This is a genomic window from Cryobacterium sp. TMT2-4 (assembly GCF_004402575.1).
GTDB classification, from domain to species: domain Bacteria; phylum Actinomycetota; class Actinomycetes; order Actinomycetales; family Microbacteriaceae; genus Cryobacterium; species Cryobacterium sandaracinum.
In genome coordinates, this window is record NZ_SOGE01000038.1 from 1 (window position 1) to 216158 (window position 216158).

At 66.8% G+C, this 216158-nt stretch carries 187 protein-coding genes, 4 tRNA genes and 9 pseudogenes; 85 read left to right on the plus strand and 115 right to left on the minus strand.

Going from position 1 to position 216158, the window contains the following annotated elements:
* Positions 1 to 279 precede the first annotated feature (279 nt).
* Complete coding sequence (locus tag E3O54_RS13200) at positions 280 to 531, plus strand: hypothetical protein (protein WP_134401769.1); 252 nt, start codon at positions 280 to 282, stop codon at positions 529 to 531.
* Between the two features lie 97 nt (positions 532 to 628).
* Here E3O54_RS13200 and E3O54_RS13205 read toward each other — a convergent pair whose 3' ends face one another.
* The 10 genes and pseudogenes from E3O54_RS13205 to E3O54_RS13245 form a co-directional block, all read right to left on the minus strand.
* Positions 629 to 1570, minus strand: coding sequence for an aldose 1-epimerase family protein (locus tag E3O54_RS13205; protein ID WP_134401770.1), 942 nt, complete (start codon positions 1568 to 1570; stop codon positions 629 to 631).
* 145 nt (positions 1571 to 1715) lie between these two features.
* Positions 1716 to 1862, minus strand: a complete 147-nt coding sequence (locus E3O54_RS16420) for a hypothetical protein (RefSeq protein ID WP_166785375.1) — start codon at positions 1860 to 1862, stop codon at positions 1716 to 1718.
* Positions 1859 to 2821 carry a glycoside hydrolase family 43 protein gene (locus tag E3O54_RS13210; protein ID WP_134401771.1) on the minus strand — a complete coding sequence of 321 codons (963 nt, stop codon included), beginning with the start codon at positions 2819 to 2821 and terminating at the stop codon, positions 1859 to 1861. Before E3O54_RS13210 ends, E3O54_RS16420 begins: the two co-directional genes overlap by 4 nt.
* Entirely contained in the window at positions 2821 to 4143 is a 1323-nt protein-coding gene (locus E3O54_RS13215) for a family 1 glycosylhydrolase (protein ID WP_134401772.1), read from the minus strand. Before E3O54_RS13215 ends, E3O54_RS13210 begins: the two co-directional genes overlap by 1 nt.
* Positions 4140 to 4958, minus strand: a complete 819-nt coding sequence (locus tag E3O54_RS13220; protein ID WP_134401773.1) for a carbohydrate ABC transporter permease — start codon at positions 4956 to 4958, stop codon at positions 4140 to 4142. Before E3O54_RS13220 ends, E3O54_RS13215 begins: the two co-directional genes overlap by 4 nt.
* The gene (locus E3O54_RS13225) at positions 4948 to 5898 is read right to left on the minus strand and encodes a carbohydrate ABC transporter permease (RefSeq protein WP_134401774.1); all 951 of its coding nucleotides are present in this window, start codon (positions 5896 to 5898) and stop codon (positions 4948 to 4950) included. Before E3O54_RS13225 ends, E3O54_RS13220 begins: the two co-directional genes overlap by 11 nt.
* A gap of 212 nt (positions 5899 to 6110) precedes the next feature.
* Positions 6111 to 7154: pseudogene (locus E3O54_RS13230) on the minus strand (ABC transporter substrate-binding protein); the annotation flags it as partial.
* Positions 7154 to 8254: a LacI family DNA-binding transcriptional regulator gene (locus tag E3O54_RS13235; RefSeq protein ID WP_134401776.1), complete on the minus strand. Its 1101-nt coding sequence runs from the start codon at positions 8252 to 8254 to the stop codon at positions 7154 to 7156. The gene E3O54_RS13235 and the pseudogene E3O54_RS13230, both read right to left, overlap by 1 nt.
* Positions 8255 to 8515: 261 nt before the next feature.
* Positions 8516 to 9757 carry an IS256 family transposase gene (locus E3O54_RS13240; protein WP_134401777.1) on the minus strand — a complete coding sequence of 414 codons (1242 nt, stop codon included), beginning with the start codon at positions 9755 to 9757 and terminating at the stop codon, positions 8516 to 8518.
* A gap of 313 nt (positions 9758 to 10070) precedes the next feature.
* A tRNA-Ser gene (locus tag E3O54_RS13245) sits at positions 10071 to 10160 on the minus strand.
* Between the two features lie 121 nt (positions 10161 to 10281).
* On the opposite strand from E3O54_RS13245, the gene E3O54_RS13250 reads away from it, so the two are divergent.
* Positions 10282 to 11193 carry an SGNH/GDSL hydrolase family protein gene (locus tag E3O54_RS13250; protein ID WP_241976899.1) on the plus strand — a complete coding sequence of 304 codons (912 nt, stop codon included), beginning with the start codon at positions 10282 to 10284 and terminating at the stop codon, positions 11191 to 11193.
* A gap of 9 nt (positions 11194 to 11202) precedes the next feature.
* A complete protein-coding gene (radA, locus tag E3O54_RS13255; RefSeq protein ID WP_134401778.1) occupies positions 11203 to 12567 on the plus strand; it encodes a DNA repair protein RadA in 1365 nt (454 codons plus the stop codon).
* A 121-nt stretch (positions 12568 to 12688) separates the two neighbouring features.
* Here the strand turns inward: radA and E3O54_RS13260 are convergent, their stop codons facing one another.
* The 6 genes from E3O54_RS13260 to E3O54_RS13285 form a co-directional block, all read right to left on the minus strand.
* Entirely contained in the window at positions 12689 to 14284 is a 1596-nt protein-coding gene (locus tag E3O54_RS13260; protein WP_134372702.1) for a GGDEF domain-containing protein, read from the minus strand.
* Positions 14285 to 14440: 156 nt separating this feature from the next.
* Positions 14441 to 14866, minus strand: coding sequence for a dehydrogenase (locus E3O54_RS13265; RefSeq protein WP_241973065.1), 426 nt, complete (start codon positions 14864 to 14866; stop codon positions 14441 to 14443).
* Positions 14867 to 14955: 89 nt separating this feature from the next.
* Positions 14956 to 15588: a hypothetical protein gene (locus E3O54_RS13270; protein WP_134401779.1), complete on the minus strand. Its 633-nt coding sequence runs from the start codon at positions 15586 to 15588 to the stop codon at positions 14956 to 14958.
* A 139-nt stretch (positions 15589 to 15727) separates the two neighbouring features.
* A complete protein-coding gene (locus tag E3O54_RS13275; protein WP_134401780.1) occupies positions 15728 to 20488 on the minus strand; it encodes an ExeM/NucH family extracellular endonuclease in 4761 nt (1586 codons plus the stop codon).
* Positions 20489 to 20692: 204 nt separating this feature from the next.
* The gene (locus tag E3O54_RS13280; protein WP_104102407.1) at positions 20693 to 21199 is read right to left on the minus strand and encodes an amino-acid N-acetyltransferase; all 507 of its coding nucleotides are present in this window, start codon (positions 21197 to 21199) and stop codon (positions 20693 to 20695) included.
* Positions 21200 to 21429: 230 nt separating this feature from the next.
* Positions 21430 to 23955, minus strand: coding sequence for an ATP-dependent Clp protease ATP-binding subunit (locus E3O54_RS13285; protein ID WP_104102410.1), 2526 nt, complete (start codon positions 23953 to 23955; stop codon positions 21430 to 21432).
* A 479-nt stretch (positions 23956 to 24434) separates the two neighbouring features.
* Between E3O54_RS13285 and E3O54_RS17190 the strand changes: the two are divergent.
* Positions 24435 to 24524 (plus strand): annotated as a pseudogene (locus E3O54_RS17190) (GMC oxidoreductase); the annotation flags it as partial.
* Between the two features lie 78 nt (positions 24525 to 24602).
* Here the strand turns inward: E3O54_RS17190 and E3O54_RS13295 are convergent.
* From E3O54_RS13295 to E3O54_RS13320, 6 genes are all read right to left on the minus strand, one after another.
* Positions 24603 to 25745: a glutathione-independent formaldehyde dehydrogenase gene (locus tag E3O54_RS13295; RefSeq protein WP_134343463.1), complete on the minus strand. Its 1143-nt coding sequence runs from the start codon at positions 25743 to 25745 to the stop codon at positions 24603 to 24605.
* A 407-nt stretch (positions 25746 to 26152) separates the two neighbouring features.
* Entirely contained in the window at positions 26153 to 26965 is an 813-nt protein-coding gene (locus E3O54_RS13300) for an aldose 1-epimerase family protein (RefSeq protein ID WP_255570331.1), read from the minus strand.
* Between the two features lie 10 nt (positions 26966 to 26975).
* The gene (locus tag E3O54_RS13305) at positions 26976 to 27914 is read right to left on the minus strand and encodes a glycoside hydrolase family 43 protein (RefSeq protein ID WP_134401782.1); all 939 of its coding nucleotides are present in this window, start codon (positions 27912 to 27914) and stop codon (positions 26976 to 26978) included.
* A 54-nt stretch (positions 27915 to 27968) separates the two neighbouring features.
* Positions 27969 to 28718, minus strand: a complete 750-nt coding sequence (locus E3O54_RS13310) for a carbohydrate ABC transporter permease (protein ID WP_104102706.1) — start codon at positions 28716 to 28718, stop codon at positions 27969 to 27971.
* Between the two features lie 125 nt (positions 28719 to 28843).
* Positions 28844 to 29767 (minus strand): carbohydrate ABC transporter permease, encoded by a 924-nt coding sequence (locus tag E3O54_RS13315; RefSeq protein ID WP_241976901.1) that lies wholly within the window; start codon positions 29765 to 29767, stop codon positions 28844 to 28846.
* 93 nt (positions 29768 to 29860) lie between these two features.
* Positions 29861 to 31168 (minus strand): ABC transporter substrate-binding protein, encoded by a 1308-nt coding sequence (locus E3O54_RS13320; RefSeq protein ID WP_134401783.1) that lies wholly within the window; start codon positions 31166 to 31168, stop codon positions 29861 to 29863.
* 215 nt (positions 31169 to 31383) lie between these two features.
* Here E3O54_RS13320 and E3O54_RS13325 point away from each other — a divergent pair, with 215 nt between their 5' ends.
* Together E3O54_RS13325 and E3O54_RS13330 are read left to right on the plus strand one after the other, a co-directional pair.
* Complete coding sequence (locus tag E3O54_RS13325; protein WP_104102425.1) at positions 31384 to 32397, plus strand: LacI family DNA-binding transcriptional regulator; 1014 nt, start codon at positions 31384 to 31386, stop codon at positions 32395 to 32397.
* Positions 32394 to 34331 (plus strand): glycoside hydrolase family 2 protein, encoded by a 1938-nt coding sequence (locus E3O54_RS13330; RefSeq protein ID WP_370247919.1) that lies wholly within the window; start codon positions 32394 to 32396, stop codon positions 34329 to 34331. The genes E3O54_RS13325 and E3O54_RS13330 overlap by 4 nt, the downstream gene beginning before the upstream one ends.
* Positions 34332 to 34988: 657 nt before the next feature.
* Here the strand turns inward: E3O54_RS13330 and cls are convergent.
* From cls to tilS, 15 genes are all read right to left on the minus strand, one after another.
* Positions 34989 to 36452, minus strand: a complete 1464-nt coding sequence (gene cls, locus E3O54_RS13335) for a cardiolipin synthase (protein ID WP_104102434.1) — start codon at positions 36450 to 36452, stop codon at positions 34989 to 34991.
* Positions 36453 to 36458: 6 nt separating this feature from the next.
* Positions 36459 to 36635 carry a hypothetical protein gene (locus E3O54_RS16425; protein ID WP_166784554.1) on the minus strand — a complete coding sequence of 59 codons (177 nt, stop codon included), beginning with the start codon at positions 36633 to 36635 and terminating at the stop codon, positions 36459 to 36461.
* A 223-nt stretch (positions 36636 to 36858) separates the two neighbouring features.
* Positions 36859 to 38394 carry a lysine--tRNA ligase gene (lysS, locus tag E3O54_RS13340; RefSeq protein ID WP_104102437.1) on the minus strand — a complete coding sequence of 512 codons (1536 nt, stop codon included), beginning with the start codon at positions 38392 to 38394 and terminating at the stop codon, positions 36859 to 36861.
* 132 nt (positions 38395 to 38526) lie between these two features.
* Positions 38527 to 39426, minus strand: a complete 900-nt coding sequence (gene panC, locus E3O54_RS13345) for a pantoate--beta-alanine ligase (protein ID WP_241976902.1) — start codon at positions 39424 to 39426, stop codon at positions 38527 to 38529.
* A gap of 32 nt (positions 39427 to 39458) precedes the next feature.
* Positions 39459 to 40217: a Rossmann-like and DUF2520 domain-containing protein gene (locus tag E3O54_RS13350; protein WP_134401785.1), complete on the minus strand. Its 759-nt coding sequence runs from the start codon at positions 40215 to 40217 to the stop codon at positions 39459 to 39461.
* Complete coding sequence (locus tag E3O54_RS13355) at positions 40214 to 41812, minus strand: PH domain-containing protein (RefSeq protein ID WP_134401786.1); 1599 nt, start codon at positions 41810 to 41812, stop codon at positions 40214 to 40216. The genes E3O54_RS13350 and E3O54_RS13355 overlap by 4 nt, the downstream gene beginning before the upstream one ends.
* On the minus strand, positions 41809 to 42336 hold the full coding sequence (locus E3O54_RS13360; protein ID WP_104102447.1) for a PH domain-containing protein: 528 nt from the start codon (positions 42334 to 42336) through the stop codon (positions 41809 to 41811). Before E3O54_RS13360 ends, E3O54_RS13355 begins: the two co-directional genes overlap by 4 nt.
* Entirely contained in the window at positions 42299 to 42769 is a 471-nt protein-coding gene (locus E3O54_RS13365) for a DUF3180 domain-containing protein (RefSeq protein ID WP_104102450.1), read from the minus strand. The genes E3O54_RS13360 and E3O54_RS13365 overlap by 38 nt, the downstream gene beginning before the upstream one ends.
* Positions 42766 to 43290: a 2-amino-4-hydroxy-6-hydroxymethyldihydropteridine diphosphokinase gene (folK, locus tag E3O54_RS13370; protein ID WP_104102453.1), complete on the minus strand. Its 525-nt coding sequence runs from the start codon at positions 43288 to 43290 to the stop codon at positions 42766 to 42768. Before folK ends, E3O54_RS13365 begins: the two co-directional genes overlap by 4 nt.
* Complete coding sequence (gene folB / locus E3O54_RS13375; RefSeq protein ID WP_104102455.1) at positions 43287 to 43652, minus strand: dihydroneopterin aldolase; 366 nt, start codon at positions 43650 to 43652, stop codon at positions 43287 to 43289. The genes folK and folB overlap by 4 nt, the downstream gene beginning before the upstream one ends.
* Complete coding sequence (gene folP / locus E3O54_RS13380) at positions 43649 to 44467, minus strand: dihydropteroate synthase (RefSeq protein ID WP_370247924.1); 819 nt, start codon at positions 44465 to 44467, stop codon at positions 43649 to 43651. The genes folB and folP overlap by 4 nt, the downstream gene beginning before the upstream one ends.
* A complete protein-coding gene (folE, locus tag E3O54_RS13385) occupies positions 44464 to 45033 on the minus strand; it encodes a GTP cyclohydrolase I FolE (protein ID WP_134343455.1) in 570 nt (189 codons plus the stop codon). Before folE ends, folP begins: the two co-directional genes overlap by 4 nt.
* 8 nt (positions 45034 to 45041) lie before the next feature.
* The gene (gene ftsH / locus E3O54_RS13390) at positions 45042 to 47051 is read right to left on the minus strand and encodes an ATP-dependent zinc metalloprotease FtsH (protein WP_134401787.1); all 2010 of its coding nucleotides are present in this window, start codon (positions 47049 to 47051) and stop codon (positions 45042 to 45044) included.
* 66 nt (positions 47052 to 47117) lie between these two features.
* Positions 47118 to 47669, minus strand: coding sequence for a hypoxanthine phosphoribosyltransferase (gene hpt, locus E3O54_RS13395; protein WP_134401788.1), 552 nt, complete (start codon positions 47667 to 47669; stop codon positions 47118 to 47120).
* The gene (gene tilS, locus E3O54_RS13400) at positions 47650 to 48723 is read right to left on the minus strand and encodes a tRNA lysidine(34) synthetase TilS (protein WP_104102466.1); all 1074 of its coding nucleotides are present in this window, start codon (positions 48721 to 48723) and stop codon (positions 47650 to 47652) included. The genes hpt and tilS overlap by 20 nt, the downstream gene beginning before the upstream one ends.
* 45 nt (positions 48724 to 48768) lie before the next feature.
* Here tilS and E3O54_RS13405 point away from each other — a divergent pair, with 45 nt between their 5' ends.
* Both E3O54_RS13405 and E3O54_RS13410 read left to right on the plus strand, forming a co-directional pair.
* Complete coding sequence (locus tag E3O54_RS13405; protein ID WP_104102469.1) at positions 48769 to 49260, plus strand: inorganic diphosphatase; 492 nt, start codon at positions 48769 to 48771, stop codon at positions 49258 to 49260.
* Between the two features lie 208 nt (positions 49261 to 49468).
* Entirely contained in the window at positions 49469 to 49987 is a 519-nt protein-coding gene (locus E3O54_RS13410) for a DUF6671 family protein (RefSeq protein ID WP_134342633.1), read from the plus strand.
* Between the two features lie 231 nt (positions 49988 to 50218).
* Here the strand turns inward: E3O54_RS13410 and E3O54_RS17225 are convergent, their stop codons facing one another.
* Together E3O54_RS17225 and E3O54_RS13425 are read right to left on the minus strand one after the other, a co-directional pair.
* A complete protein-coding gene (locus E3O54_RS17225; RefSeq protein WP_134372741.1) occupies positions 50219 to 51646 on the minus strand; it encodes an NlpC/P60 family protein in 1428 nt (475 codons plus the stop codon).
* Positions 51639 to 53042 (minus strand): M23 family metallopeptidase, encoded by a 1404-nt coding sequence (locus E3O54_RS13425; protein ID WP_134401789.1) that lies wholly within the window; start codon positions 53040 to 53042, stop codon positions 51639 to 51641. The genes E3O54_RS17225 and E3O54_RS13425 overlap by 8 nt, the downstream gene beginning before the upstream one ends.
* 238 nt (positions 53043 to 53280) lie before the next feature.
* Here E3O54_RS13425 and E3O54_RS13430 point away from each other — a divergent pair.
* The 4 genes from E3O54_RS13430 (at position 53281) to E3O54_RS13445 (ending at position 54623) form a co-directional block, all read left to right on the plus strand.
* Positions 53281 to 53353 (plus strand) — tRNA-Glu (locus tag E3O54_RS13430).
* A gap of 86 nt (positions 53354 to 53439) precedes the next feature.
* Positions 53440 to 53513, plus strand: a tRNA-Asp gene (locus tag E3O54_RS13435).
* A gap of 67 nt (positions 53514 to 53580) precedes the next feature.
* Positions 53581 to 53653 (plus strand) — tRNA-Phe (locus E3O54_RS13440).
* A gap of 385 nt (positions 53654 to 54038) precedes the next feature.
* Positions 54039 to 54623 (plus strand): acyltransferase, encoded by a 585-nt coding sequence (locus E3O54_RS13445; RefSeq protein WP_104102715.1) that lies wholly within the window; start codon positions 54039 to 54041, stop codon positions 54621 to 54623.
* Positions 54624 to 54633: 10 nt separating this feature from the next.
* Here the strand turns inward: E3O54_RS13445 and E3O54_RS13450 are convergent.
* Positions 54634 to 55512 (minus strand): annotated as a pseudogene (locus tag E3O54_RS13450) (neutral zinc metallopeptidase).
* A gap of 405 nt (positions 55513 to 55917) precedes the next feature.
* Here E3O54_RS13450 and E3O54_RS13455 point away from each other — a divergent pair.
* From E3O54_RS13455 to E3O54_RS13475, 5 genes are read left to right on the plus strand one after another with little or no spacing between them, the layout of a single operon-like run.
* Positions 55918 to 57456, plus strand: coding sequence for a sugar transferase (locus tag E3O54_RS13455; RefSeq protein ID WP_233191492.1), 1539 nt, complete (start codon positions 55918 to 55920; stop codon positions 57454 to 57456).
* A gap of 37 nt (positions 57457 to 57493) precedes the next feature.
* A complete protein-coding gene (locus E3O54_RS13460; protein ID WP_104102482.1) occupies positions 57494 to 57964 on the plus strand; it encodes an adenylyltransferase/cytidyltransferase family protein in 471 nt (156 codons plus the stop codon).
* Positions 57965 to 57974: 10 nt separating this feature from the next.
* Complete coding sequence (gene gmd / locus E3O54_RS13465; RefSeq protein ID WP_241976914.1) at positions 57975 to 59099, plus strand: GDP-mannose 4,6-dehydratase; 1125 nt, start codon at positions 57975 to 57977, stop codon at positions 59097 to 59099.
* Positions 59096 to 60073, plus strand: coding sequence for a GDP-L-fucose synthase (locus E3O54_RS13470; RefSeq protein WP_104102488.1), 978 nt, complete (start codon positions 59096 to 59098; stop codon positions 60071 to 60073). The genes gmd and E3O54_RS13470 overlap by 4 nt, the downstream gene beginning before the upstream one ends.
* Before the next feature lie 8 nt (positions 60074 to 60081).
* The gene (locus E3O54_RS13475; protein WP_134401790.1) at positions 60082 to 61383 is read left to right on the plus strand and encodes a glycosyltransferase; all 1302 of its coding nucleotides are present in this window, start codon (positions 60082 to 60084) and stop codon (positions 61381 to 61383) included.
* Between the two features lie 32 nt (positions 61384 to 61415).
* On the opposite strand, the gene E3O54_RS13480 is transcribed toward E3O54_RS13475, so the two are convergent.
* Positions 61416 to 62906, minus strand: a complete 1491-nt coding sequence (locus E3O54_RS13480) for a glycerophosphodiester phosphodiesterase family protein (protein WP_134401791.1) — start codon at positions 62904 to 62906, stop codon at positions 61416 to 61418.
* Positions 62907 to 66980 carry a LamG-like jellyroll fold domain-containing protein gene (locus E3O54_RS13485; RefSeq protein ID WP_134401792.1) on the minus strand — a complete coding sequence of 1358 codons (4074 nt, stop codon included), beginning with the start codon at positions 66978 to 66980 and terminating at the stop codon, positions 62907 to 62909.
* A gap of 397 nt (positions 66981 to 67377) precedes the next feature.
* Here E3O54_RS13485 and E3O54_RS13490 point away from each other — a divergent pair, with 397 nt between their 5' ends.
* Positions 67378 to 67980, plus strand: a complete 603-nt coding sequence (locus E3O54_RS13490) for a CDP-alcohol phosphatidyltransferase family protein (RefSeq protein ID WP_241976903.1) — start codon at positions 67378 to 67380, stop codon at positions 67978 to 67980.
* Here the strand turns inward: E3O54_RS13490 and E3O54_RS13495 are convergent.
* Positions 67977 to 68681, minus strand: coding sequence for a DapH/DapD/GlmU-related protein (locus tag E3O54_RS13495; protein WP_134401794.1), 705 nt, complete (start codon positions 68679 to 68681; stop codon positions 67977 to 67979). The two genes, E3O54_RS13490 and E3O54_RS13495, sit on opposite strands and share 4 nt — an antisense overlap.
* Positions 68678 to 69931: a hypothetical protein gene (locus E3O54_RS13500; RefSeq protein WP_104102502.1), complete on the minus strand. Its 1254-nt coding sequence runs from the start codon at positions 69929 to 69931 to the stop codon at positions 68678 to 68680. Before E3O54_RS13500 ends, E3O54_RS13495 begins: the two co-directional genes overlap by 4 nt.
* 171 nt (positions 69932 to 70102) lie before the next feature.
* On the opposite strand from E3O54_RS13500, the gene E3O54_RS13505 reads away from it, so the two are divergent.
* Together E3O54_RS13505 and E3O54_RS13510 are read left to right on the plus strand one after the other, a co-directional pair.
* Positions 70103 to 70705: a putative colanic acid biosynthesis acetyltransferase gene (locus E3O54_RS13505; protein WP_233191495.1), complete on the plus strand. Its 603-nt coding sequence runs from the start codon at positions 70103 to 70105 to the stop codon at positions 70703 to 70705.
* A complete protein-coding gene (locus tag E3O54_RS13510) occupies positions 70706 to 71812 on the plus strand; it encodes a glycosyltransferase (protein ID WP_134401795.1) in 1107 nt (368 codons plus the stop codon).
* On the opposite strand, the gene E3O54_RS13515 is transcribed toward E3O54_RS13510, so the two are convergent.
* Both E3O54_RS13515 and E3O54_RS13520 read right to left on the minus strand, forming a co-directional pair.
* On the minus strand, positions 71751 to 73160 hold the full coding sequence (locus E3O54_RS13515; protein WP_134401796.1) for a hypothetical protein: 1410 nt from the start codon (positions 73158 to 73160) through the stop codon (positions 71751 to 71753). The two genes, E3O54_RS13510 and E3O54_RS13515, sit on opposite strands and share 62 nt — an antisense overlap.
* A 101-nt stretch (positions 73161 to 73261) precedes the next feature.
* Entirely contained in the window at positions 73262 to 73624 is a 363-nt protein-coding gene (locus E3O54_RS13520; protein WP_104102512.1) for a hypothetical protein, read from the minus strand.
* A gap of 421 nt (positions 73625 to 74045) precedes the next feature.
* On the opposite strand from E3O54_RS13520, the gene E3O54_RS13525 reads away from it, so the two are divergent.
* The gene (locus E3O54_RS13525; protein WP_166805257.1) at positions 74046 to 75533 is read left to right on the plus strand and encodes a polysaccharide biosynthesis tyrosine autokinase; all 1488 of its coding nucleotides are present in this window, start codon (positions 74046 to 74048) and stop codon (positions 75531 to 75533) included.
* Between the two features lie 87 nt (positions 75534 to 75620).
* Here the strand turns inward: E3O54_RS13525 and E3O54_RS13530 are convergent, their stop codons facing one another.
* The 10 genes from E3O54_RS13530 to E3O54_RS13575 form a co-directional block, all read right to left on the minus strand.
* The gene (locus E3O54_RS13530) at positions 75621 to 77753 is read right to left on the minus strand and encodes an endo-1,3-alpha-glucanase family glycosylhydrolase (protein WP_166805258.1); all 2133 of its coding nucleotides are present in this window, start codon (positions 77751 to 77753) and stop codon (positions 75621 to 75623) included.
* 235 nt (positions 77754 to 77988) lie between these two features.
* Entirely contained in the window at positions 77989 to 78945 is a 957-nt protein-coding gene (gene pip, locus E3O54_RS13535; protein WP_134401799.1) for a prolyl aminopeptidase, read from the minus strand.
* Between the two features lie 10 nt (positions 78946 to 78955).
* The gene (locus E3O54_RS13540) at positions 78956 to 79627 is read right to left on the minus strand and encodes a response regulator transcription factor (RefSeq protein ID WP_134372774.1); all 672 of its coding nucleotides are present in this window, start codon (positions 79625 to 79627) and stop codon (positions 78956 to 78958) included.
* On the minus strand, positions 79624 to 80901 hold the full coding sequence (locus E3O54_RS13545; protein ID WP_241973061.1) for a sensor histidine kinase: 1278 nt from the start codon (positions 80899 to 80901) through the stop codon (positions 79624 to 79626). The genes E3O54_RS13540 and E3O54_RS13545 overlap by 4 nt, the downstream gene beginning before the upstream one ends.
* Before the next feature lie 10 nt (positions 80902 to 80911).
* Complete coding sequence (locus E3O54_RS13550) at positions 80912 to 81793, minus strand: ABC transporter permease (protein WP_104102530.1); 882 nt, start codon at positions 81791 to 81793, stop codon at positions 80912 to 80914.
* A 2-nt stretch (positions 81794 to 81795) separates the two neighbouring features.
* Positions 81796 to 82722 carry an ATP-binding cassette domain-containing protein gene (locus E3O54_RS13555; protein ID WP_134401801.1) on the minus strand — a complete coding sequence of 309 codons (927 nt, stop codon included), beginning with the start codon at positions 82720 to 82722 and terminating at the stop codon, positions 81796 to 81798.
* A 200-nt stretch (positions 82723 to 82922) separates the two neighbouring features.
* The gene (locus E3O54_RS13560; protein ID WP_134401802.1) at positions 82923 to 85100 is read right to left on the minus strand and encodes an acyl-CoA dehydrogenase; all 2178 of its coding nucleotides are present in this window, start codon (positions 85098 to 85100) and stop codon (positions 82923 to 82925) included.
* A 267-nt stretch (positions 85101 to 85367) separates the two neighbouring features.
* Positions 85368 to 86012, minus strand: coding sequence for a trans-aconitate 2-methyltransferase (locus E3O54_RS13565; RefSeq protein ID WP_134401803.1), 645 nt, complete (start codon positions 86010 to 86012; stop codon positions 85368 to 85370).
* A gap of 57 nt (positions 86013 to 86069) precedes the next feature.
* The gene (recQ, locus tag E3O54_RS13570) at positions 86070 to 88097 is read right to left on the minus strand and encodes a DNA helicase RecQ (protein WP_241976904.1); all 2028 of its coding nucleotides are present in this window, start codon (positions 88095 to 88097) and stop codon (positions 86070 to 86072) included.
* Positions 88098 to 88136: 39 nt separating this feature from the next.
* Positions 88137 to 88805, minus strand: coding sequence for a copper resistance CopC family protein (locus tag E3O54_RS13575; RefSeq protein ID WP_166805259.1), 669 nt, complete (start codon positions 88803 to 88805; stop codon positions 88137 to 88139).
* A gap of 70 nt (positions 88806 to 88875) precedes the next feature.
* Here E3O54_RS13575 and E3O54_RS13580 point away from each other — a divergent pair, with 70 nt between their 5' ends.
* The 5 genes from E3O54_RS13580 to E3O54_RS13600 all read left to right on the plus strand — a co-directional run bounded on the left by E3O54_RS13580 (position 88876) and on the right by E3O54_RS13600 (position 94656).
* Positions 88876 to 89796, plus strand: coding sequence for an EamA family transporter (locus E3O54_RS13580; protein ID WP_134401805.1), 921 nt, complete (start codon positions 88876 to 88878; stop codon positions 89794 to 89796).
* A gap of 175 nt (positions 89797 to 89971) precedes the next feature.
* A complete protein-coding gene (locus tag E3O54_RS13585; RefSeq protein WP_134401806.1) occupies positions 89972 to 91156 on the plus strand; it encodes an ABC transporter substrate-binding protein in 1185 nt (394 codons plus the stop codon).
* Positions 91157 to 91158: 2 nt separating this feature from the next.
* Positions 91159 to 92031, plus strand: a complete 873-nt coding sequence (locus tag E3O54_RS13590; protein WP_158250302.1) for a branched-chain amino acid ABC transporter permease — start codon at positions 91159 to 91161, stop codon at positions 92029 to 92031.
* A 4-nt stretch (positions 92032 to 92035) separates the two neighbouring features.
* Positions 92036 to 93952, plus strand: coding sequence for an ATP-binding cassette domain-containing protein (locus E3O54_RS13595; RefSeq protein ID WP_134401807.1), 1917 nt, complete (start codon positions 92036 to 92038; stop codon positions 93950 to 93952).
* On the plus strand, positions 93949 to 94656 hold the full coding sequence (locus E3O54_RS13600) for an ABC transporter ATP-binding protein (RefSeq protein WP_134401808.1): 708 nt from the start codon (positions 93949 to 93951) through the stop codon (positions 94654 to 94656). The genes E3O54_RS13595 and E3O54_RS13600 overlap by 4 nt, the downstream gene beginning before the upstream one ends.
* A gap of 281 nt (positions 94657 to 94937) precedes the next feature.
* Here the strand turns inward: E3O54_RS13600 and E3O54_RS13605 are convergent, their stop codons facing one another.
* From E3O54_RS13605 to paaA, 6 genes are read right to left on the minus strand one after another with little or no spacing between them, the layout of a single operon-like run.
* Positions 94938 to 95711, minus strand: a complete 774-nt coding sequence (locus E3O54_RS13605) for an enoyl-CoA hydratase/isomerase family protein (protein WP_104102554.1) — start codon at positions 95709 to 95711, stop codon at positions 94938 to 94940.
* Positions 95712 to 95759: 48 nt separating this feature from the next.
* Complete coding sequence (paaE, locus tag E3O54_RS13610; RefSeq protein ID WP_134341838.1) at positions 95760 to 96911, minus strand: 1,2-phenylacetyl-CoA epoxidase subunit PaaE; 1152 nt, start codon at positions 96909 to 96911, stop codon at positions 95760 to 95762.
* Positions 96912 to 96913: 2 nt separating this feature from the next.
* Entirely contained in the window at positions 96914 to 97432 is a 519-nt protein-coding gene (paaD, locus tag E3O54_RS13615; RefSeq protein WP_241976905.1) for a 1,2-phenylacetyl-CoA epoxidase subunit PaaD, read from the minus strand.
* 2 nt (positions 97433 to 97434) lie between these two features.
* Positions 97435 to 98265 carry a 1,2-phenylacetyl-CoA epoxidase subunit PaaC gene (gene paaC / locus E3O54_RS13620; protein ID WP_134401810.1) on the minus strand — a complete coding sequence of 277 codons (831 nt, stop codon included), beginning with the start codon at positions 98263 to 98265 and terminating at the stop codon, positions 97435 to 97437.
* Complete coding sequence (gene paaB, locus E3O54_RS13625; RefSeq protein WP_134401811.1) at positions 98262 to 98567, minus strand: 1,2-phenylacetyl-CoA epoxidase subunit PaaB; 306 nt, start codon at positions 98565 to 98567, stop codon at positions 98262 to 98264. Before paaB ends, paaC begins: the two co-directional genes overlap by 4 nt.
* Positions 98567 to 99550: a 1,2-phenylacetyl-CoA epoxidase subunit PaaA gene (gene paaA, locus E3O54_RS13630; protein ID WP_104102566.1), complete on the minus strand. Its 984-nt coding sequence runs from the start codon at positions 99548 to 99550 to the stop codon at positions 98567 to 98569. Before paaA ends, paaB begins: the two co-directional genes overlap by 1 nt.
* A gap of 116 nt (positions 99551 to 99666) precedes the next feature.
* Here paaA and paaI point away from each other — a divergent pair, with 116 nt between their 5' ends.
* The 7 genes from paaI (at position 99667) to E3O54_RS13665 (ending at position 106313) form a co-directional block, all read left to right on the plus strand.
* Positions 99667 to 100101, plus strand: a complete 435-nt coding sequence (gene paaI / locus E3O54_RS13635) for a hydroxyphenylacetyl-CoA thioesterase PaaI (protein WP_104102568.1) — start codon at positions 99667 to 99669, stop codon at positions 100099 to 100101.
* Positions 100102 to 100134: 33 nt separating this feature from the next.
* The gene (paaK, locus tag E3O54_RS13640) at positions 100135 to 101445 is read left to right on the plus strand and encodes a phenylacetate--CoA ligase PaaK (RefSeq protein WP_134341849.1); all 1311 of its coding nucleotides are present in this window, start codon (positions 100135 to 100137) and stop codon (positions 101443 to 101445) included.
* 74 nt (positions 101446 to 101519) lie between these two features.
* Positions 101520 to 102155 carry a TetR/AcrR family transcriptional regulator gene (locus E3O54_RS13645; protein ID WP_104102571.1) on the plus strand — a complete coding sequence of 212 codons (636 nt, stop codon included), beginning with the start codon at positions 101520 to 101522 and terminating at the stop codon, positions 102153 to 102155.
* Positions 102156 to 102209: 54 nt separating this feature from the next.
* Positions 102210 to 102608 (plus strand): hotdog fold thioesterase, encoded by a 399-nt coding sequence (locus E3O54_RS13650; protein WP_104102727.1) that lies wholly within the window; start codon positions 102210 to 102212, stop codon positions 102606 to 102608.
* Between the two features lie 10 nt (positions 102609 to 102618).
* The gene (locus E3O54_RS13655) at positions 102619 to 102963 is read left to right on the plus strand and encodes a helix-turn-helix domain-containing protein (RefSeq protein ID WP_134341836.1); all 345 of its coding nucleotides are present in this window, start codon (positions 102619 to 102621) and stop codon (positions 102961 to 102963) included.
* Between the two features lie 71 nt (positions 102964 to 103034).
* Positions 103035 to 103547, plus strand: a complete 513-nt coding sequence (locus E3O54_RS13660) for a universal stress protein (RefSeq protein ID WP_233191501.1) — start codon at positions 103035 to 103037, stop codon at positions 103545 to 103547.
* Positions 103548 to 103556: 9 nt separating this feature from the next.
* Positions 103557 to 106313, plus strand: coding sequence for an HAD-IC family P-type ATPase (locus E3O54_RS13665; RefSeq protein WP_134401812.1), 2757 nt, complete (start codon positions 103557 to 103559; stop codon positions 106311 to 106313).
* A 94-nt stretch (positions 106314 to 106407) separates the two neighbouring features.
* Here E3O54_RS13665 and E3O54_RS13670 read toward each other — a convergent pair whose 3' ends face one another.
* Entirely contained in the window at positions 106408 to 108534 is a 2127-nt protein-coding gene (locus tag E3O54_RS13670; protein ID WP_134401813.1) for a DEAD/DEAH box helicase, read from the minus strand.
* Between the two features lie 262 nt (positions 108535 to 108796).
* On the opposite strand from E3O54_RS13670, the gene E3O54_RS13675 reads away from it, so the two are divergent.
* From E3O54_RS13675 to E3O54_RS13685, 3 genes are all read left to right on the plus strand, one after another.
* Complete coding sequence (locus E3O54_RS13675; protein WP_134401814.1) at positions 108797 to 109276, plus strand: GNAT family N-acetyltransferase; 480 nt, start codon at positions 108797 to 108799, stop codon at positions 109274 to 109276.
* A gap of 62 nt (positions 109277 to 109338) precedes the next feature.
* The gene (locus E3O54_RS13680) at positions 109339 to 110460 is read left to right on the plus strand and encodes an aromatic acid exporter family protein (protein ID WP_134343423.1); all 1122 of its coding nucleotides are present in this window, start codon (positions 109339 to 109341) and stop codon (positions 110458 to 110460) included.
* A gap of 97 nt (positions 110461 to 110557) precedes the next feature.
* A complete protein-coding gene (locus E3O54_RS13685; RefSeq protein ID WP_104102583.1) occupies positions 110558 to 111625 on the plus strand; it encodes an alpha/beta hydrolase in 1068 nt (355 codons plus the stop codon).
* Between the two features lie 190 nt (positions 111626 to 111815).
* On the opposite strand, the gene E3O54_RS13690 is transcribed toward E3O54_RS13685, so the two are convergent.
* Positions 111816 to 112580, minus strand: a complete 765-nt coding sequence (locus E3O54_RS13690) for an IclR family transcriptional regulator (RefSeq protein WP_104102587.1) — start codon at positions 112578 to 112580, stop codon at positions 111816 to 111818.
* Between the two features lie 115 nt (positions 112581 to 112695).
* Here E3O54_RS13690 and hutH point away from each other — a divergent pair, with 115 nt between their 5' ends.
* The 3 genes from hutH to E3O54_RS13705 all read left to right on the plus strand — a co-directional run bounded on the left by hutH (position 112696) and on the right by E3O54_RS13705 (position 116546).
* Complete coding sequence (gene hutH / locus E3O54_RS13695) at positions 112696 to 114246, plus strand: histidine ammonia-lyase (RefSeq protein ID WP_134401815.1); 1551 nt, start codon at positions 112696 to 112698, stop codon at positions 114244 to 114246.
* Positions 114247 to 114411: 165 nt separating this feature from the next.
* Positions 114412 to 116091: a M23 family metallopeptidase gene (locus E3O54_RS13700; protein ID WP_134401816.1), complete on the plus strand. Its 1680-nt coding sequence runs from the start codon at positions 114412 to 114414 to the stop codon at positions 116089 to 116091.
* A 152-nt stretch (positions 116092 to 116243) separates the two neighbouring features.
* Positions 116244 to 116546 (plus strand): DUF4913 domain-containing protein, encoded by a 303-nt coding sequence (locus E3O54_RS13705; protein WP_104102593.1) that lies wholly within the window; start codon positions 116244 to 116246, stop codon positions 116544 to 116546.
* Positions 116547 to 116583: 37 nt separating this feature from the next.
* On the opposite strand, the gene E3O54_RS13710 is transcribed toward E3O54_RS13705, so the two are convergent.
* On the minus strand, positions 116584 to 116775 hold the full coding sequence (locus E3O54_RS13710) for a hypothetical protein (protein WP_104102596.1): 192 nt from the start codon (positions 116773 to 116775) through the stop codon (positions 116584 to 116586).
* A 260-nt stretch (positions 116776 to 117035) separates the two neighbouring features.
* Between E3O54_RS13710 and E3O54_RS13715 the strand changes: the two genes are divergently transcribed.
* Together E3O54_RS13715 and E3O54_RS13720 are read left to right on the plus strand one after the other, a co-directional pair.
* On the plus strand, positions 117036 to 117665 hold the full coding sequence (locus tag E3O54_RS13715) for a Pr6Pr family membrane protein (protein WP_104102598.1): 630 nt from the start codon (positions 117036 to 117038) through the stop codon (positions 117663 to 117665).
* A gap of 437 nt (positions 117666 to 118102) precedes the next feature.
* Positions 118103 to 118471, plus strand: coding sequence for a hypothetical protein (locus E3O54_RS13720; RefSeq protein WP_134401817.1), 369 nt, complete (start codon positions 118103 to 118105; stop codon positions 118469 to 118471).
* Between the two features lie 864 nt (positions 118472 to 119335).
* Here the strand turns inward: E3O54_RS13720 and E3O54_RS13730 are convergent.
* A complete protein-coding gene (locus E3O54_RS13730) occupies positions 119336 to 119509 on the minus strand; it encodes a CsbD family protein (RefSeq protein ID WP_134401818.1) in 174 nt (57 codons plus the stop codon).
* Between the two features lie 152 nt (positions 119510 to 119661).
* Here E3O54_RS13730 and E3O54_RS16430 point away from each other — a divergent pair, with 152 nt between their 5' ends.
* The gene (locus E3O54_RS16430) at positions 119662 to 119829 is read left to right on the plus strand and encodes a hypothetical protein (protein ID WP_158250303.1); all 168 of its coding nucleotides are present in this window, start codon (positions 119662 to 119664) and stop codon (positions 119827 to 119829) included.
* A gap of 681 nt (positions 119830 to 120510) precedes the next feature.
* Here E3O54_RS16430 and E3O54_RS13735 read toward each other — a convergent pair.
* The 4 genes from E3O54_RS13735 to E3O54_RS13750 all read right to left on the minus strand — a co-directional run bounded on the left by E3O54_RS13735 (position 120511) and on the right by E3O54_RS13750 (position 122035).
* Positions 120511 to 120858 carry a DUF3140 domain-containing protein gene (locus E3O54_RS13735; RefSeq protein ID WP_104102610.1) on the minus strand — a complete coding sequence of 116 codons (348 nt, stop codon included), beginning with the start codon at positions 120856 to 120858 and terminating at the stop codon, positions 120511 to 120513.
* Between the two features lie 68 nt (positions 120859 to 120926).
* Complete coding sequence (locus E3O54_RS13740; RefSeq protein ID WP_134401819.1) at positions 120927 to 121277, minus strand: integrase core domain-containing protein; 351 nt, start codon at positions 121275 to 121277, stop codon at positions 120927 to 120929.
* A gap of 15 nt (positions 121278 to 121292) precedes the next feature.
* Positions 121293 to 121712 carry an IS3 family transposase gene (locus tag E3O54_RS13745; protein WP_134401820.1) on the minus strand — a complete coding sequence of 140 codons (420 nt, stop codon included), beginning with the start codon at positions 121710 to 121712 and terminating at the stop codon, positions 121293 to 121295.
* Positions 121712 to 122035, minus strand: a complete 324-nt coding sequence (locus E3O54_RS13750; RefSeq protein WP_134401821.1) for a transposase — start codon at positions 122033 to 122035, stop codon at positions 121712 to 121714. The genes E3O54_RS13745 and E3O54_RS13750 overlap by 1 nt, the downstream gene beginning before the upstream one ends.
* A gap of 13 nt (positions 122036 to 122048) precedes the next feature.
* Between E3O54_RS13750 and E3O54_RS16435 the strand changes: the two genes are divergently transcribed.
* Complete coding sequence (locus E3O54_RS16435) at positions 122049 to 122201, plus strand: hypothetical protein (RefSeq protein WP_158250304.1); 153 nt, start codon at positions 122049 to 122051, stop codon at positions 122199 to 122201.
* A gap of 199 nt (positions 122202 to 122400) precedes the next feature.
* Here the strand turns inward: E3O54_RS16435 and E3O54_RS13755 are convergent.
* From E3O54_RS13755 to E3O54_RS13790, 8 genes and pseudogenes are all read right to left on the minus strand, one after another.
* Positions 122401 to 122697 (minus strand): annotated as a pseudogene (locus tag E3O54_RS13755) (transaldolase family protein); the annotation flags it as partial.
* A gap of 179 nt (positions 122698 to 122876) precedes the next feature.
* Positions 122877 to 123812 (minus strand): aldose 1-epimerase family protein, encoded by a 936-nt coding sequence (locus E3O54_RS13760; RefSeq protein ID WP_241976907.1) that lies wholly within the window; start codon positions 123810 to 123812, stop codon positions 122877 to 122879.
* A 10-nt stretch (positions 123813 to 123822) separates the two neighbouring features.
* Positions 123823 to 125340 carry an alpha-N-arabinofuranosidase gene (locus E3O54_RS13765; RefSeq protein ID WP_134401822.1) on the minus strand — a complete coding sequence of 506 codons (1518 nt, stop codon included), beginning with the start codon at positions 125338 to 125340 and terminating at the stop codon, positions 123823 to 123825.
* A gap of 73 nt (positions 125341 to 125413) precedes the next feature.
* On the minus strand, positions 125414 to 126352 hold the full coding sequence (locus E3O54_RS13770) for a carbohydrate ABC transporter permease (RefSeq protein ID WP_104102628.1): 939 nt from the start codon (positions 126350 to 126352) through the stop codon (positions 125414 to 125416).
* Positions 126352 to 127305: a carbohydrate ABC transporter permease gene (locus E3O54_RS13775; RefSeq protein WP_233191503.1), complete on the minus strand. Its 954-nt coding sequence runs from the start codon at positions 127303 to 127305 to the stop codon at positions 126352 to 126354. The genes E3O54_RS13770 and E3O54_RS13775 overlap by 1 nt, the downstream gene beginning before the upstream one ends.
* Before the next feature lie 96 nt (positions 127306 to 127401).
* Positions 127402 to 128751 carry an ABC transporter substrate-binding protein gene (locus tag E3O54_RS13780; RefSeq protein WP_134401823.1) on the minus strand — a complete coding sequence of 450 codons (1350 nt, stop codon included), beginning with the start codon at positions 128749 to 128751 and terminating at the stop codon, positions 127402 to 127404.
* A 230-nt stretch (positions 128752 to 128981) separates the two neighbouring features.
* On the minus strand, positions 128982 to 130001 hold the full coding sequence (locus E3O54_RS13785; protein ID WP_104102633.1) for a LacI family DNA-binding transcriptional regulator: 1020 nt from the start codon (positions 129999 to 130001) through the stop codon (positions 128982 to 128984).
* Between the two features lie 85 nt (positions 130002 to 130086).
* Complete coding sequence (locus E3O54_RS13790; protein WP_233191504.1) at positions 130087 to 131112, minus strand: LacI family DNA-binding transcriptional regulator; 1026 nt, start codon at positions 131110 to 131112, stop codon at positions 130087 to 130089.
* 248 nt (positions 131113 to 131360) lie between these two features.
* Here E3O54_RS13790 and araB point away from each other — a divergent pair, with 248 nt between their 5' ends.
* The 3 genes from araB to araA are packed head-to-tail and all read left to right on the plus strand — an operon-like array spanning position 131361 to position 135309.
* The gene (araB, locus tag E3O54_RS13795; RefSeq protein ID WP_134401824.1) at positions 131361 to 133085 is read left to right on the plus strand and encodes a ribulokinase; all 1725 of its coding nucleotides are present in this window, start codon (positions 131361 to 131363) and stop codon (positions 133083 to 133085) included.
* The gene (locus E3O54_RS13800; RefSeq protein ID WP_134401825.1) at positions 133082 to 133792 is read left to right on the plus strand and encodes an L-ribulose-5-phosphate 4-epimerase; all 711 of its coding nucleotides are present in this window, start codon (positions 133082 to 133084) and stop codon (positions 133790 to 133792) included. Before araB ends, E3O54_RS13800 begins: the two co-directional genes overlap by 4 nt.
* Positions 133792 to 135309 carry an L-arabinose isomerase gene (araA, locus tag E3O54_RS13805; RefSeq protein ID WP_134401826.1) on the plus strand — a complete coding sequence of 506 codons (1518 nt, stop codon included), beginning with the start codon at positions 133792 to 133794 and terminating at the stop codon, positions 135307 to 135309. The genes E3O54_RS13800 and araA overlap by 1 nt, the downstream gene beginning before the upstream one ends.
* A 564-nt stretch (positions 135310 to 135873) precedes the next feature.
* Here the strand turns inward: araA and E3O54_RS13810 are convergent.
* The gene (locus E3O54_RS13810; protein ID WP_134401827.1) at positions 135874 to 136209 is read right to left on the minus strand and encodes a hypothetical protein; all 336 of its coding nucleotides are present in this window, start codon (positions 136207 to 136209) and stop codon (positions 135874 to 135876) included.
* Positions 136210 to 137023: 814 nt separating this feature from the next.
* Complete coding sequence (locus E3O54_RS13815; protein ID WP_233191505.1) at positions 137024 to 137386, minus strand: MerR family transcriptional regulator; 363 nt, start codon at positions 137384 to 137386, stop codon at positions 137024 to 137026.
* Positions 137387 to 137616: 230 nt separating this feature from the next.
* Here E3O54_RS13815 and E3O54_RS13820 point away from each other — a divergent pair, with 230 nt between their 5' ends.
* The 7 genes from E3O54_RS13820 to E3O54_RS13850 all read left to right on the plus strand — a co-directional run bounded on the left by E3O54_RS13820 (position 137617) and on the right by E3O54_RS13850 (position 147429).
* On the plus strand, positions 137617 to 139137 hold the full coding sequence (locus E3O54_RS13820) for a SulP family inorganic anion transporter (protein WP_104102650.1): 1521 nt from the start codon (positions 137617 to 137619) through the stop codon (positions 139135 to 139137).
* Positions 139138 to 139352: 215 nt separating this feature from the next.
* Positions 139353 to 140024 (plus strand): IclR family transcriptional regulator, encoded by a 672-nt coding sequence (locus tag E3O54_RS13825; protein WP_134401828.1) that lies wholly within the window; start codon positions 139353 to 139355, stop codon positions 140022 to 140024.
* A gap of 44 nt (positions 140025 to 140068) precedes the next feature.
* Positions 140069 to 141757, plus strand: a complete 1689-nt coding sequence (hutU, locus tag E3O54_RS13830) for a urocanate hydratase (RefSeq protein ID WP_134401829.1) — start codon at positions 140069 to 140071, stop codon at positions 141755 to 141757.
* A 13-nt stretch (positions 141758 to 141770) separates the two neighbouring features.
* Complete coding sequence (locus E3O54_RS13835; RefSeq protein ID WP_198411495.1) at positions 141771 to 142991, plus strand: allantoate amidohydrolase; 1221 nt, start codon at positions 141771 to 141773, stop codon at positions 142989 to 142991.
* Complete coding sequence (locus E3O54_RS13840; RefSeq protein WP_241976908.1) at positions 142988 to 144511, plus strand: formimidoylglutamate deiminase; 1524 nt, start codon at positions 142988 to 142990, stop codon at positions 144509 to 144511. Before E3O54_RS13835 ends, E3O54_RS13840 begins: the two co-directional genes overlap by 4 nt.
* Positions 144508 to 145704: an imidazolonepropionase gene (gene hutI / locus E3O54_RS13845; protein ID WP_134373520.1), complete on the plus strand. Its 1197-nt coding sequence runs from the start codon at positions 144508 to 144510 to the stop codon at positions 145702 to 145704. The genes E3O54_RS13840 and hutI overlap by 4 nt, the downstream gene beginning before the upstream one ends.
* Positions 145705 to 146148: 444 nt before the next feature.
* Positions 146149 to 147429 carry a hemolysin family protein gene (locus E3O54_RS13850; RefSeq protein ID WP_104102664.1) on the plus strand — a complete coding sequence of 427 codons (1281 nt, stop codon included), beginning with the start codon at positions 146149 to 146151 and terminating at the stop codon, positions 147427 to 147429.
* A 65-nt stretch (positions 147430 to 147494) separates the two neighbouring features.
* On the opposite strand, the gene E3O54_RS13855 is transcribed toward E3O54_RS13850, so the two are convergent.
* A complete protein-coding gene (locus E3O54_RS13855) occupies positions 147495 to 148856 on the minus strand; it encodes a protein kinase (RefSeq protein WP_134401830.1) in 1362 nt (453 codons plus the stop codon).
* Positions 148857 to 148999: 143 nt separating this feature from the next.
* Between E3O54_RS13855 and E3O54_RS17195 the strand changes: the two genes are divergently transcribed.
* Positions 149000 to 149614: a DUF4232 domain-containing protein gene (locus tag E3O54_RS17195; RefSeq protein WP_166785326.1), complete on the plus strand. Its 615-nt coding sequence runs from the start codon at positions 149000 to 149002 to the stop codon at positions 149612 to 149614.
* 219 nt (positions 149615 to 149833) lie between these two features.
* Here the strand turns inward: E3O54_RS17195 and E3O54_RS13865 are convergent, their stop codons facing one another.
* Positions 149834 to 153061: an efflux RND transporter permease subunit gene (locus tag E3O54_RS13865; RefSeq protein ID WP_134401832.1), complete on the minus strand. Its 3228-nt coding sequence runs from the start codon at positions 153059 to 153061 to the stop codon at positions 149834 to 149836.
* Positions 153062 to 153187: 126 nt separating this feature from the next.
* Here E3O54_RS13865 and E3O54_RS13870 point away from each other — a divergent pair, with 126 nt between their 5' ends.
* The 6 genes from E3O54_RS13870 (at position 153188) to E3O54_RS13895 (ending at position 159396) form a co-directional block, all read left to right on the plus strand.
* Complete coding sequence (locus E3O54_RS13870) at positions 153188 to 153391, plus strand: dodecin family protein (protein ID WP_104102676.1); 204 nt, start codon at positions 153188 to 153190, stop codon at positions 153389 to 153391.
* Between the two features lie 127 nt (positions 153392 to 153518).
* A complete protein-coding gene (locus tag E3O54_RS13875; RefSeq protein ID WP_166784770.1) occupies positions 153519 to 154178 on the plus strand; it encodes a YitT family protein in 660 nt (219 codons plus the stop codon).
* Positions 154179 to 154275: 97 nt separating this feature from the next.
* The gene (locus tag E3O54_RS13880) at positions 154276 to 155049 is read left to right on the plus strand and encodes a LamB/YcsF family protein (RefSeq protein ID WP_134343411.1); all 774 of its coding nucleotides are present in this window, start codon (positions 154276 to 154278) and stop codon (positions 155047 to 155049) included.
* A 4-nt stretch (positions 155050 to 155053) separates the two neighbouring features.
* The gene (locus E3O54_RS13885) at positions 155054 to 156697 is read left to right on the plus strand and encodes a 5-oxoprolinase/urea amidolyase family protein (protein ID WP_347232372.1); all 1644 of its coding nucleotides are present in this window, start codon (positions 155054 to 155056) and stop codon (positions 156695 to 156697) included.
* A gap of 127 nt (positions 156698 to 156824) precedes the next feature.
* Positions 156825 to 158597, plus strand: coding sequence for a biotin carboxylase N-terminal domain-containing protein (locus tag E3O54_RS13890; protein WP_134401833.1), 1773 nt, complete (start codon positions 156825 to 156827; stop codon positions 158595 to 158597).
* 97 nt (positions 158598 to 158694) lie between these two features.
* Positions 158695 to 159396, plus strand: a complete 702-nt coding sequence (locus E3O54_RS13895; protein WP_134401834.1) for a GntR family transcriptional regulator — start codon at positions 158695 to 158697, stop codon at positions 159394 to 159396.
* A 443-nt stretch (positions 159397 to 159839) separates the two neighbouring features.
* On the opposite strand, the gene E3O54_RS13900 is transcribed toward E3O54_RS13895, so the two are convergent.
* Positions 159840 to 161096 (minus strand): NRAMP family divalent metal transporter, encoded by a 1257-nt coding sequence (locus tag E3O54_RS13900; RefSeq protein ID WP_241976909.1) that lies wholly within the window; start codon positions 161094 to 161096, stop codon positions 159840 to 159842.
* A 182-nt stretch (positions 161097 to 161278) separates the two neighbouring features.
* Positions 161279 to 162466, minus strand: a complete 1188-nt coding sequence (locus tag E3O54_RS13905) for a M20/M25/M40 family metallo-hydrolase (protein ID WP_241976910.1) — start codon at positions 162464 to 162466, stop codon at positions 161279 to 161281.
* Positions 162467 to 162910: 444 nt separating this feature from the next.
* Here E3O54_RS13905 and E3O54_RS13910 point away from each other — a divergent pair, with 444 nt between their 5' ends.
* From E3O54_RS13910 to E3O54_RS13945, 8 genes and pseudogenes are all read left to right on the plus strand, one after another.
* The gene (locus tag E3O54_RS13910) at positions 162911 to 163705 is read left to right on the plus strand and encodes a CPBP family intramembrane glutamic endopeptidase (protein WP_104169461.1); all 795 of its coding nucleotides are present in this window, start codon (positions 162911 to 162913) and stop codon (positions 163703 to 163705) included.
* 109 nt (positions 163706 to 163814) lie between these two features.
* Entirely contained in the window at positions 163815 to 164489 is a 675-nt protein-coding gene (locus E3O54_RS13915; protein ID WP_166784999.1) for a universal stress protein, read from the plus strand.
* A 180-nt stretch (positions 164490 to 164669) separates the two neighbouring features.
* Complete coding sequence (locus E3O54_RS13920) at positions 164670 to 165551, plus strand: DUF4097 family beta strand repeat-containing protein (RefSeq protein ID WP_158250184.1); 882 nt, start codon at positions 164670 to 164672, stop codon at positions 165549 to 165551.
* Positions 165552 to 165553: 2 nt separating this feature from the next.
* A pseudogene (locus E3O54_RS17035) lies at positions 165554 to 165937 on the plus strand (PadR family transcriptional regulator); the annotation flags it as partial.
* A gap of 696 nt (positions 165938 to 166633) precedes the next feature.
* Entirely contained in the window at positions 166634 to 168757 is a 2124-nt protein-coding gene (locus E3O54_RS13930) for an APC family permease (protein ID WP_104099145.1), read from the plus strand.
* A gap of 3 nt (positions 168758 to 168760) precedes the next feature.
* Positions 168761 to 169177 (plus strand): CrcB family protein, encoded by a 417-nt coding sequence (locus E3O54_RS13935; RefSeq protein ID WP_134401837.1) that lies wholly within the window; start codon positions 168761 to 168763, stop codon positions 169175 to 169177.
* Positions 169174 to 169542 carry a fluoride efflux transporter CrcB gene (gene crcB, locus E3O54_RS16440; RefSeq protein ID WP_166784841.1) on the plus strand — a complete coding sequence of 123 codons (369 nt, stop codon included), beginning with the start codon at positions 169174 to 169176 and terminating at the stop codon, positions 169540 to 169542. The genes E3O54_RS13935 and crcB overlap by 4 nt, the downstream gene beginning before the upstream one ends.
* 171 nt (positions 169543 to 169713) lie before the next feature.
* Positions 169714 to 169974 carry a DUF3073 domain-containing protein gene (locus tag E3O54_RS13945; protein WP_134401839.1) on the plus strand — a complete coding sequence of 87 codons (261 nt, stop codon included), beginning with the start codon at positions 169714 to 169716 and terminating at the stop codon, positions 169972 to 169974.
* A 228-nt stretch (positions 169975 to 170202) separates the two neighbouring features.
* Here the strand turns inward: E3O54_RS13945 and purM are convergent, their stop codons facing one another.
* The 6 genes from purM to E3O54_RS13975 all read right to left on the minus strand — a co-directional run bounded on the left by purM (position 170203) and on the right by E3O54_RS13975 (position 175256).
* The gene (gene purM, locus E3O54_RS13950; protein WP_134401840.1) at positions 170203 to 171306 is read right to left on the minus strand and encodes a phosphoribosylformylglycinamidine cyclo-ligase; all 1104 of its coding nucleotides are present in this window, start codon (positions 171304 to 171306) and stop codon (positions 170203 to 170205) included.
* Positions 171303 to 172910 (minus strand): amidophosphoribosyltransferase, encoded by a 1608-nt coding sequence (gene purF, locus E3O54_RS13955; protein WP_104099462.1) that lies wholly within the window; start codon positions 172908 to 172910, stop codon positions 171303 to 171305. The genes purM and purF overlap by 4 nt, the downstream gene beginning before the upstream one ends.
* 116 nt (positions 172911 to 173026) lie before the next feature.
* Positions 173027 to 173425 (minus strand): hypothetical protein, encoded by a 399-nt coding sequence (locus E3O54_RS16525; protein ID WP_174720227.1) that lies wholly within the window; start codon positions 173423 to 173425, stop codon positions 173027 to 173029.
* A gap of 270 nt (positions 173426 to 173695) precedes the next feature.
* Entirely contained in the window at positions 173696 to 174148 is a 453-nt protein-coding gene (locus tag E3O54_RS13965) for a MarR family winged helix-turn-helix transcriptional regulator (protein WP_134341984.1), read from the minus strand.
* Positions 174145 to 174777, minus strand: coding sequence for an NAD(P)-dependent oxidoreductase (locus E3O54_RS13970; RefSeq protein WP_104099460.1), 633 nt, complete (start codon positions 174775 to 174777; stop codon positions 174145 to 174147). The genes E3O54_RS13965 and E3O54_RS13970 overlap by 4 nt, the downstream gene beginning before the upstream one ends.
* Positions 174778 to 174896: 119 nt before the next feature.
* A complete protein-coding gene (locus E3O54_RS13975) occupies positions 174897 to 175256 on the minus strand; it encodes a sterol carrier family protein (protein WP_104099459.1) in 360 nt (119 codons plus the stop codon).
* 199 nt (positions 175257 to 175455) lie between these two features.
* Here E3O54_RS13975 and purD point away from each other — a divergent pair, with 199 nt between their 5' ends.
* The 4 genes from purD (at position 175456) to E3O54_RS14000 (ending at position 179647) form a co-directional block, all read left to right on the plus strand.
* A complete protein-coding gene (gene purD, locus E3O54_RS13980; RefSeq protein WP_134341986.1) occupies positions 175456 to 176733 on the plus strand; it encodes a phosphoribosylamine--glycine ligase in 1278 nt (425 codons plus the stop codon).
* 355 nt (positions 176734 to 177088) lie between these two features.
* A complete protein-coding gene (locus tag E3O54_RS13990) occupies positions 177089 to 178009 on the plus strand; it encodes a phosphoribosylaminoimidazolesuccinocarboxamide synthase (protein ID WP_134342005.1) in 921 nt (306 codons plus the stop codon).
* A 128-nt stretch (positions 178010 to 178137) separates the two neighbouring features.
* Entirely contained in the window at positions 178138 to 178521 is a 384-nt protein-coding gene (locus E3O54_RS13995; RefSeq protein ID WP_134401841.1) for a VOC family protein, read from the plus strand.
* Positions 178522 to 178819: 298 nt separating this feature from the next.
* Positions 178820 to 179647 (plus strand): VOC family protein, encoded by an 828-nt coding sequence (locus E3O54_RS14000; RefSeq protein WP_134342006.1) that lies wholly within the window; start codon positions 178820 to 178822, stop codon positions 179645 to 179647.
* A 63-nt stretch (positions 179648 to 179710) separates the two neighbouring features.
* Here E3O54_RS14000 and E3O54_RS14005 read toward each other — a convergent pair whose 3' ends face one another.
* On the minus strand, positions 179711 to 180445 hold the full coding sequence (locus tag E3O54_RS14005) for a TetR/AcrR family transcriptional regulator (protein ID WP_166785416.1): 735 nt from the start codon (positions 180443 to 180445) through the stop codon (positions 179711 to 179713).
* Between the two features lie 136 nt (positions 180446 to 180581).
* Here E3O54_RS14005 and kynA point away from each other — a divergent pair, with 136 nt between their 5' ends.
* The 7 genes from kynA to E3O54_RS14040 all read left to right on the plus strand — a co-directional run bounded on the left by kynA (position 180582) and on the right by E3O54_RS14040 (position 186643).
* On the plus strand, positions 180582 to 181436 hold the full coding sequence (kynA, locus tag E3O54_RS14010) for a tryptophan 2,3-dioxygenase (protein ID WP_104169576.1): 855 nt from the start codon (positions 180582 to 180584) through the stop codon (positions 181434 to 181436).
* A 103-nt stretch (positions 181437 to 181539) separates the two neighbouring features.
* Positions 181540 to 182544 carry an amidohydrolase gene (locus E3O54_RS14015; RefSeq protein WP_104099454.1) on the plus strand — a complete coding sequence of 335 codons (1005 nt, stop codon included), beginning with the start codon at positions 181540 to 181542 and terminating at the stop codon, positions 182542 to 182544.
* Between the two features lie 173 nt (positions 182545 to 182717).
* Positions 182718 to 184130, plus strand: coding sequence for a kynureninase (locus tag E3O54_RS14020; protein WP_134401843.1), 1413 nt, complete (start codon positions 182718 to 182720; stop codon positions 184128 to 184130).
* 39 nt (positions 184131 to 184169) lie between these two features.
* Positions 184170 to 184439, plus strand: a complete 270-nt coding sequence (gene purS, locus E3O54_RS14025) for a phosphoribosylformylglycinamidine synthase subunit PurS (protein ID WP_134401844.1) — start codon at positions 184170 to 184172, stop codon at positions 184437 to 184439.
* On the plus strand, positions 184439 to 185137 hold the full coding sequence (gene purQ / locus E3O54_RS14030) for a phosphoribosylformylglycinamidine synthase subunit PurQ (protein WP_104099451.1): 699 nt from the start codon (positions 184439 to 184441) through the stop codon (positions 185135 to 185137). Before purS ends, purQ begins: the two co-directional genes overlap by 1 nt.
* A 59-nt stretch (positions 185138 to 185196) precedes the next feature.
* Entirely contained in the window at positions 185197 to 186300 is a 1104-nt protein-coding gene (locus tag E3O54_RS14035) for a tellurite resistance/C4-dicarboxylate transporter family protein (protein WP_104099450.1), read from the plus strand.
* A 10-nt stretch (positions 186301 to 186310) separates the two neighbouring features.
* Positions 186311 to 186643 carry a cupin domain-containing protein gene (locus E3O54_RS14040; RefSeq protein WP_104194316.1) on the plus strand — a complete coding sequence of 111 codons (333 nt, stop codon included), beginning with the start codon at positions 186311 to 186313 and terminating at the stop codon, positions 186641 to 186643.
* Positions 186644 to 186698: 55 nt separating this feature from the next.
* On the opposite strand, the gene E3O54_RS14045 is transcribed toward E3O54_RS14040, so the two are convergent.
* From E3O54_RS14045 to pdhA, 3 genes are read right to left on the minus strand one after another with little or no spacing between them, the layout of a single operon-like run.
* A complete protein-coding gene (locus E3O54_RS14045) occupies positions 186699 to 187991 on the minus strand; it encodes a dihydrolipoamide acetyltransferase family protein (RefSeq protein WP_174720228.1) in 1293 nt (430 codons plus the stop codon).
* Positions 187988 to 189004, minus strand: coding sequence for an alpha-ketoacid dehydrogenase subunit beta (locus tag E3O54_RS14050; RefSeq protein ID WP_104099447.1), 1017 nt, complete (start codon positions 189002 to 189004; stop codon positions 187988 to 187990). The genes E3O54_RS14045 and E3O54_RS14050 overlap by 4 nt, the downstream gene beginning before the upstream one ends.
* Positions 189001 to 190131, minus strand: a complete 1131-nt coding sequence (pdhA, locus tag E3O54_RS14055) for a pyruvate dehydrogenase (acetyl-transferring) E1 component subunit alpha (RefSeq protein ID WP_134341990.1) — start codon at positions 190129 to 190131, stop codon at positions 189001 to 189003. Before pdhA ends, E3O54_RS14050 begins: the two co-directional genes overlap by 4 nt.
* Before the next feature lie 138 nt (positions 190132 to 190269).
* Here pdhA and E3O54_RS14060 point away from each other — a divergent pair, with 138 nt between their 5' ends.
* Entirely contained in the window at positions 190270 to 190920 is a 651-nt protein-coding gene (locus tag E3O54_RS14060; RefSeq protein WP_134341991.1) for a TetR/AcrR family transcriptional regulator, read from the plus strand.
* Here E3O54_RS14060 and E3O54_RS17040 read toward each other — a convergent pair.
* Together E3O54_RS17040 and E3O54_RS14070 are read right to left on the minus strand one after the other, a co-directional pair.
* Positions 190853 to 191127, minus strand: a pseudogene (locus E3O54_RS17040) (hypothetical protein); the annotation flags it as partial. The gene E3O54_RS14060 and the pseudogene E3O54_RS17040 sit on opposite strands and share 68 nt — an antisense overlap.
* Before the next feature lie 21 nt (positions 191128 to 191148).
* The gene (locus E3O54_RS14070; RefSeq protein WP_134401845.1) at positions 191149 to 193956 is read right to left on the minus strand and encodes a vitamin B12-dependent ribonucleotide reductase; all 2808 of its coding nucleotides are present in this window, start codon (positions 193954 to 193956) and stop codon (positions 191149 to 191151) included.
* A 457-nt stretch (positions 193957 to 194413) separates the two neighbouring features.
* Here E3O54_RS14070 and E3O54_RS14075 point away from each other — a divergent pair, with 457 nt between their 5' ends.
* Positions 194414 to 194965, plus strand: coding sequence for a cob(I)yrinic acid a,c-diamide adenosyltransferase (locus E3O54_RS14075; protein ID WP_104099443.1), 552 nt, complete (start codon positions 194414 to 194416; stop codon positions 194963 to 194965).
* A gap of 66 nt (positions 194966 to 195031) precedes the next feature.
* Here the strand turns inward: E3O54_RS14075 and E3O54_RS16445 are convergent, their stop codons facing one another.
* Both E3O54_RS16445 and E3O54_RS14080 read right to left on the minus strand, forming a co-directional pair.
* A complete protein-coding gene (locus tag E3O54_RS16445; protein ID WP_166805260.1) occupies positions 195032 to 195193 on the minus strand; it encodes a hypothetical protein in 162 nt (53 codons plus the stop codon).
* Positions 195190 to 195381, minus strand: coding sequence for a hypothetical protein (locus tag E3O54_RS14080; protein WP_134401846.1), 192 nt, complete (start codon positions 195379 to 195381; stop codon positions 195190 to 195192). Before E3O54_RS14080 ends, E3O54_RS16445 begins: the two co-directional genes overlap by 4 nt.
* Before the next feature lie 116 nt (positions 195382 to 195497).
* Between E3O54_RS14080 and E3O54_RS14085 the strand changes: the two genes are divergently transcribed.
* Positions 195498 to 196124 carry a wax ester/triacylglycerol synthase domain-containing protein gene (locus tag E3O54_RS14085; protein WP_255570356.1) on the plus strand — a complete coding sequence of 209 codons (627 nt, stop codon included), beginning with the start codon at positions 195498 to 195500 and terminating at the stop codon, positions 196122 to 196124.
* Positions 196125 to 196640: 516 nt separating this feature from the next.
* Here the strand turns inward: E3O54_RS14085 and E3O54_RS14090 are convergent.
* The 5 genes and pseudogenes from E3O54_RS14090 to mgrA all read right to left on the minus strand — a co-directional run bounded on the left by E3O54_RS14090 (position 196641) and on the right by mgrA (position 200641).
* The gene (locus E3O54_RS14090) at positions 196641 to 197861 is read right to left on the minus strand and encodes a type II toxin-antitoxin system HipA family toxin (protein WP_134401848.1); all 1221 of its coding nucleotides are present in this window, start codon (positions 197859 to 197861) and stop codon (positions 196641 to 196643) included.
* Entirely contained in the window at positions 197854 to 198186 is a 333-nt protein-coding gene (locus tag E3O54_RS14095; RefSeq protein ID WP_104099439.1) for a helix-turn-helix domain-containing protein, read from the minus strand. The genes E3O54_RS14090 and E3O54_RS14095 overlap by 8 nt, the downstream gene beginning before the upstream one ends.
* Before the next feature lie 368 nt (positions 198187 to 198554).
* A pseudogene (locus E3O54_RS14100) lies at positions 198555 to 198827 on the minus strand (IS1380 family transposase); the annotation flags it as partial.
* Between the two features lie 121 nt (positions 198828 to 198948).
* Complete coding sequence (locus E3O54_RS14105; RefSeq protein WP_166805262.1) at positions 198949 to 199467, minus strand: hypothetical protein; 519 nt, start codon at positions 199465 to 199467, stop codon at positions 198949 to 198951.
* A 148-nt stretch (positions 199468 to 199615) separates the two neighbouring features.
* A complete protein-coding gene (gene mgrA, locus E3O54_RS14110; protein WP_104099437.1) occupies positions 199616 to 200641 on the minus strand; it encodes an L-glyceraldehyde 3-phosphate reductase in 1026 nt (341 codons plus the stop codon).
* A 152-nt stretch (positions 200642 to 200793) separates the two neighbouring features.
* Here mgrA and E3O54_RS14115 point away from each other — a divergent pair, with 152 nt between their 5' ends.
* The 3 genes from E3O54_RS14115 to E3O54_RS14125 all read left to right on the plus strand — a co-directional run bounded on the left by E3O54_RS14115 (position 200794) and on the right by E3O54_RS14125 (position 204820).
* The gene (locus tag E3O54_RS14115; RefSeq protein WP_134341998.1) at positions 200794 to 201255 is read left to right on the plus strand and encodes a DUF3817 domain-containing protein; all 462 of its coding nucleotides are present in this window, start codon (positions 200794 to 200796) and stop codon (positions 201253 to 201255) included.
* A 116-nt stretch (positions 201256 to 201371) separates the two neighbouring features.
* The gene (gene purL / locus E3O54_RS14120; RefSeq protein ID WP_134401850.1) at positions 201372 to 203681 is read left to right on the plus strand and encodes a phosphoribosylformylglycinamidine synthase subunit PurL; all 2310 of its coding nucleotides are present in this window, start codon (positions 201372 to 201374) and stop codon (positions 203679 to 203681) included.
* Positions 203682 to 203866: 185 nt separating this feature from the next.
* On the plus strand, positions 203867 to 204820 hold the full coding sequence (locus tag E3O54_RS14125) for a hypothetical protein (RefSeq protein ID WP_134401851.1): 954 nt from the start codon (positions 203867 to 203869) through the stop codon (positions 204818 to 204820).
* 114 nt (positions 204821 to 204934) lie between these two features.
* Here the strand turns inward: E3O54_RS14125 and E3O54_RS14130 are convergent, their stop codons facing one another.
* The 12 genes and pseudogenes from E3O54_RS14130 to E3O54_RS16680 form a co-directional block, all read right to left on the minus strand.
* Positions 204935 to 205888 carry an SDR family NAD(P)-dependent oxidoreductase gene (locus tag E3O54_RS14130; RefSeq protein WP_134401852.1) on the minus strand — a complete coding sequence of 318 codons (954 nt, stop codon included), beginning with the start codon at positions 205886 to 205888 and terminating at the stop codon, positions 204935 to 204937.
* Between the two features lie 101 nt (positions 205889 to 205989).
* Positions 205990 to 206316: pseudogene (locus E3O54_RS14135) on the minus strand (chorismate mutase); the annotation flags it as partial.
* 211 nt (positions 206317 to 206527) lie between these two features.
* Positions 206528 to 207538, minus strand: coding sequence for a DMT family transporter (locus E3O54_RS14140; RefSeq protein WP_370247965.1), 1011 nt, complete (start codon positions 207536 to 207538; stop codon positions 206528 to 206530).
* Positions 207539 to 207851: 313 nt separating this feature from the next.
* Positions 207852 to 208511, minus strand: coding sequence for a GNAT family N-acetyltransferase (locus E3O54_RS14145; protein ID WP_241976912.1), 660 nt, complete (start codon positions 208509 to 208511; stop codon positions 207852 to 207854).
* A gap of 227 nt (positions 208512 to 208738) precedes the next feature.
* The gene (locus tag E3O54_RS14150) at positions 208739 to 210025 is read right to left on the minus strand and encodes an adenylosuccinate synthase (protein ID WP_104099431.1); all 1287 of its coding nucleotides are present in this window, start codon (positions 210023 to 210025) and stop codon (positions 208739 to 208741) included.
* Positions 210026 to 210520: a DUF3151 domain-containing protein gene (locus E3O54_RS14155; RefSeq protein ID WP_241976913.1), complete on the minus strand. Its 495-nt coding sequence runs from the start codon at positions 210518 to 210520 to the stop codon at positions 210026 to 210028. It lies immediately after the preceding gene.
* Positions 210521 to 210528: 8 nt separating this feature from the next.
* Positions 210529 to 211122 carry a TetR/AcrR family transcriptional regulator gene (locus E3O54_RS14160; protein ID WP_134401853.1) on the minus strand — a complete coding sequence of 198 codons (594 nt, stop codon included), beginning with the start codon at positions 211120 to 211122 and terminating at the stop codon, positions 210529 to 210531.
* 91 nt (positions 211123 to 211213) lie between these two features.
* Positions 211214 to 213304, minus strand: coding sequence for a YhgE/Pip family protein (locus E3O54_RS14165; protein ID WP_104099428.1), 2091 nt, complete (start codon positions 213302 to 213304; stop codon positions 211214 to 211216).
* Entirely contained in the window at positions 213305 to 214015 is a 711-nt protein-coding gene (locus E3O54_RS14170; protein WP_134401854.1) for an ATP-binding cassette domain-containing protein, read from the minus strand.
* Between the two features lie 142 nt (positions 214016 to 214157).
* Entirely contained in the window at positions 214158 to 215393 is a 1236-nt protein-coding gene (locus E3O54_RS14175; RefSeq protein ID WP_134401855.1) for a hypothetical protein, read from the minus strand.
* Between the two features lie 111 nt (positions 215394 to 215504).
* The gene (locus tag E3O54_RS14180) at positions 215505 to 215873 is read right to left on the minus strand and encodes a DUF4440 domain-containing protein (protein WP_104099425.1); all 369 of its coding nucleotides are present in this window, start codon (positions 215871 to 215873) and stop codon (positions 215505 to 215507) included.
* An 84-nt stretch (positions 215874 to 215957) separates the two neighbouring features.
* Positions 215958 to 216158: pseudogene (locus E3O54_RS16680) on the minus strand (hypothetical protein); the annotation flags it as partial.

Here is a 216158-nt window from a genome sequence, read left to right on the forward strand (position 1 = left end):
TGGACAACACCAGCCGAGCTCCTCGTCGACGAACTAGAATCCAGCTAACCAACCAGTGTTGCGACGACCGCTGGAATTCGCCCTAGAACTCGCCCGGCACTACTGGCCCTGTTTTGGGTCGGCGTTAACATCACGCCGGCGTCGGAGCTCGTCCACCTGCCCGGCGGCACCGAAGTCTTAGTTGCCGGGGTCCGCCGCGCCACCCACACACCCCCGACGCGCAGCGGGAAACGCGTCGTCTTCCTCTCCCTCGACGACGGCAGCGGGCCGGTATCCAACGTGGTGTTCTTCCACGTCGCCCAAGCACAGATCGGGGCACCCGTGTACCACACCCACTACGCCCTCGTCCGCGGCCGGACCCGGCGCACCGGCGCCCGCGGGGTGTCCGTGACCGGCGAGCAAATGTGGGACCTGCTGGACGTGGCGGGGAAAGTCCGGGCGCGTCAGGCCGTGGAGCGAGAACGAGAGCGGGTTGTGGTCGAGGCGGAGGCCGCGGACAACGTCATTCAGAGGTGGAAGCGGAGAGCATGACCTGCATGCCCAACTCAGCAGATTTGCATGGGATCGCGACAAACAGATTGAACAGTCCAACTTACGTCTCTTCAATCCCGGAAACGGCTTCGCTCAGTTAGTCGATAGCTTGAATCGTCCAGGAAGCGCGTGTGGAGTCTGCGGGCTCAAGGACATTCAGGTTCGTTCCGGAGTTGAAGGCATCCGGCGGACACGTCATTGGTTCGACGGCGAGTCCGATTCGGTCAATCGCGGCTACGGGCTGGTCGGCCGTATGCACCTGAACCCATGAGCATTCTGCGCCCCAGCTCAATGCCACTCCAGTTCCCGCCTGCGTCGTCACTCGGACTGTAACTCCGCCCTCCTCATCCCGGTCGAAGCCAGTGAAGGCGTGGTCAATGAAGGTGTCGTCGACAGTGCGTGGCGTGCGAAAGTCGAAGGCGGCAAGATCTTGAGCATTGATGTCACGAAGGCGAAGGGGAATGAGACGGTCAGGAGTCACGGTGAGCATGCGCCTGGCTGGGAGTTCCAGCGTCCAGTCGTTGACGCGGCCTTCGCCGGCCACAAGGTAAGGGTGCGGAGCAACTCCAAAAGGGGCTGCGGTTGGGCCTGCATTCACTGCCGTCACCGTCGTGCGAAGGCCCCGGGCTCCAAGCGAAAAATGCACCTCGAGCATCAGCTGGTGGGGGTATCCCTGTTGCGCCTCAACGGTTGCCGCTAGGACGAGTCGATCGGTCGCCTGGCCCACCACAGTGAAGTTCAGCCAGGACACGAGTCCGTGGAGTGCGTGTCCTCTCGACGGCTCGGTGATGTAGAGCTGTTGCTCGACGCCATCGAATGTGTATCTGCCGTCCACGACTCGGTTCGGCCACGGTGCGAGGATGGCGCCGCGGAAGAACGGTCGCACCTGGTTAGCGTCGAACGGAACGATGAGGTTCCGCCCGTGATATCGGAGTGATCGAAGGCTCGCGCCGATGCTGGCGATCGAGGCGGTGTAGCCGCAGGCTTCGAGAACGCATTGCGTTCCCGATAGTGGCGTGGACGATATGGAGTTTCCCATGGGGCACCATTCAGTTAGCGCTGGATTGGTCAGTCAGTAATCACGATTCGCGGAATGCCGGCGTCCCATTCGACCTATGTAGCGTTCAATCCGCGGTACGTGTAGTCCTTGTCCCACCCGTGGAAGACGAGGAAGTCCTGACCGTTCAGCCCTGAGACGAGGTCTTGGCCACCGGGGCCGCGATAGAGGCCCCCGATCGGTCAGTTGAGAGGATGGGACCGATTTCCTTCGCCCACGGCCCGTTGATGATGGCTACCGCGGCGGCGGTCAGCACTTTGTTCCTTCTGTTCATCTGATCCTCGTTTGGTCTAAACAGGTGTGTTGGGAGGGAGCAGGAACACCACAAGTCGGAGTCTTAACCGATGGCGCGTCGGGGCCGAACACGATGCGTCGCACCTGCAGCTCGCGTCGGGTTCGGGAGGGGTTCCAAGAGTGGAAGACAATCGCGTCGGACCCGTCCGGAGCGACGGTCAAGGAGTTGTGGCCGGGACCGATAAGGTGGTTTCCGGTTCTTAGCAGCGGGGAAGCGGAGCTTGGAGCGGGACGCCAGGGGCCAAGCGGAGAATCGGAAACGGCCCAGGACACGGCGTAGTGCTCACCGGTCCATGCGCCGCCGGAATAGGTCAGCCAGTAGCGGCCTTCGCGGTATATAACCGAGGGTCCTTCGAGGGTATGCCAGGTGTAGCGATCGCCGTATATAAGGCGGTTGCGTTCGTAAATTTGCCAGTCGGCGTTTGGCCGTAGCACCTCGATCGGGTCGGCTGCGAACGCAGTCATGCCGGTGAGTGGTGCGACGGCGAGGTGAGTGCCCGGGCGGTCAGCGTCGAGAACGTCCCGAGCGAAAAAGAGGTACCAGCGTCCGTCTTGGTCTTGGAAAGGGTGCGCGTCGATCGCAAAACGCTCATGAGACGTGAGATTGATGCCGAGGTCTTCGAACGGTCCGGTTGGAGAGTCGGCGACGGCAATGCGGAGGTGGTGGCCGACGATGCCGTGGCCGACGGAATAGTACATCCACCAACGGTCATCGCTGTGAGCGATTTCGGGAGCCCAGAAGTCGGTTCCGATCGTTTTGCTCGGGCGGGTGAGAGCTCCGCCGGCGCTCTTCCAGTGGGTCAGATCGGGGGAAGTGAGGATCTCGAATTCCCGGTCTAAGGAGCATTCAGGGTTGGTGCCATAGGCGACATATCCGTCGCCGGTGCGCAGAGCAAACGGATCGGCGAAGTAGCCCTCCCATGCGTTCGTCGCGCCCATCAACCGTCCCCCGGATCGGTGAGCCGTGCAAACGCATGCGCGGCCGCGGTCGGAATACGGTCTAGGCTGCCGTCCGCTCGCTCTTCCAAGTGGATTAGACCCATGCGGCGCAGGAACGGTGTCTTCCCGTCGCGCGGGTGACCGAGGGGCTGCGCGAAACCTACCGTGGTGGTGCCATCGGTGTTTTGCAGTTCAACCGCGAACTCCTCGACGTTGGTTCCACCAGCGGCCCAGGACCAGTCGACGAAATCGAACAGGGGCCACCAGGTGAATGCCCGTAGGTCAAGCTCGGTGGCTAGCTGGTTGACCGTGTTGATTGCGTCGAGCAGCCAGGCTATGCGGGTGTCGTCGTCGCCTTCGATGCTGGTCTCGGTGACTGCGAGCGGGAGACCGTACCGGGCAGCAAACCCGCGGAGGGTGGCGGCGAAACCGTCGGCGCCACCGTTGTAAGCGACCTGCAAGGTGCGCCCCTTGACGGTGGTGAGGCGGCGGGGGGTGAGGTCTGGGTAATAGTTCACGCCGATGACGTCGGGCGCCGCCGGATGATGAAGGAGCCAATCGAGTTGCGAACGTGTAGCACCGTGCTCAAGCAGCCAGGTCCACATCTTGTGGTCGGAGTCGACTCGTCCGGTCAGAAGATCAGTGGGGAGCCAGCCGATCCGCTCGAGCAGCTTTGCTTCGTCCGCTGCTCCGGGCTCTCGCGTGGTGATCGCGGTAGCGGCATCGACGTGGACGATCACAGCGTCCGGATCTGCGTTTCGAATCGCGTGAGTAGCGCGAGCCATGCCGACGGTGATCGGCACCACGACGGAGGTCCAGCCGTCCCAACCGTGCCGGTACGGTGGCCACACGGCTCGGAGGCCGGCGAAGGATGCCGTGGTAACTGGCTCGTTGAGGGGCGTGTATCCCCGGATGCGGCCGCAATATCTCGCGGCGAGGGCGCTGGCGAACTCCTCGATCGCTATTGGGTAGCCTTCGTCGGCGAAGGAGTCTGGCAACCAGGTCGGGGTACCGTAGTGGACGAGGTCGGCGACGATGTCGAGGCCTAGGTCGTCCACGGCGAATGCGACAACGTCGTCCAGGTGGGTCCAGTCAAACTGTCCTGGGGCAACGTGGACGAGCGGCCACGACATCCCGTACCGGATAGCGGTCCCGCCTAGCGCGACGACGTCCCGCAAGTCGTCGCGCCACTTGAGGTGGTGGTCGGTGAGTTGGTGTTCGTCAAGGCTCGGTCGGCTCGGGTCGACCGGGTAGACACAGGTGTCCTCGATGCCCAGCAGCCACGAGAACTGGCCGCGCTCGAGGAAGGAGGTTGTGGTCACTTGAGTCCTGTCGTGGCGACGCCTTCAACGAAGAAGCGCTGTGCGAAGAAAAAGGCGAGGGCGAGGGGAAGGAGGGAGATGGTGGCGCCTGCGAGGAGTGCGGCGTGGTCGGTGACGTGCTGACCGCCGAAGAGGGTGAGCCCGGCGGGCAGTGTGCGCATCTCGGTGGAGCTAGTGACGATCAACGGCCAGAGCAGGTCGTTCCACAGGTTCATGAAATGCAACACCGCGAGGGTCGCCAGCGCCGGCTTGGCGAGGGGCAGGATAATTCGCCAATAGACGCGGAAGTGACCGGCGCCGTCGATGCGGGCAGCTTCGTCGAGCTCGCGCGGGATGGACAGGAAGAACTGGCGCAGCATGAAGATACCAAACGCGCTCGTCGCCCTCGGGATGATGAGTCCTTGATAGGTGTCAAGCCAGCCGAAGTGGAACAGCTCGATGAACACCGGGATCAGGGTTACCTGAAACGGGATCATTAGCGTGGCGATCACCAACCAGAACGCGATGGTGGACCCGCGGAACGGGATACGTGCTAGAGCGTAGGCGCACATGGAATCGAACAGGAGACACAGCGCAGTTGTGACGCCGGCGAATACGAAGCTGTTGATCAGAAGCCGCATGAAGGGCAAGTCATTCCAGATTGAGAGGTACCCGTCAAGGGTCCATGCAGTCGGGAACAGGCTGGCGGGATTAGCGAACAGGTCTGCTTCGCTGCGAAACGAGCCGCTGAGCATCCAGATGAACGGCACGAGGGCGAGCACCACGCCGAAGGCAAGGAGCACCCACGTAATTAGGGAGCGGAAGTTAGTCTTCATCGCGGTACCGGAACAATCTGAGCTGGAGTGCGGACAAGGAAAGGATGATGAGGAAAATCACCCACGCTATTGCCGATGCGTAGCCGATGTCGAAATTGGTGAACCCCTCGCGGAACATCATCGTCACCAGGGTGTCGGTAGCGAACAGGGGGCCGCTGTTGGTCATCACGTAGACAAGGTCGAACACCTGAAGCGAGTTGATGGTCGTGATCATCGTGGTGAACAGCAGAGTGGGGCGAATGCTGGGTAGGGTCACGTAGCGCGTGAGTTGAAATCCAGTCGCGCCGTCGAGTCGTGCTGCTTCGTAGAGATGTGTCGGGACTCCTTTAAGCCCGGCGAGCAAGATGATCATGGTGAACCCGACGTTCTTCCAAACGCTGACGAAGATGACAGTGGACAGCGCGAGGGTCGGTTCCTGCAGCCAGGCGACGGCCTCACCGGTGAGCGCCTTAGAGATGCCGCCCACGAGGCCGATGTTCGGGTCGAGTAGGAAGCGCCAAACTAGGCCGATCGTAGCCAGCGACACGATGGTGGGAAAGAAAAAGATGGAGCGCACAAGCCGGGTCAGCAGACTGTCGCGTAGGAGAGCGGAAGCGGCGGCGTAGCCGAGGACCATCTGAATGGCCACACTCACGACGCTGAAAATTACCGTGACACGGAGCGCGTTCCAGAACAACTCGTCCTTCAGCATGCGGGCGTAGTTGTCAAAGCCGGTAAACAGCTGCTCGTCAGCTCCGATCTTCCAATCGTGCAGGCTGTACCAGAAGGACTGCGTGATCGGGTAGATGATGAAAACCAAAATGATCGCCAGGCTAGGAAGGACAAATAACCATGCCGGCTGCCAACGAAACTTGCGTCGCCGCGGCGATAGGGATTGGGCGGGCGAGGGGCGGCCCCCCCGCCCGCCGGGCCGGACGGCCTCGGCGGGCGGGGAAACCATTGATACGCTCATTAGCTTCCGCAGCCGGTGATTGCGTCGATTTTGTCTGACGCCTCGGAAGTGGCCTGCTTGACGTCGGCGCCGCGGGTGATCTCGCCGATCAGCGTCACGTACACCTCAGAATCGACCTGCGTGGCGCCGGTGACGCCGGGCAGCCAGAGGCGTGCGCTGGGTAGTGCGGCGGCGAAAGCGGCGACAACTTCGTTCGCCGCAAGCTCTTCATCGTCGGCAAGGTCGGTTCGCACGGGCGGGAATCCGCTTTCGAGTGCGAATTGGCGCTGGGCGTCCTGACCGGTCCACCAAGCCAGGAACTCCTGCGCCTCGGCAGGGTGGTCGGTCTTCGCGGACGCCGCGAGCGGCACGGTGGAGGCGAGTGTGACGTCTCCCGCACTGCCTGTGGGGACCGGTGCAACACCCAGGTCGATGCCGGCGTCGGTGTAACCGGCGGCGGCCCAGGGTCCATTGAGCTGCATAGCTGCCTGCCCAGCGCTGAACAGTGCGTCCGACTCGGCTCCGGTCAGTCCAACCGGCGCGACGCCGTCCTTCACGAGACCGGCCCAAGTGGTCAGACTCTGGACCGACTCCGGAGAGTCGAGTACGCTGCAGCCGTCGTCGTCGACGACGTCAGCACCGTCGAGCCATTGCAGTACCGGCCACATCTGGATGGTCTCGTGGTCCGCGACAGAGAGACCATAAACGCCGTCGCCGGTGAGGTCGGACGCGACTTGACGGAAGTCGTCGACGGTCGCGGGGGGAGCTGTGAAGCCGCCCTCAGCGAAGAGAGCCTTGTTGTAGTACAGCTGCAGTGTCGCGATGTTCGCGGGAACCGCGAACAGCTTGTCGTCAACGGTGAAGGCGTCGATCGCAGCCGGGGCGAGCTGGTCGGCATTAATCTTCGTGTCCCCTTCACCCACGGCGTCGAGTTCGAGCAGCGAGTTCGTCTCGAGGTAGTCGCTCAGCACGTTGGGGTCGAAGTTCGGTGTGGCCAAGTCCGGCCCTTGACCGGTCGCCCATGCTGACGGCAGTTTCTGAGCGATGGTGTCCCACGGCTGAACCTCCATAGTGACCTGGATGTCATCGTGGGTGCGGTTGAACTCTTCAATGAGCCCCTCGTACGCGGCACGGTCGCCGCCGGTGAAGCCGGTCCATAGGGTCAGCTCAACGGGACCGTCATTGCCGCCGCCTCCAGCGGCGCACCCGGTTAGGGCGAGGATGACGGCCGCGCCGGCGGCCAGGAACGGGGTTGCTCGTTTCATTAATGCTCTCCTTTGTGCATGTGATTGAGTTGGGATCGCGAGAGACGGCCCGCTCCGGTTGGAATTCCACAGCCGCACGACTCTCGCAGCACCAACTCGACCGGCAGGATCGCGTGCGCGTCCCGGGGGGCGAGGCTTGTGCCGCCGACGATGTCGAGCAGGCGTTGGGTCGCTAGACGTGCCATCCGCTCGGCAGGCACGTGCACTGTGGTGATCGACGGCGTCGTGACCCGGCTTAGGCCGAAGTCGTCGAAACCGATGACCGAAATTTGAGTGGGGATATCCACTCCGGCGCGCAGCAGCGTGGACATCACCCCGAAAGCCATCTCGTCGTTTGCGGCCACAAGACCGTCAACGCCCCCGCCGGCGCGCAGTAACGTGAGCACCTCGGCCCCCGCCGCCACGCCGGACTCCTCGCTGAAGTCGCCCTCGATCACCGTGCCTCGCACCCCGTGGGCAGCACAGGATTCCATGAACCCGTCACGGCGCTCCAGCGCGGTTTGGTGATCCAGCGGACCACTGATGTGTACCAGCGTCTTCCGACCGTGCTCGACGATCAGATGTTCTGCCGCCATCCGGCCGGCAGAACGCTCCTCGATGCCGACGCTGATAGCGGTCGGCAACGAAGGGAAACGACCTAGCAGCACCACTGGCAGCCCGGTCCTGACCAAACGATCGATGTTCTCGTCATGGATTGACGCGCTGGTGACGATCGCGCCATCGACAGTGCCCGAGCGCATTACACGTTCGTAAGCCACCTTGCCCTGCTGCTCGTCTGGGTTTGTGGAAATCACCACCTGCAGATCATTCGCGTTCGCGACATCGGTCACTCCGGTCAGGACGTGGGTGAAATACGCATGGCCGAACACGTGCCGGCTGGTGTTCGGAACGATCAACGCAATTGCCCCGGCACGACGTACCCGGAGTGCGCGGCCCGCAGAGTTCGCGACATACCCGAGTTGGTCAGCGGCGAGCTGCACACGGCGTTTGGCAGCAGTACTGATTCGTGGGTGATCCTGCAGGGCCATCGACACGGCGCTGGTGGACAAGCCGACCTCACGCGCAACATCCCGCAATGTAATGCGCCCAGTTGCGCCCATGATCAACTCCTTTGCTTTATCGATTCAGCATGACCATCTAATCAAACGTGAACCGCTGCTTGATCGATTGAGCAAAACCTATCGTTTTCTCCGCTGGCCGTCAAGAGAAGCGCTGCGACGCCCCTCCAAGTGCGCTAGCACCACGGAAGAACGAACGTGCCCGTGATGCTTGAGGGTGATCTACATTTGGGCAACACCCAGACCTTCCTGGTCAAGTCCAAATGTGTGGTGTAACGCGTTTGCCGCGTGATTCTTGGATTTCTAGGCGCTGAGGGCGCCGAGTTCGGTTGCGGGTTCCTCCTTCTCGGTCGGGACGAGGGTGAGGCGTGAGCGGCTGAGGACGTCGAGGCCGAGGTAGCGGCGGCCCTCGATCCATTCGTCGTGTTGTTCGGCCAGGACCGCGCCGACGAGCCGGATCAGGGAGCCGCGGTCGGGGAAGATCCCCACGACGTCGGTGCGGCGGCGGATCTCGCGGTTGAGGCGTTCCTGGGGGTTGTTGGACCAGAGCTGACGCCAGATTTCCTTCGGGAAGCCGGTGAAGGCGAGCACGTCCGCCCGGGCCGCCTCGAGGTGGGTGGCGACCGCGGGGAGCTTCTCCTCCAGGGCGTTCAGGACTCGGTCGAACTGTGCGTGGACGGCGTCCGCGTCGGGCTGGTCGTAGACGGAGTGGAGCAGGGTCTTCACCCACGGCCAGCTGGTCTTCGGGGTCGCGGACATCAGGTTCGCGGCGTAGTGGGTGCGGCAGCGCTGCCAAGTCGCGCCGGGCAGGGTCGCCCCGATGGCGGCCACGAGGCCGGCGTGAGCGTCGCTCGTGACGAGTTTCACGCCGGTGAGGCCGCGGGCGGTCAGGTCGCGGAAGAAGCCGAGCCAGCCGGCGCCGTCTTCGGCGCTGGTGACCTGCAGGCCCAGGATCTCGCGGTGCCCGTCCTTGTTCACGCCCGTCGCGAGGAGCGCGTGGACGTTGGCGACACGGCCGCCCTCGCGCACCTTCAGCACCAGGGCGTCGGCGGCCACGAACGTGTAAGGGCCGGCGTCGATGGGTCGGGTGCGGAACTGCTCGACCTGTTCGTCGAGGTCCTTAGCCATGATCGACACCTGCGACTTGGACAGGCGGGTGATGCCGAGGGACTCGACGAGTTTCTCCATCCGCCTGGTCGAGACCCCGAGCAGGTAGCAGGTCGCCACGACGCTGGTCAGGGCGGCCTCGGCGCGGCGGCGGCGCTCGAGGAGCCAGTCCGGGAAGTAGGTGCCGGTGCGCAGCTTCGGGATCGCGACGTCGAGGGTGCCGGTGCGGGTGTCGAAATCCCGGTGCCGGTAGCCGTTGCGGGAGTTGACCCGGTCGGCGGAGATCTGGCCGTATTCGGCGCCGCAGACGGCTTCGGCCTCGGCGCTCATCAGCGCGTTGATGAACGTGGTCAGCATCTGCCGCATCAAGTCCGGCGAGGCTTGCTCGAGTTGTTCGGACAGGAAACGGGCAGGGTCACTAAAATGGGGTGCGGTCATCGCGTGTACTCCTTCGGAAAAGACTTGATCGGTCTTTCCAAGAATCACGCGGTGGCCGCCTTACATCGGTGCAACACGCCCATCAGGGCCGGGGGTTACACCACGCTATTGGACGCAACCATACTGTCTCGTGATCGACCGCCGGTACGACGTCAGCGGGAAAGCCAATTCGACGGCTGGCTTACCACTTGGCAGGTCACTCCGACAAAGACACTTCAGCAATAAGCTGTCGGAAAGTTGTCGGCCTTCAGCGCTCTTCAACGACAGAAGCTCCTACTTCCCTGTAAATCCGTGCAAGTAGGAGCCTCTCCTCTGGCGGTACCGGTGGGATTTGAACCCACGGTGGAGTCTCCCCCACACAACTTTTCGAGAGTTGCACCTTCGGCCGCTCGGACACGGTACCGAGGGAGAGTTTAGTTGAAATCGGGGGCCTTGCGCGAATCGCGGCGGCGAACATCCGTGTCTGAACGGCCGCGAACGGCCCTGAACGACGAGAACCCAGCACGAAGCGGTATTCTCACCGGGTGATCACCGTGAACCACAGGCTCCGTTCCCTTGCCCTCACTGCCGGAACCCTGGCCACAGCGGCCGGCCTCGGCGCCGCCGCCGTGGTCAATTACCGGGGCTTCCAGCGTCGCATCGCCGAGAGCTCGGTGATTCTCAATGAGACCCTGCCGGTGCACTCTCTCTGGTGGCGCGCCCGCGCGAAAGACAAGGGCGAGCTGATCTACGCCGTCATCGGAGACAGTGCCGCGCAGGGGATCGGGGCGAGTTCCCCGCACCGCGGCTATGTCGGAATCCTGACCGACCACATCCGTCTCTCCACCGGCCGCTCGGTGCGCGTGGTGAACCTGAGCGTGTCGGGCGCCACCGTCGCAATGGCTGTGCGCGACCAGCTGCCCACGTTCGCGAAGCTCACCCCGGACATCGTCACGGTCGCGATCGGCGCCAACGACATCGCCCTCTGGGACGCCGCCGTCTTCGAGGCCGGCATCCGGCAGGTCTGCGCGGCGCTGCCCCCGCACGCCCTGGTCGCCGACCTGCCCTGCTTCCACCTGCCCCGCAACGAACGGATGGTCGCCGTCGCCAACCGCATCATCCGCCAGGTGGCCGCGGAGTACCAGCTACGCGTGGTGCCGCTCCACGCCACGACGAAGCGGCTCGGGCTGCGCAGCGTCGCCACGCACGTCGCGGGCGACCTGTTCCACCCCAATAACCGCGGCTACCGGGCCTGGGCCGAGGCGTTCGTTCCGGCGCTGAGCGCTCATCTGGTGCGGGGCATCCGGCCTGCCGACCTGGCCGGGCCGAATGCCCCCAACGCGCCTGCCGGCCTGCCCTCGGCCGTGCCGGCCGGCCTGCCCTCCCCCACGCCGGAACCCGCGTCGACTCCGGTGGCGAACACTTCGGAATCGGGTGGTGTCAGCGGCCCGAGCTAGGCTCGCAGAATGGCCAGACCCGTTTCCTCCTTCCGTTGCACCGAGTGTGGCTGGACCACCCTGAAGTGGGCAGGCCGCTGCGGCGAATGCCAGCAGTGGGGCACCGTGGTGGACACCACCGAGAAGGCGAGCCTGGCCCGCGCGCTCAAGCCGGCCAGCGTCACCGGCGCGGGCGTCGCCCGCCCGATCACTCACATCGACACCACGGCCGTCTCGCACTGGCCTACCGGCATCGCCGAGTTCGACCGGGTGCTGGGTGGCGGCATCGTGCCTGGCTCGGTCATCCTGCTCAGCGGCGAGCCCGGCGTCGGCAAGTCGACACTGCTGCTCGAGGTGGCCTCCAAGGCAGCGGCCGCCAAGTCCCGCGTGCTCTACGTCAGCGCCGAGGAATCGGTCAGCCAGGTGCGGTTGCGCGCCGAGCGCACCGGGGCGCTGCAACCCGAGCTGTACATCGCCGCCGAGACCGACCTGGCCACCATCCTCGGCCAGATCGACGCCATTCAACCCAACCTCGTCATCGTCGACTCGGTGCAGACGGTGGCCAGCTCACTCTCCGACGGCCTCGCGGGCATGCCCAGCCAGGTGCGGGAGGTGGCCTCCACGCTGATCCGGGTGGCCAAAGACCGCAACCTGCCCATCCTGCTCGTCGGGCACGTCACCAAAGACGGCTCGATCGCCGGCCCCCGCCTGCTCGAACACCTTGTCGACGTAGTGTGCCAGTTCGAGGGCGACCGGCAGAGCGCGCTGCGCTTCGTGCGGGCGCTCAAGAACCGGTTCGGCTCGACCGACGAGGTGGGCTGCTTCGAGATGACCGGCGACGGCATCGCCGAGGTGCCCGACCCGAGCGCGCTGTTCCTCAGCCGCGGCTCCACCCCCGTGTCCGGCACCTGCGTCACGGTGGCACTCGAGGGCCGCCGGGCGATGCCGGTCGAAGTGCAGGCTCTGGTGATCAAGACCCAGGCCCCGAACCCCCGCCGCGTCACCAACGGGGTGGACTCCTCACGGGTGGCGATGCTCCTCGCGGTGCTCGAGCGCCGGGCGAGCCTGTCGGGGCTTGGCAGCATGGATGTCTACGTGTCGACCGTAGGCGGCATCCGTCTCACCGAACCGGCCGCCGACCTCGCCATCGCCCTCGCCATCGCGTCCGCGTTCAAGGACAAGCCGATCGCTCAAGGGGCCGTGGCGTTCGGCGAGATCAGCCTCGCCGGCGAGGTGCGACCGGTGTCAGCGGCCAAGCTGCGCGCAGCCGAGGCCGCCCGGCTCGGCTTCACCATCCGACTCGATGCCGAGGCCGGCGCGATCGGCACCGCGGTCGCCGCGGCGATCGCGACCGGCCAGTCCGCACGGGACGCCGAGCTCGACCGCGCGTTCTAGCAGGGAGCATCAGGCGCGGGCCGCCACGGATGTCCCGGGCGAGCGGCAGGTTCGGGTCACCGGGGTCTCGACAAGCTCAACCACCGGGCGCTCGACCAGCGGGAAGCCCGACCCACCGTGATCATCGGGCCTCGAGCAGTTCCGCCTCCGGGGTCGACGTGGAGACGATGGCGGCGTGAACGACCCGATTGCGACCGTCGCGTTTGGCCACGTACAGACGCACATCGGCGGCGCGCAGCAGGTCCGAGCTCTGCTGGCCGTCGGCAGGCGCCAAGGCAATCCCGAGACTCGCGGTCACCGGCAGGGCGCCGGTGATCGGCGACCAGTCGTGATCAGCGATCGAGCGGCAGACCGCCTCGAAACGCCGGTGCGCCTCGGTGGCGTCAATCCCCGGCATGATCAGCAGGAATTCCTCGCCGCCCAGGCGTGCGGCGATGCCGTCGGCCGCGGATGCCGCAGCGGCGATCAGGATGCTGCCCACCTCGCGGAGCACAGTGTCGCCGACCTCATGCGACAGCGTGTCGTTGATGCGCTTGAAGTGATCGAGGTCGACCATGGCGATGGCCACGCTCGGCCCACCCTCGCGCAGGCGCATCAGCGCGGCGCTGAGGTGTTCGTCGACGAACCGGCGGTTGTGCAGCCCGGTGAGCGGATCGCGCTCAGCCAGCTCTCGGTACCGCTCGCTCTCTCGGCGGGACTCCGCGGTCTGGAACATGGCCTCGAGGATGCGCCCGCGCGACTCGTTCTCGCTCGCACCGAGCGCCTCGGACTGTTCGTGGAAGTGCCGGTACGCCTCGAACGCGGCGCGAAAATCGCCGTTGGCCGCATGGATCTCGGCCTGCTCCCTTGCCGCTTCCGTCGACCAGCGGGTGAGCCCGAACCGCTGGGACAGCTCGCGGCACCGGTCGATGACGGTCTGCGCTCGGGCCAGATTGCCCTGCGTGCGATAGATCTCGGCCAGCGTGACCAGGGCCACTGCGGACCCGTCGGGATGCAGGTTGCCCACGGCCGGGTCCATAGCCGGCAGCAGCTTCGCTTCCGCCTCGTCCAGCCGCCCCGCCGTCAGGTAGACGCGCGCGACCGTGTCGAGGGCGTACATGCCGATCTGTCGGTCGCCCACCTCGGACAGGCCGATCAGCTGTTCCACGGCCGCGAGGGCCTCGACCTGGTTGTGGGCCAGGTATTCGGTGTAGGCGAGATTGTTCAGGATGTTGTAGCGGATGATGGTCTCGGGGTCATCGATCACGAGGCGGAGGGCATCGTCGTAGCGGCGGCGCGCCTCGTCGAGGGACCCGGCCGAGCCGAGCGCGTCGGCCAGGCACTTGCGGGCGGCTGCACGCATGAGTGGAACCTCCGACTCCTCGAGCAGGTCGTTCGCGGCGACGGCGTGTTCCAGGGCCAGGGCGCGGTCGCCCACCATCTCGAACACGGAACCGAGCACGTCGTGACAGCGCGACTGCAGGGCGAGCTCGCCGTGCTGCTCCGCCCAGCTCAGGATCTGTTGCACGTCAACGGCGCTCTGACTCGGGTCGCCGCGACGGATGCGCACAGCCGCGACGACAACCTGCAGCCGTCGCGCAGTCGCTCCGTGCTCCCCGTCGCCGAACTCGGCGAGCCAGGCCTCGGCGTCCTGGAGGGCGACATTGCGGTCGATCCAGTACTGTCGCTCGACGCCCGCGAGGCGGGCGTCGGTCAGACCCTGTTCGGTCCCCACCACATTGACCTGCTCCCTGACAGGCTGAATGCTGACCGTGAAAAGTCCGTCGGATTCCGCTTCGGGAGCGGGCCGAACACTGTCTAGCGCCAGCCTAGCGCGGGCCGACTCCGCGGCCGGGGGTCTGGGGACCCCCAGCCTGAGGGGGTCAGTCGGGCGCTACCCGCCGGGTTCGCTCGTGCCGGTTTCTTCCTCGCCGGGCAGCGGGCCGAGGGCGCGCATCAGGTCCGCCGGTGCGGCCTGCATGACATGGGGACCGGCGACGTCGAAGAACACCATCTCGAGCACCTGCTGGTGCACGGTGAGGAATTCGCGAAGCCACTGTGCGTCACCGACCATGATCTGCGGATCGATCTCGTCGGGAACCATGCGGGCGTAGTTCTCGGCGGAGGAGAAGAGCAGCAGCATCCGGCGGTCGGTGCCTTCACGGCCGAAGACCCGCACCTGTTCCGCCTGCCCGTTGACGACCAGCTGCGGCACGATCATCACATCGTTGCGCAGGGCATAGGCCACAGCGACCACATCCTGGGCGGCCAGAGCGGCAGCGAGGGCAGGGGAATGCGTCGGTGGAGTAGCGTCAGTCACGGCTTCCATTCAACCAGTTGGCGCGGTAGTGACACGCCGAATCCGACCCTTGGGGGGCACGCCACGAGCGAACGGCGGCCGGGCCGGTATCAGGAGAGGAAGAACTGCTTCGGGTTCACCGACTCGATGCCGTCGACGCTCACGGTCAGGTTGTAGGCCGCTCCGCCGGCCGGCGCGGCATCGCGGCTGGCTTCGCCGCAGGTGTCCGGGTTCGAACGGGTGCGGTCCCAGGCGATCGCTTCGCCGGAACTCACGGGTTCACCCGGCTGCAGGCTGACGTCGGCGTCGCCTGGCTCCTGCTGGCAGTCGGTCGACGTCCAGTAGACATCCGTGCCGCTCGACACCGTGAACACCTGCGTCGCCGTGCCCGCGTTCAGCACGCACGGCACGTCGCCGATGTTGGTGACGCTGAGCGAGAGCATCGGCTGCGCCCCCGGTTCGTAGCTGACCGCGTCGGTGGTCGCTTCGATCTGCACGGATGCGGGGTCGCACGCGGCCGGGTCGGCCGCCGGGTCGGAGGCGGAGACCTCCGCTCCGGCCGCCTGGGCCGCGGGCGCCGGAGTGCTGTCGGGCACACCGGTGCCGGCGGCCGGGCGCACGATGGACGAGATGACCAGGATGAGGAGGGCGATTACGATGAGCAGGCCGAGGCCCACCACGAGACGACGGCGCCAGTACACCTTGCTGGACTGGGGGCCGACCGGATGTTTGATCGTCGACATTACCCAAGGCTAGCGAGGTATACCGACGCCGCCGGCAATGCTGTGCGTGTCGTGCGCGTGTCGGGCGGGAAACGCCGAACCGGCGCGGCCGACCTCGAGAGGCTCGGTTCCGCGCCGGTCCGGTTTGCTCCGGGCGGTACTACCGGCCGCGCGGCGCCTTGTCGACCCTGATCTCGGTCCAGCCGAGCACGTTATCGTTCTCGTCCTGCACGACCAGCTTGTACTTGCCCGCACGGGTGTCGGCCGGCAGGGTCGTTCTGACCTCACCCTGCGCGTTCACCAGCAGCCAGCCGCCCAGGTTCTCCACTGGCTTGGACTGCAGCGATACGGAGACGAACTCACCGGCACGCGCCACTCCGACGTCGACCGTGACCGGGGCACCCGCGGCATACGTGGCCGCGTCCGTGACGATCGCGTTCTTGAGTGCCTTGGTCAGCGCCTTCGGGCTGGCGGCGACCGGTTCAGTCGTCGGCGGAACCGGCACAACGACCGTGATCGGCACCCGCACGATCGTGCCTGACTCCGTGGTGGTGAGTTCGAGCACGCTGTTCGCCGCGGCATCCTGCGGCACCGTGACGGTGACCGTCGCCGCACCCGTTGCGTCAACGGCTGCCGTTCCCAGTCCGGCACTGCTGCCGGCCCAGACCAACGACATTGCCGTGTTCTTCGGCGCGCCGAGCGAGCTCAGGTTCAGGTTGCCCACGGTGAACGTGACCGAGGCGCCGCGCTCGACCGCCACGGTCGGGACACCCGTGACACTGGCCTGGCGGGTGGCGAACGACGGCGTCAGCGGGCTCTTGGCCGTGATGTAGGAGATCCACGCGTCCCGGTCGACGAGACCGGAGTCGCGCGTGCCCGTTCCGTTCTTGAACTCCCGAAAGTTGTCGCCTCCGGTGAGCAAGAAGTTGAACGAGCCGACCCGGTAGGAGCGCGCCGGGTCGATTGCCGAGCCGTTGATCCAGATGCCCGTAATGCGGTCACCCTCGGTCCGGCTCGCGTCGAACGTGTAGTTGACGTTGTCGGAGAGGCCCAGCTGCAGGTACGGACGGCTCGGGATGTTGCCGGCCGCGTCACGCTGCCACTGCTGCTCCAGAACCGTCTTGAACTGGGCCCCGGTGAGGCTGGTCGTCCACAGGTTGTTCAGGAACGGCAGCACCGCGTTGGCCTCGGCGTAGGTGACGACGCCGTCCGGTGCGAGTAGCAGCTCGGCGCGCATGCCGCCGGGGTTGACCACGCCGATTTCGGCGCCGCCCTTGAGCGGGTCAGCCAGCGATTCGCGCAGCGAGTTGGCCACCAAGGTGCCCATCGCCGATGGTGCGGCCCGGTTCTCCGCGCACGGTGCGGTGCCACCGAGGCAGGCGCGGGTGATGTCGGCGGTGACGGAGCCGATCGGCTGGTTGCCGATGACGGCCGCCTGGGCGAGCGCGGCATCCGTGATTGTCTTCACCAAGGCGACCCGCGGGTAGGCGGCGACCAGGGTGGCGTCGGCGGTGACCGAGCGCTTGACGTTCTGGTTCTTCACGGTCGTGGTGTCACCGGAGGCAATGTCGTAGTTCAGCACGACCTGGCCGATGTTCTCACCGTAGTTGCCGGTCTGAAGCACCGGGCGGGTGATGCCGGCGGGCGCACCGGGCAACTGTGCGTTCCACGCGTATTGCTTGTGCGTGTGGCCGGTGAAGATCGCGTCGACTTCGGCTGAGGTCTGCGTGACGATCACTGCGAACGCACTGTCGGTGAGGGCGAGTTCCTGCTCGAGGGTCGCGTTGTCCGGCGTTCCGGCGCTGGCACCCTCGTGGTACTCGGCGATCAGCACGTCGACTTCGCCGTTGGCCGGGTCACCGTCGGTGAGCTGGGCCGAGACCCGGTTGACCGCGGCTACCGGGTCACCGAAGCTCAGGCTGGCGATCCCGTTCGGCGACACCAGCGCCGGGGTCTCCTTGGTGACGGCGCCGATCACACCGACCGAGACGCCGTCGACGTCGAAGATCGCATATTCCTGCATCGCCGGGGTCGTCGTTCCGAGCAGGTAGACGTTCGCGCCGAGGTAGTCGAAGTCGGCGGCGTCGGCGACGCGCCCGGTGAGGTCGGCGAAGCCCTGGTCGAACTCGTGGTTGCCCACGGCCGAGGTCTTGAGGCCGAGCGCGTTCAGCACGTCTATGGTGGGCCTGTCGCCCTGCGACGCCGAGGCGAACAGGGAGGCGCCGATGTTGTCACCGTCGGAGAGGAACAAAGTGGACGCGTCTCCGTATTCCGCGCGGAGCTGCTCGATCGTTCCGGCGAACTTCACCGTATTGCCGTCGATGCGCCCGTGGAAGTCGTTGATGTTGAGCAGGTTGATGTCGACGTCGGTGGGGCTGGCGAGGTCCAAGCCGACGATCGCCGGGTCGTGGTCCGACGAGCGGAACGCGTCGGCCACGTAGAAGTCGGTGACGTTGTTGTTGTAGCGGCTGTACTCGAGCGCAACGGACTCGACCGAGTTGATGTTCCAGACGTCCACATCGGTGACCGCGGCATTTGCCTCGGGTGACGCGAACACGTGGTCGAGCGAGCCGACGGTGCCACCGAAGGCGTAGGTGTACTCGCCGCTCTTGGCCTCCTGGCTGAGGTAGCCCGCGTCGGTGATGACCTTGATCGGGTCTTCCTGGTCGTAGGCGTTGAAGTCACCGGTGAGGAAGACGCGCGCGATGCCGGTACTGGTCTTCAGCGTGTCGGCGAACTTGACGAGCGCGGTCGCCTGGTTCACGCGGGACAGATTCGAGGCTCCCTGGCCGTCGCCGGTGTTGGCGTCGGCGCCGGTTCCAGAACCCTTCGACTTGAAGTGGTTGACGATCGCGAGGAAGCTGCTGCCGGCGTCGCCGACCAACTGGAACGCCTGGGCGAGCGGCTGGCGGGCGTTCACGAACGCGGCGTCGTCGAAGATGGTCGATCCGCCGACGGTTTCGACCGCGGCGGTCTTGTAGATGAATGCGGTGCGGATGACATCTTCGCTGGCCGGGAGGGCGGCCGGTGAGGGTACGAACGCCCAAACCGGGCTGCCCGCGTCGGTGTTCAGGGCGGTGACGAGGTTGGCGAGGGCGAAGTCGCGGTCCTTGCCGAAGCGGGCCGAGTTCTCGATCTCTTCCAGCGTGATGACGTGGGCGTCGAGGGCGTTGATCGCCGAGACGATCTTTGCCTGCTGGCGCTCGAAACTGACCTGGGTGGCCGCGCCGCGGGCGTCGCATCCGCTGTTGACCGTGATCGGTGTGCCGGCCCGGTCGGTGTAGTAGCTGCAGCCGGTGATCGAGTCCCCGGTGGTGGCGAAGTAGTTGAGCACGTTGAAGGTGGCCAGACGGATGTCGCCGCCCACCGATCGAGGTGCCGCGGTGCGGGTGTCGGCGAAGGTTGCGGGCTGCACGGCTGCGGCGGTCGCAGGCACCAGTTCGGTGGTCGGCTGGAACTTCCAGGCACTGTTGCGGAAGTCGAGGATGACCGGCGTCGCGAACGTGACGGCCGCGCCGATGCGCACCGGGCTGGTCGTCGAAAGGTAGGGGACGGGCTTGTCCTTGTTGATGCTGGACAAGAAGTTGGTGGTGGCGCCGTCGTCGAGGGTGACCGCGCGCGCCTTATTGCCGGCGACGGCCGCGGTGTACGCGTCCGTTCCCGGGCGGGCGGTGACGGTCGGGCCGACGAGCGGGGTGGTTCCGGCCGCGAGGCCGATCTCGCCGTACTGGTTGGTCGCGTAGTTGTTGGTGACGGTGAAGTCGCCCTGCGGGGAGACGAGCATGCCCTCGAGAGACTCACGTGCGGCATCCGTTGACGGGAGGCCGACCGTGGCCGGCACCGGGCCGACGATCCCGGCCTTGTCCAACGCGGTCACGTCGCTGAGCGCGGTGATCGTGATCTGGGTGAGGCCGAAGAACTCGCTCGCGGTGCCGGTGACGGAGACGTAGTCGCCTGCCGTGACCGGGGCGGCCAGTGCGTTCGTGTAGACGAAGAGGCCGTCGGACGCGGTGTGCGTGGTCAAGTCGACCGCGCCGCCGGTGCCGGGGGTCTGCAGGTAAAAGCCTTTGAAACCGCCCGTGGGATATGTGGCGGTGACGACGCCGGTCGTCGTGACGACCTTACCGGTCTGGGCGCCGGCATCCGTGGAGCCCTGGATCTCGTTGATCGCAAGGGCGGCGGCAGGCACGGGCGGAGTCGTCGCGGTGGGCGTCGGGGTGGGCGTCGGGGTGGGCGTCGCGGTGGGCGCCGTGGTCGGGTCGACCGGGGTCGCCGCGGTCTCGCCCGCGGCGTTCATCGGGGTGGGAGCCGCGACGATGAAGTCGGCCGAGTTGACGTCAGTGTCGAGGCCCGTGGCGCGGGTGAGCGCGGTGGTGACGGATGCGGCGGACGCCACCGTGGTCTCGAACGTGAGCGACGTGCCGTAGCCGAGTAGGTCGATGACGCCCGGGGCATTGAGGAGGGATCCCGTGGCCGGGGCCGTCAGCTGCGTGGCCTGGCTGGCGAGGAAGAGGGTTCCGCCTCCGCCGCCGAAAGAGAAGCCGAGGGTGGCGTTGGGGGTGGGCAGCGCCGCGCCGCTGGTCGAGTTGGCCGTTCCCTGTACCAGGTAGTACCCCTTGGCGGGAATCGAGCCGCTCAGTGCAAGCGTGCCGGACGGGTTCGCCGCGCCTGTGGCCGACCGATACTGCAGCGAGGTGCCGTCGAGGGAGACGGCAGCGTCCGTGGGGTTGTAGAGCTCGACGAACTTGTTGAGGTAGGTCGCTCCCGTGCTGCCGCCGTTCAGGTAGGCCTCGTTGATCACGACCCCGGTGCCGCCGACGTCGGCGAAGGCGGGCAGGGCCACCAGGGGGCTGGCGACCAGCCCCACTCCGAGTAGAGCAGAAAAAGCCAGTTTCAGACGGCTGTTCGGTGCAGGCGACATAGTTTTCCTCAGCTATTAACGATCGACAGTGATCGCCATGCTACGGACGCGGTGTTGCCAGTGCGCTACCTGCGAAGTAACAATCAGTGAATTTGAGCGTTTCGCTCGGATGAGCAGAAATCTCCAGAACTACCCTCACCTGAGCGGCACCTGAACGGGTAGTCTCTCGCTGTCTTCTGCCCACTGCGGTCAGCTTTCAGACGGTCAGTCGAGCCGCTTGACCATCCGGGTGTTGCCGAGCGTGTTCGGCTTGACCCGGGCCAGGTCGAGGAACTCGGCGACACCCTCATCGTGCGAGCGCACGAGCTCGGCGTACACCTGCGGGTCGACCGTTTCGGAGCCCATGTCGGTGAAGCCGTGCCGGGCGAAAAATGGCACCTCGAAGGTCAGGCAGAAGAGGCGGCTGAGCCCGAGCTCGCGAGCATCCGCTTCGAGCCGGTCCATCAGCGCGTGGCCGACGCCGTGGCCGAGCCGGTCGGCGGTCACGGCGAGGGTGCGCACCTCGCCCAGGTCCTCCCACATCACGTGCAGGGCGCCGCAGCCGATCAGAGTGCCGTCGGCATCCTCGACCACCCGGAATTCCTGCACCGCCTCATAGAAGACGACGCTTTCCTTGCCGAGCAGAATGCGCTCCTGCACCAGCGGCGCCACGAGCGCCTGGATTCGGGGCACATCGGTGGTGCGTGCCCGGCGCACCAAAAACTCCTGCATTCGCTGTCCACCGATCTCTCTCGGTTCACTCACGCGAACCAACCAGCTCAGTCTAGGCAGCTGTGGGGGGAGCGAATTCGACGGAGAATTTGCCGAACCTGCCCGTTTTGAGCCCGAAACAGGCCCGCAGGAGCAAAATCTCCGCCGAATTCGTCAGGGAGTCGGGGCCGGGCGAGCACGAGACAGGGCCCGGCGGATGTTTCCGCCGGGCCCTGTCCAACGGGTTACCGCTACTCGCTGGTCACCGCGAGGTCGGGTGAGCCCGGCCCCGTGCCGATTGCGGCCGTGGTGTTGACGCCGACGGCTACGGCGGAGGCGCGCACCGTCGTGGTGAAGATGTACTCCCCACCCACGTAATCCACGTGCACGTGGTCGCCGGCGTTGAGCTCGCCCTGCAGGATCTTTTCCGACAGGCGGTCCTCCACCTCGCGCTGGATCGCACGGCGCAACGGACGGGCACCGAGTGCGGGGTCGAAGCCGACCTCGATCAAGTGCTCCTTCACGGCGAGGGTCAGGTCCACGGTCATGTCGCGGTCGAGCAGGCGCTCGCTCAAGCGCTTGATGAACAGGTCCACGATCTGGAGCAGTTCCGGCTTGGTCAGCTGCGGGAAGACGATGATCTCGTCCACGCGGTTGAGGAACTCGGGCTTGAAGTGCTTCTTCAGCTCCTCTTTCACCTTGCCGCTCATCCGGTCGTAACCGGTGGACGTGTCACCCTCGAGTTGGAAACCGACGGGCGCGCCGCTGATGTCCTTGGTGCCGAGGTTCGTGGTCATGATGATCACGGTGTTCTTGAAGTCGACGACGCGACCCTGGCCATCCGTCAATCGGCCCTCTTCAAGAATCTGCAGGAGCGAGTTGAAGATGTCAGGGTGGGCCTTCTCGATCTCGTCGAACAGCACCACGGAGAACGGCTTGCGGCGCACCTTCTCGGTGAGCTGGCCGCCCTCTTCGAAGCCGACGAACCCGGGAGGGGCGCCGAACAGTCGGGACACGGTGTGCTTCTCGCCGTACTCACTCATGTCGAGGGAGATCATGGCGGCCTCGTCGTCGAAGAGGAACTCGGCGAGCGCCTTGGCCAGCTCGGTCTTTCCGACGCCGGTGGGGCCCGCGAAGATGAACGAACCGCTCGGGCGCTTCGGGTCCTTCAGTCCGGCACGGGTGCGACGGATGGTTTTGGCGAGCGCCGAGATGGCCTCTTCCTGACCGATGACGCGCTGGTGCAGCGCCTTCTCCATGAAGACGAGCCGCGAGGACTCCTCCTCGGTGAGTTTGAAGACGGGGATGCCGGTGGCCTGGGCCAGAACCTCGGCGATCAGGCCCTCGTCGACGACGGCGGTCGTCTTGACGTCGCCCGACTTCCACTTCTTCTCGAGGCGCAAACGCTCGCCGAGGAGGTTCTTCTCCTCGTCGCGCAGGCCGGCGGCCTTCTCGAAGTCCTGCTCCTCGATGGCGGTCTCCTTGGCGGCGCGCACCACGGCGATCTTCTCGTCGAATTCGCGCAGCTCGGGCGGGCTGGACAGGATCGACAGGCGCAGGCGGGCGCCGGCCTCGTCGATCAGGTCGATGGCCTTGTCCGGCAGGAACCGGTCGGAGACGTAGCGGTCGGCCAGGTTCGCCGCGGCCACGAGAGCGCCGTCGGTGATCGAGACCTTGTGGTGCGCCTCGTACCGGTCGCGCAGCCCCTTGAGGATATTGATGGTGTGGGGCAGAGACGGCTCGGCCACCTGGATCGGCTGGAAGCGTCGCTCGAGCGCGGCATCCTTCTCGAAGTGCTTGCGGTACTCGTCGATCGTGGTGGCACCGATGGTCTGCAGCTCGCCTCGGGCAAGGAGAGGCTTCAGGATGCTGGCCGCGTCGATGGCGCCCTCAGCGGCACCGGCACCGACGAGGGTGTGGATCTCGTCGATGAAGATGATGATGTCGCCGCGGGTGCGGATCTCCTTGGTGACCTTCTTCAGCCGCTCCTCGAAGTCACCGCGATAGCGGCTTCCGGCGATGAGCGAGCCGAGGTCGAGCGAGTAGAGCTGTTTGTCTTTCAGCGTCTCGGGTACATCGCCCTTGACGATGGCCTGGGCGAGACCCTCGACGACGGCGGTCTTGCCGACTCCGGGCTCACCGATCAGAACCGGGTTGTTCTTGGACCGGCGGGACAGGATCTGCATGACCCGCTCGATCTCCTTCTCGCGCCCGATGACCGGGTCGAGTTTGTTGTCGCGGGCGGCCTGCGTGAGGTTGCGCCCGAACTGGTCGAGAATCTGGCTGCCCGCCGGACCGCTCGCCTGCTCGTTCGCGCCGACCTGCACCTGCTCCTTGCCCTGGTAACCAGAGAGGAGCTGGATGACCTGCTGGCGCACCCGGTTGAGGTCGGCGCCGAGCTTGACGAGCACCTGGGCGGCAACGCCTTCACCCTCGCGGATGAGGCCGAGCAGAATGTGCTCGGTGCCGATGTAGTTGTGGCCGAGCTGCAGTGCTTCGCGCAGGCTCAGTTCGAGAACCTTCTTGGCGCGCGGCGTGAACGGGATGTGCCCCGTCGGCTGCTGCTGGCCCTGACCGATGATGTCCTGCACCTGCTCACGCACGGCGTCGAGGGAAATACCCAGGCTCTCGAGGGCTTTGGCCGCAACTCCCTCGCCTTCGTGGATCAGGCCGAGCAGGATGTGCTCAGTACCGATGTAGTTGTGGTTGAGCATTTTGGCCTCTTCCTGGGCCAAAACAACGACGCGTCGAGCTCGGTCGGTAAATCTCTCAAACATGTGATCGCTCCCTTGGCGCCAGGGCAGTTGTGGCGCCGATACATCGAGAGTAACGAGCGAACCCTGAAATGAGTGCCTCTGTTCGCCGCAGGCGTGACGGATGTCGTCGCGCACCGGCTCCGACCTCGTCACCTTCGGCCGATTTCGGAAGGTGTGGCGGGCCATCTCGACCGCACGTGGCGGCCTCGTCGGCCGAACAGGTGGTGACCTCGGATGCGATCGCCACCGCCTAAGAAGAGGCGCTGCGGCTCAGCCAGACGCAGGTCATCGCCGCGCTGCAGGCCGCCAGCTGTGCCGACCGCATCATCCTCCTGGCCGATGGTCGCGTGGTCGATGACCGCGGCCGGTCCACCGCCGAGCAAATCAGCACCATGTTGCCGAGCATGGAAGCACGATCGGCGCGGTGAGACGACGGAGGGCCGTGATCCGGGGCACCGACGGTCTGATGACGGTCGGGCCGCTGCCCCCCGGAATTGCGGGTGCACGGAATCGTCGGACTGCGTGTCGCAGACGCCTCGATTTTGCCCTCGGCAATGTCCGGCATCACGGATGCCGCCGTCGTCGCCATCGCGGAACGCGCTGCTGCCCTCATCCCGGGTAGCCGTGCGGCGGCGCACGCGCGGATACCCAACGAAGGATCGGTTGGCCTACTCCGGCTTGAGGATGACTTTGGTCCAACCGTTGGTGCGTTCGCCAAAGTTCTTGTAGGCATCCGCGGCTTTGCTGAGGGGGATCTCGTGGGAAACGATCCAGGATGGCTTGGCTTTGCCCGCGGCGATCAGGTCGCGCAACTGCCGATTGTACTTCTTCACCGGGCATTGTCCGCTGCCTATGCTTTGACCCTTAAGCCACTGCAGGCCATAATCAATGGCAAGTTTGCCCTGCTTGGCGTTATCGTCGAAGCCGCCGGGATCTGCCGGAAGGAAGACTCCGACAACGCCGATTCCCCCGGTGATGCGCACGGACTGGATCAGCCGATTCAGAGTCATGGCGGGATCTTCGGTGCCCTGGGGGTCGTGGGCCTGATAACCCACGCATTCACATCCCCGGTCCGCGCCGATACCCTTGGTCTGGTCCAAAACGAACTCAACCGGGTCCATCTTCGAGTCATCAATGGCGATCGCACCGATCTGCTCGGCGAGGGCCAGCCGATCAGGGCGTCGATCCACGACCCAAACTTTACTCGCGCCCTTGATCGTGGCGGACAGGGCGGCCATCAGTCCGACTGGACCCGCACCGTAAATCACGACCGTGTCACCGGGGATCACTCCGGCCATCTCGGTAGCGTGGTAACCGGTAGGGAAAATGTCCGACAGCATCACGTAATCGTTTTGCTTTTCTACCGCGTCTTCACCCAGGCGCAAGCAGTTGTTATCGCCGTAGGGCACACGCAGCATTTGGGCCTGCCCGCCGGGATACGGACCCATGCCAGCGAAGCCGTAGGCGGCGCCCGCGCCGACCGGGTTTGGTTGAGTGGTCATGCAGTAGTTCGTGAAACCGCGTTCGCAATTCTTGCAAAACCCGCAGGAAATATTGAATGGCAGCACGACCCGATCGCCGACCTTGACGGCGTCGACGCCGTTTCCGATCTCGATGACCTCACCCATGTTCTCGTGACCAAAGGTGCGCCCGACCTCGAAATCGGTGCGTCCCTCGTACATGTGCAAATCGGAACCGCAAATATTTGTCGCTGTGATGCGAACAAGAACGTCAGTGGGGCGTTCGATCTTGGCATCCGGAACGTCTTCAACGTTGACCGCGTTGGGGCCTTTATAAACGACTGCTTTCATTTCTTTCACTCCCTAAATTTTGACCATGAAAGACGGAAGATCCGCCCTCACTTTCGGAGGTGCATTTACGGTGAATGTCCGGGCAGAGTCTCAGGCTGCGCGGAAAATGTGCATATCCCAGATCTATCACGATCGCACATGACCCGCCACTGCGAGGATGCGACCGAATTCGGGTTGCGCGTTGCCCCCTGCCAGCGTCAGGGGTGCCTCGTCGACACCACGAGGTGGGCACCGAGGTGGGCACCGAGGTGGGCACCGAGGTGGGCACCGAGGCATTCTCTCTTACGACGGAACGGCCGCTAGCCGTTCGGCTATCGGGCGTTCAGCGACCCCCGCGTCAGAACGTATGTGAAATCGTCGGTCAAGCGCTATTGTCCCGGTCTGGTCATTCGGCGACGCGAGTCGCGTCAATTCCAGAGCGGTCTGCATAGCTGGTCGATTGCACGAACCGTCCAGGAGGCGCGCGTTGAGCCGGATGGCTCAAGGACGTTCAGGTTCATTCCAGAGTTGAACGCATCCGGCGGACAGGTCATTGGTTCGACGGCGAGTCCAATTCTGTCGATCGAGGGTACTAATTGATCAGCCGTATGCACCTGAACCCAAGGGCATTCGGGACCCCAGATCATTTCCACTCCACTGCCCGCGGTCGTCGTCAATCGAAGTGTCGCCATGCCTTCATCGTCCCGGTCGAAGCCAGTGAATGCATGGTCGATGAAGGTGTCATCGATAGTCCGCGGCGTGCGGAAGTCAAACACGGCAAGATCACCAGCATCGAGATCACAGAGGTGAAGGGGAATGAGGCGGTCATGAGTCACGGTCAGGATTCGCTGGGCTGCGAGCTCCAGCGTCCAGTCGTTGACGCGGCCATCGCCGGCAACAAGGTACGGGTGCGGAGCGACGCCAAAAGGGGCGGAATTTGGACCGGCATTCACTGCCGTAACTGCCGTTCGAAGGCCACCGGCGTCAAGCGCAAAATCCACCTCCAGCGTCACCCGGTGGGGGTATCCAGGCTGCGCTTCGACGGTTGCCGCGAGGACGAGCCGATCGGCCGCCTGCCTGACCACTGCAAAGTTCAACCAGGACACGAGTCCATGGAGAGCGTGACCCCTCGACGGCTCGGCGATGCTGAGCTGTTGCTCGACACCACCGAATGTGTACTTTCCATCCACGACTCGGTTCGGCCACGGCGCCAGGATGGCGCCGCGAAAGAAAGGTCGCACCCCAATTGGGTTACTCGGGGGTCAGGACCCGAGGAATGTCGGCGTCCCATTCGGTCTCGGCAACGTGAAGTGCGCGGTACGTGTAGTCCGTGTCCCACCCGTGGAAGACGAGATAGTCCTTGCCATTCAGACCAAAGACCAGGTCTTGGCCACCAGGGCCGCGATATAAGCCCCCCGACCCTTCGGTCGAGAGGATCGGACCCGTTTCCTTCGTCCACGGGCCATCGATTGAGGCAGCCGTTGCAGCACCGACCGCATATCGGTCGTCTCCGTAAGAGTTAGCGGAGTAGAGCATCAGGAGTCCTGTACCTCGGACCACAATGGTGGGAGCCTCGACAAGGTTGCCCTCCCAATCCTCGGTTTGCTTCAGGATCCTGATGGGATCGCCCGTGATGCTGAGCCCGTCGGGAGAGAGCGTGGCCGCCTGAATCCAGGTGTCGAGGTCGCAACAGTTACCGTCATTTTTCCAGACGAGGTACAAGGCGTCGTCGATGAGCACGGTGCTTGCATCGATCGCGCCGCCTTCGTCTTCTGGACAGATGATCATGGCGTCGCTCTGAACGATGAACGGTCCGGCCGGGTCGCTGGCAGTGGCTACACCAATGCACTGCAGCGTTGGCGCAAAATTCGTCGCCGTGAAGTACATGACGAATGAATCATCGGCGAGTCTCGTCACCTCAGGCGCCCAGGTCTTTCCCGGAATAATCCAGCTTGGGAGATCCGGCAACGCGTCCGGTAACACCTCCCAATCGAGGAGATCGGTGGAGGAGGCGACCTGCACGTTGCGGTTGTTGTCGTTGGTGGCATACGCGAAATAAGTGCCGTCGACCTCCACCACGTCGGGGTCTGCGAAATTCGTGTTGAGTACCGCAGCGCCTGCTGCGGTAGACGCCGGAGGTGCCGAGTGCTCCGGAGCCGCCGTGCAGCCACTCACCGCGAAGGCGGTCATGATGGCTCCAGCCACACACGCTACCGCTGCGCGGCGAGCAGAGGTCAACACGTGCTATCCCTTCACTCCGGAGCGAGAAACGCCCTCGATAATAAAGCGCTGGAGGAAGATGAACAGCGCCAGCACGGGCACGCTCGCGACAACCGCGCCGGCCATCAAAAGGTCGTAGCGCACCGCATTTGCGGACTGAAGCGTGGACAGTCCAGCTGGCAGTGTTTGTATCTCCGGGCTGAACAAGACGTAGACGGGCCAGAGGAAGTCGTTCCAGTTGCCGAGGAAGGCGAGCAGCGCGAGTGTTGCAAGTGCGGGTTTGGCGAGCGGCAGAACCACTTGCATGAAGATGACGAATCGGTTCGCCCCATCGAGCCGGGCGGCCTCCTCTAACTCGATCGGCAGGCCGACGAAGAACTGTCGCATGAAGAACACTCCGAATGCGGACGCCGCCGTGGGAATGATGATCGCGACGAGCGAGTTGAGCCACCCCAGTTCGCTCACGATGAGGTAGTTGGGAATCACCAGGATTACCGGCGGCACCAGCAATGTCGCGACGATGATGACGAAGACGAAATTCTTGCCGCGAAACTGCATTCGTGCGAGCGGATACGCCGCCAATGACGCCGTGACGACGACGAGCGTGGCATTGAGGGCGGCTGCGACCATGCTGTTTGCGAACCATTGCAGCACCGGAGTCGCAGTCCCGGGAGCGAGGATAGACGCGAAAGCTTGGACGGAAATCGGATTGGGAATCCACGCCGGTGGAATAGCCGTTGCGTCAGCCCGGGTCTTGAAGCTGGTCACGATCATGAAGATGATCGGGCTGATGAACGCGATTGCGATCGCGCCGAGAACGACGACCCGAGTGATTGTGCCACTCCGTCGACGTGCACTGCGTGCACGGGAACCGGCACTGATCCTGGTCGTGAGAGCGTTCACGAGCGCACCTCCTTCTTGAGCTTCTTGGGCTGTTTCTCGCGAAAGATGTAGAAGACAAAAGCACTGATCGCCATGAGGAATACGGTCAGGACATAACTCATCGCTGCGGCGCTGCCCATCTGAAAGTTGCGCAGACCCGCGTCGGCGATCTGATATATGGCCGTGCGCGTTTCACGTCCGGGGCCGCCCTGAGTCATGAGATAGGACTGGCCAAACATGTTGGCGGATGCAAGAAGGGTGATGATCGTGATGAACGAGAGGATGGGCTTCAGCCCGGGGATCGTCACGTGCAGGAACTGCATCCACGGTCCGGCCCCATCAACACGTGCGGCTTCGTAGAGTTCGATCGGGATGTCCTGAAGGCCGGCAAGGTAAATGACGGCGTTGAATCCGAGCGTCCACCAGACGGTCACTCCCACAAGCGCGACCCAGGCCGCGGGCGTCGTTGTTGTCCAAGCGGTGTCATCCGGAAGTCCTAGGAGTCCCAGATAGTGGTTCACCAGCCCGATGTTGTTGTCGAGCAGGTATCGCCACAGCACCGAGATGACGGCGACGCCGAGTACGTAGGGGGCGAAGTAGATTGCTCGGAGAAAGTCCCGTCCGGGAAACTTCCTGCTCATGAGTAAGGCAACGGCGAGCGGGACGATCAGGAGCAATGGCACGCTGAGTACCGTGAAGATGCCGGTGGCCCGCATGGACCCCCAGAACGGGCCAAAAACCGTCGATCCGGGTGAGAACAAGGCGACGTAGTTGTCGAGGCCGACAAAGGGTTTGTTCGGCAACGTGTAGTCCCAGGAATGAAGACTGATCCACACCCCTAAAACTGCCGGGAGGACGACGAAGCTGCCAAACAGAAGCAGGTAGGGGGCAAGGAATAGCCAGGGGGTGGCTACCCCCTGCCGCCGAGTGCCCGCTCGCACTCCACGATTCTTCTGCGACTCCGGGTCGGAGGCCGAGGGGCGGCGCGCCCTCCCCAGGGGGAGGGCGCGCTCACCGACCTTCGTCGACACTGGTCAGTCCCCGAACGAGGCTTTGTTGTCGGCCATGAGTTTCGTCGCCGTGCCGGCGGCTTTTTTGAGCGCGTCACTCGGCGTCGTCGTTCCCTGAACCCCGTCGGCGACTGCGATTTCGAGGGTCTCGGCCTGAACCCCACCGATCCCGGGAATGGGCGGCAAGAAACGCATCGAATCGATCGTTGCCGCGATTGCTTCCTGCGGCAGGCCGTCGAGGGCACCCGCATCACGCACCGACTGGCGAGCGGGGATCATGCCCGAGCCTGCCCACTCGGCGGACTGCTCGCTCATCCAGGCGATGAACACCTTCGACGCGTTGACCTTGTTCTGGTCCGCGTTTGCCTGGCGGGGAAGGAAGAAGTTATGGGAGTTGGCCCATACGGCATCCGTGTCACCAATTGTGGGGACCGGGGCGACCGCGTAAGGCAGACCGGACTCGGCGAGATCGTTGATCTGCCAGATGCCGTCCCATGTGATCGAGGTCTCACGATTCTTGAAGGCGACGTACTGAGAGTCGATGGCGACGTCACTCGGGCTGTAACCGTCGTCCACGATGGAGCGCTGCCACTCAAGTGCCTCTACTCCGGCTGCTGAATCAAACGTTGCCCCGTCGTCACCATATGGTTCACCGTCGTTCTGCCACAGCACGGAGAGGTTCATGAGGTGGCTCGGCCACCGCGTCGGCATCCAGAATGGAGTTTCGTACCCAGCTGCTTTGAGCTTGTCGAGCGCATCCTGGAAGGAAGCCGCGTCGGTCGGGGCACCTTCGATCCCAGCGGCGGCGAAATGTTCGGTGTTGTAGTACATGGCCAGTGAATGCACATCGAGCGGAATGCCGTATCGGGCGTCCTTATAGACGCCGGCACTCCAGACTTCGTCGGTGAAGTCATCTGACGTGAGACCCAAGTCCTCGGCGAGATCGTCGATCGGTACGATGACGTTTCGCGCGGCATTCGACGCGAGCTGGTCCAGGTGCATCACGCCGACGTCGGGACCCTCGCCGGCGGTCACCGCTGCGGGCAGTCTCTGGTAGAAGTCGGTCCACTGCATCGTGTTCGAGACAACCGTGATGTTGTCATGCTCAGCATTGAAGTCGGACACCATCTTCTCCATGAACGGACCGTCCCCGCCGGTGAAGCCGTTCCAGTAGGACAGCTCCACTTCAGGTCCGGTGTATTCACCGGTGAAGGGCTCACTCGCCGCCTGCCCGGTTCCGCCCGCAGAGCATCCGGCCAGTACCAGCATGAGTGCGGCACCGAGAGCTGTGGCCCCAATCACTCGCCGCCCCAGGAAGTCTTTCTGCTTCATGATCGTTCGTCCTCCTCATCGAAAACATCGCTCCGCGACTCATGCGCGAAGCGGGCCGCCCATTCCCCGCACCAATCGGAGCGGCAGACGAGCGCCTTCCGTCAATGTACAGCGCTAGAAAGATGTTTGTCTAGTCTGCGAGGATCCGCGACAAACGCCGTTTCCAGCGCCTGGCCACAGTCGCCTTAGGATGGACCGGACGGGACGGGACAAACATGGCAAGGGTTCGACTAATAGACGTCGCGGAGCTCGCGGGCGTATCCATGAAGACCGTCTCAAACGTCGTTCACAACTATCCTCACGTGGCCCCGGCGCTCCGCGAGAAGGTGCAAGCGGCAATTGACCAGCTCGGCTACCGACCCAACCTTACGGCGCGGCGTCTGGCTACCGGAAGAACCGGAATGATCGCCCTGGCAATCCCCGAAATCGACCACCCGTACTTTTCGGAACTCTCCCGTCACATTGCCGAAGAAGCAACTCGACGAGGATACCGAGTCATCATCGAGCAGACCTTGAGCGATCCCGTCGCGGAACGGGCGGTACTCAGCGATCGGGAGGCTGGGCTGGTCGACGGCGTGATCTTTCACCCCGTCCGCATGGAATCGCTCGACATTGCGAAGCTCGATCCTGGCACTCCGCTGGTCTTGCTCGGCGAGGCGGCCATGCCTGTCATGACAGACCACGTGATGATCGACAACATCTCGGCCGCTCTCGATGCCACGCGGCACCTCTTAGCGAGAGGATGTCGACGCATCGCTTTTCTCGGTGTCATAGCGGCGGACATCACTGGTTCGACGAATCAGCGCCTTCTCGGCTACCAACAGGGTCTCCTGGAGGCCGGGGTCCAGCTGGATCCTGAGCTGGTATTCACGGCCTTGGAATTCACGGCTGAAGCAGGCCTTCGTTCGGTTGCCGAGGCGATTGAGCGCGGGGTGTGTTTTGACGGCGTGGTCAGCCGCGACGACCGGTTTGCGATCGGAGCATTGAAAGCCCTCCATGATTCCGGGCGATCGGTACCCGCAGATGTGGCCGTGGTCGGTTGGGACAACACCTTCCTGGCCGCGTACACGTCCCCGACACTCACCTCCGTGGCGCCGAGGAAGACCGCTATCGCCGCGGCTGCTTTCGATCTCCTCGAGGAACGAATCGCTGGATACCGGGGGGTTGGCCGCCACAGGATCGTGGGGCATTCACTCGAGGTGCGCGAGAGCGCTCCATTTGCTCCTTGACGCCTCGACCGACACTCAGACTTTACAGCGCTGTAATTTGGCGGCATGATTGCGGTATGTCGCGTTCTCTCCCGATTTCTGCCAGTGCCCAGGGTGGCGTGTATCCCCGCCCGCAACTTGTCCGCCCGAATTGGCACGATCTCGCCGGCGAGTGGGCATTCGAACACGACGATCACGACATCGGCAGAAGCGAGAAGTGGTTCGCAAACCCTGCACACCTTGGCCGGGTCATCACTGTTCCGTTTCCGCCTGAGTCGGAGATGTCAGGAATCGCCGAGCCGGGCTTCCATCCCGTTGTCTGGTATTCCCGCATCATCAGCCCCGAAGACGTGGCCGCGAGCGGACTGTCCCGCGGGCGTGACCGAGTGGTGTTGCATTTTGGGGCGGTCGACTACCGCGCATCTGTGTGGATCGATGGCCAGTTCATCGGGTCTCACGAGGGCGGCCAGACGCCATTCTCCTTTGACATCACCGAAGCTCTGTCGCCCCAAGAGGACTGCGTGCTCGTGGTTCGTGCCGAGGATGACCCCCACGACGTAGCTCAGCCGCGGGGCAAACAGGATTGGCTTGAGGATGCGCACGTCATTTGGTACCACCGCACTACGGGGATTTGGCAACCGGTCTGGCTCGAGTCTGTGCCGGATCAGCGCATCACGGCACTGCGTTGGATTCCAAACGTGCCGGCTGGGGACGTCGCGATCGAGGTGGAGCTGACGCGGCGACCGGCGCCGAGCGTTACTGTTCAGGTGGAACTGTCCATCGCGGGCGAAATTCTCGCCCGGCAGTCTTTCTTGGCCGTTGAGCCGCGATCACAGGCAACCATTCAGATTTCTCGGCAGGCGAACGGTCAGGCCTGTGAAGCTCTCCTCTGGTCACCGGAAAACCCACGACTGATTGACGCGCATGTCTCGATCATTGCTGACGACGGAAGCATTCTCGACGAGTCCTTCTCCTATTTCGGGCTTCGCAGCGTCGGTGTCGCGGGCGGCAGGTTCCTGCTCAATGACCGACCGTACTTCGTACGATCGGTGCTGGAGCAGGGCTACTGGCCGCAGTCGCACCTCGCTGCGCCCTCGGCCGAAGCTCTGCGAGCCGAAGTGGAACTCATCAAGGCCCTCGGGTTCAACGCCGCGAGAGTCCATGAAAAGGTCGAGGACCCTCGATTCCTCTATTGGGCGGACCGGCTCGGCTTGCTCATTTGGGGTGAAATGGGCAGCACCTACGAGTTCTCTTCGGAGGCAGTATCGCGAGTCACCCGCGAATGGACCGAAGTAGTGCGCCGCGACCGATCGCATCCGTCAATCGTCACCTGGGTTCCCCTCAACGAGAGTTGGGGTGTTCAACAGATCGCACACGACGACGCCCAGTTGAGCTTCGCCCAGTCGCTCTACCACCTGACTCGCGCGCTCGATCCGAGCCGCCCCGTCATCTCCAATGACGGCTGGGAACACGCCATATCTGACATCCTCACAATCCACGACTATGCCGGCACGGCCGAGCAGCTCGACGCCAATTACAAGGACATCGACGCCATCCGATCCCTCGTTGCGGGTATGGGTCCGGCAGGCCGTCGCCTGCAGCTCATCCCCCGCGAGGTCGATGGCCAGTCGATCATGGTCACTGAATTCGGCGGGGTCAGCTTCGCGCCCGATGCTGCCGATGACTCGTGGGGCTACACGACAGCGACAAGCCATGAGGACTTCGAAAATCGTGTATCAGGTCTCGTGGGAAGCCTTCGGGACAACCCGATCCTCTCGGGCTTTTGTTACACCCAGCTGACGGACACAATGCAGGAGACCAACGGCCTGACCGACGCGAACCGGGAGCCCAAACTGCCGATCGCCGTCATTCGCAGCATCGTATCCGGGGAGAACGCACCCCTTCCCCGGGTGGCGCGGGTCGCTGCGTCGAGCCTGCACCCAGCCACCGGCTGAGGACGACTACGACCGGCTCCACGCACTCGATCTCAGTGAGTGCACGCAGGTATTGAGATCGGGCGTGGAGTTGTGCCTCTGCTCGAGCTTCAGCGAGTCCGACGACGGCCGCACAGGCGGCCGTGGCGACGATGTCCAGCAGGTACCCGGAGACGGCGCTTTCGAACCGCGCGCCCCGGGTTCGGAACCAGCCAAGTCGACCGGCATAAAGCCCCTGTGCGGGAGAAAGATTTGTGCGATCACCTCGACCCGGCTCTGCGTCGCCAGGTGAGCCAGGAAGAAAACCAGAGCAATCACGCCGTCAGAACGGATGCTCCGCAGCACCGTGAGCAAGAACATGAACGTGGCGAGAATGAGCGCAAGCGTACTATGCACACACGCCTCTGCACGGGCACCGGCCAAAAACACGTTTCACCCGCGCCCCCGAACGAATTCGACGGAGATTTTGGCAAAAGCGGTTAGGTTAGCTCGAAAAACCTCCCTCTTTCCCAAAATCTCCGTCGAATTGGTTCACCACCGAACCGAGCTCCTGGTCGTGCGGTCTCCGGCTCGTGAACGCCTGTTGGGCACGTCGCGCATCGTCGAGGGAGTGCCCCCTCGACCACCGCCGAATTGGGTGAGGCGAGGTGCCGGGGCTCGGAGCCGAGCCGGACGCCGCTACTGCACCGCGGAGGTCAGCCGGGCGAGATTGTCGAGCACCGTGGAGCGCAGCGGCTGCTTCATCCATTCCGCCAGGGTGAGTTCACGGCTGTCCTCCCGGTAGCCGTCTTCCACCGCCCGCAACTGCTGCACGAAGGAGCGTCCGCGCACCATCATCGATACCTCGAAGTTGAGGCTGAACGAGCGCATGTCCATGTTGCTCGACCCGATCACGGCCACCTCGTCGTCGATCGTGAAATGCTTGGCGTGCAGCACGTAGGGAGCCTTGTACAGGTAGATCTTCACGCCCGCCCGAAGCAGCTCCTCATAGTAGGAGCGCTGCGCGTGGTAGACGAGGGCCTGGTCGCCGACCTCGGAAACGAACAGCTCCACCCGCAGCCCGCGCTGAGTGGCCGTCGTGATGGCGTACATGATCGACTCGTCTGGCACGAAGTACGGGCTCGTGATGATGATGCGCTCCTGTGCATAGTAGAGCAGAGCGAGGAACAGACGCAGGTTGTTCTCGCCCTCGAAGCCGGGTCCGCTGGGCACGACCTGGCAGTCCAGGGAGTGCGGCACAACCTCGGTTGACACCGGCTGGATGTCCCGGGTCAGAAGGTCGTTGGTCTCGCTGTACCAGTCGGTGATGAAAATCGCGTTGAGACCCGACACGATCGGTCCCTCGACCCGCGTCATCAGGTCTTTCCACTTCAGGCCGCGACGGATGTTCCCCGGCATGTTGTACGTGCGGTCGATGACGTTCTGCGACCCCATGTAACCGACCGTGCCGTCGATGATCAGCACCTTACGGTGGTTGCGCAGATCCGGCCGTTGCCACTTTCCCTTGAGCGGCTGCAGCGGCAGCAGGAGCTCCCACTTCACGCCGGAGTCGGTGAGCCGGCGCAGCGTCTCGCGGTAGCCGAGCTTGCGCATCGACTGGATATGATCCATCAACACGCGCACGGTCACGCCGCGCTTGACGGCGTTTTCGAGGGCGTCGAAGAATGGTGCCGTGGTCGGATCCAGGGAAAGAATGTAGAACTCGACGTGCACGAAATTGAGGGCCCGATCGATGTCCGTGACCATCTCGGCGAACGTGCCCTCATAGTCGCCGAGCAGGCGGGCCTCGTTGCCGCCGACCAGCGGCATCGCCCCCAGATTGCGGTTGAGTTCGACGACCGAGTCGAGCCAGAGCGGCCACGGATGATCGCGACGCACCTGATCGATTCCCTCGGTGCTGTCGAGGATGAACTGGTTGATCTCCTCCTGCATTTCCAGTCGCTTTTTCGGCAGGGTTCGGTAGCCGATGAGCAGGAAGAGTAAGGCGCCGATGAAGGGCAGGAAGAAGATCGTTAGCAGCCAAGCCATGCCCGATGTCGGCCGACGGTTGCGAGGAACGACGACGATTGCCACCACGCGAATGGAGAAATCGACCACCAGGGCGATCACGAGGATGATGGTCGAGATGTCGATGCCGAACATTCGGTGCTACGTAACCGGTTTATCGAGCCCGAGCTTGGCGCGCTCTTCCGCCTCGATCCGGGCGTAGACCTTACGCTCCGTGCGGTCCGCCCGCACGATGGAACGCATCACGATCCAAAAGATCAGCCCGACGGCGACGGTGGGCAGGAGCGCCCAGAAAGCGCTGACCCAGAAGTTATCCATGATGTCTCCAACGATACGGGAAAACGGCGGGCAGGCGCGCGGCGTTTACGTGTTCAGCAGCCCTGCGATACCGGTTCCGATTGCGTAGATCCCGGTTCCCCCGACGCCGACCCAGATCGAGATTTCGAGCAGGGACGGACGACGACGGACGCGCGGGATCGGTTGGCCGGGCACAGGCTCGCCGGGCACAGGCTCGCGAGGCGGATTCGACCTCATCGGATGATCATTTCACCAGTGGGAACAGGATGGTCTCCCGGATTCCCAGCCCGGACAGCGCCATCAGCAAACGGTCGATGCCCATGCCCATGCCGCCGGTCGGCGGCATCCCGTGCTCGAGGGCCCGCAGGAATTCCTCGTCGAGGCGCATGGCCTCGGGGTCGCCGCCGGCGGCGAGGCGCGCCTGTTCGACGAAGCGCTCACGCTGCACGACCGGGTCGACGAGCTCGGAGTAGCCGGTGGCCAGCTCGAAGCCGCGCACGTACAGGTCCCACTTCTCGACTACCCCGGCCACACCGCGGTGGCCGCGCACGAGCGGGCTGGTGTCGATCGGGAAGTCCAGCACGAACGTGGGGCGGGTCAGGCCGCCCTTCACGAAGTGCTCCCACAGCTCCTCGACGTACTTGCCGTGGATGGGGTGGTCGATATCGAGCCCCTCCGTGTCGGCGAGCACCTTCAAGTCGGCGAGCGGGGTGGCCGGCGAGATCACGTAGCCCACGGCCGCGGACAGGCTGTCGTACATGCCGATGCGGTCCCAGTCGCCGCCCAGGTCGAATTCGGTGCCGTCGGCCCAGGTCACCACGTGCGAGCCGGCGATGGCGAACGCGGCATCCTGAATCAGTTTCTGGGTGAGGTCGGCGATCGAGTTGTAGTCGCCGTAAGCCTCGTAGGCCTCCAGCATCGCGAACTCCGGCGAGTGGGTGGAGTCGGCGCCCTCGTTGCGGAAGTTGCGGTTGATCTCGTAGACCCGGTCGATGCCGCCGACCACGGCGCGCTTGAGGAACAGCTCCGGCGCGATCCGCAGGAAGAGGTCGGTGTCGAACGCATTGCTGTGGGTCGTGAACGGGCGAGCGGATGCGCCACCGTGCATGACCTGCAGCATCGGCGTCTCAATCTCGATGAAGCCCAGCTCCGTGAAGGTGCGGCGCAGGCTAGCGACGGTCTGCGAGCGCTGGATCACGCTGCGGCGGGCCTGCTCGCGAATGATCAGGTCGAGGTACCGACTGCGCACGCGGGTCTCTTCGCTGAGCGCGGTGTGCAGGTTCGGCAGCGGCAGCAGCGCCTTGGCGGCGACCTGCCACTCCGACGCCATGACGGAGAGCTCGCCGCGGCGGGAGGAGATGACCTCGCCGGAGACGAAGAGGTGGTCGCCGAGGTCGACGAGGTCTTTCCAATCGGCGAGGGATTCCTCCCCCACCGCCCCCAGGGAGATCATGGCCTGGATGCGGCTGCCGTCCCCGGACTGCAGGCTCGCGAAACAGAGCTTGCCGGTATTGCGCAGGTGCACGACGCGGCCGGCGAGGCCGACGATGACGCCGGTGACGGCATCCGCTTCGAGGTCGCCGAACTGCGCACGCACGGCGGGGATCGTGTCGGTGACGGGCACGGACACCGGGTAGGCGCCGCCGGCGGGACTGGTCGCGGCGGCGTTCAACCGGTCACGCTTGGCCAGGCGCACGACCTTCTGCTCGTTGGTCTCGGCCTCCGCCGCTGCGGCGGCCACGATTTCGGCCTCGGTCGGTGCTGGGTTCTGCTCGCTCATGCGGTTCTCCGTGGCAGGTGGCGGCCGGGCGATGCCCGGCGCTCCCGCGCGTGCTCATTGATGTGACGACGTGTTGATGAAAGGTCGGGCTGGTGAGGGTCTGGCTGGTGACGGTCGTGCGGGTGGTGCGGCCTAGGGAAGGTCCAGGGCCACGTTGTCGATCAGCCGGGTGTGACCGACCAGCGCGGCGACCAGCATGCGGGCCGGGCCGTGATGCTCGCCCCCGACCGGAAGGAAGGTCCGCGGGTCGACGACAACGAGATAGTCCAGTTTAAGCAGCGGCTGCACGTCGATCCGCGCGTGGGCGGCCTGCAGTGCGGCGCCGACCCCCTGGGCGGCGACGGATGCTGCGGCCTCGAGCCCCGCGGACAGCGCCCGGGCGGCGGCGCGCTGCGCCGGTTCGAGCGCGCGGTTGCGGCTGGAGAGGGCGAGGCCGCCGTCTTCGCGCACGATCGGGACGACCTCGATGCGGGTGCGGAAGTTGAGGTCGGCCAGCATCCGTTCGACCAGGAAGACCTGCTGCGCGTCTTTCTGGCCGAACACGGCCACGTCGGGGCCGACGATGTTGAACAGCTTCGCAACCACCGTCAGCATGCCGTCGAAATGCCCGGGGCGCGCAGCGCCCTCGAAGAGGCTGCCGACCGCGCCGGCGACAACCCGGGTGGAAGCGGCGCCGTCCGGGTACATCAGCTGGCTGGTTGGCGCGAATACGAACGGCACGCCCTCCGCGGCCAGAGCCGCGACATCGGCCTCGAGCATGCGCGGGTAGCTGCCGAGATCTTCCCCGACCCCGAATTGCAGCGGGTTGACGAAGATCGACACCACGACGATGTCGCCGAGGCTGCGGGCCCGGCGAACCAGGGTCAGGTGCCCGGCGTGCAGGGCCCCCATGGTCGGGACCAGCACGATGCGTGGTCGCCCGAGCCCGGCCTCGCCGCGCCCGGCGCGCGCGCTCTCGATGCGGCTCTGCGCGTCGGTCAGGCGGCTCCGCAGTTCCTCGATGCTGCCGATGACTGCTGGTTTGGTGAGCACGTTCACTCGTCCTCCGGTGTGTTGCGGTTGTGTCATTCGTCGAAACCGTCCTGGTCGCGGGTGTCGAGCGCGTCCAGCGTGTCGAGCTGGGAGAGGTCGAGACGGTCGGGGCTGGTTCGGGCCAGCGCGTTCTCCATGGCGGACCGCATCAGCGGCGCGATCACCGCTCCGGGGTGCTCGATGCCGATGCCGGCCAGCAGCCCGGTGGCCTGCTCCACGATCGAGGTGGAGAACGCCGTGGCGGTGTCAACGGCCTCGGCATAGGCAGCCCGGTCGGCCTCCGCGACGATCACGGGCTCGCCGCCCATCTCCACGACCAGCGCCTGCCCGATCGGCAGCACTGGCGTAGGCGCCGTCACCGCGAAGTAGCTGTCGGCGAGGCGGGCCAGGTCGATGCTGGTGCCGGTGAAGCTCATGGCCGGGTGGATGGCCAGCGGGATTGCGCCACCGGCCAGCGCCGGGGCCAGCACCGAGGTGCCATACCGGGCCGAGGTGTGCAACACAAGCTGGCCGGCCTGCCAGGTTCCGGCGGCCGCGAGCCCGCTGACGAGGCTCTCGAGCTGGGCGTCGGGCACGGCGATGATGACCAGTTCGCTGCGCTCGACGATCTCGGGAACGGTGAGGATGGGCGCGCCCGGAAGAATCGCCTCGGCCCGGTCGCGGCTGGACTGCGAGATGGCGGAGATCCCGACGATCGCGTGGCCCGCGCCGGCGAGGGCGGCGCCGAGGATGGGGCCGACCCGGCCGGCACCGATGATGCCGATTCCGAGGCGTCCGGGACGCGGCGTCATTCGATGACTCCGTTCGGTTGCTTCCAGGTGGGTTGGGCCGCGGTCGGCTGGTCCTGGATCGGCTGGTTCCAGTGGTGGCTGGTGTCGGACTGGGCCGACGAGATGGCCCCGGAGGCGATCCGGTCGAAGAAAACCAGGGCCTCTGCGGCGGCCACCACCCCGAGGTAGGCGGAGACCGGCCCGGCGACGGTGTGCAGCCGGGCGGAGGCGAGGCGCAGCATCCGGGTCACGGGGCCCTGCGAGATGGCGACGCTCTGCAACCGGGCCAGCGGCACCAGCACCAGCTCCCGCGAGATCACGCCGCGCCGGAGCAGAGCGATGCCGCCCACGACGGTGTAGCCGGTGCGGCGCCAGGAGAACGGATGCAGCCAGGCCGCCCGGCGCGGCGCGTTCGTGAAGCCGTCGTCGCCGCCCTTCGAGCGGAGGCCCCGTTCGATCAGGGCCTGCTGCTCCGCCGAGTCGAACCCGGGCAGGATCAATTCGAGCACCCGGGCGACGTCGGCGAGCGTGCCCACCGGGAGGGTTGTGGTGTTGGCCTCGCCGGCGGCACCCTGGGTGCTGGAGTGGCCGGCCGTGTTGATGCGCACCTGCCACCAGCCGAACGGGCGCCAGAGCAACGGCTGCGAGACGCCGATCGCGTGGACCCGGCCCGGCGGCAGGGTCTCGTTGCTAGTAGTGAGCAGCCCGAAGCCGATCCGCACGCCGTCGGGGGTGCCGGCGATGCTGTAGCGCAGCGACTTGATGACCCTGGTGAAATAGAAGCTGACGCTGGCGATCAGGGTGGGGATGAAGGCTACGAGCAGCCAGTCGCTGCCGCCGGCGGTCACGCCGACGATCAGGGCGATTCCGGCGAGCACGACGAAAACCGTGAAGCCGCTGAACACGACGGATCCGATCAGCCGCCCGGGCGGAATCCGCACCACCGATTCCGGCGGGGCGGCGTCGGGGTCCAGCTCGGGCGCGAAGAGATCCCGGGCCCGGTCGGCGGCGGCGGTCGCGGGAGAGAGGGGTGACGCGGGAGCGAGACCGAGACGGGAGGTCTGGGCCAGCGCGGCATCCGGGGCGGGAACGGCCTGCTGCCGCAGTCCGGACGCGAGGCGAAGGATGTCCCGTCGCAGCTGGTCGGCCAGGGTCGAACCCAGGTAGGCCAGTTGCACATTGGCGTCCTGACCGGCCACGCTGACTTCGAGCTTCGCGGCGCCGATCAGGCGAGGGATGAACGGGCGCACGATGTTGACACCCTGGATGCGGTCGAGGCGGGCCCGGCGGTTGCTGCGGAAGAGCATTCCGCTACGCACCTCGACGACCTCCCCGGTGACCCGGAAGGTGTGCATGCGCCAGGACAGGTAGAAGACCGCCAGGACCAGCACAAGCACGACCGCGACCGCGAGCAGCGCCCAGCCGACGACGCCGCGCTCGAGGATCGCGTCGATCGGGTCGCCGCCGTATCTCGGCACCCCGAAGAAGACGTCGATCAGCCGCTCGCGGAGGTTGGCGATGATGAAGCCGAGCACGGCGACGATGAAGATGCCGCCGCGCAGCAGTGGGCTGGCCGGATGCAGCCGGTGCCATTCCCCGTCGGCGAGCGTGGTCACAGCCCGGCCCGGCGACTCTCGGCCAGCTCCACGAGCCGGTCGCGCAGGCTCTCCGCGTCGGCCTCGGCGAGCCCCGGGATGAGCACCCCCGACGAGGCCGCCGCGGTCACGAATTTGAGGTCGGCCAGACCCAGCCAGCGCGCGATCGGGCCGCGCGTGATATCGACCAGCTGCATCCGCCCGTAAGGGACGGACACGAACCGGGTGAACATGATGCCCCGGCGGAAGAGCAGGTCGTCGCGTCGCAGTTGATAGCCGATGGCCCGCACCCGGCGCGGTTCGAAGGCGACACTGGCCCCGGTGATCAACACGATCGCGCCGATCACGTAGAGCGCCCACTGCACGTCGAGAAGCAGCCACACCGCCGCGGCCATGGCCGTGAGCACCAGTCCGAAGACGATCGTGCCGACCGTCTCCACCACCACATAACGCGGGGAGACGCGCTTCCACTCCTCCACGTCGGGGAGGTCCAGTCCTACAGCCGCGTCAGGCACGCACTTCTCCCTGCTCTTGATCGTCGTCATCGGGGGGAAGCGTGCAGAAGTGCTCGGCCACGAGCCCCAGGGTCAGAAGGATCCCGGCGCCTACCGCCGTCCCGATTGCAGGCCATAACGATGTTACCGCCGGCACGACCGAGCGGGTCAGGATGTAGAGCACGATTCCCAGTCCGCCGCCGAGAAGCAGCGCCCCGCTCAGCGCCGACGCCTTCGCCAGCAGCGCCACCCGGATGGCCAGGAACGGGTTGACGTGTTTCCGCACCGTGCCGCGAATGGCCTGACGGATCGGCCAGGCCAGCGCCAGGACGCCGATCCCGATCGCGATCAACGCGATCGGCAGGGTGGCCGGGGGCAGGAACATCGCCGAGCCGCCGGCCGCGGCGGCCAGCTCGAGCAGGAACACGACGACCAGGCCGGCCAGACCCAGGGCGATCAGCGCCGACGGCTGCGTACGTTTCACCGGTTGCCGCCCGCGGACGGCAGTGCGGGGTACCGCTGCACGGTGGTGTTGATCGCGCCGAGCAGCGCGCGCACCGGGCCGCGGCCCGGCAGCACTGCGGCCGGGTCGAGGTCCAACCACGGGGCCAGCACGAAGTCGCGCTCGGCGGCCCGCTGGTGCGGGATGGTCAGGCGCTCGTCGTGCAGCGAGGCCGTTCCGAAGACGATGATATCGATGTCGAGGGTACGGTCGCCCCAGCGTTCGACCCGCACCCGACCGTGGTCGTTCTCGATGGCGTTCACCGCGTCGAGCAGGGTGTGCGGGTGCCCGGTGTAACGGATGCCGACCACCAGGTTCAGATAGCGCGGTGCCTCGTCGTCGACGCCGCCGACCTTCACCGCGGCGGACTCGTAGACCGGGGAGACGCCGGTCAGCTCGAGCCCGGGCACCTGCTCCAGCGCGTCGATCGCCGCGGTGAGGGTGGCCATGCGGTCGCCGAGATTGCTGCCCAGGGCGAGCAGCGCCGGGGTCGCGTCGGTCATGCGCGCGTCCGCACGATCTGCACCGCGACATCCGTGAACGGTACGGAGATCGGTGCCTGTGGTTTGTGCACCGTCACCTGCACCGTGTCGGCGGCGTCGTGCGCCAGCACCGCAACGGCGATGCGCTCGGCGACGGTTTCGATCAGGTCGACCGGGTTGTGCCGGGCAGCATCCGTCACTTCCACGGCGAGCTCGCCGTAGTGGATGGTCTGCGTCACATCGTCGCTCGCGGCGGCACGCCGCAGGTCGAGCCAAACCGTTACGTCGATGACGAAGTCCTGTCCGTTTTCCCGCTCGAAGTCGTAGACGCCGTGGTGCGCGTTGACCCGCAGGCCGGTGAGCGTGATGGAGTCGCTTCTCATGGTCCCATTCTGGCGGAATCCGCCAGTGCCAGCACATTCAGCGCCGTTCGCGTCGCCGCGACGTCGTGCACGCGCACCGCCCAGGCGCCGGCCTGCGCGGCCAGCACGCTGACCACGGCGGTCGGCAGATCGCGTTCCAGCACGCCCGCGTCGGCCGGGAGCACCCCGGCGAGGAACCGCTTGCGAGAGGCACCGACCATGACCGGGAACCCCAGGTCGGCGAAGGCGTCCAGGTGGGCCAGCAAACGCCAGTTGTGCTCGGGCAGCTTCGAGAAGCCGAGCCCCGGGTCGAGCACGATCTTCTCCGGCGGCAGGCCAGCCGCGGTGAGCATGTCGACCCGCGCAACCAGCTCGGCCCGCACCTCGGCGACGACGTCGCCATAGACAGCGAGGTCGTCCATCTTCGGGGCATGCGCCCGCCAGTGCATGGCGACGTAGGTCAGCCCGCTGCGTGCGGCGAGGGATGCCATCAGCGGGTCCGCCAGGCCGCCGGAGACGTCGTTGATGATCTGCGCCCCGGCGGCGGCCGCGGCGGCCGCGGTGCTCGAATTGAGGGTGTCGACACTGATCGAAAGCCCCTGCCGGGCGAGTTCGCTGATCACCGGGATCACCCGGGACTGCTCTTCGGCGGGCGCGACCCGGCCGGCGCCGGGGCGCGTGGACTCGCCGCCCACGTCGATCAGGTCGGCTCCCTGGGACTGCAGGTCGAGGGCGTGGATGATCGCGGCATCCGTCGATGCCCACCGGCCGCCGTCGCTGAAGGAATCCGGTGTGACGTTGAGCACCCCCATGATCAGGGTGCGCGGCCGGGTCACCGGCCGGAGCCGATCAGGGCCATGATCTCGGCGCGCTTCACGGGTTCGGCGAGGGACCCGCGGCTGGCCATCGTGACGGTCGAGCTGGCGGTCTGGCGCGAACCGCGGGCGGTCACGCAGCCGTGCACGGCGTCGAGCACGACCAGTACGCCGAGCGGTGCGAGCCCGATTTGGAGCGCCTCGGCGATCTCCTCGGTGAGGCGTTCCTGCATCTGGGGCCGGGCGGCGATCGTGTCGACGACAGCCGGCAGCTTGCCCAGACCCACGACCCGTTCGTTCGGCACGTAGGCAAGGTGGGCGATGCCGAGGAAGGGCAGCAGGTGATGTTCGCAGACGGAGCGGAAGGCGATGTCGCGCAGGAGCACCAGTTCACCCGTGTGCGGGCCCACCGGGATCGTGTCACGCAGGTGGTCGACCGGGTCCACCGCCAGCCCGGCGAAGAGCTCACCGTAGGATTCGGCCACCCGGCGAGGGGTCGCCCTGAGGCCCGGACGGGCGGGATCTTCACCGATTGCGGCGAGGATCTCGGCGACCGCGGCTTCGATCCGAACCCTGTCCACTGCCACCCGGGGGCCTACGCGGTGGCAGGACGAGGGGTACGGGCCGGCGTGCGCGCCGGAGTGCGCGCGGCGGTCTCGCCAGCGGTACTGCCATCGGCGACTCCGCTCTCGATGAGGGCCTTGGGGGTCGGCATCGCGATGGGCGGCAGGTCGGAGACCGGACGCTTGTCACTGGACAGCCACTGCGGCCGCGGGGGCAGCTTGACGACGCCCGTGAAGAGCCCGGACAGCGCGTGCTGGTCGAGCGTCTCGTGCTCGAGCAGCTCGGCGGCCAGTTCATCGAGGATGGCCCGGTTCGTGATCAGCACCTGGTAAGCCTCGTCGTGCGCGTCTTCAAGCAGCTGGCGCACTTCGGCGTCGACGCTTTCGGCGACCCGCTCGGAGTAGTCCCGCTGGTGGCCCATGTCGCGGCCGAGGAAAACCTCACCGGAACCCTGCCCGAGCTTGAGCGGGCCGACAGCCGAGCTCATGCCGAACTCGGTGACCATCTTGCGCGCGGTCGAGGTGGCCTTCTCGATGTCGTTCGAGGCGCCGGTGGTCGGGTCGTGGAAGATGATCTCCTCGGCCACCCGACCGCCCATTGCGTAGGCGAGCTGGTCGAGTAGTTCGTTGCGGGTGACGGAGTAGCGGTCTTCGACCGGCATAACCATCGTGTAGCCGAGGGCGCGGCCGCGGGGCAGGATCGTGATCTTGGTGACCGGGTCGGTGTTGCGCATTGCGGTCGCCACGAGCGCGTGGCCGCCCTCGTGGTACGCGGTGATCAGCTTCTCTTTGTCACGCATGACACGGCTGCGGCGCTGCGGACCGGCCATCACGCGGTCGACTGCCTCGTCGAGGGCGCGGTTGTCGATCAGCTGCGCGTTGGAACGCGCGGTGAGCAGCGCGGCCTCGTTGAGAACGTTGGCCAAATCGGCGCCGGTGAAGCCGGGCGTCTTGCGCGCCAGCACCTCGAGGTCGACGCCGGGAGCCATCGGCTTGCCCTTGGAGTGCACCTCCAGGATGCGCTTGCGACCGAGCATGTCGGGTGCGTCCACGCCGATCTGACGGTCGAAGCGACCGGGGCGTAGCAGCGCAGGGTCGAGGATGTCGGGCCGGTTGGTGGCCGCGATGAGAATGACGTTCGCCTTGACGTCGAAGCCGTCCATCTCGACCAGCAGCTGGTTGAGGGTCTGCTCGCGCTCGTCGTGCCCGCCGCCCATGCCGGCGCCGCGGTGACGGCCAACGGCGTCGATCTCATCGATGAAGATGATGGCCGGGGCGTTTTCCTTGGCCTGCTGGAACAGGTCGCGCACGCGGCTCGCGCCGACGCCGACGAACATTTCCACGAAGTCGGAGCCCGAGATCGCGTAGAACGGCACGTTGGCCTCGCCGGCGACGGCCCGGGCGAGGAGGGTCTTACCGGTTCCGGGAGGGCCGTAGAGCAGAACGCCCTTGGGGATGCGTGCCCCGACGGCCTGGAACTTCGCCGGCTCCTTGAGGAAATCCTTGATCTCCTCGAGCTCCTCGATGGCCTCGTCGGCGCCCGCGACATCCGCGAACGTCACCTGGGGGCTCTCCTTGGATACCAGCTTGGCCTTCGACTTGCCAAACTGCATCACCTTGTTGCCGCCGCCCTGCATGCCGGCGAGCATGAACCAGAAGAACGCGCCGATCAGGAGCAGGGGCAGCATGATGCCGAGCAGCGACAAGATCCAGCTGGACTTCGGCACCTCGTCGGTGAAGCCGTCGGCCGGATTGGCAGTGGTGACGGCCGTGATGACCTCTTCGCCGCGCGGGGCGACGTAGTAGAACTGGACCTCGCTACCGAGGTCTTTATCCGCCTTGGTCAGGGTGAGGTCGACCCGCTGCTCGCCGTCGACGATCGTGGCCTCGGAGACCTTCCCGTCTTTCAGGAACTCCAGTCCCTGTTGGGTCGGAATCTCTTTGAATCCCGACATGGTAATGAGACTCGACCCTACCCACACAGCAACAATCGCCAGGAGAATGTAGAGGAGCGGCCCGCGCAGTAGCTTCTTGACGTTCATCGTGGTGACAGGCTACCGTGACCGCGCTGGACGAAGACCGTGTGTTCGCCCAAAGCGCTACCAGGCTCAGCTGTAGATGTGCGGGGCGAGAACGCCCACCGAGCGCAGGTTGCGGTAGCGTTCGTCGAAGTCGAGACCGTAGCCCACGACAAACTGGTTCGGGATGTCGAAACCGAGGTATTTCACGTCGATGTCGACGCGAGCGGCATCCGGCTTGCGCAGCAGGGCGCAGATTTCAACGGATTCCGGTCCGCGAGACTTCAGGTTGGACAGCAGCCACGAGAGCGTCAGACCGGAGTCGATGATGTCCTCGACGATGAGCACGTTGCGGCCGTGCAGGTCGGTGTCGAGGTCCTTCAGGATGCGCACGACGCCGCTGGACTGCGTGCCGGACCCGTAGGAGCTGACCGCCATCCAGTCCATCGTGATCGGGTGCACGAGTTCGCGCGCCAGATCGGCCATGACCATGACCGCTCCTTTGAGCACGCCGACCAGCAACAGGTCCCTGCCGGCATAGTCCGCCTCAATCAGGCGGCACAGCTCTGCGAGCCGGGTGCGGATCTGCTCCTCCTCGATCAGAATCTCGGTGAGGTCGCCTTCAATGTCGCGGGGTTCCATGGGAGCGGGAGGGTCCTTTACTCGGGGCGTGTCCAGGCGCGGTCAATATCAGCCAGCCGTCCTGCCGTATAACCCTAACGCCTGGCAGGTCAAGCGGCTTCTGCCCGTGCCAGTCGGTGACCAGGCGCAGCACGGCCAGCGTGTGCACGCGTTCCAGGGACACCCCGAACTCCCGTTCGACCGAGAATCGGATGATCCGCTGGCGCACCGCGGGCGGATTCGTCTCGAGCCGGCTCGCGTCCAGCCGGATTCCGGCGCCGTCGGCAGAGTCGCTGAGCGGTTCGCTCAGCTGCTCGCTGAGACCACGGGCCATGTCGTCGAGCGCGCTCGAGTCCTCGCGCAGCTGCCCGGCCGTGCGCACGAGTGCTTCGGCCACGCCGGGCCCCAGCTCCCGCTCGAGTACGGGCAGCACGGTCTGGCGTACCCGCACCCGCTGGAAGCGGGGGTCGTCGTTGTGCGGGTCCTGCCAGGGGTGCAGGCCGGCATCCACGCAGAATTGCCGGGTCCGGGCGCGACGGATGCCCAGCAGCGGCCGCAGAATCGGCCCGCCGACCGGCTTCATTCCCTGCAGGCTTGTGGGGCCCGATCCCCGGGCAAGGCCGAGTAGCACGGTCTCGGCCTGATCGTCGAGTGTGTGCCCGAGGAGGATGTGGCTCGCGCCGGTCTCCCGCCGCGCCTGGTCGAAGGCCGCGTACCGAGCGGTGCGGGCGGAGGCCTCCGGACCGCCGGCATCCGTGCCGTGGTCGACCGTCACCCGAAGAACGAGAACCGGGTCGAGGCCGAGTTCCCGCGCCTGCCCGGCCGCGGCCGCCGCGACGCCGGCCGAGCCGGCCTGCAGGGCGTGGTCGACGATGACCGCCCCGGCGCGCAGGCCCGCGCGCGGCGCCTCGAAAGCGGTGGCTGCGGCCAGGGCGAGCGAGTCGGCTCCCCCGCTGAGGCCGACCAGCACCAGGCCGCCGCCGCGGGCCGGGCCGGCCTCGGTGAGCAGGGTGCGTACATGGCGGCGCACATCGGCGATCGCCGGGGTGAGCCTCGGGCGGCGTGGGGACTCCATCCAGTAACGTTATCGACAGACTGTGAACAAGGGAGAGACCAGGCCATGGCCGCATACGACGCAGTAATCGAAATCCCTCGCGGGAGCCGCAACAAGTACGAAGTCGATCATGAGACCGGGCGGGTGTACCTGGACCGGGTTCTCTACACGAGCTTCGTGTACCCGACCGACTACGGCTTCTTCGAGAACACCCTGGGACTCGACGGCGACCCGGTCGACGTCCTGGTCCTGATCGAGTTTCCCCTTTTCCCAGGGGTCGGCCTGTCGGTTCGCCCGGTCGGCGTGTTCAATATGACGGATGACGGCGGCTCAGACGCAAAGGTCATCGCGGTTCCCGCGGGCGACCCGCGCTGGGACTATATCCAGGACGTCACCGACATCCCGGAGTACACCCGCAAGGAGATCGAGCACTTCTTCGAGCACTACAAGGACCTCGAACCCGGCAAATGGGTCAAGACCGAGGGCTGGGGCGACGCCGCGGAGGCCGACCAGATCGTGCGCGACGGCCTCACGAAACTGGCGGAAGAGGGCCACTAGGACGCGTCTCCTTCAGTCCGGTGAGGATTGTCGGCAGAGTCGACCCGTGACTCGTACTGCCGTGAGGGCGGGCGTGAGTGAGGGCGGGCTGCCGGGACTCGTCCCGGGCCGAGATCACGCGCAGACCGGAGATCATCCCGCCGATGTCCAGCCACACCGGGCCCGCGTGCCCGCCGGGATGCAGTCGCCCGGCGGGACGTGAACCACCTTGGGCCCGGAGATTGCCGAAGGCAGCGTCAGCACCTCGCCAGTGGCCGGAAGACGACACATCGTTAGCGCCAGCGAAGCCATCACGTTCGCGTCGGCTATCGGCTTCCTGGACCAGGGCGTGATCCTGCACGGCACACAGAAGAACCACACGGTCACCCACAAAAGCATCACCCAATTCGAGATCCTCGGCGACACCGCTGAAGCACTTCTGAAACAGCACCAATCCGTTGCGATACTTCCGGACTACCGCGCCCACAAGGCACCATCCCGCGCCGCAGCCATCCGAGCACTGTGCGAGAAAATGGCCCAGCGTCTCTCAACCGAGTGTCCGGCCTCCCGGGCGCCCGGGTTTGGCCACGTCGACGTCGAACACGGCCTGCCCTGCTCCTTCTGCGGATCGGCAACCCAGGCCATCACAGCCGATATCCACGGTTGCGGCCGGTGGACTCACCAGATCCGACCACCACGAAATCACGCACTGGCAGCCCCAGAATGGTGCGACTGCTGCAACCCATGAAGTGGCGACCCCACACGTGCTGCCGCCTCGTTCGTCCCCGCGCTCCTCGAGCGGCGACGCCGGGTTGCCACACCCGCAAGCTGTGGCGCGGACTTGCCACTCGCCACGACAAACCCGCCCTCACTTACCGGGGCGGAGCTGTCCTGAGCGCCATCGTGGTGTGGTGACACGAATTCGCAGACACGCCCCGGATGCCCGCGCACCCGACAACCCGGTGATCCGTTTCGCCGGTCAGCCGGGTCGTCCCACGTAGGGAGCCACGTCGCCCGCAGACCAGATGCCGTGGATGCGCACGGGCGAGGACGGGTTCGGGGCCTCGAGGATTTTGCCGCCGCCCACGTAGATAGCCACATGGTAGTAGTCGCCACCACCGCCCCAGAATACGAGGTCGCCGCGCTGAGCTTGATTGAAGGGCACCAGGCGACCCTCGTTGGCCATGGTGCGGTACTGGTTGGTGGCCGAGTGCGAGCCAATGTAGATGCCCGCCGCCGCGTAGGCGGCCTTGGTCAGCCCCGAGCAGTCCCAGACGTTCGGCCCGGAGCCGCCGAGCACGTAGCGGTCGCCGAGCTGCTGGGTGGCGAATGACAGCGCCGTGTCGACCGCTCCGGCGCTCGGGGCCCGGGCCGCGGTGGTCGGAGCCGCCGGGGCCGGAGTCGCAGGAGCCGCAGGAGCTGCCGGGGCCGGAGCCGCAGGAGCTGCCGCGGCAGCGGGCTGGGCCGCCTGGGCCGGGGTGACCGGCCGTGAAGCGGGCTGCTGTGCTGCGGGCTGGGGCGCGGGCTGGGCCGCCGGCTGCCGGGGCGTGCTCTTGCCGCCCGCGGCCTTCTGGGCGTCGGCTGCGGTCTTTTGGGCGGCCGCCGCCTGCGCCCGGGCGAGGGCCGCCGTCGCCGCCTCGGCATCTTGACCGGCTTGGTAGGCGCGTTCGGCCTCGGCCGTGGTGTCCTTCAACAGGGCCAGCTGCGCGAACAGCTCAGTGGAGCGCCGCTGCTCGGTCTCGTAGGCCGTCTCGGCGGCCTGCGCGGCCACATTCGCCGCCTCGTACCTGGCCAGCGATTCCGCGCTGAGCCGGGTGCGTTCCTCGGCAGCGGATGCCGCCTGCTTCCCGAGCGACTCGGAGGTGTTCTTATCCTGCAGTGCTTCGCGGTAGATCGTGTCCGACTGCTCACTCAGCTTGCTCGCGGTGCCGAGCCGTCCAAGCAACTCATCGGAGTTGTCGCCGTTGAGAAACAGGCTCAGCGACAGATCCTGGGCGCCGGTCTTCGCCAGGTGGGCTGCGATCAGGCCAGCCCGCAGCTTCGAGGTCGCGGCACGGGCCTCCGCCGTCTGGGCCTGCCTCGCCAGGCTCGCTTCACGGGCCGTGGCCGCTTCGAGGTCGTCCAGCGCGACCCGGTAGGCCTCCGCCACGATCAGCGAGGCTTTGGTGGCCGCCGCCGCCGAGATCTGCAGGCCCTGGAGCAGCTCGGTAATCGATTCGATCTCGGCCTGCTTGGTGGCCTCGCTGAGCTTGGCCTTCGCCACGTCGTCCCAACTGGGGTAGCCGGGCACGGCGAACGCCGCCGGCGCCGCGACGCCCACGGATGCCGAGACAGCTCCGAGGGCGACCGCCGCGAACAGACGGGAGGGCTTCTTGCGCCACCCCCGTCGGTCGGTGTCCCTAGCCAAGGGAAGCGCCCCGGTCCGACATGAACGGAACCGGGTTGATCTGGCTGCCGTTGGTGCGCACCTCGAAGTGGAGGTGGCAGCCGCTGGCCGCACCGGTCTCCCCAACGCTGGCGATGTTCTCCCCCGCGGAGACGCTCTCGCCGTTGGAGACGAAGATGCCGCCCGAGCGGATGTGGGCATACCCGGTGGAGATGCCGTTGGCGTGCTGGATCAAAACGAAGTTGCCGTAGGTTCCGTAGAGACCGGCGTAGACGACGGTGCCGCTGCTGGCCGCGTAGATTCCCGAGCCGCAGCCGGCGCCGAGGTCCGTGCCGCTGTGGAAGCCCTTGCTGCAGCCCTCGTTGCCGCAGATCTGCGCACGCGGGCCGTAGCCGTCCGTGATGCGCCCGCCGGATGGAACCGCCCAGCCACCGCCGCCGACTGAGCCGCCGGAGCTGCTGGACGAGCCTCCCCCGTTGCTCGGCCTCGCGGCCGCTGCAGCTGCGGCCGCTGCGGCCGCCCGCGCGCTGGCCGCAGCGCGCTCGACGCGCACCCGTTCCGCTTCGATGGCGGCCAGTCGCGCCCGCTCGGCCACTCCGGCCTCGTAGCCGGCCGACGTAGTGGCCTGCGCATCCTGCATGAACGCCAGCTGGGCGTCGAGTTCGACTCTCTTCGCCTCCGACTCGGCTAGGGCACTGGCGGCCGCCTGCGCGGCGGCCTGCGCAGCGACGAGCGCTTCCTCGGCCGCGACGCGAAGCTTCTCGCGCTCGGCTTGGGCGACCTTGGCCTGGTCACCCAGAGACTCGGCCACGTTGGTGGCGGTCTGCGCCTGCTCGTAGACGCTGCTGCTGCGTTCGACGAGCTTACTCATGCTGCCCAGCTTGGACAGGAGCGCATCGGCGTCTTCGCCGCGCCCCTCGCCGTCGAGAAAGAGGTTCACGCTCAGGTCGGTGCCGCCGGTGCGGTAGAGCTGGGCGGCAAGTTGGCCGGCCTGGCGAGTCGCGGTCGCCGCCACCGCGGAGCTCGCGGCGGACTGCGCCTCGAGGTCGGCGGCGCGCCGGCTGGCCTCGTCGAACTTCTCTTGCGCCGCCTGCAGTTCCGCTCCGCGGGCCTCGGATTCGGCTTGGGTCTGCTCCACCTGGGTCTGCAGGTCGGCGATCAGACCCTGGATCTGGCTGACCTGCGCCGAGGCGGCGGCCGTGTTGGACTTGGCGTTCTGCACGTCCTGCCACGTTGGATAGTCGATGGCCTGGGCCGGGCCGGCCGGACCGATGAGGGAAACAAAGAGGGAGAGCGCAGCGACGAAACCGGTCGCCAGGCTGACACGGTGGCGGCGACGGCGCCTGCTGCCCGCGGATCCGTCACCCCCCTTTTCCGCTCGTGCTTCCCGGCTGAAGAGAACTGCCGTGCGCTTCATTACTCCCCGATCGGGCTCGTTACACACATCTGCTACTGCTTGAGACCGACTCAGAGTAACAACAACAGGGTAAAAACACCCCCCTTGAATCTAGCGGCCCGTCAAGCGAAACCTGGGAAATTCACGGGCTCAATGCCTGCGACACCCCCGGAAGGAACACTTTTTGCTCTCGATTTGAGATTCCCGGGCGGTAGACCGTATGCTTATGCGTCGGAAGCCATGAGGTTTATGGCGTCTCGGCCCCATCGTTTAGCGGCCTAGGACGGCGCCCTTTCACGGCGTTAACACGGGTTCGAATCCCGTTGGGGCTACGCATCCTGCAGGTCTGGGATGTGCAAGAATAAGTAAGTACGAAAACAGCTAGACAAAGTTCGACTCTCGTTAGATCTTCTTACGAGGCCCTGTAGCGCAGTTGGTTAGCGCGCCGCCCTGTCACGGCGGAGGTCGCCGGTTCAAGTCCGGTCAGGGTCGCACAGGCAACAAGCCCTTTCGACAGAGAGGGTTTTTTTCCTTGAAGCGGCTTCTCGAAGCCACTTCTGGCCCTGTAGCTCAGTTGGTAGAGCGTTCGACTGAAAATCGAAAGGTCACCGGATCGACGCCGGTCGGGGCCACTGAAGGTCATTCCCAGGCTTCTACTGGGGTGGCCTTCTTTTTTTTTGCCTCGCAGCCCGGTATCCGTAGGCCGCCCGGGGAAGACTCCGGCTCGCAGCGCGTTCACCTCCCGAACCAAGCCCCCCCCCCCCCCGAAGAGGTCCTAGTAGCTCGCGTCCAAACGGGGGTACATTCCGTGCTGTGACTCGCTGAGAAAACGTCAGATTGTTCGCAGATGTCGTGCGAGGATTCCCGGCAGCGGCGCACGCGGCAGCCACCGCGGCAGCACTTCTCCGACCTGTAACCCGAACTGCAGGGAATCACCGTGAATACGCTTCTTTGTCGTCGATTCCTCCGCCCCCCCGCGGAGCACCCGACCCTTTTCCTGCCACCCGAGGGGACGTGATGGGAGTCGCGGCGTCGGCCGAGATCGATCCAAGCGCCGTGATCGGCCCCGGTTGCACGATCCGCCCGCTCGTGCAGGTGCGCGAATACGCGCGGCTCGGCCCCGAGTGCGTTCTCGCCCGCGGCGCCTATATCGGACCCGGCGTCGTGGTTGGGCGGCACTGTACGATCCAGGACTACGCGGTCATCTACGAGCCTTCCCTATTGGAGGACGGGGTTTTCGTGGGCGCCGCGGCGGTCTTCACCAATGACACGCATCCTCGGGCCGTGAATCCCGACGGAACGCTCAGGGCCACCGACGACCGCGACCTCGTGGGGGTGACCGTGCGTACCGGCGCGTCGATCGGCGCCCACGCGGTCTGCATCGCCCCGCTCACGATCGGACGGTGGGCCATGGTGGCAGCCGGTGCGGTCGTCACCGAGAATGTCCCCGACTACGCCCTGGTGGTCGGCGTGCCGGCTCGGCGCACCGGCTGGGTCGGACGCAGCGGCCTGCCCCTGCGGGCCGAGGGAGACAACCGCTTTGTGTGTCCGGTCACCGGCGAAGATTACACCGAACACGACGGCATACTCACGCGCAACTGACCCGCCCGCTCTACAGCACCGCGTCGGCCGGCGCGAACGTGTCGCAGCTACCGGCGCCGTCGTCGAAGCCGGTCTGGAACCACCGCTGGCGCTGTTCGCTGGAGCCGTGGGTCCAGGCCTCCGGGTTGACCTGGCCCTACATGGACTCCTGGATGCGGTCGTCGCCGATTGCGGATGCCGCACTGAGCGCATCTTGAATCTGTGCCGGGGTGATGGGCTTCAGGAAGGGCACTCCGCCAGTGTCGCGGGTGTCGGAGGCGGCCCCGGCCCAGGCGCCGGCGAAACAATCGGCCTGAAGTTCGACGCGCACCGCGTTGGAGCCGGCCCCGGTCTGTCCATCCTGGGAGGCCGCGAGTGTTCCATCGAGATTCTGGATGTGGTGGCCCCATTCGTGCGCCACGACGTACATTTCGGCGAGCGGGCCGCCCGACGAGCCAAAGCGGGTGCGCAGGTCGCCGAAGAACGCGGTGTCGATGTAGATGGTCGCATCCGGCGGGCAGTAGAACGGCCCGGTGGCGCTGGTGGCCCCGCCGCACCCGGTTCCGACGCTGTCGGTGAACAGCGCAACCGGCGGCCGCTGGTATTCGGCTCCGCGGGCGGGCAGTTCCTCAGCCCAGAATACGTCGAGGGACGCCGCCGCGCCCTTGATCCGGCACTCGACGTCTTCGTTCGCCTGGGCGCCGGTCGTGCACTCGGGCAGATTCGACACGCTGCCGCTGTCGACGGGCTGCGTGCCGCCGCCGGCCAGGCCACTCAGGTCGACACCCAGGAGCTGTGAGAGCAGAAAGAGGGCGATCGCACCCACGCCGCCGCCCACTGCGATTCCCGCGGTGCGGCCCCTTTTGCTGACCCGGCCGCCGCCGATGTTCGCGTTGTCGTTGAATGTCATGAGAAAAAGCTACCCGTCGAAGTGGTCCGCTGCCGCGATGATGGCGTCCGGGTTGTCGAGCTCGCTAATGGAACATTAGGTGCCCTGCGCACGATGTGCCCACCCACCGAGATGAGTGAGCTCCGCCCGTCCCCCATTCGGGGTCCGAGCCGACTTGGGCGTTCGGGGGTATGGTCAGCTCGCAAGCAGTTGAAGATTTATCACTTGTTTGTTTGGTCGGGTTGTCTCGTTCCCTAGACAGGCTTTCCCGGGCGAATCCCATCCCGCTCTGTACACCCGAAATGCAGAGGATTCACGTGAAGACGTCCGCGACGTGTCGACCTATTCGTCGACCAATATTCACCGGCCCCACCCAGGCCGAGCGCCGAGCGCTCCACCGCCCCTTGCTGGCGGGGTGAGCAGACGGTGACGGACCCTCAACCGCGCCTGCCCTTCGCGGGGCGCCTTCCCACCGCCCAGCCGAAGCTCGCCCTGGTGCCGGCACCGGCGCTGAAGAACCCAGTCAGCGTCGACGCGAAGTCGTCCGGCCTGGTCTGGGCCAAACAGTTTCGGATGAAACTCTTGATGAGCGACGTGGGCATCGTCACGACCGCGGTCGCGACGGCCCTGATCGTCAGGTTCGGCGGTGAGGGTGCCCAAGCATCCGTCGGCGGATATCGGGCCGACTACTGGTTGGTCGCCCTGCTCATCATGCTCAGCTGGATCGCGACCCTGGGGGTCTTCCACACTCGGGACTCCCGCGTCATCGGGATCGGGGCCACCGAGTACAAACAGGTGATCAACGCGAGCGCGATCACGTTTGGCCTCCTCGCAATCGGTTTCCTGGCATTCCAGGTCGACGTCGCACGCGGCTTCTTCGTGCTCGCACTCCCCCTCGGCATGTGCGGCCTTGTGCTGGAACGCTGGCTCTGGCGCCGGTGGTTGCTGCGCCAGAGGCTTTTCGGCCACTACCTCGCGCGAGTCATCGTGGTCGGAAATCGAGCCGACGTCGAATACGTGGTCGGCCAGATTGAGAATGCCGGCGCCACCTACTACGTGGTGGGGGTGGCACTCGCGAGCGACTCGAAGTCCCCGGTGAAAACCGAAAGCCGAACGATTCCGGTGGTTTCCGACCCGGCACACGTCGCCATCGCGGCCGCCGATCTTGCCGTCGATACCGTGATCGTCGCCGGCCAGCCCAGCTGGGGGAGCGAGTACATCCGCACCCTCGGCTGGCAGTTGGAGGGGACATCCGCAGACCTGGTGCTGTCCAACCAACTCACGGATGTCGCCGGTCCGCGCATCCATTTCCGGCCGGTCGAAGGCTTGCCCCTGATCCACGTTGAGATCCCACAATTCGAGGGGACAAAGCACGTCCTCAAACGCTTCCTGGACATCGGCGTGTCCGGGATCGCACTCCTTGTCTTCTGGCCGCTCCTGGTGGCCATCGCGATTGCGGTGAAGCTCGACTCCCCGGGTCCCGTCCTCTTCCACCAGGAGCGGTGCGGGCGCAATGAGCGCACCTTTCAAATGGTCAAATTCCGCTCCATGGTGCAGACGGCCGAGGACGACCTGGCAGGCCTGCTCGATCAGAACGAGGCATCCGGAGCGCTCTTCAAGATTCGCAATGATCCGCGCATCACCCGGGTGGGACGTGTGCTCCGCAAGTACTCGCTCGACGAGCTTCCCCAGCTCTGGAACATCCTGGTCGGGAACATGAGCCTCGTGGGCCCGCGACCGCCGCTTCCGGTGGAGGTCGAAGCCTACGAGATCCACGTGCACCGGCGTCTATATATCAAGCCGGGTCTGACGGGGATGTGGCAGATCAACGGCCGGTCGAATCTGAGCTGGGAGGACAGCGTGCGGCTCGACCTCTACTACGTCGAGAACTGGTCGCTGGCCGGTGACCTGATCATCATCTGGCGCACCTTCAAAACCGTCATGCGCCCGGTGGGTGCGTACTGATGAAGAATGCGAAAAACCGATCAACGGAGGAATCACCGTGACAAGGACAGTCGGCTACGCTGGCGGGGCTTTCGACCTCTTCCACATCGGTCACCTCAACATCCTTAGAAACGCGAAGAGCCAATGCGACTATTTGATCGCCGGCGTGATGTCTGACGAGATGCTCCTGGTGACCAAGGGTTCACTACCCGTCGTGCCGTTGGCCGAGAGGCTTGAGATCGTTCGCCACATCGCCTTTGTCAATGAAGCGGTAGCTGAAATCGCCGACAACAAGATGGATACCTGGCGCTCTCTTCGCTTTGACGTCTATTTCAAAGGCGACGACTGGAAGGGCACCGAGAAAGGTCGCCGTCTTGAGCGCCAATTCGCCGAGGTGGGCGTAGAAGTCATCTTTTTCCCGTACACCATCTCGACCTCGAGCACGGCCCTTCGCCTTGCGCTGACGGCCATGTCCACCAACGCGCCCGACAACCAACCGGTTCATGACTTCAGCAACAGCGAGCGATAGGACAACCATGATTCCGAAACGGGCACTCATCACCGGTGTAACCGGCCAGGACGGCTCCTACCTGGCCGAGTTCCTCCTGTCGATGGGCTACGAGGTGCACGGACTCAAACGCCGCTCATCGCAGCTCAACACACAGCGAATCGATCACATTTATCAGGATCCGCACGAGCGCAACGCGCGCTTCTTCCTCCATTTCGGGGATCTCTCCGACTCATCGAACCTCACCCGCATCATTCAGGAGGTGCAGCCGGACGAGATCTACAACCTGGGTGCACAATCCCATGTGGCCGTGAGCTTCGAAATGCCCGAATACACCGCTGACATCGATGCCCTAGGCACCCTGCGCCTGCTTGAGGCGGTGCGATTGCTGGGAATGACGGACCGGGTGAGGTTCTACCAGGCCTCGACATCTGAACTGTACGGACTGGTCAGGGAGACACCCCAGAGTGAGATCACGCCCTTCCATCCCCGTTCTCCGTATGCGGTCGCCAAGCTGTACGCCTACTGGATGACCGTGAATTACCGAGAGTCTTACGGGATGTACGCCTGCAACGGGATTCTTTTCAATCACGAATCCCCGCGTCGCGGTGAGACGTTCGTGACTAGGAAAATCACTCGGGCCCTCGCTAACATCGCCCAGGGTCTCGAGTCCGGCCTGTTCCTCGGAAACCTAAACTCTCTCCGCGACTGGGGCCATGCACGCGACTACGTTCGGCTCCAATGGATGATGCTCCAGCAGGACGCACCGGAAGACTTCGTGATCGCCACGGGAGTCCAATATTCTGTGCGCGAATTCGTCGAATGGTCGGCGAGCGAGCTCGGCATCACCTTGAGATTCGAGGGTGAGGGCCTGAATGAGATCGGCATCGTCGACAGCGTCGTCGGAGAACTCTCCCCTGCCGTTCGCCCGGGAGACGTCATCGTGCGAGTCGATCCCCGGTACTTCAGGCCAGCCGAAGTCGACACTCTGCTCGGCGACTCGACACGCGCGCGCCTGAAGCTGGGCTGGCTGCCGGAGATCAGCGTGCGGGAGATGTGCGCGGAGATGGTCGCCTCCGACCTGATGATCGCGCAGAAAACCGCCCTCCTGAAAAGTCACGGTTTTCCCTCCCTCGTGTCCCTGGAAAGCTGGTGAACCGCAACACCGGCGCTGCTGTCTACGTCGCGGGACACAACGGGATGGTGGGCTCGGCGATCGTGCGCAGACTCACGTCGTTGGGTTACGTCAACATCGTGACCGCCAGTCATTCGGAACTCGACCTCGTCGACCAGCGAGCCGTTCGGGCCTTCTTCGAGGGCAATCACATCGATCAGGCCTATCTCGCTGCCGCGAAAGTCGGCGGGATTGAAGCCAACGACTCCTCGCCGGCGGATTTCATCTACGACAACCTCCTGATCGAGGCCAACATCATCAAGTCCGCGCACGACTTCGGCGTTCCGAGGCTCCTATTCCTCGGCTCGTCCTGCATCTATCCCAAGTTTGCCCACCAACCGATGGCCGAAGACGCGCTCCTGACCGGCACGCTCGAAGCCACCAACGAACCGTACGCCATCGCCAAGATCGCCGGAATCAAACTGTGCGAGAGCTTCAATCGCCAGTACGGGCGGGACTACCGAAGCGTGATGCCCACGAATCTCTATGGTCCCGGAGACAACTATCACGCATCCTTCAGCCATGTCATCCCCGGTTTACTCAGGCGTTTCCACGACGCACGAGAAGGCGGGGAGGATAAGGTCGTCATCTGGGGCAGCGGCAGCCCGCGACGGGAATTCCTTCATGTAGACGATATGGCGGCGGCCAGCGTGCACATCATGGAACTGGACCGGGAGGTGTACCAGGCCAGCACTACGCCGATGCTGTCGCACGTCAACGTCGGGACCGGCTCTGACTGCAGCATCAACGACCTGGCATCGGCGGTCGCCAAAGTCACCCGCTTCACCGGCCGTCTGACCTTCGACAACAGCAAGCCCGATGGTGCTCCTCGCAAGTTGATGGACGTTACCCGCATCCAGGCGCTGGGCTGGAAGCCGACGATCGATCTCGAGGACGGCCTCGAAGACGCTTACGCCTGGTTTGTTTCCCATCAAGCAGATTTTCGCGGGCGGTGAGCGGGCAGATGAGGGTCACCATCATTGGACTCAACTATTCCCCCGAGCCGACCGGCATCGCCGTCTACACCGCTGGGCTCTCGGAAGCACTGGCCGCGACCGGTCACCCGGTCACTGTGATCACCGGCAATCCGCATTACCCGCAATGGCGGATCTACGACGGCTACGACGGCCACAACCGCGTACACGGGCGCGAGCATGCGCACGAAAGAATCAGAGGTGTCAATGTCACCAGGGCCCCTCACGGTGTGCCGTCGAAACCGCGTCTGTGGAACCGCCTGGGTATGGAACTCAGCTTCGGGATTCGGGCAGTGTTCAGCAAGTGGGACAAGCCCGACGTCGCCGTGCTGGTTACACCTGCCTTATTCTCCGTGGGCGCGGCAATGCTGCGCGCGCGCCTGGTCCATACCAACACCTGTATTTGGGTGCAGGACATTTATAGCCTCGGAGTGTCCGAGAGTGGAACAGGGGGCCGCCTGGCCACCTGGTTGCTCCGCGGGATCGAGCGGTCCATCCTCCGCAGTGCGAACACAGTCGTCGTGATCCACGAGCGGTTCAAGCGCTATCTGGTTGAGGAGCTGGCCATCGACGCCGACTCCGTAGAGGTCATTCGCAATTGGTGTCACACCGACTACCCGAACGGCCACCGTCGGGAAGATGTGCGCACCACTCGAGGCTGGAAATCGGATGATATCGTCGTTCTCCACGCGGGGAACATGGGTGCCAAACAGGCTCTCGAGAACGTTGTCCACGCTTCAGAGATCGCAGAGAAGCGGGGATCGAGAGTGAGATTCGTTCTCCTCGGCGACGGAAACAAGCGGCATCAACTCGAAGCCATGGGCGGAAACCGCCGTCTCGAATTCATCGATCCCCTACCCGAAGAAGCGTTCCAGGCGACCCTCTCAGCCGCAGACATCCTGCTCGTCAATGAGCGGCCTGGCTTGACGGAAATGTGCGTACCGAGCAAACTCACGACGTACTTCAACACGGGGTTACCCGTCATCGCGGCAACTGATGAATCCAGTGTCACCGCCGATGAGCTGGCGTTGGCCGGCGGCGGAATCAGAATCAACGCCGCGGTCCCCGGCGACCTTGTGGACGCGGCCGAGATGCTCGGTGGCGATGCGGAGTCTTCGGCCGCGTACGGGGCGGCCGGGCAGAAGTTCTCGGCCGACTTCCTGTCCTCAGACGCTGCAATCGGCCGGATTCGGCGAATTCTGGAGAAGGGAGCCGTTGACGGCGGTGTCGAGAGAAATCGGTTGGCGAGGCCGATTCTGACCGGGGCGACGGATGCAATCGAACCGAAGTGAAGCGGAAATGGACAGCCCGGAACGAATGGACATCAACTGACGAGGATTGACCTGAATTCGACCGGCGGTCCATCCTGGTAGTTCTTGCATAGCCAGAAATAGCCTCCCCGGTAGCTCGCATCATCGATGTCCATCGACCAGCCGTCACCGTCAAGTCGCAGGATCCGAATACTGTTTGCGAGGACTTCGATCTGGAGACGCACCCACTCCGAAGCCCGTGGTGGGGCGGTCAGCACCGCTCTCAATCGCGTGCCCTCGGTCGTCCCCGCGACCCGGCTGAATAATTCAAGGGAGCCGTTCGCCCGGAGAATCATGTGGTACCCGGACACATCGCTGGCCACCCTGACTCGATAAGGGCGGTCGTCGGCGGCACCGAAGGCGAGCCCGGCGTGCTGCTCCTCCCTTGGAAGCGATTCCGGCCAACGGAGCTCGCACGTGATCCGGTATGATCCGGGACCCACCGGGCACATTGAGCCCATCAAGTAGCTCTGCACGTCCCGGTGGTCCAGTGCCACGGATGCGGCGCCCGCGTCGATCAGGGGCTGCACCAGAGTGCCCTCGTCAATGGTCCAGGGCAGGTCGCCGGCGGCCCGCAGCCCGGTTCCGAAGGCGTCACCCTGACTCCCAGCGGTCGTCCCGGTCACGTAGGGCAGATTAGAGCACATCATCCCGGCCACGCCGAGGTCGCTCATCCGGTCACGCATCGAGCGATAGTGCACCTCCCACGCGATAACCGGTTTGCCGAAGCCCACCAACACGGCCACCTGCGCATCCGTCGCCCTGTGTGACACCCCGAGCAAATCGAAACGAGGCGCAAGTTCATTTGCACGCTCGAAAAGTTCCGGAGTGAAGTATCCCCAGGTTGTGTAACCGTGCCCGTCGACCAGTGTGTATTGCGTTGCACCTGCCCATTGTTTCCAGACGAAATGCTCCGTGGAGTGCGAGTAGCTGTCCATGACCTTGAGCAGGGCTTCCGTATTCGTGCCTTGCTTGTCTTCGAGAAAGATCACGTGCGTTGTGGCGAAGGCATCCAGTACGTCGGCGAGCAACGGCAGCGGCTCCCGTTCTGCCGCAGGGCCGAGCCAGGCTCTCGCGTCGCTGCGAAGTTGCGACAGTTCCTCCCAGGTGACTTCCGCGATCGGGAGGTCGACACCCGTCATCCGCTTGGTCGTCAGATCGTGATGGCACACCAACACGCCGTCTGAGGTGGCGCTGACCGAGACTTCGATCGCTTTGGCCCCGCTGTCGATCACGCGGCTGTACGAATCGAAGCTGTGCTCGACCCAGTTGTCTCCGGAGCCACGGTGAGCTATGTAGAACGGTGTCGTTCCGAGGAGATCTCCGATTGCATATCGTGCCGCAGCAGTCGGGAGTACGGAGACCGGGGGAGCGGGCGTGGCTTGGCAAGCCGACAGCAGCAGTGTTGAGGCGCCGGCCAGGAGGAACTGTCTTCGGTTTATTGGCGGCAGGAACGGAGCGCGGCTGATGTCAGCCGTGCTCTGCACGTCGGTACCGCTGGACATTCAGCTCGCTGTGTAGGTCAGGGTGAGCAGCGGGCGATAGGTGACGTTGGTGCTGTTGGTCGACCACAGCCGGAGGTTGTCCGGGCCGGCACTGACCAGCGCGACGGACACCGTTGAACCAGCGAGAGTTCTCAGCTGCGCCGCATCGAGCGTGACCAAGTAAGCCGTGTTCGTTGCCGATGCGCCGGCGAGGCTCCCCAGGTCCGGTCCCAGACCGGTGGGTCGGTTGTTCCAGTTCACCGTGCCCTCCGTCCAATTCCCACTCAGCAGCTTAAATGTCTGGGCATCCACCGAGGCGGCGGTCGAGTCGGTCGAGGTTCGAATCCGCAGGGTCGCCCCGCTGAGCACAGTGCCCACCGGCGCAGCCGGGACTGCAAACTTTAGGTACGACTCGATCAGCGACGTGCCCGCCCCCCGGGACGACAACTGGCTATTGGACCCGAAGTTGGTCGTGGGAAGCACCTGGTACGTCGTCGAGTCTTCGCTGGCACCGGTCGTAAGGACCACCGGTCCCACAGGGGCGGCCTGAACCGTCGCCTCCGCGGCACCAGAGGCTGCACTCACATTGCCGGCAGCATCACGCGCCATCACCTTGTAGAAGTAAACACCCGACGCCAGACCGGGATCCGAATACGACGCACCCGAAACATCTGCGATTTTGCTCGACGCATCAGCGACGAACTCAGCCGAAGACCCCCGGTACACCGAATAACCCGTCACCGCGACATTGTCCGTCGACGCCGTCCAGGCCACCGAAACCGAACTCCCCGACACCGACGCCGTCAGACCAGTCGGAACACTCGGCACGTCAGTGTCGGCGGTCGCCACCGACGCGGATACCGACGCGGAAGCCGGACTTGCGTTGCCTCTGGCGTCGTAGGCGACCACGACGTAATGGTACGTTCCGTCAGCGAGCCCCGGATCCGTATATGACGCATCTGTCACGTCGGCGATCTTGTTGGTGGCGTCAGCGACGAAGCCGGATGCAGACCCGCGGTGCACCGAATAGCCGGTGACACCGACATTGTCCGTTGACGGAGTCCATGCCAGCGCGACGGCGCCGTTCGAGACGGTTGACGTTAGGCCAGCGGGAACGCTCGGCGCTATGGCATCGGGAGCGGTGTTGGAGCCCAGCTCGTAGTGAGCCGCGACGGCCGCTGCGCTCAAGGCCGACGGATAGACCGCCACCTCGTCGAGCGTGCCCGCAAAATAGGGACTGTCGGGCTGCGAGGGCCAGCTGTTGAGGTTGCCACCACCGGCACGCCAGTAGCCGTCAAACGCCTGGTTGAAGTTGGTAGGGTTCGAGCCGACCTCTGTGCCATCCAGGTAGAGCTTCATCCCATCGGGTCCCTGCGTGCCCACTACGTGATGCCAGGCGTTGTTGTTGAATCCCGCCGGCGATTCGATGAGTTGGAAGCCCCCGACGTACACGCCGAAGATGATGCTCCCGGAATTGGTCATGTAGATCTGCTTGTCGTAATTCGAACCCTGCCCGGTTGCGACGTTCTCAAAGCCGACGATCTTCCCGCCGGATGCCGTGTCCGTCTTGAACCAAGCTTCCGTGGAGAACTGGGCGACCGATGAGCGTGCGGTCTTGGTCGCAATGCCGCCGTCCTGAGTTCCGCTGGTCTGCACGGCAGTCCCGACCTTGATCGCCTTCGGCTGCTGCAGCTGGACTGCAGCGCCGTAATCTCCTTCGCTCTGGGCGTCGGACGATGAGTCTTTCGCCGTGCTTCCAGAGGTTTCGTCGAGGCGCCAGTACACATCAGGCTCGTCCGTGTAGATCCTGGCTCCATACGCGTCTGTCGGGGTCGGCGGAACGGCGAGGGTTCCCCCAGCGAGAGTGTAGTGCTGGGCGATCTGCGCGGCGCTCAGGGCGGATGCATAGACCGCGGTGTCGTCTATCTGGCCGCCGAAGAAAGCGCTAGACGGCTGGCTGGGCCAGCCATTCAGGTTGTCGCCACCGACATGCCAGTTACCGCTGTATTGCTGGCTGGTGCTGGTGGCGTTCTGGCCCACCCGGACGCCGTCCACGAACAACTTCATCCCGGACCCGCTCTGGGTTGCCACGATGTGGTGCCACTTATCATCATTGTACGACGAGGCCGTCTTGATCGTTTCGGTGCGACCGATGTAGACACCGAAGGTCAGGCGACCCTGGTTATCCATGTAGATGTGTTTATCGTAATTCCCGCTCAGGTTCGTGTTGCCAGTCCCGGTGCTCGGCCGACCATCCCCGAATCCGATGATCTTCCCCCCTTGGGTGGATGTCGTCTTGATCCAGGTTTCGATCGAGTAAGTGGTGGGTGCCGGTTTCTGCTGGTCGCTCCAGATGTAGCCATCAGTCCCATTGAACGTAGCGGAGGTGTTGGTGTCACCGACGATCGCGCCAGGCGCCCGGTAGGTGACGCCGTTCTTGTATAGGCCGTTCAGGCCGGTGACCGTCGCACCGGACTTGTCCTGTGCCCAGGGACCGGAAACCTCATCCAGACGCCAATACAGCCTGGCTCCGTCCTGGATCACCTGAGTGGGATAGTCAACCCCCTTGGTGACGGCGCGGGCTGCTACTGACGCCGACAGCGGACTGGTGTTGACCCCGTCATTCGCCGTCACCCGGTAGGTGTAATTCGTGCCCGCGGCGACATTCGTGTCAACGACGGTCACCTGGGGACGGGTCCACCACAGGGAACTGGCAGAGCCGGTCCAGATTGGGGTCGCTCCGCCGTTCCGGTAGACGTTGTACGTCAAGGCACTGTCGTCAGGGTCGACCACGGTGCGGAAGCGAATCTGATTGGCGCCCGAAGTGAGCGCCTCGGCTGCAACGACCGGGGTGGGCGGCGCACCGACGTCATCCGGACCGAAGCGTGTGAGTCCCTGTTGGACTACGCCGTTGATGACAGTGAACTCACCGCCGTACCAGAGGTACTTCTTTCCCGTTGTGGCGCCGGTGGCAATGGTGAGAGCACGCGGGCCGATTCCTTCGCCCGTACCGTCATTGGAAGTCGGGAACCAGCCCAGCAAAGCCGCGTCCGAGGTGTTCTGTGCCATCAAAAACATCCGTCTCCCGTCAGGAAAGGCGTTGTTCGATGAGCAGTCGTGCGCGTGACTCGCGGAATACAGGGTGCCCTGGTATTCGAGCACCGCCTGCGTTGCGCCCAGGCAGTTGTCCCGCCAAGTCTGGTCGAGTGTGCTCCAATTGACGGCGAAGCGACCGTCGAAGACTCCGCCCCCCGTTCCTTCGTTGCCCCCGTAGAACGCCGTGCCGTCCGACCACAAGGTCTTGGTCACCGAGGTACGCGGGATGAAGCCGAGAGGGTAATTACGCACGTTTGCGCCGGTGGTCGCATCGACGACCGCGATGGAGTGGGAATCCTGGTCATTGACCGTGAAAAAGTCCCCACCGATGGCTACCCTGCTGCGGTCGGGAGAGACGGCCACGGCCCGCCCGACAGTGTCAGCCGCCGGGGCCCAGGGCAGAAGCGCGCCCGACGTCGCGTCCACCGCTGCAAAGCGCTTGCGCGCCTGGCCGCCGACGGTCTGGAACTCCCCAGCCAGGTACAGGGTGGACGAGGTGGCAGCCATGCCGCGGACGAGGGAAGACACCCCCGCCACCCGGAACGGCTTGACGGTGCAGGCGACCGGGTCGATCGCGGCTACCCGCGCGGCGTTCACCCCGCCGACGGAGGAGAAATTGCCCCCGATGTAGATGGTGTTGCCGTCAGGTGAGGCAACCACCGACCGCACGGTCGGCGTGGCCCCATTAAGGGTCATGGCGAACTGACAGCTGTCAGGGGCTCCTGTCTCCGCGTTGAAAATCGCAAGCGTTCCCTGGTTCCTCGGCACTCCCGCACCGCCGCTGGGCGGCCTGATCTCAGAAAATGTTCCGCCCGCCACGACTTTTCCGTGCACCGTGCCGACTCCGTAGACAACGCCGTTCGTCTGCCAGGTCGACAGGTTGTCCGCACTGAAGGCGACGCCGGCGGAGAGCGCCGACGCCGGTTGTGGCACGGGACTCGCTATGACGAGTCCGGCCACGACAGCCACGGTCGTGAAAATTGCGGCAAGCTTACGCATAGCTACCTATCCCTCGGGTGAACAGCCTCATCGCCGAAAAGCTCTGATGACCGCGAATGAACTATGGAATCCAGCCTCACGCGGCCTTGGAGCGCTTTGGGTAAGAAAGCATTGCTCGCGTTTAGCGAAAAGTGGGATCGGCGGAAACGTACGCCCTGTGCGCCACACCCGCAATGCCCCGGAGGAGTGACGTCCGACGAGGGGCTAACATGTGCCGAGGACGGGGCACGCTGCCCACGCTCAATCAATCCGAGGATGGCCCGTGATGACACAGTTTCGTGAAGCTCACGCACAGCTTGCGAGTGCGCAGAAGGCACAGACCGGGGTGTCGCTGTACACGCGATACGTCAATCGACCGTTGGGGCGCGTGCTGGCCTCGGTGTGTTTTGGGCTCAGGATGACGCCCAATCAGGTGACCGGGCTGTCGGCCCTTGCGACCGGGGCGGGTCTTGTTCTCCTAATCAGCGGAGAACCAAGCCCGATCCGAGCCGTCGGCGTTGCGGTCCTCCTCGTTCTCGGCTTTGCGCTGGATTCGGCAGACGGTCAGGTCGCGCGCCTGACCGGCCGCGGTTCCCCCGCTGGCGAGTGGCTCGACCACGTCGTGGACGCCGGCAAGATCGTCGCGGTCCACGCAGCGATCCTCATCACGGCGTACCGCTTCTGGTCCACGGAGCCGATCTGGTATCTCGTGCCCCTCGCATTCCAGGTCGTGTCCGTTGTCACCTTCGTGGGTGGCCTGCTGACTGAGCTGCTCCTGCGCCGTTCAGCCAACGCAACCTCCACGACCTCGGCCATCGGCGAGGGCGGGGCTCGTCGCCCCTCGAGAGCCAGGGCCATTGCTCTGCTGCCGGCCGACTACGGGATCCTCTCGCTCAGCTTCATCCTCACTGGCTGGCCCGGTGCTTTCGTGGTGGTCTACAGCCTTCTCTTGGCCGCCAACGCGCTGATCATGGCGTTACTGCTCGGCAAATGGTTCCGGGCACTGTCTGCCCGCGGCTAAAGCGCGTCTTCCACCGTTTCTCCCGTAGCCGGGATGAAGACCCGACTGGTTCCCGTGGTCGAACGCTCGAACCACTCACCGTCGATCGGCCCGCGGAGCGCGGCCGGAACACCCGCCCATAGTCCGGGCAACCCGCCCGATCTCGCACGGGTTAGCACCGATCCTCCCGCCAGGACCGACCGATCCGGCAAGATAGCGCCGCCGAAGAGCAGACAGCGCGCTCCGACGAAACTCCGGGCTCCAATTCGCACCGGATATGCCGCCTGAGCATTTCGTCGAACGTCGATGCTGTGCGTCACAATCTTGGTTTCGTGCCCGGCGACACTGGAGTACTCGCCGATCACTATGGAGCCGGAGCAATCGAACTGATGCCGGCTCGTAATTTTTGAATGAGGCCCCATTTCCAGTGCCGCGCCGTCCGGGTAGAGCCGCTTGTACACGGGGTGGGATGAAAAAACGTTCAAGCGGCCGATGGTTGCGTGATCACCGATTGACACCCGGCGCATGTTCTTGAGCAGGTTCCATCGGCCTATCCGGCTGTTCGCTCCCATCGAGACCTGTGTGACCCGAAGGACGAGACAGGATCGCGCCATTGCGGTCGGATGAATGTCGTGGCCGATCGAGCGAAGGAGCCGGTTCTTAGCCGTGCTCGCCGGCAGCGCCCAAGCCAGCGCCCTCATCGCGTCTTTGATCTGACTCAAGAGCCGCTCACCCCGATTTCCGGAACCATTGTCACGTCGAGCGCATCCTCGCTGCGCTGGGCGATTGCGCGGCGCATGCCCATGAGTTCAAGCAGAAGCCTGAGCGAAAGCCCAGCGAAGATACCACAGAGCGCCCCCTCTGCCCCCCAGGACACGGCTCCGATCGCGACGCAGGGTAGACCGACCAGAGTCCCGATGGCCGTCGCCCCGGTCACCACATCGAGTCTGCGCAATGCCGCCAGGCAGGCCTTGCTGACGACCGCCTCGATCAGGCTCACTCCGGTGATCAGCGCCATCAGTATCAAGGTGACAAAGGACGGTTTGATCTGGCCGCCGCCGAGCCAACGCACCAGTTCCGGGGCTACGGCCAGCATGAGACCGGCGAGCGCAACCGCGAACACCACGGCGGCGACCAGCCCCGTCCTGACTCGGCGGACGAGGTCCTGCCTTCGAGCTTTGGGCACCCAGCCCTGGAGGATCGTGACGAATGGGCCGAGTCCCACGATCACCTGGCGCTGCACCTTCTCGACAACGGCGTAAACCGGCTGCGCGCCCGGGGCGATCAACGACACAATGACAATCGGGGTCGAGGTATACAGCGAGGAAAGCACGGTCGAGGTGACACCCAGCCGCTGCGAAGAAAGCACCATCCCTATCCGCCTGCGCGGAAGCGACCGGAGTCGACGGAGTCTCCACGGTTGCAGGATCCATATGGTGGAGGCCATGAATGCCGTCACCATACCGATCAGCTGCCAGAGCACACCCACGAGAGCACTCGACCCGTGAGTCATGTAGAAAATGCCGATGCCGGTCCCGAGAACCCGCGGGACGGTTTCGAAAACCAAGAGTCGGTACGGTTGCATGAGACCGACGAACCACCAGTTCGCGGTCAGTCCCACGGTCGCCGTGGACAGGGCACCGACTCCGGCGAAGATGGCGTAGTCGCGACCGACACCCCAGGCCACCGAAAAAACAAGAAGGCCGACGGGCACAATGATCAGCAGCTTGCAGATAACCGACTCCGCATATGCGGTGAGTCGCATGTTCGCGTCTGCCCTCGCCACGGAGGCCGGCCCGGAGAGACCCCAGCCGTAAGCCACGATAACCGCACCCACGCCGCCGATGGACTGGCCTGCCGCAATCATTCCCCACGCTGCCGCGCCGCTTGCCATGACCATTGAGGGGATGACCGCAAGCGAGACGACAGCCAGGAGCACCATCGAAATCGAGTATCCGACGATGGTGTTCATGCTGGCGCGAACGCGCCTCAGCCGTCTACCCCTCGGCGCACCTGCCTTCATCGGACCCTCATCTCGCCTGCCCACGCTCAGTTCGACGGGGTTGCATGCGAACAAGCTAGCAGCAACATGGTTCAACGGGATATCTAGCCGCTGATCGGTTGTCTGCGTACACTGACCGTCATGTCAGTCAGCGACGCGAGACCACCGATGGCCCAACCGTCAGGTCTCCCTCGCCGGAACCTGGCCGGATTCTCCGGCGCAGGCTACGAACGGGGGCGGAATTCGCTCTGGCAGATCGCCTGGCTTCTCCTCTCCGGACTCGTTGTTGTCCGGTGGTGGTGCCCGCCCCGTCTCCGCGTGGCGCTCCTTCGGCTTTTCGGCGCCACGATCGGTGACAATGTTTTGATCCGCCATCGCGTGCGCATCCACTGGCCATGGAAACTGGTCGTCGGTGACAACTCGTGGATCGGTGAAGAGGTCTGGATTCTGAATCTCGAGCCGGTGATCATTGGCAGTGACGTGTGCATTTCCCAGGGTGTCATGCTGTGCACGGGCAGCCATGACCGCACCTCGCAGACATTCGAATTCGACAATGCGCCGATTATCGTGGAAGACGGCGCCTGGATCGCGGCCAGGGCAACAGTTCTCCGAGGAAGCCGGATCGGCCATGACAGCGTTATCGGCGCGACGGCTCTCGTCTCCGGGACCGTGCCCGCCCGGGCACTTCTGCGAGCTCCGCGCGCGGAACGACCAGCACTCTCACAGGACCGGGACCAGACCTGAATGCGTGTGCTCTCCATCGTGACGCTCGTCAGTCCCAACGGTGAGTATGGAGGTCCCGTTCGCGTCGCGTTGAACCAGGCCAAAGCCCTCCGTGAAGCAGGCCACGACGTAGTGGTAGCCGGCGGCGCCCGCGGATTCGGCGAAGCGGCCCCCCATGAATTCGACGGGGTGCCGCTCCGTCTGTTCCCCGCCCGAACGATCATCCCAGGTATCGGTTTCGCCGGCCTGTGCGCACCCGCCCTGCAGCACTGGCTCAAGCAGGCCGCGCGCTCGTTCGACGTTGTGCACATTCATGCCGCCCGTGACCTCGTCACGCTCCCTGCGGCGCGCTGGTTGCGCAAGGCCGGGATACCGTACGTGGTGCAGACTCACGGAATGATCGACCCTTCAGACAGTCCATTGGCGATTCCTCTGGACGCGTTCGTCACCCGACCGGCTCTGAGGGGGGCGAAGGTGGTGTTCTACCTCACCGACCAGGAACGGAATGATCTCAGTGTTGTTGCGGGCACGGCGCTCAATCTGAAGCATCTCGCCAATGGCGTACCGGCGCCGGGGAGCGCGAACGGTCCCGCTGCGGGCACGGAAGTTCTCTATCTAGCCCGACTCGCCCGCCGGAAACGCCCGCAGCTCTTCGTGAAAATGGCGCTCGCACTCGCTGATGAATTCCCGACGGTGTCGTTCACCCTGGTCGGTCCCGATGAGGGAGAGGGGCCAGCGGTACAGCGCCTCATCGACGCGGCCGATAGTAAAGGCATACTGTCCTGGGAGGGACCCCTGGCCCCGGGTGCAACCAACGAACGGTTGTCGCGGGCCGCCGTATACGTTCTGCCTTCCATCGATGAACCGTATCCGATGTCAGTTCTCGAAGCCATGTCACTCGGCGTGCCGGTGGTCATCACGGATAGCTGCGGACTCGCTCCGGCGGTCACTGAGATCGGATGCGGAATTGTGGTGGATGACACTCTCGAGGCTCTCGTCGGCGCCGTTGCAACGGTTCTACGCGACGACGTTCTGACTCACAGCATGGGCCGCGCCGGCGCGCTGGCTAGCCGGAACCGGTTCGGGATGCAGGCGATCGCTGAAGCTCTGGCCACTTCGTACCGCTGAGCGAGTCACTTCCGGGGGGCCTGCCCGACTGTCGGACGAAAAGCAGACACGCCAACGCGACCGCCACCACTCCCGTCGCCTGGAGCAGTGAACCGCGCAAGAGAATTGTCATATAGACCGGAAAGATCGCGCCGACAATGGCCCAATAGCCCGCGGCATTGAACGCGGGGAGAAGTCGACTGTCCATGACACGCAGGGAGTAGCCCAGCAGGAGAAAACCCACGATAAGGACGCTGATACCTCCATTGACCAGGAATTCCGCCCAGAGCGGGGCAGAGAGGTTCTGAAAACTGTAGCCGCGATATTGGGCGAGCAGAATTCCCGTGTCCACAGGCTTGTCCGGCCAGACGCCTCGGGGCACCCAGAAGAGAACACTGCCGAGCGCCTGGCGCCCCGGCTCAATCAGCCCGTCAAGACCGTACGAAAATGCGTTGGCGACTTGCCAGAATGCGTCATAGTCAGGGTTCCCCTCGTACTCCCCGAAGAAACCGTTGCGCACCAAGTTGACTTCCGGGCGCCGGAAGGCATCCGCCAGAGGGAACAGAAAAATCAATCCGACGAGTGCTGCAGTCAGGGTCGCTCGAACACGCGCGACGGTGAGCAGGGCTCCCGCGAAAACGGCGAGGGCGAAGAGGACAGTGCCCAGGCTGTAGCGTGCACTGCTGACCGGATTCACGACGGTGAGAAGGAGTGCAATCCCGACAACGATCAGGCCGCGATAGGCCATCGACAGCGGCCCCGTCGTCCTCCGCCTCAGCTGCACGAGCGCACCGATGCCCACCAACAACGGATAGATAGCACCGGCGTACATGATCGAGCGCACCGCGGGATCCGTCCACGCCGCTGAACGCGCGGCAAAGGCTTGATCCCTGCTACCGAAAAGCGATCCCGCACCGACCCTGGAGATGAAATACAAGCTGAGTACGATGCCCGCGCCGACGAGCACCAGGGTCGGCCAGGTTCGCACCTGGGTCACCACCCGAACGGGGGCACTCCCCCGTTCTCGAATCCCGGTCGTCAGCTTGCTGCGCTCATGCCCGTAGGCACCCAATCGCCCGATTTCATAGCAGGCGACGCCGAGACAGACCAAGGCGGCCGTGGGGAGCTCGAGCGACTCGTCGATACCTTGCGTCGTCCGCGAGATGAGACCACTTCGGATCTGGACGGTTGGAGCAATCCCCATGAAGACGTAGACGAACATCCAGAAGAAGAAGTCGAACAGCATCGGACGGCCGACAACGATGATGAGGGCGAGTCGCAGACCCGCCCACACGACGAGGATCAGAGTCAGAATCCACGCCTGTCCTCTGCCGACGTCTGGCACCTGTACCAGGAGAGCCAGCGGCACGACAGCGGCAAGGATTGCACCGAGAACGGTGACCCCGAGGACGGTGCGAAAAGTCGTTGCCGACCCCGACGTCCCGACGGTTGCGCCGGGTCCAGGTTCCGTCACGAAAGCGCAGTTTTCACACGAACTGCAATTGCGGCATGACCTGCTTCGTTCACACTGACACCGTCACTTGCGACCATCGATGGATCGAGAACATTCGGTTCGAGCAGACTAACGTACGTGGCGCCGACGCGCGCCGCGGCGGCGCGAACCTCACTGTCCAATTCGGCTGCCCGACTATCGTCCATACCGTTGAGCGCCGCCGGGCCGACTACGACCAGAGTAGCATCGGGCACTCCGACGCGCAGGGCGGCAAGTGCGGCATTGATGGTTGCCACTGCTTCAGGCAGATCCACATTCGTGCCGGCCCGCTCCGCCGCCACCACGACGACGGAGGGATTCAGGCCGACGGTCTTGGCCACCAAGTCCTGGTAGCTCGGACACGGCGAGGGCCCACAGGTTCCGGGTGTGACTCCAAACGCGATGACACCTTCTTTTGTCGCGAGATTGACCTCTTGCCAGCCCTTGTCTGCAGCGAGCCCAGTCGACCAACGGGTGGCCTGGCCGCTGACTCCGGCTCCCGAGGTTGATGCCCCACCGAGGAACACGGCCGTAGGAGCACGTGGAACGGCGGTGATGGTGGGGTATGGGTCTTTCGGCGCTCCTGCGTCTTCCGTGCCGACCGGTTGCAGCGCGAGGAGTGCAAGCCCGATGGCACCCACGAAAAGCACGGCGACGACGAGAAATTTCCACCACCGAGGCCGCATGAGACGTCGGGCTATCATGTGCTCATAGTGGCACGCATATGCCCCCCCTACGTGGGTCGCTGTGATAATGAGGTTCTTGATAGAGTCTCAGTATTGGCTGGTCAATCCGGTGCCGCTCGACACGGTGAAGGGCGAACGCGTGGATCAACGTGGATTCTGGAACCTCTTGCGATCTCGATGGGTTGCGCTCGTCACATTCACCATTCTTGGCGTCATCGCCGCTTCGGTCTACGTGCTGACCACCGAGCCTGAGTACTCCGCGGAAGCAGAGTTATTCGTTTCGGCAATCGGTAGCGATAGCACCAGTGACCTCGCGCAGGGCAGCAATTATTCACAACAGCAGGCCCGCAATTACAGCATCATGGCGACCCGCCAGATCGTCTTGGACCCTGTGATAACCGCGCTTGGATTGAAAACCACTGTCGGTGAACTTGGTGATCGGGTATCTGCCTCGGTGCCACTGAACACGTCTCTCATTTCGATCGCTGTCACGGATACCTCGCCGGACCGCGCCGCCGCCACTGCCGACGCGGTGGCGACGAGTCTGGTCAATACGGTGATCCGTCTGGTCCCGAAAAGGAGCGACGGCACTACACCACTACGCCTCGAGTCCGTGCAGAGTGCGACGACACCCACCGCGCCTTCCGCCCCCAGCCCGTCGATCGCACTGGCATCCGGATTGCTGGGCGGCTTCGTTGCCGGGCTCGGCTTCATTCTCCTGCGGGAGCTGACGAGCGCAAAAGTGAGAACCGCGGAACAGCTCAGGCAGTTCGGTCTGACACTTCTCGGGACGATTGTGTACGACCGCGGGAGTGTCAACAACCCGCTGGTCCCGCAACGAGGCTTCAGCCCCATTCGGGCCGAGGAATTCAAGCAGGTCAGAACGAACCTGCATTTCCTCCAGGCGAATGAGCGCCACAAGGTGTTCGTCGTCACCTCGTCCATTCCCGGCGAAGGAAAATCCGTCACGGCGGCGAACCTCGCCATCACACTCGCGGCCTCCGGCAGCCTGGTGTGTCTGGTCGAAGCGGACCTGCGGAGACCGTCCCTGGCCGACTATTTCGACCTCGAGGGATCGGTCGGTCTTTCGACTATTCTGGCCCACGACGCCGACGTAGATGATGTCCTCCAATCCTGGGGGCCGGACGGCCTCCAGATCCTGTTGTCAGGGCAGGTTCCCCCGAACCCGAGCGAACTGCTTTCCTCCACACACGCCCAACAGGTTTTCGCCTCGCTGCGCGACCGGTTCAACGTCGTCGTCATCGACTGCCCGCCTCTCCTGCCCGTGACTGACGCAGCTATCCTCGGAAGGTATTTCGGCGGGGCAGTTCTCGTCGTCGGGTCGGGAAAGGTCGAAACGCGGGAACTCCGGAAAGCCGTCGAGAGCCTCAAAACGGCAGGGACTCCGGTGCTCGGCGCGATCCTGAACCTGGCACCCGCTCGGCTTCTCGGTCGAAATCGAGGCAGGTATTACATGCCGCACACGGCGGCGGAGCAGGAGCCGTCACGTCAGGAACAACCCGTCCGCAGCCACGAGGAAGAAGTCGCACTCCGCAAACGGTAGCGATGTCACACGATCTACTCGACACAAAAGGGTGCTGCCGACCCGCAGGCAGTTCGGCAGCACCCGGCTATGTTCCGATGATCCTGGTTACTGGGTCCTGCTGCTTGCGGCGTAATACTGCAGATCCTGCACGACAGGGCGCGCAACGACTGTGTACGGAGAGGTGACCGCGGCGATCTGCGCCCCGTTCCGGTCTGCACTCGCACCGACCGTGCCCAGCGCCAGCGGGAACGTCCTGCTTGATTCTCCTGCCGGCGCCTCGAACGATGTCTTTTTTCCTCCGATTGAGACCGTGACCGTCGCCGGTGCCGTGAGGAATGTGAGCACTCCGACGGTATCCCGAGGCTTCATGGCTGTTCCGCTCAACGTGGGCGACATGAGCTGCTGCGGCGTGGTCGGCGTCGCTGCATAGGGCTGAATCCGGTGCGTCAAGTAGATCGAGTCGTTGACGATAGCCGGCGCCGAGCCCTTCTTGAACTGGCTCAGGTAGTACGCGTTGATATCCAGGAAGGCCTCGCCGTGCGCTGCCGAAGGAGCAAACGACGTCCCCTCGGAGTAGTCGTTCCACGTGACCAGTTGCACCAATTCAGAACCGTTCGACAGCGCCCGTTTCCAGGACGCCTTCAGGGTTTCCGTATTGCCGGCTTCGTCATAGAGGTAGCTTCGGGGCCGGACGTCCTGGACGGCAACGGGAGACATCCACTTCACGCCGAGTGCTCGTGCCTTCGCCGCGTAGTCGGGACCGTTCTCGATGGTCACCGGCGTCCGGGTTCCCCAGTTGCTCAACGCATAACTGATCGGTGCAAAACTCTTCAGGTTCTCGTCACTGGCATTAAGGAATACGGCGATGAACGCCGTCTTGATTCCATACTGCGAAGCCAACGTCGACTTCAACTGCCCCCACCAGACCGCGTTCTGACGCTCGGCGGCGAAGGAGGAGAGAACGAATTCGCCTGTACTCAGACGATAGGTGGCCGGGGACTTGTATAATTCGGCAAGTTTCGCCGCGATGGTCGCGATGCTGGCCTTTCCGGCGCTGGCCGTCATATCCAGGTTCGGGACAATGGTGAAGTTTCTGCCGGACTGCTCCGCGCCCTGCACCAAATCGAGTGTTCGCTCCCAGTTGAGGCCGGACAGACTCATGATGTCGACGGTGAAGCCATCGATACCGGCATCTGCCGCGTCGGTGACTTCCTCTTTCATATCAGTGAGTTTCCAATCCCCCGAACGCGGAGCGCGAGCCTCAGGGCGGTCGCGCAGCAATCCGCCGTAGTTGGCGTGGATGCCGCCCTCGCCCTGCGACGTGAGGTAGTTGATCGCATAGTAATCCGATGCGGGTGCCTTGTTCTCGATGGAGATGGGGTACGGCGGAAAGTAGTGTGCAAAGACCTTTTTGCCGGTGGTGTTCGACCCGGGAACCGCGAATGACAGGTTGTCGGATCCGGTCGCCGAGCCGGTGGCCGAGCCGGTCGCCGAGCCGGTCGCCGAGCCGGTCGCCGAGCCGGTCGCCGAGCCGGTCGCCGAGCCGGTCGCCGAGCCGGTCGCCGCGCCGGTCGCCGAGCCGGTTGCCGCGAGGACGAGCTTCAGCGTGGGGCGCGCCTCCCCTTTGCCTACGAACGAGGTGCTGACAAACTTCTGGGCGAAGCGCACCTCGAACGCAGTCGACCCGGACAACGCTGTACCGTTCAGACCCGAGAGCGGCACAGAAATTGTCTGTCCGGTCAGAGCCCGAACCGATGCCCCACTCAGTTCCGTGTCGATGTGGGCCGGGCGGTTCGACTCAGTCAGAGACGACGCGCTCCAGTCCGAGGAGACCGGATAGACCTGCACGCCAGGTGCGGTAGAGGTGGTGCTGGCGACTTTCAAGTCCAATGTCGCCGACACGACGCTCATGCCCGTGTACTGTGCCGTGTCGAATTTGAGGAAGGTCTTGTCAGCCAGCGACGTGGCGCTGACGTACGGCGTGGCGTTCTGGGGTGTGCTGGGTTCGCGGATAGTGGTCCAGGTGGCCTCCCCCGCTTTCACTGCGATCGGGGCAGCGGCGACAGCCTGGGGAGAGGTCACCGCCGACGCGGGCGACGGAACGAAAGCCGTTAGGGCCAGCACTGTCGCCGCAAGGACGGCCGTGAGTTGCCATAGCTTGGCGAGACGTAGCTTGCCATTGGGGTGCCGGTTCAGGAATTTGATCGGGGATTTTTGGGCAGCATAAAGATCAGACATACAACATCTCAAGATTGTGCGCGATCGAGAGCGCGAGGGATGTGACCCCCGAAGAGGGGCCACCTGAGCAATATTCGAATGCTATCGAAGGGTAGTGCGATTACCAAATATGACGAGAGTGTCAAGGGCCTGGACAGACCACCGGCAGGGATTATTTCGACGGGAGCGAGCACATATTCAGGACCGCCGTCCGACCGGTCTGGGCCTGCTGTCGCCGGGATTCTCCCGGCCGGCCTCAGGCCGCGAAGCGGTCCGTGGCCTCGATGATCGCGTCCAGGTTGCCGGGCTCGTCGAAGGAGTGACCGGCATCCGGGATCAGCCTGAAATCGGCCTCCGGCCAGTTCTGGTGCAGCTCCCAGGCTGTGAAGGCGGGGGTGCACATGTCATAGCGGCCCTGCACGATGACGCCGGGGATGTCCTTCAGACGGTCCGCGTCGCGGATCAGCTGGTTCGGTTCGAACCAGCCGGAGTTGGTGAAGTAGTGGTTCTCGATCCGGGCGAAGGCCACCGCGAACGCCGGCTCGGTGAAGCGCTCGATCGTGTCGGGCTGCTGCAACAGCGTGATTGTGGAGGACTCCCAGGTAGACCAGGCCACGCCGGCCCGCTCCCGCACGTACTGGTCGGGGTCGTTCAGCAGTCGCTTGTAGGCCTCGATCAGGTGGCCGCGCTCCTCCACCGGAACCGGGGCGATGAAGCTCTCCCAGAGGTCCGGGTAGATCGCCGACGCGCCGCCCTCGTAGAACCAGTCGAGTTCCATCGGGCGCAGCGTGAAAATGCCCCGCAACACGAGTTCGGTGACCCGGTCCGGGTGTGTCTCGGCGTACGCGAGGCTGAGGGTGCTGCCCCAGGACCCGCCGCAGACCAGCCAACGCTCGATCCCGAGGTGCTCGCGCAGTTTCTCGAGGTCGGACACGAGGTGCCAGGTGGTGTTGGTGGTGAGGTCGGCGTCCGCCGCGCTCGCGTGCGGCGTGCTCTGACCGCAGCCACGCTGGTCGAAAAGGATGATGCGGTACTTCTTCGGGTCGAAGACGCGGCGTTGCTTCGGGCTCGATCCGCCGCCCGGCCCTCCGTGCAGGTAGACGGCCGGCTTGCCGTCGGGGTTGCCGGATGCCTCCCAGTAGATGGTCTGCCCGTCACCGACCTCGAGGAGTCCGGTTTCGTAGGGTTCGATCTCGGGGTAGAAGGTGCGCATACCCCCGAGCCTATTCGAGCCGGTGGGCCAGAATGACGACCTGCACTCGGTCACGCAGCTCAAGCTTGGCCAGGATGCGTCCGACGTGGCTCTTGACGGTGGACTCGGACAGGAAGAAACGTTCGGCGAGCTCCGGGTTCGACAGACCCTCCGCGACCGCGAAGAAGACCTCTCGCTCCCGCTCGGTGAGCAGGCCGAGTCGGCCGGCGTCGGCATCCGCTTCGGTACCGTCGGCCTCCCGATCTGCCCCCGGAAGCTTCGCTCCGAACAGGTCCAGCATGCGCCGGGTCACCCGCGCCGAAACGGAGGCGTCGCCCGAGGCCACGGCCCGGATTGCCGCGGTAAGTTCAGCGGGCTGGGCGTCTTTCAGCAGGAACCCGCGCGCGCCCGCGCGGAGACCACCGAACGCGTACTCGTCGAGGTCGAAAGTGGTGAGAATGATGATCCGGCTGTCGGGGCACGCGGCGGTGATCCGCCGTGTGGCCTCGATGCCGTCGATTCCGGGCATCCGCACATCCATCAGGATGACGTCGGGATGCAGGTCGGTGGCGAGTGCGATCGCCTCGGCGCCGTCGCCGGCCTCGGCCACCACGGTGAAATCGTCCTCGGCCTCGAGCACCATCCGGAAGCCCGTGCGCAGCAGCGCCTGGTCGTCGACGAGCAAAATCCGGATCGGCGTCATGCCCGTTCCCCCGTCTCGTCGACCGTCATCGTCGCGCGCACCTGCCAGCCGCCGCCGGGACGGCACCCGGCCACGAGGGTGCCGTCGTAGAGCGCGACGCGCTCGCGCAGCCCGATGATGCCCCGCCCGGCAGCCGACGACGGCAATGTGGCCGACGCGTTCCGGCCGTCGTCGGCGATGACCACCTCGAGCCGCCCCGGTACCCGGATCAGTCGCACGGTCACCGCGGTCGGATGCGCCGAATACCGCAGCGCGTTGGTCAGCGATTCCTGCACGATCCGGTAGACCGTCAACTGCAGACCCTGGCTCCCGGGAATGCGCCCGGTGAGTTCCAGCCGGGCGGGCAGTCCGGCGGCGCGGAACGATTCGACCAGGTCGACGAGCTGGTCGGCGCCGGGTTGGGGCCGGAGGGGGATATCCGTCCCCTCGGGGTCGCCCTGCTCCTGAGGACCCTCACTCAGCACGCCGAGCAGCCGGCGCATCTCGGACATCGAGCCGCGGCCGGTCCGGGCCACCTCGCGCAGCGCAGCGCGCGAACGTTCCGGGTCTTTGACGAGCAGCGCGTCGGCGCCGTCGGCGAGCGCGACCATGACCGAGAGGCTGTGCGCGATGATGTCGTGCATTTCCCGGGCGATGCGCCCGCGTTCGGTGATGCGGGCGAGCTGGGCCTGCTGGTCGCGCTCTCGGGCCAGCTGTGCGGCCAGTTCGACCAGCGCGGCCACATAACGCTTGCGATCGCCGACCGTGACACCGATCAGGGTGGCCGCGAGCATGAGGACCGCGGATTGGGAGGCGACCGCAAGCCAGGATGCGTAACTGCTCGCGCCCAGAAAAGCACCCAGGGCGCCGATGCCGATCGCCACGGCGAGGCCGAACCAGGCGCTTCGCACGCCACGGTAGACCGCGGCAGTGTAGAGCGCGATCAGCACGGGCAGGGTGTCGCCCTGGCCGGGGAACGCGACGACCAGTCCTGCGCAGGTCACCCCGAGCACGAGAAGCGGGGCATGCCGCCGGACCAGCAGTGCGGCCGTGATGACCATCACCACCGCGGCGGTGATCAGGGCCTGCGGCGGCAGGCCGGGCCCGGCCTGCCGTGTCAGGTCGATCAGGAAAACGACGGCCATCGGCACGAAATAGGCGCTCGCGACCAGCGCATCGCTGAGCCACGGATGCCGCGACCAGAACCGCCCGGCCACCCCCGGCGGTGTCGGCAGACGAAGTTCGCCCTCGGTCGGCACAAGCGGCCGGCCGAGGGCGAGGAGTGATTCGGTCATTCAGAGGACTTTACGCGTCCCTCCGCTTCAACACCACAGCGGCACCGACCAAGCTGACCGCGAGCCAGCCGAGCACCACCAGCAGGTTGACCCACCATTCGATCGGCACCGGGCTGAACGACATCAACCCGAACATGTTGATGCCCGCGTTCGACACCAGATACGGCAGCACCGCGGCGGCCCACGGGGCAGCGATCACCTGGAACACCATCGGGAGCAACAGCACGATGCCGAGCACGACCGCGATGCCGCCGGCCCCGCTGCGCACGATGGTGCCGATGCCGAGGGCGAAGACCGCGATCAGGGCCAGGTAGAGCGCACCGCCGAGTACCGGCAGGAACACGGCTGGATCCGCGAAGCTGACGCCCAAGCCCTGCCGGGAAAGCACCAGCGACGCCACCAGATAGGAACCGAGGTTGGCGGCCAGCCCAACCACGAAGGTCGTGACGAACAGCACGGCGGCCTTCGCCGCAAGGGCGGGCAGCCGGCGCGGCACCGCTGTCAACGTGGACCGAATCATGCCGGTGGAGTATTCGCCGCTGATGGTCAGCGCGCCGAGGACGGCCACGATGAGTTGGCCGAAGAACACCCCGAATGTCGCGGTCTGGGCGATGAAAGTCGCCTGGTCGGCCGCGGGGATCATCGAGGCGTCCGCACCCTGCAGGTCGAGCGTCGAGGACATGACCGCCGCGAGGGCGAGCGAAACCAGTACGAGCAGGGCGTACGACCAGGCCGTCGAGCGCACGCTGCGCAGCTTGATCCACTCCGACCGCAGCAGGCCCGCCGCGCTCAGGCCGTGCACAGCGGATGCGGCGCCGGGCACGGTGCCGTCCGCGGCCGGGGAGGAGGAAGCAGCGGGCGCGGGCGTCTTGGTCGCGGTTGTCTCGGTCATCGTCATGCCTCCTGCAGTTGCGCGGAGCCGCTGGCGCGGTACTCCACCTCGTCTTGGGTCAGGGCCAGGTAAGCCTCTTCCAGTGACGCGCTCACGCCGGTCAGCTCGTGCAGCACGATGCCCGCGGCGGCGGCCTGTTCGCCGATGTCACCGGCCGAAATACCGGCTACCTCGAGCAGGTCCGGCTCTCCGGTGGTGACGGTGACGTCGGGCTGGGCGAGCAGGGCCGCAAGCTGGGCGGACTGAGGGGTGCGCACGCGCACCCGGTGCGTGCCGGCCATGCCGATAATCTCGGAGACCGGGGCATTCACGATCACCTTTCCCCGGCCCAGCATGATCAGGTGGTCGGCCGTGAGAGCCATTTCGCTCATCATGTGCGAGGACAGCAGCACGGTTCGGCCCTCCGCGGCGAGGTACCGCATCAGCTGGCGCACCCACTGCACGCCCTCGGGGTCGAGCCCGTTGACGGGCTCGTCGAGAATCAGCACCGCAGGGTCGCCGAGCAGCGCCGCTGCGATGCCGAGGCGCTGGCCCATGCCGAGGGAGAAGCCGCCGACGCGCGTGCGGGCGACGGCTTTAATCCCGGTGAGCTCGATCACCTCGTCGACCCGGGCGGCCGGGATGCCGTGGGTGGCCGCCAGGGCCAGCAGGTGGTTGCGGGCCGAGCGGCCGGTGTGCACGGCCCTCGCGTCGAGCAGCACGCCCACCTCGCACAGCGGCGCCCGGTGCTCGCTGTAATGCTTGCCGTTGACCGTGACCGATCCGGCGGTCGGCCGGTCCAGTCCGACGATCATGCGCATGATGGTGCTCTTGCCGGCGCCGTTCGGACCCAGCAGGCCGGTCACCTTGCCGGGCTGCACGGTGAAGTCGATCGCGTCGACCGCGGTCTTGCCGCCGTGCCGTTTGGTCAGGGACTGTGCCTGAATCATCCGTCTCCTCGTTGTACATCGGTGGGGCCGGTCTCACCGTGTGAAATCGGCCCGGCATCGACGCTACGGGGGACGGATGCTGCACGCATCGGCCCAGCGGACGCTTGTGCGCCCGCCGGCCTCGTACCTGGGTACGACACGAGGGTGCCCGTTCCGGTAGAGAGCGGCCGGCGGAACGGGCACTCTCCACCGGATCGGGGCTACCTCTTGGCGGGAGTCTTCTCGGCGCGGGGAGCGGTGCCGTTGGCACGCTGGGTTTGGTAGTAGTCCCTGGCCTCATTCTGGCGCCCCTGCTCGGCACCGCTGGCGATTGCCGACCGGAGGTGGTCCTGGCTGTAACCGAAGGCGTCGACCAGGTCGACGGAGTGGGGGCGGAGCCGGGCGATGATGCGGTCGATGTAGGCCGTGACCGACTGTGCCCGCTTGGCCGACAGGCGCCCGTGGATCAGGTACCAGGCCAGGTGCTTCTCCACCAGTCCGAGGCCGAACAGGTCGCGCAGCCAGGTCAGGACCTGCTTCGTGCCGGCGTCTTCAGCGGTCTCGACCGCCCGGGTGAACGCCTCCCACTGCAGCAGCTCGCCGTGCGAACGGGCCGCCTCGATCAGCTGGTCCTGGTTGGCGTTGAAGAGGGCCGCGGCATCCTTCGGTGCCAGCTTGCCGGCCGAGCGGAGCTTGCCCGCGATCTCGGCGATCATGGTTTCGACCCGGTCGGTGAGCAGCTCCCGCTGCACCGTGGTGTCGCGGAGGTGGCCCACGGAGCGAGCGGTGGAGCCGAAGTCGGAGACCGCCTGGCCCAGGGTGCGGAGCCCGGTACCGTGGTAGGCGCGGCCGGCAGCTTGCTGCACGACGTAACGGGCGAGCACGCCCGGGCCGGCTGAGGCGAACTTGCGGCTGTAGTCGGTGAGCAGACGCTTCGCGACGAGCTGCAGGAGCACGTTGTTGTCGCCCTCGAAGGTGGCGAAGACGTCCAGGTCGGCGCGCAGGCCGACCAGCCGGTTCTCGGCGAGGAATCCGGCGCCGCCGCAGGCTTCGCGGGCCTCCTGCAGGGTGTCGAGAGCGTGCCAGGTCGAGAGCGGCTTGAGGGCGGCGGCGAGGGTTTCGAGGTCTTGCCGGTCGGCGTCCGTGTCGGCCTGGCCGCTGAAGACCTGATCGAACTTGACCAGGAACTCGTCGTGGGCGAACGTGTGCGCGTAGGTCGTGGCCAGGCGCGGCAGCAGACGGCGCTGGTGGCGCTGGTAGTCGAGGATGACCTCCTCGTCGGTGTCGCTACCGGCGTTGAACTGGCGGCGCTGGCTGCCGTAGGTGATGGCGATCGTCAGGGCCATCGCCGAAGCCTGGGTGGCGGCGCCGTCGAGCGAGACGCGGCCCTGCACGAGGGTGCCGAGCATGGTGAAAAAGCGGCGGCCGGGGCTGGAGATCGGGCTGGTGTAGGTCCCGTCCTCGGCGACGTCGCCGTAGCGGTTGAGCAGGTTTTCGCGGGGAATGCGCACCCCGTCGAAGTGGAGCCGCCCGTTGTCGATGCCGTTGAGGCCGCCCTTGAGGCCGTCGTCCTCGCCACCGATGCCGGGGAGGAAATCCCCGGACTCGTCGCGGATCGGCACCCAGAATGCGTGCACTCCATGGTTGACGCCTGCCGTGATCAGCTGGGCGAAGAGAACGGCGGCGATGCCGTCTTTCGCGGCGTTTCCGAGGTAGTCCTTCCACGCCGCGCGGAACGGGGTGTCGAGAACGAATTCCTGCGTGGCAGGGTCGTAGGTCGAAGTCGTGCCGATGGCCGCGACATCCGAGCCGTGTCCGGTCTCGGTCATCGCGAAGACGCCCGGGACCTGCATGGTCATGATGCCCGGCAGGTAGGCGTCGTGGTGCTTCTTGGTGCCGAGGTGCAGCACGGCCGCGCCGAACAGACCCCACTGCACGCCCGCCTTGATCTGCAGGCTGGGGTCGGCGGTGACGAGTTCCTCGAACCCGGCGATGTTTCCGCCGTGGTCGTCGGCGCCGCCCAGGTGCGTCGGGAACGCGCGGTGCACGTGCCCGTTCTCGGCCAGGATCAGGAGCTGGCCCAGCACGCGTTCGCGGTGCTCGGCCATGGATTGACCCTCGATGCGCTGCAGTTCGGGCTTGGCCGTGAGCTCGCGCGCCCGCAGGCGCACGTCGGCCCAGGTGCCGAGCAGCTGCCGGTGCAGCGACTCGATGTTGACCGTGGGGGCACCGGTCTGGCCGGCGATCATGACCGGGCCGGTGTCGACGCCGGGCGCCACGGGGGGCGTGACGGCGACGGTCGTGGCCAGGGTCGCGTCCGTCTTCTTGTCCGTCTTGGCGGGGATCTTCTCCGTCTTGGCGGGGGTAGTGCTGTTGGAGCGCTGAGCAGTGTCAACCATCATTGGTCCTTCGTCTTCGCGCGAACTCGAAATTTTCTTACACGTTAGGCGGCTCTCACGAAGCGGGGAAATAGTGCGTGACGGGCCTACAACGAAGGATGCTCCGCCCGGCATTCGTCTTGTAGGTTTCCACAGCGGTAAAGGGTCTGACGGCACCGTTACCCACAAACGGGGCACCACCTCTGCCGGAGCGACGGCCCGGCCGCTCCTAACGAATTCGACGGAGATTTTGCCCTAGAAGCCCTAAAACAAGCCCAAAACGTGGCTTTAGCTAAAAATCTCCGTCGAATTCGTTGGGGCACAGGTCGTCGGGGTGCGGGCGGTGACGTGGAAGAGGTGCCAGTGGCGAGGGCCGAATGCGGACTGACCGGGGCGGTCGTCTTCGACGAGGCCGACGACGTGCAGACCGGCCAGGAGCGCCTCGACCTGGCCGCGATCATGAAAGTTCATGTCTGCGCGGCCGGCCCATTCATCGTGGGGGCCGAAGAATTCTCCGGCGAACCAGGCGCCGGGCGTCAGCGCCGCGCGGATGCCCGCCCACAGGTCGGGGAACACCGCGGGGTCGCAGAAGGGCAGGGAAAACCCCGCATAGACGAGGTCTGCGGCGGGCAACTCGGGGAGATCCTCGAAGCGGGACCGGTGAAAGACCAGGAGGGACTGCTCCGCAGCGCGAAGGCCCGTCCGGACCCTGGCCTCGGAGCCCGGGTCGGCGTCGAACGCGTGTACGGTCCAGCCGGCGGCGAGCAGGTGCCGGGTCTCGGTGCCCGCACCGCAGCCCAAGTCGATCGCAGTGCCGGGTGGGGCGGGTGGCGCGTCGGCGCAGAGGTCGAGGGCACGGAGGTCGAGGGCACGGAGCAGCACCGCACGCGGCGGGCGAGCGGCCTGAGCGTTGAAGTACTCGGTCCAGTCCATGACTCAGTTCTACCCGGTCCTGCGGGATGCCGCGGGTTGGGTCCGGGACGGGAGGCGTCAGGTTCCGGCGGACACGACCTCGAGGAGGGCGGCGCCGTAGGCGTCGAGCTTCTTGGCACCGACGCCGGAGATGCCGTCGAGGTCGGCCAGGGTGGCCGGCTTCGTCGCGGCGATCGCCAGCAGGGTTGCGTCGCCGAAGATGATGTAGGCCGGCACGCCCTGCTCTTTGGACTGGGCGGAGCGCCAGACCCGCAGCGCCGCGAACAGGGTCTCCTGCTCGGGGCTGAGATCGGCCGCGGCCGCCTTCGCGGCGCTCTTGCGGGCCCCGGCCGCGGGGCGGGCGGCCCGTTCGGGCTCGGTGCGGAGCTCCACTGTGCGGCGGCCAGCGAGGACCTCCGCGGCGGCATCCGTCAGCACCAGGGTGCCGTATTCGCCGGAGGTGGCCAGGAAACCCTGGGCGAGGAGCTGCCGCACGACGCCGCGCCACTGCTGGTCGCTGAGGTCGGCACCGATGCCCCAGGTGGCCAGCTGGTCGTGGCTGTGCTGAGTGGTGCGCGGGGTCACCTTGCCGCGCAGGATGTCGATGAGCTGCCCGGCGCCGAAGCGCTGATTGCGCTCGCGCAGCAGGCGGACCACGGTGGAGAGCAGTTTCTGGGCGGGGACGGTGCCGTCCCAGCCGACGGGGGGTTCGAGGCAGGTGTCGCAGTTGCCGCACGGCTCGCTGGACTGGCCGAAGTAGCGCAGCAGGTTGACCCGGCGGCAGGTGACGGTCTCGCAGAGCGCGAGCATGGCGTCGAGGTGGGCGGAGAGCTTGCGCCGGTGGCCGAGGTCGCCGGGCGACTCGTCGATCATGCGGCGCTGCTGCACGACGTCTTGCAGGCCATAGGTGAGCCAGCCGGTGGAGGGCAGGCCGTCGCGGCCCGCGCGGCCGGTCTCCTGGTAGTAGCCCTCGACGGACTTGGGCAGGTCGATGTGGGCGACGAAACGCACATCCGGTTTGTCGATGCCCATGCCGAACGCGATCGTGGCGACGATGATGACGCCCTCCTCACGGAGGAACCGGGACTGGGTGCGGGCGCGCAACCCCTGGTCGAGGCCCGCGTGGTAGGGCAGCGCGTTGAGCCCGTTCTGGCGCAGAAATTCGGCGGTCGCCTCGACGGTCTTGCGACTGAGGGCATAGACGATGCCGGCATCCGTGGGGTGCTCGGCCTTGATGAAGGCCAGGAGCTGCTTGCGCGGCTCGGCCTTGCCGACGATGCGGTATTGGATGTTGGGCCGGTCGAAGCTGGCGACGAAGTGCCGGGCATCGCCCATCTGTAGCCGGGTGGTGATCTCTTTATGGGTGGCGTCGGTGGCCGTGGCGGTGAGAGCGATGCGGGGAACATCGGGCCAGCGGTCGGCCAGGTCGGACAGGGCTAGGTAGTCGGGCCGGAAGTCGTGCCCCCACTGCGACACGCAGTGGGCCTCGTCGATGGCGAAGAGGGCGATGGTACCGCGGTCGAGGAAACGCTTGGTGGCCTCGGAGGAGAGTCGCTCGGGGGCGACGTAGAGCAGGTCGAGGTTGCCGGCGAGGTAGTCGCGCTCGACCGCGCCCCGAGCGGCGGAGTCCTGGCTGGAGTTGAGGAACGCGGCGCGCACGCCCACGGCGGTGAGCGCGTCGACCTGGTCTTGCATGAGGGCGATCAGCGGCGAGATGACGATGCCGGTGCCCTCCCGCACGAGCGAGGGGATCTGATAGCACAGGCTCTTACCGCCACCGGTGGGCATCAGCACGACGGCGTCGTTGCCGTTGATGACCTGGTCGATGATGGCGGCCTGCTCGCCGCGGAAGGAGTCGTAGCCGAAGACCGTGCGCAAGGCCTCGCCGGCCGTCGCGAACTTCGCGGTGGCGCGGCGGGGCGGGGTTGCGGGTACGCGAAGGGCGGATGCGCCGGCACGAGCGCGGCCTGCCGGGCCCGCCAGGCCCGGGGCCGGTTCCCACTCCCTGGCTCCGCCGGCATAGCCGTCGGGCGGTGGCGGGGCGTCGAATTCGTCGGGTGGTTCGAACTCGTCAGGATTCCACGGTATTTCGGCGTTCCAACTCACCCGGCAACTCTACCTGCGCCCTCCGATGGTGCGGGTCGGCTACGCGGGCTGGTCAGGCTGCTCGGGCTGATTCGGTGGGCGAGGCGCGCGTCGGCGGATGGCGAGGAGGGTTCTAGCCACAGCGAGGAGGACGGCACCGAGGGCGGCGGCGATCCAGACGGCGACGAGGGGGGCTTCGGCGAGGGCGACGGTGCTTGTGTCGGTGGAATCCGGGAAAGCAGCATCCGCGGCGGCGTCCGCGGTCTCGGCGCAGACCGGCTTGGCCGGGGACCCTTCAGCCAATGCCTGGTCGGCGGCCGGTTGCCAGGTGAAGGTGAAGTCGCCGGACACCGGATGCCCGTCGGTCGAGACCACCTGCCAGGTCACCGTGTACTCGCCCGGCTGGCCCAGCTGGGCCTTGGTCTCGACGGTCGGGCCGAGCAGGCTGATACAGCCGTCACCGTAGTAGAGAGGCGTGGCCACACGCGCGGGCCCGCTGATGAGCATCCCGCTGCCCGCTCCCCCGCCGCCGAGGTCAAGCAGGGCGTCGTTCGTCGTCACGGTGAACAGCGAAGGCTGTTCAGTCACGACGGCCCCCGCTGCCGGGGAGGACCCGCCCACGGAGTCGTGGGCCGACGCCGGGGCGGCGGACCACCACGGCGGCGCGGCCACCACGGCGGCGCCCAGCGCGAGCGCTGCCCACTGCCGCGCCCTGTTCCCTCGTTTCACAGCGATCTGTCTCCCCGCCTCACACGGTTGGGGGTCTTAGGATACCGGCCACTCGCTAAGCTCGTTTTCTATGCTTACCGCGGTCTTCGGCCTCACCGGCGCACTCATCTTCGGGAGTGCCGACTTCCTTGGCGGGCTCGCCGCCAAGCGCATGAGTTCCCTGCTCGTGACGGCCGTCGCCGCGGCATCCGGGCTCGTGGCCCTGCTGCTCGCCCTACCGTTTGTGGTGGGGGTCTGGTCGCCGTCGGCCGTGCTGTGGGGCGGATTGTCCGGAGTCAGCGGCGCAATCGCGATCTCGCTGCTCTACACCTGCCTCGCGATCGGGCCGATGAGCATCCTCTCGCCGCTCACGGCCGTGGTGTCGGCGGTCGTGCCGATGACGGTGGGGCTGGCAGGCGGCGACCGCCTCGCCCCGATCGGCTACTGGGCGCTCGGCCTGGCGCTCGTGGCGGTGGTGCTCGTGGGTTTCGTGCCCGAGCGCGGCGCCGTGCGGCCGAGCCTGCTCGGCGTGCTGATGGCCCTCGGCTCCGGCACGATGATCGGCGCCTTCATGGTGATGATCGACCTGACCCCGGCGGACAGCGGGCTCGTGCCGCTGGTGATGAACCGCGCGGTTAATGCGGCGATCATGTTCTCCGTGGTCGGGCTGCTCGCCCTGCTCGCGTTGCGGCGGCGACGTTCACTTGTGACGACCGCGCCGATGACGGGCTCGTCCAGACCGGTGACGGATGCCGCGCCGCAGCCCCGCTCGACGCTCACCATCGGGCTGCGGCTGGCCGTGGCCTGCGGCGTGATCGACGTCGTGGCCAATGTGTTGCTGCTGCTCGGCATGCGCGCCGGGGACCTCAGCGTGATGAGCGTACTCACGGCAATGTACCCGGCCGGCACGATCCTGCTCGCCGCCGTGGTGCTCCGGGAACGGATCGCGCCGGTGCAGTGGTTGGGCCTCGCGCTCGCCCTCGGCGCGGCCGGGATGCTCGCGCTGGCCTGACGGACCGGGCGCCGACTGGCATCCTTTCACCGCCGACACCGTCACCCACTCGTTACGAACGACTGCCTCGGGACCCTTGCCGCGCGCGGCGATGCCACGGTACTGTCAGGCCCACACCTGAATTAGTGAACGACTGGTCGGTCACTAATTATCTGTTCCTCTGAAGGAGATTCCAATGAAGAAGTCTCGTCTGCGTTTCATCGCGCCGATTGCCGTTATCACAGCCCTTGCGCTGGCCGGATGCAGCACCTCGAACCTGGGGGGAACGGCCAAGGACGACCCTGCAGCGGAGGCCGGCCCGATCAAGATCGGCGCGGTTCTCGACGTCACCGGCGTCGGCGCCAGCCTCGGCGTGCCGGAGCAGAACACGCTCACAATGCTGGCCAAGCAGCTCAACGACGACGGCGGCATCGACGGCCGCGACGTCGAGCTCACCATCATCGACAATCAGTCGACCGAGGACGGCGCGGCCAAGGCCACGAGCAAGCTGATCGAGAGCGACAAGGTCGACATCATCATCGGTGCCTCACGCACCGGGCCCAGCCTGGCCATGCGCCCCATCGCGGAAGCCGCGAAGATCCCGATGATCTCCGTCGCGGCCAACGTGGCCATCGTCGAGGGCTCGAGGTGGGTCTTCAAGACCGCGCAGAACGACGTGGTCGTGCTCGAGCGCATCCTCGACGACGCCGAGGCGAAGGGATACACCAAGCTGGCCCTCGTGCGCGACGCGAGCGGTTTCGGCGAAGGGGTCGCGGAGTACATCACAGACCTCGGCGCCGAGCGCGGCATCACCCTGGTCATGACGGAGGCCTTCGAGCCGAGCGCGACCGACTTCACCCCGCAGATGACCAACGTGCGCGGCTCGGACTCTGACGCCGTCATCATCTGGGGCATCAACCCCTCGGCCGGCCTGGCCCAGAAGGCCTATGTGCAGCTCAGCGTGAACAAGCCGGTCTACCACTCGCACGGCATCTCGAACCAGGCATTCTTCGACGCCGCCGGTGACGCCGCCAACGGCGTCATCGCCCCGATGGGCCGCCTGCTCGTCGCCGACCAGCTCGCGGCCGACAACACCCAGCGCGAGGTCATCGAGCAGTTCCAGGCGGACTACAACGCGGCCTACGGCGAGCAGCCGTCCGGTTTCGCGGGCCACGCGTTCGACGCCTGGCACATCGCCGTCAACGCGATCGAGGCCGCCGGCACCGACGCGGATGCCCTGCGCGACGAACTCGAGAGCGCCCAGTGGACTGGGATCTCCGGAGTCTTCCAGATGACCGCGAAGAACCACTCCGGCCTCGACGCCACCGCCCTCATCCTGGCTGAGGCCGAGGATGGTCGCTGGAACCTCCTCAAGGACTGATCGTGCTCACTGATTTCCTGCAGTTGACGGTGGCAGGGCTTTCACAGGGCTCTGTGTACGCCCTGCTCGCCGTCGGCCTGATCGCCGTCTACACGGTTCGCCACGTCATCAACATCGCCCAGGGCGAGTTCGCGATGCTGGCCGGACTGGGGAGTGCCTGGCTCGCCGCGGCCGGGATGCCGCTCCTTCTCGCGATCCTGGTCGCCATCCTCTCGGTGACCCTGGTGGCCATTGCGATGGAACGGCTGATCATCGCACGGGTGAAGAAGCTGACCCCGCTCACGTCCATCATCCTGACCCTCGGCGTCTCGACTCTGCTGCAGGCGATCATGCTGCTGGCCTGGGGGCCCGAGGCCAAGGGGGTGCCCCTGTTCCCGGGGACCAACATCCTGATCGGCGGGGTGAGCATCCGTTCTCAGGAATTCTGGATGATCGGCGCCCTCGTCGTGGTCGGCGGCGGAATTGTGCTCTTCTACGAGAAGTCGCGCTGGGGCAAGGCACTGCGGGCGTGTGCGGAGCAGCCCGTTGCGGCGCGCATCGTGGGGATCTCACCGGTCACCGCGTCAGTGCTGGCCTTCGCGATTGCGGGTTTCGTCGGGGGTGTCGCCGGCGTGGTGGCTTCCCCGATCTACCTCTCACTCTGGTCGGGCGGCGTACTGCTCGGCCTCAAGGGCTTCGTCGCCGCCGTCCTCGGCGGCTTCGTCTCCTTTCGTGCCGCGATCGTCGGGGCTCTCCTGCTCGGCGTGATCGAGGCCTACGTGGCCGGGTACGTCTCGTCCGGCCTGAGGGACGGCGCCGCCTTCCTCATCCTCATCCTTGTGCTCGTCGTTCGCCCCCAGGGCCTCGTTCTCAAGCCCACAGCGGTCAGGGTGTAGCGAAATGACACATGCAACCACACTTACCCTCGCCGGGACGCGCTCCCTCCGCACGCGTTTCTGGGCGAACAACAAGAGCACGCTGGTCGGCTGCGGCGTGCTCGTCGCGCTGATGATCGTGGTCCCTTTCACGGCCAGTTCCTCGGTCATGAACATCGTCGTGTTCGCCATGATCTTCGCCCTGCCGGCCATCGGGCTCAACCTGCTGATGGGTCTGGCCGGGCAGGTCAGCCTCGGGCAGGCCGCGTTTTTCGCGATCGGCGCGTACACCCACGCAATCCTGCTGACCAAGCTCGATCTGCCCGGCCCGGTCGCGGCCACCGTCGGTGTTCTCGCCGCGATGCTGGTCGCCCTGCTCGTGGGCCTTCCGCTGATGCGCCTGCGCGGCCACTACCTCGCGCTGGCGACGCTGGGGCTCGGCTTCATCGTGATGATCGGCGTGCGCGAATGGGATGTCACCGGACGAACCACGGGCATCTACGGCATCTCGCGACCCACGGTGCTCGGGATCCCGATCGACAACAGCGGCTTCTTCCTCTGGTTCGTGACGCCGTTCGTGGTGATCGGGCTCATCCTGGCCCTCAACCTCACCCACAGCCGCGCCGGTCGCGCCCTCTCGGCCGTCAACGACTCCGAACTCGCCGCCGAGAGCCTCGGCGTCAACACCTATGCGCTGCGGCTGAAAGTCTTCGTGCTCTCCGCCGGCTTCGCGGGCCTCGGCGGGGTGTTCTACGCCTACCAGGTCGCGATCGTGAGCCCCGCCACCGCCGAATTCCACCTGTCGGTCTCGATCCTGCTGATGGTCGTCATCGGGGGCCTGGGATCGGTCTGGGGCGCCGTCGCGGGCGCCTTCCTTGTGCAATTCCTCGGCGAGGGCATGCGCGACGTCATCCCGGCCATCTTCCCCGGCGCCACCGGAGAGGTGCAGTTGCTCGGTTACGGTATCGTCCTGATCCTGGTGATCCTGCTCCTGCCCGGCGGCCTCCACCAGGCGGCGACCACGCTGTGGCAGAAGTTGCCGTTCGCCGGGAAGCGCCCACCCGGCGACGCGCATGCGCACGTCCCGGAGGACGACACGACGATCCCGCAGCTCCCGGCGGTCAGCACCCCGGTCGCGGCCGGTGAGCCGATCCTCGTCCTCGAGGGACTGAGCAAACGATATGGCGGCGTCGTCGCCGTCAACGATGTAAACCTCACCGTGCCGGCCGGCAGCATCCTGGGTCTGATCGGCCCCAACGGTGCCGGCAAGACGACCTGCTTCAACATGATCTCCGGAGCACTGACCCCAAGCGAGGGCACCGTCACGTTCCTCGACCAGGTGATCTCCGGCCGCAAACCGCACGTCGCCGCCGCGCACGGGCTGACCCGCACGTTCCAGAACCTGCAGGTCTTCACCTCGACGGATGTCGTCGGCAACGTGTACATGGGCAGGTACCGCAAGGGAAGCGCGGGCGTCCTCCGCGGAATGCTGGGGCTGCAGTCGGGTGAGCAGAGCGCCCACCGCGCCGCGTCCTACGAGATCCTGCAGTCGATGAAACTCTCGGATGCCGCGGACGACTCAGCCTCGGATCTGTCGTTCGGCAAGCAGCGAATCATGGAGGTCTGCCGGGCTCTGGCCGCCGAGCCGGCCCTGCTCCTCCTCGACGAGCCGATGGCCGGCCTATCCGGCGCTGAGCGCGAGGTGATGGCCGAGCTGCTGCGGCGGCTGCGGACCGCCGGGCTCACGATTGTGCTCGTCGAGCACGATGTGGCGCAGGTCATGTCCCTCGCCGACCATGTCGCGGTGCTCGACGACGGTGTGCTCATCGCCTACGGCGACCCGGAGTCCGTGCGCAATGACCCCGCCGTGGTCGTTGCCTACCTGGGCACGGACCTCGACGAGGCCGAAGCGGAACTGAACGAATTGGAGGAGCACGCATGACGCTGATCGTTTCCGGACTGGACGCCGGCTATGGCAAGCTCGCGGTGCTGCACGAGGTCAGCTTCGAGGTGGCGCGTGGGGAGATCGTGGCTGTGGTGGGCTCGAACGGGGCCGGTAAGACGACCCTGCTGCGAGCCGTCAGCGGCCTCATCCGGCCCACCGGGGGCAGCGTGACTCTCGAGGGTCGCACGATCACCGGGAAGCCCACGGAGAAGATGGCCGGATTCGGCCTGACCCATGTGCCCGAGAACCGGCTGTGCTTCCCGACCCTCTCGGTGCGTGACAACCTCATGCTGGGTGCCTGGACGAAGAAGGGCCACGGCGACGTCGACTCGATCCTCAAGCTGTTCCCCCGGCTGCGCACCCGGATGGGTCAGGCCGCCGGAACCCTCTCGGGTGGCGAGCAGCAGATGGTGGCCATCGGGCGCGGCCTGATGGCGAACCCGACGGCGATCATGCTGGACGAGCCGTCCATCGGCCTCGCGCCGAAGGTGGTCGCGGAGATCATGGACGTGCTCTCCCGGCTCTGCGTCGAGGAGCAGCTCGCGGTTCTCCTCGTGGAACAGAATGTGCGCGCCTCGTTCAAGATCGCGCACCGGGCAGTGGTCATGCACCGCGGACGGGTGGCACTCACGGGAACCCCGGCCGAACTCGTGGAACTCCCCGAGGTGCACAACGCCTACCTGGGTGGCGCAGCCGCGTAGCGGCATCCGTTGCCCGCTCCAGGAGCGGCACGCAGGTGTTGCGCCGCTAAGCGCGTGGCGTGCCAGCCGCGCAGCGGCGTAGAACCCGCGCCGCGGACCTGGTCGGCAAATGCTGCGGATGTGGTCGCTGCGGGCGACCGCGGCGACCGGCCCTAACGAATTCGACGGAGATTTTGCCCGAAACGGCCCCAGAACCTTCGGGAACCGCCTTTTTCCCAGAATCTCCGTCGAATTGGTTCGACGCGGGCGGCAGGGACGGGCCAGGACAGGGACGCGACGGGTCAGTCGCGGCCTGTGAACGCGGGCTTGCGCTTCTGCTGGAAGGCGGCGAAGCCCTCGCGGTAGTCAGCGGTGTCGCAGAGGGCCGCCTGCGCCCGGTTCTCGGCGGCGACGCTCTGCCAGAGGCCGAGCCGGTCGTCCCGGAGGGCGCGCACGAGCTCCTTGCTGGCGAGGAACGCCTGAGTCGCCCCTTGTGCGGCCCGTTGGGCGGCCGTCAATGTGGCATCCGTCACCTCGTCGGCCGGGAATGCCTGGCTGAACAGGCCGGCGGCCACGGCCTCCGCGCCCGACATGAGCCGGCCGGAGTAGATCAGGTCGAGAGTGCGGTGCGCGCCGAGCCGGTCGACGAACAGGGCATGGCCGCCGGAGTCGAGCGTGGCACCGAGGTTCGCGAACGGGGACCCGATCTTCGCGGTGTCGGCGACGTAGACGACATCCGTGGCGATCAGCAAGCCGAGGCCAACCCCGAGGCAGGCCCCGGTCGCGGCGGCGAAGGTGGGCGCCGGGAAGGCGCTCATCCGCTGCAACAACGGCGTGACGAGTCCCCCCAGGAAACCCATCACATCGTCGTCGCGCGGGTCGACGCCCGAGATGTCACGGCCCGCGCAGAATGCGCGGCCCTCGCCGCGCAGCGCGAGGGCGCGCACGCCGGCCGCCTCCGCGGTCTCGTATGCGGCCGCGAGCTCGGCCAGGCCGGCCTCGTCGAGCGCGTTCAGCTTGTCGGGGGCGTTCAGGACGACGTAGGCCACGTCGTCCCGGATGGACAGCTCGATCACGGGAACCGCTTTCTGCGCTTGCGCGCCATACCTGATGGGCGAGTGGCGCTACACGTCGTAGTCGACGACGACCCGGTCGGTCGTTGGGTGCGACTGGCAGGTGAGCACATAGCCGCGGGCCAGTTCGTCCGGTTCGAGGGCGTAGTTCTCGGTCATCGTGACGTCACCGCTGACGAGCTTGGCGCGGCAGGTGCCACACACTCCCCCAGCGCAGGCAAACGGAACGTCCGGCCGCACACGCAGGGCGGCGTTCAGGATGCTCTCCTTCGCGTTGACGGGCGTGGTCACCGTGGCGCTCTCGCCGTCGAGCGTGAACTCGATCTCGAAGGTCTTGTCACCGATTCCGACGACCACCGGCCGCCCAGTGTCGCCGACCGCGTGCGTCGGCTCCCCCGTCGTGAACAGTTCGAACCGGATGTGGCCCGGTTCGACGTCCACGCTCTCCAGCGTGTCGCGGCACAACTGCACCAGTTCGAACGGCCCGCAGAGGAACCACTCGTCGACGGCGTTGGGACGGATGATGCTGGCCAGCATCAGGCGCAGCTTCTCCTCGTCGATCCGGCCGGAGAGCAGGGCGGAGGAGCGAGACTGGCGCGAGAGCACGTGGTGCAGTGCCAGCCGGGCCGGGTACCGGTCTTTCAGGTCGGCAAGCTCGTCGAGGAACATCACGTCGAGCGCGGTGCGGTTTGTGTAGACGAGCGTGAAGCGGGAGGTCTCCGAGCGTTCGAGCACGGTGTGTGCGAGCGACATCAGCGGCGTGATGCCGCTGCCGGCGGCGATGCCGACGATGTGCTTGTCGTCCAGAGTGTCCAGCGCGGTGGTGAACGTGCCCTGCGGGCTCATCACGTCAAGGCGGTCCCCGGCCCGGAGTTCGGTGTTCGCCCAGCTGGAGAAGACCCCGCCGAGGTCGCGCTTGATCGCGACGCTGACCGAGCCGAGCGCGTGCGGACGACAGATCGAGTAGCTGCGGCGCAGCTCCCGGCCGCCGATCGTGGCGCGCAACGCCAGGTGCTGCCCGGGGTCGTAGTCGAACTCCCCCTGCAGCGCCTCGGGAACCAGGAAGGTCACCTCGACGCTGTCCTGGGTGAGCTGACGCACCTCGCCGACGGCGAGGGTGTGGAACCGGGCGCGGCGCTTTGTAGGCTCGGTGGCAGGGTCGAGAACGGCTGAATCGGTACTGCGCAGATTGAGTGCGGCCATGGTTACAACACCTTGAAGTAGTCGAACGGTTCGAGGCAGTCCCGGCACTCGTAGAGTGCTTTGCACGACGTCGAACCGAAGCGGGCGAGTTCCCGCGTATTCAGTGAGGAGCAGCGCGGGCACTTGACCACGAGTTGGAGCCGGACGGCGCCGGTCGGGCGCACGCCGGAGAGGCCGGTCGGGGCAGCGATGCCATAACTGACCAGCTTCGCCTTGCCCTCCTCGCTCATCCAGTCGGTGGTCCAGGCCGGGGCGAGCACGAGTTCGACGGTGACGTTCTGGTAGTGGGCATTGGTGAGGGCCGCCCGGACGTCGTCGCGCATGGCCTCCATCGCGGGGCATCCGCTGTAGGTCGGCGTTAGGATGACGTGGGTTCCGTCGGCCGAAACGGCGACCGACCGAAGCACTCCCAGATCTTCAATCGTGAGCACGGGGACCTCCGGGTCGCAGACCTCGGCGGCGATGTCCCAGGCCTTCTGCGACGCCGCGTCGCCCGGACGCGGACGGGCAAGGGAGGCCACGGTCACCATTTCGCGCCGGGGTGCGCCCGCGCCAGCACCTGCATCTCGGCGAGCAGCGGCCCGAGGTTCTCGGAGTGGTCGCCGCGGCGCCCGCCCCCGGAGGAGATGAAGCCGCGGGGAACCTCGAGCTCGGCTTCGGCGAGCACGGGGAACATGGCGCTCAGGACTGAGGCCTGGAGAGAGGACGGCCGCACGGCGACGCCCTCGAGCCGGTCGATCAGCGGCTCGTCGACGAAGAGCTCCTCCACGAACGGCCATAGGTCGGAGAGACCGGTGATCATGCGCCGGCGGGATTCCTCGGTGCCCTGAGCGAGGCGCAGCACCCACTGGATGGAATGGTCGCGGTGGTAGTCGACCTCCTTGACGGCCTTGGCCGCTATCGCGGCGAGCGTCGCATCCGTCGACTGCATCAGCGCGCTGTAGAGCTCGAACAGGTAGTGCGCCGAAATGAACTGACGGGCGATCGTGTGCGCGAAGTCACCGTTGGGCTGCTCGAACAGGTGCGCCGAGCGCCACTGGGGTTCGTCACGCCAGTACGCCAGGTCGTCCTCGGTTCGGCCGGATTCGGCCCCGGCGTAGTGCAACAGGGAACGGGCGTGCCCGATCAGGTCGAGGGCGATGTTGCCGAGGGCGATGTCCTCTTCCAGCTCCGGGGCGCGGGAGATCCACCAGCCCAGGTTCTGGGCCAGCACGAGCGAGTCGTCGCCGAGCCAAAGCGCGTATTCCGCAACGTCGTGCGAGGCGACGGATGCCGCTTCGACCAGTTCCGCGGAGAGCTGGACCGTGTCGACGTCGACGTGGCCGTGGCCGTCCTGCTCGATGGTATCGCTCACAGGTGCTTCACCCCTTCGCTCTCCGTGTAGTAGCTCGCGTGGCGGTAGTTCTTGCCGGCGGGCGATTCGAAGAAGGCACCCTTCGCATCCGGATCGCTCGTGGTGATCGCGTCGGCAGGCACGACCCAGATCGAGACGCCCTCATTGCGGCGGGTGTAGAGGTCACGCGCGTTGCGCACCGCGAGGGTGGCGTCGGGGGCGTGCAGGGAACCCACGTGGGTGTGGCTGATTCCGCGGCTGGAGCGCACAAAAACCTCCCAAAGGGGCCAGATCTCCTTCTCAGATGCACCGGGAGCGCTCATTATGCGACCGCCTTCACGCCCTGCTTGGCGGCGTACGCGGCAGCAGCCTCACGCACCCACTGACCCTCGTCGTGCGCGTCGCGGCGGCGCTGGAGGCGCCTGGCGTTCGCCGGTCCACGGCCCGCGAGCACCTCGTGGAATTCGGTCCAGTCAATTTCGCCCATGTCGTACGCACCCTTTTCTTCGTTCCAGCGCAGGTCCGGGTCCGGCAGCGTCACACCGAGCACCTCGGCCTGCGGCACGAGCATTCCGACGAAGCGCTGGCGCAGGTCGTCGTTGGAGAACCGCTTGATGTTCCAGGCCATCGACTGCGCAGAGTTGGGCGAGTCGTCATCGGGCGGCCCGAACATCTGCAGGGCCGGCCAGTACCAGCGGTTGACCGATTCCTGGGCCATCTCGCGCTGGGCGGGCGTGCCTTTCATCAGCTCGAGCAGGATCTCGAAGCCCTGCCGCTGGTGGAAAGACTCCTCCTTGCAGATGCGCACCATGGCGCGCCCGTACGGACCGTAGGACGCGCGGCAGAGCGGCACCTGGTTGCAGATCGCGGCGCCGTCGACGAGCCAGCCGATGGCGCCCATGTCGGCCCAGGTGGGACTCGGGTAGTTGAAGATGGAGGAGTAGCGCGCCTTGCCCGCGATGAGCTGGTCCGTCATCAGGTCGCGGCTGATGCCGAGAGTCTGCGCGGCGGAGTAGAGGTAGAGACCGTGGCCGGCCTCGTCCTGCACCTTGGCCAGTAGGATCGCCTTGCGCTTCAGGCTGGGCGCCCGGGTGATCCAATTGCCCTCCGGCTGCATCCCGATGATCTCGGAGTGCGCGTGCTGGGAAATCTGGCGGATGAGGGTCTTGCGGTAGCCGTCCGGCATCCAATCACGCGGCTCGATTCGCGAATCGGCGGCAATCAGGTCGTTGAACTGCTGCTCCTCGGCAGACACCGTGGCGGCGCTGTCCGGGGCGATAGCGTAGGGAACTGGCGGGATTGTCATCGTTGACTCCTGGGTTTGGCGAACTTTTACCAACCGATCGTTCAGTTAGTATATGGTTTCCCTACGACCCCCACAACCATGCGTTGCGGCCCGCGGAACTCAATGAGGAGAACCACATGACGGAAGTTTTACCGCCCTCCAACGGGGCCATGATGGAGAACGACCGGGCATCGGCCGCACTCGGCATGGTCGTGCACGCCTCAGAGCCCGGCCGCGCGGTCGTCTCCATGCTCCTGCGGGACGACATGATGAACGGCTTCGACGTGACGCACGGCGGGATCGTCTTCGCTCTGGCCGACACGGCGTTCGCGATCGCCTGCAACGACGACCACCACGTCACGCTCGCGTCGGGCGCCGACATCACCTTTCTGAAGCCCACCGCCGCCGGGCAGACCCTCACCGCGACCGCCGTGTTGCGCACCAAGAGCGGTCGCTCCGGACTTTATGACGTGCGCGTTGCCAACGAGCACAACGTACCGGTGGCGGAGTTTCGCGGGCGCAGCCGCACCACCAACTTTCCCGTACCTGGTTCCGTCGCTCCTCTACTCTAAATCCGCATTCCACCAGGAGGCCTCATGTCAACGATGACCAAGACCCGCTTGCACGCCCCGGCCCAGGATGAACTCGATCCCGAGGAGCGGATGTCCCGTGACGAACTGCAGGCGTTACAGCTGACCCGGCTGCAGAAGACCGTACGGCTCGCCTACCAGAACGTTCCTCTCTATACCCGCAAGTTCAACGAGGCCGGAGTGCACCCGGACGACATCCGCACCCTGGACGATGTGGCCCTGCTGCCCTTCACGACCAAGGACGACCTGCGCGTCTCCTACCCGTTCGGCATGTTCGCGGTGCCGTTGGACCAGGTCGCGCGCATCCACACCTCCTCCGGGACCACCGGGCTGCCGACCGTCGTCGGCTACACGAAGAAGGACCTCAGGATGTGGGCGGGCCTGGTGGCGCGCAGCCTTCGCGCCTCCGGCGTGCGGCCCGGCATGCGCGTGCACAACGCGTACGGTTACGGCCTCTTCACCGGCGGCCTCGGCGCGCACGCGGGCATCGAAGCGCTGGGCGCCACCGCCATCCCGATGTCCGGCGGCCAGACCAACAAGCAGGTCAAGATGATCCAGGACTTCGAACCGGACGTCATCATGGCCACGCCCAGCTACCTGCTGACGATCACGGATGCGATGGTCGCGGCCGGCATGGACCCTCGCTCGTCCAGCCTGAAGGCGGGCGTGCTCGGCGCAGAGCCGTGGACCAATCAGATGCGGCTCGAGCTGGAAGACCGCCTCGACTTCGACGCGCTCGACATCTACGGGCTCAGCGAGGTGATGGGCCCGGGCGTGGGCAACGAGTGCATCGAGACGAAAGACGGACCGCACCTCTGGGAGGACAACTTCCTGCCCGAGGTCATCGACGGCGACAGCGGACTCGTGCTGCCTGACGGCACCCAGGGTGAGCTCGTGTTCACGTCGCTGACCAAGGAAGCTTTCCCGGTCATCCGTTACCGAACCCGCGACCTGACCCGCCTGCTGCCCGGATCGGCGCGCCCCGGCATGCGCCGGATGGAGAAGATCACGGGTCGCAACGACGACATGATCATCCTGCGCGGCGTCAACCTGTTCCCGACCCAGATCGAGGAGATCGTGCTCAGCATCCCGAGCCTCTCCCCGCACTTCGTGATCGAGCTGACCCGGCCGAACCGGATGGACGAACTGACCGTTCGGATCGAACGGCACGAGCACGCCAGCGATGCCGCCTCCGACATCGCCTCAGCGCTGCTGATCCATAAGATCAAGGACCTGATCGGGTCCAGCGTCAACGTGTTGATCGTCGAACCCGGCACGCTCGAGCGCAGCACCGGCAAGCACAAGCGTGTCTACGACCTGCGCTGAGTCTGCCGCACAACCCGCGCAGTCACGGGCCGGTCGTTCCTCCGGAAACCCGGCTCGTGACAGACTTCTCGATTATGTCTGAACCAGCCCTGGCCAAGCGTGGCCGCCCCGGATACGACCAGCCCGCCATTCTCGAGGTGGCGGTCGCCGCCTTCAACGAGTTCGGTTACGACGCCACCTCGATGGGCGTGCTCGCGACCCGCCTCGGCCTGTCGAAATCGGCGATCTACCACCACTTCACCTCGAAGGAGGAGCTGCTGGAACAGGCTCTCGGCGAGGCCCTCGACGGACTCGAAGGGGTGCTGCTCAAGCAGAGCGCCCAGTGCGGCCCGGCCATCGACCGGCTCGCCGCGGTGCTGCGCGGAGCCGTGGAGGTGCTCACCTCCCGGCTGCCCTACGTGACGCTGCTGCTACGGGTGCGCGGAAACACGGATGTCGAGCGCGCCGCGCTCGCCCGCCGCCGCTTATTCGACCGGGCCGTATCCGCCCTCGTGGTGGAGGCCCGCGATGAGGGTTCCCTGCGCGGCGACATCGACCCTCGGATCGTGACCCGGCTGCTGTTCGGCATGGTGAACTCGATCGTGGAGTGGTACCGGCCGGAGGGGCCGGAAGATGCCGGTCAACTCGCCAACGATGTGCTCGCGGTGGCGCTCGACGGGCTGCGGGTGGCGCCGGGCTCGCGGGTCTCGGCGAGCTCGACCACCGAATAGAGGAGACACGTGAACGAGAACTGGAAGATCACGCTCGGCGAACTTGACGAGAAGATGGGCGTGACCATCCTCGAGCAGTCCGCGGAGCGGGTCGTCGCGACGATGCCGGTGGAGGGCAACCGACAGTCCTTCGGGCTGCTGCACGGCGGGGCATCCGTCGCCTTCGCCGAGGCTCTCGGCTCGTGGGCTGCCGTGATCCATGCGGGCCCGGGGCGAAGCGCGGTGGGCCTCGACATCAACGCGACCCACCACCTCGCGGCGCGGTCGGGAATCGTGACCGGGGTGGCGACGGCCATCCGGCTCGGGCGCACGATCGCCTGCCACGAGATCGTGATCAGCGACGACCAGGGCCGTCGGTTGTGCACCGCGCGCATCACGAACCTGATCGTCGACGCGCCCGACCGGCCGCCGTTCGTGCCCCGGGCGCAAGACGGCGCGACACCGGTGGACTAATCTCACTTACATGAACGCATCGGACCCTGACCAGGAGCCCCGGCCCACCCCCGGGAGCGACGCCCGCTGGACGTTCCTGACCAACCACGCACACGTTCTCGTCACGATCGCGCGGGATCCGCAGTGCCGGATGCGCGAAGTGGCCTCCCGGGTGGGCGTCACCGAGCGCGGGGCCCAGAAGATCATCGCCGATCTCGTGGCGAGCGGTTACATCACGAGAACCCGGGTCGGGCGGCGCAACAGCTACCAGATCGCCCCCGGGAGACTGTTCCGGCATCCGGTGTCCGAAGGACACGAACTCGACGAGCTGCTCGCCGTGCTCGTGCCGGTCTCACCCCCCAAGTTGGACACCTGAACGGCAGTTCGCTAATCTGGGAGTGTTCTGATCGTTCTTCCTCATTCATCCCCCAGTTTGGAGAGTCCGCCGTGAGCACCGAAGGCACCACCCCTGCAGGCACACCGGAAACCGCCGAGGCGTCCACGCCGGCGCCGTCGCCGGCCGGCAGCATCGTCGTCGGCCACGACGGCTCGGCCTTCGCGGACCACGCGCTCAGCACGGCGCTCGGGCTCGCCGATCAGTTGCACGCCCCGGTCGTGATCGTGCGCGCCTGGTCAATCGACACCGCCCCCAGGCCCGCGAACTGGGAGTTCGGCTACGTGTCGACGTTCGCCGAATACTCGGAGGCGGTTCGGGCCGCACTGATCGAGGACACCGCTGCGCTGGTGCATGCCTTCCCGAACGTGACCGTCGACTACCGGGCCGTGCATGCGGGGCCTGCCCGCAGCCTGATCGAGGTGTCGCGTGAGGCGCGGATGCTCGTGGTCGGTTCCCGCGGGCGCGGCAACCTGGCCGGACTGTTGTTGGGCTCGGTCAGCGACCAGTGCACCCGGCTCTCGGTCTGCCCGGTGCTGGTGACGCGCAAACGGCCGAATCGCTGACCCAGACGGATGTCCACCACCTCTCCCGCAGCGGCGGCCACCGAGCACGCCGCCTGGCACACCCTCTCGGCCGCTGAAACCACGGCGGCCCAGGACGTCGACGCCCGCGCCGGGCTCGCCGCAGCCGAGGTCGACGACCGCCGTCGGCGATACGGACCGAACCTGCTGCGTAAGCCGAACCGCGTGCCGAGCTGGCGCAAGATCGTGCGCCTTCTCGGCGAGAAGATGACGATCGTGCTCCTGGTGGCCGCGGTCGTCAGCGCCGTCGTCTCGCAAGAACTCGAGACACCGATCGTAATCCTGGTCGTGATCATCCTCAACACCGTTCTGAATTATGTGCAGGAGCGGAGGGCCGAGAGCAGCCTCCAGGCGCTGCAGCAGCTGTCGGAAGGCAAGGCCGTCGTTCGGCGGGACGGAACCGAACTCGAGGTGCAATTCTCCGATCTTGTGCCGGGCGACATCGTGCTCCTCGATGCCGGGGACTCCGTTCCGGCGGACGGTCGCATCATCGAGAATGCCGGCTTGCAGGTGGCCGAGGCGACCCTGACCGGGGAATCCGAGCCGGTCGGGAAGACGATTCCCGCTCTGGACGATGCGGAACTGCCGCTCACAGACCGCACCAACATGCTTTTCATGAACACCCTGGTCACTCGCGGCCGCGCCACCATGGTGGTCACCGACACCGGCATGGGCACGGCCGTCGGCGGCATCGCGGTGCTGTTGAACGAGGTGAAGAACGACAAAACACCGTTGCAGCGGAGGATCGACCAGCTGGCCCAGCTGCTCACCGTTGCGGCGCTGGTCGTGGTGGCGATCGTCTTCGTGCTGGGCCTCCTGCGCGGGGACTCCTGGACCGAGCTGCTGATCACCGCCGTCTCGCTGGCCGTGGCGACCATTCCTGAGGGTCTCACCGCGGTCGTCGCGTTCACCCTGGCGATGGGCGCCTCCCGGCTGGCCGCCCGAGGCGCCATCATCAAGCAGCTCTCGGCGGTGGAAACCCTCGGCAGCGTCAGCCATATCGCCACCGATAAGACCGGCACGCTGACCATGAACGAGATGACGGCCCGCCGACTGCACACCCATGGCCGCGATTTCCGCATCACCGGCGAGGGCTACTCCACCGACGGCCGGATCCTCACCGGCGATGACCGGCCCCTGCCTGACCTCACCGAGGCGTTCCTAACCATGGCCCTGTGCAATGACGCCGTACTGAACGACGGCGTGCTGGTCGGCGACCCCACCGAAGGAGCCCTGGCCGTTCTCGCCGAGAAGGGCGGCATCGACGTCGCAGCTGCGAGGCGGACCCACCCCCGGGTAGCCGAAGTGCCCTTCGACTCCGACTACAAATTCATGGCCACATTCCACCGGCCGGCAGAGCCGACGACCGGACTGCCGCGACCGCCCGGACACCGCTGCTTCGCCAAGGGCGCACCGGGCGCACTGCTGCCCCTGACCGACTCGGTGCTCACCGACGACGGCATCCGCCCTCTCGATGCCACCATGCAGCAACGAATCCACGACACCATCCAGGAACTGGCCGGTGAGGGCCTGCGCACGATCATGGTCGCCGGACGCACCCTCGACGCCGGCACCGTTCCGGGCGACGACTCGGGTCGCTCCCTGGTCACCGGTCTGACCCTCTACGCCATCGTCGGAATCGTCGATCCACCCAGGGTTGAGGCGGCCAAGGCCATCGCGGTGGCGCTCGGCGCCGGCATCCGCGTGCACATGATCACGGGCGACCATCTCGTGACGGCCTCGGCCATCGCCCGCAACCTGGGCCTGCCCGGAGAGGCTGCTGCCGGTCCTACGCTGGACGACCTCGACGATCACGCGCTCGCCGCCCGGGCCGCTGACTACGGGGTACTCGCCCGGGTCACCCCGGCCCACAAGATCCGGGTGGTCAGGGCGTTGCAGGCCGGCGGCAATGTCGTTGCAATGACCGGTGACGGCGTCAACGACGCGCCGGCCCTGAAGCAGGCCGACATCGGCATCGCCATGGGTATCACCGGCACGGATGTCTCCAAAGGCGCCGCAAACATGATCCTCACCGACGACAACTTCTCCACGATCGTCGCCGCGGTGCAGGAGGGACGCGGCATCTACGCCAACATCCTGAAGTTCGTCAGGTTCCAGCTGACCACGGCGTGGGGATTCGTGCTCATCTTCCTGATCGCGGGCGTCACCGGGTGGGCCGCGGGCGCGCCGTTCACGGCGCTTCAGATCCTCTGGGTCAACATCATCATGGACGGCCCACCCGCACTGGCGCTCGGCTTGGATCCGGCCGAACCCGGAACGATGAGCTGGCCTCCGCGCCCGTCCAACGAACCTCTGCTCACTCGGGACAGGATGCTGCGTATTCTCGGGCTCGGCCTCGTCATGGCCGCGGGAACCCTGACCGTGTTGACCCAGGCGTCCGCCCTGTTCCCGGACAGTGCGGGCAACGCGGCCTTCGCCACCACCCTCGCGTTCACGACCTTCGTCTTCTACCAGGTGTTCAACCTGCTCAACGTGCGCTCGGACACCCACTCCGTCTTCTCACTCCAGACGTTCACCAACCGCAGCATCTGGCTGGCACTCACCGCCGTGATCATCCTGCAGGTCCTCGTGGTGCAGATGGACGTGCTCCAAGGACTCTTCGACACGACCTCCCTCACGTCGGGCCAATGGGGTCTGTGCGTGCTGGTCGGGTCGTCGGTGCTCTGGATCGAGGAGGTCCGAAAAGCCATCGTGCGGGCAGCCGGGCATCGCGCAGCTCGCCGCTGAGACCTGCCCGACCCGCAACGCGAGAAGGGGCATCCACCGTGACGGCGGATGCCCCTTCTCGCGTTATTTCAGGAGGTGCTGGAGTTGCTGCCGACTACATTCCGGCGAGGTCGCGCACCGACGTGTCGCCGGGGGCCGCGTTCGTGAAGGAGGCCTCGATCTCGGCGCGGCCCAGCAGCTCATCCATGCGGCGGCGACGCTGCTTCGGGATGAGCGTGACGACGGTACCGGACTTGCCGGCGCGCCCGGTACGACCGGAGCGGTGCAGGTAGGTCTTGTACTCGTCGGGAGCGTCGGCCTGGATGACCAGGTCGATGTCATCCACGTGGATGCCGCGAGCCGCGACATCCGTTGCCACCAGCACGTTGACGCGACCGCTGGTCAGCATCTGCAGGTTGCGGGTGCGGCGAGCCTGGTTCAGGTCGCCGTGCAGGCTCGTGGCCTTCACGCCGGCGTCTTCGAGCTGCTCGGCGAGCTGTTCGGCGTAGGCACGGGTGCGCGAGAAGATCAGCGTCTTGCCCTGGCGGTCGACGAGCTGGCCGATGATGGCGCTCTTGTCGCGGTGCTCGATGACGAGCACACGGTGGTCGATGGTGGAGGAGGCCTGATCTTCGCCGGCAACCTCGTGCACGGCCGGGTTGACCAGGAATTCCTTGACCAGCGAGGCGACGCCCTTGTCGAGGGTGGCCGAGAAGAGCAGCTTCTGGCCGCCCTTCTTGGTCTGACGCAGGATGCGCTGAACCGGCTCGAGAAAGCCCAGGTCGCACATGTAGTCGGCCTCGTCAAGGACGGTGACGACGACCTCGCTGAGGTCGAGGCGACCCTGCTCGATGAGGTCTTCGATGCGACCGGCGGTGCCGATGATGATGTCCACGCCGCGCTGGAGGGCGCTGACCTGGCGGTACTGCGGAACGCCGCCGTAGATCTGGGTGGTGAAGAGGCCGACGCTGCGGGCTATGGGCTGGATGGTGCGGTCGATCTGCAGGGCCAGCTCACGGGTCGGGGCCAGAATGAGCGCGCGGGGCTTGCGGGCCATCTTGCGGTCCTTGGCGCCGTTGTTCTCCAGCAGCTTCTCCACGAGGGGAGCGCCGAAGGCGATGGTCTTGCCGGAACCGGTCTTGCCACGGCCGAGCACGTCGCGCCCAGCGAGTACGTCCGGGATGGTCGCGGCCTGGATCGGGAACGGCGCTGCGGCACCGAGGGTGGCGAGCTCGCGCACGATGTTCTCACCGAGGCCCAAGTCGCCGAAGGTCACGCCGACGACTTCGGCAGCCGTCGTCGCGATGGCTTCGAGGCGCTCAAGCACGACGTCGTCACCAGCGGCGAAGTGCGCCTTGGTGTCGCGGTCGGGGTAGAAGTTGCTGGAGTGGCCGCCATCGGACGCCGAGCGGGCCGGACGCGCCGGACGGTCGGAGTTCGAACGCTCGGAACGGTCGTAGCCGCCACGCTCGGTGCGGGCCGGACGGTCGCCATAGGACGAACGGTCGTTGTTGTTGTACGCCGGACGATCCGTGCGCGGGGCTCGGTCGCCGTAGGAGGGTCGGTCGTTGCCGTAGGACGGACGGTCCGTGCGCGGACGGTCGTTGGTATACGCCGGACGATCCGTACGCGGGGCTCGGTCGCCGTAGGAGGGTCGGTCGTTGCCGTAGGACGGACGGTCCGTGCGCGGACGGTCGTTGTTGTACGCCGGACGATCCGTGCGCGGGGCTCGGTCGCCGTAAGACGGACGGTCGTTGGTATACGCCGGACGATCCGTACGCGGGGCGCGATCGCCGTAGGACGGACGGTCAGTGCGCGGACGGTCGTTGTTGTACGCCGGACGATCCGTACGCGGGGCGCGATCGCCGTAGGACGGACGGTCAGTGTTGTACGCGGGACGGTCGCTTCGGGGACGGTCGCTGTTGTACGAGGGGCGGTCTCCGCGCGGGGCACCACCAGAAGAGGGACGGTCGCTGCGGTTCGGGCGGTCGCCGTAGGCGGGGCGCTCGGAGCGCTGGCCGTAGGCCGGGCGGTCGTTGCCGGCAGGGCGGCCGTTACCGTAGGTTGGCCGGTCATTGCCTGCGGGGCGGCCGGCGGCACGGTCGGCCCGCTCGCCGGCGTTCCACCGGGCTTTCTTGGGTGCACCCTCGGCGGCGTTGTGGCCGCGGTGTCCGGGGCTCTTGCTGCCGCCCTTGGACGGTCCACCCTTGGCGGAGTACTTGGGATCGAAGTTCTTAGGCATGAAAAATGTTCCTGGGTTGTATTGGGTACATGGCAGAACAACGCCGCACACGCGACGCAACCTGAGAACCCGGGCAGTCTATGGCCGGGGCCGTTCACATACAGTGATTTTTCACCAGCGGATTACTGGGAAACCGGCCCATCCTGACTTACAAACCCATCCGCGCACACAGAGAAACACACGGTGTCAAGAGCCGACCTCTCCACATTACCTGATCGATGCCGCAATGTCACGGATCACCTTCACCGCTTACTCTGTTCACATGCTGACGACCATCGACATTGAGTCCCCGCGGCAGCCGGAGATCGCCGCGTTGCTGCGACTGAGCGGCGATTACGCCCACTCGCTGTACCCACCGGAGAGCAACTTTCTGCTCGACGTCGACGAGCTCGAGCAGCCGGGTGTCGCCGTGTACGTCGTGCGGGATGCGACGGCCCGCGCCCTGGGGATCGCCGCGCTGGTGGGTGGGGCCGGTACGACCAGCGCGGCGGAGCTGAAGCGCATGTTCGTGCACCCCGACGCCCGGGGCCGCGGCGTGGCCGCCCGCCTGCTGGCGGGGATCGAGACGGATGCCGCGGCCCGCGGCATCCGAGAAATCGTGCTGGAGACCGGACCGGAGAGCTATGCCGCGCTCTCCTTCTATCGGAGCGTCGGCTACCGGGAGGTTCCCCTATTCGGTCAGTACGTGGGCGAAGCCTTCAGCGTCTGCTTTGCCAAGACGATCCCGGGAACCCGGCCATGACCCGGGATCGGGCAGCCGCCGGCACTTTGGCGCAGGTGAGTGTGCATCGCGCACGGAGGACGGTGTCCTGGCTGGGAGTGGCCGCGACCAGCCCGAGAATCGTGCAGGCGGTCAAGGCCGCCATCGCCGTCGCCATCGCCTGGTCGATCGCGCCGTTGCTGCCTGGTGTGGCGGATGACTACCCCTACTACGCCCCGCTGGGCGCGCTAGTGAGCATGTACCCGACGCTGATGAGTTCGGTGCGGAACGCCCTGCAGACCCTGGGCGGCCTCACCGTCGGAATCCTGCTCGCGGGGGCGGTCATCGTTTTGAGCGAGCCGAACGTTCTCACAATCTCGCTCGCGGTCGGCGTCGGCGCCGCGATCTCGGCCACCGGCTGGTTCGGCGCCAGCCGGGAGTACATTCCGGTGACGGCGCTGTTCGTGCTGATCGTCGGCGGGCCGAATGCCGACGGTTATTCCATCGGGTATCTGGTGCAGATGACGCTGGGAATCGCGATCGGCCTCGCCGTGAACCTCCTCTTCTTTCCGCCGTTGGCCTTCGAAGCCGTCGGCCAGCAGCTGATCCGCTTTCGCCGCACGCTGGCCGATCAGCTCTCGGAGGTGGCCGACGCCCTGGCCGACAGCTGGCCGCCTGAACGGGACGGTTGGGCCTTCCGCAGTCAGGAACTCGTGGCGGTCGGCCGCGCGGTGCGCGTGGCGGTCAGTCACGCCGATGACAGTCGCAAGGGCAACCCGCGCGCCCGCGTGCATCAGCGGGATCTTCGCTCGGACTACGACGAACTGTCGGCCCTTGAGGACGTGACCTTCCACGTGCGCGACTTGACGGAGGTGCTGGCCGCGGCGGTCTGGGGGCAGCCGGTCCAGCTCGAGTTGCACCCCGAGTTGCGGCCGGCGCTCGGCCGGACCTTACACGCCGCGGCCGCCGTGCTGCGGGACTGGGACACGGATGATGACGAGCAGGCGGCATTCGCCGAGGCGGGTGCCGCTCTGACGGACCTGATGACCGAGCTGGACGAGCGGCGAAACTCTGCCCCGGTGATGTCGCTGGGGGTCGCGGCGACGGTCGCGATGGACGTCACCCGCATTCTCACCGCCCTTCGGCCGCATATCCTGCCGGAGGCCGACGAGGGCGACCAGGCCGACGAGGCAAACGCCGCCCCGGACCCGACGCCGACGCGCTAATCCAGGCGAGGACGCCCCGCCCCGTTCCCGGACGGGATTCGGTGCGGCGCGAGAAACGAATTAGTCTCGTTGCACTACCCCGCAGCTCGGAGCACACGTGAACACCGGCCCACGCCATCCCCGATTCGGCTCGCATCGCATCCGTTTTCTGACGATTGCCGGCGCGGTGAGCATCGCCGTGGCTGCGACGGCCCTCCTCGGCGGCTTCCGCCCCCAGCTGTATTCCGTGACGCCCGACGAACCCGGCGACCAGCGCAGCGAGCTCGTCACGACCCAGATCGTCGGCATCCGAACATTCGAGCGGCCAGGTGGCATCACGGTCGACGAAAATGTTGAGTACGGCACCCAGGCGGACGGTGCCGTGCTCACTCTCGACGTGTGCTCGCCGGCGATCACCCCCGCTGCGGAAACGACCCTCGAGGCGGCGCCGCCGGTCGTGCTGTCCTCGGAGGACGCGGCGGCCGCGCTGCGTCCGGCCGTCATCTCCATCCACGGCGGCAGTTGGGCTCGAGGCGACAAGGGCAACAGCGACTGGCGCGCAGTCTGCGCCTGGCTCGCCTCCGAGGGATTCGTCGCCTACTCGGTGAACTACCGGATGGTACCGGATGCCGTGTTCCCCGCCGCGCTCGACGACGTCGCCCTGGCCGTGGAGTGGGTCCGCGACCCCGTCAATGCGCAGACCCACGGCATCGACCCGGACCGGATCGGCGTGTTCGGCGGCTCGGCCGGCGGCAACCTCGCCGCACTGCTCGGCACCCGCGGTTCCGGGTCGCTGACCACGGGGGCCCGGGTCGCCGCGGTCGCCGAACTCTCCGCGCCGCTCGACCTCAGCCACAAGGCGCTCGTCACGGGCCGGGCCCCCGCGGGGCTGCAGAACATTGTGCGCGACTACGTCGGCTGCGAAACCCTGCGCGACTGCGCCAATGCCACAGCCGCGTCGCCGGCGAGCACCCTTGACCGCAGCGATCCGCCCGTATTCCTCGGCTCGTCGACCGACGAGTACATTCCGCTGTCGCAGGCCACCGGGTATGCGGCGGCACTCGAACGCTCGGGCGTCGCCCACGAGCTCGTGACGGTGCCGGGAACGCTGCACTCGATCGGCATCCTCGACGCAACCATGCGCGAGAAGGTAGCTGCCTTCCTGCACACGACGCTCGGTGAGTAGCCGCGAGGCCGTCTGGCGGCGGCGGGCCGGCGATGCGGCGCGTCCTCGCGGCGCAGGGTAGGGAAGCGGGCACATGTTCTAACGTGCGCCCGCCTCCACAGGGTGCGCCGCGAGCGTTGTGGAGGCCGCGAGCCACGGCAGGCAGCGCGGAGGCGGGGAGCCGAGGGCAGGCAACACATGCGCCGCAGGGCTACGTGCCGCGGATGCGCCGGGAGAGCTGCGCGGCGGTGCCGCCGAGCTGCGCGGCGAGCGCCGGCCAGTCCACCTCGGCGATGCGCTCGCGTGGGAAGGTGACGGCGATGCCCGCGGCGGGCCAGCCCGCGTGGTCGCGCACGGCCACGGCGACGGATGCCATCCCCTCCGTGATCTCCCCGTCCTCCAGGGCATACCCGTCTCGGCGCACCTGTTCAAGCAGGGTGCGCAGCTCCGCCGTGGTGCGTGGTCCCCGGCCGTGGCGCGTGGCGAAGGCGGCGGCGTTGGGGTACAGCGCCCGCAGCTGGGCTGCCGGCAGCGCGGCGAGGAGCGCACGCCCGCTCGCGGTGAGGTGGCTCGGGAGGCGCACGCCGACATCCGTCACCAGCGACGGGCGACGGGGGGCGCGCTCCTCGACGAGGTAGATCACGTCGCGCCCGTGCAGCACGACGAGGTGGGCGCTCTCACCGAGCCGGTCGACCAGCGCAGCGACGAGCGGACGGCCAAGGTGTGAGAGGGGCTGCTGCCGGGAGAAGCCCGAGCTCAGCTCGAAGGCGGCCAGGCCGAGGCCGTATCGCTGTTCCTCGGGCAGGTGCACCACGAAGCCCTGATCGGCGAGCACCGCGAGCAGGTCGTAAACGCTCGAGCGGGGCAGGCCGAGGGCCGTGGCGATCTGGGACGCCGGCACCGGGCCACGCTGCGTGGCCAGATGGGAGAGGATGCGCAGCGTGCTTTGCGCCGCCGGAACCTTCGACGGGGTCATGCGCCTGCCTCCCGTGAACGGTGTGCGTGAACGGCACCGCTGAATATCCGGTATCCCGGACAGCATCCACTCTAATCCCGTCGTGCAGGCGGTCCGGCTGGTGTCGAATCGGAGTATGAACCTCGCTAGCGCATCCGTCACCGTGGGTACCGGCCCGATCTCGTTCGCCGACGTCACCGCGGTGGCCCGCCACGATGCGCCCGTCCTGCTGCCCGCGGCGGCGCGTGAGGGCGTCGCCTCGACCCGCCGCATCATCGAGGGACTCGCGCAGGACGTGCACCCGCACTACGGGATTTCTACCGGCTTCGGGGCTCTTGCGACGACGTTCATCGAGAGCGACCGCCGCGCCCAGCTGCAGGCGAGCCTGGTGCGCTCGCACGCCGCGGGCAGCGGTCCCGAAGTCGAGCGCGAGGTCGTGCGCGCGCTGATGCTGCTACGCCTGTCGACTCTGATGACCGGGCGCACCGGCGTGCGGCCCGTGGTCGCCGAGACCTACGCGGCCCTGCTCAACGCCGGGATCACCCCCGTCGTACACGAATACGGCTCGCTCGGCTGCTCGGGCGACCTCGCACCGCTCGCGCACTGCGCGCTCGCGGTGATGGGCGAGGGGCTGGTGCGGGATGCGTCCGGCACCCTGATGGACGGCGGTCTGGCCCTGGCCGCGGCCGGCATCACCCCGGTCGTGCTGGCCGAGAAGGAGGGGCTCGCCCTGATCAACGGCACCGACGGCATGCTCGGGATGCTCGTGCTCGCCCTCGCCGACCTGTCCCGCCTGCTCACGACCGCCGACATCGCTGCGGCCATGAGTGTCGAGGCCCTCCTCGGCACGGATGCCGCCTTCGCCGCCGACCTGCAGGCCCTCCGCCCCCAGCTCGGCCAGGCCACGAGCGCGGCCAATCTGCGCGCGCTGCTGGCCGGTTCCCCGCTGCTCGCCAGCCACTCCGGTCCCGACGACCCCACCGTGCAGGACGCCTACTCCATCCGCTGCGCCCCGCAGGTGCACGGCGCCGCCCGGGACACGATGGACCACGCCGCCCTGATCGCCGGCCGCGAGTTGGCCAGCGCGGTTGACAATCCCGTGGTCACCCTTGACGGCCGGGTGCAGTCCAACGGCAACTTCCACGGCGCCCCGGTGGGCTACGTGCTCGACTTCCTCGCGATCGCCGCCGCGGACGTCGCGAGCATGAGTGAGCGGCGCACCGACCGCCACCTCGACGCGAACCGCAACAAGGGACTGCCGCCGTTCCTGGCGCACGAGGTCGGCGTCGACTCGGGGCTGATGATCGCCCAGTACACCGCCGCCGGGATCGTGTCGGTTTTGAAGCGGCTGGCGGTGCCGGCATCCGTCGACTCGATCCCGTCGTCGGCCATGCAGGAGGACCATGTGTCGATGGGCTGGGCGGCCGCCCGCAAGCTGCGGCACTCGATCGACGGCCTCGGCCGGGTGCTCGCGATCGAGGTGATGACGGCGTCGCGGTCGCTCGACCTGCGCGCGCCGCTCGCTCCCGGCGCGGCGACCGGCGCGGTGCGGGCCCTCGTGCGCACGGTGGCCGACGGCCCCGGCCACGACCGGTTTCTCTCCCCCGAGATCGAGGCGATCGTGGGCCTCGTGGCGTCGGGCGCGGTGCGGGATGCCGCGGCGGGCGTGGTCGGGCCGCTGGCCTGAGGCCCCGCAGGCGTCGCAGGGCAGCAAGGCATCCGGGCTGCGTCAATCGCTTGTCGGCCCCTCGGGCCCATGTCATGATGTGACCCGCTAACCCGTTGCAACCGCCCCGGGATTGCCCGTCGATGCCCTGAATCGATGCCCTGAAACAGTGAACTGCGGAGACTCATGAACCTCTCCCCCCGATTTCGTCTCCGCCTTTCCCTGCCCCCGGTCCCGCCGCGGTACCTGGCGACGCCGCTCGCCGCCGCCGTCATCGTCGCCCTCGCGATTTTCGGGACACCCACACGGTCCCTCGCCGACGACGCCCCTATTGCTGCAACGGAGGATCCGGCTGCCGCGGTGCCCGCTGTCCCTGAGACATGTCCCACGCTCCTCTCGACGAATGCCCCGCCGGCCGCGGATCCGGTCGACTCGGTCGCCGCGCCCTGCCCCATCAATGCGCCGACTTCTTCCTCGGTGCCGACGCTCACCCCGACACCCGTCCCCGAGCCCGAGCCCGAGCCCGAGCCCGAGCCCGAGCCAACAATCACCCCTACCCCCACGCTCGAACCGGCACCGGCTCCAGCCCCCACCACGGAGCCGACGGGTGAGCCGACCCCGACACCAACACCCACCACTCCCCCAGCGTTCGGCGAAGAGCCGTCCGCACCCACGAAGCCTGAACCGTCCGCCGAGCCGACTGCACAGGTACCGGCACCGGCAGAGCTGACCGCGGATGCCGGATCCGCCTCAGCCGATCGAGCTGCAGCAGCAGTAGAAGTAGCGCAGGCCGCCGCCTTCTCAGCCCAGCAAGCGGCCGCGGCCGCCCGCACGGCCGAGGCCCAGGCATCCGCCGCCCGGGCAGCAGCAGCAGACGCCCGAACGACCGCCGCCGCCACTCAGGCCACCTACGACGCAGCGAAACTGGCCTACGCCGGGGCAAAGGCCGACTATGACGCCACTGTCGTTCAGGCCGATCTGGTGCGCGACCACGGCGCCGACGCCGCCGCCAGGGCCGAGGCATCCCGGCGGGCGCTGGCGACGCTCGTTCGCGCCACCCTGCAGCGATCGGGGCCCGAGGCCGTGGACGTGCTGCTCGCGGGCAGCAGCGACGGTAATGATTTGCTCACCCGGCTCGCCACGCTCGAAAGCCTGGACCGGCTCACGAACAGCCTCGAAGAGGTGCAGGCCCAGGTCGACGCCGACACGAAACGTGAGAATGCGCTGCAGGACCAGGACGCCGCACTTCGGGCAGCGATCGAGGCCATCCCGCTCGCCGACACCCGCCTCGCTATGGAGGGCGCCCAGCAGGAGCTCGATGCGGCCTCCGCTAAGGTGGCCGATCTCGCGGCGAGCACGCCGGTCGCCCTGGTTCTGACACCGCTGCCCAACCTGGTTCCCGCGGCCGGCACCGACGACTTCGGCGGCTGGCTCCGAGGCCAGCCGAGCAGTGCGGGCTGGGCCGCGCCGGCAGTCGGCTCCCTGACGGATGCCTTCGGTCCCCGGCACGATAAACCGCTGCCTGAGGTGAACGACTTCCACGGCGGCACCGACATCGGCACGGCGTGCGGGGCGGCCGTCTATGCGGCGAGCGCGGGGGTCGTGGCCACGGCAGCACCTCTGGGTACCTACGGCAACTGGATCCTGATCAACCACAGCAACGGTATCGCCACCGGCTACGCGCATCTTGCCGAAGGCCAGACCCTCGTGAGCGTCGGCGAGACGGTCATCGCCGGGCAGGTCATCGCGAGCGTCGGCAGCACCGGGGCCTCCACCGGCTGCCACCTGCACTTCGAGGTGCGAACGGACGGCACCGCCGTCGACCCGCAGCCGTTCCTGGTGCAGCGCGGCGTGCAGTTCGGCTGAGTGCCTCGTGAGCGCGCCAAACTGGGGTCGTTTACGCCCGACGCGGCCGCGCGTGCCGTGCAGATAAACGCCGACCCAAACCACTACATGATCAACTTGGCAGCACATGGCGGAGCACGACGACTGCGACTCGACCGAGCATTGACGAGGCCATGGTCGACGTCCGCCAAATGTTCCTCGACTGGCTCACCAGCCACCTCGCCACTGTCGAGGTCGTCGGAACTAAACCCATACCGTGGTGCGCCCATTGGTGGCTCCACCCGGGAGAAGTCGCCCGGTTCAAGGCCCTCTGGCACGCCATCATTCAAGCCGACGCCAGCGTCATGGACGGCGACCCTGAGCAAGGACACCTCTACCGCCGCAAGGGCACAACCGCCAGGATCGTGCCCGCGTTGATGCCGCCTAAGGCGTGGAATTCTAGCGGGACGCACCGCAGCGACAGTCTCGATACTTAGGTTGTTGCACCCCTGAGATTCCGGGTCAGGTGCCCGATCATTTGTCGACGAGGGTGTTTTCGAAGCTATAGAAGTCGGGCGCGTAGCAGTGCTGCCCGAACTCGCCTGCACGGCCGGAGTTCTCAAACGCTGTCCGCGTCATGGTCAACACCACTGCGCCCTTGGGCAGGAAAAGGAGCAGCGCGCTCTCGGATGCGTTCGCTGCGATGCGCTGCTTCGCGACTGACATAGTCACGCCGCGCGAGCCGGGCGAATGCCTGGCCGACCCGTCCAGGTCCCGCAGGGAACCGCGGTCGTGGCTCGTGCGCCAGCGACCGAAAGGCCTGGGAGCTAATGGCCCCATCGATCCTTCGCGCATGCACCCCGGGCCGTGAAATCAAATTCAGGGGCATCAGTTCCCCAGCACTGGCATCTGCCGTGTAAGTCGCAGCCCTTAGGATTCTTGACACAGAGGTGCACAGCACCCGCACCACCGATCAGAGACGAAATATGAAACTCCTTGCTCCTTCACTTCGCCTGACCATCGTGCTCCTCGGCATAGCGGCGATCGTGTCGACATTCTTCGACACAGCCACCCACGCCACGATCAACCCTTTCAACTTTTTTGGGTTTTTCACGATGCAGAGCAACATCATTGTGGTCATTGTGCTGGCAGTCTCCGCCTTCGTTTCCTTCTCCGGGAGACACCAATCCCTACGTTTGGTATTAGCGCGCGGGTGTGCCACAACCTACATAGTTATCACCGGATTCGTTTACAACTTGCTGCTCGCCGGGCTCGAAGGAGGCGTCTCTCTGGCCTGGGCCAACACCGTGCTGCACGTCGTCCTGCCCCTCTACGCAGCCCTCGATTGGCTGATCTTCAACGACCGCAGCCCACTCCGATGGAACGAACTATGGATTGCCCTCATCTACCCCATCGTGTGGATCATGGTCGTGCTCCTCCGCGGGGCAACCGACGGATGGGTGCCTTACCCCTTCTTGAACCCGGCACAGGGATACGGCATCGTCGCGCTCTATGCCCTTGCTATCGCTGTTGCCACCGTCATTTTCGCCGCCGTCATCTGGACCGTAAGTCGGTTGAACCCCCTTCGCAGCCCCGCGCTGGCAGAGATACGGTAGCCGAACCCCTTACGGTGTTCGGAACCGAGGCGTCCGGTGGCATGACCAATAGCCGTGCATCGTAGGCTCCCCAACCGCTGATTTCGCCGAGGAGGAGGACCACTTCCTCTTGGGTGAGGCTGGGTGAGGCCACTGATCGGCCAGTCGTCGTCGGCCGAGAGGAGTTGGCCAATATGGCCTGCGATTTCTGCGGTAGTCAGCAGAAATGTGGAAAGTCCGTGTTCGCTTCCACCGGCGTTGTAAATTCCGGTGAGGCGTCGGTGTCCGGCACTGATATCTTCTCGAATCACGACTCAACCGTTCAGGAGACAGCCCCAGACCGGCAGCGAGTGCTAGTGTCGCGATGACCTCAACCTGTATCGCACGTAGATCACTTGGTCATAATCAAGTTTCACCACATGTCACGAGCCTCGGCATTTCAGCAGTGGAGATCCTATGTGCAGAACAATGTCAACGGACGCGAGCTATCGAAGCGGACCAGTGCAGTGACGCCGAAGTCTGAGGCATCTGATCAGCAGACGCTGATGCTCAGCATGGCTTCCGGTAATCAGGCCGCGTTCGGCCTGATCTACGACCACTTGAGCGTCACGACGTTTGCGATCTGCAACCACCATCTAAAGACCCCGGCCGCGGTCGACGAGGCCATGCTCGGCCTGTGGCTGTACGTCTGGCAAAATGCGACGAAGTTGTCGGGACTGGACGGGTCGCCTTGGTCCATCATTATTAGGACAGCGGAACACCACGCCGAGTTTCACGCTCAGACCGAGTGCCTGGCCCGAGAAACGGATACCACTCTGCTCGGATGAGTCCCGGTCCCCGGATGGCTCATCAGCACATCAGTGATGAGGACAACGTCGCATGTAAGTTCGATAATTTCGTCCCCGTCACTGCCATTGACCGAGTCGTAGGCGCCGGGTACACACCGGTCAGATCAGACGGACGTCACCCCGGAAAGATCGTATTCGGGATCTTCGCGGCCTGGCCGAATCGGAGCGACCACTCATTTCGGAGCACACCGTTACCGGGCTCGCAGTGGCGCGAGCGAGAGGCAGGTCCGGTGGGTACCATTTCAAGTTCAAGATGACGCCGGGCCAAGATTCTCCAGGCCATAGCTGCGACGGGGCAGAGAAACGAAGGTGGGCTCACCCGGGGAATACGGGCAGCGTCGAAGCGCACTTCGGAGTGTCGCTCAAGTCAAATACTGGCCGCGTCCTGAGTTAACGAGACATTTGCATCGCCGCCTGGTTTCGCTGGCTCCTATTGGCATCCAAAAAAATTTGCCGCCGCGTGCCGCTACTTAGTCACGGTCACTTGCTTGAGAAATCATTTGGGTGCAGTCCGGCAATACGACGTGCATGGTCCTGGAGAGCTGCCTCGCTCAGGGTGTACCAGTATTTGCGAACCGTTCACGCAACGCGTCGAGAACTTGGGGCTTGCTGTGGCCAGCGAGGTCTGCCTCCTCCTGTGCGAGAATCCCCGCGACCTTGTAGTCATCCGATTGAGAGTGCTGGGCCTCAATCGGTTCATTCTGGGTGCTGCCATTGCCATTCATGCTGATCCTCTAATCTCCGAGTTTTGTCGGTAGCGGCGAACGATAAGCGTGACGGCGCGCCGCGCGATCCTCCGAGGAGTCTCTCGGTCCTGGCGCTGCCGTTCGGACGCGATGATGATCAACCTCGAAAGGCGTCTTTGATGTCTTCGCCGGCCTGCTTCAGGTCGGCTTTTGTTTGATCGGCCCTGCCTTCGGCTTGGAGTTTGTCGTTGTCCGTGGCACCACCCGCCGCTTCTTTAGCCATACCGATGACTTTTTCTCCGTCATTCTTGAATTTGTCAGTGCCGCTCAAGTTTTCATTCCTTTCGTTTCCGCAATGATCATATGCATCACCTCGTATGTACACACCTGCGGGGAGTGCACCCGGGCGGCTAGCATGCGAAGCGCATTTTCAGGAAAGCCATCTAGACCGCCAACGCCTGCGTTACCAGGGGCGGAACACGAATGGATACCGCCGATGTGTTGTGGATCGTCGCCGTGATCGTTGTTGTTTTGATGGTCGTCAGCTTGGTTTTCTACGTCGTGCGCCGTTGTGATCAGGAGCTCCGCAAGCGTGACAAGTTGGATCTGCGCCGCGCAAATGCGATAGAAGGCAGACGTGGTCGAACTTGAAGCCCGTGAACACGCAGCACCTGCACCCCGCGCCCGCGCCCGGACAGCCCTCGGCGTGAACGCGGCTCTGAGGTCTATCGGGCGTGGGGGCCGCTGACTCCTAGCCTCAATCCACCGGTGTGCCCCTGAGCGAGTCCTGATTTCGGTTTGGCGGGCTTGGGGAGATTCAAGTGCGGGTGAGGTCTGGGTCTCGCGGCCCGGGGTGATACCTGGCACTCCAGTTGATGCCGATGCTGGCTGGTTGGTTGGTTGGTCCGATTAGGCGGGTTGTCGTGGGCGGAAGTTCTGGTCGAACAGGGCCGTCCAGGGTTTCTCACAGTGCCAGTGCTCGGGCAGGTGCAGCGTAGTGCGCCGCGGGGAGGAGGAGATCCAGGCGGGGACGTTGACCAGCTTCCGGGGGATCGGTGCGGTGGTGCTCGTGCGAGACCCTTTTCAGCGATCGTTGCGTCGGCGGGGCAGTCCCAAACGCCACGACGCACAGGACGAACCACGCTGCGTCGGCGCTGAACACGCCTATATACAGGTGCGCCAAAACGCTGCTTGTGAGATTTGTCGGAACCCCGTTTTCATGTTCCACCGAGCCGGATTCACCGAAATCGTCGCACCTCCCGAACCCGCCCCATGATGAAACAGGCGCTCCTGCAGCGGCGCGCTTGGTGAACTCCGCACCTTTCTATTACGTCATACCTTCTTCAGTGGATCATTTCCCCAGTTCATCAGCGAGTATCGCCATCGTGAGTGCTCGATATCAGAATCCGGTCCCTGTGCCCTGTGCCGCTTCACGTAGCTGACCACCTTATGCATGTGTTCGACATCGGACGCAGTCAGATCGGCTTTCTTCGTTCCAAGAATTGTCACGATCCTGCGACCGGACTTGTGCCCGATGGACTCTCCGCTGCCATCGATTTTTTGTCCGACCTCCTTGGATTCGTCCGTGTCGAGCCACGATTTGATCTCACTGGCGGTCATCGTGACCGCGTCTTTCCAGTCATCCCAGATCTCATCGACATCGTTCTGCTTATCTGCCATAAATCCATCATTGCGGTGATGATGCGCGGCAACAAGGGTCGTTCAGGCTTTGCGTGTGATCTCAACTTTCACGAAGTAGGGTCGAGCCACACATGGCCTTGACCCCGGAGAGTGGACACGGGTTGAGCGGCGAGTTGGATCTCTGCGGCCTGTGACGAGTATTGCATTTCGAAGTCCATTGGCGTGACGTGCCCGATCGAGGAGTGCCGGCGGTAGCGGTCCTCGATCCAGTCCGCGTCGCCGCGGATCGCGCGGGCTCGGGTGGGCCAAACCCGGCGGTAGTAGAACTCGGTTTTCAGGGTCGCGAAGAAGCTCTCGGCCATGGCGTTGTCGCAGCAGATCCCGGTGTATCCCATCGACCGGGTGATGCCATTCTTGGCCGCGAAGAGAATGATCTGTTCCGACGCCCTGGGTGCCACGGTCCGAGTGGACGATCACCGTCGCCGGGCGGTCCCCGCACGGAACCATGGCCATCGTGAGGCATCCTGGATGAGGTCGGTGTGCATGTGGTCCGCGATGGCCCACCCGATGACGCGGCGGCTGTGAGCGTCGATGATGGTGGTCGTCTTCCACTTCTTCGGACAGATGCCCGCCAATCCCAGGCGGCGCATGGTCGCGGCGACGGTTTTGCGGGAGATGATCTCCCCGTCCGCACGTAGATCGGCCAGGATCCCGGGGGCGCCGTAGACCTCGTCGGAATCGCCGTGGAAGAAGGAGACTTTCTGCTCGATGTGCACCCGGCGCATCGACGCCGGCGACGGCGCTCCGCCGATCCAGGCGTAGTAGCCCCAGCGGGAGATCTCGAGGAGGCGGACCATGCGGGTGATGGTGAAGTTGGTCTTCTCCGCCAGCATCAGTTCGAACGCAAGACGCTCGTATCCGATGCTTCCTGGGCGAAGAAGATGGACGCTTTTTTCAAGAACGCCCTGTCCATCTTCAGGTCCGCGTTTTCCTTGCGTAGCCGCAGCAACTCGGCTCGTTCAAACCCCGTCACCTCGGTCTGCCCAGTCTCGTTCCGAGCCTTGAACGCGCTCACCCAGCGGCCCAGAGTGGCCTCGTTGACTCCGAGCTCGCGGGCGACAGTTGCGACAGCCCTGCCGGTGGTTAAAACCAGCTTCACGGCCTCGTCTTTGTACTCAGGGGTGAAGTCCCGACGTGATCTTGCCAAAGTGAACATTCTCTCTTGTGAGGTGTCCACTCGACGGGGTCAGGGCCAGAGCGACTTCCTCGACCATGAAGATGCGCTCTCCCTGGTCGACGCGATGCTGCTGCCAGCCCTGAGCGCCGAAATCGAGGACGGGGCCTGGGACCCATCACAACAACAGTGGGTCCGCCGGAGCTGACCGGTGCGAAACCCGCGACCAAGCCACGAACTTACCGTCACTAGGCGCGGCGGAATGATCAACGGGCGACACGCGGGTGCCGTTATGGCTCGGAGTCCTCCCACTCCAACGATTAGCCCCGGTACTCATGCTCGTCTGTCCTTGGCGATACATGCCGGGGCTTTTTCGTTCGGACTCCCCGGCTCGCGTATTTGCAGCTCGCGAGGTCGGGTTCGGCCTCTATGGACACCCGGCCGTCGACCCCATGCGTCGAATCATAAATGGTGGGGAAGACGTCGCAGGCGTTGGCAACGGCTTCCGTGCTGAGCTCGAAGACGGTGTCCTCGACGCTGGTGCCAGTTGCTGCCTTCTGCGAGATAGCCGCGTCATATTCCGTACCCGATGTGATGGCGGCATGGAAGATGCTGGGGTTGGTGGTGACACCGGTAACGGTTTTCTGCTCAATCAGCTTCCGGAGGCTGCCGGTCCGGAGGCGGCCGCGGGAGAGATCGTCCAGTCAGATGGAAACGCCGGCGTCGCACAGTTGCTGTGCGGGGGTAGTTGTCATGTCATAACTCCTTGGACTCGGGGATTGTCGTCAAGATTGTGCTCCGGACGTGAAACCGGTTAAGGTGGCGCGCAGTGCCGCAGCAGTGTTCAGCGTCGGTCCTTGGGTATCCTCCCTGCCAACCGCCGCTACGCCAGGGCGGCGATGACCCAGCTCGCCCGGTGGGACGCGCCCGGCGACAGCCAGATGAGGTCGGTCCCGGAATTGAAGGCGTCCGGCGCGCAGGTCATCGGCTCGACGGCCAGGCCGAGCCGGTTCATCCCCGGCGTCGGCAAGTCCGCGGTGTGGATCTGTAGCCAGGGGCAGTCCGTTCCCCAACTCATGGCCACGCCGCTGCCGTCGGTATCGCGCAGCTCGACGGTGGCAACGCCGTCGGAGTCGCGCACGAGCCCGGTGAAGGCGTGGTCGATCTGCACAGAGCCGATCGGGCACGGCTGGCGGAAGTCGAACGGGCCGTCGACGACGTCGGCGAGGCCGTCGGGCAACAACCGGTCGGGTGTGACCCGCAAGTATCGCTCGGCTGGAAGGCTGAGCTGCCAGGTGTGCAGCGGCGAGTCGCCTGCGCGCAGGTAGGGGTGCGGGCAGACTCCGTATGGAGCCGTGCCGGTGCCGGCGTTCGTGGCCTCGATTGACGTCGTGAGCCCAACCGGTGAGAGCCAGTAGCGGGCTAGGAGGTCGAGCTGGAACGGGTAGCCGTCGTCGACGGGTAGCCGGAGGCCCAGCACCACCTCGCTGTCACTGTGGTGCACTAGTCGCCAGGCACGGTCGTAGACGAGCCCGTGCAGGGCGCACTCGCGCGAGGGCTCGTTGATCGGCAGCTGTTGGGTCACCCCGTCGAGGTGGTACCGCCCGTCGGCGATCCGGTTGGGCCAGGGCGCGGCGAGCACCCCGCGGAAGTTCACCATCGGCTGATCCTCCGCAAAGCTGACGATCAGGTCCCGTGAGTCATACTGCAGCACTCGCAGGGTGGCTCCGGTCCCCGTCACGACGGCACGGTAGCCGTGGCCGGTGATTTCGTACTGGGCCCCTGAAGGCGCCGCAGCCATCACACCCTCTTCGCTCATGACGACTCGGTCACTCCGCCCGCAGTTCGAGGGCCGTCCAGGAGACCGGCGGAAGAGTGAGCGTGACCACTCCGTTCGCGCACAGCGCCGACGCGTTGGTGGCCAGGCCGACGCGGTCGCGGGCCTCGAGCGTGTTCGCGGCGTAGACATCCGTGTCGCTTAGGGTCTGCACCTCGACGATGCCCACGGGCCCGAGCGCGGCGACATCGATCGTGATCGTCGCGTCCTCCATCTGCGAACGGTTCACCAGGAACACGGATGTCCCCCCGGTCGCCGCGTCGTGGGTCGCGACCGCGTCGACGAGCGGCACGGTGCCGTATACCTCGGTGTCGTAGTGCTCTGTCTCGAGCTTGACCTCGAGGGCGACCCCTGTGGCGAGCCGCGAGGTGACCGCGAACGGGAAGAAGGTCGTCTGCCGCCAGGCCGGCCCGTTCGGCTCGGTCATGATCGGAGCGATCACGTTGACGAGCTGCGCGAGCGACGCGCTCGTCACGCGGTCGGCATGCTTGAGCAGTGAGATCAGCAGGCTGCCGAACACCACGGCATCCGCCACCGTGTAGGAGTCCTCTAGCAGGCGCGGCGCGACCGGCCAATTGTCGATTCCGGTGATCTTGTCGACGCCCTCGAACCGGTCGATATACCAGACGTTCCACTCGTCGAAGGAGATGTTGATGGTCTTGTCGCTCCCCCGAACGGCCTTCACGTGGTCGGCGGTCGCGACGACCGATTCGATGAAACGGTCCATGTTGACGCCGGAGGCCAGGAAGGAGTCGAGGTCGCCGTTCTTCTCCTCGTAGTAGGCGTGGCAAGAGATGTAATCGACGTCGTCATAGGTGTGGCCGAGCACAACGCGTTCCCACTCGCCGAAGGTCGGCATCTGCGCGCTTGAGGAGCCGCAGACCACCAGTTCGACCGATGGGTCGAGCTGGCGCATCCCCTTCGCGGCGCGGGAGGCGATCTTGCCGTAGTCGTCGGCCGAGCGGTGGCCGAGCTGCCACGGGCCGTCCATCTCGTTACCGAGGCACCACATCTTCACGCCGAAAGCATCCCGCTTCCCGTTGGCGATCCGACGTTCGGCGAGGTCCGTGCCGTTGCCGAGGTTGGCGTATTCGAGCAGGTCAAGCGCTTCCGCCACACCCCGGGTACCGAGGTTGACGGCGAGCATGAGCTCGCTGCCGACCTTCTCCAGCCACGACGAGAACTCATGCAGGCCGATCTGGTTGGTCTCGGTGGAATGCCAGGCCAGGTCGAGCCGGGTCGGCCGCGCAGCCCGCGGGCCCACGCTGTCCTCCCAGCGGAAGCCGGAAACGAAGTTGCCGCCCGGGTAGCGGATCGCCGACACGCCGAGTTCCTTGACGAGGTCGATCACGTCTTCGCGGAATCCTTCCGCGTCGGCCGAGGCGTGCCCGGGTTCATAGATGCCGTCGTAGACGCACCGGCCGAGGTGTTCGACGAACGATCCGAACAGGCGGCGGTTGATGGCTCCGACCGTGAAGTGCGGGTCGAGGGTGAGGCTGGCGGTAGACATGGTGTTTCTTTCTTCGTGCTGGTCAAGACGTGGGAGAGTGCGAATGACGGATGTCCGGGGCCCGGGCCGCCGCCTACTTGAGTGCGCCGAGCGAGAGGCCACCCTGCCAGTACTTCTGTAGGGAGAGGAACGCGATGATGAGCGGGAGCACCGAGACGAAGGCCCCCGTGACGATCAGGTTCCAGACCTGTTCGCCGCCGGCTCCGGCGTTGGACAGCGCCTGCCAGTTGTTGAGTCCGACAGTCACAGGCAACAGGTTTGGGTCGCTGAGCACGGCCAGCGGCAGGAAGAAGTTATTCCAGGTACCGACCACCGAGAGCAGCAGTACCGTGACGATGGCGGGCCGCAGCAGCGGCAGCGCCACCTGGAAGAAGGTGCGCAGTTCGCCGGCTCCGTCAACGCGGGCGGCGTCGAGCAGTTCATCCGGAATGGCATCCTGCGTGTAAACCCTCATCAGGTAGACGCCGAAAGGACTCAGCAGCGAGGGCAGGATGACGGCCCAGATCGTGTTGACCAGGCCGAAGTTGCTCAGCAGCACGAAGGTCGGGATCACAAGCGCCGTCATGGGCACCATCACGGCGCCCAGCAGCAGCGAGAAGAAGGCGTTGCGCCCGCGGAACCGGTACTTCGCGAAGCCGTAGCCGGCGAGCACCGCGAGGATGGTGGCGCCGATTCCGCCGGTGAACGCGTAGAAGAATGAGTTGCCCAACCAGCGCCAGTAGATGCCGCCCTGGTGTTCGAACAGCCCCGCGATGTTGTTCCACAGGTTGAAGTTCTGATCGAACCAGAGCGGCCCACCAGTACCACTGAAGAGCCCAGCGGTGTCCTTGGTCGCGGCCACGGCGAGCCACCACAACGGGGTGATGAAGTAGATCACGAGGATGAGCAACAGGACGTGCGACCCAATCCGTCTGCCACCGTCGCGCGTGGTGTTACGGCGGCGTATGAGGGAGCCTGAGTCGACCTGGCTGGGCTGCACGGCGGCATCCCTCCGGGGCGTGAGAATCGCCATTATTTGAGTCCGCTCTGCTTGCGGGTGAGGAAGAGGAAGAGATAGGAACCGATGAAGACCACGATGCCGAGCGCGAACGAGATCGCCGCGGCGTAGTTGAACTGGCTGTAGGAGAAGGCAAGCGAGTACGCGTACATGTTCGGTGTGTAGGAGACAGGAATGGCACCCTGGGCGACGGCGCGCAGCACCTGCGGTTCGGTGAAGAACTGGAGGGTGCCGATCAGGGAGAAGATCAGCACCATCACCATCGAGGAGGAGATCATCGGCACCTTGACTCGGAGGGCGATCTGCCGGCCATTCGCGCCGTCCAGCCGGGCGGCTTCGTAGATCGCCGGGTCGATACCGCGGAGGGCTGCGTAGATGATGATCATGTAGTAGCCGGCCCACTGCCAGGTGACGATGTTGACGAGGCTCGCGAAGATGCTGCCCTGGGACAGGAAGTCGGGCGCGGCGAGGCCGACGAGGCCGAAGATATCGGTGGCCGGTCCGAAACGGGGGCTGTAGAGGAAGCCCCACATCAACGCCCCGATCACGACGGGGATGGCGTAGGGCACGAAGATCATCAGTCGGGAAAACTTCGACAGGGCGGTGGAGAGGTTGTCGAGCACGAGCGCAGCCACGAGGGCGACGATCATCTGGGCGGGGATCATAATCAGCGCGAACTGGCCGACCCGTCCGAGTCCGCCGAGGAAGATCGGGTCGGTGAAGGCTTTCACGTAGTTCGCGAACCAGGTGAAGGTCGTGCCGGTGGCTAGGGTGCTCGTGTGCAGGCTCATCCAGAACGCGTAAGCGAGCGGTGCCACCAGGAAGGTGAGGAAGACGATACCGAACGGGGCTACGAACAGCCAGCCCCAGCGTTGGCGCTTGCGGTCCATCAGATCGATGCTGTTTCTTCGCGGCTTCCGAACCGGCAGCGGCGGGGCCGCCTTGGTGGCCGCAGGCGTGAGTGCCATGAATTCATCCTTTTTCCAAGCGAAGCCCAGATGGGCTGAGGGATGCTGTCGGCCAGCCAGTGCGACCGGCCGACAGCGGGTGCGGTGTGAGCCGCCTTACTTGGCGACCGTGAACCCCTGCTCGGCCGCGTACTTCACGAGGGTGGCCTGCAGGTCGTCGAGCGCCTGCGAACCGTCCTGTTCGCCCTGCACCATGGAGTAAAGCTCCTCGGTGAGCTGGTCGTAGGCGTAATTCTGGAACGGGCTGAACGTCGCGCCGCCGTAGCCGGCAGCCGCAGTCAGGAAGACCTCCTTGTTGATCTGCTGTCCACCGAAGAACGGGTACTCAAGGTTGACGAAGTATTCGGAGTCGAGCATCGGCGTGTAGGAGGGGAACAGTGCGCCCTTTTCGACGCCGATCTTCCACGCCTCGTCTGTGCCGAAGATCTCGATGGCTACCTGGGCGGCGAGCTCCTTGTCCGTGGCCTGGCTGGTCACGGCGAAGGTCGAACCACCCCAGTTGACCTGCACAGGGTTGGCCGTGTCCCACTGCGGCAGCGGGGCGACGCGCCAGACGGCCCCCGTGTCGGCGTCGGAGAGCCCCTGCAGATAGCCGGGTCCCCACGCCGCGGCGAGGTAGACGGCGTAGGTGCCGTCGACCAGGCTGGTGTTGTAGTCGGCGGTGAAGGCGTCGTCGGTTGTGACAAGACCCTTCTGTACGAGGTCGTTCCAGTAGTTCAGCACGTCCTTCGATCCCTGGTCGTCAACGGCGATGCCAATGTCGATCGGGCTAGTCGAGTCGTAGGTGAACGGCACAGATCCGGCCTGGGCGAAGAGAGCCTGGTTGAAGGCCCGGCCGTTGGTGGGGAAGTTGACGAGCACGCCATCGGAGCCGGCGGTCTTGAGGGCCTGCGCCGCGGTCGCGAACTCGGCCCAGGTGGTGGGAACGGGAATACCGTACTGGTCGAAAAGATCCTGTCGGTAGAGCATTCCCATCGGGCCGCCGTCGACCGGGATGGCATAGACGGCGTCGCCGCTCGACGCGTCCTTCCAGGAGCCCTCGGTGTACTTGTCCTTCACGTCGTTGGCGCCGTATTCCGTGAGGTCGACGAGGGCATCGCGGATGGTAAAACTCGAGAGCACCTCGGACTCAAGCATGATGACGTCCGGGGCGCCGGACTTCGACTCGATCGAGGTGGAGAACTTGGTGTATTCATCGTTGCCCTGGCCGGCGTTCGTCCAGCAGACCTGCACGTCGTCGTGGCTGGTGTTGAACACGTCTACGACCTCTTCGAACGCGGGGTACCAGGCCCAGACCGTGACCTGGGGTGCTTCCTTATTCACGATCTTGTTCGTGCAGGAGGCTTCCGGCTTCGACTTCGATGCGGCGCCATCGGCGGAGCATCCGGTGAGTGCGGCGGCGGCGACGGCGATGACGGCGATCGCGGCCATGAACTTGACCTTCATGTTTTTTGGTTTCCTCTCACGGTGGTGGAACACCGTTGTTCGTACTGTGATCAGCGCGCGAGGCGGCTGAGTGGTGCAGGAGTTGGTGCGGTCAATCCGAGACACCAGCGGGGGGCGCGGGCCGTTGCTGGCAAATTTACAACGTTGTAGGTAAACGTTGTAAATTTATCATTGCGAGTCCAGAGGCTTGCTGTCAAGCGAATTGCCGAGATTTCTCCGAGTACAGGCGGTCAAGCGGTGAGGGACACCGTGGACTCACGTTCAACCACGCGGAAATCGGCCAGCACCTCCCGGGGCGGGGCGGCCGGGTTCGTCTCCGCGATGCGTTCGAGCAGGATTCGCACGGCGGTCTCGGCAATCTCCTCCCGGCCGGGATCGACGGTGGAGAGGGTCGGCAGGCTGTACTGGGCCTCGTCGAGGTCGTCGAAGCCAATCGTCGAGACATCCTCCGGGATGCGCAGACCTGCCTCCTGCATCACCCGCATGGCGCCGAGGGTCAGGGTGTCGTTGAGCCCGAAGACGGCATCGAATCGCACCCCCGACGCGAGGAGGTCGCGCATCGCGGACGCGCCGTTCGATCGGTGCCACAGCGTCGTATATCCGACCAGGGCAGGGTCGAACGGGATGCCGGCAGCCTCAAGTGCCTCGCGGTAGCCCCGAAGACGCAGACCGGCCGATCCGATGATTTCCCCCTCGTGCGCGCCAATAATGGCGATGCGCCGGCGCCCCTGACTGATCAGGTGTTCGGTCGCGGCCCTCGCGGCGTCCACGTTGCGCATCGTGACGTGATCCGTCGGGCCACCGAAGATGCGCTCACCCAGCAGCACGAGCGGATAGCCCACCCGCAGGTACTCGGAGTCGTCGCTGTCCATGCCGAGGGCGCTGAAGAGCAGGCCGTCGGTCATCTGTCGGCGCGGGCTGGAGAGCAGCTCGATCTCCCGTCGGCGGTCGCCACCGGTCTGTTCGATCAGCACGGTCATGTGGTGGCGCTCGGCGGAGCGGATCACGGCGTCCGCGAGTTCCGCGAAGTAGCTGAGCGACAGCTCCGGCACGGCGAGCCCGATCACACCCGTGCGCCCGGAGCGCAAACTGCGGGCCGACAGGTTGGGCTGATAGTCGAGTTCCGCAATCGCCTCAACGACGCGCTGCTTGGTCGACGGCCGGATGTGTGGGTAGTCGTTGATGACATTGGAGACCGTCTTGATAGAGACCCCGGCGATCCTCGCAACGTCGTGCAGCGTTGCCGCCATGAGGACTCCTTAAGTGTGCGATTGACGAATGCGTCGACATCCGACCACATTTTACAACGTTGCATCTACCGCCCGCACGGTCAGGTCAGGGGTGCGGGGTCGCAGTGCTCCCCCGAACCATCAGCTCGGGTTGAATGACGGGGATCAGCTCCGCGGGCTCGCCGCCCATCAGGCGAAGCACCCGCTCAACCGCCAGCCGGCCGACCTCGTTGAAGTCGAGGCGGACGGTCGTGAGGCTCGGCTGGAAGTAGCGGGCCTCGCTCATGTCGTCGAAGCCGACGACGCTCACATCGCCGGGTACCTGGACGCCCCGCTCGTAAAGCGCTTTGATCACGCCGAGGGCCATCGAGTCGTTGGCCACCAGAACCGCGGTGATAGAGGAATCATCGGCGATCTCCAAGCCTGCCCGGTAGCCGGAATCGGCCGTCCAGTCGTCGGTACGAAACTCGGGATTGACCGTGCGGTGGTGCGCAGCGAGTTCGGACAGCCACCCAGCACGCCGCGCCTCCGAGGCCATCCAGCCGGGTGGGCCTCCCACGTGCCAAACGGTTTCGTGACCCAGCCCGATCAGGTGCCGGGTTGCCAGTCGCGCGCCGAGCACATCGTCCATCGACACGGCCGTCGAGCTTGCCGGTGAGCCCTGTTCGAACCGCACGATCGCAACGTCGGGGTCCAGAGCCCGCAGCACCTCGACGGCTGCCGTCATGGGGGCGAGCACGATGATCCCATCCACCGCGTCCGCGACGAGCGTGTCCAGCGCGGCACGAATGTCGGCCGAATCGACCTGGGGAATGCTCACCAGGCTCGTGGCGTAGCCGTTGCGCCGCGCCTCCTCGGCAATCCCGAAGAGGACCAGGGCTGAACCGTGCACCGGGAGGGAGTAGGAGACCACGCCCAGGTTCATGGACCGGTTCGTGGCGAGGGCGCGTGCGGCGGAATTGCGGTTGTAGCGCAACTGCGTGATGGCCCGTTCGACCCGTTCGCGCACGTCCGGACTGACATTGTTGTGTTCATTGACGACGCGAGACACAGTCTGTTGCGACACTCCGGCGAGTTTCGCCACGTCGATCATGCGCACGCTGCGGCCGCCCGGTCGAGGTTCCCTGCCCATGCGCACCCCCTCCCGAAAAGAAAATCCCCGATTCAGACATGTTAGCGCACCATGCCTGGTGTCATAAAGGCCTGAAGGGAGCGGATATCAGCACCGTCAATGGCAGACTTGTCAACCTGACAGGGCGCCCATCATCGATTGACAGCACTTGATAGTGCGCTAACATTGACTAACGCCAACAGTTATCGACGGTGAATCTCAGACGAAGTTGACGTTCTGTATCCGCGTGCCGGCAAGGGAGTCGATTCATGAGTGAGACCGCAGCACAACCAGATGCGCAGACACCAACCGGCGCCGAGTCCTACGTCATAGGTGTTGACTACGGCACCCTTTCCGGCCGGGCGGTCGTCGTGAGGGTCTCGGACGGCGCCGAACTCGGCTCGGCCGTGCTCGACTATCCCCACGCAGTCATGGACACCACCCTTGCTGCCACGGGCGCGACGCTGCCGCCGGAGTGGGCGTTGCAGGTTCCGCAGGACTACGTCGCCGTGCTGAAGAGCGCCGTGCCGGCCGCCATCGCCAACGCGGGCATCGACCCGGCCCGCGTCATCGGCATCGGCACCGACTTCACCGCCTGCACCATGGTTCCCGTCGTCGCCGACGGCACCCCGCTGAACGAGCTGCCGGAGTACGCCGGGCACCCGCACGCCTACGTCAAGCTATGGAGACACCACGCGGCACAGCCCCAGGCCGACCGGATCAACCAGCTCGCGGCCGAGCGCGGCGAGAGTTGGCTGCCACGCTATGGTGGCCTGATTTCCAGCGAATGGGAGTTCGCGAAGGGCCTCCAGCTGCTGGAGGAAGACCCGGAACTTTACGCCCGGATGGACCATTGGGTCGAGGCGGCAGACTGGATCGTCTGGCAGTTGACCGGCCACTATGTGCGCAACGCCTGCACCGCCGGCTACAAGGGCATCCTGCAGGACGGCGCTTACCCCGGCGAGGATTTCCTTGCCGCTCTCAATCCCGGCTTCGCGCGGTTCGCCGTCGACAAGGTGGCTCATGAGATCGGGCAGTTGGGCGCATCCGCCGGCACTCTTTCCGCGGAGGCCGCCGCCTGGACCGGACTGCCGGAGGGCATCGCCGTGGCGGTCGGCAACGTCGACGCTCACGTCACCGGCCCGGCCGCCCAGGCCGTGCTGCCGGGCCAGATGGTGGCCATCATGGGCACCTCGACCTGCCACGTGATGAACTCGGACCGGCTCGCGGAGGTTCCCGGCATGTGCGGGGTCGTCGACGGCGGCATCGTCTCCGGACTCTACGGCTACGAGGCCGGGCAGTCCGGCGTGGGCGACATCTTCGCCTGGTACGTCAACAACCAGGTCCCCGCCCGCTACTTCGCCGCGGCGGAGGCGGCGGGCCTGAGCGTGCACCAGCACCTCACCGAGCTGATCAAGGACCAGCCCGTCGGCGGGCACGGGCTGATCGCCCTCGACTGGCACAGCGGCAACCGCTCAGTGCTCGTCGACCATGAACTCTCCGGCCTCGTGCTGGGCACGACCCTCACCACCCGGCCCGAGGAGATATACCGGGCCCTGCTCGAGGCCACCGCATTCGGCGCGCGCACGATCGTCGAGACCTTCAACGCGAGCGGCGTGCCGGTGACCGAGTTCATCGTGGCCGGCGGGCTACTCAAGAATGCCTTCCTGATGCAGACCTACAGCAATATTCTGCGGATGCCGATCTCAACGATCGACAGCGAGCAGGGGCCCGCGCTCGGCTCGGCCATCCACGCGGCGGTCGCCGCCGGCGCGTACCCCGATGTGCGCGCGGCCGGCCAGGCCATGGGCAAGCTCAACAAGAACGTGTACACACCCAACGACGAGTCGGCGACGGCCTACGACAAACTGTTCGCCGAGTACACGCTGCTGCACGACTACTTCGGCCGGGGCGCGAACGACGTGATGCACCGTCTGAAGGCGCTGAAGCGTGAGGCGGGTGCATCGCTGCACTCGGCGGCGGTGCCGGCATGAGCCGCTTCGGCCCCACCGTCGACGCCGCTGTCATTCGTGTCCGTGAGGACGTCGCCCGCCTACACGGCGAGCTCGCCCGCTACGGGCTCGTGGTCTGGACCGGCGGCAACGTCTCCGGCCGGGTGCCCGGCGCCGACCTCTTCGTGATCAAGCCCAGCGGCGTCGACTACGCCGACCTCACGCCCGAGAACATGATCCTGTGTGACCTCGCGGGCGCCGTCATTCCCGGCTCCCCCGGTTCCGACCGGTCGCCATCGAGCGACACCGCCGCGCACGCCTACGTCTATCGCAACATGCCGGAGGTGGGCGGAGTCGTGCACACGCACTCCACTTACGCCACAGCATGGGCCGCCCGCGGGGAAGAGATCCCGTGCGTGATCACGGCGATGGCCGACGAATTCGGCGGCCCCGTGCCCGTCGGCCGGTTCGCTATCATCGGTGACGACACCATCGGCCGCGGCATCGTCGACGCCCTCACCGGCCACCGGTCCCGCGCGGTGCTGATGCAGAACCACGGCCCGTTCACGATCGGCAAGGACGCCCGCGACGCCGTCAAGGCCGCCGTGATGGTCGAGGACGTCGCCCGCACCGTGCACCTCGCCCGCCAGGGCGGAGACCTCATCCCGATCCCGCAAGCCGCGATCGACTCCCTCTTCAACCGCTATCAGAACGTCTACGGACAAGCACCGCAAGGAGCACTGCGCTAATGCCAACACTCACCACCACCCTCGATCACTACGAAGTCTGGTTCCTCACCGGAAGCCAGAACCTCTACGGCCAGGAGACCCTGCGTCAGGTCGCCGAGCAGTCCAGGACCATCGCCGACGCGTTCGGCGCAAGCAGCGACATCCCGGTGAAAATCGTCTGGAAGCCCGTGCTCACCGACTCGGACTCGATTCGCCGCGCGGCGCTCGACGCGAACTCGGATGACCGGGTGATCGGCCTGATCGCGTGGATGCACACCTTCTCACCCGCGAAGATGTGGATCTCCGGGCTCGACGCCCTGACCAAGCCGCTGCTGCACCTGCACACCCAGGCCAACGTCGAACTGCCCTGGAGCGAGATCGACTTCGACTTCATGAACCTCAACCAGGCCGCGCACGGCGACCGTGAGTTCGGCTACATCCAGACCCGTCTCGGCGTGTCCCGCAAGACTGTCGTCGGCCACGTCTCCAACCCGGCCGTGACAAACCAGATCGGCACCTGGACCCGCGCGGCCGCCGGTTGGGCCGCGTCCCGCAGCATGAAGCTCGCCCGCTTCGGCGACAACATGCGCTACGTCGCCGTCACCGAGGGCGACAAGACCGAGGCCGAACTGCGCTTCGGGGTGCAGGTGAACACCTGGCCGGTCAACGAACTCGCCGAGGCCGTGCACGCGGCGACGGATGCCGAGATCACCGCTCTGGTCGCGGAGTACGAAGACCTCTACGACGTGGCCCCCGAATTGCGCGTGGGCGGCGAACGCCACGAGTCGCTCCGATACGGTGCCGCGATCGAGATCGGACTCAAGTCCTTCCTCGAGGCCGGCGGCTTCAGCGCCTTTACCACTAGCTTCGAAGACCTCGGCGCGCTCCGCCAGCTGCCGGGCCTCGCCGTGCAGCGGCTGATGGAACAGGGCTACGGCTTCGCCGGGGAGGGCGACTGGAAGACGGCCATCCTCGTGCGCGTGGCCAACGTGATGGGCGCCGGCCTGCCCGGCGGTGCGAGCCTGATGGAGGACTACACCTATGACCTCACCCCCGGGGACGAACTGATCCTCGGTGCCCACATGCTCGAAGTAAACCCGGCGCTCTCAACCGAGAAGCCCACACTCGAAATCCACCCGCTCGGAATCGGCGACCGCGAAGACCCCGTGCGCCTGGTCTTCAACGCCGCCCCCGGCCCCGCCGTCGTGGTCGCGATGAGTGACATGCGCGAGCGGTTCCGACTCATCGCCAACGTGGTCGAGGTCGTCGAGCCCACCGAGGCACTCCCGAAGCTCCCGGTCGGCCGCGCCGTCTGGCGCCCCGCGCCCGACTTCGCCACCTCCGCCGCCGCCTGGCTCACCGCCGGCGCCGCCCACCACACGGTCATGTCGACTGCCGTCGGCATCGAGGTCTTCCAGGACTACGCCGAGATGGCTCACACCGAACTCCTCCTGATCGACCAGTCCACGACACTGCGTGACTTCGGCCGTGAGGTGCGATGGAACCAGGCATACTACCGGCTGGCGCAAGGACTGTAGCTCCGGGGCGAACACGGGACTCCCGCCTCAGCTTGGCGGAGGTTTCGCCGGTCTTACCGTTCGAGGCCGGCGGCACGGGTACGAGGGTCGTCGGTCGATTTCGACTCGTCGCCGCGGGTAGCCGGGCGGGCCTTTACGGTCAGGCCGGCAGCGCGCATCGCGCACCTCGTCGAGCGCGGTAGCCGGCATCTGCTGGCCGGCCCCGCACTTGCTCGGCGGCGCGCTCTGAGCCTGCTTCTCTTGCAGGTCCGCCACTCGTACCGCGAGCTCCGCGCCAACGCTGCGCTCATGGTACGCCATCAGGGATGGCCTGGGTTTGGGTCGGTTCACCCTTGTACCGGTCACGGAACACGTCGACTTCGGCGGCAAGGCGCACCCACTCCTGTCGGCGGGTGCTCTCGGTCGGGATGTCTCCGAACGGACCGCGGGGCGGTCTGAAAGTCGCGCGATTGCCCGATCGCCCGGGTGCTCAAGGATCAGCAGTTTCAAATTCGCGTCGTTTCGAAAATCGATCAAATGAGGCTCGGGACTTCCTTGCTCGACGGCATTGAGGCGTCGGATTTTCTACCGTTCGCGGCCGTCATCGCGGGTACGCTGGTCATCGGAATGTGTCGTCTGGTCTCCGCGCGTGGCCTGCCGCGGCATTACGGTGAGGCCGGCGGCGCGTTGCGCTTTACGCTGCTTACCTGCCGTAATCCGGTTCGCGGCGCGCATCACGTCGAGTGCGGTGTCCGGCCTATGCCGGCCGGTTTCGCGAGCGTTCGGCGGGGTGCTCTGAGCCTGCTTCTTCTGCAGGGTAGCTACGCGCGCCGCGAGTTCGGCACCAACCGCGCGCTCACGGTACGCCGCGGGAATGGCCTCGGTCTGTGCCGGGTCCATATCGTACCGGTCGCGGAACACGTCGACTGCGGCGGACGCCCGGCCACTGCTGGCGCCTGGTTGGCGGGGGCCGTTTCGATACGTCGTTCCATTCGGCGGGAGAAGACGGGGCCGACGTCGTCGGCGGTGCCGCGTTCTCGTTCGTTCCACGAGTCCCGCAGCACACTGGCTGGGTCAAGGCCGTGGGTTTCGGCGTGGGTGTGGCTGCTCGTTCAGGCAACGTCGACTGATCGAACGCTCGGACTCGCGCAGCTGAATTCTTCAGACAGCCAGAGCCGTCCGCACGAGTTCGGAGAGTTGCTTGACTGGGACCTCGCGCCGATAGAGGAAAGCTTTCAACGCTTCGCCGTAGATGACGCTGCGCACGCGGCTGGCGCTCATGGTGTCCCACCTGAGTTCAGACCAATGCGGCTAACTGTTCCCGTACCCATGAAGACAACGTGTCAGCTTCCACCTCGCGCCCGGACAGAACAATGCCTGGCCAGGTCCGCCGTGTCGAACGGGATCGTGAGTGTGCCCGGCTCCAGCGCCAGAGGGGCATCGATCTCGATCGGCGGGGCTCACTCGCCCGGCACTTCATTGAGCCGCTCGTCGTCAGAGACGCTTAGGCTCACGGACAACACGGCCTTGCCGAGTCCGCGGGCTTCAAATGTTGCAGCGGATTCGACGGCAAGGACATTCTTCGAAAAAGCTGTCGTCACCGTCAGCGATGCCGTTTTCGGTCGAGCGGCGGTCGTCAGGGCGACAGCAAGTCACACTACTCAGAGTCCCATGAATTCGCGGAAGTGAGCTGTTCTAAACCTTCAGCCACCTGAGTCCACCGCAGGGCACTAGCTCACTGCTGGCGCAGGAGAGCAAGGAATTCGTCGGCCATTGCGAGCTGATCCCGCAGCCCCTGGCGCCGCTCCTCGGCCTGTGCGATGAAGGACTCCAAGTCTGACCTCACGGCGGCAATGTCGGCGCCCTCGATGGCGCCATCCAGTGTGTCGATGGTCTTGAGGAGCGACATCATTTCTTCAAGCGAGAAGCCCAGCGGCTTCATGCGCCGGATCAGGATCAACCGGGCCAGATCTTCGTCCGTGTAGAGACGGAAGCCGCCATCAGTCCGGCCTGAGGCCCTGAGCAAACCGATTTCGTCGTAGTGGCGGATGGTTCGCAATGACAGTCCGGTGCGTTCGGCCAGTTCGCCGATATGCATAGTTGCCGTTGGCTCAGTCGGTGACATGGCGGGACCTCTCATGCGTGGACTCGAACATAACCCTAACGTTAGGGTAGAGTTGTGATCGTCGGCTGACATTGTGTGACAGCCCACCATCCATCCTCGCCGTATCGGCGGATGATTGTGCGCACCGGGCGCACCCCTTCCCCTTCCCCTTCCCCTTCGCCCTATTCTGGCCCGCCACCGCGAGCCCCGTCCCTGGAGGCCCCATGGCACTCGCTCAAAAATCCCCCACGCCCGACCGTTACAAAGCCGAGCCATCAGTGATGACAGCACTTCGAACTCCGCGGCTCCTCACCCGAGAAGCTCTCGCCGGCCTCGTCGTCGCGATGGCGCTGATCCCGGAAGCGATCTCGTTCTCCATCATCGCTGGCGTCGACCCACGGGTTGGACTGTTTTCGTCCTTCGTGATGGCCGTATCCATTGCGTTCCTCGGCGGCCGCCCCGCGATGATCACCGCCGCAACGGGAGCCATCGCCCTAGTGATCGCCCCGGTAGCACGCGAGTACGGCATGGATTATTTCATCGCCACGGTCATCCTGGCCGGGCTCCTGCAGGTGATCCTGGGCGTGCTGGGCGTGGCCAAGCTCATGCGTTTCATCCCGCGCAGCGTCATGGTCGGATTCGTGAACTCCTTGGCCATCCTCATCTTCATCGCACAGTTGCCGCATTTGCTCGGGGTGCCGTTCATGGTGTACCCGCTGGTGGCGATCGGGATCATCATCATGGTCGTCATGCCCCGGTTCACCAAGATTATCCCCGCCCCGTTGGTCGCCATCGTGGTGCTGACCATCGCAACCGTCACCATCGCAATCAACGTGCCCACCGTCGGCGACCAGGGCGAACTGCCCAAGAGCCTCCCCGAACTCTTCATCCCAAACGTTCCCCTCAACGCAGAGACGCTCACGATCATCGCCCCCTACGCGCTGGCCATGGCCATGGTCGGCATCCTCGAGTCCCTAATGACGGCCAAACTCGTCGACGAGGTCACCGACACCCACTCCCACAAGACCCGCGAAACCTGGGGTCAAGGCGTCTCCAACATGCTCTCCGGCTTCTTCGGCGGCATGGGCGGGTGCGCCATGATCGGCCAGACCATGATCAATGTGAAGGCCTCCGGCGCCCGAACCCGCATCTCCACGTTCCTTGCCGGCGTATTCCTGCTGATCCTGGTCGTCGCTCTCGGCGATGTCGTCGCCATCATCCCCATGGCCGCCCTGGTGGCCGTGATGATCATCGTCTCGGTGCTGACCTTCGACTGGCACAGCATCCGTCTGTCCACACTTCAGAGGATGCCAAAAAGCGAAACTACGGTCATGGTCGCCACAGTCGCCGTGGTCGTAATTACCCACAACCTCGCCATCGGCGTAGTCGTCGGGGTTCTCGTGGCAATGGTCGCCTTCGCCCGCCGGGTGGCGCACCTCGTAGACGTTGAACGCAGCTTGTCCAATGATGAGTCTGTCCCGACTGCGTACTACACCGTGACCGGCGCGCTCTTTTTCGCGTCAAGCAACGACCTCACCACCCAGTTCGAGTACGCAGAAGACCCGGACCGCATCGTCATCGACATGGCCGCCTCCCACATCTGGGACGCCTCCACCGTCGCAGCCCTCGACTCCATCACGAACAAATATGAACGTCTCGGCAAACGCGCCGTGATCGTCGGTATGAACGATGCCAGCACCAATATCCACGCCCGCCTCGCCGGCAACCTCGGCGGAGGTCACTGACCCCACCGGCTGAGCAGCATCCCTCGTCGACTCCCCGCCGCGGCGTAGACAAGTTCGCGAGAGGTGGAGGAGTCGGCGAGGACGTGGGCGGTGTTCGGGGTCATGCCCTGGACCCGGTGAATGGGAACGGGTCCCCCATCCGCTTCTTGCCATAGAGTGGCACTTGAGTTTTACTGGATGACATCAGCATCCGCACGAGAACCGGGAGAGCACCCATGGCCGAGTCGTCCACCCGAACCGTGGAACGAGCCCTCGACCTGCTCGCCGTGATCTGCGACGCCGACGGGCTCACGCTCTCGGAGAGCTCACGCGCCGTCGCCCTCGCACCGAGCACCGCCCTGCGCCTGCTGCGCACGCTCGAGACCCGCGGCTTCGTGCACAAGACCGACGACGGCGCCTACCTGCCGGGCAGCCGCATCATCCAGCTCGGCGCGCAGTCGCTCAGCAGCGAGTCGCTGGTCACCCTCTCCCGCCCGGCCATGGAGCGGCTCGTCGCCGAGACCGGCGAGTCCGTCTACCTCAGCGTCGTGGGCCACAACGCCACCGGGCTCTACATCGCCATCGTCGAGGGCACCCACTCGGTGCGGCACACGAGCTGGGTCGGCCGCACCGTGCCGCTCGAACGCTCCGCGGCCGGGCAGGTGCTCACCGGGCATACCCCGGAGACCGGCTACGTGGTCGTCGAACGCGGCGTCGAAACGGATGTCACGGCCCTGGCCGCGCCGATCCGTTCGGAGGCCAGAACAATCGCCGCCCTGAGCCTGGTCATCCCGAGCTACCGGGTGGAGACCGCGGACATCCGTCGCTACGGCCCGCTGCTGGTTCAGGCTGCCGGGCATGTGTCCGCCGGTCTCAGCCGTGCCGTCCCCAACCTCCCTACGGACTGATCGACCCCGAATCGCCCGAACCCCCGAACCCCTAGGAGACAGTGATGTCCGAATCCCGCCCCGTGCGCGCCGCCCGCGGCACCAAGTTGACCGCGAAGAGCTGGCAGACCGAGGGCCCGCTGCGGATGCTGATGAACAATCTCGACCCCGAGGTGGCCGAGCACCCGGAGAACCTGGTGGTCTACGGCGGCACGGGCAAGGCCGCCCGCAACTGGGAGGCCTATGACGCCATCGTTCGCACGCTCACCACGCTGGAAAAGGACGAGACGCTGCTGGTGCAGTCCGGCAAGCCGGTCGGCGTGTTCCGCACGCACGAGTGGGCGCCGCGGGTGCTGATCGCCAACTCCAACCTGGTCGGCGATTGGGCGACCTGGCCGGAGTTCCGCCGCCTCGAGGCCCTCGGCCTGACGATGTACGGCCAGATGACGGCGGGTTCGTGGATCTACATCGGCACCCAGGGCATCCTGCAGGGCACATATGAGACCTTCGCCGCCGTGGCCGCGAAGTTCGCCGCCCGTGAGGGCGGGCCTCACAAACACAGTGGCGGCACCCTGGCCGGCACGCTCACCCTCACCGGTGGGGCCGGCGGCATGGGCGGCGCGCAACCGCTGGCCGTGACCATGAACGGCGGCGCCGTGCTGATCGTCGACGTGGACGAGTCCCGGCTACTGCGCCGGGTCGAGCATGGCTATCTCGACGAACTGGCACCCACCCTCGACGACGCCATCGCCCGGGTACTCGCGGCGAAGAACGAGAAGCGCGCCCTCTCCGTGGGCGTGGTCGGCAACGCGGCGACCGTGTTCGCCGAGCTGCTGGAGCGGCGGGTGCCGATCGACATCGTCACCGACCAGACCAGCGCGCACGACCCTCTGGCCTACCTGCCGGAGGGTGTCACTGCGGAGGAGTGGCATGACTACGCGGCCGCGAAGCCCGAGGAGTTCACCGAGCGCGCCCGGGCATCCATGGCCAAACAGGTCACCGCGATGGTGGGCTTCCAGGATGCCGGTGCCGAGGTCTTCGACTACGGCAACTCGATCCGGGCGGAGGCGGAGCTCGGCGGCTGCGCGCGGGCGTTCGATTTTCCCGGGTTCGTGCCCGCATATATCCGCCCGCTGTTCGCCGAGGGCAAAGGCCCGTTCCGCTGGGTGGCGCTCTCGGGCGACCCGGCCGACATCGCGGCGACCGACCAGGCCATCGTGGAGCTGTTCCCCGAGGACGAGCACCTGCGCCGCTGGATCACGAAGGCGCAGAACACCGTGCACTTCGAGGGCCTGCCCGCCCGGATCTGCTGGCTCGGCTACCAGGAACGGCACCGGGCCGGCCTGAAGTTCAACGAGATGGTGGCGTCGGGCGAGCTGAGCGCGCCGATCGTGATCGGCCGCGACCACCTCGACTCCGGCTCGGTCGCCTCGCCCTACCGGGAGACCGAGGCCATGCTGGACGGGTCGGATGCGATCGCCGACTGGCCGCTGCTGAACGCGCTGCTGAACACGGCGTCGGGCGCCACCTGGGTGTCGATCCACCACGGCGGCGGCGTCGGGATCGGCCGCAGCATCCACGCCGGCCAGGTGATCGTGGCCGACGGCACCCCCCTGGCCGCCGAGAAGATCGCCCGGGTGCTCACCAACGACCCCGGCACCGGCGTGATGCGGCACGTCGACGCCGGGTATCAGCGGGCCGAGGAGGTGGCCCGGGAGCGCGGCCTGCGCGTGCCGATGTGGGAGTCGGAGTGAGTGGGGTGTGCGCATGAGCGAGCTCGCCCACGGAATGCTCGCCGGACTCGCCGAGATCGCCGACACCGGGCGGGACTCCCGCCGCGGCGGCTACTCCCGGCACCTCTGGCAGGGTGCCGACCTCGAGCTGCGGACCTGGTTCGCCCTGCGCGCCGAGCGCCTCGGGCTCAGCGTCGAGACCGACCGTAACGGCAACCTCTGGGCCTGGTGGGGAGAGCCGGGGCCGGATGCCGTGGTCACGGGCAGCCACCTGGATTCCGTTCCCGGCGGCGGCGCCTATGACGGCCCCCTCGGCGTGGTCAGTGCGCTCGAGGCCGTCGCGCGGCTGCGGGCATCCGGGTTCACGCCGTCCCGCCCCTGCGCTGTGCTCGTCTGCGCCGAGGAGGAGGGCTCCCGATTCGGGATCGCCTGCCTGGGCTCCCGGCTGCTGACCGGCGGCATCGACGCCGACCGGGCCCGCGCGCTCATCGACGCCGACGGGATCACCCTGGCCCAGGCTGCCCGCCGCGCCGGGCTCGACCCTGCGCACCTCGGCGCCGACCGGGACGCCCTGGCCCGAATCGGCCTCTTCATCGAGCTGCACGTGGAGCAGGGCCGCGGCCTGGTCGACCTCGGCCGGCCCGTGGCGGTGGCGTCGTCGATCCTCGCGCACGGGCGCTGGCGCCTCACCGTGACCGGCCAGGGCAACCACGCCGGCGCCACCCCGATGGAAGACCGCCGCGACCCGCTCGTGGCCGCTGCCCGCGCGATCGTCGCCGTGCAGGATGCCGCCGGGAACCACCCCGGCGCGCGCGCCACGGTCGGCCGCCTGGAGGTGGTGCCGGGCGGGACCAACGTGATCGCGTCATCCGTGCACGCCTGGCTCGACGCCCGCGCGCCCACCGACGCCGAGACCCGCGACCTGGTCGCCGCAATCGAGGCGGCCGTCGGCGAGGCCGCCCTGGTGAACGGATGCTCCGTGGCCGTCACCGAGGAGTCCTGGACCGGAACGGTGACGTTCGACCCCGAGCTCGTGGGACGATTCCGGTCGGTGCTCGGCGGTGACGCCCTCGTTCCGGCCCTGCCGACGGGCGCCGGGCACGATGCAGGCGTGCTCGCAGCGAGCGTGCCGAGCGCCATGCTCTTCGTGCGCAATCCCACCGGCGTCTCGCACTCCCCCGAGGAATTCGCCGAGGTGGGCGACTGCGTCGCCGGGATCGACGCCCTGGAGACCCTGCTGCGGAGCCTGCTGTGAGCGCGCGGGGGGTCGAGGCTGGGGCTGGACAGTCGGGGACACCGGTGGCCGCCTACTGGTGCGAACTGGCGCTGGTCGACGGGGCTGCCCTGCCCGGCGTGCGGCTGGAGGTGGGCACGGACGGGCGCCTTCAGGCTGTCACACCGCGCTCCGAGCCGCGGCCCGGCGACGTGCGGCTCGGCACCGTGCTGCCGGGGCTGGCCAACGCGCACTCGCACGCCTTCCACCGGGCGTTGCGGGGCCGCACCCACGACGCCGGCGGCGACTTCTGGCAGTGGCGGGAGGCCATGTACCAGGTGGCCGCCGGCCTCGACCCCAAGCGGTACTTCCTGCTGGCACGGGCGGTGTTCGCCGAGATGCTGGCCTCCGGTTTCACGGCAGTCGGCGAGTTCCACTATCTGCATCACCGGCCGGGCGGCTCCCGATACCCCGCCGAACACGCCATGGAACTGGCGTTGGCGGCCGCGGCACGGGAGGTGGGCATCCGTCTGGTGCTGCTCGACACGCTCTACCTCGACGGCGGGATCGGGATGCCCCTCACCCCCGCGCAGCGCGCCTTCGGCGACGGATCGGCGGCCGCCTGGCTGGCCCGGTGGCACTCGCTGCGCGCGGCGCTCGGCCGTGCTGCCACGGCCGATGACGGCGACGGCTCCCCTGCTGACAGCCAGGCCGACATCCAGGCCGGCACGGATGCCCGCGTCACCCTGGGCGCGGCGATCCATTCGGTGCGGGCGGTGTCCCCGACCGCGATCCGGGAGGCGCTCGCCGGGCTGCCCGATGCCGTTCCACTGCACATCCACCTGTCGGAGCAGCCTCAGGAGAACGCGGACTGCCGGGCCGCCTACGGCCGGACCCCAACCGAGGTGCTGGCCTGGATCGGGGCGCTCGCTCCGCGGCTGAGCGTCGTGCACGCCACGCACCTCACCGACGAGGATTTGGCGCTGATCGGGACATCCGGGGCCTCGGTTGTGATCTGCCCGACCACGGAAGCCGACCTCGGCGACGGGATCGGGCCGGCCCTGGCGTTGCAGCGGGCCGGCGCGCGGATAGCCCTCGGCTCGGACCAGAACGCCGTCATCGACCCGCTGCTCGAGATGCGCGGCCTGGAGGCCGGCGAGCGCCTGGCATCGGGCCGGCGCGGCCGGTTCACGCCCGCCGAACTGCTCGTGGCCGCTTCGGACCACGGCTATGCCGCGCTCGGACTCGGCCGGCAGCGCCTCATCCCCGGTGACCTGTGCGACCTCGTGGAGGTGGCGAGCGACAGCATCCGCACAGCCGGATCGTTGCCGGAGCAGCTGCCGCTGACCGCGACGGCCGCCGACGTGCGCCGGGTGATCGTGGGCGGACGCGTCGTCGCCGACTCCGGGGTGCTGGTGGGTGGCGCGGGCGGGCCTGGCGGGCGCCCGTCGAGCACGTTGCAACCCGAGCTGCGACCCGAGCTGCGACCCGAGATCCTGCTGCGCGACGCCCTCGCCGCGCTCGACGGCACCGCCGCGCTCGCGTCAGGAGAACGACCATGACCCCCGAACCGACCGAGCTGATCACCGGTATCCGGGAACTGACCACGCAGGCGGACGGCGCCCCGCGCCTCGCCGACGCCGCCCTCGTGATCGAGGGCGGCCGCATCGCGTGGATCGGACCGGCGTCCGCGGCACCGGCGGCCGATGTCCGCACGGATGCCGGCGGCCGGGCCGCTCTGCCCGGCTGGGTCGACAGCCACACCCACCTGGTGTTCGCGGGCGACCGGGCCGCGGAATTCGAGGCCCGGATGGGCGGGCAGCCCTACGCGGCGGGGGGAATCCTGACCACCGTGGCTGCCACTCGCGCCGCAACCGAGGCGCAGCTCACGGCCACGGCGGCCCGGCTGCGGCGAGAGGCGGAGGCGCAGGGCACCACGTTCCTCGAGAGCAAGACCGGCTACGGCCTCGACCTGGCGAGCGAGGCGCGGTCGGCTCGGGTGGCGGCATCCGTCGCCGATGTCGTCACATTCCTCGGCGCGCATATCGTGCCGCCGGGCATCGACCGGCGCGACTACCTGGACCTGGTCACCGGGCCGATGCTCGCCCTGGTGGCTCCGCACGCACAGTTCGTCGACGTGTTCTGCGAGGTCGGGGCGTTCGATGTGGCGGAGAGCCGGGAGGTGCTGCTGGCCGGCCGCGCCGCCGGCCTCGGCCTGCGCCTGCACGGCAACCAGCTGGGATTCAGCGGCGGGGTGCGCCTCGCGGTGGAGCTCGGCGCGGCGAGCGTCGACCACTGCAACCACCTCGAGCCGGCGGACCTCGACGCCCTCGCCGCCTCAGCCACCGTGGCCACCCTCCTGCCCGCCTGCGACCTCTCCACGCGGCAGCCGTTCCCGCCGGCCCGGCGGCTGCTCGACGCCGGCGCGAGCATCGCCCTGGCCACCAACTGCAATCCGGGCAGCTCCTACACGACGTCGATGGCGTTCTGCGTGGCCACCGCGGTGCTGCAAATGGGTCTGACGATCGAGGAGGCGGTGTGGGCGGCGACCCGCGGCGGAGCCCGGGCTCTCGGCCGCGACACGGGAACGGACGCGGTCGGAGCCCTGCGCGTGGGCGGGCGGGCCGACCTGCAGGTGCTTGACGCGCCATCCGTCGCTCATCTCGCCTACCGCCCAGGCGTGCCGCTGACCTGGGCGGTCTGGCGGCAGGGTGTGCGGGCCGGCCGCCGCGGCCCATCACCGCTCCCGGCCTGACCGAGGGATTCCCGCCTCGCGCCCTCACTCTCCCCTCTCCCTCGCCGTCATCCTCCAACCCACCCCGTCGCGCATGACTCCTGCACATTGCTCAATCACTCATCGGGCACCCCCGGAATTCCGCGGATGTCCGGCGCCGGTCCCGAGAAATCGCAGGAGTTATGCACGCGAGGCATCGAAGACCACCTCCCGGGCCAGGACACTCCGTCGCCGGACAGCCATCCAGCCGACGTCCAGGCAGCTCGCCGGCCGGCCAGGAGCCCACCCGCCCGTGGCCAACTCAGGAGAATGGCTGGCTTCGTCACCACGCCCCCTGCAATTCCGCGGCACCGCCACGCGATCAGCAGCCGACTCGCCGGATCTCCTGAGTTAGCCACACGCAGGAGGAGCCGACGCAGCGGCGCGGCCCGGGTGGAGTCCTCGAACGGCTTTAGAATGACCGGCATGGACGTTTATACCTGGCTCAACCTGGCGCTCGTGCTGCTGTTCGTGCTCATCGGCGGCGTGTTCGCAGCGACCGAGTTGGCGTTGGTGTCCCTGCGCGAGAGCCAGCTGCGCGCGCTGGAACGCGAAAGCACCCGTGGCAAAACGGTCGCCCACCTGGCCCGGGACCCGAACCGGTTTCTGGCGGCCGTGCAGATCGGCGTCACCGTCGCCGGATTCCTGTCCGCCGCCTACGGTGCCTCCACGCTGGCGCCCGACCTCGCTCCACTGCTGGTGGTACTCGGGCTGTCGAAAGGCGCCGCGGACACGCTTGCCCTGGTCGGTCTGACGCTCCTCGTCGCCTACCTCTCCCTGGTGTTGGGGGAACTCGTGCCGAAGCGATTCGCGCTGCAGAAGGCCAGCAGCTTCGCGCTCGCGCTCGCGCCACCGCTCCAGGTCTTCGCGACCCTGATGCGCCCCGTGATCTGGCTGCTGTCCGTCTCGACGAACGCCGTTGTGCGGCTCCTGGGCGGAGACCCGCACGCCCGGAGCGAGCTCGTGTCTGATGAGGAGTTGCGCGACCTCGTCGACGCACACGAGGGCCTCGAGGTCGAGGAACGGCACATCCTGAGTGAAGTGCTCGACGCCACCAACCGGCTGGTCAAGGAGGTGATGCGCCATCGCGGAGACGTCGACTTCCTGGTCGGCACGCAGACGATTCCCGCCGCCCTGGAGGAGATCCGGTCGCTGCCGCACTCGCGCTACCCGGTGATCGGCCGCTCAATCGACGAGGTGCTGGGCTTCGTACACGTGCGCGATCTCCTGGACCCCGACGCCCACCCCGGCGCGACGACCGTAGCCGAGGTGGTGCGGGCCATCGTCTTCCTTCCCGGCACCAATCGCATCCTGCCGGCCATGACCCAGCTGCGCCGTGCCGGCGTGCACATCGCGATCGTCGTCGACGAATACGGCGGCACCGACGGTATCGTGACTCTCGAGGATCTCGTTGAGGAGCTCGTGGGTGAGATCCACGACGAATACGACCTGCCTGTGCCCGAGGGACACTCCGACGAGAACGGCCAGGCCCGGCTGGCGGATGGCGGCCTGAATATCGAAGACTTCACGGATGCCACAGGAGTCGAACTCGAGGACGGCCCCTATGAGACCGCGGCCGGCTTCGTGACCTACCGGCTCGGACGCATGCCCCAGGTGGGCGACACCGTCTCGGCCGGGGACTACCAGTTGCGGGTCGCCGCTCTCGACGGGCTGCGCGTCAGCGTCATCGAGGTCGGTGCCGGCTGAGCGAGGACTCCGCGTGACCACTGCGCCTGGCCACACCGCCTGACCGCTCATGGGGCCGCTTCCCTTCAGGAAAGAGCGGCGCGCCGGCTTTCCAGCCGCAGTTCGAGTTCGCTCATCACCAGAGCGGCAAGGTCGGTGAGGATGCGGAGCTCGGGCGCGGTGATGGCGCGCGGTCGGAAGTCGATAACGCACAGGGTGCCGAGGTTGTAACCGTTCCGGGTCGTCAGGGGTACTCCGGCATAAAACTGCAGGCCGAATTCCTCGGCCACGAGTGGGTTTGCGAGCGCGCGCGGGTCGGTGCGGGCATCCTCTACCACCCAGGGTCCCTCGGACATGATGGCCGAGGCACAGAGGCCCGGATCGCGGGGGATCTCCTCGAGGTCGAGGCCGTGATGCGATTTGAACCAGATACGGTCGGTGTCGACGATACTGACGATCGCGATCGGCACATCGCACAACCGGGCGGCGAGCGCGGCAATCCGGTCGAAGGCGCCGTCGGCGGGAGTGTCGAGAATGTCGAGGCGCGCGACCTCGTGCAGCCGTGCGGGTTCGTCGCTGACGAGGTGATCCACGGCACTACGATGGCGGCCGGTTTCCGCGATAACAGCCTGGTGCAGAGCGAGCACCACCTCCGCGGTCGGCGGGCGCTGCTCCGGCTTGCGGGCCAGCATGGTCGACAGAAGGTGCCGCCACTCCGGGGCGAGTTCCTGCGGGATGGCAGGGTCGCGCTGGAGTCTGGCCAGGGCCGACGGGATCGGCTCCCCGGGGAACGCCGTCTCACCGGTGAAGCATTCCAGGAGCACGAGCCCCAACGCATAGATGTCGCTCGCCGGGCCGAGGTTCTCTCCCCGGGCCTGCTCCGGACTGAGATAGGCGGCCGTGCCCGTCGTCATCCCCTGGGTGGTCACCCGCGCGCTGTCCGGGAACAGGGCGATGCCGAAATCGGTCAGCCGCGCGCGCGCTCGGGAATCCGAGCTGTATTCCGCAAGGAGGATGTTCGCCGGTTTGATATCACGGTGGATGACGCCGCGCCCGTGGATGTAGTCGAGCCCCTCCGCCAGGTCGTAACCGATCTGGGCGATGTGCCGCGTCGACATCGGATCCCGGTCGAGTCGCTGACGCAGGTTGATGCCGTCCACGAGCTCCATCACGAGGAAGATCTGCGGGTGGTCCGCCTCGGTCCGGTCCACACCGACGTCGAACAGGGTGACAATGCTGTGGTGGTTCAGGCTTGCCAGCACGTTGATCTCGGCTTGCTGGCGCTGAATATTGGGCACGTCGGTGGCGCGAAGTTCGAAGATCTTGATCGCCACGTCCCGACCCAGACGCTCGTCGGTGGCCCGGTAGACCGAGGCCATTCCGCCGCGGCCGATCAGGTCCTTAACCCGGTAGCGTGCGTCCAGGAACTTCGGAAATTGCGTGGTCATCAGACCCCCCCTTTGGAAATGAGTCTAGGTCAGCTTCGCGGGGGATGTTACATATCTTTGGCCCGCGCCCGTGTCCCTGGGCGACAACGCCCAGGCAGTGTGAAACTGGGGCTATGACGGTGATGCGGGGTCTAGGGCGGTCAATGGCAGTCGGACTGGGGTGCGCGGCGGCGTTGGTGCTGGCCGGATGCGCGGGGCCGGGTTCACCCCCGACCGGCGATGTCTCGCCGCCCGGTTCGACCCCGACGGCAGCTTCGACCCCGACCTCCCCAGCCACGCAGTCCTCGACACCCGCTCCCGCCGATTCGGCCTCCGCCGGCACCTGCGGTTCGAACCAACTGGCGCTGTCGCTGCAGTCGAGGCCTCAGGACAGCGGCATGGGCAACTTCTACTGGGACCTGCGCCTCACGAACACCGGCCCGGCGGCGTGCACGGTCGAGGGCTACCCGGTGACGACTCTGGTCGGCGCGGCCCCGAATGTGCCGGTCGGGTCCGCTTCCGACACCGAGCCGGGACGCTGGTACCCGGTGGCGGTCCTCGCGTTGGCGCCCGGGACATCCGCGTACAGCCTGCTGCACCTCGGCCAAGCCGGCGCGTACGGCTGTCCCCTCGTGCCGGTCGGCGCCCTCGACGTGACGCTGCCCGGCTGGGACACCGCGAGCCGGGTGGCCACTCCGAACCCGATCGAGGGCTGTGACGACGACAGCACCGTGCTCGTGCGCACCGGCCCGCTGGCCCCGGCCCCGGTCAGCTTCTAGAGCCGGGCCGGCTTCGGCCGCACGGTGGCCAACTCAGGAGATCCGGGGCAGGCCGCGGCATCCGTTGCCTGATTCCGGGGGCAGGGGCTGCAGCCGACACCGGTTTTCCTGAGTTAGCCGCAGCGTTGCGTGCATAACCCCGGCGGATGCGCGCCGCTCGGCCCGGCGGATGCGCGGAAACATGCGGCCGTTCGCCGCGCGGCTCACACTGTGCAGAAGTCAGGCACGGGACACGTCGGAGATGGCGCCGGCGGATGCGCGCAGCTCGCGCCGCTCGGCCCGGCGCTCCCGGCCGCCCTCGACCAGGAAGTACAGCACGGGCAGCACCACCAGGGTCAGCACGGTCGAGGAGACCAGCCCGCCGATGACAACGAGGGCCAGCGGCTGCGAGATGAAACCACCCGTTCCGGTGAGGCCGACCGCCATCGGCAGCAGCGCGAATATCGTGGCGAGCGCGGTCATCAGGATCGGGCGCAGACGACGGGACGCACCGTTGACCAGCGCCTCCCGCACCGACTGCCCGCGACGCCGGTACTGGTTGACCAGGTCGATCAGCACGATGGCGTTGGTCACGACGATGCCGATCAGCATCAGCACGCCGATCAGCGAGGGCACACCCAGCGGGATGCCGGTGATCACCTGCAGGGCGATCGCGCCGGTCGCCGCGAACGGCACCGACACCAGCAGCAGCAGTGGCTGCAGCAGCGACCGGAAGGTCGCCACCATCACGATGTAGACGATCAGGATGGCGATCAGCAGCGCGAGCCCGAGCTGCGCGAACGCCTCGGTCTGGTCGGCGGTGACCCCGCCGAGGGTCGCCGTCGCGCCCTCCGGCAAAGCGGTGTCGGCCAGGGCTGCCGTCATCTGCGCGTTGGCCGCACCCAGGTCGTCGATGCTGGGGGTGGCGGACACGGTCGCCGTGCGCAGCCCCTTCGTCGTGGTGAGGGTGGACGGACCCTCGACCTGCTCGACCGTGGCCAGGGTGTCCAGGGCAACCGGTCCGGCCAGGGTCGGGATACTCAGGGCCGCGAGCTCGGCCGTCGTCGTCGGCGGCGCCTCGGACTGCAGGTAGACCGACAGGGTCGTCTCGTCGATCACGATGGATCCGATCACGCTCGGCTGCATGGCCTGCGACACCAGTGCGCCCAGGGCGAGCTCGCTCAGGCCCACGGCACCCGCGGCATCCCGGTCGACGGTCACCGCGATGTAGGGGCGTGAGGCCGCCAGATTGCTTGAGCTCTCCTTGATCGCGTCGAGGTCCTCCACGGAGGCGAGCACCGCGTCGGTGGCCCTCTGCAGGTCGGCGTTCGTCGCCGCGGTCACATCCACGGCGATATCGGATGTCCCGCCGAACCCTCCGCCGGACGAGATCGAGAATTCTCCGCTTCCGTTCAGGGCCGTGAGCTGGTCTCGCACGACATCCTGAACCTCGTCGGGGTTGGCCTCCCCGTCGGTGGTGATCGAGTAGGTCACGGTGTTTGACGACACGCCGCCGCCGAATGCGGCCAGGGCGTTGCCGCCACCGATGGAGACCTGCACGATTTCGACGCCGTCGGTGCCGCGAAGGGACTTCTCGGCGGCCGTGGAGGCGTCGTCCTGAGCTGCGAGGCTGGTGCCCACCGGCAGTGTCTGGGTGACTTGGAAGGTGGTCTGCCCGGTCGAGCCGAGGAAGTTGATCTTCATATAGGGAACCAGGGCCACCGTGCCGCCCAGGACGAGCACCGCGACCAGGAGTGTCGCGACGGCGTGGTTCAGGGTCCAGCGGATGACCGGGAGGTAGCCGGTCTGAAGGCGGCTCGGGCGCTCCTCGGGCGGGGCGTCCGCGCTGCCGTTGTGGCGGGTGCGGCGCGAGGTCGTGGGCTCGACGCTGACGGTGGGCGGGCCTGTCGAGATCGGCGAGCCTGTCGAAACCTCCGCAGTAAGGGCCAGGGGGGTTTCGACGAGCTCAACCACCGGGGCGGGCGCGACCGCCCTGGCCGGCCGCAGGAACCAGTATGCGAGCACGGGCACGATGGTCAGAGACACCAGCAGCGACGCGAGCAGGGCGATCGAGACGGTTAGCGCGAACGGCCGGAACAGTTCCCCGGTCGAGCCGCCGACGAACGCGATCGGCAGGAACACGGTGACGGTGGTGATGGTGGATGCCGTGATCGCCCCGGCCACCTCGCGCACCGCGCGCACGATGGTCGCGGCGCGGTCGGCGCCCTCGACCAGGTTGCGGGTGATGTTCTCGATCACCACGATGGAGTCGTCTACGACGCGCCCTATCGCGATGGTGAGGGCGCCGAGGGTGAGGATGTTCAGCGAATAGCCCACGCCCTGCAGGCCGATGAAGGTGATCAGCACCGAGGTCGGGATCGAGATCGCCGTGACCAGGGTCGCCCGCACCGAGAGCAGGAACACGAGGATCACGAGAACGGCGAAGATCAGTCCGAGCAGGCCCTCTTCGGTGAGCGCGTCGATCGATTCCTGGATGAACGGAGCCTGGTCGAAGACGACCGTGAAGGTCGCGCCGGGGACCGCCGCCTCCAGCTGGGGCAGGATCGCGCGCACGGCCTCGGACACGTCGACCGTGTTCGCTGCGGGCACCTTGGTGACCGCGATGGTCAGGGCCGGCTGCCCGTCGACACGGGAGATGCTCGCGACCGGGTTCTCGCCGAGGGCGACGTTGGCGACGTCGCCGATGGTGGTCAGACCCGCGCCGGGCACCGGGGCGAGGATCGGAAGCGCCGCGATGTCCTCGGCCTCGCCGAGCTTCGAGCCGGTCTGCACCGAGAGGGTGGTGTCGTCTTCGGTCAGCGAACCGGCCGGGATCAGCGACCCGTTCTGTTCCAGCGCACTGCGGATGCCCTGGCTGGTCAGGCCGCGTTCGGCCAGCTTCGCGGCATCCGGCGTGATGGCCACGCGGCGGCCGACGTCGCCGACCAGGGCTGCCTCGCGCACGCCCTGCACATCACGGATGTCGCCCAGTACGCTGCGCTTGAGGTCGTCGGCGAGGGTGTCGCGGTCGCCGCCGGACACGGCGAGGGAGAGCACCGGGAAGTCGTCGATGCTGCCGGAGAGCACCTGCGGGTCGAGGTTCTCAGGCATGGTCGACTTGATGCGGTTGATGGCCTGGCTGATGCGCGATTCGGCCTTGACCAGGTCGGTGCCGTAGGTGAACGTGGCGCTGACCAGCGACGCGTTGGTGCTGCTGGTCGTCGAGGTGGATTCGAGCCCGGGGATGCCCTGGATCGCCGTCTCGATCGGCGTCGACACGTCGTCGTTGACGACCTCGGGCGAGGCGCCCGGGTAGCTCGTCGAGACCACCAGTTGCGGCAGCTGCAGGGAAGGGATCAGCTCCTGCTTGAGGCTGGTCAGGGCGAGGCTGCCGAAAACGGCGACGACGATGGTGATCAGCGCGATCAGCGCCCGGTTCTTCATGCTCAAGACAGCGAGAAAATGCACCCGTTCAGTATCTCATTGCAGGGTGTGCAGACTTCCCTGCCCGGGGCATCCGTCGGGCCGAGGCAGGCGGAGGGGCGTACCCTCGGCCGCAAGACGCACCATCAACCCGAACGACAAGGAGCAATTATGTCTGTGGCACGCGTAACAACACTCAGCATCCGGTCCGACAGATCCTTCGAGGATGCCGTCGCCGTCGGCATCGCCCGGGCGAGCAAGACCCTGCGCGGGGTCTCCGGCGCCTGGGTCAAGGAACAGAAGGTGGAGGTGACAGACGGTGAGATTACCTCGTACGACGTCGTGATCGAAGTCACCTTCGTTCTCGACGACTAGGCACGGTCTGCGCACGAGCGGCCGGCCCGACAGGTCGCCGGCGGCGCGGAAGGCGGCATCCGCGACGCCGGGCCGGGTCGGCCTGGCAACTTGATAACGGGCCGATAGTGCAATTGGATGGACTTCCATGACCCGTCGCCTCGTCCAGCTCCTCATCGGCCTCTTCCTCTACGGCTTGGGGATCGCGCTGATTGTGCGCGGCGAGATCGGCGTGGCCCCGTGGGACGTCCTCACCCAGGGCATATCCGGCCGCACCGGCCTCGGTTTTGGGTTGGTCACCATCCTGATCAGCGGCGTCGTGCTGCTGCTCTGGATCCCGCTGCGCCAGAAGCCGGGCGTGGGCACCGTGCTGAACGCCCTGCTCGTCGGGCCGGCGGCGGATGTCGGCCTCTGGCTGATCCCGACGGGGCAGGATTTGTGGGTGCGCATCCTGCTGTTCGCTGCCGGGCTTCTGGTGCTGGCGATCGCTACCGGCCTCTATATCGGCGCGCATTTCGGCCCCGGCCCGCGCGACGGGCTGATGACGGGCCTGCACCAGCGCACCGGCTGGCGCATCTGGATCGTGCGCACGGGCATCGAGGTGACCGTGCTCAGCATCGGCTGGGCGCTCGGCGGCAACGTGGGCATCGGCACGGTGCTCTTCGCCGTGCTCGTCGGCCCGCTCTGCCACTGGACGATCCCGTTCTTCGCGATCACCCTGCCCCAGAACGACGACGCCCGGCTCGAGGAGACCCTCGAGGGTTCCGTGCCGCCCTCCGAGCCCTCGATCGACAGCCCCGCGAACTGACTCCGGCGCCGAATCGGGCTTTCACCCGCCAATACATTGTTGAACAATCTGTGGAAGTGGTGCATCCTTAACCAAACTTCCACGGACGGAGACCCGGATGTCCAGCATCGATTCAGACAGCATCGATCTAAACAGTGATGTCGGGGAATCCTTCGGCAACTGGTCCTTCGGCGACGACGCAGCGATCATCTCCTCCGTCTCCAGCGTGAACGTGGCCTGCGCCTTCCACGCCGGGGATCCGAGCACGATCCGCGCCACCTGCACCGCCGCCGCCGCAGCCGGCGTGACGGTCGGCGCGCACCCGGGCTACCGGGACCTGGCCGGCTTCGGCCGCCGGTTCATCGACATGGAGCCCGGTCACCTCACCGACGAGGTGATCTACCAGATCGGCGCGCTGCAGGCCCTGGCCGCGGTCGCCGGAACCCGGGTCAGCTACGTCAAACCGCACGGCGCCCTCTACAACACCATCGCGCACGACGAGGTGCAGGCGCAGGCCGTCGTCGACGCGATCCGCGCCGTCGACCCGAGCCTGCCCGTGATGGTGCTGCCCGATTCCGAGATCCAGCGCCTCGCCGACGCGGCGGGGCTCCGCACGGTCGTGGAGGCTTTCGCCGACCGCGCCTACAACTCCGACGGCTCTTTGGTCTCGCGGTCCCGGCCCGGCGCCGTGCTGCTGCACCCCGACGCTGTCACCGAGCAGGCGCTCCGCCTGGCCGGTGACCGCCAGGTGCGCACGGTCGACGGCAGCCTCCTCACGGTGACGGCCGAAAGCATCTGCCTGCACGGCGACACCCCCGGCGCGGTCGCGCTGGTCGGTGCGGTGCGCTCCGCGCTGCAGGATGCCGGAATCCGCATTCGAAGCTTCGTCTAGCCCCGTGTCCGATCCCGTTCGCATCATCCGAGCCGTCGGCGACCGCGCCGTGCTGGTCGGACTGCCCAGCCTGGCCGACGTGCTCGACCTGCAGGCACACCTGCAGCGGCATCCGTTGGCCGGGCAGCTCGACGTGCTCGCCGCCGCGGAAACCGTGCTGATCACCGGCGTCTCCGCCTCCGCCGCACGGGGATTCGCCGACGCCCTGCGGCAGCTGCAGGTGCTGCCGGCCGCCCCCGCAAACGCCGCGCTCGTGCGGATCGACACCGTCTACGACGGGGAAGACCTCGCCGACGTCGCCGCGCACACCGGCCTCAGCAGCGAGGGCGTCATCGCCGCGCACACCGGCCAGGACTGGACCGCCGCGTTCGGCGGCTTCGCCCCCGGCTTCCTCTACCTCACCGGCGCGAGCGCCGTGCTGACCGTGCCCCGGCGCAGCTCGCCGCGCAGCTCGGTGCCCACCGGCTCCGTGGCCGTGGCCGGCGACTACTCCGCCGTCTACCCCCGCGCCTCCCCCGGCGGCTGGCAGCTGCTCGGCCGCACGGACGCCCTGCTCTGGGACCTGAAGCGTTCGCAGCCGGCCCTGATCCGCCCGGGTGACCGGGTGCGGTTCCGCGCGGTGCGCGAGCAGGTCGCCGCCGCGGGGGTCCTCGTCCCGGAGACCGCAGTCGCGGTTGGGACTCCGGCAGCGGCGGCCACTCCCGATGTCGCGGCAACCGCGGCCCCCACCCCCGCCACCGGCATCCGCGTGCTCTCCCCCGGCGCGCAGACGACCGTGCAGGACCTCGGCCGCCCCGGCTACGCCGACCAGGGCGTGACCGCGTCCGGCGCACTCGACCGTGGCGCCCTGCGGCGCGCCAACCGGGTCGTTGGAAATCCCGCCACGGCCGCCGTGCTCGAGAACGCCCTCGGCGGCCTGTCCCTGACCGCGCTGGCAGACCAGGTGCTCGCCGTCACCGGTGCCGTTCTGCCGCTCACGGTGACGGATGCCGTCGGCCGCCACCGCGAGCTGCCGATGGATTCCGCCGTCTCCCTTTTCGCCGGGCAGACCCTGTCGCTCGGAGCCCCCCGCTCGGGCGTGCGCAGCTACCTGGCCTTTCGCGGCGGCATCGACGTGGACCCGGTGCTCGGCAGCCGGTCCACCGACACCCTCAGCGGCATCGGTCCGGCCCCGCTGACCTCGGGCACCGTGCTCCGGATGCTGCCGCCCGCCCCCGGCAGCGCCGTGCACCACCCCGAGACCCCGCCGCCGGCCCCGGCCGAGGTCACCGTGCTGCGCTTCGTGCCGGGACCCCGCGCGGACTGGTTCGAGCCGGCATCCGTCGACCGGTTCGGCGACGCGGAGTGGACCGTCACCCATCAGTCGAACCGGATCGGCCTGCGGCTGGCCGGTGAGCCGCTCGCCCGGTCGCGGCCGGGCGAGCTGGCCAGCGAGGGTACGGCCCGCGGGGCCATCCAGGTGCCGCCGTCGGGCTTGCCGGTTTTGTTCCTCGCGGACCACCCGGTCACCGGCGGCTACCCCGTGATCGGCGTCGTGCTCACCGAGGACCTCGACCTCGCGGCACAGTTGCCGACGGGTGCGCGCATCCGTTTCACGCCCGTGCCTGCCGAGCCCCTTCCAGCCGAGCCCGTCCCCGCCTCCCCCTGATACCCGCCCTCACGCGCTACGCGGTTGCTGCGCCGCTGCGCTGCCGGCACGCCACGCGCGGAGCGGCGCAGCCCCCGCGCGTGCCCCAAACACCCCCCGAACACACGCCCCGAATGAGAGCTGAACTATGCAGAAAGTTCTGATCGCCAACCGCGGCGAGATCGCCGTGCGCATCGCTCGCGCCTGCGACGACGCGGGCCTTGACTCCGTGGCCGTCTACGCGGACGTCGACGCCGACGGCCTGCACGTCTCGGCCGCCACGGAGGCCTGGGCACTTGGCGGCGACAGCCCGACCGACAGCTACCTCAACGTGGCCAAGCTGCTGCGCATCGCCCAGAATTCCGGCGCCGACGCCGTGCACCCGGGCTACGGCTTCCTCTCGGAGAACGCCGATTTTGCTCAGGCCGTGATTGACGCGGGACTCCTCTGGATCGGTCCGACGCCCGCCGCGATCCGGGTGCTGGGCAACAAAGTCTCCGCCCGTGAGATCGCCATCCGGGTGGGAGCTCCCCTGGTCGCCGGGTCCGAGGGCACCGTGGAGACCGCCGCCGAGGTGCGCGCCTTCGCCATGGAGCACGGCCTGCCGGTGGCCATCAAGGCGGCGTTCGGCGGCGGCGGCCGCGGCCTCAAGGTCGTCTGGGACATGGATGCGATCGAGGAGTCCTTTGATTCGGCCGTGCGCGAGTCGACGGCCGCCTTCGGCCGCGGCGAGTGCTTCGTCGAGAGGTTCCTGCACAAACCCCGCCACGTGGAGGCGCAGATCCTCGCCGACACCCACGGCAACGTGATCGTCGTGGGCACCCGCGACTGCTCGCTGCAGCGCCGCAACCAGAAGCTCGTCGAAGAGGCGCCCGCGCCGTTCCTCACCCCTGCGCAGAAAAACCAGATCTATTCCTCGGCCAAGGCCATCTGCCGGGCCGCCGGCTACACCGGCGCGGGCACCGTGGAGTACCTGCTCGCGCAGGACGGCACCATCTCGTTCCTCGAGGTGAACACCCGGCTGCAGGTCGAGCATCCGATCACCGAGGAGACCAGCGGCATCGACCTGGTACTGGCGCAGCTGCAGATCGCAGCCGGCGGGCCCGTTCCCATCTTCACCGACCCCGAACCGCGGGGGCACTCGTTCGAGTTCCGAATCAACGCCGAAGACGTGGGGCGCGGGTTCCTGCCGTGCCCCGGGACCGTGGCGACCTTTACCGTGCCGACCGGGCCGGGCATCCGGGTCGATTCCGGGGTCAGGGCAGGCGGCATCGTGCCGGACCGGTTCGACTCCCTGCTCGCCAAGCTGATCGTCACCGGCGCCGACCGGCAGCAGGCCCTGGCCCGCGCCCGCCGAGCCCTTGCCGAGTTCGAGATCACCGGCCTGCCCACCGTGCTGCCGTTCCACCGTGCCGTGGTCACTTCGACGGCATTCACCGCGCCCGACCACCTCGACGTGCACACCGGCTGGATCCAGGCCGACTTCTCCGAAGAACTGCCCAGCGACCCCCAGTTCAATCCCGTGCCGCCGGAGGCCGCCCGCCACACCATCACCATCGAGGTCGACGGGCGACGGATGGCGCTCGGCCTGCCTGCCGCCCTCCTCGACAGTCTCCTTCGCGGGCTGGGCGGCGCGGCCGGTGCGGCCGCTGTCACCGCTGCCGACGGCCTTCCCACCGGGGTCCACTCGGCCCCCGCCGCAGACCCGGCCACCCTCCGGGCCAGCATGGGCGGCTCGGTCGTGAAGTGGATGGCCCCATCCGGTGCGCTCGTGGCCGCAGGCGACCCGGTGCTCGTACTCGAGGCCATGAAGATGGAGTCGATCGTGGTGGCGCACCGCAGCGGAATCCTGCGGGAGCAGCTGGTTCAGCCCGGCGACACGGTGGCGGTGGACAGCGCGGTCGCCTCGATCGGGGACTGAGCGTATCCGTCGCCCGGTTCCGGCTGCCCGCCGGAACCGCCGGAACACCCCGCCCGTCCTCGGGCCGCCGCTCCGACCGGGCGGTATCGTGGGCACCATGACCCTCGCCGAGACCCTCGCCGACCTGCGTCACCGCACCGCGTCGGCGCGTCATGCCGAGACCGGCCAGTGGGTGTCGGGGGTGCTTCGCGAGCGGATCGCGGCCGGCCACCTGCCGCCCGGCACGAAGCTCCCCGAGGAGCCGCTCTGCGACGCGCTCGGCGTCTCGCGCAACACCCTCCGCGAGGCCTTCGCGACGCTCAGCGCCGAACGGGTGGTCACCCGCATCCCGAACAAGGGCGTCTTCGTCGCCCGGCCCACCGCAGACGACATTCGGGAGATCTACCGGGTGCGGCGCTACCTCGAGCCGGGTGCCCTGGCATTCACACCGGCCGAGGAGCTCACCCCGGCGAGGCTGGACGGACTGCGCCAGGCCGTCGCGAGCGCGCGGAAGGCCCGCGAGGCCGGATCGGTCCCGGGCATGGCCGGTGCCAACCAGGAGTTCCACGCCGGTGTCGTGGCCCTGGCCGGCAGCGACCGCCTCAATTTGCTGATGGCGCAGGTGCTCGCCGAGATGCGCCTGGTCTTCCATTCGATGGGCGAGGAGGCCACCTTCCACGCGCCCTATGTCGACGACAACGCCCGCATCGTCGAGCTGCTGGCGGCCGGCCGGTCGACGGATGCCGCGGCCCTGCTCACCGGCTACCTGCAGCGCGCCGAGGCCCAGCTGCTGTCGATCGTGGCCGAGTCCGTCCGCTAGCCGGCGGTATCCGGCACGGCTGCCCGGCCCCGCTCCCCTCAGCTGCCTGCATGCGGCTGTGCTGCGCGTCCGCGCTGTTCCTCCGCGCTGTTCCTCCGCGCTGCGCTGGTTTGTGGCTAACTCAGGAGATCCCGCCGGGCCGCGCACCGCAGCCGCGGACCAGTGCGGCGGCCAGCACCAGCCGGTGACCACGCAAACAAAACTCCTGAGTTAGCCACAGAGGCGGGCGATCAAGCAGGCAGCGGGGTGGATGTCGGCGACGGAGAAAGGGGGCACCGGGTCGGCGGACAGCAGCGAGAAATGGAGGCCTTCGGGGGCCGTCGGGAGTCTCAAGGGGTCTTCGGGAGTCTCAAGGGGCCTTCGGGAGGCCTTCGGGGGTCTTCGGGGGCCGTCGGAGCGGCGGCGCGCGGCGGGCCGTGCAGGGTGGGGGTCGGGGACATCCGTCAGCCCCAAAGCGTCGCGAGTCCGCCGAGGGACTGATAGCCGAGGAACAGCGTCAGCAGCCAGGCCAGCACGCCGATGCCCAGCAGCCACTTCGGGTAGACGTAGCCGCCGAGCAGGTCGCGGCGGCGCCAGGCCACCCAGAGGATGACAGCGAAGCCGAACGGGAGGATCAGCCCGTTGACCGCGCCGGCCATGATCAGAAGCGTGGCCGGGGCCTGGCCGAGCAGCGTGTAGACCAACGTTGACACGGCGATGAAGACGACGGTGGCGATGCTGCGGGTGCGGGGCGAGGTCTGTGAAGTGGTCACGAACGAGATCGAGGTGTACGCCGCCCCGATCACCGAGGTGATGGCCGCGGCCCAGAGCACGATGCCGAAAAGTTTGAACCCGATCTCGCCGGCTGCGGCCTGGAAGGCCTCCGCGGGTTGATTGTCGCTGGTCAGGTCCACGCCCCCGGCGACCACGCCGAGGATGGCGAGGAACAGGAGCACCCGGATCACGCCGGTGATGATGATGCCCAGCACCGAACTGCGGGTGATCTCGGTGATCTGGGCCCGTCCGGTCACGCCGGCGTCAATCATCCGGTGCGCGCCGGCGTAGGTGATGTAGCCGCCGATCGTGCCGCCGATCAGGGTGGTGATGATGAGGACGTCGATGTCGTCGGGCAGCACCGCGTTCTTGACCGCGAGGCCGAGGGGCGGATTCGACGCGATCGCCACGTAGGCGATCAGCACGATCATCACGGCCCCGAGTACGACGACGACCTTGTCCAGCGCGAGCCCGGCCCGTTTGCTGAGGAAGATCGCGATCGCGACGGCCGCCGAGAGGATGCCGCCGAGCTTGGCGTCCAGGCCGAAGAGCACGTTGACACCCAGGCCGGAACCGGCGATGTTGCCGATGTTGAACACGAGCCCGCCGAGGCAGATCAGCGCGGCCAGGAACCAGCCGGCGCCGGGCAGCACGGTGTTGGCCAGTTCCTGCGCTCGCTTACCGCTGACGCCGATTACCCGCCAGACGTTCAGCTGCACCGCGATGTCGACCAGGATCGAGACCAGGATGGCGAAGGCGAAGGCTGCGCCGAGCTGCACCGTGAAGCTTGTGGTCTGCACGATGAAGCCGGGTCCGACGGCGCTGGTCGCCATCAGGAACATGGCTCCGAGGAGCGCGCTACGCTGCGCCCGGCGCGGGCCGCGCAGCTTCTTCTTCACGCCTGCGGTTTTCGCTCGAATCCTGGCGCGGACGACGTTGAAAACCATGGGGCGCTCACTTCTCGGAAGGTCAGCACCGGCGGTCACTGATGTCGAGCCAGCCTACATATTGTTCAACAATCAGCACAACCATGAGGCCCACATGGACTCCCCCGGCCGGCGGGGTGCAGCGGGGCAGGGACAACGATGGGGCCGAGGCAGGGTTCGGGCGGGATCGCCGGGCGCGCGGACTACCCGCAGAAATCGGCGATCGTGCGGGTCAGAATCTCGGTGAGCGCGTCGACGGATGCCGCGTCCGCCCACTCAGCGTCGGCGTGCGCTCCGCCACCGTCCACGCCCACGACGAGGCAGGGAATGCCGGCCTCGTGCAGCAGCCCGGCGTCGGTCCAGAACGGCTCGCCGCGGACATCCGGCCGGCGTCCGAGCACCTCCGTCGCACGTTCGGTCACCAGACGCACGATCGGCCACTCCGGATCGGCCTCGAACGCCGCACGCGCCACGAGCCGCGTCAGCCGGAAGCGGAACCCGGCGACGACGTCGGCGAGCCGCTCCAGCAGCGCCCGGAGCTCGGCCTCGACCCGGTCGGGGCTCTGGCCGGGCAACATGCGCCGCTCGATCGTGAGCGTGCAGGCGGCGGCGACGGTGGCGGCATCCGAACCCCCGGCGATGGTCGACACGCGCACGGTCCCGTGGCCGAGCAGCGGATGCGCCGGCGCCGCCTCGATGTCGGCCCGGAGCTCATCGAGGGCGCGCAGCACCAGCCCGGCGTGCACGATGGCGTCGATGCCGCGCTCCGGCTGGGATCCGTGGGCGGCGAGCCCGGTGAGCTCCACCTCGAACCAGGCGAAACCGCGATGGGCGAGCGTGAGGCACAGCTCGCTCGGCTCGGCGACGATCGCCGCGTCGGCGCGGAAGCTGCGCAGCACCTCCATGGTGCCGAGGCTGCCGAACTCCTCGTCCGCCACGAGGGTGACGATGACGTCTCCGGCGAGAACGGATGCCCCGGCCGGCCCGGCCGCATGGGCCCCGGTTCCCCCGACTCCCGTCGCCCGCGCCGCCGCGACCAGGATCGCCGCGACGCCGCCCTTCATATCGAAGGCTCCCCGGCCGATGACGCGACCGTCCCGGAGCTCGCCCGCGAACGGATCCCCGGCGTAACCGCCGACGCCGACGGTGTCGAGGTGCCCGTTGAGCATCAGGGAGCGCCCTCCCCCGGTGCCGCGCCGGATGCCGACGATCGTAGGCCGCCCGGGATGCTCCTCGAGGCGGTGCACCTCGAACCCCCGCGCGGTGAGCCAGTCTGCGCACCAAGCTGCGATCATCCGTTCGCCTGCAGCCTCCGGCACCAGGTCGGAGTTGACGGAATCGATGCCGATGAGCCTCTGCACCACGCCCACCGCTTCGCTCTCTGAATGCACACCCTCAACCTAGCGGCGCCGCAGACCGCGAAAGCGGGTGAAACGTCGGTTTCAGGGCTGCACGGCGACGATTCACCCGATCTCGCGACCGGGTAGCCGGCGAGGTAGCCGGCGAGGTAGCCGGCCGGGCAGCCGGCGACACGTTCCGCCCGCACCCCCGAACGAATTCGACGGAGATTTCGTCCGAATCGGTCCTTAAACCCTGGAAAACCTTCCTTGCTCCCAAAATCTCCGTCGAATTGGTTCATCGCCGGGCCTCGATGCCCGGTCGCGAGGCGAGACGCACCGGCCGTTCCCCGCCCGGGTTGGGTACCATATCTCATGGGCGATGGCGCGGCAGGGTCAGCGAAACGGGCAGCGGGCACGAGTGGGAGCACGGGCAGCCCACTCACAGGCGGCACGAGCGCCGGCACCGGCGCCGGACCGGCAACGTCGAGCGAACGGATGCGCCCGCGCGCCTCCTGGGGACTCGTCCCCGCCGCGCTGCTCTCCGCCTCCGCCGTGCTGCTGTTCGGGGCGCGCGAGCCGCTGCCCGGCTACGCGCTACTCGCCGCGGCCATCGGGCTCGCCTTCGCCATCGACCGGGCCCTGTTCAAGGATCTGCTCCTGATCGCGATCGGGCTGCTGATCATCAGCACCATCTCGGTCGAGGCCGACATCAGCTACCCGAATATGGCGCTGATGGGGACCGTGCTGACCGTCGCCGTGCTCGTGCCCTACCTGCTCTCCCGCTACGCGTTCGGCGACCACGCGATCCGGTTCCCGATCCGCACCGGCCAGCGCTGGACCTCCCTGGAACGCTGGTACCTGCCGCTTGTGCTGCTGCTGGGCTATCTGATTCTGCCGACCTATTTCATCCGTTCCGGCGCGTACCAGAACTGGCCGGCCGTGACCGCCCCCGACGAGATCGCCCGCCTGTTCGTGGGCGTCGGCTTCGTCGGCATCTGGGACGAACTCTTCTTTATCTGCACGGCGTTCGCCCTGCTCAGGCGTCATTTCCCCGACTGGCAGGCCAATCTCCTGCAGGCCGTGATCTTCACCTCGTTCCTGTGGGAACTGGGCTACCAGAGCTGGGGGCCGCTGATGACGTTCCCCTTCGCACTGTTGCAGGGCTACACCTTCGCGCTCACCAAATCACTGACCTACGTGGTGATCGTGCACCTGCTCTTCGACGCGGTCGTCTTCCTCGTGATCGTTCACGCCCACACCCGCGACTGGCTGCCGATCTTCCTGTACTGAAGCTCAGGCGGCGAGCCGGTCGACGGATGCCCCGGCCGCCGGACCTCGCCCCCTTGCAAGTTCGGCGCGGGCCGCCAATGCTGAGGGCATGTGGGCAGAAGGCGTCTGGGTGACACCGCTTCTGGTGGCGGTCGGCTGGGTCCTGGTGGGACTTGCGTCGGCGTTCGTGATGATCCGCCGCGGCCACGACGCCCCGATCTGGGTGGTTCTCGGTCTGGCTGCCGGCCCCTTCGCCATCGCGCTGGCCGGCCTGGCCGTCTACCTCGAGCGGGAGGAATTGGCCGAGGCGGCCGTGATTCCCGGGGAATCCCTCGAGGGAGACGTGCGGGTGCTCGTCTGCATCGACGGCTCCGAGGCCGCGGACCACGCCGCCGTCACGGTCGTGCTGCTCCTTGGGGCGAGGCTGCAGACCGTGACGCTGCTGACGGTGCTCGACTACGACGTCGCGCGCGACGTTTCCCCCGACAGGCTCGACCGCATCGCCGCCGGCATCCAGTCCGCCGCCGTCGGTCAGCTGGCCGACCTTGCGGTGCACCCGTTCAGCACCCGGGCCACCGGGGGCGCCACCGAGCAGATCCTGCGCCGGGCGGGCTCCGGCGCCTACGACCTCTTCGCGCTCGGCTCCCACCGGCAGCGCCGCTCGCGTTTCCTTGGCAGCGTGGCCCGGGAGATCGCCAACAAAGCCCCGATCCCGCTGCTGACCGTGCGAGCCGCCCCGGTCGAATCGATCGAATCGGCCGAGCGCGCCGCCCGCCTCGGCCTGACCATCGAGCCGGAGAGTTGACCGGCGTACGGAAGCCTGAACCGAAAGCTGGACCGAGAGCTGAACCCCGGCTGAGAGTTCCCGCCGGCGCTTGTCCGCTCGCCACTCGCGATATATCGTGAATCTCAACAAGACGCGATATATCGTGAACAGGTGGTGAGCATCCGTTGCGCGGACGCCGCCCCCGAAAAGGAGAATTCCATGGCTTTGGAAAAATGGCTGGTCAGCCCCGGGCAGACCACGGTGATCGACATCGAGGTCGTTCGGGCGCTCAAGGTGGGCATGATCGGCGGAAAGATCGACGTGATCGGCCACGACGAGCCGGGCACTCGCATCGAGGTGCACAGCGTGACCGGCAAGGACCTCAAGATCTCGGTCGACGGCGACACGCTCGAGATCGACCACCCGCAGCTGCGCTGGGACAACTTCATCGAGGTCTTCGCATCGTTCCGCGGCACCGCGAAGGCAGACGTCAGCATCCTGGTCCCCCGCGGCGTGGCCCTGAAGCTCGGCGTGATCTCGGCCGAGGCCCTGATCTCGGGCCTCACGAACGGCGCCCGGCTGAGCACTGTGTCGGGCGACATCGTGGTTGACGGCGTCACCGGGGACCTGGAGCTCAACGCCGTGAACGGCGAGTTGTCGGTGCGCGGCCTCGAGGGCAGCATCATCGCCCACACGGTCTCCGGCGATTGCACGGCGAGCGGGGCCATCCGTCGCTTCAGTCTCGACGGGGTTAACAGCGAGGTTTTCCTCGACATCGAGGGCACGCCCGATTCCATCAACACGAACACGATCAGCGGCAGCCTCACCGTGCGCCTCGGCGCCGATGTGGCGACGCGCTACCGGCTGAACACCGTCTCGGGCACGCTGCAGCTGGACGACCAGACGATTCGCGGCACCTTCGGAAAGGGCTTCGAGTCCAGCACCGGCACACTCGAGGGCAGCTGGCTCGAGCTGCAGGCCAACTCGGTGTCGGGCGACATCACGGTGGTGCGTCGCAGCACCGAGCCTGCGTCCGCGGGCCCGGCCGGCGAACGAACAAACACCGAACCGGGCGACGCCCGCGCCAACGGGGAGGTCTGAGAATGACCCCCGTCTTCGCCCACGGTAGCCTTCGCCTCTACCTGCTCAGCCTGCTCGCCGAGCAGCCGCGGCACGGCTACGAACTGATCCAGGCGCTCAGCGACCGCTTCGGCGGAACGTACATCCCGAGCGCCGGCACGATCTACCCTCGCCTGGCCAAGCTTGAAGAGGAAGGACTCGTGACCAAATCGACGGATGGCCGCAAGACCGTCTACGAGATCACCGACGCCGGCCGCGCCGAACTCCAGGCCCGCCAGGGTGACCTGCACGACCTCGAGACCGAGGTCGCCGACTCCGTGAGGCGACTGGCCGACGACGTGCGGTCGGGAGTCAGCGAGGCGATGCGCAGTCTGCGCCTCGACCTGGCCTCCGCCAAGCGCCAGGCGGGGGATGCCCGCAGCGCACGCAAGGCCGGCGCCGCGGCCGGGGCCCGAGCCGGTGCGGCAGCCGCATCAGCCGCAGCTTCAGCCTCGGCCGGAGCGGGATGGCAGACCGGCCCAGCGGAATCGGCAGCGAGCGGCAGCACATCGGGAACCACATTCGACGGAACAGGTGCCCGCGCCGGAACCGTCGAAGGCGATTCGGGATCCAACGCCGCCTCGACGCCCGACCCGCGTCTCGAGTCCAACCGGGCGCTGCATGAGGCCGACCTGGTGCTGAACGAGTTCCGTCAGCAGCTGCGCGCGGACCTGCGCCAGGCTGCCACACGGTCCGGCGTGCCGACCACGCTCGTGCCGGAACTTCGGGCTCGCCTGGTCGAGGTGCGCGCGGACATCCTCGCCGCCCTGCACCGGCAGCGCGGCCACTAGCCCGGAGCGGTGCAACAGCACCCCCCACACAGAACACCCTCGCCAGCTGCGCGGGTGTTCTGTGTGTCACCGTCGCAACCGGGTCAGACGGTACGGGCCGCGGTCTCCTCGGCGGTGGGGTGGCGCGGTCGGCGCATCCCCCCGAACGGTCGATCGCGTGCAGGGACATCAGGGCGCCGCAGATCGAGCAGACCGGGCGCGCCCGACACGCCCGCACGGCGGCCGACTCCCCTGGATTTGACAGAGGAATCCAAGGGAGTAGTGTCGTCCCTCGTGACACCAGAGGGAACCCCCCAGGCACCAGAAACACGTTCACCGAAAAGGTGGATCATCGGCGACCCGCTCTCGACCGAAAAGCTCGACGGCCAGTTGCTGCCCAAGCACCTCGCCCTCCCCATCTTCGCGAGCGACCCGCTGTCGAGCGTCGCGTATGCGCCGCAAGAGCTCCTGATGATCCTGACGCTCGGTGGGCTGGCTTTTCTCAGCTTCGCGCCCTGGGTCGCGGCGTGCGTCGTGCTACTGCTCGTCGTGGTCGTCGCGTCGTACCGCCAGCTGATCAAGGCCTACCCGTCCGGCGGCGGCGACTACGAGGTCGCGCACAAGAACCTCGGAGAGAAGGCCGGCCTCGTCGTCGCGTCCGCCCTGCTCGTCGACTACGTGATGACCGTGGTCGTGTCGGTGGCCAGCGGCGTGGACAACATCATCTCCGCACTGCCGGGCCTGGCGCCGTTCCGGGTGGAGTTCGCGGTCTTCTTCGTAATCCTGCTCGCGGCGGTCAACCTGCGCGGCGTGCACGAGTCGAGCAAGGCTTTCGCCATCCCCACCTACCTGTTCATCGCCAGCGTGCTGCTGATGGTCGTCGTGGGCCTCGCTCGGGTCGCCCTCGGCGATACCCCGATGGCCGAGTCGGCGAACTACGACGTAGAGGCCCAGAGCCTGGCCCAGTCGGCGTTCATCCTGCTGCTGCTGCGCTCCTTCGCGAGTGGGTGCAGCGCGCTCACCGGCGTCGAGGCGATCGCCAACGGGGTGCCCGCGTTCAAGCATCCGAAGGTCAAGAACGCCCAGCGCACGCTGGTGCTCATGGGCGGCATCGCCATCACGCTCTTCATCGGCCTGACCGCGCTCGCCCTGTTCTCGAAGGTGCACTACGCGGAGAATCCCTGCGACCTGATCGGCTGGGAGGAGTGTGCGACTTCCCCGCAGCGCAGCCTGATCGCCCAGATCGCGGCGGCCACCTTCGGCAACAACTCGATCATGTTCTTCGTGCTGCAGGCCGCGACCGCGGCGGTGCTGCTGCTGGCCGCCAACACGGCGTTCAACGGCTTCCCGCTGCTCGGCTCCGTGCTCGCCAAAGACTCCTACGCCCCGAAATCGCTCAGCACCCGCGGCGACCGCCTGATCTACTCCAACGGTGTGCTGCTGCTGGCCCTCTTCGCCTGCATCATCCTGGTCATCTACCAGGCCAACCTGACCGTGCTGATCCAGCTCTACATCATCGGCGTCTTCGTCTCCTTCACACTCGGGCAGACGGGCATGGTGCGGCACTGGCTGACCCTGCTGAAGACGAACCCGCCGAACCGGGCATCCATCATCGCCAGCCTCTCGATCAACGGCTTCGGCGCGCTGCTCACCGGCGTGGTGCTGATAGTGGTCACCATCACCAAGTTCACCCACGGCGCCTGGCTCGTCTTCGTTTTGATGCCTGTGCTGTTCACCCTCATGCTCGGCGTCAACCGGTACTACCGCGACGTCGCCAAGGAAATCGAAGTGGATGCCGACACCATCTTCGGCTCGTCGGGCGACCACGCGATCGTGCTGGTCGGCAAGATGCAGAAGCCCGTGCTCAAGGCGTTGGACTACGCGATCGCGGCCCGCCACGAGAGCATCGAGGCCGTACACATCTCCGTCGACGTCGACGAGACCAAGGCGCTCAAGCGCGCCTGGGTGCAGCAGAATATCCAGGTGCCGTTGCGCATCGTACAGTCGCCCTACCGGGATATCAGCTGGCCTCTGATCAGCTACATCAAGGATCGGCGCGAGGACCACGGCTCCGAGGTCGTCACCGTGTACACCCCGATCTACATCGTGGGCCACTGGTGGGAGGGTCTGCTGCACAACCACAAGGCCCGGCGGCTGCGCCAGAAACTCATGCTCGTGCACGGCGTCACCATTGCCCTGGTGCCGTGGCTGCTCGACTCCTCCGAGCTCATCTACGGCCGGCGCTCCCGGCCCGTGCCCGGCCAGGACCGCCGCGGCGAGCCCGTGCGCCCCCGCCCGATCCCGCGCCGCCCGCTCGCTCCGGCGACCAAGGACATCCCGATCCGACCCACGCCGGTCGTCGGCACGGTTCCGCCGAATTCCCGGCCGTCCGCCGCGCGGCGCCGCAAGAGGAAGTAACGGATGCGCCTTGCTCCCGGCGTCTTTCTCGGCGGCATGGTCGGCACGGGCCTTCGACTCGGCATCGATCAGGCTCTCCCGCACGCCGACACCGACTTCCCGGCGAGCACGCTGATCGCCAACACGATCGGCGCGTTCATCCTCGGCTGGCTGGTGGCCGGCCTGTGGACCCGCCCGGGCCTGTCGGCCTGGGTCAAGGCCGCCCTCGGCACGGGGGTGCTCGGGTCGTTCACGACCTACTCCGCCGTCATGGTGTCCCTGGTCGCGCTCGGCGCGGCCGGATTCCCGACTCTCGGCTGGATCTACCTGGCGGCCACTCTGCTGATGGGGTTCGGGGCCGCGGCCCTCGGCCTGCAGCTGGGGGCGCAGCTTCGACACCGCGTGTTGCCGGACATTCCGGATGCCGGGAGCACTCTGTGAGCACCTGGCTGGTCCTCGGCGTACTCGTCACCGGTGGCGCGGCGGCGGTCATCCGTTACTTCGTCTCGCGTGCCCTCCCCGTCGGCCCCGGGCGGCTGCCGCTCGGCGTGTTGATCGTGAACGTGGCCGGATCGTTGATCGGCGGCGTGGTGCTCGGTCTCTCCGAGCGTGCCGCGGTGTCCGCCGACGTGCAGCTGATCCTGTTGACCGGGGTCTGCGGCGGCCTGACCACGTTCAGCACCTGGAGCGTCGAGACCGTCGAACTGACGCTCACCGGGCGTCGGCGAGCTGGCATTGTCAACCTGATCGGCACTCTCCTGCTCGGGTTCCTGGTCTGTGGTGCGGGCTACCTCCTCTCCCGCTGAGGTACAGTGAAGGAACGCTGATTGTGAACGTGCTCGGCGAACCGCTGCTCAGGATTTGCATCCTCGGCCCGTTCGGCCCGCCATGCTAAACTAACGGCTAGTTTTCACCATATTCGGCAACTCCCGGGAGACGTTCCTCTCACCCGGCCTGGCATCGTTAGGGGGTCTCGCATGGGGCGCGGCCGTCAAAAAGCAAAGCACACCAAGGTTGCCCGTGAGCTGAAGTACTTCAGCCCGGACACCAACTACAACGCGCTTGAGCGCGAGCTCACCGGGCATCCGGCCAACGACCCGCGCCTCGATGAGGACCTGGCGAAGTGGCCGGAGTACGAGGCCGGCAAAGACGCAGACACCGACGACGAAGCCGAAGCCGAAGCCGCCGACCAATACGTCGACCATTACGCCACCGAAGACGAGCAGAAGCGCGCCTGACGCTCGGCTCATCTCGGCTCGGCTCGGCTCATCTCGGCTCATCTCGGCTCGGCTCATCTCGGCTCGGCTCGGCTCGGCTCATCTCGGCTCGCCGAGCTTTGCTCCTCCGCGGCCCCGTGCCTCAGCGGGTGCGCGCAAATGGCCGCCATCGTTTCACCGATGGCGGCCATTTACGCGCACGGGGCGCCCGGCGGGGCGCCCCACGAGGCGCCCCGCCGGGCGGCCTGGCTAGAGCGCGTAGCCGCCGACCAGGCGCACGGCGCCGCCGTTCACGCCCTTGGCACCCTGCTCAAAGCCCGCGAGGTCGTGCGGGGCGGTCGAGACACGGCCGGCCACCCAGGCCGGCACTCCCTCGGTGGCGAGGCGCGCGATGACGGATGACGCCGATTCGGCCGCGACGACGGCGAACATGCCGACACCCAGGTTCCAGGTGCCCTCCGCGCTCTCGAGCGAGGAGCCGGCGAGTTCGCTGAGCACCCGGAAGACCGGGGACGGCGACCAGGTGGACCGGTCGACCTCCACCCAGGCGCCGAGCGGGAGCACGCGAGCGAGGTTCGCCGCGATGCCGCCGCCGGTGACGTGGCTGAGCGAGTGCACGACGCCGGCGAGCTCCGGGTCGGAGATCACGCCGAGCAGCGGCCCGGTGTAGAGCCGCGTCGGCTCGAGCAGGACCTCGCCGACCACGCCTCCGAAATCGGCGGACGTGTCGGTGTAGCCGATGCCGCGGTTGGCGAGGATGTGCCGCACGAGCGAGTAGCCGTTGGAGTGCAGGCCGGAAGAGGCCAGCGCCACGACGACGTCACCGTGGCGGACCTTCTCCGCGCCGAGCACTTGGTCGGCTTCCACCACGCCGGTGGCGGCGCCGGCCACGTCGTAGTCGTCAACGCCGAGGAGGCCGGGGTGTTCGGCGGTCTCGCCGCCGACGAGTGCGGTGCCGGTGGCGGCGCAGGCGCGGGCGATGCCCGCGACGATGTCCGCGATCCGCTCGGGGACGACCTTGCCGCACGCAATGTAGTCGGTCATAAAGAGCGGGCGGGCCCCGACGACGATGATGTCGTCGACGACCATGCCCACAAGGTCCTGGCCGATCGTGTCGTGCTTGTCGATGGCCTGGGCGATCGCAACCTTGGTGCCGACGCCATCCGTTGACGTGGCCAGCAGCGGGCGCGTGTAGCCGGTGAGGAAGGAGACGTCGTAGAGGCCGGCAAAACCGCCGAACCCGCCGAGCACCTCGGGACCGTGCGTGTTCGACACGGCCTCCTTCATCAGGAAGACGGCGAGGTCGCCGGCCGTGGTGTCCACTCCGGCCGCCGCATAGGATGCGTTGCTCATTCTTGTCTTCCTGGGTCGCCGATCGGGGGCTTACCCTGTGTGACCAAGGATTCTTCGCGCAGTGCTTCCTGGCGCAGTGAGGTGGGGGCGAGCAGAGGCTCGAATTCCGAGTCGGGGCCCGGGTCGCATCCGTTCGAGGCGGCGGCCGGACGTTCCAACAGGTTCTTGCCCAGGTGTGCTGAGTCGGGCAGCGGGATCGGATAGACCCCGGTGAAGCAGGCCGTGCATAGGCGTTCGGGCGGCTGCTCGGTGGCGGCGATCATACCCTCCGGTGAGAGGTACCCGAGCGAGTCGGCGCCGATGGCCTGGCGCACCTCGTCGACGCCGAGGCCGGTCGCGATCAGTTCCGCGCGGGAGGCGAAGTCGATGCCGTAGAAGCAGGGCCAGGTGATCGGCGGGCTCGAGATGCGCACGTGCACCTCGGCCGCACCGGCCTCCCGCAGCATGCTGACCAGGGCACGCTGGGTGTTGCCGCGCACGATCGAGTCGTCGACGACGATCAGCCGTTTGCCCTTGATCACGGCCTTGAGGGGGTTGAGCTTGAGCTTGATTCCCCGCTGGCGGATGGTCTCCGACGGCTGGATGAAGGTGCGCCCCACGTAGGAGTTCTTCACCAGACCCTGGCCGAACGGAATTCCGGATGCCTGCGCGTACCCGATCGCGGCCGGCGTGCCGGACTCGGGGGTCGGGATGACGAGGTCGGCCTCGACGGGGTACTCCTGGGCGAGGCGACGGCCCATCTCGACCCGCGCCTCGTGCACGCCGCGGCCGGCGATGGTGGTGTCGGGCCGGGCCAGGTAGACGTACTCGAACACGCAGCCGGCGGGCTTCGCTTCGGCGAAGCGCTGCGTACGCAGGCCGTCCTCGTCGATGGTGATGAGCTCGCCCGGCTCGACCTCGCGCACGAAGCTGGCGCCCACGATGTCGAGGGCGGCGGTTTCGGATGCGACCACCCAGCCACGCTCGAGGCGGCCGAGCACCAGCGGGCGCACCCCCTGCGGGTCGCGGGCGGCGTAGAGGGTGGTCTCGTCCATGAAGACGAGGCTGAAGGCGCCGCGCAGACGCGGCAGAACCTCGAGCGCCGTGGCTTCGAGGGTGTGGTCGAGATCGCCGGTGAAGAGGGCCGTGATCACTGCGGTGTCGGTGGTGTTGCCGCGGGCGAGCTCGCCCTCCACCTTCGGGTAGCGTTCGTGCACGAGCTGCAGGAGCTCGGCCGTGTTGGTGAGGTTGCCGTTGTGGCCGAGGGCGACCGTGCCGCCCGAGGTGCGGCCCAGGGTGGGCTGGGCGTTTTGCCAGCTGGACGACCCGGTGGTCGAGTAGCGGGTGTGCCCGACGGCGATGTGGCCGATCAGTGTGCTCAGCGCGGCCTCGTTGAAGACCTGGGAGACCAGGCCCATGTCCTTGTAGATCAGGATCTTCGAGCCGTCACTCGTGGCGATCCCGGCCGATTCCTGGCCCCGGTGCTGCAGGGCATAGAGGCCGAAGTAGCTGAGCTTAGCCACCTCCTCACCAGGAGCCCAGACGCCGAAAACGCCGCAGGCATCCTGCGGCCCCTTCTCTCCGGGGAGTAGATCATGGCCTAAAAGTCCGTCGCCGCCAGCCAAATCGGTGCCTCTTCTACTATCAGTGCTCGGGGAAATGTGTGCTGAGAGTTGTGGGGTGACCGGGAGCTTCTCCGCTTCGGTCCGGTGAGCCGTGTTGTTGGGAAGGGCGGGTTGGGCTAGTCCCGATCAGAATTCGACGAGTCGGATACGGCATCCGGAGACTCGGAATCGCTCGGACCGACAGCTGCCATTCTATCGACGACAACCGTCTTCCCGCGGCGGGAGATGACACGGTCGATGATGATGGCGACGACGGCACCCAGGGCGACGCCCAGCGTGAGGAACGCGAGCAACAGGAATCCGAAGACCTGGGTAGCCCCGAACTCGGCGTTCTCGGGAAACACGACCGTGAGAACCAGGGCCGCGATCGCACCGATCAGGGCGCCGAGGAGCATGAAGTTGAAGAAGCGGGGCGAGCGCCGCACGGTGACGGTGGACTTGTCGACGATCGATTCGCCGGCACTCTCACCGGTGCCGGAATCGGACTCCTGCTCGGGCTGTTGGTCTGAGATCACGCGTTCATTCTCGCACGCCAGATCGGTCCTGCGGCTGTGTGTTGGCTCTGCCCGGCGGATGCCAGCCTGCCCGGATGAATGGGATTGCGGTACGCGGGAGCGCGAACATAGACCTCGTCGTGCGGCAGCCGCGGCGGCGCGTCAGGGTGGCGCGGTGGACTTCCGCGGACACGGAGGTTCAGTGTTCGGCGATCACCGCGGCGGCCGGTGGACGTTCCACCACGGCCGAGCCGAGCGCCCCGGTCGCGCCTGTCACAATGACCGCACCTCTCAGGATCCCTTGACCTGTGCGAGCAGTCCAGCGAGCTCGGTCAGTGAGTCATCGGTCAGCGTGTCGAACCATGGTGCGGAGCGTTCTATCGCGAGAGTTTCGAACGCCTCGACCTGGGAACGCGCGAATCCGGTGAGCCTGAGGAGCCGCACCCGTCCGTCCTGGTCGGATGCGAACTGCTCGACCAGGTCATGCTCGCGCAATTGGTCGACGAGTTGAGTGATGGCCCCCGGTGTGACGTGCAACAGTGCGGCAAGCCGGCCCGGAGTGACAGAGTCCTGCGCGTGAGCGAGGACGAAGAGGACATCCAGCTGGGTGCGTGTGAGGACCGTGCTGCCGAACGGAGTCGATCGCGGGCTCGCGATCGACCGCGACAGACGAACGACCGCCGCCAGGACCTCCCCCATCTGCCTGGACCGGTGCGAGGTGAGCAGGCGCGCCGATTGTGTCATGCGCTGATAAACGGCATCTGCCCGATGAAGGTGCGATCCTCCACCTGGGTGAGGATGAAGTCCGCGAGATCATCTCGACTGATCTGGGTGCTCGCGTCAACGCCCACCCATCCCACCCGGTAAGTTCCAGCACCCGGCTTCTCGGTCAACCGCGGACCACGAACGACCGTCCACTCCAACCCGGACGCCTCGAGCACCCGAAGGTGCTGCTCCGCGTCGGCGAGAACATGCCCGGACAGGGTCTTCAGCAAGAACCTGATGACGCGGTCTGCGGGCCCGGGCCGGTCCAGTGGAGCGGTTAGCCCGCCGCCCGACAGGGTGACGATCCGCTTTACTTCGTGCCGCCCCATCGCGTCCACGATGAGCTGGTTGCCCTCGGTCTGCAGGGTCGGCGGCGACCCCTTGACCTGCCCGAACAGGCTGAGCACGGCGTTTGACCCCGCCACCGCCTGATCCACGGCATCCGCGTCCAACACGTCACCGCGAATGACCGTCAGAGCCGGCGACGTGGTGACGAGCTTGGCCGGATCACGCACCAGAGCCCGCACCTCGCATCCCGCGGCAAGAGCGCGCGTCAGCACGCGATGACCGGTCTTACCGGTCGCACCGAACAAAGCAATCACTGTCATGAGAATTAGTTTAGTCGCTAAATGTTGTGATCGGATGATGCTGCCACCGAACCACAACGACGGGGAAAACTCACGAGGGAGAAAAAGGAGGGTCGCGTCCGAGACGGAGGTGGGAGGCGTCAGAGAAGCGGTAGGTGCCCGACCAGGTCGGCGCGCTGGCCGGAGGCGGCGATGCGACCGGATGCGATGCCATCAGCCCACGAGAGCGTTCCGGTGGCGAGGGCGAGCCAGGTGGGGGCATCCGTCTCAATGACGTTCGGCGGTGTGCCGCGGGTGTGGCGCGGACCGGCGATGCACTGCACGGCCCCGAACGGCGGCACGCGAACCTCGAGTGTGTTGCCGGTGGCCTTCTCGGCGAGCAGCTGCAGCGTGTACCGAACCGCCAGGGCACGGATGTCCCGGCTCGCCTCACCCTGCTGCGCCGCGTATTCGCGCACCGCCGCGCGCCCCACGCCGTCGTCAATCCTCGCTCGTGCCACGCCACCAGTCTGCCTCCTGTCTGCGGTCCGTGCCGGCCGCCCGCTCCTTGCGCCGCCAGCCCACCTCGCGCGCATGCTGCGCCGCTGCGCGCCTGGCACACCATGCGCGTATCAGCGCAGCATGGGCGCAGCGCTCTTGCGCCAATGCCCGCTGTCCGCCGCCCGCGCGGGGCTACGCGGCATCCGCTAATCTGACGGGGTGAAGATTCTGGTCCTCGGTTCCGGTGCCCGCGAGCACGCCATCATCACCGCGCTGCTCCGCGAGGAGCCGCGCCACGACATCGTGGCGGCGCCAGGCAATGCCGGCATCGCCCGGGATGTGCCGGTGATTCCGCTCGACCCGGCCGACCCCGAGCAGGTCACGAACTACGCGAATCTCAACGGCATCGAGCTCGTCGTGGTGGGGCCGGAGGCGCCGCTCGTCGCCGGGGTCGCCGATGCGCTGCGCACCCGGGGCATCCCGGTATTCGGTCCGGACCGGGCCGCAGCCGCCCTCGAAGGCAGCAAAACCTTCGCCAAACGCATCATGGACGCCGCGGGCGTGCCCACCGGACGCGCCGAACGCGCCGGGTCGCTCGCCGAAGCCACGTCCGCACTCGACGAGTTCGGGGCGCCCTACGTGGTGAAGGCCGACGGCCTCGCCGCCGGCAAGGGCGTGCTCGTCACCGTGGACCGTACGGCCGCGATCAACCACGCCATCTACTGGCTTCAGCACGGCAGCGTGCTGATCGAAGAATTCCTGGACGGGCAGGAGGTCTCCCTCTTCCTGCTCAGCGACGGCCACAGCGTGCTGCCGCTCTCCCCCGCCCAGGACTACAAACGCCTCGGTGACGGTGACCTAGGCCCGAACACCGGCGGCATGGGCGCCTATTCGCCGCTGCCCTGGCTCGACGCCGAATTCGGCAGTGAACAGGCTTTCATAGACGAGGTCATCGAAACGATCGCGTTGCCCACGGTGCGCAAGCTCGCCGCCGAGGACACCCCCTTCATCGGTCTGCTCTACTGCGGCCTCATTCTCACGACCGAGGGCATCCGGGTGATCGAATTCAACGCCCGATTCGGCGACCCGGAGACCCAGGTGGTTCTACCGCGCCTGGTCACGCCACTGTCGGGTCTGCTGCTCGCGGCCTCCACCGGCGGCCTCGGCGGCCTGGCCCGCCCGGTATTCTCGGCTGACGCCTGCGTCACGGTCGTGCTCGCGAGCGAGAACTATCCGGATGCGCCGGTCACCGGACGCGCTCTCACCGGCCTGGCCGCGGCATCCGCTGTGCCCGGCGTCAGTATTGCGCATGCGGCGACGGCCGTCGTCGACGACACCCTCGTGTCCACCGGCGGACGCGTGCTCAGCGTCGTCGCGGTCGGCGACGGCTTTGCGGATGCCCGCGCCCGCGCCTACGAGGCGCTCACCCTGATCACGCTTGAGGGTTGCCAGTTCCGCACCGACATCGCGGCCCGCGTCGCCGCTGTCGCCCGCTGAGCCCGCGTCGCCGGTGTCGCCCGCTGAGCCCGCGTCGCCGGCGTCGCCCGCCGAGCCCGCCGAACCCTCGTCTCACTGGCCCGGCTGAGCTGTCGCCGCCCGCCGTTTCCGTGGCCAACTCAGGAGATCCATTCGGCGAGCGCTGAGAACACCCGAGAACACCAGGCCGGATGACACCGGCAGCGCAGATCTCCTGAGTTAGCCCCTCCCCCTGGGATCCTCGGCGCGGAAGCGCGGCACGCCGCGGGCGGCACGAGCCCGGCACGAGCCCACACCGGCACCGCGTTGGCGCGGGCACCGGCCGGTGCGCAAGAATATAGCCGTGACCGCACTAGACCAGCCCGCCGCATCCGCTCTGCCCGACCTGCCGGGATGGCGTCACGCCTACTCGGGCAAGGTGCGCGACCTCTATGTTCCGGATGCCGCGGCCGACCTCGCGACCGCCGCACGCGTGCTCGTGGTCGCCAGCGACCGCGTCAGCGCGTTCGACCACGTTCTCGAGCCCGGCATCCCGGGCAAGGGCGAACTGCTCACCACTCTCAGCCTCTGGTGGTTCGACCAGCTCGTGGGCTTCCCCAACCACCTCGTGCCGGATCACACTGTCAACGGGGCTGTGACCAGCCTGCTCCCATCCGCCGTTGCCGGGCGCGCCATGCTCTGCAAGACCCTCGACATGTTCCCGATCGAATGCGTCGTGCGCGGGTACCTGACCGGATCGGGCTGGAAGGAATACCAGTCCACCCAGACGGTGTGCGGCATCCAACTGCCTGCCGGCTTGCAGAACGGCGACCGCCTGCCCGAACCCATCTTCACCCCGGCGTGGAAGGCCCCGATGGGCGAGCACGATGAGAACATCTCGTTCGAGCGCACGGTGGAGCTGGTCGGGGCCTCCGTTGCCGACGAGCTGCGCCGCCTGTCGCTGGAGATCTTCGGCCACGCCTCGGCGATCGCCGAGAAAGCCGGGGTCATCCTGGCCGACACGAAATTCGAGTTCGGCGCCGACCGCCTCACGGGCGCCATCACGCTCGCCGACGAGGTGCTCACCAGCGACTCGAGCCGCTATTGGGACGCCTCGCTCTGGCAGTCCGGCACGACCCCGGAACAACGGATGGCCAGTTTCGACAAGCAGATCGTTCGCGACTGGCTCGCGGCCAACTGGGACCTGACCGGCACACCGCCGGCACTTCCGGCGGAGATCATCGGGCAGACCGCGGCCCGTTACCTGGAACTGCTGGCGCGGCTGACGCACGCGGCTTCCGCGGCCGGCGCGGCGTAGGCGAGGCCGCGGTGGCCCGCGTTTCTCCGCGGGCACCGCACCGTCGCTGGGTTTCCCCGCAGCCGGGCGTGCCGTCGCGAGGCGTCACGGCCCGGCGGCCACGGGCCGCAAACTGATACGCTCCGGCCATGCGAATCAAGATGTGCAGCGTCCACGTGAACGATCCGTCCGCCGCGTTCGACTTCTACACGTCCGTGCTCGGATTCGAGAAGCTGATATCCATGCCGGAGCACCAGCTGTACATCGTGAAGTCCCCGGAAGACCCCGACGGGGTCGGCCTCCTCCTCGAGCCGAGCGACAACAAGGTCTACCAGAAGTACGCTCAGGGCATCCGCAGCCTCGGGCTGCCGGCCATCGTGTTCGGCACACCGGATGTGCAGGCCGAGTACGAGCGACTCCGCACCCTGGGCGTTCAGTTCGCCGGCGCCCCCAGCACGGATGCCTACGGCACCTCCGTCATCTTCGACGACACCTGCGGCAACCTGATCCAGCTCCACGAAGACGAGCAGTAGCGAGCGCCCTGACTGCCGGGTCGCGTTCTGCGCTCCGACCCGCTCCCGACTCCCGATCCCCCTACAACTCCCGACTCCACCTCCCGACTCCAATCTGGGGCTAACTCAGGAGATCCCGACCAAGGCCGTCCCCGGGGCCACTGTTTCCGCGGCGGATGGCGTCCGATCGCGACCGTGCCGCCGGATCTCCTGAGTTAGCCCCCGCCACGCGGCGCACGGCCGGAATACCGGGCCCGGATCATCCGTTGGGGCCAGTGTGAATCGATTTGCGAACGATCTGCTGCCCGCATCCACCGGCATGGGCGCGGTGACCCTGCGGGTGGGCGACCTCGACGCCATGATCACGTATTACCGCGACGCGGTGACCCTCGAGCTACAGAGCCACGAGGGGCCGGTCGCCGTGCTCGGGCGCGGAACCACACCGATCGTTGTTCTGCAGCACGCCCCGGAGCTGGCCGCCGCCGAGCCCCGCTCGAGCGGGCTGTTCCACACCGCCATCCTCTTCGATACGCAGGCGCAGCTCGCCGCGGCCGTCTACTCGGTGGGCACAACGCATCCGGGATCGTTCACCGGCAGTGCCGATCACCTGGTCAGCCAGGCCTTTTACTTCACCGACCCGGAGGGCAACGGCATCGAGCTGTACTGGGACCGCGACCGCACCGAGTGGAGCTGGACCCACGGCCAGGTCGAGATGGCCACCCTATACCTCGACCCGAACACCTTCATCGGCGAGCACCTGACCCGGGACGGTCAGGCGCATCCGTCGGTCGGCAACGCCATCGTCGGGCACGTGCACCTTTCCGTCGGCGACGTGGGCACGGCCCGCGAGTTCTACGTGGACCGCCTCGGCTTCGAGGCGACGGCGACCCTCGGCGGCCAGGCCCTGTTCGTCTCGGCCGGCGGCTACCACCACCACATGGCCATGAACACCTGGAACAGCGCCGGCGCCGGCAAGCGCCGACTGGCCCTCGGGCTCGGCGAGGTCGATATCATCCTGCCGGGCTCCGACGACATCGGCGCCCTCAACGAACGGATGTCCCACTTCGGCGTGCAGACCCGTCACGACGGGCAGGCCCTCGGCTTCGACGACCCGTGGGGCAACCAGATCGTGGTGCGCACGAAGTAGCCCGCACGGCGTCAGCGCACGGCGTCAGCGCGGCGCACCCCGCCGACGCCGAACGCAGATGTCCTATGCGCCGGCTCCCGGCGCCGCACCGGCTCCCGGCGCCGCACCCGTGCCGCGGGAGGCCGCCCGGGTGGCACGGCGGCTCAGGCCGTGCACGGCCGCCTGGTATTCCTTGGCTCCCAGCGGACGTCCCGGCAGCTTGGGCCGGCCCCGGTCGACGGCCCGCAGCCCGTCGAGCACGATCGACAGCTGGCGCCGCCACTGGCCGGTGTAACCGCCGCCGAGGGTGCCGAGCGAGCCCACCATGGTGACGAGGACCGCGAGGTCGACCGCATCGACATCCGTTCGGAGGTCGCCGTCGCGTTTGGCCTGCGTGACGAGGGCCGACAGCACCGCTTTGAACGAGGCCGCCTTGCCGCGCGCCGGGTCGACCGTCTCCATGCGCTTGAGGATGGGCGGCAGCGACGGGTCGGCGACGAGCCACTCGGCGACGCGTTCGGTGTAGACGACGATGCCGTCCCACGCGGTGGGGGCAGCCGCGATCTCGTCGCGCACCGAGGCCAGCTCGGCGAGGGAGATGTCGTGCAGGGCCCTGACCAGGTCGTCCCGGGTGGAAAAATTGCGGTACAGCGTGGCTACGCCCACGTCGGCGCGGCGAGCGATCTCCTCCAGCGAAGCGTCAACGCCGTGCACCGCGATCAGTGCCCGCGCCTCAATGAGGAGACGCTCACGGTTCTGCCGGGCGTCACGCCGTCGAGGCTGCGCCCCATCCTGCGGGGTCGATTCGGGCGAAGTCATGACCCTGAGTCTAGGTCCCGAACCTTGGCATCGCGGAGGCTCACCTCCACGCCTCCCCCTGGCAGGTGTCAGCCAGTTGCGCCGGGCCGGGGCTGTCCCGCACAATGCAGTCAGCACCCGAACGAAACGGAGCACCATGTCGGTCGAGCACAACACCCGCGAGTTCGATCCCGAGATCGTGACGGATTTCCGGGAGCGGATGAGTTACGGCTCCTACCTCGATCTGGACACCCTGCTCGGTGCGCAGAAGCCGGTCAGCTCACCCGAGCATCACGACGAGCTTCTGTTCATCATCCAGCACCAGACCACCGAGCTCTGGCTGAAGCTCGTGCTGCACGAGCTGCGCGCCGCGACCGCGTTCCTGCGCCAGGACCAGATCGCCCCGGCCCTCAAATGCATCGCCCGGGTCAAGCACATCCAGCGCACCCTGACCGAGCAGTGGTCGGTGCTGGCCACGCTCACGCCCAGCGAATACGCCGAGTTCCGGCATTTCCTGGGCAACTCGTCCGGGTTCCAGTCGTATCAGTACCGGGCCGTCGAGTTCGCGCTCGGCAACAAGAACCGGCGCATGCTGAGCGTGTTCGAGAGCGATCCGGATGCTCACGCGCTCCTCTCCGAGATGCTTGCGGCCCCCAGCATCTATGACGAGTTTCTGCGCTACCTGCACCGGCAGGGGTTCGCTATCCCGGCATCCGTGCTGGAGCGCGACGTCACGGAGGCGTGGGTGCTGCATCCGGAACTCGTGGCCACCTTTCGCGGGATCTACGAGAACGCGGGCGAGCACTGGGGTGCCTACGAGGCCTGCGAGGAACTCGTCGACCTGGAGGACAACTTCCAGCTCTGGCGGTTCCGTCACCTCAAGACCGTGCAGCGCATCATCGGCATGAAGACCGGTACCGGTGGGTCGAGCGGGGCCGCCTTCCTGCAGAAGGCGCTCGAGCTGACCTTCTTCCCCGAGTTGTTCGCCGTGCGCACCGAACTCGGCACATGAGGCACGGATGACCGGCGGCCGGCCAGGCGGATCGGTGCCAGGCGGATCGGTGCCGGGCGGATCGGTGCCGGGCAGGACGGTCGGCAGGACGGTCGGCAGGACCGTGCTCCCGGGCTTCCTCGATGCGCATGTTCACCTCGCGCTGATCGACCCGGCCCCGCTCACCGCGGCCGGCATCGCCCGCGTGCTCGACCTCGGCGGGTGGACGCCGCCGAGGTCGACGCTTCCGGTCGAGTCCGACCCGGGTGCTCGACCTCGGCGGGTGGAGCTGGGCGCGGGAGAGCCCCAGCGAGCTGGGCGTCCCGCGAGCGCGGTCCTTCCCGAGACCGTGTTCGCGGGGCAGTTTCTCGCCGCGCCGGGCGGCTACCCGAGCGAACGGTCCTGGGCCCCGGCAGGCAGCGTGCGCTTCGTGGCCCAGGCGACGGATGCCGCGGCCGCCGTCGACGACCAGCTGGCGCTCGGGGCATCCGTGATCAAGGTCACGCTGAACGGCGACGCCGGGCCAGTGCTGCCGCGCGCGGTTCTCGCGGCCATAGTCGGGCACGCCCACGATCGCGGGGCCCCCGTTCTCGCCCACGCCGAGGGGGCCGGCCAGGCGCTCCGCGCGTTCGAGGCCGGGGTGGACGCCCTGGCGCACACGCCGTTCAGCGAGCGGCTGGGCGACGAGGTGATTGCGGCCATGGCCAGGCGAATGGCATGGATCAGCACCCTCGACATCCACGGCTGGGGCGAGCCGACCGACGACTTCGATCGCGCGGTCGACAATCTGCGCCGCTTCCACCGGGCCGGCGGACAGGTGCTCTACGGCACCGACCTCGGCAACGGCCCGCTGCCGCTCGGGCTGAACCGGCGGGAGATCAACGCGCTGCTCGGCGCCGGCCTGAGCGGCGACGACGTGCTGCGGAGCCTGACCATGGGAAACCTCGGCGGCTTCCGGACCGTGCTGCGCGGCCCAACAGGCACCGAGCGCCTGGTCACGGTGCTGCGTGGCAAGCGCCCGGCCGACCCGGCCGCGTTCAGCGCCTGGCTCGGCACCGCCCGGGCGATCAGCCCGGCCGACCTCGGCGACCTCGGCGACCTCAGCACCCTCGACCCGCCGGATTCCTGAGCGCACCCCCGACCGCATCCACCGCCGCACGGCCGTCCGCGCTTTCCGTAGTCGCGCGGTCACCCGCGTGGGTGGGATACTTCCAGCGCGGCACGGTGTCGGCGAGTCCCCGGGAAGCGCGCATCGCTGCGAGAGATGGCTGCCCATCATCCGTTCGACCTCGAGGAATCCAGATGACCCCCCACACCGACACCAGCCCCGCCGGCAACGGCAGCCAGGATGCCCAGCTCGCCTTCGCCCGCCGGATGGACCGCATCGACGGGCTCGGACACTACCGGCGGCAGTTCGTCGGCATCGAACCCGACAGCGCGACCGGCGCGACCGGGCACACCCCGAGCCTCGTCGCCTACCTCGACGGCAACTCCCTCGGCCGGCCCACCCGGGCCAGCGTGGCCCGCATCACCGAGTTCCTCACCCACGACTGGGGCACCCGCCTGATCCGCGGCTGGGACGAGGCCTGGCTGGACCTTCCGCTGAAAATCGGCGACGACATCGGCCGCGCCGCCCTCGGTGCCGCGCCCGGCCAGGTCTTCGTCGGCGACTCGACCACCGTGCTGCTCTACAAGTTGGCGCGGGCGGCCGTCGACTACCTTCGCGTCGACGCGGAACCGACGCGCACCGAGATCGTGCTGGACACCGACAACTTCCCCACCGACCGCTACCTGCTCGAGGGCATCGCGGCCGAACGTGGCATGACGCTGCACTGGATCCACTCCGACCCCGCGAGCGGCGTCACAGTGGAGCAGGTGCGGCAGGCCGTGGGCCCGCAGACAGCGCTCGTGCTGCTCAGCCACGTGGCCTACCGCTCCGGTTTCCTTGCCGATATGCGCGAGATCACCGCGGTGGTGCACGCCGCGGGCAGCCTCGTGCTCTGGGACCTCAGCCACTCAGTCGGCTCCGTGGTGGTCGAACTCGACCTGTGCGACGTGGACCTGGCCGTCGGCTGCTCCTACAAATACCTGAACGGCGGCCCCGGCGCCCCCGCGTTCGCCTATGTGCGCAGCGACCTGCAAGACGTTCTCACCCAGCCGATTCAGGGCTGGATGGGAACGAAGGATGTCTTCACGATGGGCCCGGGGTATGTGCCGGCCGACGGCATCCGTCGTTTCATGAGCGGAACCCCGCCGATCGTGGGGATGCTGGCCATGCAGGATTCGCTCGCGATGATCGAGGAGGCGGGCATCGACCAGGTGCGCGCCAAGTCGGTGGCGCTGACCGAGTTCGCGCTGACCCTCGTGGATGTCTGGCTTGCCCCGATGGGCGTGACTGTGTCGTCGCCGCGAGAGCCCACGCACCGCGGCGGTCACGTGACCGTGAACCACCCCGCCATGCGGCAGGTGACGCAGATTCTGTGGGAGCACGATGTGATCCCCGATTTCCGCATGCCCGACGCACTGCGCATCGGCCTGTCCCCGCTGAGCACAAGCTTCGTCGAGACCTTCGAGGGGGTCGCGGCGATCCGGGACGTGCTGCGCGGTGTGCTGCTCGGGCAGAGCGGGCTTGCCGGCGGAGCCAACGGTGGTCTCGGCACCGGCCTGGGCACCGGCCTGGCCGGTGCGCTCGGCGGCCCGGGGGTCGGCCTGTAGGATCGTGGAATCCACCCCCCGACGCCTCCGGAGTTAGCTATGCCAACAATCGTCGTAGAAGTTATGCCCAAGGCCGAGCTGCTCGACCCGCAGGGGAAGGCCGTCGCCGGCGCCCTGGGTCGCCTCGGCAAGACCCGTTTCACCAGCGTTCGCCTGGGCAAGCGGTTTGAACTCACCATCGACGGCCACGTCGACGACACCGTGCTCGCCGAGGTGCAAGAACTCGCCGACACCGTACTGTCCAACACGGTGATCGAGGATGTCATCGGCATCCACGTGCTGGAGGCACCCGCCGGAGAGACGCACTGATGCGCATCGGCGTCGTCACGTTCCCCGGTTCGCTCGACGATCGCGACGCCGCGCGCGCGATCCGCCTGGCCGGCGCCGAGCCCGTCGCCCTCTGGCACGGCGAGCACGACCTGCACGGCGTGGACGCGCTCGTACTGCCCGGCGGCTTCAGCTACGGCGACTACCTGCGCTGCGGCGCCATCGCGAGCCTCTCTCCGATCATGGCGGAGGTCATCAGCGCGGCCAACAGCGGCATGCCCGTGCTCGGTGTCTGCAACGGCTTCCAGATGCTGACCGAGGCGCACCTGCTCGAGGGCGGCTTGATCCGCAACGACCACGGCTCGTTCATCTGCCGCGACCAGAAATTGCGCGTCGAGAGCGCCCTCACCGACTGGACCGGTGGTTTCGCGGCCGGCCAGGAGATCACCATCCCGCTCAAAAACGGCGAGGGCGGCTTCATCGCCTCCGCCGACACGCTCGAGCGCCTCGAGGGTGAGGGCCGCGTGGTCGTGCGCTACGTCGGCATGAACCCGAACGGCTCGCTCAACGACATCGCCGGCATCAGCAACATGCGCGGCAACGTCGTCGGCCTGATGCCGCACCCCGAGCACGCGGTCGAGCCGGGCTTCGGCCCCGACACCGTCGACGCCATGCGCAGCGGCACCGACGGGATCACCTTCTTCACCTCCGTGATCGAACGGATGCTCGTCAGCGCGTAACAGCGTCCGCACCATGCGGTTGTCGGCGCGCCGGAGCGCCGGCGCGCTAGCCTGTCAGGGTGACGTCTAACAGCGGTGTGCGTGTGGGTGCCGCTGTCCGAGGGATGCCGCCTGGCTACTTCGCGTTGGTCATGGCCACGGGGATCATCTCGGTCGGGATGCACCTGATCGGCGTCCAGACGCTCAGCTTCATCCTCATGGTCGTGTGTGCCGCGGCCTACCTGATTCTCGTGGCGCTTACCGGGTGGCGGCTCATCGCCTATTCCGCGGCCTTCCTTGCGGACATGCACGATCCCCACCGCGGATTCCAGTTCTTCACTTTCGTCGCCGGCACCAACGTCCTGGCTGCCCGTCTCGCCATCGAGGGCTGGTTCGGCCTGGCGACAGTTCTCCTCGGCGTGTCCGGAATCACCTGGCTGTTGCTCGGCTACGCTCTCCCGTGGTTCGCGGTCCTGGGCCGCAGCGTGCGCCCCGTGCTCAACGCCGCGAACGGGACCTGGTTCATCTGGGTCGTCGCCAGCCAGTCGGTCGCCGTCGTGGCGGCCTCGTTGGAGCCCGTGTCGGGCGATGCCAGGGCACTGCTCGCAGTCCTCGCGATCTTGTCCTGGTCGGTGGGCATCTTCCTCTACGGTGCCGCGGGTGTTTTCGTATCCTTACGGCTGGTGCTCTATGACATCCGGCCTGAGCAGTTGGACCCGCCCTACTGGGTGTCTATGGGCGCGTGCGCGATCACGGTGCTGGCCGGTGCCCGCATCGTCGAAATGGCGGACGCCCCGATGGTGACCGCGACCCGGGGGCTCGTTGCGGGCGTCTCCGTCATGTTCTGGGCGTTCGCCACCTGGCTCATCCCCGTGCTCATCGCGGTGGGGTTCTGGCGTCACGTCACACACCGAGTGCCACTGCGCTACGAAGCGACGCTGTGGAGCATCGCATTTCCCGTCGGGATGTACGCGGTCGCCGGAATCTACCTGGGCCAGGCCGATGACCTTCCACTGGTCGGGCAGATCGGGACCGTCTCACTCTGGGTGGCTCTCGTGGTGTGGTTGGTCATGTTCACCGCGATGGTCCGCCAGCCGCTGCGGGCAGGTGGACTGTTTCGTGGATCCCCTGACCCGCGGCACCTGACCGTTGAGCCCGCAGTCACCGGCCAACCGAGAAAGTGAGAACCGACCCGTGCAGAAAATTTCGATCGAGGCGTTCGCCCGCGAACACCTGAAGGCAGCCGCAGCCGGCACCAGTGGTCGCGCAGCCGGAACGGTCTTCGGCGGCCACGAGAAGGTGATGCGTCAAACCGTCATCGCGCTGCTGGCCGGGATCTCCCTGAGCGAGCATGAGAATCCGGGTGAGGCGACGGTCTATGTCCTCAGCGGGCGCGTGCGGCTAAGAGCCGGCGACGACGTCTGGGAGGGGCGCGCCGGTGATTTCCTGATCGTTCCGGACGCACGGCACAGCCTTGAGGCGGTCGTAGATTCCACGGTCCTGATGACCGTTGCCAAGAAGGGCTAGAACGCCAGATCGAGGACCGCCGCGACAGGCGCGCAGCGGTCCCCCGTGCCGGTGATCAGGCGATGATCGTCCACGGGTTCTCGATCAGTCGGGTCAGCGTTTGCAGGAACTGTGCGGCCACAGCGCCGTCGATGATCCGGTGGTCCGCCGACAGGGTGTAGCGCATCCTGTGCCGGGCAACGATCTCGTCCCCGACCACGACAGCCTCGCAAGCGGTGCCGCCGACGGCCAGGATCGCCCCTTCGGGCGGGTTGATGATCGCGGTGAACTGCTCCACACCGAACATGCCGAGGTTGCTGATGGTGAACGTGCCGCCCGACATCTGACCGGCTGTGAGCTTCTTGGCGTTGGCCAGGGAGACGAGCTGCTTGGCTTCCGTACCGAGCTGGCTGACGGTCTTCTGGTCCGCGTCCTCGATCACGGGAACCACGAGGCCGTTGCCCGAGGCGACAGCCACACCGATGTTGACGCGGTGGTGCACCAGCATCTCGACGCTCGCGTCGTCGATGTAGGACGCGTTGACCTCGGGGTGCTCGCGGAGGGCGAGCGCGCTCGCCCGAATCAGCAGGTCGTTGATGCTCACCTTCGGCCGACCGGCCTGAACGAGTTGCGCGTTCAGCTCGGTGCGCAACTGCACGAGGTTCTCGGCGTCGGCCGCGGCGGTGACGAAGAAGTGCGGAATGGTGCGGGCGCTCTCACCCAGCCGCCGCGCGATGATGCGGCGCATGTTGCTCAGCGGGATCGCCTCGGACGCGCGCTTGTCGAGGGTGTCCGGTGAGGGTGCGGCGGCTGCCGCGCTCGGAGCGACCACGGTCGCGTTGGGGACGGCGGAGTCGGCACCGGGCGCGGTCGCCTGGGCGAGCAGTGCGTCGGTATCCGAGCGGATGATGCGGCCGCCGGGGCCCGTGCCGCGCACCTGGCTCAGGTCGAGATGGTTTTCCCGCGCGAGCTTGCGCACCAGCGGTGACGCGAAGAGGCGCTCACCGCGCCCGGCGGCGTTCCCGTCCGCATTGCCATCGGTCGGAGGAACTGCCGGTGCGGCCTCGGCCGCCGGCGTAGCCGCCGGTGCGTCGGCAGCGGCGGCCGGCGTCGCCCCCGGCATGACACTCGGCTTGCCGTCGTCCAGCAGTGCGATGGGCTCGCCGATGGAGACCAGCTTCCCCTCTGCCACGAGATGCTCCGAGAGTGTGCCGGCCTCGTAGGCTTCGTACTCCATCGTGGCCTTATCGGTCTCGATCTCGACGAGCAGGTCCCCGACCTCGACCCGGTCACCGGGCTGCTTGTGCCAGATCGCGATCGCGCCTTCCTCCATCGTGTCGGAGAGGCGGGGCATTGTGATTTCGATCATGATTTTTCACCCATCGGGTAGCGGCGGCGACCGACGGCGTCGAGGGTCTGACGGATGGCGCCGATGACGTCCTCCGCCGACGGCAACGCGGCCGTCTCCAAAGGTTTTGAGTACGGGAGCGGCACCTCTGCCATCGCGACGCGTCGAACGGGCGCGTCCAGGTAGTCGAAGGCGCCATCGGAAATCGTGGCCGCGATCTCAGCGCCGATTCCATAGGTCAGCCAGTCATCCTCGAGGATGACGGCGGCATGCGTCTTCTTGACGGACTCCACAACCGTTTCGCGGTCCAATGGACGCAGACTGCGCAGGTCGATGACCTCGATGTCGAGGCCGTCCGATTCCGCGAGCTGCGCCGCGACCTGCGACGCGACGTGGGCCATCCGTGAATAGCCGATCAGAGTGATGTCGCTTCCCTTGCGGGTGACGGCAGCCTTGCCGATTTCGGCCGACACGTCGCCGTCAGGCACCTCGCCCTTGATGTTGTAGAGCGACAGGTTTTCCAGGAACAGCACGGGGTCATCGTCCCGGATCGCCGCGATCAGAAGCGCCTTGGCGTCGGCCGGCGTGCTGGGTGCGACGACCTTCATCCCGGGGACGAAGGCGTAGAAGAGCTCGATGTTCTGCGAGTGGGTCGCACCCAGCTGCTGTCCGCCGCCACCCGGCGTGCGGATGACGAGAGGCACTCGGGCCTGTCCACCGAACATGCCGTAGATCTTGGCGGCGTGGTTCACGATCTGGTCGAGCGCGAGCAGGGAGAAGTTGATGGTCATGATCTCGACCACGGGGCGGAGCCCGAGCATCGCGGCGCCGATGGCGGCACCGGTGAAACCCTCTTCGGCGATCGAGGTGTCCCGCACGCGCTTCTCGCCGAACTCGTCGAGCATGCCCGCGGTGATCTTGTACGCGCCTTCGAAGAGACCGATCTCCTCACCCATCAGGAACACATTCTCGTCACGCAGCATCTCGGAACGCAGCGTGTCGTGCAGTGCCTGGCGATAGGTCATGATGCTCATTGGTTGACTCCGTAGTCGGGGATCGGTGCCGGCTCGAACAGAGGCTGCCCGGGCAACCGATGGGAGTCATTGGCCACGGCTGTGGCGTAGGTGTAGTCGAACAGGGTCGACACATCCGGGAACGGGCTGTTCTCGGCGAACGCCGCCGCCTCGGTTGCCTGAAGGGTTACTTCCTCGTCGATCTTCGCCAGTTCCTGCTCGTCAAGCAGACCGTCCGCGACCAGCTTGGCGGCGAAGGTGTGCACCGGGTCTCGTTCCTTGACCAGGGACATCTCCTCGTCGGAGCGGTACTTGGCCGGGTCGACGACGGAGTGCCCACGCAGTCGTTCCGTCACGACCTCGAGAAGGAAGGGCTTACCGCTGCGAGCCTGAGCAACGGCACGCTGGGCGGCCTCGAACACGGCGACGGGATCGAGCCCATCGACGCGTTCCGACGCCATCCGGTACGCGGATGCGCGCTTGTAGAGGTCCGGCTCAGCCGAAGCCTTGTCGACCGTCGTGGCCATTCCCAGCCTGTTGTTGATGATGACGTAGACGATCGGTAGGTTCCAGAGAGACGCGATGTTCAAAGACTCGTGGAATGCTCCGATGTTCGTGGTGCCATCGCCCATCGTGCACAGCACGATCTCGTCGCCGGCGCGGTAGTCGATGGCCAGGGCGGCCCCCGTCGCCAGCGGGATCTGGCCGCCGACGATGCCGTAGCCGCCCAGCATCCGCTTCTCGAAGTCGAACATGTGCATCGAGCCGCCCCACCCCTTGGACACCCCGTCGGATCGGCCGTACAGTTCGGCCATCACCCGGTTGGGGTGGATGCCGCGGGTGATCGCGTAGCCATGCTCGCGGTAGTTGGTGAAGAGGTAGTCGCTCGGGCGCAGCGCGGACATGAGCCCGACGACCGCAGCCTCCTCGCCGAGATTCAGGTGGCAGTAGCCGCCGATCAGCGCTTGCGTGTAGGCCCGTGCGGCTCGCTCTTCGAACCGGCGGATGAGCATCATCTGGCGGTAGAACCCGGTCAAGAGTTCCCGGTCGGCCGGGGAGACATCGGGTTTTGCGCCCGGGGTCGGCCGATCCGGGGAGGTGGTTGGTCGGGACTGAGTCGCCACGGATGTACGCGCTCGAGTGGTCATGAAAGAACTCCCTGCTCGGCCTTCGTGAGGTCGGAGATCGAAGAGTCGCATCGAATTTTAATGATACGAATTAGTTTCATTCTACATCCGAGAGTACGTTTGCGTTTAACGTTTTTTTGAAGATCCGAAGGGCCGGACATGGACTCAGCGACCCCAGCGAGCCCGGTTCGCAAGCGCGGCCGACCCACGGAGGCGGGGCGCGTCGAGCGTCGAGGCCAGATCCTCGACGCCGCGTTGCCGGTCTTCCTCGAATATGGCTTCGGCAAGGCGACGGTGGACCGGATTGCCGCCGCGGCCCGCGTCACCAAGCGCACGATCTACACCTACTTCGGTGACAAGGATGGCGTCTTCACCGAGATGCAGCGACGCCTGGCCGCGAACGTCAGTGGCGAGCCTCTCCGCACGGAGACGCTGGAATCACTCGCCGCGCGTATCGTGTACGGGTTGCACTCGGCCCAGATGATCGGACTACACCGCCTCGTGATCGCCGAGTCGCTGCGTTTTCCCGAACTCGCCCGACGGCTGCACGACAACGGCGACATGCGCCACATCGCGCGCCTCGCAGACCACATTCGGGCCGAGCACGGCCAGGCGGCCGCTGCCCATGCCGAGCAGCTCTACGCACTGCTGCTGGGCGAAGACTACCGGCGGCGGCTGCTCGGGCTGCTCGAACCGGTGACCGCCGCCGAGGCCGCGGTCCACGCTCGGTCCGCGCTGGCCGTCATCCAGTTGACGACGGCGAGCCCCCTGTCCGGCGCCGCATCGGCAGCGGGTGCGCCGAGTCCGTGATGACGACCCGGTCGTCGATCCTGCCCTGGCGCATCTCATCGAGGACGTCGGTCAGCTCCTCGAGGCGGCCAGTGGCGACAGCCGGGTGGAACACTCCACGGTTGTGGAAATCAGGGCTTCGACAAGGTCACGGCGGGTGCCCCCGATCGAACCGCGAATGGTGAGGCCCTTGAGCACGATGTCGAAGATCGGCGCCGACAGCCCACCGCCGTCAGGCAGCGATGGGCCTCAGCTGCAGCCGCTCGTGCTGCCACAGCTTTCGCAGACGTAGCACGAACCGGCCGGACGCATGGCGGTGCCGCACGACATGCACAGCGGCGAATCCAAGCTGAGACCCTGCTGAGCCTCGAGTAGTTCCGCCGAGGAATGCACCGCTCGAGTCGCCCCTGCAGGCGGCTGGGCCGGAGGCAGCACCTGGCTCGGTGGCGCCGTTTCCGTTGCTTCAGAGCCACCCGCATCGAGCTGGGAAACGCGCTCGGCGGTCGTGAAGATCCCCATCGACGAGCGCGTGGCGAACGGCAGGTGGTCCAGGGCCAGGCGGCGGAAAATGTAGTCCATCATCGACTGCGCCATCCGGATGTCCGGGTCATCGGTCATCCCCGCCGGTTCGAAGCGCAGATTGGTGAACTTCTCGACGTAGGTCGGCAGCGGCACCCCGTACTGTAGGCCGATCGAGACCGCGATGGAGAATGCGTCCATGACCCCGGACAGAGTAGAACCCTGTTTGCCCAGCCGGAGGAAGATCTCGCCGAGTTCGTCGTTGGGGTACAACCCCGCCGTGAGATGCCCCTCGGCGCCGGCGACGGCGAAGGACGTGGTGATCGACGTGCGGGACTTCGGAAGTCGCCGCCGGATCGGCGACGCGGGCTGCACGACCGGCACGGACGCCGGGGCGGCCTTGCCGTCCGATAGGGGCTGACCGACCTTGCAGTTGTCGCGGTAAATGGCCACCGCCTTGAGCCCGAGCTTCCAGCCCTGGAAGTAGACCTCCTCCACTTCGTCGACCGTTGCGCTCTGCGGGAGGTTGACGGTTTTGGAGATGGCTCCGGAGAGGAACGGCTGAACCGCGGCCATCATGCGCACGTGGCCCATCGGCGCGATGGCCCTCTTTCCCATGGCGCAGTCGAAGATCGCGTAGTGTTCCGGTTCGAGCCCGGGGGCACCGATGACCTGTCCGTGCAGGGCGATGTGTTCGACGATCGCTTCGGCGGCCTCCTGCGGGTACCCCAGGCCGCGCAGCGCTCGGGGCACGGTCTGGTTGACGATCTGCATGGAGCCGCCACCCACCAGCTTCTTGAACTTCACCAGTGAGAAATCCGGTTCGATTCCCGTGGTGTCACAGTCCATCATGAAGCCGATCGTGCCGGTGGGAGCGAGAACACTGGCTTGCGCGTTTCGCCAGCCGGACACCTCCCCCAACATCAGGGCCTGCTGCCAGGCCGCCGACGCCCGATCATGGATCTCGCCGCTCATGCCACCCGAGGTCTGCAGGGCGATGTCGGCTGCCTCGTGCTTGCGCATGACTCTCGTGTGGGCCTCCGCATTGCGCGCGAAGCCCTCGTACGGGCCAACCACCCCGGCCAGTTCGGCCGAACGCCGGTAGGCGGTTCCGGTCATCAGGGAAGTGATCCCGGCGGCCACGGCCCTGCCCGACTCGGAATCGTAGGCGTGACCGGCGGCCATCAGGAGAGCACCGAGGTTGGCGTAGCCGATGCCCAGCTGGCGGAACGCGCGGGTCGTCTCACCGATGGCCGGCGTCGGGAAGTCGGCGAAGCAGATCGAGATGTCCATCGCCGTGGTGATCAGCTCGACCGCCCGAACGAAGGCATCCGTGTCGAACACGTCCTCCCCCGGGACGGCGTCGGCGCGCAGAAACTTGAGCAGATTGAGCGAGGCCAGGTTGCAGGACGAGTTGTCGAGCGACATGTACTCCGAGCAGGGATTCGACGCCGTGATCCGACCCGATTCGGGATTGGTATGCCAGTCGTTGATGGTGTCGTCGTACTGGATTCCCGGGTCGGCGCAGTCCCACGCCGCTTGGGCGAGTTGACGGAACAGGCCCGGTCCGTGCACTGACTCGATCTCGCTTCCGTCCTGCCGGGAGGTGAGGGAGAAGCTGGTGCCGTTTTCCACGGCTCGCATGAACTCGTCACTGACCCGAACGGTGTTGTTGGCGTTCTGGTACTGCACGCTCGCCATGTCCGCACCGCCGAGGTCCATGTCGTAGCCGGCATCCCGCAGAGCACGGATTTTGCCTTCCTCCCTCGACTTGGCCTCGATGAATTCCACGATGTCCGGGTGGTCCACGTCGAGCACCACCATTTTGGCAGCACGCCGGGTCGCCCCGCCGGACTTGATCGTGCCCGCGCTGGCATCGGCGCCGCGCATGAACGAGACGGGCCCACTGGCCGTTCCGCCGGAGGAGAGCAGTTCCTTGGAGGAACGCAGTTGGGACAGGTTCACCCCCGCCCCAGAACCGCCCTTGAAGATCATCCCCTCATCGCGGTACCAGCCGAGAATGGACTCCATTGTGTCCTCGACCGAGAGGATGAAGCAGGCGCTGACCTGCTGCGGCGATGGCGTCCCGACGTTGAACCACACCGGGGAGTTGAACGAGAAGACCTGATGCAGGAGCAGCCAGGTCAGTTCCGCACCGAAGACCTCCGCGTCGCCGTCCCCGGCGAAGTACCCGTTCGCCGACCCGGCAACCACATACCGCGTGACCACCCGGTCGAGCAGCTGCTTGAGGCTGGACTCCCGCTCGGGCGACCCGATGGCCCCGCGAAAGTACTTGGTGCTCACAATGGTGGAGGCGTTCGCCGACCAGGTGTCCGGGAACTCGACACCCTTCTGCTCGAAGACGGTTTCGCCATTCTTCCAGTTCGTCTGCACGACATCGCGAAGCTCCCAGACCACCTCGTCGTACGGGTGGACCCCGGGCGTGCTGAAGTGGCGCTCGATGGCCAGTCCGGCACTATGCGCACCCTGATCGCTTCCGTCAGACCCGGCTTCGGCGTTCTGATTCCTGCTACTCACGTTCGCTCCCCACTCTCGACACCCGAATGCCGAATTACTACCAGTGGGCGTCAACTCCTCAGTGAACCACTACATGTAGTGATTGTGTTTTTCTGCTTCGGCTCGGGCGTGTCCTCGACGGGCAGTGCTGCAGAAAAAAGCCCGCCTGGCTGTGCGGAGCAGGGCTGCACGCACAGGCCGGCCGATCAGTGCCGCGCCGTCGGCCAGGACGACGGCCCGCATCAGATCCCCACCAAAAAACGTTGCGCTGCTGAAGGGGAAAATCTGAGCCCCGCGGCGCAACCACGTCGATAGAGGGGTGGTGTTCCGTGCGGTGTGCAGCATCCTGACGGTGGCCGGGCACCCGCGCACCGACGGCAGACAGTCGCACCGGCACGCGAATGCATGAAACGATGGATTTGTCCGGTACCGGCCCAGCTTCGTCAACCTAGTCCGGCGATCAACGGGAGGCCACGAAATGGCAAGAATCTACACCAGAACCGGCGACGCCGGCAGCACCGGGATGCTTCATGGCGGCAGGGTCTCCAAGGGTGATGAACTCATGGACGCGGTCGGCGACATCGACGAAGCGGTGTCTGCCCTCGGTCTGGCGCGAGCGGGATGCGCCGAGCCCGAGCATGCCGCGATCCTGTTCCGCGTGCAGCGCGATTTGTTCGTCGTCGCAGCTGATCTGGTCGTGAACCCAGCTCACCGCGATCGCCTCGTCCCGCGCATATCGCTGGTCGTTCCGGACATGGTCACTGAGCTGGAGGGAATCATCGACGGGCTGGTGACCGCCCGGCCGCTGCGGCCGGTTTTCCTCATCCCCGGGTCGACGCCCACCGAGGCCGCCATCGATCTGGCCAGAACGGTGGTGCGGCGGGCCGAGCGGCACACGGTGCGGGCCGGTGTGGTCGGGCATCCGGTCAGCGACGACGCGCGGCACTACCTCAACCGGCTCTCCGACCTGCTCTACGTGCTTGCCCGGCACTCGGCGGGCCCCGAAACAGAGCCTGCCAGCCACGACTGAGGACGACTCAAAATTGAATTCTCTCCCTCGCCGGTTCCTCCTCCGTTTAGCCTCAGTACCGTTCAGTTAAGCGTTTGAGTGGTGATTTTGGCTCGTGGAGGGGTAGTACACGGTCGCGAGTTCTATCGCGGAGGCCTCGGCCGGATCAAGGATCGTGGTCAGCAGCCGGTCGGCGTCAGGGTTGTCGCGTCCGTCGTCGATCGTGTAGTCCACGACCCGCACGGTCAATGGTGGTGTCGATTGCCGCCCCGGCCCGAGGTCGGGATGATCGTCGCCAGCCAGGACCCGTCAGCGAGGGTCTCCTGATGCCGAGGGCGGAGGTTCGTCTTGACCCACCAGAGCAGGTCAGCGCCCGTCGCTGCCGCTTGAGCCCACAACCGGAAGCCGGAGAAGCCGCGGTCGGCGAGGACCAACATGCCCGGTTCGAAGCGCCCTGCGAGCTCTCGGGAGAGTTCAATTTCCAACGTCGCGCACGGGCCAATCACCGCGTCCAGAATGGCATGCGTTCCGCACTCAGCCAGGGCCACCAGGCGTGCCTGCGGGAAAGCAGATTGTTCGCCCCGGCTGCCCGGCCCCCGGGGGCGAGCAGGTGGTACTCGATCTAGCCGCAGTGCTGCTCGTCGCTCCGCTGCCGCGCACCCGTGCGCTCTGGGCAGCCACACTTGTCACCGGAGTAGCGCGGCACCAAGCCGCGTTGATCGTCGTCTTTCACCACGTGCTCGCCGACGGAGTGGCCGGCCTGGTCGTGCTGGGCGGGCTCGTAGACCAGTCGGACGCTACCGGGACGCCCAGGGCCGTGGGCCCGAAGACGCATGAATCCGATTTCCCGCGGCCGCAAGCATCCATTCGCCAGCTCGCCATCGACGCCTGGACCCGCCGGCTAGGTTCACTGCGAGCTCTCCCCGCTCTGCTGCGCCGCCTCCAGGACGCGGCCCGGGAATTGCGGTCGGTGCGGTGGACGCGCCTGAGGCCAACGTCGCTTAACCGGCCGACCGGCCCGCGACGAGGCCTCGCTACGGTCACGGTGGCGCTGGACGGGATCCGCAACGCCGGTCACGCCCAGAAAGCCACGGTCAACGACGTCGTGCTCACCGCGATCGGTGGCGCGCTGCCGAACTCTCCTGCCACTGGCCAAGGCCCTGCACGAAGGTTTTACTGAGGCAATTTGGGAAAGTCGCGTCGGGTCCGCTGCCGGGTAACGTTCCGACGAGACCGCCCAGGATGCGCCGGTCGATCGCGACGAGTCGCCCGAGTCCCCGCAATAAATTCCTTGGCCGACATTCAGCCCTAGAAGTCGGGCACGTCGGGCAGAAACTACTGCGGGCGCGGGCTGTGCCATCCACCAATAACGTTGTTCCCGACGATCTGCACGACGCCAATGGTCGGCCGGGCGAATCCGGTCAGCATCTAATGGGATTCAATCCTCGCAGAACCCCTAGCCGATACGGAGCGAGGGAGAGCTCCATCGACCGAGTCTCTGTTGCGCGCGGTTAGCCTCCGCGCAACAATGCCCCTCGAACGGCTTATCCGATTAGTTCCACGCCTGGTCTCGGAAATCGCGGATACCGTGCTCGCTCCGGCTCTTCAGCGCCAGCGTGAGCAGATGAATCAGATCGCGAAACCCCCGCTACCGGCGTCGGGTACTTGAACACTCGGTCCGTCCAGCCTTCTGGGCTCATCCGGCGACGAACGCGCCAGCCATGAGGTCAATTTCGCTTTCCGGGATGTTGAGTCGGCGGGCTTCCACGACCCACCCGGAAACAGCGGCCTTGACTTCTAATAGCAGTGCGACGGCGTCTTTCACACGGAAGTACCGAGCCACGTCTAGGAGGGCGGCGGTGTCCGCGAAAAAGGTGTCGTAGTCGATGGACGTGGACAACTCCTTGGGTCCCGCTGCCGGGTTGGGGTTGAGGTCGAACGCGGGAGACAAATCCCAGCTGCGTGTGGTGTCCGACCGGAGGAACCCGTGGTTTCTGAGATGGTCGTCGGTGTTAGAGATCAGGATTGAGAACGCGATCCGGCGCCACAGCTCGCGAAGGTCACGCGTCGCAGATGAGGATGACTGCTCAATGACCTCGGCGATTTCCAAGTAGCTGCGGTGCTCGCCGTCAACTGCTTCGAGCATCGTCATAGCGCTCACATATCCGATGCGACGATCCCCAACTCTGTCGAACCTGTTGAGCAGCAGCACGTTCCGGCCTGCGACACTCATCAATTCAGTGCGCGGCGTTCGAATGCCTGCCCGGCTGGCCAGCGTCAGAGCAAGCTGCTCCCACGCCATGACGTCCCATTCGTCGGAGGCAACACGGGGGAACTTCGCAATGAGCAATGCACCCCGGCCGTTGACAACGGCAGCTTTGGGCCGGGCACCACCGATAGAGCTTCCCGCACGCAGGAGTAGCCGCAACGATTCGTCATCGGGATGGTCGCTCTCAACAGATTCAACAGCGCGGAGAAGTCTCGGCAGGCCGACCAGGTGCGGCACGCTTGCAGCCGCCGGCCCCAGCCAATCAGTGGTCCCCGGACGACGGAACCGGAAGGCGCCCTGACGAAGGTCGTCGCGAACACCGAGCGTGTAATCAAGTTCGCCGAAACTGCGTGCAGCTCCACCGCCTCGTGCGGCACGATGATGTTCGGATCTTTCGATGAGTTTGCGTCCCCAGCGGTCGGGAGCGCAGTCCGTGAACGCCCCGAAAAGGCGACGCCCGTCCGCAGTGTTAAAGGACCCGGATGAGAGGGGTAGTCCCGGATCGACCGAGTACGCGTCTGGTCTGGCCAGATATTCGAAGTCGTAGGTGAACGTGGCGCTCTCGGAGTTGCGTCGACGATGCGCGTAGACCGTGCCGGCACGCACGTCGACACCGTCTATTTGCACCCAGACTTCCGCGTCAGACATCGGCCTGTTTCTTCGGCCGGCTCTGACGCACACGCTGCGGGAGAACTTCCTCGGAGCGAAGCCGGCCGATGTCGCTGCGATAAGGGTCGGCGCTCTCAACGACCGTGTCCATGATTCCAAGTGCCCGGAAGACACGCAGCGCGGTCTCGAGGCTGACGCCTCCCTGCCCTGATTCCAGCTTGTGGAGGGTTGCCCGGCTCATGCCCGCGCGGTCCGCGACCTGCGCAGCAGTCAACCCGAGAAGTTTCCGCCACGTCTGAATGTCTGTGCCAAGTTCACGGAGGGCACGCCGGACGGGGATGGGGGTTAATCGCTTCTCAACCATTGACTCTCCTCCCTAACGTCTATTATTTTATACACTAACGTTTATAAAGCACTTGATACTTCGCCTTAGATTGGTTTCCCGTCTGCGGCGGATCGCAGCGCACCGGACGAGTGTGCCGCGTGTCGGGCGTGTGGCGGGCAGACTCCGGTGCCTTTACGGGCGGAGAGGTTCACGCGTGCCCACATTTGGCAGGAATGTCGGGTGCGGCCCAAGCTCACACGACTCACAAATCGCACCAGACTCACAAGACTCACAAGACTCACGAGGGACTGCCTCGAGTTCAGTTGACTCCAGGGGTGAGTGGTTTCAGGCGGCCGCGCGAGCCGGGCGAATGGCCCCTTCGATCTCCGCGCAGGCGCCTGATGTCTGGCATCGGCGAAGAGTTTCTTCATCCCGCCGTGGCGGAGCAGAGCCATGTCATCGATCGAGTCCGCGCCGGCGAGCATCCCCGCGACCAACGCGGTGACTTTCAACCCTGCGTTCGCCCCGAGGTACCCCGGCAACGTCAATCACCGGCTGGCAAGCTCGCCCAGGCCCGTGGAGGTGGCCAACATCATCGCAGGGACGAGTCCGGCGGCCGACACGAGATTGGTGTCATCGAGGGACGCTGACAAGGCCGTGGACCTATGGAAAAATTGCATCTACGAGATGTCTTTCGTGTCAGTCGAAATGAACCCTGAGTGAGTTCTATTTTTCCTGATCTGGAAGGCATTCTCTGTTTAACGCGCCGTCAACTCCCCAGCCTCACCGGTGGATTGAGGCTTAGGACACCGTGACCAACACCGGGGGGACCGGCAGGCGAGGTGACGGCGTGCGTCGAGCACCCCAGGTTCGCCGCCATCCGGCACGGTCGGGACCGGATGCCGCCGACAGGCCCCCCGGTGGAACCGTGCGTGCTCGGGCGGTCGGCCGTGCACTGACGTCGGTGAACTCCGGGACCGCAATTTCGTGGTCGATGACCGCACCGTCGGCGATGAAAGCCCCACGGCCGATGTCCGTGTTGCTGGCCAGGCGCGCCTCGTTTCCGACAATCGCATCGGCCCCGACATGCACGTTCGCGCCGACGAAGACCCGCGCGCCGATGATCGCCCCGTGGTCGATCCAGCTCCCCTGCCCGATCCACGATTCAGGCCCGACCTGGGCGTCACTTTCCACATACGTTGCGCTCGACACGTAGGCGCTCGGGTTCACCTGGGCACCGGGCGACACCAGTCCACGCCCGTTCTCGTGACGCCGGTACTTCGTCACCTGGCCCTTCTCGAGTTCCACTTCCACACTCATTCTTGCCACTAGCAGTCTCCTCGATCTCATCGTGTGATTTATTAAAAGGATAACTCTGCTTTTAATAACCTGTCCAGGAAAGTTGCCCGGCGATCACGGCGCGGGCGCCGCAGCGGCCCGCCCGAATCATCCGTCGATGTCGCCCGGGCTAGACGGCGCTGGACGGCTCCCACAGGTTGATGCCCATGTCGACGGCGTGCTCGTCGATCGCCGTGATCTCGGCGTCGGTGAACGCGAGGTTGTCGATCGCGGCGATGTTCGTCTCCAACTGCTTCACCGAGGAGGCGCCGACGAGCGCCGTGGTGACGGTTTCGCGTCGCAGCACCCACGACAGGGCGAGCTGGGCGAGCGACTGACCGCGGGCATCCGCGATCTCGGTCAGGGCACGGATGCGCCCCACCGTCTGGTCGTTCACCATGTCGCGGCTCATCGAGCCGGCCTGCGAGGCTCGAGACCCCTCGGGCACCCCGTTCAGGTAGCGGTCGGTGAGCAGCCCCTGCGCCAGCGGGGAGAAGGCGATGCAGCCGACGCCGAGATCGTCCAGGGTGTCGAGCAGTCCGTCTTCGACCCAGCGGTTGAACATCGAGTACGAGGGCTGGTGGATCAGCAGCGGCGTGCCCATCTCGGCCAGGATCGCGGCGGCCTGCCGGGTGCGCTCGGGCGAGTACGAGGAGATGCCGGCGTACAGCGCCCGACCGCTCGTGACGGCCGTGTGCAGCGCACCCATCGTCTCCTCGAGCGGGGTATCCGGGTCGGCCCGATGGGAGTAGAAGATGTCGACGTAGTCGAGGCCCATGCGGCCGAGGGACTGGTCGAGGCTCGAGAGCAGGTACTTGCGGGAACCCCACGAGCCGTACGGGCCCGACCACATGCCGTAGCCGGCCTTGGTCGAGATGACCAGCTCGTCGCGGTGCGGGGCTAAATCCTGCGCGAGGTGCACGCCGAAGTTGCTCTCGGAGCTGCCCTTGGGCGGGCCGTAGTTGTTGGCCAGGTCGAAGTGGGTGACGCCCAGGTCGAAGGCGCGGCGCAGAATGGCGCGCTGCGTCTCCATCGGTGCGGTGCCGCCGAAATTCTGCCAGAGGCCCAGCGAGATCGCGGGTAGTTTGAGGCCGCTGCGCCCGGTGCGGCGGTAGGGCATGGAGTCGTAGCGGGTGTCCGCGGGAAGGTACGTCATCCCTTCAGACTCGCACAGTCGGCTGGGTAGCCCTCTGCCCCACTGATCCGCCGTGTCATCCGTTCGGCCGATGCGCGGCTCCCCCGCAACCCTGCGAAGATCGAAGCTCCCCCTTCTTTCGTCCCGTTCCCCACCCCCTGGAGTGTTCCCCCGTGTCTCCCCGCCTCTTCTACCGCACCATCGCCATCGCTGAGGCGGTGACCTGGACCCTCCTGATCGGCGGCATGCTGCTGAAATACGTGGCGGATGCCGGCGGCACCCCGGTGCGGATCGCCGGCTCCCTGCACGGGTTCGTCTTCATCAGTTACGCCCTGACCGCCGTGCTGGTGGGCCTGAACCAGCGCTGGCCGGTCCGGCTGATGGTGCTCGCCGTCGCCACGGCGATCGTGCCCTACGCAACGGTGCCGTTCGACATCCGTCTCGACCGCAGCGGCCGGCTCGACGGCGACTGGCGCCGCGTCGCCACCGACGACCCGCGCGACCACACCTGGGTGGGCACGCTGCTGCGCTGGATGCTGAACCGTCCGGTGATCCTGATCAGCAGTTTCGCCGTGGCCGCGGTGGCGATCATGACGGTGATGCTGTCGCTGGGTCCTCCCGGCGGGCGCAGCTAGCGGGCGGCCAGGCCGCTGCCAGGCTTTAGCCGGGCGGCCTCGGAACCGGTGCTGGAGCGGCGCGGCGGGTAGACTCGCCAGGTCAAGCATCCGTTATCTCTGGGAGAACGCCACTCGTGACCGCTGTTACCACCACACCCTCCCGCGGCATTGCCGACACCGTTGCAAACGCGATTGCGACGCCCGAGAAAGAGCAGCCGTTCGACGCGCTGGGGCTGACCCCGAGCGAGTACACCGAGATCCGACAGATCCTCGGCCGCCGCCCCACGAGCGGCGAGCTCGCGATGTACTCGGTGATGTGGAGCGAGCACTGCTCCTACAAGAGTTCGAAGAAATACCTGCGCTCGTTCGGCGAGAAGGTCTCCCCCGCCATGAAGAAGAACCTCATGGTCGGCATGGGCGAGAATGCCGGTGTGCTGGATGTCGGCGAGGGCTGGGCGGTCACGTTCAAGATCGAGTCGCACAACCACCCCTCCTACATCGAGCCGTTCCAGGGTGCCGCGACCGGCGTCGGCGGCATCGTGCGCGACATCATCTCGATGGGCGCCCGCCCCGTCGCCGTGATGGACGCCCTCCGTTTCGGACGTCTCGACGACCCCGACACCGCCCGCGTCGTGCACGGCGTCGTGTCCGGCATCTCCTTCTACGGCAACTGCCTCGGCCTGCCCAACATCGGCGGCGAGACCTGGTTCGACAAGGTCTACCAGGGCAACCCGCTCGTCAACGCGCTCTCCGTGGGAGTGTTGCGCCACGAGGACCTGCACCTCGCCAACGCCACCGGCACCGGCAACCAGGTGGTGCTCTTCGGAGCCCGCACCGGCGGCGACGGCATCGGCGGGGCATCCATTCTCGCCTCGGACACCTTCTCCCAAGGCGGCCCCACCAAACGCCCCGCCGTGCAGGTCGGCGACCCGTTCGCCGAGAAGGTGCTGATCGAGTGCTGCCTCGAGCTCTACCGCGAGAAGCTCGTCGAGGGCATCCAGGACCTGGGCGCCGCAGGCATCTCCTGCGCCACCAGCGAGCTCGCCTCCAACGGCGACGGCGGCATGTTCATCGAGCTCGACAAGGTGCTGCTGCGCGACCCCACCCTGACGGCCGAAGAGATCCTGATGAGCGAGAGCCAGGAACGCATGATGGCCGTCGTCACCCCGGAGAAGCTCGCCGGTTTCCTCGCCATCACCGCCAAATGGGATGTCGAGACCAGCGTGCTCGGCGAGGTCACCGACTCCGGCCGGCTCATCATCGACTGGCACGGCGAGGAGATCGTCAACGTGGACCCGCGCACCGTCGCGGTCGACGGGCCGGTCTACGACCGCCCGGTCGCCTACCCCACCTGGCTCGACGCGCTGCAGGCCGACAGCGCCTCCGCGCTGCCCCGCCCGACCTCACCCGAGGTGCTGCGCGAGCAGTTCCTGGCCTTGCTCGGCTCGCCGAACCTGGCCGACCCGAGCTGGATCACCGACCAGTACGACCGCTACGTGATGGGCAACACGGCCCTCTCGTTCCCCGACGACGCGGGCATGATCCGGATCGACGAGGAGTCGGGCCTCGGCTTCGTCATCGCCACCGATGCGAACGGCCGTTATTGCCAGCTTGACCCGTACCGCGGCGCGCAGCTCGCTCTGGCCGAGGCCTACCGCAACGTGGCCGTGACCGGCGCGGTGCCGGTCGGCATCAGCGACTGCCTCAACTTCGGTTCGCCGGAGAACCCCGAGGTGATGTGGCAGTTCGCCCAGACCGTCGACGGTCTAGCCGACGGATGCCTGGCGCTCGAGATCCCGGTCACCGGTGGCAACGTGTCGTTCTACAACCAGACCGGCGACCAGCCGATCCACCCGACCCCTGTGGTCGCCGTGCTCGGCGTGATCGACGACGTCGCCCGCCGCGTGCCCAGCGGCTGGCAGGACGACGGCCACAACATCTACCTGCTCGGCGTGACCCGCGAGGAACTGGACGGCTCGGCCTGGGCCGAAGTCATCCACGACCACCTGGGCGGGCTGCCGCCCGTCGTCGACCTGGCCGGCGAAGCCGCCCTGGCGGGGCTGCTGCACGCGGCGTCGATCGAGGCGCTCATCGACAGCGCCCACGATCTCAGCTCGGGCGGGCTGGCGCAGACGCTGGCCGAAGCGGTGCTTCGGTTCGGGGTCGGAGCCCGCGTGTGGCTCGGCGACATCTGCGAGCGCGACGGGATCGACGCATCCGTCGCCCTGTTCTCGGAGTCGGCCGGGCGCGTGATCGTATCGGTTCCTCGGGAAGACGACGTGAAGTTCCTCGGCCTCTGCGAGGGGCGAGGCTACCCGGTGCTGCGCATCGGCGTGACGGACTCGACCTCGGCGAGCCTGGAGATCCAGGACCACTTCACGGTGTCGCTCGCCGACTTGCAGACGCGTCACCGCAGCACCCTCCCCTCCCGTTTCGCGCAGTAGGGGTTCCTCCTCCGCCCGTTCTCCCGCTCCCCTCCGACCGACCGACCCCGTTTCGCCCCTGCGTGCGACCAATCGGCCGCCATCGCCGGGATCAAAGTGGCACTTTCCGCGCACGCGCGAGCGCCTGCGGTCGGCGCCTGTGGATAGAGCACCGTGCGAATCGCAGTGGGTGGCATCATCGTGCGATGAGACCGCCTTCTGAGCTGCCGGCCGAGCTCGGTGATGGGCCGTTTTCCGTCGCCGACGCTCGACAGCGGGGAGTCAATTCCGGGCGACTGCGGCGCAGCGACCTCGCGCGGCCCTTCCACGGCGTGCGGGCGCCTGTGGGGCGCGGCCCGTCACCGGCCCCCATCAGCGACGCGGACAGGTGGGCACGGATCCGTGCAGCAGCGCGCACCCGGGCCTATGACTACGCGGTGCGGATGCCGTCAGATCAGTTCTTCAGCCACGCGACGGCCGCGCTTCTCCACGGGCTGCCTCTCCCCGCGCGACTCCTCGAGCGGTCAATCGTGGATGTAGGCACAGGCATTCGGACCCGGCGCCGCCGGGGCAAGGGCGTGCGCGGACATCTGATTCCGCTGGACCGGGTGCGCGTCGTTTCGGTGGGACACCTCGCCGTCGCTTCAGCGGTCGACGCGTGGGTCCAGCTGTCGACGGTCCTCACCCTCGATGAGTTGATCATCATTGGCGACTCCCTCGTGCGCCGCCAGCGGCCTACGGCCACGATGGCGGAACTTCACCTGGCCGTTGCGCGGCACGCGGGCTTGCCCGGTGCCTGTCGTCTCCGCGAGGCCCTCGCCCTGGTCCGTCCGCGCACCGATTCTGCAAAGGAAACAGTGCTGCGACTTCTCATCGTGCGGGCAGGCCTGCCGGAGCCGGAAGTGAACCTGACCCTCGTCAATCGATACGGCGCCTTCATGGCCTTGGGTGATCTCGCCTACCTGCGCTACAAGGTCCTGATCGAGTATGACGGCGGCCAGCACCGCGAAGACGAACGACAGTTTCACCGCGACATCGACCGGCTGGACGAGCCCATGGAAGAAGGGTGGCGGGTCATCCGTGTCAACAAATCCCACTCTCCCCATGCGGTCATCGCCCGAATTCGCACCGCCCTTCTCGATCGCGGTTGGATCCCCTAAATCCCACCTCCAGCCCCACACCCTCTCCAGGGGTCGCGTGCGCTAGAAACGCCGCCATTCCCCGTCATATGGCGGCGTTTTGAGCGCACGCGGGGCCGTGCAGCGGGGCGCCCGCTAGATCGAGAAGGGGGCGCCGAGGTGGAGCTCCGAGCGTGACCAGAGCGACTCTGCGACCGCGGGGTCGAGCGAGGTGCGCGTGGGCTCCTGCAGCGTCGGCAGGCCGCGCGTGAGATAGCGAGGGCCGTAGTAGTCGCCGCCACGGGCATCCGGGTCGACGGCCGCACTCACCGTGGGCCAGGCCCCGGCGTCCTTGCCCTGAGCACCGAAGGACTGCAGGATGTCGGCGAATCGGCTCGCACGCGACGGCTGATTGACCCCGCGGATGCCCGGCGTCAGACCCGAAATCGAGTAACCGGGGTGTGCCACGAGGCTTTGCACCCCGTCAGTGCCGCCGGCTCCGGCCGCCCGCAGCCGTCGATCGAGCTCGAAGCCGAACACCTGCATGGCGATCTTCGACTGCGCGTAGGCCTTCCACCGGTTGTAGCCGGACTCCAACTGCAGGTCGAGCAGCGGCGAGTCCAGCAGCCGCGAAATCATCGACCCGAGCGCGACGACCCGGCTGCCGGGCGTGCGCCGCAGAGCCGGCAGCACCCGCGCGGTGAGCGCGAAATGGCCGAGGTAGTTGGTCGCGAAGACCAGTTCGTGCCCGTCGGGGCTCAGCTCGCGCGTGCGCGGCGGGTGCACGATGCCCGCGTTCAGGATCAGCCCATCGATCCGCGGCAGCTCCAGCAGCGCGTCCGCGGCACGGTGTACCTGGGTGAGGTCGCTCAGGTCCAGCGGTATCGCCGACACGGATGCCCCGGGCACCCGGGCGTGGATGGCCGCGACCGCGGCTTCCGTCTTCGCGAGATTGCGGCAGGCCAGCACGACGTGGGCGCCCGCGGCGGCGAGTTGCTCGGTGGTGAAGTAGCCGAGGCCGGCGTTGGCGCCGGTGACGACGAAGGTCTTCCCGAACTGGGCCGGAAGGGCGCGCGACGCCCCGGGGAGCGCGGAGGTCTGAGAAGTCATGAGGTGGCCGGCGACGTGGTGGCGGAAGAATCGGGGCTGGTGCCCACGACCGGCCGTGCGACATCCGTTCGTGCCCCCGCAGCTCGCGGCGCGGACCCGTTCGCCGACTCGGTGCCGGCGATCTTCTCGTGGTGGTGGATGACCTCGGCGATGATGAAGTTCAGGAACTTCTCGGCGAAGGCCGGGTCGAGCCGAGCCTCCTCGGCCAGTCCGCGCAGTCGCTGGATCTGCAGCAGCTCCCGCTCGGGGTCGGCGGGGGGCAGGCCGTGCGCGGCCTTGAGCCGTCCGACCTGCTGGGTGAACTTGAACCTTTCCGCCAGCAAGTGGATCAGCGCGGCGTCGATGTTGTCGATACTCTGACGGATGCTGCCCAGTTCGTCGATCGCTTCCTGCCCCGCGCCGGCGGGCAATTCCTCGTGTGCAGCCATGGTTCGACGATACCGTTTCGCGCGCGGTGACCGCACGACCGGCACTGCCCGCCGTCTTCGATGGAGGCCGCGGGCTACTACCCGGAAGCGGTCACCCGCTCCAACGCATTCCACGCCCGCTCCGCCGAGGTCGACAGTTCCGGTCGACTTCGCCCGGCGCGCGAGTCGATCTCGACCGGAAGTGTCGATTCCGGCGCCATACCGGTCGCCATTAACTCCGTGACCACTGCAGCGGCGCGGGCGACTCCGCCGACCCGGCCGCCCTCACCGGCCGCGCCAACCGCCGCGCCGACCCCGCCCGCCCAGGCAAGCGCAGCCGCCGCTGGGTCAGCAGGATGCCGAGCAGCACCAGCGCCGCCCCGGCCGGCTCGTGCCACGAGAAGGTCTCCGAGAGCACGAGCACCCCCAGCAGCACCCCGACGACGGGTGTGACATACGTCACCGTCGACGCGTTCGTCGGTCCCCAGGCGCGCAGCACGTTGATGTGCCAGATGTAGGCCACGCCAGTGCCGAGCGCGCCGAGAGTGAGCAGTCCGGCCACGATCGGCACGGTCAGTGCCACCGGATGCGCCGCCACCACCGGGGTGGCCACAAGCATGATCGCCCCGGCGATGCCGATGTTCAAGAACGCGAAAGTCGCGGGGGCGATCGGCCGGCCGCTCAGGAACCGGCGGGTGTAGCCGAACGTGAAGCCGTAGCAGACCGCCGCGCCCAGGCAGGCCAGCTGGCCCCAGAGGTCGCCGGTCAGGGCCGCGTAGCGCCACGGCGCGATGATCACGACCACGCCGGCGATGCCCACGAGGATGCCTGCCACCTGCCCGCGCGCGAGCCGCTCCACCCGGAACGCGAGCGTCGCCATCACCGCGGTCATGATCGGCGTCACGGCGTTGTAGATGCTGGCCAGACTCGACGACACGTACTGCTCCGCCCACGCGAACAGAAGGTGCGGCACGACGCATCCGGTGATCGCGATCACCAGGAAATGCAGCCAGACCATCTTCTCGCGCGGCAGCACCGGCCCATTGGCCACACGCGGACGGCTGGTCAGCACGATCAGGCCGAGCGTGAAACCGCCGAGCACCAGCCGCGACCACGCCACCTGGCCGAACGTGACCCCCTCGAGGGCCACTTTCATGAACAGGAAACTGGATCCCCAGACCACACCCATGCCCAGGAACTGCAGGGTGACCCGGGTTCGTCCGGCGGCGGGAACGTCTCTCACCTGCCGACTGTACCGCGCCCCGCCGACACTCCGCACGGGTGCCGGACTGGTGCCGACCGCCGCGGCCGAAAGCCGCCGATCATTGGCAATGAGTGACCCGCCGCGCGCGCGAACGAATTCGACGGAGATTTTCACGAAAACGGATGCTGCGGGCCGGTTTTCGGCTCTTGGCGGCAAAATCTCCGTCGAATTCGTTCGGGCATCGAGCACGGAACCCACTCCGCACGGACGCGCTCGACCGCGGCCCGCTGCACGCACCGAAGCGCGCCGGAACGCGCCGGAGCACGCAAACGGGCATCCGGCGGTGCCGCCGTCAGGCCACGTCTCTCGTCTCGAGCGGCCGCACCCGGTACTGAACCGAACGCGCGCCGTACCCGTCGAGCCGCGCCCGCAGCCCGGCCCGCACCCGAGGCCACTCGCTGTCGAGGATCGAGTAGATCACGGTGTCCCGCCAGCTGCCGTCGGCCCGCCGCCGCTCCCGGCGGATAATCCCCTCATGCGTGGCCCCGATGCCCGCGATAGCCGCGCAGGACCGCACGTTCATCACATCCGCCTGGATCTTCACCCGCCCGAACCCATGGTCGAAGGCCAGCCCGAGCAGTAGTAGCTTCGTCTCCGCGTTGACGGCGGTGCCCCAGACCCGCGGATCGTAAGCGGTCCAGCCCACGTGGGCCGACTCGTGTTGCAGGTGCAGGTCGCCCAGCGTGGACATGCCCACGAGGTCACCGGCGTGCGGGCCGCCGGCTAAGCGCACCGCATAGGGCAGTCCCGCCCAGTGAACGTAGGCATCCGCCCAGTCGGTGAACTCGGCCGGGTCCGTGCGGAGCCCGCCCGGGCCACCGCCAAAACCGCCGTCGAAAACCATTGGATGCGCGATCGCGCCGTGCAGCTCGGACAGCAGCGCACGGGTGAGAGGTTCGAGCCGCACATAGTGGCCCACGATGGCGATGCTCTGAGGTCGTTCGGCAGTCATGCCGACACTGTGGCAGCGCCAGGTTGCCACCGAATGAACGGCAGCGGTCAGGTCGGCGCGAACGAATTCGACGGAGATTTTGGCGAAACCGGATGCCGCGGGCCGGTTTTCGCCCTCCAGCAGCAAAATCTCCGTCGAATTCGTCAGGGCACCGAGCGGAGGCCTTCAGCACCGCCCGCAGCCCGCCGTTGACAGCCCGTGGCCCGCGGCCCACAGCCGCGCTTGCCTCAGTCGACGAGATCGTGGCGCGAGATGATCTCCTCGCGGCCAGGACCGACGCCGATCGCCGAGATGCGGGCGCCGCTCATCTTCTCGATCGCGAGCACGTAGGCCTGCGCGTTCCGCGGCAAGTCCTCGAAGGTGCGGGCGCCGGTGATGTCATCGGTCCAGCCGGGGAAGTCCTCGAAGATGGGCTTTGCGTGATGGAAGTCGGACTGCGACACGGGCACCTCGTCGAAGCGCACGCCGTCGACGCTGTACGCGACGCAGACGGGAATCGTGTCCAGGCCGGTCAGCACGTCGAGCTTGGTCAGCACGAAGTCGGTCACCCCGTTGATGCGGGCCGTATAGCGGGCGACGGGCGCGTCGTACCAGCCGCAGCGGCGCGGGCGCCCCGTGGTGGTGCCGAACTCGAAACCGTTGGCGCGCAGGAACTCGCCCGACTCGTCGAACAGTTCGGTCGGGAACGGGCCGGCGCCGACGCGGGTCGTGTACGCCTTGACGACGGCGATGATCCGGTCGATCCGGTTCGGGCCGATGCCCGAGCCGGTCACGGCGCCGCCGGAGGTCGCGTTCGAGGAGGTGACAAACGGGTAGGTGCCGTGGTCGACATCCAGCATCGTGGCCTGGCCGCCCTCGAAGAGCACGGTCTTTCCGGCGGTGAGGGCCTCGTGCAGCAGCAGGGCGGTGTCGGCGACCATCGGGCGCAGACGCTCGGCGTAGCTGAGCAGGTCCTGGACAATTTCGTCGACCGTGATCGCGCGACGGTTGTAGACCTTGACCAGCAGGTGGTTCTTCTGGGCCAGGGCACCCTCGACCTTCTGGCGCAGGATGTTCTCGTCGAACAGGTCCTGCACGCGGATGCCGACGCGGTTGATCTTGTCGGCGTAGGTCGGGCCGATGCCACGGCCGGTGGTACCGATCTGGCGCTTGCCGAGGAAACGCTCGGTGACCTTGTCGACCGTGCGGTGGTACTGGGTGATGATGTGAGCGTTGGCGCTCACCTTGAGTCCGGACACGTCCACGCCGCGGGAGATCAGCGCGTCAAGTTCTTCGAAGAGCACCTCAATGTCGACGACCACGCCGTTGGCGATGATCGGCGTGACACCGGCGGTGAGGATGCCTGACGGCAGCAGGTGCAGCGCGTACTTCTCGGTGCCGATGACCACGGTGTGGCCGGCGTTGTTTCCCCCGTTGAATTTGACCACGTAGTCAACCCGGCTGCCGAGGAGGTCGGTGGCCTTGCCCTTGCCCTCGTCGCCCCACTGGGCTCCGATCAGAACGATCGCTGGCATTTAGTTTTCTCCTCGGATAAAGAACGCCTCGGTGGGCGGGGCCGGGTCGGTGGCCCGGTAGCCGTCCGGTGTGCTGGTCTCCTGATCAAGGCGGCTGATCACCGTGGGATCGGCGCCGTTCAGGAAGGTGGTGAGACGGTCGAACTCGTTCTGTTCATTGATCTCGCCCGCGGCCCGGCGCAGCGCATAGAGCGCCCGCAGGACTCCGCGATTGGGTTCGTGGGTCCAGCGCACCGGGCCCTGGCCGTGCCAGCCTGCCTTGCGGAGCGCGTCGAGGCCGCGGTGGTAGCCCACGCGCGCATAGGCGTAGGACTCCAGGGTTCGACCCTCGAGGTACGTGGCGTCGGCCAGCACGGCCCACGCCAGGGAGGACGTCGGATGGGCCTCCACCACGCCGGAAATACTGCCGCTATCGGCTCGGCGGAGCGCCTCGATCACCTCCGGTTCCGCGGGAAGAAGGGTCTCGGGCTGCTCAATCAAATTGTCGCCGGTCACACTCGATCCTAACAAGGCCCGGACCGCTCCTCGCCGAACAGGCCACCGGAGAGGGAACCGAGGATGGCCGCGGCGACCTCGTCCCGCGGCCGGTCCGGTTCGAAAACGAGCCATTCCAGGCCCGCCATCAGCACGGCACCGAACACGCTCGACGCCATCAGACCGCAGGTCGCGTCGGCACGGCTGCCCGGCTTCGCCTCCGCGATCGCGTCGGCGAACACGGCGAGGGCCTCGTGCCGTAGCGCAAAGAGCGACTTCTGCCAGGTGCGGTCGGTGCGGAAGATCTCCGCCGCCATCAGCTTGGACAGTGCTGTGTTCGCCGCGATCCGGTCGAGCAGCGCGCGCACCAGCGCCTCGAGGGCCGCGCTGCCGTGCAGGCCGGCCGACGCGGCGCGGAGGGTTTCGGCGAGCGCGCCGACCCCCTCCTGCAGCAGTTTCTCAAACAGTTTGTCTTTGGAGCTGAAGTTGTAATACAGGCTGCCCTTGGCCACCCCGGCCCGCTCGGCGACCTCATCCATCGTGGTGCCGCTGATGCCCTTGGTCGCGGCCAGCTCCAGCGTGGCGTCGAGGATGGCGCGTTTCGTTCCGGTGGCGCGTGCCATTGGAGTTCCTTTCCACGGGCAGGTTCGGTGCCGGCAGGTTCGGTGCCGGCAGGTTCGGTGCCGGCAGGTTCGGTTCGGTGCCGGGGCCGCGCTAGATGGTCAGTTCGGGGTGCAGCCGGCCCACGGTCCAGATCCTCTGGCGGCCGGCGCTCCAGGCGCTGATCGCGATCGAGCCGACCAGCATCACGGCGAGGACGGCAACCGAAACCCACAGTCTAGAGTCGATGCCTCCGGTGATCAGTTCGCGCAGCCCGGTCACGACGTACGACGCCGGCATGAACGGATGCAGCACCTGGAAGAACACGGGCGTGGTCTCCACCGGATAGGTGCCGCCCGACGAACTCAGCTGCAGCATGAGCAGCACGAGGCTGACCACGCGGCCGGCCGCGGTGCCGAGCAGGATGATGAACATCTGCTGCAGAGCCAGGAAGGCGAGCGTCGTCAGGTAGAGGAACGCGCTCATCCCGAACCAGTGTTCGGGCTGCAGGCCGATGCCGTAGACCAGCACGAGCACCATGATCACGACCTGGGCGAGCCCGATGGCCATCGCCGGCAGGAAGCCGGTCATGGTCGAGCGCAGCCCGGAGGCGGCGCTGGCGAGGGCCCGGGTGGGCAAAGCCCGCAGGATCAGCCAGGTGATCAGCCCGCCGACGAAGGTGGCCAGGGCCAGGAAGAAGGGTGCGAACCCCTCGCCGAAACTGTCGGAGGCGTTCTCCCACTTCTGCACGAGCGTGACCGGGCTGGCGATTACGGCCGTCTTCTTTGCAATCTGGTCCGCGGTGAGGTCGGGCGCACTTTGCCCGCCCGTGGTGAGGGAGTCGGCGAGGGTGCCGCTGCCGGCGGCGAGTTCGGCGGCGCCGGTGTTCAGGCTCACGCCGCCGTCGACGAGCTGCCGGGTGCCGTCGGACAGTGACCCCGTGCCCTCGCCCAGCAGCTCGCTGCCGGCGAGTACGGAGTCCGCCCCGGAGGCCGCGGTGGCGGCCCCCTCGGCCAGGGAGGCCGCGCCGGCCGAGAGTTGCCCGGCACCGGTGGCCACCTGGGCGGCGCCGGAAGCCCCGGCGATCAGCTTGCCGGAGAGTTCCCCGGCTCCGGTGGAGAACTGGTCGCTGAGCCCGGCATAGGTCTGGGTCTGGGTGAGCGCGCCTTGGGCACCCGCGTTCACGGCGCCGGCGCCGGCGTCGAGGTGCTCCACGGCCGGCAGGAACGCCGACGCGGGGGTGCCTTCCGGTGCCGCCTGTATCTGCAGGAGCAGGTCGTGCAGTCCGGTCGACACCGAGGCGGTGCCGCCGGCCAGCGTGCCGGTTCCCGCGGCGATCTGGTCGGCGCCGTCGGCGAGCTGCACCGATTTCTCGGAGAGGGTCGCGGCACCCGTGGCGGCGGCCTGCATCCCCTCGGACACCTGCACGGTGCCGTCGGAGAGGGTCACCGAGGAGCCGGCGAGCGCCCGGGCGCCGTCGGACAGCGTGTCCAGTCCGGTCGCCAGGGTGCCGGCGCCGTCGGTGAGGCGCGCAACGCCGTCATCGAGGGTGAGCGCTCCCTCGGCAAGGGCATCGAGGCCGACCAGGAGGGAGCCGGTCCCGGCCGACGCTGTGGTGAGCCCGTCGAACAGCCGGCCGGCGCCACCCGCTGCCGAACGGATGCCGTCACCGGCCTCGTTCACCCCCACCAGGAGCGCATTGACGGTCTGGTCGCCGATCTCGGTGGCGACCGCGTCCCGCAGTTGAACCATGGCCTGCTTGCCCATGGTCGTGGCGAGAAAACTGTTGCTGTCGTTGTAGTCGACCTGTACGGTGGCCGAAAGCGGGGTGTCGGTGCCGGCGGAGACGGCGCTAGCCGAGAAGTCGCTCGGGATGGTGACCGAGAAGTAGTAGTCGCCGTCCCTGACGCCCGCGGCGGCATCCGCCCCGTTCGTCACGGTCCAGCCGAGCTCGTGGCCGTCGACCAGCTCGTCAACCAGATCCTGGCCGGCGGTGACCGGTTCGCCGTCCCGGCTGGCGCCGGCGTCTCCGTTGACGAGCGCCACGGGGAGGTGGTCGAGTTCGTGGTCGGGCGCCCAGAAGGCCCAGAGGTAGAGCGCCCCGTAAATGAGCGGGATGAACATAAGCACGACGAGGGCGATCTTGGGCATCTTGCCCTTGCCGAAGCGGTGCAGTTCGGTGCCGGAGGAGAGGAAGGCGAACATTCAGCGGGTCTCCTGATTCAATGGGAGGGCCGGGGTCATCCCGGCCTTGGTCATCACGACAACGGCCGGGTCGATGCCGAGCTCGGCCCACATCTCGGTTTCGGGCGCGGTCGCGGACGCGATCACGCTGGTTCCGGCGGCGGCGACACAGGCGAGGCGCTGCCAGAGGATGCGCCGGGACTCCGGTGCGTGCACCTGCTCGACCTGGTCGAAGAAGAGGATGCTCGGTTCGTTCATGACCGCGAGCGCGGCCCTCAGCAGCACGGTCTGCACCTCATTGAGGTCCCAGATCACGGTGTCGGCAGCCGGAATCGGCACGCCGCCGAACACGGGGGCGCAGACGCGGCGCACCTCGGTGTCGTCGACCGAGCGGATGAACGACCACCAGGGGGAGATCCAGGCCGTGCGCTCACGGATTGCGGCGCCGACGGTGACCGATTCCTCGAGGGTGTCGATGTCGTGGAAGCCGGAGATGCCGGTGCGCTTCTGCACCCGGCGGGCCCGGCGGGGCAGCTCGTGGCCAAGCACCTCGAGGGTTCCCTCGCTCGGCTTCATGCGACCGGCCAGGGTCAGCATCAGGCTGGTGCGGCCGCTGCCGGTGGGGCCGCAGAGCACGGTGAGGCCGGTGCCGGCCTCAAAGCTCAGGGGCCCGTAAACCGAGCCCCGCTTGAATCGCAGGGCCAGGTCGTGCGCCCTCACTGTCGACTGCACGTCGATCCTCTCGTTTGTACTGACTAGTCAGTATAGAACAAGGGATCGACGTGCCGCGTGCCACGGCTCAGGCCGGCGCGCCCCGGGTGCCGCCCGGACGGTGACGTGGCCTTCGCCACGTTGAACGCCGTTCTGGCCGCGGCTAAGACTCCGGAGTACCGGATGCTGCGCGACGACGCGGGAATGTCACCGCGTCGCCGCGGCTGGGAAGCTTCGCGAGCTCGGCCTCCGCGGGGGTGGGAGCTTCGGCCGGGGCCGGGAGGGTCGACCAGCGCAGCAGAGCGGCGGCGCTCGTCTCCGCCGGAAGCTCCCCGGGAGACACCACCATCACCCGCGCATCCGTCAGCATCGCCGCCCGGATCAGCGCGTCGGCGGCCGGCACCGAGCCGAGCTCACTTGCGCCGAGGGCATCGGCCGAGGTGGCTGCCAGCCACGGCTCGCGGTCGAGGGCGATCAGAGTCGTCCCCGCCATCCGGTCCGGGGCCAGCATCAGCACATCGACCTGGCCCTGCTGCAGGGCCCGCACCACGGCCGCGAAGTCGAGCTCGGAGAGGCCGCTGCCCTGTCCCGTCCCCAGCCGCTCGAGGGCGTCGTACTCCTCCTGCGCGAGAATCGCCGCGAGGTGGCGATTGAGGTCACCTTCGAGTTCCTCCTGCGTGGCACCATCCGGGCGGGTGTTCGTGGCAACGACGTGCAGCACCTCGCGGCTGGCGGGAGAGAGCTGGTCGACGAGCAACTGGCGGGCACGCACGTCGCCGGTGAGCACGAGCAGCTCGGCCTTACTGTCCCGCACGACCTCGTCGATCGCGGCAGCGATCTGGCCCTCGTTGCGCTTCCACACCTCCTCGGTGCGGTGCTGATAGCGCCCGTTCGCAAGGAAGTCGTCTTCGGAACCCACCTTCGTGAGAAACTCCGTGTCGCCCTCCACCTTCACCTTGGAAACCGGGTGCGAGCGGCTGAGCCGGTAGAGGGTGACCTCGCCGCCGTCGCGCCCGGCCTCGGCCACCACGTACCTGAGGTCCCGTGGGCGGTGGATCAGCAGGGGGATCAGAGCGGGCACCGGCCCGTAGGAGACCAGCAACTCGCCGAGCGGCTCCCCCGAGAGCACCTCGTTGAATTCGACCACGCCCTGCCGCACGAACATCAGCCTGCCTATCGAACCGCCCACGCCCGGCGGCTCCTCAATCAGCTCGATGATGGTGCTGATGTCGATCTCCGGGGCACCGGCATCGGTCAGCGCCTCCCGCAGGGTGCGCTGGCGCAGGGAAGAGGTTCGCCGGGGGTTCTGCGCATCCTGGGTCACGTCAACGTAGGCACTCGACACCGAACCGGATCGACGGTATAAGTCCGCGAGCCCCTCATTACCGAAATCAGCCATTGCGGAGTCCTTTCTGTGGCAGTTTATCAACCACGGTATCCCCGGGTTCCGGCGTTCACAACCCTGCCGGACGGTCCGCAGCGGAGCGGAAAAGCTGCCCCTCTCCGGTCGTTACAGGGCGGTCTGCTGGTGCGTCGCGACGCACCAGCCGCCGTCGGCGAATACGTAGGTCGTGGCCGCGTTCGCCTCGATCACCTCGTCGCCGCGGTGGGCCAGGAGCCGGTAGACGAGCACCCCGGCGTGTTCGTTCTGGCGCACCACGGCCGGCTCGCGGAGCTGGTAGCTCGTGATGGCGGGCATCTCCTTGAAGAAGGCGATCGCTTCGTTGCGGGTGACGATCCTGCCCGGCAGGATCAGCAGTCCGTCCGCGGTCATCGTTCGCCGGTAATAGTCTCCGCCGCGGCCGGCGAGAATCGCCTGCCACCCTTCGTGCTCTTCGTGAAGGAGGCGGGCGGGCAGATCGTCAGTGATCGCAGTCATGACCCAACGCTAGCCCCTCAAAGCACCGACTGAGCCTCTGGGAGCGGGACTGAGTTCTGGATCTGCGGCCGGGCGAGCCGCCCGTCAGTACGGCGCCGGGTCGAGCTCGGGATCGGGCTCAGACTCGGGCTCGGGCTCGGACTCAGCCGCAGGCGTGCGCGGTTCCGGTGCGGGTCTCGGCACAGGCGACGCCGAGCGGATGACCGTGGCCGGCTCACTCACGAACGTGCGCCCGGTCGGCGACGTCCACTCAAGCGTGCCGTCACCGAGGTGCAACACCCGCCA

Excerpts from the sequence above, each read along its gene's own strand:
- E3O54_RS13765 (WP_134401822.1), bottom strand. The coding sequence starts at position 125,340 with ATGTCTACCGCCAGCCTCACCCTCGACCCGCACTTCACGGTCGGAGCC.
- E3O54_RS13790 (WP_233191504.1), bottom strand. The coding sequence starts at position 131,112 with ATGGGCAGGGAACCTCGACCGGGCGGCCGCAGCGTGCGCATGATCGAC.
- mgrA (WP_104099437.1), bottom strand. The coding sequence starts at position 200,641 with ATGACGTACCTTCCCGCGGACACCCGCTACGACTCCATGCCCTACCGC.
- E3O54_RS13580 (WP_134401805.1), top strand. The coding sequence starts at position 88,876 with ATGCTTACCGCGGTCTTCGGCCTCACCGGCGCACTCATCTTCGGGAGT.
- E3O54_RS14000 (WP_134342006.1), top strand. The coding sequence starts at position 178,820 with ATGGGCGCGGTGACCCTGCGGGTGGGCGACCTCGACGCCATGATCACG.
- folB (WP_104102455.1), bottom strand. The coding sequence starts at position 43,652 with ATGAGAAGCGACTCCATCACGCTCACCGGCCTGCGGGTCAACGCGCAC.
- E3O54_RS13820 (WP_104102650.1), top strand. The coding sequence starts at position 137,617 with ATGGCACTCGCTCAAAAATCCCCCACGCCCGACCGTTACAAAGCCGAG.
- E3O54_RS13320 (WP_134401783.1), bottom strand. The coding sequence starts at position 31,168 with ATGAAGCAGAAAGACTTCCTGGGGCGGCGAGTGATTGGGGCCACAGCT.
- E3O54_RS13710 (WP_104102596.1), bottom strand. The coding sequence starts at position 116,775 with ATGTCAGTCGCGAAGCAGCGCATCGCAGCGAACGCATCCGAGAGCGCG.
- E3O54_RS13275 (WP_134401780.1), bottom strand. The coding sequence starts at position 20,488 with ATGTCGCCTGCACCGAACAGCCGTCTGAAACTGGCTTTTTCTGCTCTA.
- E3O54_RS14045 (WP_174720228.1), bottom strand. The coding sequence starts at position 187,991 with ATGATCGAAATCACAATGCCCCGCCTCTCCGACACGATGGAGGAAGGC.
- E3O54_RS13560 (WP_134401802.1), bottom strand. The coding sequence starts at position 85,100 with ATGGTTGACACTGCTCAGCGCTCCAACAGCACTACCCCCGCCAAGACG.
- paaK (WP_134341849.1), top strand. The coding sequence starts at position 100,135 with ATGACCAAGACCCGCTTGCACGCCCCGGCCCAGGATGAACTCGATCCC.
- E3O54_RS13530 (WP_166805258.1), bottom strand. The coding sequence starts at position 77,753 with ATGTCTGATCTTTATGCTGCCCAAAAATCCCCGATCAAATTCCTGAAC.
- tilS (WP_104102466.1), bottom strand. The coding sequence starts at position 48,723 with ATGGAGTCCCCACGCCGCCCGAGGCTCACCCCGGCGATCGCCGATGTG.
- E3O54_RS13655 (WP_134341836.1), top strand. The coding sequence starts at position 102,619 with ATGAACGCATCGGACCCTGACCAGGAGCCCCGGCCCACCCCCGGGAGC.
- E3O54_RS14145 (WP_241976912.1), bottom strand. The coding sequence starts at position 208,511 with ATGACTGCCGAACGACCTCAGAGCATCGCCATCGTGGGCCACTATGTG.
- radA (WP_134401778.1), top strand. The coding sequence starts at position 11,203 with ATGGCCAGACCCGTTTCCTCCTTCCGTTGCACCGAGTGTGGCTGGACC.
- E3O54_RS14180 (WP_104099425.1), bottom strand. The coding sequence starts at position 215,873 with ATGACTGCGATCACTGACGATCTGCCCGCCCGCCTCCTTCACGAAGAG.
- E3O54_RS13305 (WP_134401782.1), bottom strand. The coding sequence starts at position 27,914 with ATGACCGCCTTCGCGGTGAGTGGCTGCACGGCGGCTCCGGAGCACTCG.
- E3O54_RS13645 (WP_104102571.1), top strand. The coding sequence starts at position 101,520 with ATGTCTGAACCAGCCCTGGCCAAGCGTGGCCGCCCCGGATACGACCAG.
- E3O54_RS13900 (WP_241976909.1), bottom strand. The coding sequence starts at position 161,096 with ATGGTTTTCAACGTCGTCCGCGCCAGGATTCGAGCGAAAACCGCAGGC.
- cls (WP_104102434.1), bottom strand. The coding sequence starts at position 36,452 with ATGTTCGGCATCGACATCTCGACCATCATCCTCGTGATCGCCCTGGTG.
- purM (WP_134401840.1), bottom strand. The coding sequence starts at position 171,306 with ATGAGCAACGCATCCTATGCGGCGGCCGGAGTGGACACCACGGCCGGC.
- paaB (WP_134401811.1), bottom strand. The coding sequence starts at position 98,567 with ATGAGCGCTCCCGGTGCATCTGAGAAGGAGATCTGGCCCCTTTGGGAG.
- E3O54_RS13550 (WP_104102530.1), bottom strand. The coding sequence starts at position 81,793 with ATGACCGAGACAACCGCGACCAAGACGCCCGCGCCCGCTGCTTCCTCC.
- E3O54_RS13735 (WP_104102610.1), bottom strand. The coding sequence starts at position 120,858 with ATGGCAGATAAGCAGAACGATGTCGATGAGATCTGGGATGACTGGAAA.
- E3O54_RS13850 (WP_104102664.1), top strand. The coding sequence starts at position 146,149 with ATGGACGTTTATACCTGGCTCAACCTGGCGCTCGTGCTGCTGTTCGTG.
- E3O54_RS14165 (WP_104099428.1), bottom strand. The coding sequence starts at position 213,304 with ATGTTCGCCTTCCTCTCCTCCGGCACCGAACTGCACCGCTTCGGCAAG.
- purS (WP_134401844.1), top strand. The coding sequence starts at position 184,170 with ATGCCAACAATCGTCGTAGAAGTTATGCCCAAGGCCGAGCTGCTCGAC.
- E3O54_RS14080 (WP_134401846.1), bottom strand. The coding sequence starts at position 195,381 with ATGTTGGTCCTCGCCGACCGCGGCTTCTCCGGCTTCCGGTTGTGGGCT.
- kynA (WP_104169576.1), top strand. The coding sequence starts at position 180,582 with ATGTCGGTCGAGCACAACACCCGCGAGTTCGATCCCGAGATCGTGACG.
- hpt (WP_134401788.1), bottom strand. The coding sequence starts at position 47,669 with ATGGAACCCCGCGACATTGAAGGCGACCTCACCGAGATTCTGATCGAG.
- E3O54_RS13935 (WP_134401837.1), top strand. The coding sequence starts at position 168,761 with ATGCGCCTTGCTCCCGGCGTCTTTCTCGGCGGCATGGTCGGCACGGGC.
- E3O54_RS13760 (WP_241976907.1), bottom strand. The coding sequence starts at position 123,812 with ATGAGCGAAGAGGGTGTGATGGCTGCGGCGCCTTCAGGGGCCCAGTAC.
- E3O54_RS13545 (WP_241973061.1), bottom strand. The coding sequence starts at position 80,901 with ATGACCGAATCACTCCTCGCCCTCGGCCGGCCGCTTGTGCCGACCGAG.
- E3O54_RS13280 (WP_104102407.1), bottom strand. The coding sequence starts at position 21,199 with ATGCAGGAGTTTTTGGTGCGCCGGGCACGCACCACCGATGTGCCCCGA.
- E3O54_RS13800 (WP_134401825.1), top strand. The coding sequence starts at position 133,082 with ATGAGCCGCTTCGGCCCCACCGTCGACGCCGCTGTCATTCGTGTCCGT.
- paaE (WP_134341838.1), bottom strand. The coding sequence starts at position 96,911 with ATGGCCGCACTCAATCTGCGCAGTACCGATTCAGCCGTTCTCGACCCT.
- E3O54_RS14075 (WP_104099443.1), top strand. The coding sequence starts at position 194,414 with ATGGCAAGAATCTACACCAGAACCGGCGACGCCGGCAGCACCGGGATG.
- E3O54_RS13910 (WP_104169461.1), top strand. The coding sequence starts at position 162,911 with ATGCGCCCGCGCGCCTCCTGGGGACTCGTCCCCGCCGCGCTGCTCTCC.
- hutI (WP_134373520.1), top strand. The coding sequence starts at position 144,508 with ATGACCCCCGAACCGACCGAGCTGATCACCGGTATCCGGGAACTGACC.
- E3O54_RS13825 (WP_134401828.1), top strand. The coding sequence starts at position 139,353 with ATGGCCGAGTCGTCCACCCGAACCGTGGAACGAGCCCTCGACCTGCTC.
- E3O54_RS14095 (WP_104099439.1), bottom strand. The coding sequence starts at position 198,186 with ATGGTTGAGAAGCGATTAACCCCCATCCCCGTCCGGCGTGCCCTCCGT.
- E3O54_RS13490 (WP_241976903.1), top strand. The coding sequence starts at position 67,378 with ATGACGCCCAATCAGGTGACCGGGCTGTCGGCCCTTGCGACCGGGGCG.
- E3O54_RS16420 (WP_166785375.1), bottom strand. The coding sequence starts at position 1,862 with ATGAACAGAAGGAACAAAGTGCTGACCGCCGCCGCGGTAGCCATCATC.
- E3O54_RS13700 (WP_134401816.1), top strand. The coding sequence starts at position 114,412 with ATGAACCTCTCCCCCCGATTTCGTCTCCGCCTTTCCCTGCCCCCGGTC.
- E3O54_RS14175 (WP_134401855.1), bottom strand. The coding sequence starts at position 215,393 with ATGGCTGATTTCGGTAATGAGGGGCTCGCGGACTTATACCGTCGATCC.
- E3O54_RS13705 (WP_104102593.1), top strand. The coding sequence starts at position 116,244 with ATGGTCGACGTCCGCCAAATGTTCCTCGACTGGCTCACCAGCCACCTC.
- araA (WP_134401826.1), top strand. The coding sequence starts at position 133,792 with ATGCCAACACTCACCACCACCCTCGATCACTACGAAGTCTGGTTCCTC.
- E3O54_RS14105 (WP_166805262.1), bottom strand. The coding sequence starts at position 199,467 with ATGAGTGTGGAAGTGGAACTCGAGAAGGGCCAGGTGACGAAGTACCGG.
- E3O54_RS13425 (WP_134401789.1), bottom strand. The coding sequence starts at position 53,042 with ATGAAGCGCACGGCAGTTCTCTTCAGCCGGGAAGCACGAGCGGAAAAG.
- E3O54_RS13970 (WP_104099460.1), bottom strand. The coding sequence starts at position 174,777 with ATGACAGTGATTGCTTTGTTCGGTGCGACCGGTAAGACCGGTCATCGC.
- E3O54_RS13565 (WP_134401803.1), bottom strand. The coding sequence starts at position 86,012 with ATGGACTGGACCGAGTACTTCAACGCTCAGGCCGCTCGCCCGCCGCGT.
- E3O54_RS17195 (WP_166785326.1), top strand. The coding sequence starts at position 149,000 with ATGGCAGTCGGACTGGGGTGCGCGGCGGCGTTGGTGCTGGCCGGATGC.
- E3O54_RS13690 (WP_104102587.1), bottom strand. The coding sequence starts at position 112,580 with ATGACCCCGTCGAAGGTTCCGGCGGCGCAAAGCACGCTGCGCATCCTC.
- E3O54_RS13870 (WP_104102676.1), top strand. The coding sequence starts at position 153,188 with ATGTCTGTGGCACGCGTAACAACACTCAGCATCCGGTCCGACAGATCC.
- E3O54_RS13210 (WP_134401771.1), bottom strand. The coding sequence starts at position 2,821 with ATGGGCGCGACGAACGCATGGGAGGGCTACTTCGCCGATCCGTTTGCT.
- E3O54_RS13285 (WP_104102410.1), bottom strand. The coding sequence starts at position 23,955 with ATGTTTGAGAGATTTACCGACCGAGCTCGACGCGTCGTTGTTTTGGCC.
- E3O54_RS13295 (WP_134343463.1), bottom strand. The coding sequence starts at position 25,745 with ATGAAAGCAGTCGTTTATAAAGGCCCCAACGCGGTCAACGTTGAAGAC.
- E3O54_RS13480 (WP_134401791.1), bottom strand. The coding sequence starts at position 62,906 with ATGTCCAGCGGTACCGACGTGCAGAGCACGGCTGACATCAGCCGCGCT.
- E3O54_RS13510 (WP_134401795.1), top strand. The coding sequence starts at position 70,706 with ATGCGTGTGCTCTCCATCGTGACGCTCGTCAGTCCCAACGGTGAGTAT.
- E3O54_RS13650 (WP_104102727.1), top strand. The coding sequence starts at position 102,210 with ATGGGCGTGACCATCCTCGAGCAGTCCGCGGAGCGGGTCGTCGCGACG.
- E3O54_RS16425 (WP_166784554.1), bottom strand. The coding sequence starts at position 36,635 with ATGGATAACTTCTGGGTCAGCGCTTTCTGGGCGCTCCTGCCCACCGTC.
- paaA (WP_104102566.1), bottom strand. The coding sequence starts at position 99,550 with ATGACAATCCCGCCAGTTCCCTACGCTATCGCCCCGGACAGCGCCGCC.
- E3O54_RS14125 (WP_134401851.1), top strand. The coding sequence starts at position 203,867 with ATGAGACCGCCTTCTGAGCTGCCGGCCGAGCTCGGTGATGGGCCGTTT.
- E3O54_RS13475 (WP_134401790.1), top strand. The coding sequence starts at position 60,082 with ATGAGGGTCACCATCATTGGACTCAACTATTCCCCCGAGCCGACCGGC.
- E3O54_RS14150 (WP_104099431.1), bottom strand. The coding sequence starts at position 210,025 with ATGCCAGCGATCGTTCTGATCGGAGCCCAGTGGGGCGACGAGGGCAAG.
- E3O54_RS13945 (WP_134401839.1), top strand. The coding sequence starts at position 169,714 with ATGGGGCGCGGCCGTCAAAAAGCAAAGCACACCAAGGTTGCCCGTGAG.
- E3O54_RS13995 (WP_134401841.1), top strand. The coding sequence starts at position 178,138 with ATGCGAATCAAGATGTGCAGCGTCCACGTGAACGATCCGTCCGCCGCG.
- E3O54_RS13835 (WP_198411495.1), top strand. The coding sequence starts at position 141,771 with ATGAGCGAGCTCGCCCACGGAATGCTCGCCGGACTCGCCGAGATCGCC.
- E3O54_RS14020 (WP_134401843.1), top strand. The coding sequence starts at position 182,718 with ATGACCCCCCACACCGACACCAGCCCCGCCGGCAACGGCAGCCAGGAT.
- E3O54_RS13225 (WP_134401774.1), bottom strand. The coding sequence starts at position 5,898 with ATGGTTTCCCCGCCCGCCGAGGCCGTCCGGCCCGGCGGGCGGGGGGGC.
- E3O54_RS13600 (WP_134401808.1), top strand. The coding sequence starts at position 93,949 with ATGACGCTGATCGTTTCCGGACTGGACGCCGGCTATGGCAAGCTCGCG.
- E3O54_RS13715 (WP_104102598.1), top strand. The coding sequence starts at position 117,036 with ATGAAACTCCTTGCTCCTTCACTTCGCCTGACCATCGTGCTCCTCGGC.
- pdhA (WP_134341990.1), bottom strand. The coding sequence starts at position 190,131 with ATGACCACTCGAGCGCGTACATCCGTGGCGACTCAGTCCCGACCAACC.
- E3O54_RS13540 (WP_134372774.1), bottom strand. The coding sequence starts at position 79,627 with ATGACGCCGATCCGGATTTTGCTCGTCGACGACCAGGCGCTGCTGCGC.
- E3O54_RS14060 (WP_134341991.1), top strand. The coding sequence starts at position 190,270 with ATGGACTCAGCGACCCCAGCGAGCCCGGTTCGCAAGCGCGGCCGACCC.
- E3O54_RS13895 (WP_134401834.1), top strand. The coding sequence starts at position 158,695 with ATGACCCTCGCCGAGACCCTCGCCGACCTGCGTCACCGCACCGCGTCG.
- E3O54_RS13750 (WP_134401821.1), bottom strand. The coding sequence starts at position 122,035 with ATGTTCACTTTGGCAAGATCACGTCGGGACTTCACCCCTGAGTACAAA.
- E3O54_RS13890 (WP_134401833.1), top strand. The coding sequence starts at position 156,825 with ATGCAGAAAGTTCTGATCGCCAACCGCGGCGAGATCGCCGTGCGCATC.
- E3O54_RS13745 (WP_134401820.1), bottom strand. The coding sequence starts at position 121,712 with ATGCTGGCGGAGAAGACCAACTTCACCATCACCCGCATGGTCCGCCTC.
- E3O54_RS13235 (WP_134401776.1), bottom strand. The coding sequence starts at position 8,254 with ATGGGCGCAACTGGGCGCATTACATTGCGGGATGTTGCGCGTGAGGTC.
- hutU (WP_134401829.1), top strand. The coding sequence starts at position 140,069 with ATGTCCGAATCCCGCCCCGTGCGCGCCGCCCGCGGCACCAAGTTGACC.
- E3O54_RS13670 (WP_134401813.1), bottom strand. The coding sequence starts at position 108,534 with ATGCCTAAGAACTTCGATCCCAAGTACTCCGCCAAGGGTGGACCGTCC.
- E3O54_RS13665 (WP_134401812.1), top strand. The coding sequence starts at position 103,557 with ATGTCCACCACCTCTCCCGCAGCGGCGGCCACCGAGCACGCCGCCTGG.
- E3O54_RS13770 (WP_104102628.1), bottom strand. The coding sequence starts at position 126,352 with ATGGCGATTCTCACGCCCCGGAGGGATGCCGCCGTGCAGCCCAGCCAG.
- E3O54_RS13920 (WP_158250184.1), top strand. The coding sequence starts at position 164,670 with ATGGCTTTGGAAAAATGGCTGGTCAGCCCCGGGCAGACCACGGTGATC.
- E3O54_RS13875 (WP_166784770.1), top strand. The coding sequence starts at position 153,519 with ATGACCCGTCGCCTCGTCCAGCTCCTCATCGGCCTCTTCCTCTACGGC.
- araB (WP_134401824.1), top strand. The coding sequence starts at position 131,361 with ATGAGTGAGACCGCAGCACAACCAGATGCGCAGACACCAACCGGCGCC.
- E3O54_RS13360 (WP_104102447.1), bottom strand. The coding sequence starts at position 42,336 with ATGACGACGATCAAGAGCAGGGAGAAGTGCGTGCCTGACGCGGCTGTA.
- E3O54_RS13405 (WP_104102469.1), top strand. The coding sequence starts at position 48,769 with ATGGCCGCATACGACGCAGTAATCGAAATCCCTCGCGGGAGCCGCAAC.
- E3O54_RS13310 (WP_104102706.1), bottom strand. The coding sequence starts at position 28,718 with ATGATCGTGACCAGCTTCAAGACCCGGGCTGACGCAACGGCTATTCCA.
- E3O54_RS14130 (WP_134401852.1), bottom strand. The coding sequence starts at position 205,888 with ATGACTTCTCAGACCTCCGCGCTCCCCGGGGCGTCGCGCGCCCTTCCG.
- E3O54_RS13500 (WP_104102502.1), bottom strand. The coding sequence starts at position 69,931 with ATGAACACCATCGTCGGATACTCGATTTCGATGGTGCTCCTGGCTGTC.
- paaI (WP_104102568.1), top strand. The coding sequence starts at position 99,667 with ATGACGGAAGTTTTACCGCCCTCCAACGGGGCCATGATGGAGAACGAC.
- E3O54_RS13780 (WP_134401823.1), bottom strand. The coding sequence starts at position 128,751 with ATGAAGGTCAAGTTCATGGCCGCGATCGCCGTCATCGCCGTCGCCGCC.
- E3O54_RS13270 (WP_134401779.1), bottom strand. The coding sequence starts at position 15,588 with ATGTCGACGATCAAACATCCGGTCGGCCCCCAGTCCAGCAAGGTGTAC.
- purQ (WP_104099451.1), top strand. The coding sequence starts at position 184,439 with ATGCGCATCGGCGTCGTCACGTTCCCCGGTTCGCTCGACGATCGCGAC.
- pip (WP_134401799.1), bottom strand. The coding sequence starts at position 78,945 with ATGCGCACCTTCTACCCCGAGATCGAACCCTACGAAACCGGACTCCTC.
- E3O54_RS13585 (WP_134401806.1), top strand. The coding sequence starts at position 89,972 with ATGAAGAAGTCTCGTCTGCGTTTCATCGCGCCGATTGCCGTTATCACA.
- E3O54_RS13880 (WP_134343411.1), top strand. The coding sequence starts at position 154,276 with ATGTCCAGCATCGATTCAGACAGCATCGATCTAAACAGTGATGTCGGG.
- E3O54_RS16430 (WP_158250303.1), top strand. The coding sequence starts at position 119,662 with ATGGATACCGCCGATGTGTTGTGGATCGTCGCCGTGATCGTTGTTGTT.
- E3O54_RS13485 (WP_134401792.1), bottom strand. The coding sequence starts at position 66,980 with ATGCGTAAGCTTGCCGCAATTTTCACGACCGTGGCTGTCGTGGCCGGA.
- E3O54_RS13555 (WP_134401801.1), bottom strand. The coding sequence starts at position 82,722 with ATGATTCAGGCACAGTCCCTGACCAAACGGCACGGCGGCAAGACCGCG.
- E3O54_RS13675 (WP_134401814.1), top strand. The coding sequence starts at position 108,797 with ATGCTGACGACCATCGACATTGAGTCCCCGCGGCAGCCGGAGATCGCC.
- E3O54_RS13205 (WP_134401770.1), bottom strand. The coding sequence starts at position 1,570 with ATGGGAAACTCCATATCGTCCACGCCACTATCGGGAACGCAATGCGTT.
- E3O54_RS13220 (WP_134401773.1), bottom strand. The coding sequence starts at position 4,958 with ATGAAGACTAACTTCCGCTCCCTAATTACGTGGGTGCTCCTTGCCTTC.
- hutH (WP_134401815.1), top strand. The coding sequence starts at position 112,696 with ATGAACCTCGCTAGCGCATCCGTCACCGTGGGTACCGGCCCGATCTCG.
- E3O54_RS13785 (WP_104102633.1), bottom strand. The coding sequence starts at position 130,001 with ATGGCGGCAACGCTGCACGACGTTGCGAGGATCGCCGGGGTCTCTATC.
- E3O54_RS13855 (WP_134401830.1), bottom strand. The coding sequence starts at position 148,856 with ATGACCACGCAATTTCCGAAGTTCCTGGACGCACGCTACCGGGTTAAG.
- E3O54_RS14050 (WP_104099447.1), bottom strand. The coding sequence starts at position 189,004 with ATGAGCATCATGACCTATCGCCAGGCACTGCACGACACGCTGCGTTCC.
- E3O54_RS13775 (WP_233191503.1), bottom strand. The coding sequence starts at position 127,305 with ATGGCACTCACGCCTGCGGCCACCAAGGCGGCCCCGCCGCTGCCGGTT.
- E3O54_RS13240 (WP_134401777.1), bottom strand. The coding sequence starts at position 9,757 with ATGACCGCACCCCATTTTAGTGACCCTGCCCGTTTCCTGTCCGAACAA.
- E3O54_RS13965 (WP_134341984.1), bottom strand. The coding sequence starts at position 174,148 with ATGACACAATCGGCGCGCCTGCTCACCTCGCACCGGTCCAGGCAGATG.
- E3O54_RS13350 (WP_134401785.1), bottom strand. The coding sequence starts at position 40,217 with ATGACGCCGCGTCCCGGACGCCTCGGAATCGGCATCATCGGTGCCGGC.
- E3O54_RS13445 (WP_104102715.1), top strand. The coding sequence starts at position 54,039 with ATGGGAGTCGCGGCGTCGGCCGAGATCGATCCAAGCGCCGTGATCGGC.
- folK (WP_104102453.1), bottom strand. The coding sequence starts at position 43,290 with ATGACCGACGCGACCCCGGCGCTGCTCGCCCTGGGCAGCAATCTCGGC.
- E3O54_RS13815 (WP_233191505.1), bottom strand. The coding sequence starts at position 137,386 with ATGCATATCGGCGAACTGGCCGAACGCACCGGACTGTCATTGCGAACC.
- E3O54_RS13325 (WP_104102425.1), top strand. The coding sequence starts at position 31,384 with ATGGCAAGGGTTCGACTAATAGACGTCGCGGAGCTCGCGGGCGTATCC.
- ftsH (WP_134401787.1), bottom strand. The coding sequence starts at position 47,051 with ATGAACGTCAAGAAGCTACTGCGCGGGCCGCTCCTCTACATTCTCCTG.
- E3O54_RS13595 (WP_134401807.1), top strand. The coding sequence starts at position 92,036 with ATGACACATGCAACCACACTTACCCTCGCCGGGACGCGCTCCCTCCGC.
- E3O54_RS14090 (WP_134401848.1), bottom strand. The coding sequence starts at position 197,861 with ATGTCTGACGCGGAAGTCTGGGTGCAAATAGACGGTGTCGACGTGCGT.
- E3O54_RS14160 (WP_134401853.1), bottom strand. The coding sequence starts at position 211,122 with ATGGCACGCGCCACCGGAACGAAACGCGCCATCCTCGACGCCACGCTG.
- lysS (WP_104102437.1), bottom strand. The coding sequence starts at position 38,394 with ATGAGCGAGCAGAACCCAGCACCGACCGAGGCCGAAATCGTGGCCGCC.
- E3O54_RS14005 (WP_166785416.1), bottom strand. The coding sequence starts at position 180,445 with ATGACTTCGCCCGAATCGACCCCGCAGGATGGGGCGCAGCCTCGACGG.
- E3O54_RS13505 (WP_233191495.1), top strand. The coding sequence starts at position 70,103 with ATGTCAGTCAGCGACGCGAGACCACCGATGGCCCAACCGTCAGGTCTC.